The 230,686-nt window shown below is 61.6% G+C and carries 203 protein-coding genes, 1 other RNA gene and 4 pseudogenes (2 of these 208 only partly in view); 93 read left to right on the top strand and 115 right to left on the bottom strand.

Features of this window, described 5'->3' with window-relative positions:
• From PSAKL28_RS28055 to PSAKL28_RS05235, 7 genes and pseudogenes are all read right to left on the bottom strand, one after another.
• Positions 1–297, bottom strand: a pseudogene (locus PSAKL28_RS28055) (hypothetical protein); its annotated part reaches 168 nt to the left of the window's first position; the annotation flags it as partial.
• Positions 294–1,229 carry a hypothetical protein gene (locus tag PSAKL28_RS05260; RefSeq protein ID WP_038607507.1) on the bottom strand — a complete coding sequence of 312 codons (936 nt, stop codon included), beginning with the start codon at positions 1,227–1,229 and terminating at the stop codon, positions 294–296. The gene PSAKL28_RS05260 and the pseudogene PSAKL28_RS28055, both read right to left, overlap by 4 nt.
• Positions 1,226–1,699, bottom strand: coding sequence for a toxin VasX (locus PSAKL28_RS05255; RefSeq protein WP_038607504.1), 474 nt, complete (start codon positions 1,697–1,699; stop codon positions 1,226–1,228). Before PSAKL28_RS05255 ends, PSAKL28_RS05260 begins: the two co-directional genes overlap by 4 nt.
• Positions 1,696–2,547, bottom strand: a complete 852-nt coding sequence (locus PSAKL28_RS05250; RefSeq protein WP_038607500.1) for a DUF4123 domain-containing protein — start codon at positions 2,545–2,547, stop codon at positions 1,696–1,698. The genes PSAKL28_RS05255 and PSAKL28_RS05250 overlap by 4 nt, the downstream gene beginning before the upstream one ends.
• The gene (locus tag PSAKL28_RS05245) at positions 2,544–4,568 is read right to left on the bottom strand and encodes a type VI secretion system Vgr family protein (protein WP_038607496.1); all 2,025 of its coding nucleotides are present in this window, start codon (positions 4,566–4,568) and stop codon (positions 2,544–2,546) included. Before PSAKL28_RS05245 ends, PSAKL28_RS05250 begins: the two co-directional genes overlap by 4 nt.
• A gap of 193 nt (positions 4,569–4,761) precedes the next feature.
• A complete protein-coding gene (locus PSAKL28_RS05240; RefSeq protein ID WP_038607493.1) occupies positions 4,762–6,201 on the bottom strand; it encodes an aldehyde dehydrogenase family protein in 1,440 nt (479 codons plus the stop codon).
• Positions 6,198–7,835 carry a 5-guanidino-2-oxopentanoate decarboxylase gene (locus tag PSAKL28_RS05235; protein WP_038607491.1) on the bottom strand — a complete coding sequence of 546 codons (1,638 nt, stop codon included), beginning with the start codon at positions 7,833–7,835 and terminating at the stop codon, positions 6,198–6,200. Before PSAKL28_RS05235 ends, PSAKL28_RS05240 begins: the two co-directional genes overlap by 4 nt.
• 114 nt (positions 7,836–7,949) lie before the next feature.
• On the opposite strand from PSAKL28_RS05235, the gene PSAKL28_RS05230 reads away from it, so the two are divergent.
• Entirely contained in the window at positions 7,950–8,840 is an 891-nt protein-coding gene (locus PSAKL28_RS05230) for a LysR substrate-binding domain-containing protein (RefSeq protein WP_038607488.1), read from the top strand.
• A gap of 55 nt (positions 8,841–8,895) precedes the next feature.
• Here the strand turns inward: PSAKL28_RS05230 and PSAKL28_RS05225 are convergent, their stop codons facing one another.
• Together PSAKL28_RS05225 and PSAKL28_RS05220 are read right to left on the bottom strand one after the other, a co-directional pair.
• Positions 8,896–9,510: an NAD(P)-dependent oxidoreductase gene (locus PSAKL28_RS05225; protein WP_038607486.1), complete on the bottom strand. Its 615-nt coding sequence runs from the start codon at positions 9,508–9,510 to the stop codon at positions 8,896–8,898.
• 30 nt (positions 9,511–9,540) lie between these two features.
• Positions 9,541–10,425: an MBL fold metallo-hydrolase gene (locus PSAKL28_RS05220; RefSeq protein WP_038607484.1), complete on the bottom strand. Its 885-nt coding sequence runs from the start codon at positions 10,423–10,425 to the stop codon at positions 9,541–9,543.
• Positions 10,426–10,530: 105 nt separating this feature from the next.
• On the opposite strand from PSAKL28_RS05220, the gene PSAKL28_RS05215 reads away from it, so the two are divergent.
• Both PSAKL28_RS05215 and PSAKL28_RS27820 read left to right on the top strand, forming a co-directional pair.
• Entirely contained in the window at positions 10,531–11,439 is a 909-nt protein-coding gene (locus tag PSAKL28_RS05215) for a LysR family transcriptional regulator (RefSeq protein ID WP_038607482.1), read from the top strand.
• A 72-nt stretch (positions 11,440–11,511) separates the two neighbouring features.
• Positions 11,512–11,685, top strand: a complete 174-nt coding sequence (locus PSAKL28_RS27820) for a hypothetical protein (RefSeq protein WP_167335110.1) — start codon at positions 11,512–11,514, stop codon at positions 11,683–11,685.
• 1,067 nt (positions 11,686–12,752) lie between these two features.
• On the opposite strand, the gene PSAKL28_RS05210 is transcribed toward PSAKL28_RS27820, so the two are convergent.
• Positions 12,753–13,385, bottom strand: coding sequence for a TetR family transcriptional regulator (locus tag PSAKL28_RS05210; RefSeq protein WP_038607479.1), 633 nt, complete (start codon positions 13,383–13,385; stop codon positions 12,753–12,755).
• A gap of 261 nt (positions 13,386–13,646) precedes the next feature.
• Between PSAKL28_RS05210 and PSAKL28_RS05205 the strand changes: the two genes are divergently transcribed.
• The 4 genes from PSAKL28_RS05205 to PSAKL28_RS05190 all read left to right on the top strand — a co-directional run bounded on the left by PSAKL28_RS05205 (position 13,647) and on the right by PSAKL28_RS05190 (position 20,979).
• Positions 13,647–14,798, top strand: a complete 1,152-nt coding sequence (locus PSAKL28_RS05205; RefSeq protein WP_038607476.1) for an efflux RND transporter periplasmic adaptor subunit — start codon at positions 13,647–13,649, stop codon at positions 14,796–14,798.
• Between the two features lie 3 nt (positions 14,799–14,801).
• Positions 14,802–17,957, top strand: coding sequence for an efflux RND transporter permease subunit (locus tag PSAKL28_RS05200; RefSeq protein ID WP_038607474.1), 3,156 nt, complete (start codon positions 14,802–14,804; stop codon positions 17,955–17,957).
• Positions 17,954–19,408: an AdeC/AdeK/OprM family multidrug efflux complex outer membrane factor gene (locus PSAKL28_RS05195; protein ID WP_038607471.1), complete on the top strand. Its 1,455-nt coding sequence runs from the start codon at positions 17,954–17,956 to the stop codon at positions 19,406–19,408. The genes PSAKL28_RS05200 and PSAKL28_RS05195 overlap by 4 nt, the downstream gene beginning before the upstream one ends.
• Before the next feature lie 317 nt (positions 19,409–19,725).
• Positions 19,726–20,979, top strand: a complete 1,254-nt coding sequence (locus PSAKL28_RS05190; RefSeq protein WP_038607468.1) for an OprD family porin — start codon at positions 19,726–19,728, stop codon at positions 20,977–20,979.
• Between the two features lie 89 nt (positions 20,980–21,068).
• Here the strand turns inward: PSAKL28_RS05190 and PSAKL28_RS05185 are convergent, their stop codons facing one another.
• Positions 21,069–21,968, bottom strand: coding sequence for a TauD/TfdA dioxygenase family protein (locus PSAKL28_RS05185; RefSeq protein WP_038607466.1), 900 nt, complete (start codon positions 21,966–21,968; stop codon positions 21,069–21,071).
• A 182-nt stretch (positions 21,969–22,150) separates the two neighbouring features.
• Here PSAKL28_RS05185 and PSAKL28_RS05180 point away from each other — a divergent pair, with 182 nt between their 5' ends.
• Positions 22,151–23,077, top strand: coding sequence for a LysR family transcriptional regulator (locus PSAKL28_RS05180; RefSeq protein ID WP_038607463.1), 927 nt, complete (start codon positions 22,151–22,153; stop codon positions 23,075–23,077).
• Here the strand turns inward: PSAKL28_RS05180 and PSAKL28_RS05175 are convergent.
• The gene (locus PSAKL28_RS05175; protein ID WP_038607460.1) at positions 23,034–24,080 is read right to left on the bottom strand and encodes an ABC transporter substrate-binding protein; all 1,047 of its coding nucleotides are present in this window, start codon (positions 24,078–24,080) and stop codon (positions 23,034–23,036) included. The two genes, PSAKL28_RS05180 and PSAKL28_RS05175, sit on opposite strands and share 44 nt — an antisense overlap.
• A 279-nt stretch (positions 24,081–24,359) precedes the next feature.
• On the opposite strand from PSAKL28_RS05175, the gene PSAKL28_RS05170 reads away from it, so the two are divergent.
• From PSAKL28_RS05170 to PSAKL28_RS05160, 3 genes are read left to right on the top strand one after another with little or no spacing between them, the layout of a single operon-like run.
• The gene (locus PSAKL28_RS05170; RefSeq protein WP_038607458.1) at positions 24,360–25,955 is read left to right on the top strand and encodes an ABC transporter permease; all 1,596 of its coding nucleotides are present in this window, start codon (positions 24,360–24,362) and stop codon (positions 25,953–25,955) included.
• Positions 25,952–26,776 (top strand): ABC transporter ATP-binding protein, encoded by an 825-nt coding sequence (locus PSAKL28_RS05165; protein WP_038607455.1) that lies wholly within the window; start codon positions 25,952–25,954, stop codon positions 26,774–26,776. The genes PSAKL28_RS05170 and PSAKL28_RS05165 overlap by 4 nt, the downstream gene beginning before the upstream one ends.
• A 9-nt stretch (positions 26,777–26,785) precedes the next feature.
• Positions 26,786–28,387 carry an arylsulfatase gene (locus PSAKL28_RS05160; RefSeq protein WP_038607443.1) on the top strand — a complete coding sequence of 534 codons (1,602 nt, stop codon included), beginning with the start codon at positions 26,786–26,788 and terminating at the stop codon, positions 28,385–28,387.
• Here the strand turns inward: PSAKL28_RS05160 and PSAKL28_RS05155 are convergent.
• Positions 28,359–29,066: a Crp/Fnr family transcriptional regulator gene (locus tag PSAKL28_RS05155; protein WP_038607440.1), complete on the bottom strand. Its 708-nt coding sequence runs from the start codon at positions 29,064–29,066 to the stop codon at positions 28,359–28,361. The two genes, PSAKL28_RS05160 and PSAKL28_RS05155, sit on opposite strands and share 29 nt — an antisense overlap.
• A gap of 90 nt (positions 29,067–29,156) precedes the next feature.
• Between PSAKL28_RS05155 and PSAKL28_RS05150 the strand changes: the two genes are divergently transcribed.
• On the top strand, positions 29,157–29,663 hold the full coding sequence (locus PSAKL28_RS05150; protein WP_038607437.1) for an Mpo1 family 2-hydroxy fatty acid dioxygenase: 507 nt from the start codon (positions 29,157–29,159) through the stop codon (positions 29,661–29,663).
• 79 nt (positions 29,664–29,742) lie between these two features.
• Here PSAKL28_RS05150 and pcaC read toward each other — a convergent pair whose 3' ends face one another.
• From pcaC to pcaR, 9 genes are all read right to left on the bottom strand, one after another.
• A complete protein-coding gene (pcaC, locus tag PSAKL28_RS05145) occupies positions 29,743–30,135 on the bottom strand; it encodes a 4-carboxymuconolactone decarboxylase (protein ID WP_038607433.1) in 393 nt (130 codons plus the stop codon).
• A 10-nt stretch (positions 30,136–30,145) separates the two neighbouring features.
• Positions 30,146–30,937 (bottom strand): 3-oxoadipate enol-lactonase, encoded by a 792-nt coding sequence (gene pcaD, locus PSAKL28_RS05140; protein WP_038607432.1) that lies wholly within the window; start codon positions 30,935–30,937, stop codon positions 30,146–30,148.
• Positions 30,938–30,948: 11 nt separating this feature from the next.
• Positions 30,949–32,313: a 3-carboxy-cis,cis-muconate cycloisomerase gene (locus tag PSAKL28_RS05135; RefSeq protein WP_038607429.1), complete on the bottom strand. Its 1,365-nt coding sequence runs from the start codon at positions 32,311–32,313 to the stop codon at positions 30,949–30,951.
• Positions 32,314–32,332: 19 nt separating this feature from the next.
• Positions 32,333–33,622, bottom strand: a complete 1,290-nt coding sequence (locus tag PSAKL28_RS05130; protein WP_038607426.1) for an MFS family transporter — start codon at positions 33,620–33,622, stop codon at positions 32,333–32,335.
• A 119-nt stretch (positions 33,623–33,741) separates the two neighbouring features.
• The gene (gene pcaF, locus PSAKL28_RS05125) at positions 33,742–34,947 is read right to left on the bottom strand and encodes a 3-oxoadipyl-CoA thiolase (protein ID WP_174446958.1); all 1,206 of its coding nucleotides are present in this window, start codon (positions 34,945–34,947) and stop codon (positions 33,742–33,744) included.
• Entirely contained in the window at positions 34,944–35,723 is a 780-nt protein-coding gene (locus PSAKL28_RS05120) for a CoA-transferase subunit beta (RefSeq protein WP_038607420.1), read from the bottom strand. The genes pcaF and PSAKL28_RS05120 overlap by 4 nt, the downstream gene beginning before the upstream one ends.
• Positions 35,720–36,580 carry a CoA transferase subunit A gene (locus tag PSAKL28_RS05115; RefSeq protein WP_038607417.1) on the bottom strand — a complete coding sequence of 287 codons (861 nt, stop codon included), beginning with the start codon at positions 36,578–36,580 and terminating at the stop codon, positions 35,720–35,722. The genes PSAKL28_RS05120 and PSAKL28_RS05115 overlap by 4 nt, the downstream gene beginning before the upstream one ends.
• Before the next feature lie 222 nt (positions 36,581–36,802).
• Positions 36,803–38,149 carry a 4-hydroxybenzoate transporter PcaK gene (gene pcaK, locus PSAKL28_RS05110; protein WP_038607412.1) on the bottom strand — a complete coding sequence of 449 codons (1,347 nt, stop codon included), beginning with the start codon at positions 38,147–38,149 and terminating at the stop codon, positions 36,803–36,805.
• A 160-nt stretch (positions 38,150–38,309) separates the two neighbouring features.
• Positions 38,310–39,185, bottom strand: a complete 876-nt coding sequence (pcaR, locus tag PSAKL28_RS05105) for a pca regulon transcriptional regulator PcaR (protein ID WP_174446937.1) — start codon at positions 39,183–39,185, stop codon at positions 38,310–38,312.
• Between the two features lie 609 nt (positions 39,186–39,794).
• On the opposite strand from pcaR, the gene PSAKL28_RS05100 reads away from it, so the two are divergent.
• Entirely contained in the window at positions 39,795–39,995 is a 201-nt protein-coding gene (locus tag PSAKL28_RS05100) for a hypothetical protein (protein ID WP_038607407.1), read from the top strand.
• Between the two features lie 332 nt (positions 39,996–40,327).
• Positions 40,328–41,800 (top strand): inorganic phosphate transporter, encoded by a 1,473-nt coding sequence (locus tag PSAKL28_RS05095; RefSeq protein ID WP_038607403.1) that lies wholly within the window; start codon positions 40,328–40,330, stop codon positions 41,798–41,800.
• Between the two features lie 144 nt (positions 41,801–41,944).
• On the opposite strand, the gene PSAKL28_RS05090 is transcribed toward PSAKL28_RS05095, so the two are convergent.
• Positions 41,945–43,423, bottom strand: coding sequence for a helicase HerA-like domain-containing protein (locus tag PSAKL28_RS05090; protein ID WP_038607400.1), 1,479 nt, complete (start codon positions 43,421–43,423; stop codon positions 41,945–41,947).
• Between PSAKL28_RS05090 and PSAKL28_RS28485 the strand changes: the two are divergent.
• The 5 genes and pseudogenes from PSAKL28_RS28485 to gpgF all read left to right on the top strand — a co-directional run.
• Positions 43,359–44,615: pseudogene (locus tag PSAKL28_RS28485) on the top strand (HAMP domain-containing protein); the annotation flags it as partial. The gene PSAKL28_RS05090 and the pseudogene PSAKL28_RS28485 overlap by 65 nt on opposite strands.
• 93 nt (positions 44,616–44,708) lie before the next feature.
• Positions 44,709–45,473: a methyl-accepting chemotaxis protein gene (locus tag PSAKL28_RS28480; protein WP_371261989.1), complete on the top strand. Its 765-nt coding sequence runs from the start codon at positions 44,709–44,711 to the stop codon at positions 45,471–45,473.
• A gap of 144 nt (positions 45,474–45,617) precedes the next feature.
• Positions 45,618–46,739 carry an N-acetylglucosaminyl phosphatidylglycerol synthase gene (gene gpgS, locus PSAKL28_RS05080; RefSeq protein ID WP_038607394.1) on the top strand — a complete coding sequence of 374 codons (1,122 nt, stop codon included), beginning with the start codon at positions 45,618–45,620 and terminating at the stop codon, positions 46,737–46,739.
• Positions 46,732–47,505: an N-acetylglucosaminyl phosphatidylglycerol deacetylase gene (gene gpgD, locus PSAKL28_RS05075; RefSeq protein WP_038607391.1), complete on the top strand. Its 774-nt coding sequence runs from the start codon at positions 46,732–46,734 to the stop codon at positions 47,503–47,505. The genes gpgS and gpgD overlap by 8 nt, the downstream gene beginning before the upstream one ends.
• Positions 47,502–48,500: a glucosaminyl phosphatidylglycerol flippase gene (gene gpgF / locus PSAKL28_RS05070; RefSeq protein WP_038607388.1), complete on the top strand. Its 999-nt coding sequence runs from the start codon at positions 47,502–47,504 to the stop codon at positions 48,498–48,500. Before gpgD ends, gpgF begins: the two co-directional genes overlap by 4 nt.
• Here gpgF and PSAKL28_RS27815 read toward each other — a convergent pair.
• Entirely contained in the window at positions 48,475–48,648 is a 174-nt protein-coding gene (locus PSAKL28_RS27815) for a hypothetical protein (RefSeq protein WP_167335109.1), read from the bottom strand. The genes gpgF and PSAKL28_RS27815 overlap by 26 nt on opposite strands.
• 26 nt (positions 48,649–48,674) lie before the next feature.
• Complete coding sequence (gene purU, locus PSAKL28_RS05065; protein ID WP_038607385.1) at positions 48,675–49,526, bottom strand: formyltetrahydrofolate deformylase; 852 nt, start codon at positions 49,524–49,526, stop codon at positions 48,675–48,677.
• A gap of 313 nt (positions 49,527–49,839) precedes the next feature.
• On the opposite strand from purU, the gene mvaT reads away from it, so the two are divergent.
• Complete coding sequence (gene mvaT, locus PSAKL28_RS05060; RefSeq protein WP_038607383.1) at positions 49,840–50,217, top strand: histone-like nucleoid-structuring protein MvaT; 378 nt, start codon at positions 49,840–49,842, stop codon at positions 50,215–50,217.
• 83 nt (positions 50,218–50,300) lie between these two features.
• On the opposite strand, the gene sbcB is transcribed toward mvaT, so the two are convergent.
• The 3 genes from sbcB to PSAKL28_RS05045 all read right to left on the bottom strand — a co-directional run bounded on the left by sbcB (position 50,301) and on the right by PSAKL28_RS05045 (position 52,664).
• Complete coding sequence (gene sbcB, locus PSAKL28_RS05055; protein WP_038607380.1) at positions 50,301–51,731, bottom strand: exodeoxyribonuclease I; 1,431 nt, start codon at positions 51,729–51,731, stop codon at positions 50,301–50,303.
• A gap of 61 nt (positions 51,732–51,792) precedes the next feature.
• The gene (locus PSAKL28_RS05050) at positions 51,793–52,152 is read right to left on the bottom strand and encodes a PilZ domain-containing protein (protein WP_038607377.1); all 360 of its coding nucleotides are present in this window, start codon (positions 52,150–52,152) and stop codon (positions 51,793–51,795) included.
• Between the two features lie 125 nt (positions 52,153–52,277).
• Positions 52,278–52,664, bottom strand: a complete 387-nt coding sequence (locus PSAKL28_RS05045; protein ID WP_038607375.1) for a tetratricopeptide repeat protein — start codon at positions 52,662–52,664, stop codon at positions 52,278–52,280.
• A gap of 232 nt (positions 52,665–52,896) precedes the next feature.
• Between PSAKL28_RS05045 and pyk the strand changes: the two genes are divergently transcribed.
• Entirely contained in the window at positions 52,897–54,348 is a 1,452-nt protein-coding gene (gene pyk / locus PSAKL28_RS05040) for a pyruvate kinase (RefSeq protein ID WP_038607373.1), read from the top strand.
• Positions 54,349–54,443: 95 nt separating this feature from the next.
• On the opposite strand, the gene PSAKL28_RS05035 is transcribed toward pyk, so the two are convergent.
• Positions 54,444–55,382, bottom strand: coding sequence for an iron-sulfur-binding ferredoxin reductase (locus PSAKL28_RS05035; RefSeq protein WP_038607371.1), 939 nt, complete (start codon positions 55,380–55,382; stop codon positions 54,444–54,446).
• Positions 55,383–55,633: 251 nt separating this feature from the next.
• Between PSAKL28_RS05035 and PSAKL28_RS05030 the strand changes: the two genes are divergently transcribed.
• On the top strand, positions 55,634–57,157 hold the full coding sequence (locus PSAKL28_RS05030) for a fumarate hydratase (protein ID WP_038607369.1): 1,524 nt from the start codon (positions 55,634–55,636) through the stop codon (positions 57,155–57,157).
• A 110-nt stretch (positions 57,158–57,267) separates the two neighbouring features.
• On the opposite strand, the gene PSAKL28_RS05025 is transcribed toward PSAKL28_RS05030, so the two are convergent.
• From PSAKL28_RS05025 to PSAKL28_RS05005, 5 genes are read right to left on the bottom strand one after another with little or no spacing between them, the layout of a single operon-like run.
• Complete coding sequence (locus tag PSAKL28_RS05025) at positions 57,268–58,425, bottom strand: phospholipase D-like domain-containing protein (protein ID WP_038607367.1); 1,158 nt, start codon at positions 58,423–58,425, stop codon at positions 57,268–57,270.
• Between the two features lies 1 nt (position 58,426).
• The gene (locus PSAKL28_RS05020; protein ID WP_038607365.1) at positions 58,427–59,008 is read right to left on the bottom strand and encodes a YceI family protein; all 582 of its coding nucleotides are present in this window, start codon (positions 59,006–59,008) and stop codon (positions 58,427–58,429) included.
• A gap of 45 nt (positions 59,009–59,053) precedes the next feature.
• Complete coding sequence (locus tag PSAKL28_RS05015; RefSeq protein WP_038607362.1) at positions 59,054–59,350, bottom strand: hypothetical protein; 297 nt, start codon at positions 59,348–59,350, stop codon at positions 59,054–59,056.
• Positions 59,347–60,447, bottom strand: a complete 1,101-nt coding sequence (locus PSAKL28_RS05010) for a serine hydrolase domain-containing protein (protein ID WP_038607359.1) — start codon at positions 60,445–60,447, stop codon at positions 59,347–59,349. Before PSAKL28_RS05010 ends, PSAKL28_RS05015 begins: the two co-directional genes overlap by 4 nt.
• A 43-nt stretch (positions 60,448–60,490) precedes the next feature.
• Positions 60,491–61,378, bottom strand: a complete 888-nt coding sequence (locus tag PSAKL28_RS05005) for an acyl-CoA dehydrogenase middle domain-containing protein (protein ID WP_038607356.1) — start codon at positions 61,376–61,378, stop codon at positions 60,491–60,493.
• A gap of 133 nt (positions 61,379–61,511) precedes the next feature.
• On the opposite strand from PSAKL28_RS05005, the gene olsB reads away from it, so the two are divergent.
• Both olsB and PSAKL28_RS04995 read left to right on the top strand, forming a co-directional pair.
• Positions 61,512–62,267 carry an L-ornithine N(alpha)-acyltransferase gene (gene olsB / locus PSAKL28_RS05000; RefSeq protein WP_038607354.1) on the top strand — a complete coding sequence of 252 codons (756 nt, stop codon included), beginning with the start codon at positions 61,512–61,514 and terminating at the stop codon, positions 62,265–62,267.
• A complete protein-coding gene (locus PSAKL28_RS04995) occupies positions 62,267–63,055 on the top strand; it encodes a lysophospholipid acyltransferase family protein (RefSeq protein ID WP_038607351.1) in 789 nt (262 codons plus the stop codon). Before olsB ends, PSAKL28_RS04995 begins: the two co-directional genes overlap by 1 nt.
• On the opposite strand, the gene PSAKL28_RS04990 is transcribed toward PSAKL28_RS04995, so the two are convergent.
• On the bottom strand, positions 63,052–63,633 hold the full coding sequence (locus PSAKL28_RS04990; RefSeq protein ID WP_038607348.1) for an acyl carrier protein phosphodiesterase: 582 nt from the start codon (positions 63,631–63,633) through the stop codon (positions 63,052–63,054). The genes PSAKL28_RS04995 and PSAKL28_RS04990 overlap by 4 nt on opposite strands.
• Positions 63,634–63,786: 153 nt before the next feature.
• Here PSAKL28_RS04990 and PSAKL28_RS04985 point away from each other — a divergent pair, with 153 nt between their 5' ends.
• The 3 genes from PSAKL28_RS04985 to PSAKL28_RS04975 are packed head-to-tail and all read left to right on the top strand — an operon-like array spanning position 63,787 to position 66,339.
• The gene (locus PSAKL28_RS04985; protein ID WP_038607345.1) at positions 63,787–64,089 is read left to right on the top strand and encodes an ArsR/SmtB family transcription factor; all 303 of its coding nucleotides are present in this window, start codon (positions 63,787–63,789) and stop codon (positions 64,087–64,089) included.
• 13 nt (positions 64,090–64,102) lie between these two features.
• Positions 64,103–65,272 carry an MFS transporter gene (locus PSAKL28_RS04980; RefSeq protein ID WP_038607342.1) on the top strand — a complete coding sequence of 390 codons (1,170 nt, stop codon included), beginning with the start codon at positions 64,103–64,105 and terminating at the stop codon, positions 65,270–65,272.
• 17 nt (positions 65,273–65,289) lie between these two features.
• The gene (locus tag PSAKL28_RS04975; protein ID WP_038607339.1) at positions 65,290–66,339 is read left to right on the top strand and encodes an alkene reductase; all 1,050 of its coding nucleotides are present in this window, start codon (positions 65,290–65,292) and stop codon (positions 66,337–66,339) included.
• A gap of 73 nt (positions 66,340–66,412) precedes the next feature.
• On the opposite strand, the gene PSAKL28_RS04970 is transcribed toward PSAKL28_RS04975, so the two are convergent.
• The 3 genes from PSAKL28_RS04970 to PSAKL28_RS04960 all read right to left on the bottom strand — a co-directional run bounded on the left by PSAKL28_RS04970 (position 66,413) and on the right by PSAKL28_RS04960 (position 69,279).
• Entirely contained in the window at positions 66,413–67,255 is an 843-nt protein-coding gene (locus PSAKL28_RS04970) for a hypothetical protein (RefSeq protein ID WP_038607336.1), read from the bottom strand.
• A gap of 88 nt (positions 67,256–67,343) precedes the next feature.
• On the bottom strand, positions 67,344–68,339 hold the full coding sequence (locus PSAKL28_RS04965) for an NAD-dependent epimerase/dehydratase family protein (protein WP_038607334.1): 996 nt from the start codon (positions 68,337–68,339) through the stop codon (positions 67,344–67,346).
• Positions 68,340–68,388: 49 nt separating this feature from the next.
• The gene (locus PSAKL28_RS04960; protein WP_038607331.1) at positions 68,389–69,279 is read right to left on the bottom strand and encodes a LysR family transcriptional regulator ArgP; all 891 of its coding nucleotides are present in this window, start codon (positions 69,277–69,279) and stop codon (positions 68,389–68,391) included.
• A 124-nt stretch (positions 69,280–69,403) separates the two neighbouring features.
• On the opposite strand from PSAKL28_RS04960, the gene PSAKL28_RS04955 reads away from it, so the two are divergent.
• The 9 genes from PSAKL28_RS04955 (at position 69,404) to PSAKL28_RS04915 (ending at position 82,900) form a co-directional block, all read left to right on the top strand.
• Complete coding sequence (locus PSAKL28_RS04955; RefSeq protein WP_038607328.1) at positions 69,404–70,003, top strand: LysE/ArgO family amino acid transporter; 600 nt, start codon at positions 69,404–69,406, stop codon at positions 70,001–70,003.
• A gap of 188 nt (positions 70,004–70,191) precedes the next feature.
• Positions 70,192–70,788 (top strand): superoxide dismutase, encoded by a 597-nt coding sequence (locus PSAKL28_RS04950; RefSeq protein ID WP_038607326.1) that lies wholly within the window; start codon positions 70,192–70,194, stop codon positions 70,786–70,788.
• A 337-nt stretch (positions 70,789–71,125) separates the two neighbouring features.
• Entirely contained in the window at positions 71,126–73,177 is a 2,052-nt protein-coding gene (locus tag PSAKL28_RS04945) for a putative bifunctional diguanylate cyclase/phosphodiesterase (RefSeq protein ID WP_038607324.1), read from the top strand.
• Between the two features lie 149 nt (positions 73,178–73,326).
• Positions 73,327–74,688 carry an imelysin family protein gene (locus PSAKL28_RS04940; RefSeq protein ID WP_038607321.1) on the top strand — a complete coding sequence of 454 codons (1,362 nt, stop codon included), beginning with the start codon at positions 73,327–73,329 and terminating at the stop codon, positions 74,686–74,688.
• Between the two features lie 233 nt (positions 74,689–74,921).
• On the top strand, positions 74,922–76,349 hold the full coding sequence (locus tag PSAKL28_RS04935; RefSeq protein ID WP_038607320.1) for a di-heme oxidoreductase family protein: 1,428 nt from the start codon (positions 74,922–74,924) through the stop codon (positions 76,347–76,349).
• A 16-nt stretch (positions 76,350–76,365) separates the two neighbouring features.
• Positions 76,366–77,430 carry an imelysin family protein gene (locus PSAKL28_RS04930; protein WP_038607318.1) on the top strand — a complete coding sequence of 355 codons (1,065 nt, stop codon included), beginning with the start codon at positions 76,366–76,368 and terminating at the stop codon, positions 77,428–77,430.
• Positions 77,431–77,432: 2 nt separating this feature from the next.
• Positions 77,433–78,530 (top strand): DUF1513 domain-containing protein, encoded by a 1,098-nt coding sequence (locus tag PSAKL28_RS04925; RefSeq protein ID WP_038607316.1) that lies wholly within the window; start codon positions 77,433–77,435, stop codon positions 78,528–78,530.
• A 139-nt stretch (positions 78,531–78,669) separates the two neighbouring features.
• Positions 78,670–79,824, top strand: a complete 1,155-nt coding sequence (locus tag PSAKL28_RS04920; protein WP_038607313.1) for an efflux RND transporter periplasmic adaptor subunit — start codon at positions 78,670–78,672, stop codon at positions 79,822–79,824.
• A 13-nt stretch (positions 79,825–79,837) separates the two neighbouring features.
• Positions 79,838–82,900 carry a multidrug efflux RND transporter permease subunit gene (locus PSAKL28_RS04915; RefSeq protein WP_038607311.1) on the top strand — a complete coding sequence of 1,021 codons (3,063 nt, stop codon included), beginning with the start codon at positions 79,838–79,840 and terminating at the stop codon, positions 82,898–82,900.
• A gap of 62 nt (positions 82,901–82,962) precedes the next feature.
• Here the strand turns inward: PSAKL28_RS04915 and PSAKL28_RS04910 are convergent, their stop codons facing one another.
• The 5 genes from PSAKL28_RS04910 to colR all read right to left on the bottom strand — a co-directional run bounded on the left by PSAKL28_RS04910 (position 82,963) and on the right by colR (position 86,668).
• Positions 82,963–83,190 (bottom strand): hypothetical protein, encoded by a 228-nt coding sequence (locus tag PSAKL28_RS04910; RefSeq protein WP_038607308.1) that lies wholly within the window; start codon positions 83,188–83,190, stop codon positions 82,963–82,965.
• Positions 83,187–83,900: a lipopolysaccharide kinase InaA family protein gene (locus tag PSAKL28_RS04905; RefSeq protein WP_038607305.1), complete on the bottom strand. Its 714-nt coding sequence runs from the start codon at positions 83,898–83,900 to the stop codon at positions 83,187–83,189. Before PSAKL28_RS04905 ends, PSAKL28_RS04910 begins: the two co-directional genes overlap by 4 nt.
• 6 nt (positions 83,901–83,906) lie before the next feature.
• Positions 83,907–84,587, bottom strand: a complete 681-nt coding sequence (locus PSAKL28_RS04900) for a class I SAM-dependent methyltransferase (RefSeq protein ID WP_038607302.1) — start codon at positions 84,585–84,587, stop codon at positions 83,907–83,909.
• Positions 84,588–84,702: 115 nt separating this feature from the next.
• On the bottom strand, positions 84,703–85,995 hold the full coding sequence (locus PSAKL28_RS04895; protein WP_038607299.1) for a sensor histidine kinase: 1,293 nt from the start codon (positions 85,993–85,995) through the stop codon (positions 84,703–84,705).
• Positions 85,985–86,668, bottom strand: coding sequence for a two-component system response regulator ColR (gene colR, locus PSAKL28_RS04890; RefSeq protein ID WP_038607297.1), 684 nt, complete (start codon positions 86,666–86,668; stop codon positions 85,985–85,987). Before colR ends, PSAKL28_RS04895 begins: the two co-directional genes overlap by 11 nt.
• A 188-nt stretch (positions 86,669–86,856) precedes the next feature.
• Here colR and PSAKL28_RS04885 point away from each other — a divergent pair, with 188 nt between their 5' ends.
• Entirely contained in the window at positions 86,857–87,600 is a 744-nt protein-coding gene (locus PSAKL28_RS04885; protein ID WP_051939170.1) for a phosphatase PAP2 family protein, read from the top strand.
• Positions 87,601–87,703: 103 nt separating this feature from the next.
• On the opposite strand, the gene groL is transcribed toward PSAKL28_RS04885, so the two are convergent.
• From groL to PSAKL28_RS04860, 5 genes are all read right to left on the bottom strand, one after another.
• Positions 87,704–89,353 carry a chaperonin GroEL gene (gene groL, locus PSAKL28_RS04880; RefSeq protein ID WP_038607294.1) on the bottom strand — a complete coding sequence of 550 codons (1,650 nt, stop codon included), beginning with the start codon at positions 89,351–89,353 and terminating at the stop codon, positions 87,704–87,706.
• Positions 89,354–89,400: 47 nt separating this feature from the next.
• Positions 89,401–89,694, bottom strand: a complete 294-nt coding sequence (locus PSAKL28_RS04875; RefSeq protein WP_003260750.1) for a co-chaperone GroES — start codon at positions 89,692–89,694, stop codon at positions 89,401–89,403.
• 256 nt (positions 89,695–89,950) lie between these two features.
• Positions 89,951–90,448, bottom strand: coding sequence for an FxsA family protein (locus tag PSAKL28_RS04870; RefSeq protein ID WP_038607289.1), 498 nt, complete (start codon positions 90,446–90,448; stop codon positions 89,951–89,953).
• Between the two features lie 64 nt (positions 90,449–90,512).
• A complete protein-coding gene (locus tag PSAKL28_RS04865) occupies positions 90,513–91,244 on the bottom strand; it encodes a HugZ family pyridoxamine 5'-phosphate oxidase (RefSeq protein ID WP_038607288.1) in 732 nt (243 codons plus the stop codon).
• Between the two features lie 106 nt (positions 91,245–91,350).
• Positions 91,351–92,358 (bottom strand): DUF481 domain-containing protein, encoded by a 1,008-nt coding sequence (locus PSAKL28_RS04860; protein WP_038607285.1) that lies wholly within the window; start codon positions 92,356–92,358, stop codon positions 91,351–91,353.
• A gap of 151 nt (positions 92,359–92,509) precedes the next feature.
• Here PSAKL28_RS04860 and PSAKL28_RS04855 point away from each other — a divergent pair, with 151 nt between their 5' ends.
• Positions 92,510–92,863: an MGMT family protein gene (locus PSAKL28_RS04855; protein WP_038607282.1), complete on the top strand. Its 354-nt coding sequence runs from the start codon at positions 92,510–92,512 to the stop codon at positions 92,861–92,863.
• 43 nt (positions 92,864–92,906) lie between these two features.
• Positions 92,907–94,460, top strand: a complete 1,554-nt coding sequence (locus PSAKL28_RS04850) for an AmpG family muropeptide MFS transporter (protein ID WP_038607279.1) — start codon at positions 92,907–92,909, stop codon at positions 94,458–94,460.
• Between the two features lie 24 nt (positions 94,461–94,484).
• Here PSAKL28_RS04850 and PSAKL28_RS04845 read toward each other — a convergent pair whose 3' ends face one another.
• From PSAKL28_RS04845 to PSAKL28_RS04835, 3 genes are all read right to left on the bottom strand, one after another.
• On the bottom strand, positions 94,485–95,735 hold the full coding sequence (locus PSAKL28_RS04845; RefSeq protein WP_038607276.1) for an MFS transporter: 1,251 nt from the start codon (positions 95,733–95,735) through the stop codon (positions 94,485–94,487).
• A gap of 179 nt (positions 95,736–95,914) precedes the next feature.
• Entirely contained in the window at positions 95,915–96,757 is an 843-nt protein-coding gene (locus PSAKL28_RS04840; RefSeq protein ID WP_038607274.1) for a mechanosensitive ion channel family protein, read from the bottom strand.
• Between the two features lie 111 nt (positions 96,758–96,868).
• The gene (locus tag PSAKL28_RS04835) at positions 96,869–97,354 is read right to left on the bottom strand and encodes a YajQ family cyclic di-GMP-binding protein (RefSeq protein WP_038607272.1); all 486 of its coding nucleotides are present in this window, start codon (positions 97,352–97,354) and stop codon (positions 96,869–96,871) included.
• 113 nt (positions 97,355–97,467) lie between these two features.
• Between PSAKL28_RS04835 and PSAKL28_RS04830 the strand changes: the two genes are divergently transcribed.
• From PSAKL28_RS04830 to PSAKL28_RS04820, 3 genes are read left to right on the top strand one after another with little or no spacing between them, the layout of a single operon-like run.
• Positions 97,468–98,385, top strand: a complete 918-nt coding sequence (locus PSAKL28_RS04830) for a putative 2-dehydropantoate 2-reductase (protein ID WP_038607268.1) — start codon at positions 97,468–97,470, stop codon at positions 98,383–98,385.
• Positions 98,386–98,435: 50 nt separating this feature from the next.
• Positions 98,436–100,472 carry a sensor histidine kinase gene (locus tag PSAKL28_RS04825; RefSeq protein WP_038607266.1) on the top strand — a complete coding sequence of 679 codons (2,037 nt, stop codon included), beginning with the start codon at positions 98,436–98,438 and terminating at the stop codon, positions 100,470–100,472.
• A gap of 2 nt (positions 100,473–100,474) precedes the next feature.
• Complete coding sequence (locus PSAKL28_RS04820; RefSeq protein ID WP_038607264.1) at positions 100,475–101,035, top strand: cob(I)yrinic acid a,c-diamide adenosyltransferase; 561 nt, start codon at positions 100,475–100,477, stop codon at positions 101,033–101,035.
• A gap of 68 nt (positions 101,036–101,103) precedes the next feature.
• Here the strand turns inward: PSAKL28_RS04820 and PSAKL28_RS04815 are convergent, their stop codons facing one another.
• The 4 genes from PSAKL28_RS04815 to secA all read right to left on the bottom strand — a co-directional run bounded on the left by PSAKL28_RS04815 (position 101,104) and on the right by secA (position 106,867).
• Positions 101,104–102,048 (bottom strand): Nudix family hydrolase, encoded by a 945-nt coding sequence (locus PSAKL28_RS04815; RefSeq protein WP_038607262.1) that lies wholly within the window; start codon positions 102,046–102,048, stop codon positions 101,104–101,106.
• Positions 102,045–102,677: a glutathione S-transferase gene (locus PSAKL28_RS04810; RefSeq protein ID WP_038607259.1), complete on the bottom strand. Its 633-nt coding sequence runs from the start codon at positions 102,675–102,677 to the stop codon at positions 102,045–102,047. Before PSAKL28_RS04810 ends, PSAKL28_RS04815 begins: the two co-directional genes overlap by 4 nt.
• 109 nt (positions 102,678–102,786) lie before the next feature.
• A complete protein-coding gene (gene argJ, locus PSAKL28_RS04805) occupies positions 102,787–104,004 on the bottom strand; it encodes a bifunctional glutamate N-acetyltransferase/amino-acid acetyltransferase ArgJ (protein ID WP_038607256.1) in 1,218 nt (405 codons plus the stop codon).
• A gap of 127 nt (positions 104,005–104,131) precedes the next feature.
• Positions 104,132–106,867, bottom strand: a complete 2,736-nt coding sequence (secA, locus tag PSAKL28_RS04800; protein ID WP_038607252.1) for a preprotein translocase subunit SecA — start codon at positions 106,865–106,867, stop codon at positions 104,132–104,134.
• A gap of 284 nt (positions 106,868–107,151) precedes the next feature.
• Between secA and PSAKL28_RS04795 the strand changes: the two genes are divergently transcribed.
• Positions 107,152–107,619 (top strand): DUF721 domain-containing protein, encoded by a 468-nt coding sequence (locus PSAKL28_RS04795; RefSeq protein ID WP_038607249.1) that lies wholly within the window; start codon positions 107,152–107,154, stop codon positions 107,617–107,619.
• A gap of 136 nt (positions 107,620–107,755) precedes the next feature.
• Here the strand turns inward: PSAKL28_RS04795 and lpxC are convergent, their stop codons facing one another.
• The 18 genes from lpxC to rsmI all read right to left on the bottom strand — a co-directional run bounded on the left by lpxC (position 107,756) and on the right by rsmI (position 127,152).
• The gene (lpxC, locus tag PSAKL28_RS04790) at positions 107,756–108,667 is read right to left on the bottom strand and encodes a UDP-3-O-acyl-N-acetylglucosamine deacetylase (protein WP_010220795.1); all 912 of its coding nucleotides are present in this window, start codon (positions 108,665–108,667) and stop codon (positions 107,756–107,758) included.
• A gap of 112 nt (positions 108,668–108,779) precedes the next feature.
• Complete coding sequence (ftsZ, locus tag PSAKL28_RS04785) at positions 108,780–109,976, bottom strand: cell division protein FtsZ (protein WP_038607246.1); 1,197 nt, start codon at positions 109,974–109,976, stop codon at positions 108,780–108,782.
• A gap of 57 nt (positions 109,977–110,033) precedes the next feature.
• On the bottom strand, positions 110,034–111,287 hold the full coding sequence (ftsA, locus tag PSAKL28_RS04780; RefSeq protein WP_038607245.1) for a cell division protein FtsA: 1,254 nt from the start codon (positions 111,285–111,287) through the stop codon (positions 110,034–110,036).
• Positions 111,288–111,301: 14 nt separating this feature from the next.
• Positions 111,302–112,171: a cell division protein FtsQ/DivIB gene (locus tag PSAKL28_RS04775; RefSeq protein ID WP_038607243.1), complete on the bottom strand. Its 870-nt coding sequence runs from the start codon at positions 112,169–112,171 to the stop codon at positions 111,302–111,304.
• A 4-nt stretch (positions 112,172–112,175) separates the two neighbouring features.
• Entirely contained in the window at positions 112,176–113,135 is a 960-nt protein-coding gene (locus tag PSAKL28_RS04770; protein ID WP_038607240.1) for a D-alanine--D-alanine ligase, read from the bottom strand.
• A complete protein-coding gene (gene murC, locus PSAKL28_RS04765; protein ID WP_038607236.1) occupies positions 113,132–114,586 on the bottom strand; it encodes a UDP-N-acetylmuramate--L-alanine ligase in 1,455 nt (484 codons plus the stop codon). Before murC ends, PSAKL28_RS04770 begins: the two co-directional genes overlap by 4 nt.
• Positions 114,579–115,658 carry an undecaprenyldiphospho-muramoylpentapeptide beta-N-acetylglucosaminyltransferase gene (gene murG / locus PSAKL28_RS04760; RefSeq protein WP_038607234.1) on the bottom strand — a complete coding sequence of 360 codons (1,080 nt, stop codon included), beginning with the start codon at positions 115,656–115,658 and terminating at the stop codon, positions 114,579–114,581. The genes murC and murG overlap by 8 nt, the downstream gene beginning before the upstream one ends.
• Positions 115,648–116,862, bottom strand: coding sequence for a putative lipid II flippase FtsW (gene ftsW / locus PSAKL28_RS04755; protein ID WP_038607232.1), 1,215 nt, complete (start codon positions 116,860–116,862; stop codon positions 115,648–115,650). Before ftsW ends, murG begins: the two co-directional genes overlap by 11 nt.
• Positions 116,859–118,205, bottom strand: coding sequence for a UDP-N-acetylmuramoyl-L-alanine--D-glutamate ligase (gene murD, locus PSAKL28_RS04750; RefSeq protein WP_038607230.1), 1,347 nt, complete (start codon positions 118,203–118,205; stop codon positions 116,859–116,861). The genes ftsW and murD overlap by 4 nt, the downstream gene beginning before the upstream one ends.
• A gap of 6 nt (positions 118,206–118,211) precedes the next feature.
• Positions 118,212–119,294, bottom strand: a complete 1,083-nt coding sequence (gene mraY, locus PSAKL28_RS04745; protein WP_038607228.1) for a phospho-N-acetylmuramoyl-pentapeptide-transferase — start codon at positions 119,292–119,294, stop codon at positions 118,212–118,214.
• A complete protein-coding gene (locus PSAKL28_RS04740; protein WP_038607226.1) occupies positions 119,294–120,661 on the bottom strand; it encodes a UDP-N-acetylmuramoyl-tripeptide--D-alanyl-D-alanine ligase in 1,368 nt (455 codons plus the stop codon). The genes mraY and PSAKL28_RS04740 overlap by 1 nt, the downstream gene beginning before the upstream one ends.
• Positions 120,654–122,117, bottom strand: a complete 1,464-nt coding sequence (locus PSAKL28_RS04735) for a UDP-N-acetylmuramoyl-L-alanyl-D-glutamate--2,6-diaminopimelate ligase (protein WP_038607223.1) — start codon at positions 122,115–122,117, stop codon at positions 120,654–120,656. The genes PSAKL28_RS04740 and PSAKL28_RS04735 overlap by 8 nt, the downstream gene beginning before the upstream one ends.
• Positions 122,117–123,850 (bottom strand): peptidoglycan D,D-transpeptidase FtsI family protein, encoded by a 1,734-nt coding sequence (locus tag PSAKL28_RS04730; RefSeq protein WP_167335137.1) that lies wholly within the window; start codon positions 123,848–123,850, stop codon positions 122,117–122,119. The genes PSAKL28_RS04735 and PSAKL28_RS04730 overlap by 1 nt, the downstream gene beginning before the upstream one ends.
• Positions 123,850–124,143, bottom strand: coding sequence for a cell division protein FtsL (gene ftsL, locus PSAKL28_RS04725; RefSeq protein WP_028943284.1), 294 nt, complete (start codon positions 124,141–124,143; stop codon positions 123,850–123,852). The genes PSAKL28_RS04730 and ftsL overlap by 1 nt, the downstream gene beginning before the upstream one ends.
• Positions 124,140–125,087, bottom strand: a complete 948-nt coding sequence (gene rsmH / locus PSAKL28_RS04720; RefSeq protein ID WP_038607217.1) for a 16S rRNA (cytosine(1402)-N(4))-methyltransferase RsmH — start codon at positions 125,085–125,087, stop codon at positions 124,140–124,142. The genes ftsL and rsmH overlap by 4 nt, the downstream gene beginning before the upstream one ends.
• Complete coding sequence (gene mraZ / locus PSAKL28_RS04715; protein WP_010220775.1) at positions 125,084–125,539, bottom strand: division/cell wall cluster transcriptional repressor MraZ; 456 nt, start codon at positions 125,537–125,539, stop codon at positions 125,084–125,086. The genes rsmH and mraZ overlap by 4 nt, the downstream gene beginning before the upstream one ends.
• A gap of 310 nt (positions 125,540–125,849) precedes the next feature.
• Positions 125,850–126,209: RNase P RNA component class A (rnpB, locus tag PSAKL28_RS26585), an RNA gene on the bottom strand.
• A 67-nt stretch (positions 126,210–126,276) separates the two neighbouring features.
• Entirely contained in the window at positions 126,277–127,152 is an 876-nt protein-coding gene (gene rsmI, locus PSAKL28_RS04710) for a 16S rRNA (cytidine(1402)-2'-O)-methyltransferase (RefSeq protein WP_038607214.1), read from the bottom strand.
• Between the two features lie 186 nt (positions 127,153–127,338).
• Between rsmI and PSAKL28_RS04705 the strand changes: the two genes are divergently transcribed.
• The 5 genes from PSAKL28_RS04705 to PSAKL28_RS04685 all read left to right on the top strand — a co-directional run bounded on the left by PSAKL28_RS04705 (position 127,339) and on the right by PSAKL28_RS04685 (position 131,130).
• Positions 127,339–129,159, top strand: a complete 1,821-nt coding sequence (locus tag PSAKL28_RS04705) for a penicillin-binding protein activator (RefSeq protein ID WP_038607211.1) — start codon at positions 127,339–127,341, stop codon at positions 129,157–129,159.
• Positions 129,159–129,530 (top strand): YraN family protein, encoded by a 372-nt coding sequence (locus PSAKL28_RS04700; RefSeq protein ID WP_038607209.1) that lies wholly within the window; start codon positions 129,159–129,161, stop codon positions 129,528–129,530. Before PSAKL28_RS04705 ends, PSAKL28_RS04700 begins: the two co-directional genes overlap by 1 nt.
• Before the next feature lie 134 nt (positions 129,531–129,664).
• Positions 129,665–130,258: a phosphoheptose isomerase gene (locus PSAKL28_RS04695; RefSeq protein ID WP_038607206.1), complete on the top strand. Its 594-nt coding sequence runs from the start codon at positions 129,665–129,667 to the stop codon at positions 130,256–130,258.
• Complete coding sequence (locus PSAKL28_RS04690; RefSeq protein WP_038607203.1) at positions 130,255–130,833, top strand: BON domain-containing protein; 579 nt, start codon at positions 130,255–130,257, stop codon at positions 130,831–130,833. The genes PSAKL28_RS04695 and PSAKL28_RS04690 overlap by 4 nt, the downstream gene beginning before the upstream one ends.
• A gap of 78 nt (positions 130,834–130,911) precedes the next feature.
• Positions 130,912–131,130, top strand: coding sequence for a YgdI/YgdR family lipoprotein (locus PSAKL28_RS04685; protein WP_038607200.1), 219 nt, complete (start codon positions 130,912–130,914; stop codon positions 131,128–131,130).
• Between the two features lie 49 nt (positions 131,131–131,179).
• Here the strand turns inward: PSAKL28_RS04685 and PSAKL28_RS04680 are convergent, their stop codons facing one another.
• The 7 genes from PSAKL28_RS04680 to rplM form a co-directional block, all read right to left on the bottom strand.
• The gene (locus PSAKL28_RS04680; RefSeq protein WP_038607198.1) at positions 131,180–131,611 is read right to left on the bottom strand and encodes a ClpXP protease specificity-enhancing factor; all 432 of its coding nucleotides are present in this window, start codon (positions 131,609–131,611) and stop codon (positions 131,180–131,182) included.
• 17 nt (positions 131,612–131,628) lie between these two features.
• Entirely contained in the window at positions 131,629–132,246 is a 618-nt protein-coding gene (locus PSAKL28_RS04675) for a glutathione S-transferase N-terminal domain-containing protein (RefSeq protein WP_038607195.1), read from the bottom strand.
• 117 nt (positions 132,247–132,363) lie between these two features.
• Positions 132,364–133,143 (bottom strand): cytochrome c1, encoded by a 780-nt coding sequence (locus PSAKL28_RS04670; RefSeq protein ID WP_038607192.1) that lies wholly within the window; start codon positions 133,141–133,143, stop codon positions 132,364–132,366.
• Complete coding sequence (locus PSAKL28_RS04665) at positions 133,143–134,354, bottom strand: cytochrome b (protein ID WP_038607190.1); 1,212 nt, start codon at positions 134,352–134,354, stop codon at positions 133,143–133,145. Before PSAKL28_RS04665 ends, PSAKL28_RS04670 begins: the two co-directional genes overlap by 1 nt.
• Positions 134,354–134,947: a ubiquinol-cytochrome c reductase iron-sulfur subunit gene (gene petA / locus PSAKL28_RS04660; protein ID WP_028943272.1), complete on the bottom strand. Its 594-nt coding sequence runs from the start codon at positions 134,945–134,947 to the stop codon at positions 134,354–134,356. Before petA ends, PSAKL28_RS04665 begins: the two co-directional genes overlap by 1 nt.
• 285 nt (positions 134,948–135,232) lie before the next feature.
• Positions 135,233–135,625 (bottom strand): 30S ribosomal protein S9, encoded by a 393-nt coding sequence (rpsI, locus tag PSAKL28_RS04655; RefSeq protein ID WP_038607185.1) that lies wholly within the window; start codon positions 135,623–135,625, stop codon positions 135,233–135,235.
• A gap of 14 nt (positions 135,626–135,639) precedes the next feature.
• Complete coding sequence (rplM, locus tag PSAKL28_RS04650; RefSeq protein ID WP_038607182.1) at positions 135,640–136,068, bottom strand: 50S ribosomal protein L13; 429 nt, start codon at positions 136,066–136,068, stop codon at positions 135,640–135,642.
• Positions 136,069–136,318: 250 nt separating this feature from the next.
• Between rplM and PSAKL28_RS04645 the strand changes: the two genes are divergently transcribed.
• Together PSAKL28_RS04645 and PSAKL28_RS04640 are read left to right on the top strand one after the other, a co-directional pair.
• Complete coding sequence (locus tag PSAKL28_RS04645; protein ID WP_038607179.1) at positions 136,319–137,359, top strand: NADP(H)-dependent aldo-keto reductase; 1,041 nt, start codon at positions 136,319–136,321, stop codon at positions 137,357–137,359.
• Positions 137,360–137,638: 279 nt separating this feature from the next.
• Complete coding sequence (locus tag PSAKL28_RS04640) at positions 137,639–138,535, top strand: GlxA family transcriptional regulator (protein WP_167335136.1); 897 nt, start codon at positions 137,639–137,641, stop codon at positions 138,533–138,535.
• Between the two features lie 66 nt (positions 138,536–138,601).
• Here the strand turns inward: PSAKL28_RS04640 and zapE are convergent, their stop codons facing one another.
• The 3 genes from zapE to PSAKL28_RS04625 form a co-directional block, all read right to left on the bottom strand.
• On the bottom strand, positions 138,602–139,696 hold the full coding sequence (gene zapE, locus PSAKL28_RS04635; protein ID WP_038607176.1) for a cell division protein ZapE: 1,095 nt from the start codon (positions 139,694–139,696) through the stop codon (positions 138,602–138,604).
• 82 nt (positions 139,697–139,778) lie between these two features.
• Positions 139,779–141,128, bottom strand: coding sequence for a tryptophan--tRNA ligase (locus tag PSAKL28_RS04630; protein ID WP_038607173.1), 1,350 nt, complete (start codon positions 141,126–141,128; stop codon positions 139,779–139,781).
• A 24-nt stretch (positions 141,129–141,152) separates the two neighbouring features.
• Complete coding sequence (locus PSAKL28_RS04625; protein WP_038607170.1) at positions 141,153–141,788, bottom strand: alpha/beta hydrolase; 636 nt, start codon at positions 141,786–141,788, stop codon at positions 141,153–141,155.
• Between the two features lie 138 nt (positions 141,789–141,926).
• Here PSAKL28_RS04625 and PSAKL28_RS04620 point away from each other — a divergent pair, with 138 nt between their 5' ends.
• Positions 141,927–142,364: a Z-ring associated ZapG family protein gene (locus PSAKL28_RS04620; RefSeq protein WP_038607167.1), complete on the top strand. Its 438-nt coding sequence runs from the start codon at positions 141,927–141,929 to the stop codon at positions 142,362–142,364.
• A 130-nt stretch (positions 142,365–142,494) separates the two neighbouring features.
• On the opposite strand, the gene mdeB is transcribed toward PSAKL28_RS04620, so the two are convergent.
• Together mdeB and PSAKL28_RS04610 are read right to left on the bottom strand one after the other, a co-directional pair.
• Positions 142,495–145,194, bottom strand: coding sequence for an alpha-ketoglutarate dehydrogenase (gene mdeB, locus PSAKL28_RS04615; protein WP_051939594.1), 2,700 nt, complete (start codon positions 145,192–145,194; stop codon positions 142,495–142,497).
• Positions 145,195–145,231: 37 nt separating this feature from the next.
• On the bottom strand, positions 145,232–146,428 hold the full coding sequence (locus PSAKL28_RS04610) for a methionine gamma-lyase (RefSeq protein WP_038607165.1): 1,197 nt from the start codon (positions 146,426–146,428) through the stop codon (positions 145,232–145,234).
• A gap of 127 nt (positions 146,429–146,555) precedes the next feature.
• Here PSAKL28_RS04610 and PSAKL28_RS04605 point away from each other — a divergent pair, with 127 nt between their 5' ends.
• Complete coding sequence (locus tag PSAKL28_RS04605) at positions 146,556–147,035, top strand: Lrp/AsnC family transcriptional regulator (protein WP_038607162.1); 480 nt, start codon at positions 146,556–146,558, stop codon at positions 147,033–147,035.
• Between the two features lie 123 nt (positions 147,036–147,158).
• On the opposite strand, the gene cysN is transcribed toward PSAKL28_RS04605, so the two are convergent.
• From cysN to PSAKL28_RS04590, 3 genes are all read right to left on the bottom strand, one after another.
• Positions 147,159–149,060 (bottom strand): sulfate adenylyltransferase subunit CysN, encoded by a 1,902-nt coding sequence (cysN, locus tag PSAKL28_RS04600; protein ID WP_038607159.1) that lies wholly within the window; start codon positions 149,058–149,060, stop codon positions 147,159–147,161.
• A 14-nt stretch (positions 149,061–149,074) separates the two neighbouring features.
• Positions 149,075–149,992 (bottom strand): sulfate adenylyltransferase subunit CysD, encoded by a 918-nt coding sequence (cysD, locus tag PSAKL28_RS04595; RefSeq protein ID WP_038607156.1) that lies wholly within the window; start codon positions 149,990–149,992, stop codon positions 149,075–149,077.
• A 136-nt stretch (positions 149,993–150,128) separates the two neighbouring features.
• A complete protein-coding gene (locus PSAKL28_RS04590) occupies positions 150,129–150,887 on the bottom strand; it encodes a Nif3-like dinuclear metal center hexameric protein (RefSeq protein WP_038607153.1) in 759 nt (252 codons plus the stop codon).
• A 235-nt stretch (positions 150,888–151,122) separates the two neighbouring features.
• On the opposite strand from PSAKL28_RS04590, the gene algW reads away from it, so the two are divergent.
• Entirely contained in the window at positions 151,123–152,280 is a 1,158-nt protein-coding gene (gene algW / locus PSAKL28_RS04585) for a Do family serine endopeptidase AlgW (protein ID WP_038607151.1), read from the top strand.
• A gap of 82 nt (positions 152,281–152,362) precedes the next feature.
• On the opposite strand, the gene PSAKL28_RS04580 is transcribed toward algW, so the two are convergent.
• The 4 genes from PSAKL28_RS04580 to PSAKL28_RS04565 all read right to left on the bottom strand — a co-directional run bounded on the left by PSAKL28_RS04580 (position 152,363) and on the right by PSAKL28_RS04565 (position 156,519).
• Positions 152,363–153,127, bottom strand: a complete 765-nt coding sequence (locus PSAKL28_RS04580) for an amino acid ABC transporter ATP-binding protein (protein ID WP_038607148.1) — start codon at positions 153,125–153,127, stop codon at positions 152,363–152,365.
• 10 nt (positions 153,128–153,137) lie between these two features.
• Positions 153,138–154,235 carry an amino acid ABC transporter permease gene (locus PSAKL28_RS04575; RefSeq protein WP_038607145.1) on the bottom strand — a complete coding sequence of 366 codons (1,098 nt, stop codon included), beginning with the start codon at positions 154,233–154,235 and terminating at the stop codon, positions 153,138–153,140.
• A 10-nt stretch (positions 154,236–154,245) separates the two neighbouring features.
• Positions 154,246–155,424: an amino acid ABC transporter permease gene (locus PSAKL28_RS04570; protein ID WP_038607142.1), complete on the bottom strand. Its 1,179-nt coding sequence runs from the start codon at positions 155,422–155,424 to the stop codon at positions 154,246–154,248.
• 66 nt (positions 155,425–155,490) lie between these two features.
• Complete coding sequence (locus tag PSAKL28_RS04565) at positions 155,491–156,519, bottom strand: amino acid ABC transporter substrate-binding protein (RefSeq protein ID WP_038607138.1); 1,029 nt, start codon at positions 156,517–156,519, stop codon at positions 155,491–155,493.
• 336 nt (positions 156,520–156,855) lie between these two features.
• Between PSAKL28_RS04565 and PSAKL28_RS04560 the strand changes: the two genes are divergently transcribed.
• The 5 genes from PSAKL28_RS04560 (at position 156,856) to PSAKL28_RS04540 (ending at position 162,003) form a co-directional block, all read left to right on the top strand.
• Positions 156,856–157,512 carry an alpha/beta hydrolase gene (locus tag PSAKL28_RS04560; RefSeq protein ID WP_038607135.1) on the top strand — a complete coding sequence of 219 codons (657 nt, stop codon included), beginning with the start codon at positions 156,856–156,858 and terminating at the stop codon, positions 157,510–157,512.
• A 102-nt stretch (positions 157,513–157,614) separates the two neighbouring features.
• Positions 157,615–159,048: an ATP-dependent RNA helicase RhlB gene (rhlB, locus tag PSAKL28_RS04555; RefSeq protein ID WP_038616260.1), complete on the top strand. Its 1,434-nt coding sequence runs from the start codon at positions 157,615–157,617 to the stop codon at positions 159,046–159,048.
• Positions 159,049–159,210: 162 nt separating this feature from the next.
• Positions 159,211–160,161, top strand: coding sequence for an ornithine cyclodeaminase family protein (locus PSAKL28_RS04550; RefSeq protein ID WP_038607132.1), 951 nt, complete (start codon positions 159,211–159,213; stop codon positions 160,159–160,161).
• A 10-nt stretch (positions 160,162–160,171) separates the two neighbouring features.
• On the top strand, positions 160,172–161,302 hold the full coding sequence (locus PSAKL28_RS04545) for an NAD(P)/FAD-dependent oxidoreductase (protein WP_038607130.1): 1,131 nt from the start codon (positions 160,172–160,174) through the stop codon (positions 161,300–161,302).
• A 74-nt stretch (positions 161,303–161,376) separates the two neighbouring features.
• A complete protein-coding gene (locus PSAKL28_RS04540; protein WP_038607127.1) occupies positions 161,377–162,003 on the top strand; it encodes a helix-turn-helix transcriptional regulator in 627 nt (208 codons plus the stop codon).
• A gap of 25 nt (positions 162,004–162,028) precedes the next feature.
• Here the strand turns inward: PSAKL28_RS04540 and aotJ are convergent, their stop codons facing one another.
• The 6 genes from aotJ to PSAKL28_RS04510 form a co-directional block, all read right to left on the bottom strand.
• The gene (gene aotJ / locus PSAKL28_RS04535; protein ID WP_038607124.1) at positions 162,029–162,802 is read right to left on the bottom strand and encodes an L-arginine-binding protein AotJ; all 774 of its coding nucleotides are present in this window, start codon (positions 162,800–162,802) and stop codon (positions 162,029–162,031) included.
• A gap of 211 nt (positions 162,803–163,013) precedes the next feature.
• Entirely contained in the window at positions 163,014–163,460 is a 447-nt protein-coding gene (gene moaE / locus PSAKL28_RS04530; protein ID WP_038607121.1) for a molybdopterin synthase catalytic subunit MoaE, read from the bottom strand.
• Between the two features lies 1 nt (position 163,461).
• Positions 163,462–163,707, bottom strand: a complete 246-nt coding sequence (gene moaD / locus PSAKL28_RS04525; protein WP_038607119.1) for a molybdopterin converting factor subunit 1 — start codon at positions 163,705–163,707, stop codon at positions 163,462–163,464.
• Positions 163,704–164,180 carry a cyclic pyranopterin monophosphate synthase MoaC gene (gene moaC / locus PSAKL28_RS04520; protein ID WP_038607116.1) on the bottom strand — a complete coding sequence of 159 codons (477 nt, stop codon included), beginning with the start codon at positions 164,178–164,180 and terminating at the stop codon, positions 163,704–163,706. Before moaC ends, moaD begins: the two co-directional genes overlap by 4 nt.
• Before the next feature lie 96 nt (positions 164,181–164,276).
• Complete coding sequence (locus tag PSAKL28_RS04515; protein WP_038607114.1) at positions 164,277–165,671, bottom strand: PhoH family protein; 1,395 nt, start codon at positions 165,669–165,671, stop codon at positions 164,277–164,279.
• A gap of 343 nt (positions 165,672–166,014) precedes the next feature.
• Entirely contained in the window at positions 166,015–167,142 is a 1,128-nt protein-coding gene (locus PSAKL28_RS04510; RefSeq protein WP_038607112.1) for a polysaccharide deacetylase family protein, read from the bottom strand.
• A 134-nt stretch (positions 167,143–167,276) separates the two neighbouring features.
• On the opposite strand from PSAKL28_RS04510, the gene yaaA reads away from it, so the two are divergent.
• The 17 genes from yaaA to PSAKL28_RS04425 all read left to right on the top strand — a co-directional run bounded on the left by yaaA (position 167,277) and on the right by PSAKL28_RS04425 (position 189,816).
• Positions 167,277–168,056 carry a peroxide stress protein YaaA gene (gene yaaA / locus PSAKL28_RS04505; protein WP_038607110.1) on the top strand — a complete coding sequence of 260 codons (780 nt, stop codon included), beginning with the start codon at positions 167,277–167,279 and terminating at the stop codon, positions 168,054–168,056.
• A gap of 749 nt (positions 168,057–168,805) precedes the next feature.
• The gene (gene algD / locus PSAKL28_RS04500) at positions 168,806–170,122 is read left to right on the top strand and encodes a GDP-mannose 6-dehydrogenase (protein ID WP_038607108.1); all 1,317 of its coding nucleotides are present in this window, start codon (positions 168,806–168,808) and stop codon (positions 170,120–170,122) included.
• Between the two features lie 63 nt (positions 170,123–170,185).
• Positions 170,186–171,676 carry a mannuronan synthase gene (gene alg8, locus PSAKL28_RS04495; protein WP_174446936.1) on the top strand — a complete coding sequence of 497 codons (1,491 nt, stop codon included), beginning with the start codon at positions 170,186–170,188 and terminating at the stop codon, positions 171,674–171,676.
• A gap of 37 nt (positions 171,677–171,713) precedes the next feature.
• The gene (locus PSAKL28_RS04490) at positions 171,714–172,880 is read left to right on the top strand and encodes an alginate biosynthesis protein Alg44 (protein WP_038607106.1); all 1,167 of its coding nucleotides are present in this window, start codon (positions 171,714–171,716) and stop codon (positions 172,878–172,880) included.
• Between the two features lie 12 nt (positions 172,881–172,892).
• On the top strand, positions 172,893–174,365 hold the full coding sequence (gene algK / locus PSAKL28_RS04485) for an alginate biosynthesis TPR repeat lipoprotein AlgK (RefSeq protein WP_257011851.1): 1,473 nt from the start codon (positions 172,893–172,895) through the stop codon (positions 174,363–174,365).
• Positions 174,362–175,843: an alginate export family protein gene (locus PSAKL28_RS04480; protein ID WP_038607104.1), complete on the top strand. Its 1,482-nt coding sequence runs from the start codon at positions 174,362–174,364 to the stop codon at positions 175,841–175,843. The genes algK and PSAKL28_RS04480 overlap by 4 nt, the downstream gene beginning before the upstream one ends.
• Positions 175,844–175,861: 18 nt before the next feature.
• Positions 175,862–177,427, top strand: coding sequence for a mannuronan 5-epimerase AlgG (gene algG / locus PSAKL28_RS04475; protein WP_038607101.1), 1,566 nt, complete (start codon positions 175,862–175,864; stop codon positions 177,425–177,427).
• 12 nt (positions 177,428–177,439) lie between these two features.
• Positions 177,440–178,840 (top strand): alginate O-acetyltransferase, encoded by a 1,401-nt coding sequence (locus PSAKL28_RS04470; RefSeq protein WP_038607099.1) that lies wholly within the window; start codon positions 177,440–177,442, stop codon positions 178,838–178,840.
• Between the two features lie 7 nt (positions 178,841–178,847).
• Positions 178,848–180,017, top strand: a complete 1,170-nt coding sequence (locus PSAKL28_RS04465) for a mannuronate-specific alginate lyase (protein ID WP_084589070.1) — start codon at positions 178,848–178,850, stop codon at positions 180,015–180,017.
• A 161-nt stretch (positions 180,018–180,178) separates the two neighbouring features.
• A complete protein-coding gene (locus tag PSAKL28_RS04460; RefSeq protein WP_038607096.1) occupies positions 180,179–181,636 on the top strand; it encodes an MBOAT family O-acyltransferase in 1,458 nt (485 codons plus the stop codon).
• An 11-nt stretch (positions 181,637–181,647) separates the two neighbouring features.
• Positions 181,648–182,805, top strand: a complete 1,158-nt coding sequence (locus PSAKL28_RS04455; RefSeq protein ID WP_038607093.1) for an alginate O-acetyltransferase — start codon at positions 181,648–181,650, stop codon at positions 182,803–182,805.
• A 12-nt stretch (positions 182,806–182,817) separates the two neighbouring features.
• Complete coding sequence (locus tag PSAKL28_RS04450; protein ID WP_038607089.1) at positions 182,818–183,465, top strand: alginate O-acetyltransferase AlgF; 648 nt, start codon at positions 182,818–182,820, stop codon at positions 183,463–183,465.
• 33 nt (positions 183,466–183,498) lie between these two features.
• The gene (locus PSAKL28_RS04445) at positions 183,499–184,950 is read left to right on the top strand and encodes a mannose-1-phosphate guanylyltransferase/mannose-6-phosphate isomerase (protein ID WP_038607086.1); all 1,452 of its coding nucleotides are present in this window, start codon (positions 183,499–183,501) and stop codon (positions 184,948–184,950) included.
• 168 nt (positions 184,951–185,118) lie between these two features.
• A complete protein-coding gene (locus PSAKL28_RS04440; protein ID WP_038607083.1) occupies positions 185,119–185,583 on the top strand; it encodes a hypothetical protein in 465 nt (154 codons plus the stop codon).
• Positions 185,584–185,666: 83 nt separating this feature from the next.
• Entirely contained in the window at positions 185,667–186,041 is a 375-nt protein-coding gene (locus PSAKL28_RS04435; RefSeq protein ID WP_038607080.1) for a hypothetical protein, read from the top strand.
• 13 nt (positions 186,042–186,054) lie between these two features.
• A complete protein-coding gene (locus PSAKL28_RS04430) occupies positions 186,055–186,879 on the top strand; it encodes an SDR family oxidoreductase (RefSeq protein WP_038607078.1) in 825 nt (274 codons plus the stop codon).
• 108 nt (positions 186,880–186,987) lie between these two features.
• Positions 186,988–189,816, top strand: coding sequence for an RHS repeat-associated core domain-containing protein (locus tag PSAKL28_RS04425; protein ID WP_038607075.1), 2,829 nt, complete (start codon positions 186,988–186,990; stop codon positions 189,814–189,816).
• Here the strand turns inward: PSAKL28_RS04425 and PSAKL28_RS04420 are convergent.
• The 4 genes from PSAKL28_RS04420 to PSAKL28_RS04405 form a co-directional block, all read right to left on the bottom strand.
• Positions 189,787–191,250, bottom strand: a complete 1,464-nt coding sequence (locus PSAKL28_RS04420) for an efflux transporter outer membrane subunit (RefSeq protein WP_038607072.1) — start codon at positions 191,248–191,250, stop codon at positions 189,787–189,789. The genes PSAKL28_RS04425 and PSAKL28_RS04420 overlap by 30 nt on opposite strands.
• Positions 191,247–192,308, bottom strand: a complete 1,062-nt coding sequence (locus tag PSAKL28_RS04415; protein WP_038616251.1) for an HlyD family secretion protein — start codon at positions 192,306–192,308, stop codon at positions 191,247–191,249. The genes PSAKL28_RS04420 and PSAKL28_RS04415 overlap by 4 nt, the downstream gene beginning before the upstream one ends.
• 31 nt (positions 192,309–192,339) lie before the next feature.
• The gene (locus tag PSAKL28_RS04410; RefSeq protein WP_038607069.1) at positions 192,340–193,878 is read right to left on the bottom strand and encodes an MFS transporter; all 1,539 of its coding nucleotides are present in this window, start codon (positions 193,876–193,878) and stop codon (positions 192,340–192,342) included.
• 111 nt (positions 193,879–193,989) lie between these two features.
• On the bottom strand, positions 193,990–194,895 hold the full coding sequence (locus PSAKL28_RS04405; protein WP_038607066.1) for a LysR family transcriptional regulator: 906 nt from the start codon (positions 194,893–194,895) through the stop codon (positions 193,990–193,992).
• Between the two features lie 158 nt (positions 194,896–195,053).
• Between PSAKL28_RS04405 and PSAKL28_RS04400 the strand changes: the two genes are divergently transcribed.
• Positions 195,054–195,506 (top strand): universal stress protein, encoded by a 453-nt coding sequence (locus PSAKL28_RS04400; protein WP_038616248.1) that lies wholly within the window; start codon positions 195,054–195,056, stop codon positions 195,504–195,506.
• Here the strand turns inward: PSAKL28_RS04400 and PSAKL28_RS04395 are convergent.
• Genes PSAKL28_RS04395 through PSAKL28_RS04380 form a run of 4 tightly spaced genes read right to left on the bottom strand, consistent with a single transcriptional unit; the run spans position 195,503 to position 200,325 of the window.
• Positions 195,503–196,414, bottom strand: a complete 912-nt coding sequence (locus PSAKL28_RS04395; protein ID WP_051939168.1) for an efflux RND transporter periplasmic adaptor subunit — start codon at positions 196,412–196,414, stop codon at positions 195,503–195,505. The genes PSAKL28_RS04400 and PSAKL28_RS04395 overlap by 4 nt on opposite strands.
• Before the next feature lie 11 nt (positions 196,415–196,425).
• Complete coding sequence (locus PSAKL28_RS04390; protein WP_038607063.1) at positions 196,426–196,626, bottom strand: DUF1656 domain-containing protein; 201 nt, start codon at positions 196,624–196,626, stop codon at positions 196,426–196,428.
• Positions 196,616–198,802 carry an FUSC family protein gene (locus PSAKL28_RS04385; protein ID WP_038607061.1) on the bottom strand — a complete coding sequence of 729 codons (2,187 nt, stop codon included), beginning with the start codon at positions 198,800–198,802 and terminating at the stop codon, positions 196,616–196,618. Before PSAKL28_RS04385 ends, PSAKL28_RS04390 begins: the two co-directional genes overlap by 11 nt.
• Complete coding sequence (locus PSAKL28_RS04380; protein WP_038607058.1) at positions 198,799–200,325, bottom strand: efflux transporter outer membrane subunit; 1,527 nt, start codon at positions 200,323–200,325, stop codon at positions 198,799–198,801. Before PSAKL28_RS04380 ends, PSAKL28_RS04385 begins: the two co-directional genes overlap by 4 nt.
• A 186-nt stretch (positions 200,326–200,511) precedes the next feature.
• Between PSAKL28_RS04380 and PSAKL28_RS04375 the strand changes: the two genes are divergently transcribed.
• Positions 200,512–201,459, top strand: coding sequence for a LysR family transcriptional regulator (locus tag PSAKL28_RS04375; RefSeq protein WP_038607055.1), 948 nt, complete (start codon positions 200,512–200,514; stop codon positions 201,457–201,459).
• A gap of 92 nt (positions 201,460–201,551) precedes the next feature.
• Positions 201,552–202,523, top strand: coding sequence for a 2-hydroxyacid dehydrogenase (locus PSAKL28_RS04370; RefSeq protein ID WP_038607052.1), 972 nt, complete (start codon positions 201,552–201,554; stop codon positions 202,521–202,523).
• Positions 202,524–202,599: 76 nt separating this feature from the next.
• On the opposite strand, the gene PSAKL28_RS04365 is transcribed toward PSAKL28_RS04370, so the two are convergent.
• Positions 202,600–203,502, bottom strand: a complete 903-nt coding sequence (locus PSAKL28_RS04365) for a DMT family transporter (protein ID WP_038607049.1) — start codon at positions 203,500–203,502, stop codon at positions 202,600–202,602.
• Between the two features lie 137 nt (positions 203,503–203,639).
• On the opposite strand from PSAKL28_RS04365, the gene PSAKL28_RS04360 reads away from it, so the two are divergent.
• Entirely contained in the window at positions 203,640–204,515 is an 876-nt protein-coding gene (locus PSAKL28_RS04360; protein WP_038607046.1) for a helix-turn-helix domain-containing protein, read from the top strand.
• Between the two features lie 6 nt (positions 204,516–204,521).
• Here PSAKL28_RS04360 and PSAKL28_RS04355 read toward each other — a convergent pair whose 3' ends face one another.
• From PSAKL28_RS04355 to PSAKL28_RS04340, 4 genes are all read right to left on the bottom strand, one after another.
• Positions 204,522–204,848, bottom strand: coding sequence for a DUF3325 domain-containing protein (locus tag PSAKL28_RS04355; RefSeq protein WP_038607043.1), 327 nt, complete (start codon positions 204,846–204,848; stop codon positions 204,522–204,524).
• Positions 204,848–206,431, bottom strand: a complete 1,584-nt coding sequence (locus tag PSAKL28_RS04350; protein WP_038607040.1) for a PepSY-associated TM helix domain-containing protein — start codon at positions 206,429–206,431, stop codon at positions 204,848–204,850. The genes PSAKL28_RS04355 and PSAKL28_RS04350 overlap by 1 nt, the downstream gene beginning before the upstream one ends.
• A complete protein-coding gene (locus PSAKL28_RS04345) occupies positions 206,431–206,733 on the bottom strand; it encodes a DUF3649 domain-containing protein (protein ID WP_038607037.1) in 303 nt (100 codons plus the stop codon). The genes PSAKL28_RS04350 and PSAKL28_RS04345 overlap by 1 nt, the downstream gene beginning before the upstream one ends.
• Before the next feature lie 74 nt (positions 206,734–206,807).
• The gene (locus PSAKL28_RS04340) at positions 206,808–208,778 is read right to left on the bottom strand and encodes a ligand-gated channel protein (protein WP_038607034.1); all 1,971 of its coding nucleotides are present in this window, start codon (positions 208,776–208,778) and stop codon (positions 206,808–206,810) included.
• 216 nt (positions 208,779–208,994) lie between these two features.
• On the opposite strand from PSAKL28_RS04340, the gene PSAKL28_RS04335 reads away from it, so the two are divergent.
• The 4 genes from PSAKL28_RS04335 to PSAKL28_RS04320 all read left to right on the top strand — a co-directional run bounded on the left by PSAKL28_RS04335 (position 208,995) and on the right by PSAKL28_RS04320 (position 213,436).
• Positions 208,995–209,489 (top strand): sigma-70 family RNA polymerase sigma factor, encoded by a 495-nt coding sequence (locus tag PSAKL28_RS04335; protein ID WP_038607031.1) that lies wholly within the window; start codon positions 208,995–208,997, stop codon positions 209,487–209,489.
• Positions 209,486–210,421, top strand: a complete 936-nt coding sequence (locus tag PSAKL28_RS04330) for a DUF4880 domain-containing protein (protein WP_038607028.1) — start codon at positions 209,486–209,488, stop codon at positions 210,419–210,421. Before PSAKL28_RS04335 ends, PSAKL28_RS04330 begins: the two co-directional genes overlap by 4 nt.
• Before the next feature lie 89 nt (positions 210,422–210,510).
• Positions 210,511–212,850: a TonB-dependent Fe(3+) dicitrate receptor FecA gene (gene fecA / locus PSAKL28_RS04325; RefSeq protein ID WP_038607025.1), complete on the top strand. Its 2,340-nt coding sequence runs from the start codon at positions 210,511–210,513 to the stop codon at positions 212,848–212,850.
• A gap of 178 nt (positions 212,851–213,028) precedes the next feature.
• On the top strand, positions 213,029–213,436 hold the full coding sequence (locus tag PSAKL28_RS04320) for an HPF/RaiA family ribosome-associated protein (protein ID WP_038607024.1): 408 nt from the start codon (positions 213,029–213,031) through the stop codon (positions 213,434–213,436).
• 172 nt (positions 213,437–213,608) lie between these two features.
• Here the strand turns inward: PSAKL28_RS04320 and PSAKL28_RS04315 are convergent, their stop codons facing one another.
• Together PSAKL28_RS04315 and hmpA are read right to left on the bottom strand one after the other, a co-directional pair.
• Entirely contained in the window at positions 213,609–214,079 is a 471-nt protein-coding gene (locus PSAKL28_RS04315) for a phosphate-starvation-inducible protein PsiE (protein ID WP_038616243.1), read from the bottom strand.
• A gap of 171 nt (positions 214,080–214,250) precedes the next feature.
• On the bottom strand, positions 214,251–215,432 hold the full coding sequence (gene hmpA / locus PSAKL28_RS04310; RefSeq protein ID WP_038616241.1) for an NO-inducible flavohemoprotein: 1,182 nt from the start codon (positions 215,430–215,432) through the stop codon (positions 214,251–214,253).
• 153 nt (positions 215,433–215,585) lie between these two features.
• On the opposite strand from hmpA, the gene norR reads away from it, so the two are divergent.
• From norR to PSAKL28_RS04295, 3 genes are all read left to right on the top strand, one after another.
• A complete protein-coding gene (gene norR / locus PSAKL28_RS04305; RefSeq protein ID WP_038607022.1) occupies positions 215,586–217,139 on the top strand; it encodes a nitric oxide reductase transcriptional regulator NorR in 1,554 nt (517 codons plus the stop codon).
• Positions 217,140–217,219: 80 nt separating this feature from the next.
• Positions 217,220–218,119 carry a chemotaxis protein gene (locus PSAKL28_RS04300; protein ID WP_038607019.1) on the top strand — a complete coding sequence of 300 codons (900 nt, stop codon included), beginning with the start codon at positions 217,220–217,222 and terminating at the stop codon, positions 218,117–218,119.
• A gap of 84 nt (positions 218,120–218,203) precedes the next feature.
• A complete protein-coding gene (locus tag PSAKL28_RS04295; RefSeq protein ID WP_038607016.1) occupies positions 218,204–218,953 on the top strand; it encodes a YkgJ family cysteine cluster protein in 750 nt (249 codons plus the stop codon).
• Positions 218,954–218,959: 6 nt separating this feature from the next.
• Here PSAKL28_RS04295 and PSAKL28_RS28475 read toward each other — a convergent pair.
• Together PSAKL28_RS28475 and PSAKL28_RS28470 are read right to left on the bottom strand one after the other, a co-directional pair.
• Positions 218,960–219,964: pseudogene (locus PSAKL28_RS28475) on the bottom strand (methyl-accepting chemotaxis protein); the annotation flags it as partial.
• Between the two features lie 297 nt (positions 219,965–220,261).
• Positions 220,262–220,531: pseudogene (locus PSAKL28_RS28470) on the bottom strand (PAS domain-containing protein); the annotation flags it as partial.
• Between the two features lie 294 nt (positions 220,532–220,825).
• Here PSAKL28_RS28470 and PSAKL28_RS04285 point away from each other — a divergent pair.
• From PSAKL28_RS04285 to PSAKL28_RS04255, 7 genes are all read left to right on the top strand, one after another.
• Entirely contained in the window at positions 220,826–221,992 is a 1,167-nt protein-coding gene (locus PSAKL28_RS04285; protein WP_038607011.1) for an efflux RND transporter periplasmic adaptor subunit, read from the top strand.
• Positions 221,989–225,090 (top strand): multidrug efflux RND transporter permease subunit, encoded by a 3,102-nt coding sequence (locus PSAKL28_RS04280; protein WP_038607008.1) that lies wholly within the window; start codon positions 221,989–221,991, stop codon positions 225,088–225,090. The genes PSAKL28_RS04285 and PSAKL28_RS04280 overlap by 4 nt, the downstream gene beginning before the upstream one ends.
• A 9-nt stretch (positions 225,091–225,099) precedes the next feature.
• Positions 225,100–225,774 carry a heavy metal response regulator transcription factor gene (locus PSAKL28_RS04275; protein ID WP_038607006.1) on the top strand — a complete coding sequence of 225 codons (675 nt, stop codon included), beginning with the start codon at positions 225,100–225,102 and terminating at the stop codon, positions 225,772–225,774.
• Complete coding sequence (locus tag PSAKL28_RS04270) at positions 225,749–227,128, top strand: heavy metal sensor histidine kinase (RefSeq protein ID WP_038607003.1); 1,380 nt, start codon at positions 225,749–225,751, stop codon at positions 227,126–227,128. The genes PSAKL28_RS04275 and PSAKL28_RS04270 overlap by 26 nt, the downstream gene beginning before the upstream one ends.
• Positions 227,129–227,316: 188 nt before the next feature.
• The gene (locus PSAKL28_RS04265; RefSeq protein ID WP_038607000.1) at positions 227,317–227,541 is read left to right on the top strand and encodes a hypothetical protein; all 225 of its coding nucleotides are present in this window, start codon (positions 227,317–227,319) and stop codon (positions 227,539–227,541) included.
• A 206-nt stretch (positions 227,542–227,747) separates the two neighbouring features.
• Positions 227,748–229,082: an OprD family porin gene (locus PSAKL28_RS04260; RefSeq protein ID WP_038606997.1), complete on the top strand. Its 1,335-nt coding sequence runs from the start codon at positions 227,748–227,750 to the stop codon at positions 229,080–229,082.
• A gap of 155 nt (positions 229,083–229,237) precedes the next feature.
• Positions 229,238–230,686: the 5' portion of a sensor domain-containing diguanylate cyclase gene (locus PSAKL28_RS04255; RefSeq protein ID WP_038616238.1), read on the top strand. It continues 45 nt past the right edge of the window; 1,449 of the gene's 1,494 nt are visible here — the first part of the coding sequence; it begins with the start codon at positions 229,238–229,240; the stop codon falls past the right edge of the window.

Genomic DNA, 230,686 nt, shown 5'->3' with positions numbered 1-230,686 from the left:
AAATAAGATAGGGAGAGCCATAATAATTGCACCCGCTATCAAAATATTTTGACTGAAGTCAGAGTTGAAATTTCGGGTGAAGTAAGACATGGCCAAGAACGTCATCACTCCCACCCATATCACCATCACCGCCGAACCTATGCTGTAATTACCAATATCGAGAAACACCTCGTTCTTGCGCCAAATGATGTTGAGTACATCCGAGGGCTTTCGACCGGTAGGGATGGGCAGTGGCGCGAAATAGTCATTGCGCGAAAACAGCCGTTTTTTCGTGGTGCCTGCCGGCGGTGTACTCATGTCTTGTCCATGGGTTGCGTCTGCGCGGCCAATTCGGCCTCACGCTTGGCGATGGCGGCTTCCAGCTCCGGGGAGCGCCTGGCCCACTGCTCGGGGGGCAGTGGTTCGGACCATTCGATGATGGCGGGATAGGTTAGATCAGGCGGGTGCGACAGCTTTAAGTTCTGTAGTTTTTCCGCGAGATAGGTCCCCAGCATCGTAATGCAGAATATCCCCCATAAAACATCTATCAGATTCCCCTTACGCAAGTCGGTGATGATCGAACCGATTTGTGTTTCTTCGTAGGGTGCAATACCCACTCGGCTATCAGGCACGGCGTCTGGCCCAATTTCCATGTAGCTGCGCATACACTCCCACAACGCCATTGCGGTGGTGCCACCACCGCAGTTGAAACCCATTGAAAAATGTTTGTTATCGTCTTTGGCCTGTGGGTCGGGGTTTTCAAAGCCAACGACCAATAAGCCCATTGTGTTTTTACCCGCCTGGCTTACCGATGAATGTTGTGTTGCCGCTGCCGTTACGCTTTCCCAAGGGACAATCCAGTACTCACCATCTGCACGCGGTACGCACACTTCACGGCGTTGCCGATTGAAACGCACGGGTAAAGGCGTCTTGCGGAAAAGGCCCAAAATCAAAAAAAATATACCGGGAGCCATGATAATCGCGCCCATTATCAAAGTATCTTGACTGAAGTCAGAGTTGAAATTTCGGGTGAAGTAAGACATGGCCAAGATCGTCATCACCATCGGCCATATCACCATCACCGCCGAACCAACGCTGTAATTGCCGATATCGAGAAACACCTCGTTCTTGCGCCAAATGGTATTGAGCACGTCAGTGGGTTTTTCGCCGGTAGGGATGGGCAGTGGCGCCAGATAGTCATTGCGCGAAAACAGTCGTTTTTTCGTGGTGCCTGCCGGTGGCGTACTCATGTCTTGTCCTTGGGTTGAGAGGTGCTGCTGCTTAACGCCTCACAGTGTTCCGCGGAGAGGGGGTACTCGCAGTAGAGCATCCAGGCGTTGTGGATTTTTTTCAGCGCCAGCCCCGCCAGGGTGCCGTTCAGCACGAGGGTGTCATCGTCCTCCAGTGCTTGCTCGCTGAGCAGACCATTCGGCGTGACGGCATAGCGTTTGAGCGGGCCCTGGTCTTGCCACAGGTACAGAAAGCCGCCGCGCAGGCGGCGTGCTGCCATGGGGTGGCTGCGGGTGGCAACACCGGGTGTGCAACAGGGATGGGTGGCTTGTTCTTCTGCCAGCGCATAGCGCACCGGTACCACGAACAGTTCCGGCTGACTGGCGGGGCATGGCGTTACTGGGCTGTTGATATCTTCATGGGGCATCGCCCTGGCGGCGCGCTCGGCCTGAGCCAGGCGGTCGATCATGTCCAGCTTGTCTGCACTCATGCACTGAGGTCCTTGTCGATGAGCAACTGGCGATGCAGCTCGGTATTCAGGTTATCGAGACGCTGTGCAGGTGAAGCCCCTTTGTCGTCCAGGATCTGGCGGTAAACCGCGTGATCTGCAGCGTTGGGGAAATCATCGCCCAGCGCGGCGTGCAAGTTGGCCCAGCGCGTGATTTGATCGGCGGCACTGTAGCCGTGTCGCTCAGCACTGCGCTGACAGGCCAGGGTCCACTGCTGTTGTGCCGCGGGCTCCAATCCTTGCAGACGCTGGGGAAAGTGCTGCTGGCAATGTTCGATCAACTGCTGGGCAAGACCCTGCCGCTTGGCTGCGCTCAAGTGATCCACCTGTTCCGGGGTAAGCAATAACCAGGGCTTATCCGTGTACTGGGCGATGGGCTGTTCAGGGTTTTCCTGACGAATGAGACCGCCAGGGTGAACCGATTCCGGCAGTAAAATAAGACGGATCGGCCCCATCAACCGATCACGTTGCTGGGGTACCAGGTCTGCCAGCCACAAGTGCGTGATACGGGGGTCGTAGTAGCGAAAAAAAACCCTGACATCGCCCTCGACGCGGGCGTGAATCAGGCTGCGCAGGTGTTGCAACACAGCGGCCTCATCCACTTCGGACTCCAGCCAGATACCCGCCGTCGCACGCCACTCTTCGGTAAACGTGTGTGCCAGCGGGCTGTTCGGCACTACCGGCACCAACACCGGGCTAACCGTTACCAGGGTGCTGTAGGCAGTCTGTTGATACAGCGCGTGAAACGCCGTACTGCCTGCAAGCTCAAACAGGCGGCTCGGCAGATTATCGATCAGGGCACCGTCCAGCAGCAGATAAGCCTGACTCATGCCTTCACCTCCGATAGCTTCTGACACACGGCACAGAGGGGCGCGGCTTGCTCAGCGGCTTGCACCAATGCCGTTTTTTGGGCAACCAGTGACAGCGCCACCGGCGCCTCGGAGAGTATCGATACGGCCGAAAGGGCCTGCTGCGCGGGAACGCCCAAAACCGGCGTCCCCCCCAGAACGATGGGCACGCTGCTGAAAATACCGCCGGGCCCTATGACAAGGTGCTGACCGCCGCCTTTCAAGGTGATGCTGGCCCCGGCATCGAGGACAACCTGGACCCCTGCCTTGAGGTGGGTTTGCTGGCCGGCTTCAGCCACCAGCGTTTGCCCGACGCGGGTATGGCTGCTGCTGGCGACCTGCAAATAGTCGTTGGCTTTGAGTTCGATCTTGCGGTCGGCGGTGACGGTGCGCTGGTCTTCGGCTTCCAGCACCGCAATGCTGTTGCCCTTGATGGTTTCCCGGCGTTCATTGCCGACTTCCAGGCGGCTGTCGTTCTCGATCTTTTGCGCCAGGTCGCGCTGGGCGCGCAGGTAGATCAACTCCTGGCCACTGCGGTCTTCAATCGACAGTTCGTTGTAACCGCCGCTGGCGGGTGAGCTGCGGCTGCGCAACACGGTTTTGGTTTTGTTCGCGGGCAAGGGATAGGGCACCGCCGTGCGGGTATTGGGCACACAGCCAGTAATCAACGGCTGGTCGGGGTCACCTTCCAGAAAGGTCACCAGCACTTCCATGCCGATGCGCGGGATGGTCACCGCGCCGAAGCCCTCGCCGGCCCAACTGGATGAAACCCGTAACCAGCAACTGCTCTTGTCGCTGTTCAGCTCGGCACGGTCCCAATGGAACTCGACTTTTACCCGGCCATGCTCATCGCAAAAGATTTCTTCGCCTTCAGGCCCAGTGACACGGGCGGTCTGGCTGACCAGTACCGATTTTCGGGTGACCAGCGGTGGCCGATAGAACACGTCCCAGGGAATGGCGCTGAAAGTGTTGCGGTAGCCTTGGCTGAAGCCGTCTTCGGGCTGGTCGTCGTTGGTAACTGATTCCTCAAGCACCTGCGGCTGTTTGCCTTTGTGGCTTACGCTGAGCAATAGCCACAAGTCGTTGCTCGCTTTGCGCGGGTGTTCGCGCAGGTCGAAGAAATGACCGCTGCGCAGGCTCGGCTGATCGCTTTTGCCTTCGGCCAACTGGTAGTCGCTGCGATGCCGTTCCAGGGCCAGACGGGCAAGCTGCTTGCCACGCTCTTCGGTTTCGATCGCCGTGGGGTAGCGGTAATCTTCAAGCGCCGGCGTGAACTCGGCGGTGGAGTGGTTCTCCACTAACCGGCTTGGGCGTTTGAGGTCGTAGTCTCGCCGGGTGACGGTAGTGGTCCGGGTGCTGAAGCGCTGGGAGAACTGGCTGATGACCGGGTGATCGGCCACCAGACCGGCGCCTTGCTGATACGGGGTTGCCCCCAGTTTGGGAAAAAAGACCTGATCGTCGGTGAACACCAGCCGATGACCGTCCGGGCTGTGCTGGTGATGCCAGGCAATGCCTTCTTCACTGCACAGCCTCATGATGAAGCTGAGGTCATCCTCCCCATACTGCGTGCAGTATTCGCGCACCGGGCGGGGGCTGACATGGAAGCTAAAGGCATCGGCCTGAATGCCATGGCCCTGGAGCACCTGAGCGACGATCTGCGGCACCGTCAACTGCTGGAAAATCCGCTGGTTGTGGCTGAACTGCAAGTAATGCAGGGCCGGGACCAGAGTCAGCTGATACCGCGTCAGGCGCTTGCCCGGCTCGCCGACCCTGACATCTTCGATACGGCCGTGGATACCTTCGCCATTCAGGCCAAACTGAAGGAACGCCGGCTGACTGAGCAGGCTTTCCAGATCGAAGTCAGGGTACTCGCTGACCAGCTCGACCTGGATTGCGTACAAGGTACTGATAGTTTCAGTACCGTCAAAGGCCAGTACCTTGAAATCGTTGCGGACAGAAGGGATCAACAATGCGAAGTGCGCAGCATTGGCCGACGCGAACATACGCTTATCCTTAAGCTGAAAAGTGAAAGCAGAGCGCGATGCCCAGGCGAACGCCTGGGCAAGCTCAAATTTCAGCGCACGCTAACAAGGCGGCAAAGGAATTGATGTAAGACACTTCCTAAAGCTCGTGGGATTTTTCGCTTTCTCGCACGATCAGCGACCAGCAACGCGTGGGTATGCCCCGCGAAAAGGTCTATACCGCTCTCACCACATGCTTGACCTCTTGAAAGGCACTCAACCCCCAAGGCCCAAGCTCCCGTCCGATACTGCTCTGCTTGTAACCACCCCAGGCCGTCTGCGGGAAGATCACCTGCGGTGCATTGATCCACACCAGTCCGGCTTCAAGGGCGTTGGCCACACGCTCGGCGGCGCTCAGGTCGCTACTGACCACACTGGCCACCAGGCCGAACTCACTGTCATTGGCCAGCGCCACGGCTTGCGCTTCGCTGGCCACCGGCCGCACGCAAAGCACCGGGCCAAAGATCTCCTCACGCCACAGCGCACTGTCCAGCGGTACGTCGGTGAATACCGTGGGGGTGATGAAATACCCGCATGGCAACTGTATTGGCCGCTCACCACCGCACAGCAGTCGCGCGCCAGCTTCCAGGCCCGCCGCGATGTGCTTGCGTACACGCTGGTACTGCGCCTGGTTGACCAGTGCGCCCATTTCATTGTCGCCGGCAAACGGATCGCCGACGCGGATCGCCTCGGCCCGGGTTTTCAACCGCGCGATAAAGTCCGGATACAAGGCTTCGGCAACCAGCACCCGGCTGGTAGCCGAACACATCTGCCCGGCATTGAAGAAGCCGCCCATGCAGGCCAGTTCCACAGCCAGTTCCAGGTCTGCCGACTCCAGTACCAGCAAGGACGATTTGCCGCCCAGCTCCAGGCTCACGCCTTTGACGGTTTCCGCCGCCCGCTGCATGACCTGCACGCCCACCGCATTGCTGCCGGTGAAGGACACCTTGGCAATGCGTGGATCGGCCGCCAGGGCGGCGCCCACTGCAATCCCGGTCCCACAGACCAGGTTGAACACACCCTCCGGCAATCCGGCCTCGGCAATCATGCAGGCCAGCTCCAGCTCCGCCAGCGGCGTCACTTCCGAAGGCTTGAGCACCACACAGCAGCCGGCGGCCAATGCTGGCGCCAGTTTCCACGCGGTGGTGACCATGGGGAAATTCCACGGCACGATCAGCCCGACCACGCCACACGGCTCACGCCGCAACCGCGCGACGAAATCGTCACTGGGCAGTGCCACCGGGCAGTCCTGCCCGGCATCCAGCTGATCGGCAAGCTCGGCGTAATAGCGGAAGGTGGCGATGACATCGTCCACGTCCATTTGCGCTTCGGCAAGCGGCTTGCCGTTGTTGCTGGCCTGCAGGAAGACCAGGCGCTCGCGACGCGCCTCGACCCCCTCGGCAATCGTCCGCAGTACCGATGCACGCTCGGCACCGGTGCTGCTCGACCAGCCCGCGAATGCAGCCCGCGCCGCCTGGGTCGCGCGCTCTACCGCCGCACCGTCGCCACCGGCCACTTCCGCCAGTTGCTGCTCGTTGCTCGGGTTGATCACCGTCAGGGCTTGCGGACCGTGCTGCCAGACGCCGGCGATGTAGACACCAGGAAGCTTCATCATGCTGGCACCACCTGCATCCAGTGAGTCTGATCGATTTCGATCAGGCTCGGCCCCTTGCGGTCACACGCCTGGCGCAGCGCCTCACGCAATTGCTCGACATCGCCTACGGCCTGGGCGGCACAACCCAGGGCCTTGGCCACGCCGATGAAGTCCGGGGTGTGGATGTCCACGCCCACCGGCTCGATGGCACGGTTGACCATGTACTTCTTGATTTCCTCGTAGCCCTGGTTGTTCCACAACAGGACGATCAGCGGCACCTGCGCCTCGGTAGCGCTGGCCAGTTCCGGCAGGGTGAACTGCAGGCCACCGTCACCGATCAGGCAGATCACCGGTGCGCGGTTTTCAATTGCTTCGGCGCTGCCCAACCAGGCGCCCATGGCCGCAGGCAAGGCGTAACCGAGGGTGCCGTAACCGGTGGAGGCGTTGAACCAGCGCCGCGGCTGATCCATGTCCAGGGTAAGGTTGCCGGTGTATACCGGTTGCGTCGAGTCGCCGACCAATACCGCATTCGGCAAGGTCTCAAGCAGGGTCTTGAGCATGCGCGTCTGGCTGTGCATCGGCAGATCCCAGTCGGCCAGCAGCCGCTCACGCAAGCGTGCGGCGCGGCTGGCGCCCCATTCGGCAGCGCGTACCGGCGCAGGCTGTTCGGCGAGCGCCACCAGCAGGGCTTCGGTCGCCACCGTGGCGTCGGCCACCAGAGCGATCTCTGGCGGATAGTTGCGCACGGTCTGGTCCGGGTCGATATCGATGCGCAGCAAACGCCCCGGAATCTCGAAGCCACCTTTGAAGGTTACGTCATAGTCGGTTTCGGCAAGCTCGGTACCGATCGCCAGCACCACATCGGCTTCGGCGACCAGCTCACGGGTCGCCACCAGCGACTGGGTCGAACCGATCTGCAACGCATGGCTGGCCGGCAGCACGCCTTTGGCGTTGATGGTCAGCGCCACCGGGGCCTGCAGGTATTCGGCCAGGCGGGTCAGCACGGCACTGGCATCAATCGCCCCACCACCGGCGAGAATCAGCGGACGCCGGGCGCTGGCCAGCAACGCGGCCATTTGCGCCACGGGTGCCGGGGCAGCGCCAGCACGGGCAATACGTACAGGGGCACTGGCCAGCAGGTGATCGGCGTCTTCAACCAAGACATCCAGCGGAATCTCGATATGCACCGGACGTGGCCGCGCGCCATCGAATACGGCGAATGCGCGGGCCAGGACCATCGGCAAGTCATCGGCACTCATCAGCGTATGAGAGAACGCCGCCACCCCGGCCACCAGGCTGCCCTGGGCCGGCAGTTCATGCAGCTTGCCGCGCCCGCCACCAAGCTGATTGCGCGACTGTACACTGGAGATCACCAGCATCGGTATCGAGTCGGCATAGGCCTGGCCCATCGCTGTGGTGATGTTGGTCATCCCCGGGCCGGTGATGATGAAGCAGACGCCCGGCTTGCCACGGGTACGCGCATAGCCATCAGCCATGAAGCCTGCGCCCTGCTCGTGACGTGGGGTGATATGCCGGATAGAGGAACGCGCCAGCCCGCGGTAGAGCTCGACGGTATGCACGCCGGGAATCCCGAAGACATGATCGACGCCGTAGCCTTCAAGGAGTTTGACCAGTACTTCACCGCAAGTTGCCATGTTCGTCTGCCTGTTATTGTGCTGAAAACAGGCTTTATTGGACCGCCACCCCGCTACCGGCACAATGCAAAAAAGCTCATACTAGCCATGTCCACAGATCATGGCTGACGCCCGATGAAACGCCTGCCGCCGCTGCCCGCCCTGCATACTTTTCTGGTCACCGCCCAGTGCTGCAACTTCACCCGTGCGGCGCAGCTGCTGCACATTACCCAGGGGGCAGTCAGTCGGCAAATTGCCGGCCTCGAGGATCATCTCGGTTATCCGCTGTTCCTGCGCCACGCCCGTGGTTTGAGCCTGACCCGCGAAGGCCAGGACTGGCTGCCACGGGTGCAGCAGGTGTTCGCCCTGATCGAGGAAGGTGTCCAGCAAGTCGGTGCGCGCAGCGCCACGTTGCAACTCAAGGCGCCCACCTGCGTGATGCGCTGGCTGCTACCGCGGCTGATGGAGTGGCAGGCGTTGCGCCCGGATGTGCCAGTGGAGCTGACCACTACGGTGCAGCACGGGGTGGATTTTCGTCGCGAAGTGTTTGATGCGGCAGTGGTATATGGCGCCGCCCCCAATCATGGTCTGCAGAAACTCAAGCTGTTCGATGAACAGCTGACACCGGTGTGCGCGCCACAATTACTGGCGGGCCCGCTGCCCTTGCAGCAGTTGGCGGATCTGGAGCAACACATGCTGCTGCACCCGACCCGCGACCAGCACGACTGGAACACCTGGCTCAGTGCAGCGGGTGCCAGCCTTCCCCGGCAAGGCAAAGGCCAGCATTTCGAAACCCTGGACATGGCCATGTCGATGGCCTCCCAGGGTACCGGGGTAGCGATCGGCGACTGGTCGCTGATCGGTGATGACCTCAATTGCGGACGGCTGGTAACCCCCTTCCCGCTCAAGGTCAGCACCGGTCAGGCGTATTACCTGGTCTGGCCGCAGGGTTCAGCCTCATCAACCTTGCAGGAACTGCTCAACTGGCTGTGGGAGCGGGCTTGCCCCGCGATGCGTTGTGACTGAAAAAGCGCCATCGCGGGGCAAGCCCGCTCCCACCGAAGCCCGCTCCCACCACCGCTCAGTAACCGACGGTAAAACGCTGACGCGAGTGGGCAGGCTTTTCCACTTCATCGAGCATGGCAATGGCGTAGTCGGCAAAGCTGATCCAGCTCTTGCCATCGGCACCGATCAGCAGGTGATCCTTGCCGGTCTTGTAGCTACCGGTGCGAGCCCCTTCAACGAACTCGGCCGAGGGTGACAGGAAGGTCCAGTCCAGCTCCTTTTCCTGACGCAGGGTATCGAGGTAATGCCCGCCGGCAGTGGCTTCAGCCTTGTACGCTTCGGGAAAGTCCGGACTGTCGATTACCTTGTGCCCCGACGGCAGCAGCAGGCTGCCCGCCCCGCCCACCACCAGCAGACGCTTGACCCCGGCTTTCTTCACCGGCTCGATGATGGCCTGCGGCTTGATGCTGGAGAAATGCGCCGCGCTGAGCACCACGTCATGCCCCTTCAGCGCATGCTCCAGGGCAGCAGCATCGGTGACATCCAGTGCCACGCTTGTCACGCCTTCGCGCCCCTGCAGCCTGGCCGGGTTGCGGGCGATAGCGGTAACGCTGTGGCCACGACGCAGCGCCTCTTCCAGCAACTGGCTGCCGGCACGCCCGGTTGCCCCGATGATTGCGATCTTGCTCATGAAAAACCTCCAGTCAGGATTGAATGTCACTTACCACTTCATCTCGCCCTTGGCGACCTTGGCACCGAGTTCCAGCGAGCTCTCTTCGCCCAGGTCCGGGTAGCGTTTTTTCATCGCCGCGATCAATTCGGCGGCATTAGCGGCCTTGGCGGTCTCGTCGTCGAAGGCGCGGATGTAGTCGGCAGTAAAGCGCACCGCTGCCAGCGACTCGCCGGGCTGGCCCAGGTAATGACCCGGCACCACGACCTGCGGCTTGAGCAGTTCGATGCGCTTGAGGGTAGTAAGCCAGTCCTTGTGTGATTGCGCCGTCTGGGTATCGGCCATCCACACGTGCAGGTTGTCCGCAACCACCACACCGCCGACCACCGCCTTGATCGAGGGAATCCAGACAAAACTGCGATCCGCCTGCGGGCCATCAAGACCAAGGACTTCCAGGCGCTGGCCTTCGAGGGTCAGCTGATTGCCTTCGAGCACCTGCGGGACCACCAGTTTGCCCGGCTTGTCGGCGCCCATCTGCGGCCCCCAGTACGCCAGCTTGCCGTCCTTGGTCTGCTTGATATGAGCAACCGTCGCCGCGGAAGCGAGCACCTTGGCCTGTGGATAGGCGTCGGTCAGGGTCTGCAGGCCAAAGTAGTAATCCGGGTCACCATGACTGATATAGATAGTGGTCAGCTGCTTACCGCTGGCACGCAGCTTCGCCAGCACCTGCTCGGCCTGGGCTTTGCCGAACTGGGCATCGACCAGAATGGCGTCGTGCTTGCCGCTGACGATCACCGAACTGACCGGAAACAGGGCTTCGGTACCCGGGTTATAGACATCCAGCTGCAACGGCTGCTCGGCGGCCTGCACCTGCGCCAGGACACCGAGAGTGGCAACGGCCAGCAACAAACCGCGCAAGGAGAAAGAACGACGCATCAAGGCAATTCCTGTGAGGGTGGCAATGAGCAACAGCTTAGTTGCACGAACCAATGCAAAAAATGCGATGCTGGAACATAGTTTGTTTCTGAAAGCGGGCAAATCATGGATCGTCTGACAGCAATGCGGGTCTTCGTCAGTGTGGTCGACCTGGGCAGCCAGTCGGCCGCCGCCGATCACCTGGACCTCTCGCGCCCGGTGGTGTCCCGCTATCTGGCTGAACTGGAAGACTGGGTAGGTGCGCGTTTGATGCAGCGCACCACGCGGCGTCTGAGCCTGACCGCCGCCGGCCAGGAAACTCTGCCGCGCTGCCGGCAGATTCTGGAGCTGGCCGGTGACCTGCAGGCGGCTGTCAGTGCACCGGATGAGGCGCCACGGGGCGAGCTGCGGATCAGCGTCAGCACCTCGTTCGGCCAGGCCCAACTGATGGATGCCATGGCCGACTACGTCAAACGCTACCCGGGGGTGAAGATCGATCTGCAGATGCTCGATCGCACCGTCAACCTGGTGGATGAACGCATCGACCTGGCCATCCGCACCAGCAACGATCTGGACCCCAACCTCATCGCCCGCCGCCTGACCGTGTGCCGCTCGGTGATCTGCGCTTCCCCCGCTTACCTGCGGGAACACCCTACGCCGTTGCAGGTCCAGGACCTGGCGCGGCACAACTGCCTGACCCACTCCTATTTCGGCCGCAGCCTCTGGCACTTCGAGGTCGAGGGCGAAAGCGTTTCGGTGCCGGTGCAGGGCAATATCAGTGCCAATGAGGCGATGACCCTGCAACGTGCAGCGCTGGCCGGTGCCGGGATCGCCATGCTGCCCACCTACCAGGCGGCCCCCGCGCTGCACAGCGGCGAACTGCTGCGCCTGTTGCCGCAGGCCAAACCTCGCGAACTCAACCTCAATGCTGTCTATACCTCGCGCAAGCACATGCCGGCGACCTTGCGCAGCATGCTCGACTTCCTCGCCGAACGCTTTACTGCCGAACCGGAATGGGACCGCGACCTGCGCTAGCGCGGGCAACCCGGGCAGAGCTGACCTATGCTTTAAATAGCACTTGTGTGCAGCTAGAAAGAGGTGAGCACCATGGGCCTCAAATCCAGAAAATGCGCCGTTGTCTGTGCCATCGCCGCTGTCGTCGGGCTGTATGCCGCAGCCGCCTACCGGGTCGAACAGATCCGCAATCAACCGTATTCGGCAGCCAGTTGCAGCCTGGCCAGTTGCGTCCCGCACACCGCCACCCTGAGCGCCCTGAAATAACGTTCTTCACGGAATCCGGGGGGGGTATGATCTTGGGACTGGTCTAAACTGGACTTCGGATGTAGGGCTTATCCATTCCTTGCGGCGCCGCTGATGGCCCCTTCCGCCTTTACGGCGGCCTACTTTTTTCTTGGAAAAAGTAGGCAAAACCGCTGGCTCCTACATACGGCCCTACGCTGCGCTCCGGGTCCCTTCGCTACGGTGCCCTCCAGGGGCATCGCGGCCTACGACTTGCTTCGCCAAGTCTACGGCTCGCGAACTTCGGCTGAGGCCGAAGGGTGCTGCGCACCAGCCCCCTCCAGACACCTACACTCAGCCTCCTGAAGTCGCAAAGTTACGGGCGGCGCCTGCACTGACGCATCTTCGAAATCAGATTCTGGCGGAGCCAGGATGTCATCGCGGGGCAAGCCCGCTCCCACCGGGTTAATTGGTCTCCCGGTGGGAGCGGGCTTGCCCCGCGATATCGACCTGCCAGTTACATCGCATCGCGGGAAAATCCCGCTTCAACGTGTTGATCTTGATCTTCATGCACGCAAGTACAGGCGCCGCAGACTGCGACTTCAGGAGGCTGAGCGTAGGTGCCTGTAGGGGCAGTGCGCAGCACCTTCGGCGTAGCCGAAGAACGCGAGCCGTAGACTTGGCGAAGCAAGTCGTAGGCCGCGTGGCCCCGGAAGGTGCCGTAGCGAAGGAACCCGAAGCGCAGCGTAGGGCCGGATGCAGGAGCGAGCGGCTTTGCCTACTTTCCCCAAGAGGAAAGTAGGACGCCGTAAAGGCGGAAGGGACCGGCAGCATCGCCGCATTGAATGGATAAGCTCACAGTTTCAACATCCCAACCCAAGGATCATACTCCCCAGAATTTCGTGAAGGACCTGAAATAAGCATCTGCTAGCGCATGCAGCTTAGGTCGAGTAGCTGAAGACCTTCCGCCATCTGTTGCTTGGCAGTGCTATGGTGTCACTGTTCGGACTTACAGCCTCGCTGGCCTTACCGGATAGGCAACTGCGCGGCCGTATGTAGGACGTTTACGAAGGCTGCGGAAACAATTCATCACAAACCTTCACAAAGTCTCATTTGCGCAAGGCTGGGCTCAAGCGCAGCATATCCAGCCCGGTATCGATCCACAGCTCGGCTTCAGCCAACAGATCGAAGCTCTCCGGTAGCAGCAGCCAGCGGCGGATCAGGCCGTCTATATAGGCATAGATCGCCAGCGCCGCACGCTCGGGATCTACATCGGCGGGCAGTTGCCCGCGCCTGACTGCATTGCCCAACGACAACGCAATATGGGCATGACACTCAAACGTCGAGGTTTGCCGCTGTTGGCGGATCTCGCACATGTCATCGGTGAACTCACACTTGTGATGCAGAATTTCGTTGATTCGCCGGGTTTTCGGGTCAAGCACCATCTGGTGCATCAACTGGACCAGCAGCTTGCGCATGCAGCCGAGCGGATCAAGCTCATCTTCGCTTTCACTGGCGCGGGCCAGGGCATCCAGCGGCTCGTGCAAGCTTTCCAGCATGGCCTCGACCAGCTCGGCCTTGTCGTTGAAGTGCCAATAGATGGCGCCGCGGGTAACCCCCGCCAGCTTGGCGATATCCGCCAGGGTGGTACGCGCAACCCCGCGCTTGTAGAAGGCCTTTTCCGCAGCTTCGAGAATCTGTGCGCGGGTTTCCTGGGCTTCTTCTTTGGTTCGACGGACCATGGCAGTACGACCTCATCAAAACCCGGGTGCACGTTCAGGCACCTGGGGGCTGGGCCGGATCAACCTCTGACAGGTTGTTACCGGATGATTAAATTCAAGGCTTGCGGCGGCCCGGGGCTTCGTCTGCAAAGTATTTACAAACAACCATGAATGTAAGTATATTCCTTAGCAAGCTATTTATCCACTCGACAACATTTTTTCTATTCGCACCCTTTCCATTTATTCTTGAGCGTCTTCAGCTCTTGCGACCCGAGGATCTTCATGCAATTCAAGCCAGCTGTTACCGCTCTGGTATCCGCCGTCGCCCTGGCAACACTGCTCAGCGGCTGTAAAAAGGAAGAGGCTGCGCCTGTTGCGCACGTTCCTCAGGTCGGCGTCGTTACCCTGCAAACCCAGGCCTATACCCTGACCTCCGACCTGCCGGGGCGCACCACCGCCTACCGCATCGCCGAGGTCCGCCCACAGGTCAATGGCATCATTCTCAAGCGCCTGTTCAAAGAAGGCACCGAGGTCAAGGAAGGTCAGCAGCTGTACCAGATCGATCCTTCGGTGTACGAAGCGACCCTGGCCAGCGCCCAGGCCAACCTGCAGTCGACCCGTTCGCTGTCCGAGCGCTACAAGCAGCTGGTCGCCGAGCAAGCGGTCAGCCGCCAGGAATACGACGACGCGCAAGCCAAACGTTTGCAGGCTGAAGCGGCACTGCGCAGCGCCCAGATCGACCTGCGTTACACCAAGGTCCTGGCCCCGCTCAGCGGCCGTATCGGTCGTTCTTCGGTCACCGAAGGCGCGCTGGTCAACAATGGCCAGGCCGACGCCATGGCGGTGATCCAGCAGCTCGACCCGATCTACGTCGACGTCACCCAGTCCTCGGCCGAGCTGCTCAAGCTGCGCCGCGAACTGGAAAGCGGCCAGCTGCAGAAGGTCGGCGACAATGCCGCCAAGGTCACCCTGACCCTGGAAGACGGCAGCATCTATCGCCAGGAAGGCCGCCTGGAGTTCTCCGAAGTCTCGGTTGACCCGACTACCGGCTCGGTAACCCTGCGCGCGGTATTCCCGAACCCTGACCACAACCTGCTGCCGGGCATGTTCGTCCATGCGCGCCTGAAAGCCGGGGTCAACGCCCAGGCGATCCTCGCGCCGCAGCAAGGGGTTACCCGCGACCTCAAAGGCCAGCCAACGGCGCTGGTGGTCAACAAGGACAACAAGGTCGAACTGCGCCAGCTCAAGGCCAGCCGTACCGTCGGTAGTGAATGGCTGATCGAAGAAGGCCTGAACGCCGGCGACCGCGTGATCACCGAGGGCCTGCAGTTCGTCCAGCCGGGCATCGAGGTCAAGGTCAGCGAAGCCACCAACGTCAAGCCTGCTCAGCCAACCCAGGCCAATGCAACGACTGCAGGGGCCAAAGGGGAGTAAACCATGTCGAGATTCTTTATCGATCGCCCGATCTTTGCCTGGGTGATCGCCTTGGTGATCATGTTGGTCGGCGCTTTGTCGATCCTCAAATTGCCGATCAACCAGTACCCGAGCATCGCGCCACCGGCCGTTGCGATCTCTGTGACCTACCCGGGCGCCTCGGCGCAAACCGTGCAGGACACCGTGGTCCAGGTTATCGAGCAGCAGCTCAACGGTATCGACAACCTGCGTTATGTCTCGTCGGAAAGTAACTCCGACGGCACCATGACCATCACTGCGACCTTCGAGCAGGGGACCAACTCCGACACCGCCCAGGTCCAGGTGCAGAACAAGCTCAACCTGGCCACCCCGCTGCTGCCGCAAGAAGTGCAGCAACAGGGTATCCGTGTGACCAAGGCAGTGAAGAACTTCCTGTTGGTGATCGGCCTGGTATCGGAAGATGGCAGCATGTCCAAGGATGACTTGGCCAACTACATCGTCTCCAACATGCAGGACCCGATCTCGCGGACCGCCGGCGTCGGTGACTTCCAGGTGTTCGGTGCCCAGTATGCGATGCGTATCTGGCTCGATCCGGCCAAGCTGAACAAGTACCAGTTGACCCCGGTCGATGTACGCACCGCAGTCGCGGCGCAGAACGTCCAGGTTTCCTCCGGTCAGCTCGGCGGCCTGCCGGCCTTGCCCGGTACCCAGCTCAATGCCACGATCATCGGCAAGACCCGTCTGCAGACCGCCGAGCAATTCGAGAAGATCCTGCTCAAGGTCAACCGTGACGGCTCGCAAGTCCGTCTGAGCGATGTTGCCACCGTCGGCCTTGGCGGCGAGAACTATGCAGTCAGTGCCCAGTTCAACGGCAAACCGGCTTCCGGTCTGGCGGTCAAACTGGCGACCGGGGCCAACGCCCTGGATACCGCCAAGGCGCTGCGCAAGACCATCACCGAGCTTGAGCCATTCTTCCCGGAAGGCATGAAGGCGGTATTCCCGTATGACACCACGCCAGTAGTGACCGAATCGATCAGCGGGGTAATCCACACCCTGATCGAAGCGATCGTGCTGGTGTTCCTGGTGATGTACCTGTTCCTGCAGAACTTCCGCGCCACCATCATCACCACCATGACTGTTCCGGTGGTATTGCTCGGCACCTTCGGCATCCTCGCCGCAGCGGGCTTCAGCATCAACACCCTGACCATGTTCGGTATGGTACTGGCCATCGGTCTATTGGTGGACGATGCCATTGTTGTGGTGGAAAACGTCGAGCGGGTGATGTCCGAAGAGGGCCTGTCGCCCAAGGAAGCCACCAAGAAGTCCATGGGCCAGATCCAGGGCGCGCTGGTCGGTATCGCCATGGTGCTCTCGGCGGTACTGCTGCCAATGGCGTTCTTCGGTGGCTCCACCGGGGTGATCTACAAGCAGTTCTCGATCACCATCGTTTCGGCCATGGCGCTGTCGGTACTGGTTGCCCTGATCTTCACCCCGGCGCTGTGCGCGACCATGCTCAAGCCGGTTGCCAAGGGTGAACATCACGTTGCCAAGCGCGGCTTCTTCGGCTGGTTCAACCGCAACTTCGACCGCAGCGTGCAGAGCTACGAACGTGGCGTGGGCAACATCCTGCGCAACAAGGCGCCGTACCTGCTGGCCTACCTGTTGATCATGGTCGGCATGATCTGGCTGTTCATGCGCATCCCCACCGCCTTCCTCCCCGAGGAAGACCAGGGCGTACTCTTCGCCCAGGTGCAGACCCCGGCCGGCTCCAGTGCCGAACGGACCCAGGTGGTGATCGACGAAATGCGCAGCTACCTGCTGGACAAGGAAGCCGATACCGTTGCCTCGGTGTTCACCGTCAACGGCTTCAACTTCGCCGGTCGCGGCCAGAGCTCGGGTATGGCCTTCATCATGCTCAAGCCATGGGAAGAGCGCTCCGCCGAGAATAACGTGTTCAACCTGGCGGCCCGCGCCCAGCAGCACTTCTTCACCTTCCGTGACGCGATGGTGTTCGCCTTTGCCCCGCCTGCGGTACTGGAACTGGGTAACGCCACCGGTTTCGACGTGTTCCTGCAAGACCGTGCCGGTGTCGGTCACGAGAAGCTGATGGAAGCACGTAACCAGTTCCTCGGTATGGCCGCGCAGAGCAAGATTCTCTCGGCTGTGCGTCCGAACGGTCTGAACGATGAGCCGCAGTACCAGCTGACCGTCGACGACGAGCGCGCCAGTGCCTTGGGCGTGACCATCGCCGAAATCAACAACACCCTGTCGATTGCCCTGGGTGCCAGCTACGTCAACGACTTCATCGACCGCGGTCGGGTCAAGAAGGTGTATATCCAGGGCGAATCCGCTTCGCGCATGAGCCCGGAAGACCTGCAGAAGTGGTACGTGCGCAACAGCCTCGGCGAAATGGTGCCGTTCTCCTCCTTCGCCAAAGGCGAGTGGATCTACGGTGCGCCGAAATTGGCGCGTTACAACGGCGTAGAAGCCATGGAAATTCTCGGTGCGCCAGCCCCTGGCTACAGTACCGGTGAAGCCATGCTCGAAGTCGAGCGCATTGCCGCACAGTTGCCTAAAGGTATTGGCTACTCCTGGACCGGCCTGTCGTACGAGGAGCGCCTGTCGGGCTCCCAGGCGCCTGCGCTGTACGCCCTGTCGCTGCTGATGGTGTTCCTGTGTCTGGCGGCCCTGTATGAAAGCTGGTCGATCCCGATCGCGGTCATGCTCGTGGTGCCGTTGGGGATTATCGGCGCACTGCTGGCCACCAGCCTGCGCGGCCTGTCCAACGACGTGTACTTCCAGGTGGGTCTGTTGACCACCATTGGCCTGGCGGCGAAGAACGCGATCCTGATCGTCGAATTCGCCAAGGAACTGCACGAGCAGGGCCGCAGCCTGGTCGATGCCTCCATCGAGGCTTGCCGCATGCGTCTACGGCCAATCATCATGACCTCGCTGGCGTTCATTCTCGGCGTGGTACCGTTGGCTACTTCCACCGGGGCGGGCTCGGGCAGCCAGCATGCCATCGGTACCGGGGTAATCGGCGGGATGTTGACGGCCACCGTGCTGGCGATCTTCTGGGTACCGCTGTTCTTCGTTAGCGTGTCGTCGCTGTTCAGTAGCAAGAAAACTGAAGAAGAAGACGCCACTCCTGAAACTCCACGCTATGAGGGCGGGCAATGAGTAAGTCCCTGTTGTCCCTGGCGGTCACCGCTTTCATTCTTGGCGGCTGCTCGCTGATCCCTGACTACCAGACCCCGGACGCACCGGTGGCCGCGCAGTGGCCGCAAGGCCCTGCCTATTCGCCGACCGAGTCGGCGAATGTGGCCGCCGCCGAGCAAGGCTGGCGTCAGTTTTTCCAGGACCCGGCGCTGCAACAACTGATCCAGACTGCGCTGGTCAACAACCGCGACCTCAAGGTCGCGGCCTTGAACATCGATGCCTACCGGGCGCAGTACCGCATCCAGCGGGCCGATCTGTTCCCGGCGGTCAGCGCCAATGGCAATGGCAGCCGCCAACGGCTGCCAGGTAACCTGTCGCAGACCGGCGATTCCGAGATCACCAGCCAGTACTCGGCAACCCTCGGGGTGAGCGCCTATGAACTCGACCTGTTCGGTCGCGTGCGCAGCCTCACCGAGCAGCAACTGGAAATCTACCTGTCCAGCGAAGAAGCCCGGCGCTCGACCCAGATCGCCCTGGTGGCGAGTGTGGCCAACGCCTACTTCACCTGGCAGGCCGACCAGGACCTGCTCAAGCTGACCGAAGACACCCTCAAGACCTACGAGCAAAGCTACGCATTGACCTTGCGCAGCAACGAAGTGGGTGTGGCGTCGGCCTTGGACCTGAGCCAGGCACGGACGTCGGTAGAAGGCGCCCGGGTCAAGCTGGCCCAGTACCAGCGCCTGGTTGCCCAGGACCAGAACAGCCTGGCGGTACTGCTCGGCACCGGTGTGCCGGACAACCTGCCAGCAGCCAAGGACCTCAACAGCGACTTGCTGGCCGAAGTACCTGCAGGCCTGCCGTCCGACGTACTGCACCGGCGTCCGGACATCCAGGAAGCCGAACACCTGCTCAAGGCCGCCAATGCCAACATCGGCGCCGCCCGGGCAGCGTTCTTCCCGAGCATCAGCCTGACCGCCAACGCCGGTACCATCAGCCCGGACATGGGTGGACTGTTCAAGGGCGGCTCTGGCACCTGGCTGTTCCAGCCACAGATCAGCCTGCCGATCTTCAACGCCGGCGCCCTGCGTGCCAGCCTCGACTACTCGAAGATCCAGAAGGACATCAACGTCGCCAAGTACGAGAAAACCATCCAGACCGCCTTCCAGGAAGTCTCCGATGGCCTCGCCGCGCGCAAGACCTTCAACGAGCAGTTGCAAGCCCAGCGTGATCTGGTGTCTGCCAACCAGGACTACTACCGTCTGGCCGAGCGTCGCTACCGTATCGGTGTCGACAGCAACCTGACCTTCCTCGACGCCCAGCGTCAGTTGTTCAACAGCCAGCAGTCGTTGATCACTGACCGCCTGTCGCAGCTGGTCAGCGAGGTCAACCTGTACAAGGCCCTCGGTGGCGGCTGGTACGAGCAGACCGGTCAGGCGCAGCAGCAGGCGGCGGCCGAGTCGTCGAAAGGCTGAGTCAGGTTTGTGCTTCAGAAGCCCACCCTTGCGGTGGGCTTTTTTGTGTCGGTCCTTATCGCGGGGCAAGCCCGCTCCCACCGAAAATCACCTCTCACTGTGGGAGCGGGCTTGCCCCGCGATAATTATTTAACCAATCAGTTAACGTTCGATTACCGCCCAATACCGCCTGTAACGAATTGATTCACCCCCTCCCGTCGCCGCACCATCCCTTCGCAGCTTTTCCAAAGCACACCCCAAAGACTGTTGCCCGGCCTGCGACTCAAAAACCTCGCAGCGGATGGCTTCGGCTTGAATAAAAACAAGAGACACATCACATGAGCACACCCGCACCCGCACGACACCTGCTTCCCGGCCTGCTGGCCATGACTTGCGCACTCCCGGCCCTCGCGGCCGAAAGCGGCTTTGCCGAAGATGCCAAGGTCAACCTCAACCTGCGCAACTTCTACATCAACCGCAACTTCGTCGACCCGGCCAACCCGCAAGGCAAGGCCGAGGAATGGACCCAGAGTTTCATCCTCGACGCCCGCTCCGGGTTCACTCAAGGCATTGTCGGCTTCGGTGTCGATGTGCTCGGCCTGTATTCGGTCAAGCTCGATGGCGGCAAGGGCACGACCGGTACGCACCTGTTGCCGGTGCATGACGATGGACGCCCGGCCGACGACTTTGGCCGTTTGGGCGTGGCGCTCAAGGCCAAGGTGTCGAACACCGAACTGAAAGTCGGCGAGTGGATGCCGGTATTGCCGATCCTGCGTTCGGACGATGGCCGCTCGCTGCCGCAGACCTTTCGCGGCGGGCAGATCACCTCCCAGGAAATCGCCGGTCTGACCCTGTATGGCGGCCAGTTCCGCGCCAACAGCCCGCGCAACGACGCGAGCATGGACGACATGTCGATGAACGGCAAAGCGGCCTTCACTTCCGACCGTTTCAACTTTGCCGGGGGCGAATACAGCTTCAACGACAAGCGCACCCTGATCGGCCTGTGGAATGCCGAACTCAAGGACATCTACAACCAGCAGTACATCAACCTGGTCCACAGTCAGCCTTTGGGCGATTGGACCCTGGGCGCCAACCTTGGTTATTTCATCGGCAAGGAAGACGGCGCTGAGCGGGCCGGCGAGCTGGACAACCGCACCGCCTCGGCCCTGCTCTCGGCCCGGTACGGCAGCAGCACGTTCTATGTCGGTTTGCAGAAAGTCAGCGGCGACGATGGCTGGATGCGGGTCAACGGCACCAGTGGTGGCACCCTGGCCAACGACAGCTACAACTCCAGCTTCGACAACGCCAAAGAGCGCTCCTGGCAGCTGCGTCACGACTTCAACTTTGCCGGTGTCGGCATCCCTGGCCTGACCCTGATGAACCGCTACATCAGCGGTGACAACGTCCACACCGCAACCGTCAGCGACGGCAAGGAGTGGGCCCGGGAATCGGAACTGGCCTATGTGATCCAGTCGGGCAGTCTGAAGAACCTGTCGTTCAAATGGCGTAACTCGACCATGCGTCGCGACTACAGCACCAATGCCTTTGACGAGAACCGCCTGATCATCAGCTACCCGATCAGCATTCTTTGAAACATCGCGGGGCAAGTCGAATCGTCGCACCGCCGCTCCCACAGGTTCAGTGCAATGCCTGTGGGAGCGGGCTTGCCCCGCGATAGGATTCACACCCCGCGAACAGTCCGGCTGCGCTGCCCGGTAACACCAACCGGCACATCCCCTTGCAAGGTCACCCGACGCACTACGCGCTCCTGGGTGCCATAGTCGTCCACCGCATAATGCTGGGTCGCACGGTTATCCCAGATCGCCACATCGCCCGCCTGCCAGCGCCAGCGCACGGTGTTTTCCAGGCGCGTGACATGGCTCTGCAGCAAGTTAAACAGGTGCGTGGAATCAAACAGCGAATAGCCCTTCAAGCGTTTGACGAAGTGCCCGAGGAGCAAGGTCTTCTCACCGCTGACCGGGTGCACACGCACCAACGGATGCTCGGTTTCGTACACCGTCGAGGTGAAGATGCGGCGGTAGTTTTCCTGCTGCTCGGCCGTGACATTCGGCTTGGCCGCCGCATAATCGTACTCGTTGCTGTGTACCGCCCAGAGCTGGTCGGCCAGGGCCTGCAGTTCGGCCGAAAGGTCCTGGTAGGCCGTCGCCGTGTTGGCCCAGACCGTGTCGCCACCTGACACCGGAGCGACCACCGAGCGCAGGATCGAAGCCTTGGGGTAGGCATCGACGAAGGTCACATCGGTGTGCCAGGAATTGGCCCGGCGCTCGCCATCCAGCTCCAGCAGGAAGCGCGTGCCCTCACGTACTGGCACCGTGGGGTGGGCAATCGGTTCACCCAGCAAGTGCGCGAAGGCTTCCTGGCCCTGATCGTCAAGGTGATGCTGAGCACGGAAAAAGATCACCTTGTGCTCCACCAGGGCGGCCTGGATGGCCTCGATCACGGCGGGCTCAAGGTCGGCACTCAGTTGCACCCCGCGAATCTCGGCACCGATGCGTCCGGCCACCGGGTGGATGTCCAGCACGTGGCTGACGGGCGCTACGGCGTGTGCGGCATTGCTCATGGTATGACCCTCATCTGGCTGCTCTAGGAAAATTGCCGATGAATCACTTGCGCTATCTATATGCAAATAAGCTCTAACAGATATTCAAATGCTTCATTGACGGAATAAGAGCTTGCATTTAAAACCTGAGCCTTCGTGACGGCAAATACCTTCGCCGTATTTTTGGAATGCCGGGAAAGCATATGGATCTTCGCCAACTGCGTTACTTCATCGCCCTCACTGAACACCGCAGTTTCGTTCGCGCCGCGGATGCCATGGGCATCACCCAACCGGCCTTCAGCCGCAGTATCCAGGGCCTGGAGCAGGAATTCGGTTGTGTTCTGGTGGACCGTGGCAACAAGGACCTGCGCCCGACGCCCGAAGGCCAGGTGGTACTGCAGCACGCCTTGCGTCTGGTCCAGGGCGCGGCACAGTTGAGTTGCGAAGTGCTGCAGATGACCAAGCTCGATGCTGGCGAGCTGCACTTCGGCTGCGGGCCGGCAGCGGCTGTGCAATTGGTGCCGCGGGCGCTGGCGCGGTTTCTTCAGGCCCACCCGAAAGTGCACACCCGTCTTGAGGTGGATAACTGGGAGAAACTCAGCCGTGCCCTGAACCGCGAAGAGATCGAGTTTTTCATCGCCGATATCCGCCAGTTCGAGGCGGATCCGAACTATCAGACGCTGCCTTTGAGTCCGCGCCGCGGCCTGTTCTTCTGCCGTCCCGGGCATCCATTGCTGGCCAAGGACAGTCTGTCGACCAACGACATGTTCGACTATCCGCTGGCCACCACGCTAATTCCGCCGGGGGTGCGTAAGCTGCTGGCCAACCTCAGCGGCAAGACCGATTTCACCCCGCAGCTGCTCACCGAACATTTGCCGACCCTGGTCAGCCTGGTGCAGGGCAGCGATGCCATCGGGATCGGGACCGAAGAAGCCTTTGCCAACGATATCCAGCAGGGCCGACTGGTGCGCCTGCACTGGCGCAACCTGCCGGCCAATCTTGACAGCCTCAATGCCCGCTGCGGCATTGTCAGCCGCAGCGGTTATCGCCTGTCGCCTGCGACGCGGGCGATGATCGATACCCTGATCAGCCTCGATCAGCAGCCAGCGCTGCAGGTGCTGGCCGGGTAGCCTGGGGCGCCAGCCACTGGCTGACCTTGAACGGTTTGCGGATCAGCCGCTGTTTGGCGGCCAGGTCGACCGAGGCCTGCAACTGGTCGAGGAACGGCTGGTCGAGGCTGGAACGGAAGGTCTGGCCGAGGACCTCGTCCTGCAGGTCGCGCTCAAGAATCACCGGCGGGTAGCTGGCCAGCCCTGAAACCAGCTGGATGTAAGCCTGCTTGTTGTTCTCGTCACTGAGCCATTGCACCGCTTGCTGCTGGGCTTCCAACAGGCGCTGGACCAGTTCGGGATGGGCATCGACAAAAGCCCCGGAACCCACCAGCACGGCCTGGATACTGCCGGCGCCCCCCAGGTCTTTGGTATTCAACGGCAGCTCGGCAAGGCCGCGCTCCTGCAGCGCGGTCAAGCCCGACAGGCCCCAGGTGGCGTCTATCTGCCGGGCGGCCAAGGCGGCGACCGCGGCATTGAAATCGAGGTTGATGACCTTGAAGTCCTTCTCGCTCAGGCCCTGGCTGGCGAGTGCGGCATCAAACGACAACTGGCTGGCGGTGCCGCGAAAGATCGCCACACGCTTGCCCTTCAGGTCCTGCAAGGTCCTGATGCCACTGCCCGGCGCCACCCCCAGGTAATGCTTGATGCCGCGTCCGGTAGCGGCCAGCAGGCGTGTGTCGACGCCATTGGCCTTGCCGATGATGGCCGCCAGATCGCCCAGATAGGCGAAGTCGACCTGGCCGTTGGCAAAGGCTTCGTTGATCACCGGCCCCGCCCCTTTGAAGTAATTCCACTGGATCGTGATGCCGTCGGCGGCGAAGGCTTTTTCCAGCAATTGCTGATTGCGCAGCACATCCGTCACCCCGCCTCCGGAGTGCTGGGTGCCAGCGCTCAGATCGGGGACGGCAATACGAATCTCGCGGACCGCAGCGGCCTGGGCCAAAGGCGGTAACCAGCCCACCACAGCGGCCAGGGCGGGAGCGGCAAACAGACTGAAAACACGGTTGATCGACAGGTTCATGGCACGCGACTCCTTGTAGTGATGCGGCCACGCTAACCAGATCGTCGATCAACAAATAAATACTAATAAATTACATTTTAATAACTTATACACATAAACAAGCAGCCATGGGGGTTGCGACGGGCTATGCATCAGGCACAAGGAAAATATGCCTCGAATGCATTGGATACAGCTTTAAGGGCCTGCTTTAAATGCTGTCTCTTATCACCTATTCGAATTTATTTTTAGAAAAATATACCCGAATGGAATATGTAAATAGCCAATCCACGGAGCTCCGCCATGGCCCGAGCATCACTCCCCAGCCTGCCCCTGGCCGTACCTGCAAGACGCCTGCACACAGTCGGCACACCGTTGCAGGCACGCCTCCAGGCCTGGTACCTGCCACTGGCCCTGGCCCTGCTGTGGTGGCTGGCCAGCCGCAACCAGTGGATGAGCGAACAGATACTGCCAGCACCAAGCCTGGTCTGGCAGAGCGCGCAGGAGCTGGCCCACGGTGAGTTGTGGTCGCATCTGGCAATCAGCCTGCAACGCTTGCTGATCGGTTTGTCAGTGGGGGTCAGCAGCGGTGCCCTGCTGGGTGCCTGGCTGGGTTGCAGCCGTCGCGCCGAACGCCTGGTGCTGCCCACCTTCAACGCCCTGGCGCAAATCCCTACGCTGGCCTGGGTGCCGTTGTTCATGGTGCTGTTCGGCATTGGCGAGCTGCTCAAGCTGGTGGTGCTGGTCAAGGCGATTATCGTGCCGGTGACCCTGCACACCCTGGTCGGCGTGCGTGACGCACAGCCGCGTCTGCGCGAAGCAGCCGCCGTGCTCAAGTTGCCGCGCCGCTTGCTGATCACCCAGCTGATCCTGCCCGCAGCACTGCCGGCCTTTCTCGCCGGCGTGCGCCTGGCCCTGGCCACCGGCTGGTCATCATTACTGGCGGTCGAGCTGCTCGCCTCCAGTGAAGGTATCGGCTACCTGATGGTCTGGGCTCGGCAGTTGTTCATGCTCGACATCGTTTTCGTCTGCATCGCTGTAATCGGCCTGCTCGGTTTTGCCATGGACCGTGGCCTCGGCTGGCTGGATCGCCGGCTGGTGCACTGGCCGCATCCGCCCGGCGCTGAACTGCGGGTGCAGCATCTGCATGGCCGCGAACGCCTGCAGGCCTTGCTGTTGCCGCTGGCGTTTCTGCTGGTCTGGCAGCTGGCAAATCAGTTGCAGTGGGTCGATAGCAACATCCTCGTGGCGCCCGTCCAGGTGGTGAGTACTGCCTGGAGCGGGGTGCTCGACGGTTCGCTGACGGCAGCCCTGGCGGTCAGTGTCGGTCGCGCCCTGGCGGGTTTGCTGCTGGGTGGTGGCCTGGGCTTTGCGCTGGGGTTGTGGCTGGGTTTGTCCCGACCTGCCGAACGCCTGCTGGGGCCGAGCCTGGCCGGTCTGCGGCAGATCGCCATCTTCGCCTGGGTGCCATTGCTCACGGCCTGGTTCGGCCTCGGTGAGCTGGCCAAATGGGTATTTGTCGGCCTGGCAGCGTTCTTTCCGCTGTTCATCGCCACCCAGCGCAGCGTCGCCAACCGCTCACCACAGCTGGAAGAAGCCGCGCGGGTGCTGCACCTGAACCTGCGTCAGCGCCTGTTGCGCCTGGTGTTGCCCGGCGCAGCCCCGGGCATCTTTGCCGGTCTGCGCGTGGGCTTGATCTACGCCTGGCTGGGCACCATCGGTGCCGAGTACTTCATGCCCTCCGGCGGCGGTATCGGCAGCCTGATGATCGGCGCCCAGCAACTGCTGCGCATGGACCTGATCATGGCCGGGATGCTCCTGGTCGGCCTCACCGGCGCGCTGTTGGGCGCCCTCGGACAACACATCGAATCGCGCGCCACGCGCTGGAGACGAGCATGAACGCCATTGCCCATCCGTTGGTCAGCTTCAATCAGGTCGGCAAACACTTCGCCGTAGCTGGCGGTGAGCTGGAAGCCATCCGCGACTTCAACCTGCAGATCGCCGATGGCGAGTTCGTCGCCATTGTCGGCGCCAGTGGCTGTGGCAAGTCCACCCTGCTGCGCCTGTTGATCGGCCTCGATAACGATTACCAGGGCCAGATCCTGATCGACGGCCAGCCGCTGACCGGCATCGGTAGCGAGCGCGGCATCGTGTTCCAGGAACACCGCCTGTTCCCCTGGCTGAGCGTGCACGAAAACATCGCCCTGGGCCTGGTCAACAGCACCTTGACTGGCAGCGAACGCGAGCAGCGGATTGCCGAGTACATCGCCCTGGTCGGCCTGCAGGACTTCAGCCAGGCCTACCCGCATCAGCTCTCCGGTGGCATGGCCCAGCGCGTGGCGATTGCCCGCGGCCTGGTGGCCAGCCCGCGGATTCTGCTGCTCGACGAGCCCTTCGGTGCCCTTGATGCGCTGACCCGCCAGCAGATGCAGGAAGAACTGCTGGCGATCCGCGAACGCGCACGGATCACCACGCTGCTGGTGACCCACGATGTCGAGGAAGCGCTGTTCCTGGCTGACCGTGTGGTGGTGCTGGAGCCACGGCCGGGACGTATCAAGCGCATCAACAGTATCGACCTGGCGCACCCGCGCCAGCGCTCCAGCTACGACTTCCACCGTCTGCGCGAAGCGCTGTTGCACGAACTGACCGCCGACGACCGCTACCTGCCGGCCGCGCCGGCACAGATCCACAACCTGCCCCTGTCCTACCTTGCCTATTGAGAACCGACCATGAGCCAACGCCCCAACTTTCTGGTCATCGTTGCCGATGACCTGGGATTCTCCGACCTCGGTGCCTTCGGTGGAGAAATCGCCACGCCGAACCTGGATGCCCTGGCCACTGCCGGCCTGCGCCTGACCGACTTTCACACCGCGCCAACCTGCTCGCCAACCCGCTCGATGCTGCTGACCGGCACCGACCACCATATCGCCGGCATCTGCACCATGGCCGAAGCGCTGACTCCGGAGCTGATCGGCAAACCCGGCTACGAGGGTTACCTCAACGACCGGGTGGTAGCGCTGCCGGAGCTGCTGCGCGACGCCGGCTACCAGACGCTGATGAGCGGCAAGTGGCACCTGGGCCTGAAAGCCGAACTGGCGCCCCACGCCCGTGGCTTCGAACGCTCCTTCGCCCTGCTGCCCGGCGCGGCCAACCACTACGGTTTCGAACCGACCTATGACGAGCAGACCCCGCGCCTGCTCAAGTCGACCCCGGCGCTGTACATCGAAGACCAGACCTTCGTCGAGCAATTGCCTGAGGGCTTTTACTCCTCCGACGCCTTTGGCGACAAACTGCTGCAATACCTCAAGGAACGTGACCAGAGCCGGCCGTTCTTCGCCTACCTGCCCTTCTCCGCCCCGCACTGGCCGCTGCAGGCACCGGCCGACGTGGTCGCCCGCTACAAGGGCCGCTACGACGCCGGGCCTGAAGTGCTGCGCCAGGAACGTCTGGAAAAACTGCGCCAGCTCGGCCTGATCAAAGCCGAGACGCGTGCTCACCCGGTGGACAATCACTGGGACAGCCTCAGCGATGAACAGCGTCAGCGTTCGGCGCGGTCCATGGAGGTTTACGCAGCGATGGTCGAGCGCATGGACTGGAACATCGGCCGGGTCCTCGACTACCTGCGCAACCAGGGCCAGCTGGACAACACTCTGGTGCTATTCATGTCCGACAACGGTGCCGAGGGCGCACTGCTCGAAGCCTTCCCCAAGTTCGGCCCGCACCTGGCCAGCTACCTCGACCAGCATTACGACAACAGCCTGGAAAATATCGGCCGGGCCAACTCCTACGTCTGGTATGGCCCACAGTGGGCGCAGGCCGCCACCGCGCCATCGCGCTTGTACAAAGCCTTTACCAGCGAAGGCGGCATTCGCGTGCCGGCGCTGGTGCACTACCCGGCCCTGGCCCGTCAGGGGCAGATCAGCCACCAGTTCAGCACGGTGATGGACATCACCCCGACCCTGCTCGACCTCGCCGGGGTCCGGCATCCCGGCACACGCTGGCGTGGACGCGATGTCGCCGCCCTGCGCGGTAAGTCGTGGCTGGGTTACCTCTCCGGCGAGACTGAACAGGTGCATGACGACAACACCGTAACGGGTTGGGAACTGTTCGGCCGCCGGGCGATTCGCCAGGGGCAGTGGAAGGCTGTGTACATTCCTGGACCGGTGGGCCCGGCGACCTGGCAACTGTATGACCTGGCCAACGACCCGGGCGAAATCGATGACCTGGCCCAGGCGCAACCGGCCAGGCTCCAGGCGCTGCTGGGTGAATGGCAGAAGTATGTCGAGGAAACCGGGGTAATCCTCAGCGAGTCGCCATTCCAGCCGGACTAGCCAGGGCTTGCAGACGGGCGAGGTCGAGAATCTCGATCTCGCCATAGCCCAGGCGTAGCGCGCCTTCCTGTTGCAGCGACTTGAGGATCTGGTTGGTGGTCTGACGCGACAGCGACAGCATCAGCGCCAGTTGCTCCTGGGACAGTTGCAACACACGCCGGGTGCCGTCCATCTCGCCATAACCGGCGGCGATCTGCAGCAGCCGGTGGGCGACCCGCGGCGCGGCGGCCAGCAGACTCTGCTGTTCCAGGGCGACGAATACCCAGCGCAGTTTCTGGCTCATCAGCAAGGCGAAGTCGCGCCAATACTCAGGTTGCTGCGCCAACAATGACAGCAGCGCGGCCTGCGGTATCCACAACAGGCGCACCGCCCCTTCAGCCTGGGCATCATGGGTGCGCGGCTGGCCGTCGAACAGGCTGATTTCACCGAACCAGTGTGGCGCTTCGACCAGCGTCAGCAACGCCTCCTTGCCTTCGCTGCTGACCGCCCCGACGCGCATGCTGCCCGACAGCACCGCGTACAAACCGCAGGGCGCATCGCCGCGCTGGAACAGGTACTGCCCCGGCGCCAGCTCACGAAGGCGGGCCAGGCCCGGCAGGCTATCCTGAAGGGACAGGGGCAGATGCTTGAACCAGTGGCCCTGGAGCAGGGTATGGCGCCAGGCGGGATCGCTGGTCATAACGCCTCGAAGGTCAACTCTGTCGGCTAGCCGACAGACAGCCGGAATGTCTGCAGGGCAAGCTCACGTCACCCTTCAGGAGGAACAATAATGAAAAACCTCGTCGAACACCTCAGTCAATATGCGGCCTACCACCGTGACCCACGCAATATCGCCACGCACTTCGTCGGCATTCCGATGATCGTGGTTGCGGTGACGGTGTTGTTATCGCGTCCGGGGCTGGAGCTGGCCGGGATGTGGCTGTCGCCAGCCTTGTTGGTGGCGCTGGCGACGGGGTGGTTCTACCTGCGCCTGGACCAGCAGTTTGGCTTGATCATGGCCCTGTTGCTCGGTCTGTGTCTGTGGGCCGGCCAGGTGCTGGCCGCGCAAAGCACGCTGGTGTGGTTGAGTGCGGGGCTGGGGCTGTTCGTCGTCGGCTGGGTGATCCAGTTTGTCGGGCACCACTATGAAGGGCGCAAGCCGGCCTTTGTCGATGATCTGAGCGGGTTGATCATCGGGCCGTTGTTCGTGGTGGCGGAACTGGGGTTTCTGCTAGGCATGCGGCCGGAGCTGAAGCAGGCTATCGAGGGCAATGTGGGGCCGGTGGCGATTCGTTGATGGGCCTTTTCGCGGGGCAAGCCCGCTCCCACAGGCCGGGTGGAGACTCTGTGGGAGCGGGCTTGCCCCGCGATCTGACTCAACCTCTGGACTCAACCCCCAACTCATCCCACACCGACTCGGCCAGGTGGAAGGTCGCATTGGCTGCCGGAATGCCGCAGTAGATCGCGCTCTGCATCAGCACTTCCTTGATCTCCTCGCGGGTCACGCCATTGCTGGCGGCCGCGCGCAGGTGCAACTTCAGCTCTTCGTTGCGGTTCATGCCGATCAGCATGGCGATGGTGATCAGGCTGCGGGTATGCCGTGGCAAGCCCGGACGCGTCCAGATATCACCCCAGGCATGGCGGGTGATCATTTCCTGGAACTCGCTGTTGAACGCCGTCAGGTTGTTCAGGCTGCGGTCGACGTGGGCGTCGCCGAGCACTGCGCGACGAACCTTCATGCCTTCTTCGTAACGTTGTTTCTCGTCCACAAGTCGCTCCTCAGCGGGCCAGCAGAAAGTCGATCACCCGGCGACTGAACGGCTCGCCGACTTCTACGTTGGACAGGTGCGCGGCATGGAACTCGGCGTATTCGGCGCCCTCCACGTTTTCCTGGATGAACAGCCCGCCCGCAGGCGGCGTCACCGCGTCGTGACTGCCGGAGATAACCAGCAACGGCGCCTTGATCTCACCCAGTTGATCACGGAAGTCGGCATCGCGTACCGCACCACAGTTGGCCGCATAGCCTTGCGGCGAAGTGGTGGCAAGCATGTCGGTGATGCGCTTGGCCTGATCGGGATTGGTCGAGGAATAGGCCGGGGTGAACCAGCGCTCGATCGACGCATCGCGCAGGCCGACCATCGCGGCTTTACCATCGCGCAAGACCATTTCGATGCGCGGGTTCCAGGTGTCCGGCGAGCCGATCTTGGCGGCGGTGTTGCAGACGATCAGGCGGTTCAAGCGCTCTCCCGCATTGATCCCCAGCCACTGACCGATCAGGCCGCCCATGGACAGGCCACAGAAGTGCGCACGCTCGATTTTCAGGGCATCGAGCAACGCCAGCACGTCCTGGCCCAACTGCTCGATGCTGTAAGGCCCCTCGGTTACCAGCGAAGCGCCATGGCCACGGGTGTCGTAGCGCAGCACGCGAAAGTGCGCAGCGAAGGCCGGCACCTGGGTATCCCACATGTGCAGGTCGGTGCCCAGGGAGTTGGACAGCACCAACACCGGCGCGCCTTCTGGGCCGTCGAGTTGATAATTGAGTGCGCCATCGGCGAGTTGTACCTGTGCCACTGCAGCCTCCTTCAGGCATTGAAACGGTGATGTTCGGCCAGCGCCCGCCCGACCCAGACGCGGGCCTGACCGAGGTAATGGGCCGGATCGAGCAGACGATCGAGTTCGTCTGCCGAGAGTTCGCCGCTCACCTGCGGATCGTCGCCGAGCACGGCGCGCAGGTGGCGTTGTTCGGCTACTGCACGCTTGCAGCAGGTTTCCAGCAAATGATGCGCGGTGTCGCGGCCCAGGCGCTGGGCCAGGACAATACTGACCGCTTCGGCCAGCACCAGGCCCTGGGTCAGGTCGAGGTTATCGCGCATACGCGCGGTATCGACCTGCAGGCCGTCGGCGATGATCTGCGCCTGGCGCAACGCACCGGAGACCAGGCAGCAGATTTCCGGCAGGGTCTCCCACTCGGCATGCCACAGCCCCAGGCTACGTTCATGCTCCTGCGGCATGGCGGCAAACAGGGTCGACAGCAGCCCCGGCACCCGCGTCGCCGCACCGATCAGCACTGCGGCGCCCACCGGGTTGCGTTTGTGCGGCATCGTCGATGAACCACCTTTGCCCGGCGCTGCGGGTTCGAATACTTCCGCCGCTTCGGTCTGCATCAGCAGGCTGATATCACGCCCCATCTTGCCCAGGCTGCCGGCGACCAGAGCAAGCACCGAAGCGAACTCCACCAAGCGGTCGCGCTGGGTGTGCCAGGGCTGCTCCGGCAGGTGCAGGTCGAGCTGCGCCGCCAGGGCTTCGGCTACCGGCAGGGCCTGCTCACCGAGCGCCGCCAGGGTCCCGGAGGCACCGCCGAACTGCAGGGTGATCAAGCGTGGCTTGAGTTCCTGCAGGCGCTGACGGTGGCGGGTCAAAGCACCCAGCCAGCCGGCGATCTTCATGCCCAGAGTGACCGGCGTTGCATGCTGCAGCCAGGTGCGCCCGGCCAACGGCGTATCGGCATGCGCCTCGGCCTGACGCGCCAGTGAGTCGGCCAGATGTTGCAGGTCGCTCTCGATCAGGCTCAGGGCGGCACGCAGTTGCAGGACCAGGCCGGTGTCCATCGCATCCTGGCTGGTGGCGCCCAGATGCACATAACGCTCGGCTTCCGGCACGCCACTGGCGATCACCTTGCCCAGCGCCTTGACCAGTGGAATCGCCGAATTGCCGGCAATTCCGATGGCTTCGGCCAGCGCGGCAAAGTCGTAACGCTCGGCCTGACAGGCGGCGACAATAGGCGCCACCGCCACCTGCGGAATCACCCCCACGGCCGCTTCGGCGCGCGCCAGGGCCGCTTCGAAATCAAGCATGCCCTGCACCCGGCCACGGTCGGAAAACACCTCGCGCATGGCGGGTGCAGTGAAGTAGGCATCGAACAGCTGATTGCCCGGTCGCGGGTTCATTTCCAAGTCCTTCAACAGGTCAATGATCGTGGTGCAGGTACGCCGCCTGTTTAGGCAAGCGCAGGCTGAACAGGAAGGCGATCGCCATCATGGCGGTAACGTACCAGTAAAAGGTGTTCTCCATGCCCATCGACTTCAGCCCCAGGGCCACATATTCGGCCGAACCGCCAAATATCGCGTTGGCCACCGCATACGCCAGCCCCACACCCAGAGCGCGCACCTGCGGCGGGAACATCTCGGCTTTGACCAGGCCACTGATCGAGGTATAGAAACTGACGATACACAGCGCCAGGGTGATCAGCACGAAAGCCAGGAACGGGCTGGTGACGGTTTTCAACGCCATCAGGATCGGCACGGTGAACACGGTACCGAGGGCGCCGAACAGCAGCATCGAATTACGCCGGCCGATACGGTCGGAAAGCATGCCGAAGAACGGCTGCATGCACATGTACAGAAACAGCGCGCCAGTCATGATGAAACTGGCGGTCTTGGCACTCATGCCGGCGGTGTTCACCAGGTACTTCTGCATGTAGGTGGTGAAAGTATAGAAAATCAGCGAGCCACCCGCCGTGTAACCCAGCACGGTGATGAAGGCTGCAGTGTGGTGACGGAACAGCCCGGCGACACTACCGGCCTCTTTGTCGTTACGGGTTTCGGCGCTGCTGGTCTCTTCCAGCGAGCGGCGCAGGAACAACGAGATCACTGCCGCAACCGCACCCACCACGAACGGAATCCGCCAGCCCCAGGCGCGCAGTTCATCCTCGCTGAGCAGTTGCTGGAGAATCACCACCACCAGCACCGCCAGCAGTTGCCCGCCAATCAGCGTCACGTACTGGAACGAGGCAAAGAAACCGCGCTGACCGCGCAGGGCCACTTCACTCATGTAGGTCGCGGTGGTGCCGTATTCACCGCCCACCGACAGGCCCTGGAACAGCCGCGCCAGCAACAGCAGCGCCGGCGCCCAGGCGCCGATCGAGGCGTAAGTCGGCAGACAGGCGATGACCAGGGAGCCGGCACACATCATCAGCACCGAGATCATCATCGAATTCTTGCGGCCATGCCGATCGGCCACCCGGCCAAACAGCCAACCACCAATCGGGCGCATCAGAAAGCCTGCGGCAAACACCCCGGCGGTATTGAGCAACTGCACCGTCGGATCGTCAGAAGGGAAAAACGCCGGGGCAAAGTAAATGGCGCAGAAGGCATAGACATAGAAGTCGAACCATTCCACCAGGTTGCCCGAGGAGGCACCGACGATGGCGAAGATGCGCTTACTGCGTTCCTCACCGGTGTAATAGGCAGTTGTCATGGCAATTCACTCTAGGAGGGTTACTGGAGTCTAGACACAATCAGTAACACTCTCGTTCCACAAACAATCCCCCCGGCCCCGCGACCCTGCGTGGGAGCCGCGTGTCCGGGGGTATTGGCTTACACCCGCTCGATGGCCAGCGCCAGGCCCTGCCCTACCCCGACGCACATGGTCGCCAGGCCCTTGCGACCACCGGATTTCTCCAGCTGATGCAAGGCGGTGAGTATCAGCCGCGCACCGCTCATGCCCAGCGGATGGCCCAGCGCGATGGCGCCGCCATTGGGGTTGACCTGCGGCGCGTCATCGGCCAGGCCCAGTTCGCGCAGCACTGCCAGGCCTTGGCTGGCGAAGGCTTCGTTGAGCTCGATGACATCGAAATCACTCACCGCCACATCGAGGCGCTCGGTCAGCTTGCGTACCGCCGGCACCGGACCGATGCCCATGACTCGCGGCGCAACACCGGCGCTGGCCATGCCGAGGACCCGGGCACGTGGCGTCAGGCCGTGTTTTTTCACTGCTTCAGCCGAGGCCAGGATCAATGCCGCGGCACCGTCGTTGACCCCCGAGGCGTTGCCTGCGGTGACGGTCTTGTCCGGGCCGTTGACCGGCTTCAGTCGTGCCAGGGCTTCGAGGGTGGTATCGGCCCGAGGGTGCTCGTCGTGCTCGACAACGGTTTCGCCTTTTTTGTGGGCGATGCGCACCGGCACGATCTCTTCAGCGAAGAACCCTGCGGCCTGGGCGGCTGCGGTACGTTGCTGGCTACGCAGGGCGAAAGCGTCCTGATCGGCACGCGAGACCTGGTAATCGTCGGCAACGTTGTCGGCAGTCTGCGGCATGGCATCGACGCCGTACTGGGCTTTCATCAACGGGTTGATGAAGCGCCAGCCGATGGTGGTGTCTTCCAGTTTCATGTTGCGCGAATAGGCGTTGTCGGCCTTGCCCATGACGAACGGCGCACGCGACATCGACTCGACGCCGCCGGCAATCGCCAGCTCCATCTCGCCACTGGCGATGGCACGAAAGGCGGTGCCGACCGCGTCCATGCCCGAGGCACAGAGGCGGTTGAGGGTCACACCGGGCACGCTGTCCGGCAGGCCTGCCAACAGCAGCGCCATGCGCGCGACGTTGCGGTTGTCTTCGCCGGCCTGGTTGGCGCAGCCAAGGAACACTTCGTCCAGCAGATCCCATTGCACCTGCGGGTTGCGCTCGATCAGCGCCTTGATCGGTACGGCGGCCAGATCATCGGCACGTACACCGGCCAGGGCGCCGCCGAAGCGGCCGATGGGGGTACGAATGGCATCGCAGATAAATACGTCACGCATCAGGCTTCTCCTGGCGCTTGGCCGTGGGCGGCGGCGGTGCGTGCTTCCAGGTCACGCAGGGCGCTGAGCTCGACTTCGCTTGGCTCGGCGGTGGTCTGCACGCTGTCGGCAAAGCGAATCGCCCAACCCGTCGCGGCAATGATCTGCTCGCGGGTCACGCCCGGATGGATCGAGGTCACGACAAACTCGTAAGTGCCAGCTTCCGGCTCCATGATGCACAGGTCGGTGATGATCCCCACCGGCCCTTCGCCTGGCAGGCCCAGACGTTTGCGCGAATCACCGCCCTCGCCGTGGCCGACCGAAGTGATGAAGTCGAGTTTGTCGACGAAGGCGCGATTCGACTGTTTGAGGATGATCAGCACCTGCTTGGCGGAACCGGCAATCTCCGGCGCGCCACCGGCACCGGGCAGGCGTACTTTCGGGTTGTGGTAGTCACCCACCACGGTGGTGTTGATGTTGCCGAAACGGTCAACCTGAGCGGCACCGAGGAAGCCGACGTCGATACGTCCGCCTTGCAGCCAGTAGCGGAAAATCTCGCCGGTCGGCACCACGGTGTCGGCGGTTTCCGCCAGTTCACCGTCGCCGATCGACAGCGGCAGCACGCTCGGCTTGGCGCCAATCGGGCCGGATTCGTAGATCAGCACCACGTCGGGCGAGGACGTCAGACGCGCCAGGTTGGCGGCCTTGGAAGGCAGGCCGATGCCGACGAAGCACACTGCACCGTTACGCAGACGACGGGCTGCAGCGACGGTCATCATTTCATTGGTGGAGTAGCTCATTGTGCAGCCTCCGAAGCGCTGGCCAGTTTTGCCTTGAATTCATTGAAGTCGGCGGTGCCGCGAATGTATTCGTCGATCCAGGCAGTAAAGGCTTCGCGATTGCGGGCAATCGGGTCCCAGGCCTGGTAGAAACGGTTGTCACGCTCGTAGTAGCCATGGGCGTAGGACGGGTGCGCACCGCCCGGCACCAGGCACACCGCCGACAGTGCCCAGGTAGGCAGCACGCAGGCGTTCATCGGAGCATTGAGGTCATCGACGATTTCTTCGACGGTGACGATGCAACGCTTGGCCGCCAGGGCCGCTTCTTTCTGCACGCCGAGAATGCCCCAGAGCAGCACGTTGCCCTTGCGATCGGCCTTCTGTGCGTGAATCACGGTGACATCCGGGCGTACCGAAGGCACGGCGGCGAGTACTTCACCGGTGAACGGGCAAGTGACGCTCTTGATCAGCGGGTTGACCTTGGGCAGGTCGGAACCGGCGTAAGCGCGCAGCACCGCGAAAGGCAGGCCCGAGGCGCCGGCAACATAGGCGTTGGCAAGGTCGGCGTGGCTGTGCTCTTCGATCTCCATGGCCTGCGGCCATTGCTTTTCCACGGCATCACGCAGGCGGTGCAGCGAGCCTACACCGGGGTTACCGCCCCAGGAGAAAATCAGTTTGCGGGCGCAACCGGCACCGATCAGCTGATCGTAGATCAGGTCAGGAGTCATACGTACCAGGGTCAGCTCTTTCTTGCCCTGACGAATGATTTCATGCCCGGCGGCAGTCGGAATCAAGTGCGTGAAGCCTTCGAGGGCGACGCTGTCACCGTCGTGGACGAACTGCTTCACGGCATCGTGGAGCGAGAGGATTTCAGCCATTGCAGACTCCTGGATATGCTGAGTCGAGGTCGGTTGCATGGCGCCTTGAGTGGCGCCGGTAGGACTTCAGATTAAGGCGGGGCTGAGGGCGGTACAATCCGATAATCGACTATCTGTTCGATTATCGAACAAATTGTTGTTGTGCTAATGGTGTGAAACGATCGCGGGGCAAGCCCGCTCCCACAGGGTCAGTGGGAGCGGGCTTGCCCCGCGATAAATCACTCAGGTCGCATCAGCGTGACTGACCATACCTTTGATCACCACCGCCACCGTGGCCAGCCCGGCCGGGATCACCAGCGCCGTCAGCACCTGCTCGAAGTTCCAGCCCAGGCCCAACAGGGTCGCGCCCATCCAGGCACCGAGAATGGCGCCGAAGCGGCCAATGCCGAGCATCCACGACACGCCCGTGGCACGGCCCTGAGTCGGATAGAAACGCGCCGCCAGAGAAGGCATGGCCGACTGCGCACCGTTGACGCACATACCGGCAATCAGTACCAGGGTCGCCAGCACGGTGATGTTGCCCAGGCTCTGACCCACCGCGTAGGCAAACACCCCGGCCAGCAGATAGAAGGTGCCGATTACCTTGTGCGGGTTGTAGCGGTCCATGGCCCAGCCCACCGCCACGGCGCTGAGTACCCCGCCAAACTGGAACAAGGCACCGATAAAGGCGGCCTGCTCCATGCTCGCGCCACTGTCACGCATCAGGGTCGGCAGCCAGCTGGTCAGCAGGTAGACGATTACCAGGCCCATGAAATAGGTCAGCCACAGCAACAAGGTGCCGACGCTGTAGGTGCCGGAAAAGATCACCGCAAAGACATTGCGTGCCTTCACCGTTTTTTGCTCCGGCACGCTGAAACTCGAGGCCTGGCCGACAATGGCAGGATCGATCGGCGCCAGGGCCTGGCGCACTTTGTCTGTGCCGCGATTGCGCACCACCAGAAAACGCGCCGACTCCGGCAACCACAGCAGCAGCACCACAGCCAATACCAGCGGCAATACGCCACCGATCAACAGCAGGCTGTGCCAGCCGAACGCCGGGATCAGCTTGGCGGAAATGAAACCACCACCGGCCATACCCAGGTTGAAGCCACAGAACATGCTGGTGACCAGCAACGACTTGAGCCGCTCCGGGGTGTACTCAGAGAGCAGCGTGGTGGCGTTGGGCATACCGGCGCCTAGCCCCAGGCCGGTCAGAAAGCGCAGCACCAGCAACTGATCGACGTTGCTGCTGTAGGCCGAGGCCAGGCTGAAGGCGCCAAACACCACCACCGCCCCGACCAGCACCACCTTGCGCCCGAAACGGTCGGCCAAGGGTCCCGAGCCCAGGGCGCCGAAGACCATACCGATCAGCGCCGCGCTCATCACCGGGCCGAGGCTGGCGCGGTCGATCCCCCAGTCCTGGGACAGCGCCGGGGCGATAAAGCCCATGGCAGCAGTATCCAGGCCATCAAGAAAGACGATCAGAAAACACAGGATCACTACGCGCCATTGATAGCGCGACAGCGGTTGCGAATTGATAAAGGACTGCACATCAAGGCAGTTCCCGACAGCAGCTTGCGGACTGTTCATTATTTTTATCCAGTTGGAGCGCGCTTATGTGCGGGGCGCGCGTGAGCAACACAATCGATCCAGGCAGATCGATCGGTGCGAAGGACATTAATAACAGGTCGAAAACTGCGCAATTCGATAAACGCAACACTGTGCGTTTATCGAACAGGAACGTGCAGGTTCAGGCAAACAGCTGGGCACTGAGGTCGCGGCTGGCCGCCAGCATGATCGGCAAAAAGCGTTGTTCAAGCTCGGTGCGGCTGACCCGGCCGGCATGGGTACTGACGTTCAGTGCTGCCAGCACCTGGCCGGAGGCATCGTAGACCGGCACGGCAATCGAACGCAGGCCCTGCTCCAGCTCCTGATCGACCACGCACCAGCCTTGCTGGCGAACCTGTTGCAGGCATTCGAGCAACGCCACCGGATCATGAATGGTGCGACTGGTCTTGGCCTGCAGGTCGGCATGCTCCAGGTATTCGTGCAGGGTCGCGTCGTCCAGCGCCGCCAGGAGGATCCGCCCCATGGACGTGCAATAGGCGGGCAGCCGCCCGCCTACCGAGAGGTCCACCGAAATCAGGCGCTGCACCGTGGCCGAGCGGGCTATATAAAGAATGTCGTCGCCTTCGAGGGTGGCCATGTTGCAGGCCTCGTGCAACTGATCGCTCATGCGGTCCAGGTAGGGCTGGGCCGACACTGCCAATGGCGTGGATGACAGGTAGGCGTGCCCCAGCGTCAGCACCTTGGGCAACAGTGAATAGGTCCGCCCGTCGGTGGTGGCGTAACCCAGCTTGATCAGGGTATGCAGGCAACGGCGCACCGCAGCCCGGGGAATTTCCGTGCGGTGGCTGATCTGCGCGATGGTCAGGTGGCGCTTGCGCTCCTGGAACGCCTGGACCACCGCCAGGCCGCGGGCCAGCGAGGTCATGAAGTCGGGATCACCAGTGAAGGCCTGGATACGCCTGGCCGGTGACGCGACGATGGGCGGTGCCAGCGACGCAAACGAACTGCGCACCTGATCGTTCAATCCGGGCCCTTTGGGCGTTGTTTCTTCTGTCATGGCTCACCTCGACAACACAGTCACTGGGGCGATTATCGAACCAACGACCGATAATCGCAATTGACCGCTACCCTCAATTGCTTATACCTTTCTACCGCCACCATGTGGCTTCTTGGAGAGACTGGTCAGGTACCCACCGTAGAAGTCCCAGGCACGGCCTTGCCCACGAAGCGAGGCCGTTTTTTTCTCACTCCTTGCCTGATCAACTTCAGTTACCCATTTTGCTGAAGAACTTCGCGTCTCAAGCAGGCGCTTAAGCGAAACGCCAGGCGAACTTAACAAACCGGTAACAAAAGCCCATCTTTGTTGTCATTAGAGAAACAACAGAGTGGTACGCTGAGGAAACTTGCTTGCTATAATCAAGTTCCGTTGCCGCGACCCAGCAGGCTTTTGCCGGATCCAATCCGCACGTGCCAGAAGTCGTAGGGAACGAGCCTGAAGCAAGTGACACAAGATTGAACACCCTGTTGTTCGTATCGACTTGTCTAATCAGAATTTACTGTTGCTGCGACAGTAATCATGCTCTGGCAGCGTAGCCACGTGCACGTTGTGCGATTGCGCAACCCCACGCGTTAACGCCAGAGTTTATTCAAACCAACAGGTAGCACTGTGACGAAAGACGAACTGCGCGCGGAACTTGAGCGTCAGGAACAACGTTACAAGGAAGTTTACGGCGGGGAAGTCACCACCTACGCCGCCCAGCCCGACCCGGAGCGCAAGCCCTGGCGCAAACGGGCAAGCATTCTTGATCAGGCATTCGCCCAGGAACTGCAAAAAATCGAGAAAGAACTCAAGAGCGACGAGCCCTAGGCTACGAGCATGACGCCGGCTTGTGGCGGTCGGATGGCCGGTACTTGAGAAAAGTCCGGGGGGCTGATCGTTACAGCTCCTAACGCATGCCGTAACGGTTTCTCACAAATTTCATACAAGCGTTTGAATTTTTAATGTGAGCTGATGGTTGTCGTAAACCCTTATATTTTCTTGATTTTTACCGATTTTAGCCGACATTTGTTTAATCATTCCCGACACATGCCACCCCGGGAAAGCACCTCCTCGGCCAGAACCGGTCAGCGGCAGGTGCATCGATTAACAGGGATTTCTGGCATAATCGCGCCCCCTTATGACCGGGTCAGAAAACCTTCATGATCGATTTATTCAGCGGACTTGATGCCTGGGTACTGGTGAGCCTGTTGCTCGCTTTGACCTTCGTACTCGCCTTCGAGTTCATCAATGGCTTTCATGACACCGCTAACGCGGTTGCTACAGTCATTTATACCAAAGCCATGCCCCCGCACCTGGCGGTGTTCTTCTCCGGGGTGTTCAACTTCCTTGGCGTGCTGCTCGGCGGTGTCGGCGTGGCGTATGCCATCGTTCACCTGTTGCCGGTGGAGATGCTGATCAATGTGAACACCGGTCATGGATTGGCCATGGTTTTCTCCTTGCTCGCCGCCGCCATTGCCTGGAACCTGGGCACCTGGTACTTCGGCATTCCGGCGTCCAGCTCCCACACCCTGATCGGTTCGATCCTCGGGGTTGGCCTGGCCAATGCCCTGATCAGCGACATCCCGTTGGGTGAAGGGGTCAACTGGCAGAAGGCAATCGACATCGGCATGTCCCTGGTGCTCTCGCCCATGGCAGGCTTTGCTGTCGCTGCACTGGTGCTGCTGGGCCTGAAATGGTGGCGCCCGCTGTCGAAGATGCACAAGACGCCGGAACAGCGCCGCAAGCTCGACGACAAGAAGCACCCGCCGTTCTGGAACCGCCTGGTACTGGTGATGTCGGCCATGGGCGTGAGCTTCGTGCACGGCTCCAACGATGGCCAGAAAGGCATCGGCCTGATCATGCTGGTGTTGATCGGTATCGTCCCGGCACAGTTCGTACTCGACCTGAACAGCACCACCTACCAGATCGAGCGGACCCGCGACGCCACCCTGCACCTGAGCCAGTTCTACCAGCGCAACCAGGCTACCTTGGGCGAGTTCCTGGCCCTGGGCAAAGCCAAAAATGGCGACCTGCCAGAACAGTTCAGCTGCAACCCGCAGCAGACCGAGCCGACCATCAATGCCCTGCTCGACTCGCTCAAGGGCGTAACCGAGTACCGCTCGCTGACCCCGGAAAAACGCGTTGAAGTACGTCGTTACCTGCTCTGCCTGGACGACACCGCGAAGAAAGTCGGCAAGCTCCCAGGCCTGCAGCCTCGTGAGAAGTCTGACCTGGACAAACTGCGCAAAGACCTGACCGCCACCACCGAGTACGCACCGTTCTGGGTGATCCTCGCGGTTGCCCTGGCCTTGGGCCTGGGTACCATGGTTGGCTGGAAGCGTGTGGTCCTGACCATCGGTGAAAAAATCGGCAAGCAAGGCATGACTTATGCCCAGGGCATGTCGGCGCAGATCACCGCAGCCTGCGCCATCGGCATGGCCAACATCTTCAGCCTGCCGGTATCGACCACCCACGTATTGTCGTCGGGTGTCGCCGGTACCATGGTGGCGAACAAGAGCGGCCTGCAAGGCGGCACCGTCAAGACCATCCTGCTGGCCTGGGTCCTGACCCTGCCGGCAACTGTGGGCCTGTCGGCCGGGTTGTTCTGGCTGGCGACCCGGTTCATCGGTTGATCCATGCTGCATTGAAAAAGGCGCCTTCGGGCGCCTTTTTCGTATGCACATCGCCTGTGGGAGCGGGCTTGCCCCGCGATTGCGATGTGGCTGACAGCTCGCTATCGCGGGGCAAGCCCACTCCCACAGGTGTCTGTATACCGGCTAGCGGCGCTTGCTACTGCCGAGCAACGAGCCCATCAAGCCACGCACCAACTGACGCCCGAACTGGTTGGCCGCCTGACGCACCGCCGACTTGATCGCCTGCCCGGCAGCGCTCTGGAGGAATTCCCCAGCCTGGTCAGCAAAGCTTGGCTCAGTAGCTGCGGGCGCCTGTTCGGGCTGCGCTACCCCGCCTTTGCGGGCGTTAAGCATTTCATAGGCCGACTCGCGATCCACCGGCTTGTCGTAGCGCCCGGCCAACGGTGAGGCGGCAATCAGGGCGGCGCGCTCAGCGTCGCTCAACGGCCCGATGCGTGACTGCGGCGGGGCGATCAGCACCCGCTGGACCATGCCCGGCGTGCCCTTGTCCTGCAGGGTACCGACCAACGCCTCTCCGATGCCAAGCTCGGTCAGTACGCTCAGGGTGTCAATGTCGGGGTTGGGGCGGAAACCGTCGGCCACTGCCTTCAATGACTTCTGCTCTTTGGCCGTGAAGGCACGCAGGCCGTGCTGAATACGCAAGCCCAGTTGCGCCAGGACATCATCCGGCAGGTCGCCCGGCGACTGGGTGACGAAATACACCCCGACACCCTTGGAACGAATCAACCGGACAACCTGCTCCAGACGATCCTGCAATGCCTTCGGCGTGCCGTTGAACAATAGGTGAGCTTCATCGAAGAACAGTGCCAGCAAGGGTTTGTCGGCATCGCCGCGCTCGGGCAACTGCTCGAACAGCTCGGCCAGCAACCATAACAGGAAGGTCGCGTAGACCTTCGGCGCCTCGTGCACCAGACGGCTGGCATCCAGCAGATGGATTCGCCCGCGGCCATCGGCATCCGCACGCAGCAGATCTTCCAGCTGCAACGCCGGCTCGCCGAACAACGCCTCGGCACCCTGCTGTTCCAGGGTGGCCAGGCGCCGTAGCAGGGCCTGGCTGGAGCCGGTGGTCATCAGCGCACTGTCTTCACCGAGCAATTGCGGGTTGTCTTTGAGGTGCGCCAGCAGCGCCTTGAGGTCCTTGATATCGAGCAGCAACAGGCCTTCGCGATCGGCCACCTTGAACGCGGCGTACAGCGCGGCCTGCTGACTGTCGGTCAGCTCCAGCAGGTTGCCCAGCAACAACGGGCCCATTTCACTGAGGGTGGTGCGCAATGGATGACCGGATTGCCCATGGACATCCCACAGGCTGACCGGATAAGCCTGCGGCCGATGCTCAAGCCAGGGCATCCCGGCGATGCGTTCGGCGACTTTGCCCTGAGGCTTGCCCACCGCGCCGAGGCCACACAGGTCGCCTTTGACGTCGGCGGCGAATACTGCCACCCCGGCATCGCTGAACGCCTCCGCCATGTGCTGCAGGGTTACGGTCTTGCCGGTACCGGTAGCACCGGCGACCAGGCCGTGACGGTTGGCCAGGCGCATGGCCTGGACAACCGCTTGTCCGGCCGGATCGGCACCGAGAATGAACTGCGAAGAGTCAGGCATGTTTTTTCACCCTCTGTTTAAGCTTTGGCTCGAATCGGCCGATATCTCATTAGCGATAGACCACCAGAAAGACAGGAAAAGCCCGACAAGGAAAGGGGACCTGCACTGCTTTCAAACTGTTCTTTGTGCGAACGACCCGGATAACAAAACCTTAGCGGACCGACACGTTATGAACAAAAGCCTCCGATTCAGCCACAAGATCCTTCTGGCCGCTTCTCTGATCGTCATGATCGCCTTCACATTGTTCACTTTGTACAACGATTTCCTGCAGCGCAATGCGATTCGTGAAGATCTGGAACGTTATCTCGCCGAGATGGGTGATACCACCTCAACCAATATTAAAAACCTGTTTGATGGGCGCATCTTGTTGGTGCAAAACGTCGCACAGAACATTGCCGCGTTTCCCGCCGCTGAAAACATCGGTACCTTGCTCGGGCAACAAGCTCTGGTCTCAAGTTTCCTGACTATTTACCTGGGTGACGTCAACGGTGGTTTCACCATTCGCCCGCAAACCAAGATGCCTGACGGTTATGACCCACGCGTGCGGCCCTGGTACAAAGACGGGATGGCCGCCAACGGTCCGATCCTGACCGAACCCTATATTGACGTCAGCACCGGCAAAATGGTGATTTCGGTGGTGGCCACCGCCGCACGCAATATCGGCGTGGTCGGCGGCGATCTGGCGCTGGATGGCCTGGTGGAAATCATCAACTCGCTGAACTTCGGCGGTATGGGTTATGCCTTCCTGGTCAACGACCAAGGCAAGATTCTGGTGCACCCGGACAAAAACCTGGTGATGAAGTCGCTGTCGGACCTGTATCCACAAAATACCCCGCGCCTGAGCAAAGACCTGAGTGAAGTCCAGGTCGACGGCCAGACCCGCCTGCTGACCTTCGCCCCGGTCAAGGGCCTGCCTTCGGCCAACTGGTACATCGGCCTGTCCGTCGACAAGGACAAAGCCTTCTCGATGCTCAGCAAGTTCCGCACCTCGGCAGTGATCGCCACCCTGGTTGCCGTGGTCATCATCATCGCCCTGTTGGGCCTGCTGATCCGCGTTCTGCTGCAGCCGCTGCACACCATGACCCGGGCCATGGAAGACATTGCCGAAGGCGAAGGTGACCTGACCAAGCGTCTGACCCTGCACAGCCAGGACGAATTCGGCATCCTCGGCACCGCGTTCAACCGTTTCGTCGAACGTATTCATACCTCGATCCGCGAGGTGTCTTCGGCCACCGAGCAGGTCAACGAAGTGGCATTGCGGGTGGTGAGCGCTTCCAACTCGTCGATGGTCAACTCCGACGAACAGTCCAACCGCACCAACAGCGTCGCGGCGGCCATCAACCAGCTCGGCGCCGCCGCCCAGGAGATCGCCCATAACGCCGCCCAGGCTTCGCAACAGGCAAGCTCGGCGCGTCACCTGGCCGAAGAAGGCCAGCAAGTGGTCGATCGCAGCATTGCCGCGATGAACCGTCTGTCGGATCTGATCTGCACCTCCAGCTCGCACATCGAGACGCTCAACAGCAAGACCGTGAACATCGGCCAGATCCTCGAAGTGATCACCAGCATCTCGCAGCAGACCAACCTGCTGGCACTCAACGCCGCGATCGAGGCCGCCCGCGCCGGTGAGGCCGGGCGCGGTTTCGCGGTGGTCGCCGATGAAGTGCGTAACCTCGCGCACCGTACCCAGGAGTCGGCACAGCAGGTGCAGAACATGATCGAGGAGCTGCAGGTCGGCGCCCGCGAGTCGGTCGACACCATGGGCCAGAGCCAGCGCCACAGCCAGGACAGCGTCGAGATCGCCAACCAGGCCGGCGAGCGCCTGGGCAGCGTGACCCTGCGCATCGGCGAGATCGACGGCATGAACCAGTCGGTGGCCACGGCCACCGAGGAGCAGACCGCCGTGGTTGACTCGATCAACATGGACATCAACGAGATCAACATGCTCAACCAGGAAGGCGTCGAAAACCTGCAATCGACCCTGCGCGCCTGCGCCGACCTGGAACAACAGGCCAGCCGCCTGAAACAGCTGGTCGGCAGCTTCCGCATCTGACTGTCAGCGGGCAGCGGCGCACGCTGCTGCCCCTCCCCTCGTAACGCGATCGAACAAACTATCCTTCATAGAGGTCAACCTTAGGGCGCGTCATCCGCTGCTAACGCATACCGGATGACACACTCGCAAGACGATCTCGGAGGGATGCTGATCGTGCACATTGCCGACATCACCATGTTCTACGCCCCCGCCAGTGGCGGAGTGCGTACCTATCTTGATGCCAAACACCGCCGCCTGGGACACACCCCCGGTGTCCGCCACAGTCTGTTGATCCCCGGCGCCAGCCGCCAGCACGCCAACGGCATCTACCAGGTGCCGGCACCGGCCCTGCCGTTCGGCAATGGCTATCGCTTTCCGTTACGCCTGGCCCCCTGGCGCAATGTGCTGGAGGACCTGCAACCGGACCTGATCGAGGTCGGCGACCCTTACCTGACCGCCTGGGCAGCCCTGGAAGCACGCCGCCAGCTCGATGTGCCGGTCATCGGTTTCTATCACTCGGACCTGCCGTTGCTGGTCAGCAATCGCATGGGCAACTGGTTCACCCCGAATGTCGAGGCCTATGTCAGCAGGTTGTACGGCAATTTCGACCGGGTCCTGGCGCCAAGCTTGGTGATGGCCAACAAACTGCGCCGTCTGGGTATCGGCAATGTGCATGTTCAGCGTCTTGGCGTCGATCTGAGCACCTTTCATCCACAACACCGTGATCCGGCGTTGCGCCGGCAATTGCACATCGCCGACAACACTCACTTGCTGGTGTTTGCCGGCCGTGGCTCGCGGGAGAAAAACCTGCCGGTGCTGCTCGACTGCATGCAGCGCCTGGGCAGGCATTATCACTTGTTGCTGGTGGGCTCGCACATGCCCGGCAATGTACCGGCCAATGTCACGGTGATTGATCACTTCTGCCCGCCTCACGAAGTCGCCCGCCTGCTGGCCAGCGCCGACGCCCTGGTGCACGCGGGTGATCAGGAAACCTTTGGCCTGGTCGTCCTTGAAGCCATGGCCAGTGCAATCCCGGTCGTTGCCGTCGCCGCAGGTGCTTTCGAGGAAATCCTCGACCAGCGCTTTGGCCGTCTGTGTCCACCCAATGACGGCCCGGCAATGGCCAGGGCGGTGCGCGAAGTGTTCGAAGAAGGCGCAGCACAGCTTGGTTCGCAGGCGCGCCGGCATGTCGAGCAGCGCTACGCCTGGGACAGCGTGGTCAATGGTCTGCTGACCCACTACCGGGCAGTGCTTGGCCATGAGCTGCCGGTACGGGCTCATGGCTGAGCCCGGCGTCACCCCATGCAGCGGGCAAAGTCTGCTGCTGGTATTGCATGACGTAGCCCCCCACACCTGGCCGGACTACCAACCATTCGTCGAGGCCGTCGATGCCCTGGGCGAGATTCCCATGACCTGGCTGGTGGTACCGGATTTCCACAAGCAGCACCCGCTGGATTCGGCAACGGGCTTTCGGCACATGCTTGACCAGCGCCTGCGCCGTGGCGACGAATTGGTCCTGCACGGCTATTACCATGTCGATGACAGCCCGCCGCCACACTCGGCGCGGGATTACTTTCTCCGCCGCGTCTACACCTTCGAAGGCGAGTTCTGCAGCCTTGACCGAGCCTGCGCGCTGGAGCGCCTGGAGGCGGGTATGGCATTGTTCCGGCGCTTCGACTGGCCGCTGGCGGGCTTCGTCGCTCCGGCCTGGCTGATGAGCGAAGGCACCCGTCAGGCGTTGAGCACCCTGCCCTTGCAGTACACCAGCGATCCGCGACACTTCTATCGGCTGCCCGACTTTACCCCGGTCGCCGCCCCCTGCCTGGTCTGGAGCGCACGCAGTGCCTGGCGCCGGGGTCTGTCGAAGATCGTTTGCGAGCTGCTGGCTGCCCGTCTGCAACAGGCGCCAGTGATACGCCTGGGCTTGCACCCGGTGGACATGCGCCATGATTTTTCTCGCAACTACTGGATGCAGACCTTGCAACAGTTGCTGCGCCAAGGCCGCACACCCCTGACCAAATCCGCCTGGCTGACCGACAGGCAACGGCGGTGAATCGCCTGCCCTGGCTGCTCCTGGCCCTGGTCATGGCGCTGCTGGTGCCAGCCCTGCTCGGTGGCAGCGACCTGCTGGAGCGCCTGCGCGCCTTCGCTCCCGGCCTGATGCTGGGCCTGCTGGGGATGATCCTGCTGTGCTGGATCATCAATGCCCTGCGTCTGCGTCTGCTGCTGGGCAGTCAGGGCGAACACCTCGGGCGCATGCGCAGCCTCGGCGTGATCATTGCCACCGAATTCGCCATCTGCACCACTCCCGGCGGCAGCGGCGGCCCCTTGGCCTTGATGGCATTGCTGGCGCGCCACCGCATCGGACCGGCACGCAGCAGCGCGGTGTTCGCCGCCGACCAGCTCAATGACCTGCTGTTTTTCCTCTGTGCCATGCTCGGCATCGCTGGCTACGCCCTGCTGCACAGCCTCAACCGCAACCTGCAAGGCATGCTGCTGAGCAGCGCCGCGCTAATGTTCGGGATAGTCGCCGGGGTTGTCGCGCTGCTGGTTTATCGGCGCCTGTTGCTCAGGCTCAGTGGTCGACTGCTACGCAGGCTCAGGATCTCCACCTCGCGGCGCCGACGCTGGACACACAAGACACTGCACTTCCTGCGCGCCCTGGGCGAGACCTGGAAACTGCCCAAGCGCACGCTGGCCCTGGTGTTTGCCTTGACCTGCGTACATTGGGGATTGCGCTACAGCGTGCTGTACCTGGCCCTGCGCGGACTCGGCGTGGATGTGCAGTGGATGCTCAGCTTTCTGGTGCAGATACTTTCGCTCAGCGCCGGGCAGTTCAGCCTGCTACCCGGTGGTGCCGGTGCCGCCGAGCTGACTTCGGCCGCGCTGCTCACGCCGCTGGTGGGCAGCACCACGGCCGCCGCAGCCATTCTGATCTGGCGGCTGGTGACTTATTACTTCTACCTGATTGCCGGTGGCCCGGTGTTCCTGTGCTTGCTGGGACGACCGCTACTGGAGCGCCTCAATCAGGCGCGGGCACGTCGCTAGAATGCTGCAACTGTTCCCAGAGTTCGGCGGCACCGGGGAAATCGGTACCATCCTCACTGTCCAGTGCATCAGGATCGTAACGGCTCAAACACCCCTCACCGAGGGTTGGCGGGGCTTTGGAGGTTGCCTTGTCGAGAGGATCGGCCATGCTGCAACCTCCTGCCTTGAGCGTGGTTAGTTGAACACCACGGTCTTGTTGCCGTGTACCAGCACACGGTCTTCCAGGTGATAGCGCAAGCCACGCGCCAGCACCATCTTCTCGACGTCACGGCCGAAACGCACCATGTCTTCGATACTGTCACTGTGGCTGACCCGCACCACGTCCTGCTCGATGATCGGGCCGGCGTCCAGCTCTTCGGTTACATAGTGGCAGGTCGCGCCGATCAGCTTCACACCGCGCAACGAGGCCTGGTGATAAGGCTTGGCACCGACGAACGAAGGCAGGAAGCTGTGGTGAATGTTGATCACCTGCTGGGCATATTCCTGGCACAGCTGCGGTGGCAGGATCTGCATGTAACGCGCCAGTACCACGACATCGGCACCGTGCTCCTTGACCAGGCGCGAAACCTCGGCAAATGCCGGTTGCTTGTCCTGTGGATCGACCGGTACATGGAAAAACGGAATGCCATGCCACTCGACCATGCTGCGCAGATCGTTGTGGTTGGAAATCACGCAAGGAATATCGCAGTCGAGTTCCTTGGCGTGCCAGCGGTGCAGCAGGTCGGCCAGGCAGTGGGACTCACGGCTGGCCATCAGCACGACGCGTTTTTTCTGGTCGGTGTCGGTAATACGCCAGACCATGGAAAATTCTTCAGCAATCGGTGCGAACGCTTCGCGGAAAGCCTCAATGCCAAATGGCAGGGTGTCTGCGCGGATTTCGTGACGCATGAAGAACCAACCGCTCTGCTCATCGGAATGATGGCTCGCTTCGTTGATCCAGCCGTTATGGGACGCCAGGAAATTACTGACTTTGGCGACGATGCCAACGCGGTCGGGGCAAGCAATCACCAGCCGGTAGGTGCGCATGAAAGGGACTCCAGATACTTCGCAAAGGCGCTTATTCTAACGAGTGCCCGGAAAAACTGCAGTAGGCAATGCACACATCCTGTCACCTGGACCGGCAGTACCTGAGAACAGGACAACGCTACGCGACACACGGCGTGGCGCCCAATTAACCTGTTCTGCCAGTCTTAGTTTGTAAAATATTTTTAATAAAATTTAACGACTAGATTTAACCACACCGGCATTTATTGCCAAGTTTAATGTTTACTTGGCAGTAAGCTCTGACTATTATTGCCCCACTGTCTACCTGATTCCCCCCATTTCCAAGGATCACCCAATGTCCCTGATTAACGAATACCGCGCCACCGAAGAAGCCATCAAAGAACTGCAGGCTCGCCTGGCCAACCTGTCGAATGACGACAAGCTGAAGAAAGAGCTGGAGTTCGAAGGCAAACTGCGCACCCTGATGGGCGAATATCAGAAGTCGCTGCGCGATATCATTGCACTGCTCGACCCTGAAGCAAAATCGAGCAAAACCCCACGTGGTGCTGTTAAAACCACCGGCACCAAGCGCGCGCGCAAGGTCAAGCAATACAAGAACCCGCACAACGGTGAAGTCATCGAAACCAAAGGCGGCAACCACAAAACCCTGAAAGAGTGGAAAGCCAAGTGGGGTGGCGATGTGGTTGAAGGCTGGGCAACCCTGCTGGGTTAATTGCCAGTCACTGCAACGCGTTTGCACTGATAAAAAAAACGCCAGCTTGCTGGCGTTTTTTTTCGACCCGGGTTTAGCGCCGCTTATAGTCCAAACTGCAACTTCAACGCCTGGACATGCGCTTGCCACTGCCCGAGCAATTCCCGCTGGGTGGCGTCGGCCCGGGCCCAACAGTCCTGCAGCGCCTGCTCGAAATCGCCAACGGTATTCGGCGCCCCCATGTGTGGATCGCTAAGACGCTGCTGACAGAACAGCTGCCAGCGCTGCAGCTCCTGCTCATTCAAGGTTTCGATGAAATTACGGGCGCGATAGCGAAACAGCAATTCAGGTAAACGTTCATCGTCAAACATCCAGTGTCCCTGTCCCAATTGCCGGGGCTCGACACTGCGTACTTGCTCGCACAGGCGCCTGTCGCGATCACCGATAAAGCCGTCATACAATTGCTGCTCCGGATCGTCACAAGGGGCAAACTCTTCCTCGCTATAGAGGGTTTGCAATTTATCCTGCCAACTCGCCTGAGCGGCTATCAGGCTTGATGCCCGCGCTTGCAACAAGGACATATCCAGCCCCAGGCGTTGCTGATCCTGCACACGCAATACATTGAGCGGAGCAACCACCGGGCAACGATTGATATGCACCAACTTCAAGGGAACCGGTAATTGCCCTTCAGGCATGTCTTCGCGCCGCGTGTATAAACGCTGGCGTAACGACTCACCTTCCTCTTGCAGCAAAGGTTGGGGATCCATGCCCAAGTCACAGACAATCAAGGCATTACGGTTACGCGGGTGCCAGGCAAGTGGCAGGACCACGCCGAGATAATTGCGCGCCGCCGAGAAGCGTCCGGAAATATGTACCAAGGGCTGCAGCAAACGGATTTGATCCAGCACTTTGTGTTTATTACGTAATTGAAACAACCAGTCATACAGCTTCGGTTGTTTCTCTCGAATCAATCGTGCAAGCGCAATAGTGGCCCGCACATCACTGAGTGCTTCATGGGCCTGACCATGATCGATACCATTGGCCGCCGTCAGCAGTTCCAGACGCAAGCTGACACGCCCCTCCTGCTGCGGCCAGACAATGCCATCCGGACGCAGCGCATAAGCGGCGCGCACTACGTCGATCAGGTCCCAGCGGCTGTTGCCACCTTGCCACTCGCGGGCGTACGGATCGAAGAAGTTGCGATACAGGCTGTAGCGGGTGACTTCATCGTCAAAGCGCAGGCTGTTGTAGCCCGCACCACAGGTGCCCGGGCGGGCCAGTTCGGCGTGTACACGGGTCATGAACTCGGCTTCGAGCAGGCCCTTGCTGGCCAGCTGTGCCGGGGTGATGCCAGTGACCAGGCAAGCCGCCGGGTGCGGCAGGATGTCATCACTGGGTTGGCAGTAGAAATTGATCGGCTCCTCGATCTCGTTGAGCTCGAGATCGGTGCGCACGCCCGCTACCTGCAAGGGCCGGTCATTGCGCGGATTAATACCGGTGGTTTCGTAGTCGTGCCAGAAAATGCTGGTGCTCACGGGGTCGTCCTGAACATAAGATCGACCAGAGTCTAGGGCTACTCGTCCACTACGACCAGCCTCAGACCGAGGCCTCCAGCGGATGGAAGCTGAAATAGTTGCGCAGGGCACGCACCAGTTGCGCGTATTCCGGTGGCGCCTGCAACAACATGAACCCGGAGTCGTAGTGCCCCGGCGTCTGATCTTCATGGCACCACAGGCAACTGGCGGTCAGGTTGATCAGATGCATGCCGCCACTGCGACCGACGATTTTCAATTGCAACTCGAAATCCGGGCCGACCAGCATCGGCAGCTGGCTGATCAACATCAGGCCGTCTTCGGACACATTACCCAGGTAGCCGATCGGCTGATCGGTATGGCGGTTGAAGACTTTGAGGAAGTAAGGGAGCTGATGACGCTCGATGCGGCGCTCGTCAAACATGATCGGAATCGCTGTCGGAGACCCTTGAGCAGGGCCGCGCTAGTGCTGCTGAATTACGTATGCCTCAGCAACAAGATTAGCGCAGCCTGACCCTCGCGTCACAATCAGACCCGAATACTTTAGTATTAACGCCAAGGCGTGGTGGTGGCCGGGCGGGCAATGGCCGTCCCGCCGCTGCGCAAGTGACCCAGTTGTTCCAGGGTCTGCAGACGGGCACGGGCGCGGTAGGCGTATTCGTTCTGCGGGTAGCGCTCAATCAGGTACTGATAGGTCTGCGCGGCATCGACGTAGAGCTTCTGCCGCTCCAGACACTGACCGCGCAGCATCGACACCTCGGGATGGATGAATGGCCGCGCGCGGCTGGTCCGGTCGACCTGCGACAGCTCGAGCATGACCTTCTCACAATCGCCGCGGTCATAGGCACGGTAGGCATTGTTCAGATGATGGTCCATCGACCAACGGGTGCAGCCGACGACACTGGTCGCCAGGGCTAGAACGATCAAGGCTCGCATGGGGAATCTCCTGTATTGCGCAGCTTATCGGCATTGTCGGGGAAATCTGTAGGTAGGAGCGGGCTTGCCCCGCGATACGATGTGACTGACAAATCGCAATCGCGGGGCAAGCCCGCTCCTACCGCCCCGTTCAAACGCTGCCCCTATCCCGGGGCAGGTAGTGCAAAGGAACAATGACTACAGCGAAATTCCAGAGTAGCCTTTCGCTGCGCTTCACTATAGGAGTCTGTGCATGACCATCCGCCGTACCAAAATCGTCGCCACCCTTGGCCCCGCCAGCAACTCGCCGGAAGTTATCGAACAACTGATTCTTGCCGGCCTGGATGTCGCTCGCCTGAACTTCTCCCACGGCACGCCCGATGAGCATAAAGCCCGCGCGCGCCTGATCCGTGAGATCGCGGCAAAGCTGGGTCGCCATGTAGCGCTGCTCGGTGACCTGCAAGGTCCGAAGATTCGTATCGCCAAATTCGCCAACAAGCGCATCGAACTGAAAGTCGGTGACCGCTTCACCTTCTCCACCGCCCACCCGCTGACCGAAGGCACCCAGGACATCGTCGGTATCGACTACCCGGACCTGGTCAAGGATTGCGGCGTCGGTGACGAGCTGCTGCTCGATGACGGCCGCGTGGTAATGCGCGTCGAAACCGCCACCAGCGATTCGCTGCACTGCTCGGTACTGATCGGCGGCCCGCTGTCCGACCACAAGGGCATCAACCGCAAAGGCGGAGGCCTGACCGCCCCGGCCCTGACCGAAAAAGACAAGGCTGACATCAAGCTGGCTGCCGAGATGGACCTGGACTACCTGGCCGTGTCGTTCCCGCGTGATGCCAGCGACATGGAATACGCCCGTCGCCTGCGTGACGAAGCCGGCGGCAGCGCCTGGCTGGTGGCCAAGATCGAACGCGCCGAAGCCGTGGCCGACGACGAAACCCTCGACGGCCTGATCGCCGCCAGTGACGCGGTGATGGTTGCCCGTGGTGACCTGGGTGTGGAAATCGGCGATGCCGAGCTGATCGCGATCCAGAAAAAGATCATCCAGCACGCCCGTCGCAACAACAAGGCCGTGATCGTCGCTACCCAGATGATGGAGTCGATGATCCAGAACCCGATGCCGACCCGTGCCGAAGTGTCCGACGTGGCCAACGCCGTGCTCGACAACACCGACGCGGTGATGCTCTCGGCCGAAAGTGCCGCCGGCGCTTACCCGATCGAAGCGGTCCAGGCCATGGCGCGCATCTGCCTGGGTGCGGAAAAACATCCGACCAGCCAGAAGTCCAGCCACCGTCTGCACACCACCTTCGAGCGCTGTGACGAAAGCATCGCCCTGGCGGCCATGTACACCGCCAACCACTTCCCGGGCGTCAAGGCGATCATCGCCCTCACCGAGAGTGGCTACACCCCGCTGATCATGTCGCGCCTGCGTTCTTCGGTGCCGATCTACGCCTTTTCGCCGCACCGCGCCACCCTGGCCCGCGCCGCGATGTTCCGCGGCGTGTACCCGGTGGCTTTCGATCCGGCAGCCCTGCCGGCCGAGAAAGTCAGCGAGGCGGCAGTCGACGAGCTGCTCAAACGCGAAGTGGTCGAACCAGGCGACTGGGCAATTCTGACCAAAGGCGACAGCTACCACACTATCGGTGGCACCAACGGCATGAAGATCCTGCATGTCGGTGATTCGCTGGTCTGATCCCCAGGCGTTCATCCCGGTGGGAGCGGGCTTGCCCCGCGATGCGATCTGACAGCCACATCGCTTCGCGGGGCAAGCCCGCTCCCACCGTTTCTTTATGCGTGCCCGGTAAAGATATCGGCAAACAGCTGATTGCGCGGTAATCCGGCCAGAAACAGTCGGCGGGAAAACTGCTCGACGCTGGCCGGTGAACCGCAGGCCAGGGCAATCGTCTGGCGTGATTGCACACGCAGCGCAGCCAGTGCCTGGGGCAATGCCTGCGGGGTCAGCAGCTCGACCTGAAGGTGCGGATGACGCTCGGCAAGCGCGGCCAGTTCGCTGGCCAGATAGTGCTCCTGACTGTCATGGGCCAGGTGCAGCACACGAATCGGGCCCCGGTGCTCCTGACGCAAGGCTTCACGCAGAATGCCCCATAAGGGCGCCAGCCCAGTACCTGCCGCCAGCAACCACAACGGGCGCTCCTGCCAGTCGGCATCATAGTGCAGCGCCCCGCCACGCAATTCGCCCAAACGCAGGGCATCGCCCAATTGCAGCTGGCGTGCCGCATCGCAGAAGGCGCCCGCCTGGCGACAGTCGAGGTGAAATTCGAGAAACGGCTCCTCGTCGGGCAAGCTGGCCAACGAATAAGGACGTGCCACACCGCTGTTGCTCCACAACACCAGGTGCTGGCCTGCCCGGTAACGCAGCCTGCGCTCGGCGTGCAAGCGCAAGCGCAGCACCGTCGGGCTCAGCCAGTCGAGCCCGAGCACAGTAGCCCCGATACCGTCCTGCTGCGGGTCGAACAGGGCAACCTGCAAGTCCTCTTCGACCTGACACTGGCAGGACAATCGCCAGCCCGACTGGCGCTGTTCCTCGCTCAGGGCATCTGGCCGGGCATCCAGCGGTTGCCCGTGCAGACAGCGCACCAGACAGGCATGACAACTGCCGGCGCGGCAGCTGTACGGCACCGAAAAACCCGCGTCATTGAGCACATCAAGCAAATTGCTGCCCGGCGCCACCGTCCACTGCTGCTCACCTACCCGCAATTCAGGCATCAAGCGTCTCCCAGGCCTTCAGGCAGTCAGTTTTGCACAAACCACCGCTACGCAAAAACAATGCCTGGCGCTTACCGACCTTCGTCAGACCACTGATACGTGTACCCAAGGCCGATGCACGCTATACTGCCGCGCCTTTTTGCGCCGCCAGCCTGACCGTCGGCGCGCCGTGAAAGGTCGTTTCGACACCTCGGCCTGTCCGCGTCGGAATACCTTATTGAATGTTCCCGTCTTTAAGAGGAGCGCGCTGCATGACCGTGATCAAGCAAGACGACCTGATTCAGAGCGTTGCCGACGCCCTGCAGTTCATTTCGTACTACCACCCCGTTGACTTCATCCAGGCCATGCACGAGGCCTATCTGCGTGAAGAGTCGCCCGCCGCGCGCGACTCCATCGCCCAGATCCTGATCAACTCGCGCATGTGCGCCACTGGCCACCGCCCGATCTGCCAGGACACCGGTATCGTTACCGTGTTCGTGCGCGTCGGTATGGATGTGCGCTGGGATGGCGCGACCATGAGCCTGGACGACATGATCAACGAAGGCGTGCGCCGCGCCTACAACCTGCCGGAAAACGTCCTGCGTGCCTCGATCCTGGCCGACCCGGCAGGCGCTCGTAAAAACACCAAGGACAACACCCCGGCGGTCATCCACTACTCCATCGTCCCGGGTAACACCGTGGAAGTGGACGTGGCAGCCAAAGGCGGCGGCTCCGAGAACAAGTCGAAGATGGCCATGCTCAACCCGTCCGACTCGATCGTTGACTGGGTGCTGAAGACCGTTCCGACCATGGGCGCTGGCTGGTGCCCGCCTGGCATGCTCGGCATCGGCATCGGCGGTACTGCCGAAAAAGCCGCAGTAATGGCCAAGGAAGTGTTGATGGAATCCATCGACATTCACGAGCTCAAGGCCCGTGGCCCGCAGAACCGTATCGAAGAGATCCGTCTGGAGCTGTTCGAGAAGGTCAACCAGCTGGGCATCGGTGCTCAGGGTCTGGGCGGTCTGACCACCGTGCTCGACGTCAAGATCATGGACTACCCGACCCATGCCGCGTCCCTGCCGGTGTGCATGATCCCGAACTGCGCCGCCACCCGTCACGCGCACTTCGTGCTCGACGGTTCCGGCCCGGCCGACCTCGAAGCGCCATCGCTCGACGCCTACCCGGAAATCGTCTGGGAAGCCGGCCCATCGGCCCGCCGTGTCGACCTCGACACCCTGACCCCGGAAGACGTGCAGAGCTGGAAGCCGGGCGAGACCATCCTGCTCAACGGCAAGATGCTCACTGGCCGCGACGCCGCGCACAAGCGCATGGTCGAAATGCTCAACCGTGGCGATGAGCTGCCGGTCGATCTGAAAGGCCGCTTCATCTACTACGTCGGCCCGGTTGATCCGGTACGCGAAGAAGTGGTTGGCCCTGCCGGCCCGACCACCGCGACGCGGATGGACAAGTTCACCCGTCAGATCCTCGAGCAGACCGGTCTGCTGGGCATGATCGGCAAATCCGAGCGCGGCCCGACCGCAATCGACGCGATCAAGGACAACAAGGCCGTGTACCTGATGGCTGTCGGCGGTGCCGCCTACCTGGTGGCCCAGGCGATCAAGAAGTCCAAGGTCCTGGCCTTTGCCGAACTGGGCATGGAAGCGATCTACGAGTTCGAAGTCAAGGACATGCCAGTCACCGTTGCGGTCGACAGCAACGGCGAGTCGGTGCATATCACAGGTCCTGCACTGTGGCAGAGCAAGATCGCTGAAAGTCTGGCGGTGGAAGTGAAGTAAACCTCAGGGTTTGCTGACAAAAAAGCGGCAGGGGAGGTGATCCCCCTGCCGTTTTTTTCGCGGGCAAGCCCGCTCCCACCGAAAGCTGTGGGAGCGGGCTTGCCCCGCGATCAATCGCGCCGATCCAGCATATTGACCACCAGCCGATCCAGCCAGCCCCACAAACGTTGTTGCAGACGCTTCCACAACGGCCGCGCATGCCAATGGGCCAGGTCGATGCACAGGCTCTGGGCGAAATCGCGCTCGAAACTCGCAGCCACCGCCGCCGTCAGCGGCGGATCGAGCGCCTCAACGTTGGCTTCAAGGTTGAAACGCAGGTTCCAGTGGTCGAAATTGCACGAGCCGATGCTCACCCAGTCGTCGACCAGCACCATCTTCAGGTGCAGGAAGCACGGCTGATACTCGAAAATTTGCACTCCTGCACGCATCAGCCTCGGGTAATAGCGATGCCCGGCATAGCGCACCGAAGGATGATCGGTACGCGGGCCAGTCAGCAGCAGGCGTACATCAACACCGTTGGCAGCAGCCCGGCGCAGGGAGCGGCGGACTTTCCAGGTCGGTAAAAAGTACGGTGTGGCCAGCCAGATCCGCCGTTGCCCGCTGTTCAACGCGCGCACCAGCGATTGCAGGATATCCCGGTGCTGGCGGGCATCGGCATACGCCACCCGACCCATGCCCTCGCCGCTATCGGGTACATGAGGCAGGCGCGGCAGGCCAAAATGCGTCGGTGGCCGCCAGGCCGTGCGCCGCAGGTTGGCGCGCCACTGGCGATCGAAAAGCATCTGCCAGTCGGCTACCAGCGGCCCTTGCATCTGCACCATCACCTCGTGCCATTCGCTGATTGCTTCGTCAGGCACCCAGAACTGGTCAGTAACGCCGGTACCGCCGACCACCGCCCAGCTCTGGTCGACCACCAGCAATTTGCGGTGGTCACGGTACAGGTTGCGAAATCCCCGGCGCCAGCGCAGACGGTTGTACCAGCGCAGTTCGACGCCAGCGGCGATCAGGCGCTGGCGCAGGTTCAGGGTGAACGCCAGCGAACCGTAGTCATCGAACAGACAGCGTACCTGCACACCGCGCCCGGCAGCTTGCACCAGCGCCTGGACCATGGCTTCGGCGCAGGCGCCGGCCTCCACCAGATACAGCTCCAGGTCGACCTGCTGTTCGGCCCGCACAATGGCGGAGAGCATGCGCGGAAAAAATTCGGGGCCGTCGATCAATAACTCGAACCGATTGCCATCTCGCCAGGGAAAGACCGGTCCGGCCATATCAGCGCGCCGTGAAGATCAATACCGCAGACACCGGCACCGACGGGCTGATGGACTTGAGCCCGGCCAGCTTGCGCAAAGTCTCCAGGCCCGGCAGTAGATCAAAGTCTTCGGCCCGCAACATCAATGGCTCCAGGGTCACCACCTGGAAGCGTCGCTCGTCCAGACGCGTGGCCAACAGCAAGGCGCTGTAGCTATGTTCCTTGCCACGCAGCTCAACCGTCACTGGCAAGCGCAATTCCACCTGTGCACCGTTAGCCAGATCATTGATCGGCCGCAGATCGATCTGGGCACGAACCTTGGCCTCCGGATAGCCGGCAAAATCAAACAGCTCCTTGCGCATGCGCTCATCGCGCAGTGGCACGCTGCTGTTGTTCGAATCCATCTCGATCATCAGCTCGGCCGCGCCCTTGCGATCGACCTTGCCGTGCAACACCAGGAAACGATGGACTTCGGCGGTATCGCCGTTTTTGCTGGAGATGAACGACAGTCGTGACGACTCGCCATCAAGGTGCCAGTTGGCCTGGGCGGAAAAGCTCAGCAGCACGAGCAAGGCCAGGAGAAGACGGGGCAGAGAGAACATGAGAAATCCTGTAACACAGAAGCCGTCAACCTTACCCGGCTGCCTTCACGGCAGCAAGCCGCAGCCCTCACGAGCGCCCTGCCAGCGCGCTCGACGCTCAACGCCCAGCCCCACGGCAGTGACCTGACGGGAGTGGGCATTTTCCTCAAGCCGGCTCAGGGGCAGGTATTGGCGTACATAGGCCTGGCAGTAAGGCGCGTCGAAGCCCATGACAAAACGGCAGGAGCAATACTCCTTGGCCGAATAAGCGCTGAGAATCCCGGTAAAGTCCGCCAGGGCTTGGCGCTCGTACCAGCTCCAGGCGCCCGCCAGCATCAGCAGCCCCAGCAGCAAGCGCTTCATGGGCGCCCCCCGGCCTGCGCCGCCAGTACCCGCTTGAGCAGTTCGTTGTGCTGGAACCGGCCATCACGATCATCGGCGTAGCGCACCACTACCAGCTGTTCATCGGGCAGCACGTACAAGGCCTGGCCCCAATGTCCCAAGGCCGCAAAGGTGTCGGCCGGCGCATCGGGCCAGGGCCGCGCTGCTCCGGGCAACGGCTGGTTGAGCCACCAATGCCCGCCGGGATTGGCCTCACCGGGTTGCGCGGCAGCCTTGGCAAACAGGCTGCGGTTGAACGCCACCCAGTCCCTGGGCAGCAGTTGCCGAGCCTGCCAGCGGCCGTCGCGCAGCATCAGCAAGCCGATGCGTGCCAGGTCGCGGGCGCTCATGTAGAGATAGGATGAGCCGACCAGCGTACCGCGGGCATCCCGCTCCCAGACCGCCGAGGTGATACCCAACGGCGTGAACAGTGCATCCCAGGGATACTGCCGGTACCGCTCAGGCCCGACCATCGTTCGCAACGCTGCCGCCAGGACATTGCTGTCGCCACTGGAATAGAGAAAACGCTGGCCCGGCTCAGCCGCTGCCGGCCGGGCAGCGCTGTATGCGGCCATATCCGCGCGGCCCCGGGTGTAGAGCATGGCCACCACCGAGGAGTGCAGCGGCGCGTATTCGTAGTCTTCCTGCCAGTCCAGACCGCTGGCCCAGTGCAGCAGGTCTTGCAGACGAACCTGGGGATGGGCCTGCATGGGTGGGTAAAAGCGTGCGACCGGGTCATTGAGGGCAAAGCGCGCCTCACCATGAGCCACCCCCAATAGCGTGGCCAGCACGCTCTTGCTGATGGACCAGGTCAGGTGTGGCGTCTGCGCGGTCGTCGGGGCGGCGTAGTGCTCATACACAATACGTCCTGCCTTGATCACCAGCAGGGCGTCGGTGCGCACACCTTCACGGCTGCTGTCGTCACGCGGAGCAAAAGCGTAGGCCTGTACCTGGCGCCAGGCCGGGCTATTGGCATCAGCTGCCTGCGGCCAGCCTGGATCTGGCCAAGTCTCCTGACCAAGCGCCGGTACACTGGTGATAGCCAGGCTGAGCAACACCCCCAGCAGCACTTTGTTCATCCGGTGTCTCACAAGGTCAAGGTCTGCCCAGACTAGCTGCGTTTCATGACAATCCGGCGCTGGCCCAGGCCTTGGCCAGGCGCTTGGCCCTGGCGGCGCTGGCGATCTCCAGCAATCCCTGGTCACGCTGCCACAGCGTCGCCCACTCGCCGGAACTGTTGCTCAAAGCCTGGTTGATTTCGTCCTTGAGCGCGGTGAACTGGGCAAACAGGCCGCCGAGCAGCAAATGACACGCCGTGGAGTCGGCACATTGCCGACTGCCTTCGGCGCAGCCACCGAGCAAACCGATCAGGCGCAACTGCAGGCCCTGGGGCCAGGCGTTGTCCTGACCGACGCCATACAACCAGGCACACAAGGCGCTGAGCACGTAAAGGTCTTCAAGGGTGCGGAACGGTTTGACGTAGGCATCCCAGCCATCGCCGGCCAAACGCTCGCACAGCGCCTGGTCCAGGTGCAGGCGGGCATGAGCGACTTCCGGCATCAGCGGCAAGGCCGGCAATGGCTCCAGCCGCACGCCGGGTTCACCGGGATAGACCACCGCCAGACTCACTTGCGGCGCCTCACCCGCAGGCTCACTGCGCGCGGCCACCAACAGCCAGTCGGCATCCAGCCCGGCGGTGACGAAATCCTTGCTGCCGGTCAGGCGCAGGTCATCCAGGCGCACCTGCATGTCGGCCGGGCGCACGCTGCGCCGCTCACTGGCGCACAAGGCGCCAATACTGGCCGGGGCACTCGGCCAGAGCATGCGCAAGGCCGCCTGGTAGCCAAGCAGAAACGCCAGCCCCGGGGTCGGCATGGCGCGCCCGCCGAGTACCGCCAGCTCGAACGGGCTGACCGTGTCCAGACGCGCCAGCAGACTGCTGTAGGTCTCGCCCAGATCACCTGAGAGGGGATGCCGCTGTGGGTCGTTGAGTCGTTGCAGCCAGACCATCGCCGTGCTCCTTGAGGGCTGTCATACAAGCATCACCAAAGATTCATGGGGGTGACACCGCGTCTACCTAGGCTGAGCTTGCACAACAAAGTCGACCGGCCGCAACCCCATGGCTGGCTTATGGAGACTCGTAATGACTCGGATCGCTCGCTCTAGCGACAACAGCACTGAACGCCGTCTGCAAGCCGAACGCCTGGTCGGGCCAAGCGCCCTGCAGGAAGCACAGGCCCTTCGTTTCAGCGTCTTCAGCGGTGAGTTCAAGGCCAAGCTCAAAGGTGCCGAGCTGGGCCTGGACATGGATGACTACGACATTCACTGCCGTCACATCGGCGTGCGCGACCTCAATAGCGGTCGTCTGGTCGCCACCACACGCCTGCTCGACCACCAGGCCGCCAGCAGCCTGGGGCGTTTCTACAGTGAAGAAGAGTTCAGCCTGCATGGCCTTGGCCATCTGCAGGGGCCGATCCTCGAACTGGGGCGCACCTGTGTCGACCCGGCCTACCGCAATGGCGGCACCATCGCCGTGCTCTGGGCGGAACTGGCCGAAGTGCTCAATGAAGGGCGCTACAGCTACCTGATGGGCTGCGCCAGCATTCCCATGCAGGACGGCGGCGTCCAGGCCCACGCGATCATGCAACGCCTACGCGAACGCTACCTGTGCACCGAACACCTACGTGCCGAACCGAAAAAGCCGCTGCCGAGCCTGGCCCTGCCCGGCAATGTCATCGCCGAAATGCCGCCGCTGCTCAAAGCCTACATGCGCCTGGGCGCGAAAATCTGCGGCGAGCCGTGCTGGGATGAAGACTTCCAGGTCGCCGACGTGTTCATCCTGCTCAAGCGCGACGAACTCTGCCCGCGCTACGCCCGCCACTTCAAGGCGGCGGTCTGATGCGGGGCCTGCGCGTCTTCGCACGCGTCCTGCGGGTAGTACTGGTGGTGCTGCTCGGCTTGGGCATGGCGGCATTGTTCAGCCTGTATGAACGCCTGCATATTCCAGCCTCGGCCGAGCGCCGTCAGCGCTGGTCGCAACTGTTCATGCGCCAGCTGAGCAACGCCCTGCCCTTCAAGGTCCGGGTGCTTGGCCAGGTGCCGCAACAACCGATGCTGTGGGTCAGCAACCATGTGTCCTGGACCGACATTCCGCTGCTGGGCATGCTCACCCCCTTGTCGTTCCTGTCCAAGGCCGAAGTGCGCAGCTGGCCGGTGGCCGGCTGGCTGGCACTCAAGGCCGGCACGCTGTTCATCCGCCGTGGCGGCAACGACAGTCAGTTACTGCGCAAACAGATCAGCCAGCACCTGCAACAGGCCGGCGCGTTGTTGATCTTTCCGGAAGGCACCACCACCGATGGCCGCAGCCTGCGCACTTTCCACGGTCGCCTGCTGGCCAGCGCCATCGATACCCAGGTGCCGCTGCAACCGGTGGCCGTGCGTTACCTGCGCGATGGCCAGGCCGATGCAATCGCGCCGTTCATTGGTGACGACGACCTGCTCTCGCACTTGATGCGGCTGTTTGCCAATGACTGTGCTGAAGTGGAAATCAAGCTGTTGCGGCCGATCCCAAGTGCTGGCGAAGAACGCGCAGCCCTGGCGTTCAAGGCCCAGCAAGCCATTCAGGTGGCGCTGTTTGGCGCCGAGCAGCCGCTTGCTCAACCACAACGCCGGGCAAAAGCCGCCTAAACCCGAGCCAGGGCCTTGCCGGCGAAGGCCTGCAGCTCGGGATAAAAGCTGCGAAAGTCATCCATCAATGGCGCATACAGCGCATCGACCAGCTCGAGGGCGCCGTCCATCCCTTCGGGGCGTGACAAGCGCCTGGCGATGCCACGGAACACCTGCTCCAGCACCGCAAAATCACGGTACGAAGCCAACCAGTCATCTGCCGCCATAGACGGTGCGATCTGCGCCAGTCGGCCAGGCAGGTCCGCCTGCGCCGCCAGCACCTGATAGACCCGACCGGTGAACTGCTCCAGGGGCTGTTCGGCATAGTCCTGCCAATGGGCCGCCAAGCAATGGTCGAAAAACACATCGAGGATGATCCCAGCATAGCGCCGCCGCTCCCGGGGGAAACGCCCGAGAGACTGCAGCACCAGCGGATGACTGTCAGTGAATACATCGATCTGCCGGTGCAGGCGGATCGCCGCTTCCAGCGGCAAGGGATAACGCCCGGCCAACGGCCCTTTGACGAAATCCCCATAGAGGCTGCCAAGCAGTTGCTCGGGTTGTTGTCCGCCCAGATGAAGGTGTGCGAGGTAGTTCATTCGTGCAGTCTAGCACTGGCCCCGCCCATATCGTTATAACCCGATATAGCGATTTACGCTGATCCAAGAACATCTTCATATTTGTATATCGCGAAATACCGATTTATATTTCGCTCCATCGCGATATACCGCTACACAACCATGAGCCCAACCATGCCTCTCGATCTCGACGAAATAATAAAAGCCCTGGCCCACCCAGTACGGCGAGAAATCCTCAACTGGCTGAAAGACCCGGACGTGCAATTCCCTGACCAGCACCACAGCACCGAACACGGTGTCTGCGCCGGGCAGATCGACCAACGCTGCGGCCTGTCGCAGTCCACGGTCTCGGCCCACCTGGCCACCTTGCAGCGCGCGGGGCTGATCAGCAGCCAGAAGATCGGACAGTGGCATTTTTTCAAACGCAATGAGGAAACCATCCAGGCCTTCCTCAAGCAGATGAGCCAAGAGCTCTGACAAGGACCTTGCAATGCCCCTTTCGCTAATCATCCTGGCGCTCAGCGCCTTCGCCATCGGCACCACCGAGTTCGTCATCATGGGCCTGCTGCCCGATGTCGCGGCGGACCTCGGTGTGTCGATCCCCGGCGCTGGCTGGCTGGTCACCGGCTACGCCCTGGGCGTGGCCATCGGTGCGCCGTTCATGGCCCTGGCCACCTCAAAGCTGCCGCGCAAAGCAGCCCTGATCGCGCTGATGGGCGTGTTCATCGTCGGCAACCTGCTGTGTGCGGTGGCCAGCGACTACAACCTGCTGATGTTCGCCCGGGTGGTCACCGCCCTGTGTCACGGCGCCTTCTTCGGCATCGGTTCGGTGGTTGCCGCCAGCCTGGTACCGGCCAATCGCCGCGCTTCGGCGGTGGCCCTGATGTTCACCGGCCTGACCCTGGCCAACGTGCTCGGTGTACCGCTGGGCACCGCGCTGGGTCAGGAGTACGGCTGGCGCTCGACCTTCTGGGCAGTGACGGTGATCGGTGTCATCGCCTTGATCGGCCTGATCCGTTTCCTGCCGTTTCGCCATGACGAGGAAAAACTCGACATGCGCGCCGAACTGGCGGCGCTCAAGGGTGCTGGAATCTGGCTGTCGCTGTCGATGACCGTGCTGTTCTCGGCCTCGATGTTTGCCCTGTTCACCTACGTCGCACCGCTGCTTGGCGATGTCACCGGTGTTTCGCCGCGGGGCGTGACCTGGACCCTGCTGTTGATCGGCGTCGGCCTGACCCTGGGCAACATCGTTGGCGGCAAGCTGGCCGACAAGCGCCTGGGCGCCACCCTGGTGGGTGTGTTCGCCAGCATGGCGGTGGTCTCCACCGTACTGAGCTGGACCAGCGTTGCCCTGATCCCCGCCGAGATCACCCTGTTCCTCTGGGCCACGGCCGCCTTTGCCGCGGTACCGGCCCTGCAAGTCAACGTGGTGACCTTCGGCAAGGCTGCTCCGAACCTGGTGTCGACCCTGAACATCGGTGCTTTCAACCTGGGTAACGCCCTCGGCGCCTGGGTCGGCGGCACGGTCATCGCGCAAGGACTGGGCCTGACCCGCGTTCCACTGGCCGCCGCTGCACTGGCCGTGCTGGCCCTGATCGTCACCCTGATTACCTTCAGCCAGCGCGGCAACAACGCCGAACTGGCACCTGCCACTCACTGATCAGCCTTGAGGTTTATATGACGACTATTTTCGATCCGATCACCCTCGGCGACCTCGAATTGCCGAACCGCATCATCATGGCTCCGCTGACCCGCTGCCGTGCCGATGAAGGCCGGGTACCCAACGCGTTGATGGCCGAGTACTACGTGCAACGTGCCAGCGCCGGCCTGATCCTCAGCGAGGCCACTTCGGTGACGCCAATGGGCGTCGGTTATCCGGACACCCCGGGTATCTGGTCCGATGACCAGGTGCGTGGCTGGACCAACGTCACCAAGGCCATCCATGGCGCCGGCGGGCGGATCTTCCTGCAGCTGTGGCATGTCGGGCGCATCTCGCATCCGCTCTACCTCAACGGAGAAACCCCGGTGGCACCGAGCGCGATCCAGCCTAAAGGCCACGTCAGCCTGGTCCGCCCACTGGCTGACTACCCGACGCCACGGGCCCTGGAAACGGAAGAAATCGCCGATATCGTCGAGGCCTACCGCACCGGTGCCGAGAACGCCAAGGCCGCAGGTTTTGATGGTGTCGAAGTGCATGCCGCGAACGGCTACCTGCTCGATCAGTTCCTGCAGAGCAGCACCAACCAGCGCAGCGACCAGTACGGTGGTTCGCTGGAAAACCGTGCCCGGCTGCTGCTGGAAGTGACCGATGCGGTGATCGACGTGTGGGGCGCGCAACGCGTGGGCGTACACCTGGCGCCACGTGCCGACTCCCATGACATGGGAGACGCCAATCGCGCCGAAACCTTTACTTATGTGGCCCGTGAACTGGGCAAGCGCGGGATTGCCTTTATCTGCTCGCGGGAGAAGGAAGCTGACGACAGCATCGGGCCGTTGATCAAGGAAGCCTTCGCTGGCCCTTACATCGTCAACGAGCGCTTCACCAAGGCCAGTGCCAACGCTTCGCTGGCCAACGGCCGGGCGGATGCGGTGGCCTTCGGTGTGCCGTTCATCGCCAACCCGGACCTGCCGGCCCGCCTGGCAGCGGATGCGCCGTTGAACGACGCGCGTCCTGAGACCTTCTATAGCAAAGGGCCGGTCGGTTATATCGACTATCCGCGGATGTAAAAAGCATCGCGGGGCAAGCCCGCTCCCACAGGAGATTTAATTAACCTGTGGGAGCGGGCTTGCCCCGCGATGATCAAGGCCGCGCATTGATCTGCTGTTGCAGGTTCTGCACTTGGCTTTGCAAGGTATTGAGACTACGCGTCATCTGCCGGCGAAACGCATCGAACTCGGCAACCGAAGCACCACTGGCCGCAGGTGCCGCCGGACGATTCTCCTGCTCGCTCTTGAGCACCAGCAGATCCTGCTCCAGGCGCTCGATGGCCGCACTCGGATTGCCCTGTTTCTTCAACGCGGCAACCTCGCCAGTTAGGCTGTTGATCTGGGTGTCGAGCTTGCCGCCGTCCACCTGAGCCGCCTTCAAGGCCGCCAGTTCGCTGTTCACCGCTTTCAGTTGGGTCTGCAATTCAGCTTGCAGCTTGGCAGTCGCCGCCTGCTCTTCAGTGGCCTGCGCCAATACTTGCTCCAAACGCTTGCCCAGATCCCCCGCCTGCCCGGCAACACCCTGTTGCTGCTTGCTCTGCTCGACAAGGTTGGCCTGTAGCTGTTTGATCTGCAGTTTCAAGGCTTCGCTACCGCTGTTGACGCTAGACTCGCTGGCATCGACCTTGCCACTGATAGCCTGCAGGCGTCCCGCGGCTTCTTCGCTGATCCGGGCAAAACTCTCCTGGGTCGCTACCAGCTGCTGCTCCATCAACGACACCTGCTGAAAGCTCCACCAGCCAAGCCCGGCCAGGGCAATGAAAGACGCCCCCAACAGCGCCCACAATGGCCCGGTGCTGGCCGCCCGCGGGGCCTTGCGCGCGCCACCGGCAGTCAGGCCAGCGCCTGGCGGCAAGGGGTCAAAGTCATCGTCATCCCGGGTACCGGCACGCAGAGTCGGGACATTGTCGAAATCGTCTTGAGCATCGTTACGCATGAGAGCCTTCAACCGCAGTAATAGCAAATGGGCACTAGTATAAACCGCTTACACCGCGCACTGATCGACCGCAAACCCGCTTGCCGGTTCACTGTCGCAGGTCTTGAGCCTTCCACCAGCCACAGAACTCGTCCAGCGCGGTCCACAGGCTGACCGTTGGCCGGTAGTCCAATAGCTGCCGGGCACGGTTGATGTCCAGGGTGAAATCCTTGCTCATCACCTGCATACCCAGGCGCGACAAGGTCGGCTGTGGGCGCCCAGGCCAAAGCATGCAGGCGCCCTCGTTGAGCGCCGCCAGGCTGTAGGCCAGGCCAAACGAGCGGTAACGGGTGACTTGCGGCAACTGCATCTGGCGCATCACATAGTTGACCACATCCCACAACGGCAGCGGATGACCGTTACTGATGTTGTAGGCCTGGCCCAGCGCCTGCTCATCGGCGAACAACGCGCTCAGCAGCGCCTCGTTGAGATTCTGCACACTGGTGAAATCGACCTTGTTCAGACCGTTGCCGATAATGGCCAGGCGGCGCTTGCGTTGCATCTGCAACAAACGCGGGAAAATACTGACGTCACCGGCCCCGGTGACAAAGCGCGGGCGCAAGGCCAGAACTTCGAGGCCGAACTCCTGAGCACCGAAGACTTTCTGTTCGGCCAGGTACTTGGTGGCCCCGTAGTGATCATAAAAGCGCCGCGGTACCTGCTCTTCATGGATGTTCTGCTGTGAACGCCCGTTGAAGTAGATCGACGGCGACGACAGGTGCACCAGGCGCCGTACATGCTCTTTAAGGCACGCCTCGACCACATTTTCAGTGACCACCACATTGCCCTGGTAGAAGTCCTGGTAGCGCCCCCAGTTACCCACGGCCCCGGCGCAGTGCACCACGGCATCGACGCCCTGGCACAGGCGTCTGGCCAGTTCCGCGTCGCCAAGGTCGCCGGGGATGAACTGGGCCCCGCGCCGCACCAGGTGCTCGACCCCTTCGGCGCGCCGGCCGTTGACCCGAACCTCAAGGCCCTGCTCCAGGGCAAAGCGCGCAAAGCGCCCGCCAATGAAGCCGCTTGCGCCGGTGACCAGAATTCGCATGTACCACTCCGCCTTACCAATTTTCAGATGCTGCTGACGCTGCCAGACCTTACAACGGCACTAGCCACTGCCGGGCGGTCTGATGCAGGTGTTCGGTCAATTGCCCGAGCAGTTGTCCGCCATTACGCCAATGATGCCAGTACAAAGGCACGTCGATGGGTTTATCCGCTGAAATTTCTACCAGACACCCGCTGGCCAGTTGCTCACGCACCTGCAGCTCCGGCACCAGTCCCCAGCCCAGACCGGCCTCGGTCATACGCAAAAAGCCCTCGGAAGAGGGGCACAGGTGATGTAGGAAGCCGTCTTCGATACCCAGTGATGCCAGGTAGCGATGCTGGAGAAAATCATCCGGGCCGAACACCAGTGCCGGCGTGCGCGGCAAACGCCTGGCATCAAAGCCTTCGGCAAAGTAACGGGCCATGAACGCCGGGCTGGCCAGGGCACGGTAACGCATGGCCCCTAACAGTATGCTGCGCGCACCGGCGACCGGACGTTCGCTACCACACAGGCACGCCGCCACCTCACCCGCCCGCATACGCTTGAGACCGACCTCCTGATCCTCGACCACCAGGTCCAGCAAAACCTGTTGGTCGGCGCAAAACCTACCGACCGCCCCTGCCCACCAGGTGGCGAGGCTGTCGGCGTTGAGGGCGATGCGCAACCGTTCGGGCATGCCCTCCTCGTCCAGCGCCGGCACCTGGCTTTGCAGGTCGCGTTCCAGCAGCCGCACCTGCTGTACATGGTTGAGCAGACGCCGGCCGACATCCGTCGGGGTGGGCGGATTGGCGCGTATCAGTACCGGTTGCCCAACCCGCGCCTCGAGCAGCTTGATGCGTTGCGAAATCGCCGATTGCGACAACCCCAGCACCTGCGCCGCACGTTCGAAACCGGCCTGTTCGATGACCGCGGCGAGGGCGGCAAGCAGTTTGTAGTCGAACATTATTTTTCCTAATGCCAGATCAGGTTTATTTGTTTTTCTTATACAGATTCACCCCCCAGAATCGCCAGCATCTTTTTTTGGTTTTATCCGCCAGCGTCCTGCTGGTGTCTGTGGAGTGTCCCCTATGTGGCAAAGCTACCTGAACGGCCTGTTGGTCGCCTTCGGCCTGATCATGGCGATCGGCACCCAGAACGCATTCGTCCTGGCGCAAAGCCTGCGCCGTGAACATCATTTGCCGGTAGCCGCACTTTGTGTGTTTTGCGATGCCATCCTGGTGGCGGCCGGGGTATTCGGCCTGGCCTCGGTGCTGGCGCAAAACCCGACCTTGCTGGCGGTGGCACGCTGGGGCGGCGCGGTGTTCCTGATCTGGTACGGCAGCAAGGCGTTGCTGCGCGCCTGTTCGCAACAGAGCCTGCAACAGGGTGAAGGCCAGGGCCTGCGCTCGCGCCGGGCGGTGCTGCTCAGCGCCCTGGCGGTGACCCTGCTCAATCCCCATGTGTATCTGGACACGGTGTTGCTGATCGGCTCGCTGGGTGCCCAGCAGACCGAGCCCGGTGCCTACGTGGCCGGTGCGGCCAGCGCCTCGCTGCTGTGGTTCTTCACCCTCGCCCTCGGCGCCGCCTGGCTTGCGCCCTGGCTGGCACGCCCCGGCACCTGGCGTCTGCTCGACCTGATGGTGGCGGTAATGATGTTCGCCGTGGCGGCGCAGCTGATCTTCACCTGAGCACCGCTGGTCTGGCGCTGGCGAAGGCTCTGGAACCTCTTTCCCGTACACTTGTTGCGTGGTTAAGCACAGGGCCGGGTGCTATGATCCAGCCCTTGCGTCGCAAAGAGTACAAACTCCCCGACGCACACCGGCCGCCCGTGATCGGCCTTGCGCTCACCGCAACAGACCTGATTAGGAGAATCACCATGGCTTTTGAATTGCCGCCGCTGCCTTACCCACACGACGCCCTGCAGCCGCACATTTCCAAGGAAACCTTGGAGTACCACCACGACAAGCACCACAACACCTATGTCGTGAACCTGAACAACCTGGTGCCAGGCACCGAGTTTGAAGGCAAAACTCTGGAAGAGATCGTCAAGTCTTCTTCGGGCGGTATCTTCAACAACGCCGCTCAGGTCTGGAACCACACCTTCTACTGGAACTGCCTGGCGCCAAACGCCGGTGGCCAGCCTACCGGCGCCCTGGCTGATGCCATCAACGCTGCGTTCGGCTCCTTCGACAAGTTCAAGGAAGAGTTCACCAAGACTTCCGTCGGCACCTTCGGTTCCGGCTGGGGCTGGCTGGTGAAAAAGGCTGACGGCTCCCTGGCCCTGGCCAGCACCATCGGCGCCGGCTGCCCGCTGACCAGCGGCGACACCCCGCTGCTGACCTGCGACGTCTGGGAACACGCCTACTACATCGACTACCGCAACCTGCGTCCAAAATACGTCGAGGCGTTCTGGAACCTGGTCAACTGGAAGTTCGTTGCCGAGCAGTTCGAAGGCAAGACCTTCACCGCTTAAGCAATTGTGGGAGCGAGCTTGCCTCGCGATGCGATTTGTCTGACAAAACGCAATCGCGGGGCAAGCCCGCTCCCACCGCTAGCAAAAAGACCCGGCTTGTCCGGGTTTTTTTTCGCCTGTCTCACGCGGTCCGGCTCTTGCCCGAAACTGATACCGCGCTAACATCAAACCTTGGGAAGTTTGCTTCCAGGATTAAAGTCGCAAGGCCGGGCAACCGATACAGTGATAGCAGCAATACCATCTCCTCGCGGGTGGGGTATGTTCTGTCAACGGCCGATAGTGGATTGCCAAGAATGATGGCAAAATGATGCCATGCGCATGGATTAAGGAAACCCCATTGAAGCTGGAACTCAAGAACAGCTTATCGGTCAAGTTGCTCAGGGTCGTACTGCTCTCGGCACTGGTGGTTGGTGTCGTTCTCAGTTGTGCGCAGATCGTCTTTGATGCCTACAAGACTCGCCAGGCAGTGGCCAATGACGCCCAGCGAATCCTCGACATGTTCCGCGACCCTTCCACCCAGGCGGTCTATAGCCTGGACAAGGAAATGGGCATGCAGGTCATGGAAGGGTTGTTCCAGGACGAATCGGTGCGCATGGCCTCCATCGGCCATCCCAACGAAACCATGCTCGCCGAGAAATCCCGGCCATTGCAGGAGTCGAGCACGCGCTGGTTGACCGACCTGATCCTCGGCCAGGAGCGCACCTTCAACACTCAACTGGTCGGCCGTGGTCCCTACAGCGAGTATTACGGCGACTTGAGCATCACCCTCGACACGGCGTCCTATGGCGCAGGTTTTCTGGTCAATTCGGTGATCATCTTTATTTCCGGGGTTCTGCGCGCCCTGGCCATGGGCCTGGTGCTGTACCTGGTCTATCACTGGATGTTGACCAAGCCGCTGTCGAAGATCATTGAACACCTTACCCAGATCAATCCCGACCGCCCCAGCCAGCACCAGTTGCCGTTGATCAAGGGCCACGAGCGCAACGAACTGGGCGTGTGGGTCAATACCGCCAACCAGTTGCTGGCATCGATCGAGCGCAATACACACTTGCGTCACGAAGCCGAAAACAGCCTGCAGCGCATGGCCCAGTACGACTTCCTGACCGGCCTGCCCAATCGTCAGCAACTGCAACAGCAACTGGACAAGATCCTGGTCGATGCCGGTCGCCTGCAGCGCCGGGTCGCGGTGCTGTGCGTCGGCCTTGACGACTTCAAGGGTATCAACGAGCAATTCAGTTACCAGGCCGGCGATCAATTGCTGCTGGCCCTGGCCGATCGCCTGCGCGCTCACAGTGGACGGCTCGGCGCCCTGGCGCGCCTGGGCGGCGATCAGTTCGCCCTGGTCCAGGCCGATATCGAGCAACCGTACGAAGCGGCGGAACTGGCCCAGAGCATTCTCGACGACCTGGAAGCCCCCTTCGCCCTCGACCACCAGGAAATCCGCCTGCGCGCCACCATCGGCATCACCTTGTTCCCGGAAGACGGCGACAGCACCGAAAAGCTGCTGCAAAAAGCCGAGCAGACCATGACCCTGGCCAAGACCCGCTCGCGCAACCGCTACCAGTTCTACATCGCCAGCGTCGACAGCGAGATGCGCCGCCGCCGCGAGCTGGAAAAAGACCTGCGCGAAGCCCTGCCGCGCAATCAGCTGTACCTGGTCTACCAGCCACAGATCAGCTACCGCGACCACCGTGTGGTCGGTGTCGAAGCGTTGCTGCGCTGGCAGCATCCGGAACTGGGCATGGTCCCGCCGGACCAGTTCATCCCCCTGGCCGAACAGAATGGCAACATCATTGCCATCGGCGAATGGGTGCTCGACCAGGCCTGCCGGCAACTGCGCGAATGGCACGACCAGGGTTTCAGCGAACTACGCATGGCGGTCAACCTGTCGACCGTGCAGCTGCACCACAACGAACTGCCACGGGTGGTCAACAACCTGCTGCAGATCTACCGTCTGCCGCCGCGTAGCCTGGAACTGGAGGTGACCGAAACCGGCCTGATGGAAGACATCAGCACCGCCGCCCAGCACCTGCTGAGCCTGCGCCGGTCCGGCGCAATGATCGCCATTGACGACTTCGGTACCGGCTATTCCTCGCTCAGTTACCTGAAATCACTGCCGCTGGACAAGATCAAGATCGACAAGAGCTTTGTCCAGGACCTGCTCGATGACGACGACGATGCGACCATCGTTCGCGCCATCATCCAGCTGGGCAAGAGCCTGGGCATGCAGGTTATCGCCGAAGGCGTGGAAACCGCAGAGCAGGAGGCCTACATCATCGCCCAGGGCTGCCATGAAGGTCAGGGTTACCACTACAGCAAACCGCTACCGGCGCGTGAGCTGACGGTGTTCCTCAAGCAAGCGCAACGCAATCAGGTTTCGATTCTCTAAACCCCTGAAGACATTGAACGAAGCGGTGAAAGCACGCATTTGAATATTTACGTGCCTGCCTCTTTACACAAAATGCAAATCTTTCGCATTATGTTGCAGCTTTGCGTACCCCGGTACGCCTGCCCAACCTCTCGACGCAGGAATTCACCATGATTCGTATGCCTCTGGCCACCGCCAGTCTGTTGGCCATTGCCATCTCTCTCGCCGGTTGCGGCGACGACAAGGACAAGGCCGCCGCACCGCAAGCCCAGGCTCCGGCTACCAGCGCAGCAGCCCCGGCTGCGGCTACCAGCGCAGCAGCCCCGGCTGCGGCAGGCGCCGTCGACGAGGCCGCTGCCAAGGCGGTGGTCAAGCATTACGCCGACATGGTTCACGCCGTCTACAGCGACTCGCTGAGCACCGCCAAGACCCTGCAGACCGCTATCGACGCGTTCCTCGCCAAACCCAACGACGAAACCCTGAAGGCTGCCAAGGCTGCCTGGGTTGCCTCTCGCGTACCTTACCTGCAGAGCGAAGTGTTCCGCTTCGGCAATACCATCGTCGACGACTGGGAAGGTCAGGTGAACGCCTGGCCGCTGGACGAAGGCCTGATCGACTACGTCGACGCCAGCTACGAGCACGCCCTGGGCAACCCAGGTGCTGCGGCCAACATCATCGCCAACACCGAGATCCAGGTCGGCGAAGACAAGATCGACGTCAAGCAAATCACCCCGGAAAAACTCGCCAGCCTGAATGAGCTGGGCGGTTCCGAAGCCAACGTCGCCACCGGCTACCACGCCATCGAATTCCTGCTCTGGGGCCAGGACCTCAACGGCACCGGCCCAGGCGCTGGCGCCCGCCCAGCGTCTGACTACCTGGAAGGCAAAGGTGCCACTGGCGGCCACAACGAACGTCGCCGTGCCTACCTCAAGGCTGTGACCCAGTTGCTGGTCAAAGACCTCGAGGACATGGTCGGCAACTGGGCACCAAACGTCGCCACCAACTATCGCGCCACGCTTGAAGCCGAGCCTGTGACCGATGGCCTGCGCAAAATGCTGTTCGGCATGGGCAGCCTGTCGCTGGGTGAACTGGCGGGTGAGCGCATGAAGGTTTCCCTGGAAGCCAACTCGCCTGAAGACGAGCACGACTGCTTCAGCGACAACACCCACTACTCGCACTTCTACGACGCCAAGGGCATCCGCAACGTCTACCTCGGCGAGTACACCCGTCCTGACGGTACCAAGCTGACCGGCCCGAGCCTGTCGTCGCTGGTGGCCAAGATCGATCCGGCCACCGACGCAACCCTCAAGGCCGACCTTGAAGCCACTGAAGCGAAGATCCAGGTCATTGTCGACCACGCGCAAAAAGGCGAGCACTACGACCAGCTGATCGCTGCCGACAACACCGCCGGCAACCAGATCGTGCGTGACGCCATCGCTTCGCTGGTCAAGCAGACCGGTGCGATCGAACAGGCTGCCGGCAAGCTGGGCATTGCCAACCTGAACCCGGATACTGCTGATCACGAATTCTGATTCAGCGGCTGGGCCAGAAAAGGGCGACCTGCGGGTCGCCTTTTTTTATGCGTCAATTTATCGCGAGGCAAGCCCGCTCCCACCGATCTGGTGCCATCCCAGTGGGAGCGGGCTTGCCCCGCGATCAGCAGCCGCAAACAGATTTCATCTAGCAAACGCAAATCCCTCTTATTCCATGATCCTGAGCCTGCTAAGCTTGCACGCCGGTTTTTTGCTCAAGCTCAGGATTCTTGATGTCTTCGTTGCTGCTCCGTCTCAGCCCCTTGCTTCTGGCCATGACCCTGGTCGCCTGTGACGACGCCCCGCGTTTCACCCAGGCGGAACCTGGCGAAGCCTTCGCCGGTGGCAAGACGACGGTCAACAAGCGCGACCAGAACGCCTATTCCATGCCCTCGGCCAACCTCGCGCCGAGCCGCCGCCTGGACTTCAGTGTCGGCAACAGTTTCTTTCGCAATCCTTGGGTGATCGCCCCGGCGACCACCACCGCCCGCGATGGCCTGGGGCCGCTGTTCAACGCCAACGCCTGCCAGAACTGCCATATCAAGGATGGCCGTGGCCATCCGCCCGGCCCCAGCGCCAAACATGCCGTGTCGATGATCGTGCGCCTGTCGATTCCTGACCAACCGCACTACGCCAAAGTCATCGAGCAACTGGGCATCGTGCCCGAGCCGGTCTATGGCGGTCAGTTCCAGGACATGGCCGTACCCGGCGTCACCCCCGAAGGCAAAGTCCGTGTCGAGTACACGCCGGTGCCGGTGACCTTCAAGGACGGCACCCAGGTCGAGCTGCGCCAGCCAACGCTGCAGATCAGCCAGCTCGGTTACGGTCCGATGCACCCCGATACACGCTTTTCCGCCCGCGTTGCCCCGCCGATGATCGGCCTGGGCCTGCTTGAAGCCATCCCCGAAGCGGCGATTCTGGCCAATGCCGATCCCGACGACCGCAACGGCGACGGCATCCGTGGCCGGCCCAACCAGGTCTGGGACGATGCCCTGGGCAAAACCGTCCTTGGCCGTTTCGGCTGGAAGGCCGGACAGCCGAACATCAACCAGCAGAACGTGCATGCGTTTTCCGGCGACATGGGCCTGACCAGCAGCCTGCGGCCGATGGACGACTGCACCCCGGCACAGGTCGACTGTCTGAAAGCCCCTAATGGCAACGGTGCCAATGGCGAGCAAGAAGTCAGTGACAACATTGCCCGCCTGGTGCTGTTCTACGCCCGCAACCTGGCGGTACCGATCCGCCAGGACGTCGACTCGCCCCAGGTGCTGGCCGGCAAGAACCTGTTCCACCAGGCCGGCTGCCAGAGCTGCCACACCCCAAGTTTCACCACGGCCGCCGACGCTGCCGAGCCGGAGCTGGCCAACCAGCTGATCCGCCCGTACAGCGACTTGCTGTTGCACGACATGGGCCCGGGCCTTGCCGACAACCGCAGCGAGTTCGCCGCCAGCGGCCAGGACTGGCGCACCCCACCGCTGTGGGGCATCGGCCTGGCCCAGACCGTCAGCGCGCAAGCCGGATTTCTTCACGATGGCCGCGCCCGCAACCTGCTTGAAGCCGTGCTCTGGCACGGTGGCGAAGCCGAAGCGGCCAGGCAGCACGTCTTGACCTTCAATGCCGAGCAACGCACCGCGTTGCTGGCGTTCCTGAATTCACTTTAAGAGAGAGGAGCCGGGCATGTTCCGTCCTAAACTGTTGTTCACCAGCCTTGCCGCCCTCGCCCTCGGCGCCTGCTCGCCGCAGGACCCGCAGGCAGTGACCTCCGCCGCCATTGCCAAGCAGGTGATCCTGCCGACCTACAGCCGCTGGGTCGAAGCCGACCGCCAGCTGGCCGTCAGCGCCCTGGCCTACTGCGAAGGCAAGGCCGACCTGGCAACCGCCCGCGCCGATTTCCTGCATGCACAAAAAGCCTGGGCCGAACTGCAACCGCTGCTGATCGGCCCGCTGGCTGAAGGCAACCGCGCCTGGCAGGTACAGTTCTGGCCAGACAAGAAGAACCTGGTCGGCCGTCAGGTCGAGCAACTGGTCAGCGCCGACAAGCCGATCGATGCCGCGAGCCTGGCCAGGTCCAGCGTGGTGGTGCGCGGTCTGTCCGCCTACGAGTACATCCTCTTCGACAGCAAGCCAGACGTCGCCAGCGCCGAGCAGAAAGCCCGTTACTGCCCACTGCTGGTGGCCATCGGCGAGCACCAGAAAGCCCTGGCCGAAGACATCCTCAAAGGCTGGAACAACACCGACGGCATGCTTGCGCAGATGACCAAGTTCCCCAACCAGCGCTACGCCGACTCCCACGAGGCGATCGCCGATTTGCTGCGGGCCCAGGTCACTGCCCTCGATACCCTGAAGAAAAAACTTGGCGCACCCATGGGCCGCCTGAGCAAAGGTATCCCGCAGCCGCTGCAGGCCGAAGCCTGGCGTAGCCATTCCTCGCTGAAAAGCCTGGAAGCCAGCCTGACCGCAGCGCAAACCGTCTGGGTCGGTGTCGACAACCAGGGCCTGCGCGGCCTGCTGGGCAAAGACCAGAAAGCCCTGGCCGACAAGATCGACGCGGCCTACGCCAATGCCCTCAAGCTGCTGAGCGCCAATCAGAAGCCGCTGGGCGAACTGCTCGATGACGAAGCCGGACGCCAGCAGCTCAACGACATCTACGACAGCCTCAACGTCGTCCACCGCCTGCACGAAGGCGAGCTGGCCAAGGCGCTGGGCATTCAGCTGGGCTTCAATGCCAACGACGGTGACTGATCATGTTGCGACGCCAGGCTCTCAAACTCGGTAGCGTCCTGCTTAGCGCCCTGACCCTGGGCGGCTGGACCCTGTTCCGCGGCAAGGACAGCGGCCCCCTGCTGCTTTCGGCGCGCGACGACAGCGACGGTAAACATTACGCCGTCGGCTATCGCCTGGACGGCACCCAGGTGTTCGCCACCGAAGTGGCCCAGCGTTGCCACGACATCATCAACCACCCCGAGCAGCCGCTTGCCCTGTTCGTTGCCCGGCGCCCCGGTACCGAGAGTTACCTGATCGACCTGCGCGATGGTCGTTTGCTGCAGACCATCGCCTCGCAGCCGAACCGGCACTTCTATGGACACGCGGTGATCCACAAGAGCGGCGAATGGCTGTACGCCACCGAGAACGACACCACCGATCCCGGCCGTGGCGTACTCGGTGTGTACCGCTTCGATGGCGAGCGCCTGGTTCATAGCGGCGAGATTTCCACCCACGGCATCGGCCCGCATCAGGTGTCGTGGATGCCTGATGGCGAAACCCTGGTGGTTGCCAATGGCGGCATTCGCACCGAGGCCGAGAGTCGCGTCGAGATGAACCTCGACGCCATGCAGCCAAGCCTGGTGCTGATGCAGCGCGACGGTACGCTGCTGAGCAAGGAAGTCTTGCCGCAGCAGATGAACAGCGTGCGCCATCTGGCGATTGCCAGCGATGGCACCATCGTCGCCGGGCAACAGTTCATGGGCAGCGGCGATGAAACCGCCGAACTGCTGGCGATCAAACGGCCCGGCCAGGCCTTCCAGGCCTTTCCTGTACCCGAACAGCAATTGCAGTCGATGGCCAACTACACCGCCAGCGTGGCCATTCATAGCGAATTGCGCCTGGTCGCCCTGACCGCGCCACGGGCCAATCGCCTGTTCATCTGGGACCTGGATAGCGCGCAAGTGCGCCTGGATGCGCCGATGCCCGACTGCGCCGGCGTCGGTGCGGTGGCCGATGGTTTTGTCGTCACCTCCGGCCAGGGGCGTTGCCGTCTCTATGATTGCCGCAACAGCGAATTGATCGGCCAGCCCCTGCAACTGCCCTCCGGTCTGTGGGACAACCACCTGCACCTGGCCTGACGGCCTCACCTGATAAATAGCCGGGAACACAGGGTTCCCTGACCCGGTCAAACGAGTAATATTCGGCTACAGCGCACGTGGGCAGGATCGCCCGCAGTCGTGCCAAACGAACAATAAATCGTATCCAAGGAACTGGACTATGCTGCGCCGCCGCATGCTCATCATGTTAGGTGTTGTTTTGCTGCTCGTGCTGATTCTGGGGGGCTACAAGGCGTTCTCCATCTATCAGCAGGTCCAGATGTTCTCGGCCCCCAAACCACCGATCAGCGTGGCGGCGGCCGAGTCCAGCGAGCGCGCCTGGCAAAATCGCCTGCCCGCAGTCGGCAGTCTCACAGCCTTGCAGGGCGTCGACCTGCGGCTGGAAACCGACGGTACGGTGAAAACCCTGCAGTTCGAGTCCGGGCAGAAGGTCAGCAAGGGCCAACCCCTGCTGCAACTGGACAGCGATGTCGAGACCGCCTTGCTCGGTACCGCCCTGGCCGACCTCGGCCTTGCCCAGGTGGACTTCAATCGCGGCAGCCAGCTGGTCGGCAGCCAGGCGATTTCCCGTGGTGAGTTCGACCGTCTGAGCGCGCAATACAAGCGCAACAAGGCAGTGGTTGATCAGCTCAAGGCTGCCCTGGCCAAGAAAAGTATCAGCGCGCCCTTCAGTGGCACCATCGGCATCCGCCAGGTGGACGTCGGCGACTACCTGGCCAGCGGCACGGTGATCGCCACGCTGCAGGACCTGAGCAGCCTGTATGTCGACTTCTTTGTCGCCGAACAGGCAGTGCCCAAACTGAGCATCGGCCAGCAGGTGCTGGTCAGTGTCGCCGCCTATCCGCAACAGACCTTCCCCGGCACCATCAGCGCCATCAACCCCAAAGTCGAAGACAGCACCCGCAACGTACAGGTACGCGCCACCCTGGCCAATCCTGATGGCAAGCTGTTGCCCGGGATGTTCAGCAGCTTGCAGATCCTGCTGCCAAGCCCGCAACCCCAGGTGGTGGTGCCGGAGAGTGCGGTGACCTACACCCTTTACGGCAACTCGGTGTACGTCGCCGTGCCGAAAAAGACCGAAGACGGCCAGGTAATGAAAAACGCCGAGGGTCAGCCAGAGCTGATCGCCGAACGCCGTTTTGTCGACACCGGCGAGCGCCGCGATGGCCTGGTGGTAATCAGCAAGGGGCTCAAGGCCGGTGAGCAGGTGGTGACCGCAGGCCAACTGAAACTGACCCAGGGTGCGTCAATCAGCATCAGCCCGGACAAGACCCTGCAAGCCCCAGAGAACAACCACCAGTCGCGCGCCAACTGATCGAGGATGCGTCATGGCTTTTACCGATCCGTTCATCCGCCGTCCGGTGCTGGCCAGCGTGGTCAGCCTGTTGATCGTGCTGCTGGGCTTTCAGGCCTGGAGCAAACTGCCGATCCGTCAGTACCCGCAGATGGAAAACGCCCTGATCACGGTAACCACCGCCTACCCCGGGGCCAACGCCGAAACCATCCAGGGCTACATCACCCAACCCATGCAGCAGAGCCTGGCGAGTGCCGAAGGCATCGACTACATGACCTCGGTGAGCCGGCAGAATTTTTCCGTGATCTCGATCTATGCGCGGATCGGTGCCGACAGCGACCGGCTGTTCACCGAACTGCTGGCCAAGGCCAACGAGGTCAAGAACAAGCTGCCGCAAGACGCCGAAGACCCGGTGCTGAGCAAGGAAGCCGCCGACGCTTCGGCGCTGATGTACATCAGCTTCTACAGCAGCGAATTGAGCAATCCGCAGATCACCGACTACCTGTCGCGGGTGATCCAGCCCAAACTGGCCACCCTGCCCGGCATGGCCGAAGCGGAGATCCTCGGCAACCAGCTGTTTGCCATGCGCCTGTGGATCGACCCGGTGAAACTCGCCGGCTACGGCCTGAGCGCCAATGAGGTGACCGCCGCGGTACGCCGCTACAACTTCCTTTCGGCAGCCGGCGAGGTCAAGGGCGAGTACATCGTCACCAGCATCAACGCCACCACCGAACTGAAATCCGCCGAGGCCTTCGCCAACATCCCGCTCAAGACCAGCGGCGACAGCCGGGTGCTGCTCGGCGACGTGGCACGGGTCGAGATGGGCGCGGAAAACTACGACACCGTCAGTTCTTTCGATGGCACCCCTTCGGTCTACATCGGTATCAAGGCCACGCCCGGCGCCAACCCGCTGGATGTGATCAAGGAGGTGCGCAAACTGCTGCCCGACCTGCGAAGCCAGTTGCCGCCCAACCTCAAGGCCTCCATCGCTTACGACGCCACTTTGTTTATCCAGGCGTCTATCGATGAGGTGGTGAAGACTCTGGTCGAAGCGGTGTTGATCGTCATCGTCGTGGTCTTCCTGTTCCTCGGTGCCTTGCGCTCAGTACTGATCCCGGTGATCACCATTCCGTTGTCGATGATCGGCGTACTGTTCTTCATGCAACTGATGGGCTACTCGCTCAACCTGCTGACCTTGCTGGCGATGGTCCTGGCCATCGGCCTGGTGGTGGACGATGCCATTGTGGTGGTGGAAAACATCCACCGCCATATCGAAGAAGGCAAGACGCCGTTCGAAGCGGCGCTGGAAGGCGCCAGGGAGATCGCCATGCCGGTGGTGTCGATGACCATCACCCTGGCCGCGGTATATGCCCCCATCGGCTTTCTCGAGGGCCTGACCGGCGCGCTGTTCAAGGAGTTCGCCCTGACTCTGGCCGGGGCAGTGATCATTTCCGGCATCGTCGCCCTGACCCTGTCACCGATGATGTGTGCCCTGCTGCTGCGCCATGACCCGAACCCCAGCGGCCTGGCCCACCGCCTCGACATGCTGTTCGAAGGCCTCAAGGTGCGCTACCAGAAACTCTTGCACGGCACCCTCAACACCCGGCCGGTGGTGCTGGTGTTCGCGGTGATCGTGCTGTGCCTGATCCCGGTATTCCTGATGTTCACCAAGAGCGAACTGGCCCCGGATGAAGACCAGGGCGTGATTTTCATGATGGCCACGGCGCCGCAGCCGACCAACCTCGACTACCTGAGCGCCTACACCGACGAATTCGTCGACATCTTCAAGGCGTTTCCCGAGTACTACTCCTCGTTCCAGATCAACGGTTTCAACGGCGTGCAGTCGGGTATCGGCGGCTTCCTGCTCAAGCCCTGGGACGAGCGTGAGCGCACCCAGATGGAACTGCTGCCGCTGGTGCAAAGCAAACTCGAAGGCATCGCCGGCCTGCAGATCTTCGGCTTCAACCTGCCCTCATTGCCGGGCACCGGTGAGGGCCTGCCGTTCCAGTTCGTGATCAACACCGCCAACGACTACGCGTCCCTGCTGGAAGTGGCCGAACGGGTCAAGGAACGCGCCCAGGCCTCAGGCAAGTTTGCCTTCCTCGACATTGACCTGGCCTTCGACAAACCCGAGGTGGTGGTCGACATCGATCGAGCCAAGGCTGCGCAGATGGGGGTGTCCATGGATGCCCTCGGTGGCACCCTGGCGACCCTGCTCGGCGAAGCGGAAATCAATCGCTTCACTATCGAAGGCCGCAGTTACAAAGTCATTGCCCAGGTCGAACGACCGTATCGCGACAACCCCGACTGGCTGAGCAATTACTACGTGAAAAACCAGCAAGGGCAGATGCTGCCGCTGGCGACCCTGATCACCATCAGCGACCGCGCCAGACCGCGTCAGCTCAACCAGTTCCAGCAACTGAACGCCGCCATGATCCAGGGTGTGCCGATGGTCAGCATGGGAGAGGCGCTGGAGACCGTGCGCAACATCGCCCGCGAGGAAGCGCCACAAGGCTACGCCTTCGACTATGCCGGTGTCGCGCGGCAGTTCGTCCAGGAAGGCAGTGCACTATGGGTGACCTTCGGCCTGGCCCTGGCGATCATCTTTCTGGTGCTGGCAGCGCAGTTCGAGAGCTTTCGCGATCCACTGGTGATCCTGGTGACCGTGCCGCTGTCGATCTGTGGAGCGCTGATTCCGCTGTTCCTCGGTATTTCGAGCATGAACATCTACACCCAGGTCGGCCTGGTGACGCTGATTGGCCTGATCAGCAAGCACGGCATTCTTGTTGTCGAATTCGCCAATCAGTTGCGCCTGCAAAAGGGCTTGAGCGCCCGCGAGGCGGTGGAGGAAGCCGCAGCGATCCGCCTGCGGCCGGTGTTGATGACCACCGCGGCGATGGTGTTCGGCATGGTACCGCTGATTCTGGCCAGCGGCGCCGGGGCGGTGAGTCGCTTTGACATCGGTACGGTGATTGCCACCGGCATGTCCGTGGGCACTCTGTTCACCCTGTTCGTCCTGCCGTGTGTCTATACCCTGCTGGCACGAAAAGATGCGCCTGAGCCGGTGGGAGCGGGCTTGCCCCGCGATGCGATGTGACTGTCAACCTGCAATCGCGGGGCAAGTCGAGTCGTCGCACCGCCGCCCCCACCGGCTATGCATTAACCCGGCGCACGCCCACCCTGACTGAGACCGAACAGCAGTAACAGCAGGTCATGGTCCGGCTTGGCCTCCACCTGCGGTTTGATCAACCGTGGCAGCGGGCACTGCGCCGCGTTGGCGGCATGGCTCAACACCTCTGGCCCGGGTTCCTCCCAAGCCGCCACAGCAGCAGTAGCCGCCGCCAGGGCAGCCACAAGAAACAAACCTCGAGCGATTTCTAGTTTCATTGCTCTAAACCTTTGACAGCGCTGCCAAACGCCATCTGATAAAAATAGAGCAGCTTTTGCCACTCTGCGTCATTGAATGACGAATGGCGGCGCAATTGCTTCAGGTCATTGGCTGCAGCGCGTTGGCAACTGATGCGGCGGCGGCACTTTTCCAGGTCCAGCAGCGCTACTTCGGCTCGCGCTTCGTCGCCTTCACCGACCACCTTGATGAACACATGCTTGCCGTACAGGCAGCCATGCTGCCAATGGCCACGGTGCATACGCGCCAGGTTCTCGGCCAGGTCCTGCAGCATGCGCTCATGCAGGGTCTGGCTGTAACGCTCGCGCGCACCGTTGGCGTACCAGTTGTCGCAATCCTCAAAGCCGTCCAGGGCCTCGCTGACCAGCAGGGCGCGCCACTGATGGTCGGCATCACGCTCGACCCCGCAATAAACGATGTGCGGCACCCGCACACCCAATTGCTCAAAGCTGTTGAGCGCATCATATTCACGCAACACCGTCGGGCGGCCGAACGGGTGCATCAAACTGCGGTAGATATGGCCAATCTGACGTTTGGAATACAGCACCTGACCATTTTCACCACTCAGCCGCTGTACCCCACTTTCCCCACCCCGGCGCTGGTTGGGAGCCTCGACCCACTCGCCCTGCTGTTGCCAGAAGTGATCGAACCGGTTGTTCCCCGTCGTTGTCCCTGAGCGCTCTACCGCCATGCCCTGCTACCCCTTACGCAATACGTATACTCGCCACATGGCATAGAACGGTAAAAAGTCCAATCGTTCCTGAATGCGGAAACCGGCAGCCTGAAATTCTTCTTCAACCGTAGCAACCGGTAACACAAAGCGGTTTTGGTAACTGCCCTTTCCGGTCTCAGCGTAACGACGTTGTTCCAGCTTTTTCCGGCGCCAGGCTTTGAAGTTGCCGTCTACCCACAATGACAGAATCACACTGTCACGGGTAACACGTTGAAATTCAGAGAGAATTTCTTTGCGGTGGGCGGCCTCACCAATGTGGTGCATCAGTCGCATACAGAAAATGCTATCGACCGAGTTATCCGGCAAGTCGATAGCGAAGGCTGAGGTCTGCAAGGTGCGTACCCGCTCGACGATATGCGCAGGTTGCGACTTGGTGGCAGTCTCCAGCATGGCCTCGGAGTTGTCCGCACCAATGATCACTCGATTGGGCTTCTCCGCCAGCATCGGCCAGAAGCGGCCGGCACCACACGGCAAGTCGAGCACCAGACCAGGCTCACCGGCCAGCGCCAGGGCACGGCGGGCCAGTTGTTCATCACGTTGATGAGACAAGCGCCGAGCCAGGCCGTCTTGATGCTTGAGAAAGTACTCCTGGGCATGTTGCTGGTCGTACTTCTCGGAAAACTCGAGTTTGATGGGGCTACGCATGGTGCATCTCCTGACTCCAATCTGCCCACCTTAAGCAGGCAATCGTTGGCGTCAGGTCATGCGCATGTGAAAATTTCGTTAGTCGCCCTGTTAAAAGTTACAGAACATTTCACAATTACTCGATCGGACGGCCCGGAGCACGGGTCAAGTCGACACGAAAGCGGCAGCCGTGGGGCACCATCGCGGTCAAGCTGACGGTCCAGTTCTGGTCATCGCAAATCCGTTGTACCAGCGAAAGCCCCAGACCAAGACCTTCCCCGCGCCGCTCATCGCCGCGAACAAACGGCCGGAACATGGCTTCACGCTGCTCCTCGGGAATACCCACGCCACTGTCCTCGACCGTAAAACCTGCAGGCTCCAGGGTCAGGCGGATAAAGCCATAGTCCGTGTAATGCGCGGCATTGCGCAGCAGATTGCCCATTACCGCCTGCAGGAAGGTGGCGTTGTACAACGTCGGCAATCCCCCCTTGGCGTCATAAAGCAGCGTCAGACCTTTCTGCTCGATGGTGTCGCGCCAGACACCGACCAGATCATCGGCCACCTCCTTGAGGCTCGCCTGCGAGGCCACCGCGCCTTCATCGCGCTGGGCCCTGGCCAGCATCAGGAAGGTTTTCACCAGTTCCTGCATCTCTTCCGTGGCCCTGGCGATCCGCTCGACCTGCGAACGTGTACGCGGATCGATATTCGGGTTGACCAGCAACAACTCGCAGGAGCTCGCCAGTACCATCAAGGGCGTTCGCAGCTCGTGGCTGACATCGCTGGTGAACAGGCGCTCACGCGTCAAGGCATCGCGCAAACGCCCCAGGGTATCGTCAAAGGCCATGGCCAGCTGACCCACTTCGTCGGCGGCGTAATCCGGTGCCAGTGGCGGCGCCAGCCCCAGCAACTGGTCACGATGGCGCACCTGTTGCGCCAAGCGGATCACCGGCGCCATCACCCGTCGCGCCAGCACCCAGCCGAGGAACACGGCCAAAGCCAGACTGAGCACAAAGCCCACCACGACAATGGCAAACAGCACCCGCTCACGTTCTTCGAAATCACTCTGATCTTGCAACAGCACATAGCGCCGCCCGTCCACCACTTCGACCATGGCGTGATAGGACAGTTGCTCGCGGAATACTTCGTGAAAACCCGGATTAAGGTGACGCAGGTCCTTGGGCAGTTCGAATTCGTCACGTCCGCCGCTGTAGTAAAACAGCTGGTCCGGTCGCGGACGGTGGCTCCAGTCATTGACGCTGTCCATGCGCAGCAGGCGCTGCAGGTCTCCTCCCAGTACAGCCGAGATCAAGCGCTCTTCAACCAGATGCACGGTGGCCACGATGCCAAAGGCGAAGGCGCCGGCCACCAGCGCACTCATCAAGGCAAAGGCGATGATGATCCGCTGGGCAAGGCTTTGCTTAAACTCCATCACGGCCCTCGGCAAGGCGGTAGCCGACACCGTGGACGGTATGTAGCAGGGCCTTTTCGAACGGCTTGTCGATCACCTGGCGCAACTGATGGACGTGGCTGCGCAGGCTGTCACTGTCCGGGCAGTCATCCCCCCAGAGCGCCTCTTCCAGCACTTCACGACGCAGTACATGGGGGCTCTTCTGCATCAGCACCGCCAGCAGTTTCAACCCCACAGGGTTGAGTTTGAGCAGTTTGCCGTCGCGGGTGACTTCCAGGGTATCGAGGTCATACACCAGGTCGCTGACCTGCAAGGTGCGCCGTCCACCACCCTGAGCCCGGCGCAGTACCGCTTCGATACGCGCAGCCAGCTCCGACAGGGCAAATGGCTTGAGCAGGTAGTCATCGGCGCCCGAGCGAAAGCCTTGCAGGCGGTCATCGAGCTGATCGCGGGCGGTAAGCATGATCACCGGGGTGTCTCGCCGGGCGTCTTCACGCAGACGCTTGCACAGGGTGTAGCCATCGATCCCCGGCAGCATGATGTCGAGCACGATCAAGTCATAGTGTTCAGTGGCGGCCAGGTGCAAACCCGACAGTCCGTCCTGGGCACAATCGACCGTGTAGCCTTTAAGGCCCAGATAGTCGGCCAGATTGGCGAGGATATCGCGGTTGTCTTCAACCAGTAGAATACGCATGGGGTTCTCCCGTCCGGGGCATTTGCCTGCTTGGCAGGCGCAGCTTACGGCCATCGGTCACGCGCGGCTAGGTCGGCGCGACTTTATTGCAGGCTAACGTTTTTTTCACTCAGTCTTCACGGACAGGTTATAGCGGCCACCCGATAATTGCCGGTTGGGACTGTCCCTTCGACCTGCCTGGACCTGCCATGCCGCTACCTGCCCCTTCTCGCCCGCTCAACCTGTGGATTGCCCTCGGCATCCCCGCAGCCGCCGCACTGACACTCATCCTGCTGGAACTGACCTCACTGGACATGGACCTGGCCAAGCTGGCATTCGACCCGGTTGCCGGCCAGTTCATCGGTCGGCATAGCTACTTCCTCGAAGACATCCTGCATGACCGCGCCAAACAAGTGGTGATCGCCCTCAGCGTAGGAGCCATTGTGGCCTTCATCGGCAGTTTCTTCTGGCAGCGCCTCAAAGGCTGGCGTCGGGAGCTGGGCTATCTGGTCCTGGCCATGGGCCTGTCGACCAGTTTCGTCACCCCGGTCAAAGCGGTTACCGCCGTGCAGTGCCCCTGGAGCCTGAAGGAGTTCGGCGGCAAGGAAACCTACAGCGAACTGCTCAGCCCTCGCCCGGCCACCGACAAACCGGGTCGTTGCTGGCCTGGCGGCCATGCAGCCACCGGTTTCACCCTGTTTGCGCTGTTCTTCGCCCTGCGTGACCGCCGCCCACGCCTGGCCCGTGCCACCCTGCTGTTCGCGTTTGCTCTGGGCACTGTGTTTTCGATAGGACGCATGCTGCAAGGCGCACACTTTTTCTCACACAACGTGTGGACCGCGGTGTTCTGCTGGTTGATCAGTCTGGGCTGCTATTACTGGGTGCTGTATCGCAAACCTGTGGTGGTGGGAGCGGGCTTGCCCCGCGATGCGCTATTGACTGAAAGCCCGTAATCGCGGTGTAAACTGCACCGCCGCAGCACCGGGGATGCTCCGGACAACAGGCACAAAAAAGCCCCGCATTTAGCGGGGCTTTTTCTTAAGCGGTAAGGCTGGCTTACATCATGCCGCCCATGCCGCCCATACCACCCATGCCGCCCATATCAGGCATGCCACCGGCAGCACCTTCTTGCGGAGCATCAGCAACCATGGCTTCGGTAGTGATCATCAGACCACCGATCGAAGCAGCAGCTTGCAGTGCCGAACGGGTGACCTTGGCTGGGTCCAGGATGCCCATTTCGATCATGTCGCCGTACTCACCGGTAGCAGCGTTGTAACCGAAGTTGCCCGAACCTTGCTTGACCTTGTCGACCACTACGCTTGGCTCGTCGCCGGCGTTGGCAACGATCTGGCGCAGCGGAGCTTCAACAGCGCGACGCAGCAGCTGGATACCGACGTTCTGGTCTTCGTTGTCGCCTTTGAGCTCGGAGATGGCCTGCAGCGAGCGAACCAGCGCAACACCACCGCCAGGCACCACGCCTTCTTCAACGGCTGCACGGGTAGCGTGCAGGGCGTCTTCAACGCGGGCTTTCTTCTCTTTCATTTCGACTTCGGTGCCAGCACCGACCTTGATCACGGCAACACCGCCAGCCAGCTTGGCCAGACGCTCTTGCAGTTTTTCACGGTCGTAGTCCGAGGAAGTCTCGGCAACCTGAGTGCGGATCTGGGCGATACGCGCTTCGATGTCACCTTGTACACCAGCGCCGTCGACGATGATGGTGTTTTCCTTGGACAGGGTCACGCGCTTGGCGTTACCCAGGTGCTCCAGGGTAGCGGACTCCAGGCTCAGGCCGATTTCTTCGGAGATCACGGTACCGCCGGTCAGGACGGCGATGTCCTGCAGCATGGCCTTGCGGCGGTCGCCGAAGCCAGGTGCCTTGACCGCAGCAACCTTGACGATGCCGCGCATGTTGTTGACCACCAGGGTAGCCAGCGCTTCGCCTTCAACGTCTTCAGCGACGATCAGCAGCGGACGGCCGGCCTTGGCAACGGCTTCCAGAACTGGCAGCAGTTCGCGGATGTTGGAGATCTTCTTGTCAACCAGCAGCAGCAGCGGGCCATCCAGCTCGGCAACCATGGTGTCTGGCTTGTTGACGAAGTAAGGCGACAGGTAGCCACGGTCGAACTGCATGCCTTCTACGACCGACAGTTCGTTTTCCAGGCCCGAGCCTTCTTCAACGGTGATCACGCCTTCTTTACCAACTTTTTCCATGGCTTCGGCGATGATGTCACCGATGGAGTTGTCGGAGTTGGCGGAGATGGTGCCTACCTGAGCGATGGCCTTGGAGTCGGCGCATGGCTTGGACAGGGACTTCAGCTCTTTGACGATGGCGATGGTGGCTTTGTCGATACCACGCTTGAGGTCCATCGGGTTCATGCCGGCAGCAACGGCTTTCAGGCCTTCGCTGACGATGGCCTGAGCCAGAACGGTGGCGGTGGTGGTGCCGTCGCCAGCTTCGTCGTTGGCCTTGGAGGCAACGTCTTTGAGCAGCTGGGCGCCCATGTTTTCGAAGGCGTCTTTGAGTTCGATTTCTTTGGCAACCGACACACCGTCTTTGGTGATGGTCGGAGCGCCGAAGCTCTTGGCCAGAACAACGTTACGGCCTTTCGGGCCCAGGGTGGCTTTTACAGCGTCAGCCAGAACGTTGACACCAACGAGCATTTTCTTGCGGGCGGAGTCGCCGAATTTTACGTCTTTAGCAGCCATGATCGTTTAATCCTTGAATACTTTGGAGTAACGGGAAACCAGCGGAATCAGCCTTCGATAACAGCGAGAATCTCGTTCTCAGCCATTACCAGCAGGTCTTCGCCGTCAACTTTCACAGTGTTGCTGCCCGAGTAAGGGCCGAAAACCACCTTGTCACCCACTTTCACGGCCAGCGCACGCACTTCACCGTTGTCCAGGATGCGACCGGTACCTACAGCGACGACTTCGCCACGGTTAGGTTTTTCAGCGGCCGAACCTGGCAGAACGATACCGCCAGCGGTTTTCGATTCTTCTTCGCTGCGACGGATAACGACGCGGTCATGCAGAGGACGAAGCTTCATTGTCGATCTCTCCTAATTGTGGTTTTCATCGGCCGGTATCGACACCGGCGGGTTGATGCTTGCGGCGTAGCCGCTCGTAGCTCGCGGTGCGAACCACGCATGTAATGTCCGGGGCATTTCCCCGGAAACCTTGCGGTAACCCCTACATGAGGTCGCCAAGATCAATTACAAGGCTTGCTGATGAAATTTTTTAGCGATCCGCCCGCGCAATGCAGAACGGCCCCGTCGGGGGCCGTTCAGTCTAGCGCTTGCAGGGTTACAGATTGCGGGGGTCGCGTGGTTCGCGGGGATCGTGATGCTCGTACTCACCCTCGATCACGTTCGGCTGCCGAGGCTGGCCGCCAGGGCTGCCCGGGCGGGTCATGAACGGGTCATCGCCAAACGCCCGCTGGCGCATGGCCTGGGCTTCGGCACGCTCACGCATCTTGCGCCCGAGCAGGCGGCGGGTGAACGGCAGCAGGCAGATCAGGCCGATCACATCACTGATAAAGCCTGGCAACAGCAGCAGGCCGCCACCGAGGGCCAGCATCAGGCCCTGGAACATGTCCTCCGCGGGCAGTTCGCCACGCTGCAGGCTCTCGCGGGCACGCAGGGCGGTGGCCAGACCGGCCACCCGCACCACCAGCACACCCAGGGCGGAGCCGGCAATGATCAGCAGCAGCGCCGGGAAGAAGCCGATCGCGGTGCTGACCTTGAAGAACACATACAGCTCCAGCACCGGGAAAATCAGAAACAGCAATAGAAAAGCACGCATCAATGGTTCCTCTGCGCAAGATGTCCTTGCAGTACACCTTTAATGGATGCGCTCAACCGCTATTTCAACCCTGAACGCTTTCACGCGCTGGCCATTGATCGGCGCGAGCCAGAAAAACCAGGGCTTCGCGCACTTGTATCGGCGTATTGCAAGGTACGGCGAACGGCAGCCAGTACACTCCCTGGCCGATGCGCAGGTGCATGCCCTCGCTGTCGATGCCGACCATCTGCGCCGCAGTCCCCTGCGGCAGGCCGCTGAGCTGGACGTAATGCGCGATGGCATTGGCATGGTCGCTGTTCATGTGCTCGATCATGCTCAGCTCGGCCTTGCCGGCAAACGGATTGGCCAGGCTCAGGTGGTCGACCCAATGGATCGCGCCAAAGCCGCCAATATAGCGGTGACGTACCGGCTTGAGCACCCAGAAGTCGAAATCATGCGCCTTGTGATAATTGCTCGAATCGGGGAAATAGCGGTAATAGCGCTCGGCAGCGGCTTCGACCTGCGCCGGTTCCTCAAGCTTGTGGGCATGGGCCAGTACGGTCAGGCGACCAACGGCCTGCACATCTTCAGCGTCACGCTCACCGACCAGCAGCGAGCACTTGGGATCTTTCTGCAGGTTGTGGGTGTGCTGGGCGATGCGGCTGATCAGGATCAGCGGGTTGCCGTCGGCATCCAGGCAGTACGGCACCACCGAACCGAAGGGAAAGCCCGGCATCGACTTGGAATGGGTCGACAGGACTCCACGGTATTCCTTGAGCAGCAGCTCCCGGGCCTGTTGTGCGACTTTAGCGCTCACTGTGTGACTCCCGACGCGAGATCGTTTTGAAGGCTGGCCGCAGGTGAAGCGCGGCCATGAAGGTAACCGTCAAAATAATCATTATCGCCGGTGGTTGCCAGCAGACTTACCAGGTCACGCCAAAGCCTGCGGTGTAACGGGTCTTGTCCAGGTCGCTATCGCGGGTGCCACTGATGACATCCTTCTCGGCCTTGAGGTTGAGCGAAGCCCATTCGGTGACCTTGTAGCGCAGGCCGACTTCGGCATCCAGGGCATAGTTGGCCACGCCGTCCAGCGGTTTACCGACTTCACCGTTGGTGAAGAACTCGACCCGCTTGCCGATCAGGTAGCGGTTGTAGTCCCACTTCATGGCCAGGGAATAGAAGTTGTCCTTGCCACCATCGGCATATTCATAGTCGGTACGGTTGACCAGGGAGCCCAGGGAGAAGGCGCCCAGCTCATCATCCCAGAACTGGTAACCGGGGCCGGTACCCACGGTGCGCTGGCGGGCCAGGTCTTCGATATGGTCGCGCTTGTACTCAAGACGCCCTTGCCAGAACCATTTTTCGGTGAGGAAGCGGTCCAGCGCGTATTCGGCGCTCCAGTTGTTGGTGGTGGTGACGTCGTCCTTGCTCTCGCGGTTGTATTCGCCTTCGGCCTGGTGGCGCCAGCGGCCATGGCGGGCGGTGGTCTTGAAGTCGATGTCATAGTCATCGCTGTCGGACTCGGCGCGCTTGTAGTCCATGGCCAGGTCGACATTGCCCTTCCACGACAGGTCTTCGATCACCGGTTTGGGCTTCATGATCTGCTGGATACTGGCCAGCTCGACAGTCTTGGGCGCCTCGCCATTGGCCAGGGTGACCTTGCCATCTTCAGCGGCACTCAGCGATTTGGCTTTCTCGCCGGTGTAGGCGTCCTGCTTGACCAGCAACTCCTGGTCGCTTTCCAGCGTCTTGACCTGCTTCCAGTCCAGCGCGACCGAGCCAGCGTACTGAGTCTTGAGCAACAACTTGCCACCATCAAAAACGGTGATTTTGCCGCTGAGCCGGTCACCATTTTTCATCCACACCGTATCAGCAACGGCAGTAGAACAGGCAAAAACGGCGACAAGGCTCAACAAGACTCTAGAAAACATAAGCAAGGACGGACTCTGGTTTGCAAAAAAGTCGGGCATTATCCAGATACCCGCCCGTAGAGCAAGGACTGACCCACCCCATGCCAATGAGTTCAATTCCTGTTTGCCCGGTAAACGCCCCGGTTTCAGCGCTAACGCCTGCGAGGCTGCGATGAAGCCGACGCCTGGTGATCCGACAGAAAACGCGCAAGCCCGACGAATGGCACTCTATCTGGTGCTTGGCCAAGTGCCAGCGGGCAAGGTCGTCAGCTACGGCCAGCTTGCCGAACTGGCCGGGCTGGGACGCGCAGCGCGCTGGGTCGGACGTACCCTCAGTCAGTTGCCGGCCGACACCCAATTGCCCTGGCACCGGGTCCTGGGTGCCGGTGGACGTTTGAGCCTGGCACTGGGCACGCCCTCAGGCGACGAACAGCGTGCACGCCTGCGCGCAGAAGGTGTCACCCTGCACAATAATCGTGTGGATATGTTGCGCCATGGCTGGCGCCCGATGGAGCACAGCGGTTAGAGTGCGCGCTTTGTTTTCGTAAACTTGAGGCAGATGTTGGCCCATGCCCCGTAAAACCTGGCGCGCTGCGCTCGCTGCCTATGCCAGCCCGTCTACCTTGGTGCTGTTGCTGCTTGGCTTTGCCACCGGCTTGCCCTACATGCTGGTGTTTTCGACCCTGTCGGTGTGGTTGCGTGAGGCCGGGGTGGCCCGCGAGACCATCGGTTATGCCAGCCTGATCGGCCTGGCCTATGCCTTTAAATGGGTCTGGTCGCCACTGCTCGACCAATGGCGCCTGCCGTTGCTCGGCAAGCTCGGTCGACGCCGCTCCTGGCTGGTGCTGTCGCAGGTTCTGGTGGTAGTAGGACTTGTCGGCATGGGCTTTTGTGATCCGCAAAAACACCTGTCCTGGCTGATTGCCCTGGCCGTGCTGGTCGCCTTTGCCTCGGCCACCCAGGATATCGCCGTCGACGCCTACCGCCTGGAAATCGCAGACGATCAGCGCCAGGCCGCACTTGCCGCCAGTTACATGGCCGGTTATCGGGTCGCCGCGCTGCTGGCCACCGCTGGCGCGCTGTTCTTTGCCGAGGGTTTCGGCTCTACCGGCTTCAGTTATCTGCATAGCGCCTGGACCGGCACCTACGTACTGTTCGGCGTGCTGATGCTGCCTGCGGTGATCACCACCCTGATGATGCGCGAGCCGCCGGTCCCGCTGCGCACGCAGTTGTCGGCTGCCCGTTATGGCCTGGTCCATCAGCTGGTCTCGGTGTTCGTGCTGATCGTTCTGCTGGTGTCGGTACCGGCGACCTTCACCCAGTTGTACAACACCGATTTCGCCAGCGTGCTGTTCGACGGCACCAGCCTGCTCGATCTGCTGCTCGAAGACCGCGCCTTCCTGCGCGCGATCCTCTACATCACCCTGACCGCTCTATGCCTGTCGTCCATGGGCCGCCGCGGCCTGGCGCCGGTGCTGACGCCGGTCAACGACTTCATCCTGCGCTACCGTTGGCAGGCTCTATTGCTGCTCGGGCTGATCGCCACCTACCGGATGTCCGACACGGTCATGGGCGTGATGGCCAACGTGTTCTATATCGACCAGGGATTCACCAAGGATCAGATCGCCAGTGTCAGCAAAATCTTCGGCCTGATCATGACCCTGGTCGGCGCCGGCATGGGCGGCTTGCTGATCGTACGCTTCGGCATTTTGCCGATCCTGTTCATCGGCGGCGCAGCCTCGGCGGCCACCAATATCCTGTTCCTGATGCTGGCGGACATGGGCCCGAACCTGCAGATGCTGGTGGTGACCATTTCCCTCGACAACTTCAGCTCGGGCCTGGCCACCTCGGCATTCGTCGCCTACCTGTCGAGCCTGACCAACCTAAAGTTCTCCGCTACCCAATACGCGCTGCTGAGCTCGATCATGCTGCTCCTGCCGCGCCTGATCGGCGGCTACTCCGGGGTCATGGTGGAGAAGTTCGGCTATCACGACTTCTTCCTGATCACTGCCCTGCTCGGCGTGCCGACCTTGATCCTGATTGCCCTGCACTGGCACCAGGAAGCCGGCAAGGGCAAACAGATACCGGACGACAATCCGATCGCCGAGCAGCAGCGCCCCTGAGCCTTTCTGAGGCGAGTGCCGGTGTTATTCCGGCATCGCTTCGGCTTGCTCGGCGCAAGCCCCCAGAACGACCCTCAACGGCCATAGCGCCAGGATGCCCGCCATTCCCGCCGCCAAGGCGAAACTCAACAGGCTGGCACCGGCACCGAGCATCGCCAGCAAAGCGCCGCCCAGCCCCAGCAGGGCAATGGTAATCATCCCCAGCATGGCCGAAACCAGGCCCTTGCTCTGCTCGCTGGAGAACAGCGTCATGCGGTACAGCACGGCGTTGGCAATGCCCAGGCCCAGGGCGTAAACCGACAGCCCCGCCACCAGGCTGGGTACGCCGGGCACCAGCCAGGTGGCCAGCATCATGCCCAGCAGCCCCGCCAGGAAAGGCCAGAGCGCTCGCCGCACCAGGCTCTTGAGCGGGTAACGATCAGCAATGCGGTTGATGATCAGGTTGCCCAGGATCAGGCCACCAAACACCGGCAACTGCCACAGGGCATAGTCCAGGGTACTCAAGCCTTCATCGTGAATAAGCAGCACCGGCGACAGCCCGATCCAGCCGATCAATGGCAGGCCGACCAGGCCGAGGGCCGCGCTTCCCGCCACAAACTGGCGGTTGCCGAGCAATTGCACATAGCCGGCCAACAATGATTTCAGGTGGATCGGCTGGAACGCCAGGCGCGAGCCATCACGGCGCTCGACGCCCAGCGTCTCCGGCATGAAGCGGTACAGCGCCAGCCACGACAGCACTGCGCAAGCGCCGAAGATCACGAACAGCCAACGCCACGACACCCACTCCAGCAACAAAGTGCCAACCAGCGGCCCGAGCAGTGGCGAAAGCAGCGCGATATTGGCCAGTAGCGCCATCATCCGCACCGCGTCGGCTTCGCTGAAGGCCTCGTTCAACGCCGGGTAGCTGACTGTCACCACAAAGCCCAGGCCGATGCCCTGCAACAGCCGCAGCAGGTTGAACAGTTCGATGCCCTGAACCCAGAAAGCCGCCAGGCAGGTCACACAGAAAATCGCACAGCCCACCAGCAACAGTGGCCTGCGGCCATAGCGATCCGCCAGCGGACCGATCAGCCATTGCAGCAGCACACCACCAAGCAGGTACAAGTTGAGGGCGTGGGGAATGTACGCAGGACTGGCATCGAGATCGGCGACCACTACGGGCATGGCAGGCATCACCACATCGCTGGCGAGGTAGGTCAGCAGCTCGAAAAGCGCCAGGGTCATGGCGAAGCAGAAGGCTCGCAATGGCGTGATGTTGATCAGGGGGGTGAGCATGTTAGGACCGGGCAAACAGAGGTAAGCCAGCCTATATGCCAGAAACACCGGGGCGCAGGTAGCGCGAAGACGTGAACAAGTGTAATGGGGGGGGAGAAAGCATCGCGGGGCAAGCCCGCTCCCACAGGGTGCTCTGATGAACCTGTGGGAGCGGGCTTGCCCCGCGATCAGGCCGGTACTTACTGCACAGCAGCTTCCTGCACTACGCGGATCACCCGCTGCGGGAAGGGAATGTCGATACCCTCTTCCTTCAGACGATCACGCGCATGCTCGTTGAGCATGAACAGCACATCCCAGTAGTCAGCAGTGTTCACCCAGATCCGCAAGGACAGTGTGATCGAGCTGTCACCCAGCAGCGAAACCACGGCCTGTGGCGCCGGGTCCTGATGTACGCGTGGATCTTTGGCCAGCTCCAGCAACACCTGACGGGCCTTCTGCAGATCGGCCTCGTAATTGACGCCGACATCGAACACCACTTTGCGGGTCGGCTGACGGTTGGTGTTGGTAATGATGCCGTTGGACAGGCTGCCGTTGGGCAGGATCACCGTCTTGTTGTCACCGGTACGCAGCACGGTGTGGAAGATCTGGATGCTGTCCACAGTGCCGGAAACACCTTGAGCTTCGATCCAGTCACCCAGACGGAACGGACGAAACAGCAGAATCAGCACGCCACCGGCGAAGTTCGCCAGGCTGCCTTGCAGGGCCAGACCGATGGCCAGGCCGGCAGCACCGATGGCGGCGACAAACGAGGTGGTCTCGATACCGATCATCGAGGCAACACTGACCACCAGCAGAATCTTCAGAATGATGTTCGCCAGGCTGCTGATAAAGCCTTGCAGCGCCAGGTCGGCATTACGCAAGGCAAGCAATTTGCCCAGACGGTAGGTCACCTTGTTGATCACCCACCAGCCAATGGCCAGGGTCAGCAGCGCCAGCAACAGGCGGCTGCCGTATTCCATGATCAAGGGGATCCAGCTTTGCGACGTTTTAACCAGCTGATCGACTTCAGCACTCAAATCCATAATGTTCTCCTGATGCCGAAGCAAAAGCTGTAAAGATCACGCCGCAATCGTTTCAGCGGCCATAGAAACCTCGGACGCCAAAACGGCGCCAAGGTTCCCGAAATGCTTCGATCAGTCGCGGAAGTTGTTGAACTGCAGCGGCATACCGAATTCTTTGGCGCGCAATGCGGCAATGGCTTCCTGCAGGTCGTCACGCTTCTTGCCGGTGACGCGTACCTGCTCGCCCTGAATGGCGGCCTGGACCTTGAGCTTGGCATCTTTGATATGAGCGACGATCTTCTTCGCCAGCTCCTTGTCGATGCCTTCCTTGAGGGTGGCGTCCTGCTTCATCACTTTGCCCGAAGCGTAGGCATCCTTCACTTCCAGGCACTGCACGTCGATCTTGCGCTTGACCAGGGCCAGCTTGAGGATCTCGATCATCGCTTCGAGCTGGAATTCGGCTTCGGCAGTCAGGGTGACGGTCAGTTCCTTTTCCTTGAACTCGAAACTGCCCTTGCCCTTGAGGTCATAGCGACGGTCCAGATCCTTGACCGCGTTTTCCACGGCGTTGGTGACTTCGTGCTTGTCCAGTTCCGATACCACGTCGAACGACGGCATACCTTCTCTCCATAAAATAAACGCACGCTCGCGGCTCTGATGAAAGAGCGCGATGGAGCGCGCAGGGTTTGACGGTTAAAATACCGGCTCATTATAACGGTTGCGAAACGCTGATGAGCAGCATCTGGCATATTCTCGGCGCCGGCAGTCTGGGCAGCCTCTGGGCTTGCCGTCTGGCCCGTGCGGGCAAAGCGGTCCGGCTGATCCTGCGCGATGCAGAGCGCCTCAAGGCCTATGAAGCGGCGGGCGGCCTGACCCTGATCGAAAAAGACCAGGCCCAACTGCACGCGATTCCGGCGCAAACCGCACACGACACCACGCCCATTCATCGCCTGCTGGTCGCCTGCAAGGCCTATGATGCCGAGCACGCCGTCGCGCAACTGGCGCCACGCCTGGCCCACGGCGCCGAACTGATCCTGCTGCAGAACGGCCTGGGTAGTCAGGACGCGGTCGCCAATCAGGTCCCTCACGCCCGCTGCATCTTCGCCTCTAGCACCGAAGGTGCGTTTCGCCAGGCCGACTGGCAGGTCAATTTCGCCGGACACGGCTTCAACTGGCTGGGTGACCAGGCCAACCCGCTAGCCCCGGAGTGGCTCGATGACCTGAGCGATGCCGGTATCCCCCATGAGTGGACGCCTGACATCCTCACCCGACTGTGGCGCAAGCTGGCGCTCAACTGCGCAATCAACCCGCTGACCGTGCTGCACGACTGCCGCAACGGCGGCCTTGAGGAGCACCACTGTGAAGTGGCCACGCTCTGCGCCGAACTCAGCGAGCTACTGCAATGCTGCGGCCAGCCCGAAGCCGCCGACGGCTTGAGCGAAGAAGTTGAACGGGTGATCAAGGCCACCGCCGCCAACTACTCTTCCATGTACCAGGATGTTCGCCAGGGCCGGCGCACCGAAATCCACTACCTGCTTGGCCACGCCTGCCGCGTCGCCAGCCGCCACAGCCTTGAGCTGCCGCACCTGGAACGACTCTACCGGCGTCTGCTCGAACACCTGAGTGCACGCGGATTGCCCTGCGACTGAACGCAGCGTTACCCTGCCCTTTCACCCACAGACCGGGATCCCGCTATCACATGACGCTGCGCGAACGCCTGGAAAATCTGCCGGTCGGCCAGAAGCTGCTGGCCGCCCTGCTGGTACTGTTGATCACTATTTTGCTGGTGGCCAACCTGACTTTCATCAGCGCCGCTTACTGGATCTCCCAGGAGAGCATGGCGCCACAGGCGTTGCAGACCATCGGTCGACTGGTGGCCAATCCACAACTTGCCTCGCAGGCAGCCGACTCACCCGAGACCGCCAAGGCCCTGCTCAAAGAGCTCGACAGCTACACCCCCTTGCGGGCAGCCGCGGTGTACGGCGGCGATGGCAAACTGCTCGCACAGTTGCAGCATGGTGAGCAACTGCCCTTGCCTACCCGCTACCGCCATATCGAGAACTGGCGCCTGACCGAGTTTCGCAGCACCCAGCTGACCAAACTGACACGCCCCGGCAGCCCACCCGGCTACTTGCTGATGGTCGCCAGCAGTGAACTGCCGATGGCCTTCTACACCGGTATTCTCACCGCCAGTCTGGGCATCCTGGTGTTCAGTATCCTGTTGTGGATGATCATCGCCCGGCAGATCAAGCGCCTGATTACCCAGCCGATCAACCAGCTCGAACAACTGTCACGCCAGGTTACCCGCGAGGAAAACTACTCCCTGCGCGCCCAACGCGGCAACGACGATGAAATCGGCAGCCTGGCCGAAGCCTTCAATACCATGCTCACGCGCATTGAAGCGCGTGAACAGCAGCTCAAGCGCGCCCGTGACGAGTTTCAGGATGCCTATGACCAGGCTCAGGGCCTGGCCGAGGAAACCCGCCATACCAACCGCAAGCTCGAGCTGGAAGTCCAGGTTCGTAGCAAGATCGAGAAGAAGCTCACCGGCTTTCAGAACTACCTCAACAGCATCATCGACTCCATGCCCTCGGCATTGATCGCCCTCGACGAACAACTCTACGTGACCCAGTGGAATCAGGAAGCCAGCGCCCTGTCCGGCACGCCGCTGGACGAAGCACTGAACCAGCCGATCTTCCTCGCCTTCGAGCCGCTCAAGCCGTTCCTGCCGCAGCTCAAGGAAAGTGTCGAGAAACACCGGGTGGCGAAGATCGAACGGGTGACCTGGACCAAAGACGACGATGCCCGGCATTACGCCCTGACGTTCTATCCATTGATGGGCGGCGGCGGACGCGGCGTGGTTATCCGTATCGACGACATCACCCAGCGCCTGTCCCTGGAAGAGATGATGGTGCAGTCGGAGAAGATGCTCTCGGTTGGCGGCCTGGCCGCTGGCATGGCCCATGAAATCAACAACCCGCTGGGAGCGATCCTGCACAACGTGCAAAATATTCGCCGGCGCCTGTCACCGGACCTGGCGAAGAACCAGGAGCAGGCCAGCGAACTTGGCATCGACCTGCCCATCGTCAACCGCTACCTGGAAAGCCGCGAAGTGCCGCAACTGCTGGACGGCATCCAGCAGGCCGGGGCCCGCGCCGCCAAGATCGTCACCCATATGCTCAGTTTCAGCCGGCGCAGCAACCGCCAGCTGGCCCCCTGCGACTTGCCGGCGCTGATCGACCAGGCGGTGGAGATTGCTGGCAACGATTTCGACCTGACCATCGGCTTCGACTTCAAGGGCCAGGCCATCATCCGTCAGTTCGATCCCAACCTGGGACCGGTGCCATGCACCGCGAACGAACTCGAACAAGTACTGCTCAACCTGCTAAAGAACGCCGCCCAAGCCATCCACCTGCGTGAAGACGACAGCGAGCCGGGGCGCATCATCCTGCGCACCCGGCTCAATCCGCCCTGGGCGGAGATTCAAGTGGAAGACAACGGTGTCGGCATGCCGGAAGCGGTGCGTAAACGCACCTTCGAGCCGTTCTTCACCACCAAGGAAATCGGCCAGGGCACCGGCCTGGGCCTGTCGGTGTCGTATTTCATCATCACCAACAACCACAAGGGCCAGATGGAGGTGCAATCGGCACCGGGGCAAGGCACCTGCTTTACCTTGCGCCTGCCACTGGCCAACAGCTCGCCGACCGCGGTCGAGCCCCACAAAATGGAGTCATGAACATGGGCTTTCGCTTGTCGAAGATCTACACCCGTACCGGCGACAAAGGCGAAACCGGCCTGGGTGACGGCCGTCGGGTGCCCAAGGATCATCCACGGATCGAGGCCATTGGTGAGGTCGACAGCCTTAACAGCCAGTTGGGGCTGCTGCTGGCCGGATTGGCCGAGCACAAGCTGGAAGAAGTGATCGAGGTTCTGGCGCCCTGCCAACACCGCTTGTTCGATCTCGGTGGCGAGCTGGCTATGCCCAGTTATCAGGCACTGAACGCGGCGGAAGTGGAACGCCTGGAAGCGGCTATCGACCGCTGGAACGAGGAGCTGGGACCGCTTGAGAATTTCATCCTGCCCAGTGGCTCTGCGCTGATTGCTCAAGCCCATGTGTGCCGCAGCCTGGCACGCAGTGCCGAACGGCGCTGTCAGCAACTGAACAGTGTCGAGCCGCTGGCTGGGGTTGGGTTGGCATATATCAACCGGTTGTCGGATTTGCTGTTTGTGGCGGCGCGCTTGATCGGCCGGCGTCAGGGAGTAGCTGAAGTGCTTTGGCAGGCAGCGGCGAAACCGTAAGGGCCATCGCGGGGCAAGCCCGCTCCCACTGCTTGGAACTGTGGGAGCGGGCTTGCCCCGCGATGGATTCAGACCTCAGGCCAGAATGCGCGAATCCCCGCCACACCCTGAGCGCCATGCAGCCAGGCCTTCTCGCGCTCGGCAGCACCCACACCACCCAGCAGATACACCGGTTTGCTGAAGCCTTCGATCAACTGCTGTGCCTGCTCCCAGCCAAGCGGCTGCGCCTCAGGATGAGTCTGGGTCGCCTGCACCGGCGACAAGGTGACGAAATCCACCCCCATCTGTTCGGCCAGTGCCAGCTCTTCAGCGTTATGACACGACGCCGCCAACCAGCGCTCCGTCGGAAACGGCCGGCCTTTGCTGGCGTACTTGCGCAATTGCTCCGAGGTCAGGTGCCAGCCCGCAGAGGGGAAATCACCCAGCCATTCCAGCGGCCCCTTGAGCATCAACTGCGCCTTGCCGGCGCACAGGCCTACAGCGTCCACCGCCACGTCACGGTACTTGGGGTCGTACATGTTCGGGGCGCGCAGTTGCACCAGCTTGATCCCGCCAGCAATGGCCTTCTGAATTCCGCGCAACATCTGCGGGACTTCCAGGCCTTCCGGGGTAATCAGGTATTCACCCGGCAAGCGTGCCGCGGCGACGATCGGCCGATTGGCCTCGGGGAAGTCATACTGCGGCAGTTCACGCGCCGTCACCCAGGCCAGCGGCTGGCCTTCGGCGCCATGGGGCTCACCGGTAAAACCACTGACTTCCCAGACATCCAGCAACACCTGCTTGTCCGGGTAGTCGTGGTGGATCTTGATCAACGGCCGCGCGGCAGTCACGACGATGCCCAGCTCTTCGTTCAACTCCCGGGCCAGGGCGCTATCAACCGCCTCGCCATCCTCGACCTTGCCGCCCGGAAACTCCCACAGACCACCTTGATGCTGGGTATCGGCGCGACGGGCAATCAGGATTCGGCCATCCGCACCGCGAATGACCGCTGCGGCTACATGTATGCGTTTCACCCTTCACGCTCCGCCAGGCCAGCTTTTTGCCAGGCCTGAAAGGCTGGCCACTGGTAGATAGTCTCGATATAGGCTGCCGCTTGTGCAGGCACTTCCACCCGGTAGGTACGCAGGCGTACCGCGACAGGGGCGAAGAAAGCATCCGCCAGGCTCGGCGTGCCGAACAGGAACGGACCGGTTTCTTTGGCGGCCAGACGGCATTCGGACCATAGCGCGACGATGCGATCGATATCGACCTGCACGTCCAGCGGCATGTTCTCCAGCGCTTGATCGCGAGACAGGTCGAACGGCATGTTGCCGCGCAGGGCGAAGAAGCCGCTGTGCATCTGCGCGCAGGCAGAGCGTGCCTGGGCGCGGGCGGCAACGTCGGTCGGCCACAGGTTGGCTTGTGGATGACGCTCGGCCAGGTATTCGGCGATGGCCAGGGAGTCGGCGATGATGCCGTGCTCGCACTTGAGCAATGGCACTTTGGCCGTCGGGGAGTGCTCCAGCAGCCGCGCACGGGTGTCGGGCTGGTTGAGCTTGATCAGGGTTTCTTCATAGGTAGCGCCGGCCAGCTCAAGGGCCAGGGCGGCGCGCAGCGACCAGGAGGAGTACAGCTTGTCGCCGATGATCAGGTGGTAACTCATGGTTCGGCTCCATCAAGGGACTATCGCGGGGCAAGCCCGCTCCCACCGGAGAGGCTGCTGTCAAGACAGTTGCTCCCACCTGTGGGAGCGGGCTTGCCCCGCGATAAGGTCAGGTACGGTATTCGGCGTTGATCTTCACGTACTCGTGGGACAGGTCGGTGGTCCAGATGGTTTCGCTGCACTGGCCACGGCCCAGCTCGATACGGATGGTGATTTCCTCTTCGGCCATCACCGCCGCGCCCTGCGCCTCAGTGTAGGTGGCACTGCGGCCGCCTTTACTGGCGATGCAGACATCACCCAGGTAAACATCGATCAGGCTGACGTCCAGCTCAGGCACACCGGCACGGCCAACAGCCGCCAGGATGCGGCCCCAGTTCGGGTCGGAAGCGAACAGCGCGGTCTTGATCAGTGGCGAGTGAGCCACGGCGTAGCCGACGTCCAGGCATTCCTGGTGGTTGCCGCCGCCATTGACTTCGACGGTAACGAATTTGGTCGCGCCTTCACCGTCACGAACGATGGCCTGGGCCACTTCCATGCACACCTCGAACACCGCTTTTTTCAGTGCTTCGAACAGTGGACCGCTGGCCTCGGTGACTTGCGCGACATCCGCTTTGCCGGTGGCGATCAGCATGCAGCAATCGTTGGTCGAGGTATCGCCATCGATGGTGATGCGGTTGAACGACTTGTTGGCGCCATCGAGCATCAGGTCCTTGAGGACTGCGGGTGCAACCTTGGCGTCGGTGGCGATGTAACCGAGCATGGTCGCCATGTTCGGCCGGATCATCCCGGCGCCCTTGCTGATACCGGTGACGGTGATGGTCACGCCGTCATGCTGGAACTGACGGCTGGCGCCCTTTGGCAGGGTGTCGGTGGTCATGATGCCGGTAGCGGCGGCAGCCCAGTTGTTTTCCGACAGATCGTCCAGCGCGGCCTGCAGCGCACCTTCGATCTTCTCGACGGGCAGCGGCTCGCCGATGACACCGGTGGAGAATGGCAGTACGGCACTGGCATCGACGCCGGTCAGCTCGGCCAGCCTGGCGCAGGTGCGCTCAGCGGCAGCCAGGCCCGGAGCGCCGGTACCGGCGTTGGCATTGCCAGTGTTGGTCAGCAGGTAGCGCACGGTGCCCTGTACGCGCTGCTTGGCAAGGATAACCGGTGCTGCGCAAAAGGCATTGAGGGTGAACACACCGGCGACGCTGGAGCCTTCGGCGCAGCGCATGACGACCACGTCCTTGCGCCCCGGGCGCTTGATACCCGCTGAGGCGATGCCGAGTTCAAAACCTGGAACCGGGTGCAACGTTGGCAAAGGACCAAGACCAACAGCCATGTAAGCGCTCCTAGAAAAAATACACCGGGTCGAATAGGCCGGTGCTTGAGATGGAACAACGCCGCGACGGTACAGGACCGGTCGCGGCGTGGTGTTCGTGGATCAGCGGACTGCCGGGCAGACGAGGTTAGTTGATCTGACCGTGGCAGTGCTTGAACTTCTTGCCCGAACCGCACCAGCACAGTTCGTTCCGGCCCAGCTTCTGCTCGTTGCGCACCGGGGCAGCGGCGACGGCGACATCAGCGCCCTCCTCCTGCTCCTCGGTGTGCTCCAGGCCCGGGGCTGCAGCGTGCTGGAACTGCATGCGCGCAGCCAGCTCCTCGGCCTCGCGGCGCAGACGGGCTTCCTCTTCGGCAGGATCTTCGCGGCGCACCTGAACGTGCGAGAGCACGCGGATGGTATCGCGCTTGATCGAATCGAGCAGTTCCTGGAACAGGTTGAACGACTCGCGCTTATACTCCTGCTTCGGGTTCTTCTGGGCATAGCCACGCAGGTGGATACCGTGACGCAGGTGGTCCATGGTCGACAGGTGGTCTTTCCACAGATCGTCCAGTACGCGCAGCAGAATCTGCTTCTCGAAGGTGCGCAGGGCTTCGGCGCTGGCCTGCTCTTCCTTCTCGTTGTAGGCCGCCAGCAGCTCGGTCATGAGCTTCTCGCGCAGGGTTTCTTCGTACAGGTGATCGTCTTCGTCGAGCCACTGCTGAATCGGCAGTTTCACGCCGAAGTCGCTGGCCAGCGCAGCTTCCAGACCGGCCACGTCCCACTGCTCAGGCAGCGATTGCGGTGGAATGTGCTGAGCGACGGTGGCATCGAGCACTTCCTGACGGAAGTCGGCGATGGTGTCACCAATGTTGTCGGCTGCCAGCAGGCTGTTACGCATGTGGTAGATGACTTTACGTTGCTCGTTGGCCACGTCGTCGAATTCGAGCAATTGCTTACGAATGTCGAAGTTGCGACCTTCGACCTTGCGCTGGGCTTTCTCGATGGCGTTGGTGACCATGCGGTGCTCGATGGCCTCGCCGGACTGCATGCCCAGCGCCTTCATGAAGTTCTTCACCCGATCGGAGGCGAAGATACGCATCAGGCTGTCTTCCAGCGACAGGTAGAAACGGCTGGAACCTGGGTCACCCTGACGGCCGGCACGGCCGCGCAGCTGGTTGTCGATACGGCGCGATTCATGGCGCTCGGAGGCGATCACATGCAGGCCACCGGATTCAATCACCTGCTGGTGACGCTTCTGCCAGTCGGCCTTGATCTGTGCGATCTGCTCGGGCGTCGGGTTCTCCATGGCCGCGACTTCGACTTCCCAGTTACCGCCCAGGAGGATGTCGGTACCACGACCGGCCATGTTGGTAGCGATGGTCAACGCACCCGGGCGACCGGCCTGGGCGATGATCTCGGCTTCTTTTTCGTGGTACTTGGCGTTCAGTACCTTGTGGTCGATGCCTTCCTGCTTGAGCAGGTTGGACATGTGCTCAGAGGTCTCGATGGTGGCCGTACCGACCAGCACCGGACGGCCCTGGGCCATGCTTTCCTTGATGTCGGCAATGATTGCGGCGTACTTCTCTTCCGCAGTCAGGTAGACCAGATCGTTGAAATCTTTCCGGGCCAGCGGCTTGTTCGGCGGAATGACCATAACGTTGAGGTTATAGATCTGGGCGAACTCGAAGGCTTCGGTGTCAGCGGTACCGGTCATGCCGGACAGCTTGTTGTACAGGCGGAAGTAGTTCTGGAAGGTGGTCGACGCCAGGGTCTGGCTTTCGGCCTGGATATTCAGGTTTTCCTTCGCTTCGATGGCCTGGTGCAGGCCTTCGGACAGACGGCGGCCCGGCATGGTACGGCCGGTGTGCTCGTCGATCAGCAGGATCTGACCGTCCTGGACGATGTACTCGACGTTGCGATGGAACAGCTTGTGTGCGCGCAGGCCGGCATAGACGTGGGTCAGCAGACCCAGGTTATGCGCCGAATAGAGGCTCTCGCCCTCGGCCAGCAGGCCGACCTGGGCAAGCATCTCTTCGATGAACTGGTGACCGGCTTCGTTGAGCTCGACCTGGCGGCTCTTCTCGTCGATCTTGAAGTGACCTTCCTGGGTGACTTCGCCTTCGACTTCCTCGATGTGCTGCTTGAGGCGCGGGATCAGCTTGTTGATCTCGATGTACAGCTTGGAGCTGTCTTCGGCCTGGCCGGAGATGATCAGCGGGGTCCGCGCTTCGTCGATCAGGATGGAGTCGACTTCGTCGATCACGGCGAAATTCAGCTCGCGCTGGAATTTCTCGTCCATGCTGAACGCCATGTTGTCGCGCAGGTAGTCGAAACCGAATTCGTTGTTGGTGCCGTAGGTGATGTCGGCAGCATAGGCAGCGCGCTTTTCTTCCGGCGGCTGGAACGGCGTGACGACGCCGACGCTCAGACCGAGGAATTCGTACAGCGGACGCATCCAGTTGGCGTCACGGCGGGCCAGGTAGTCGTTGACCGTGACCACATGCACACCCTTGCCGGACAGTGCATTGAGGTACACGCCCAGGGTTGCGACCAAGGTCTTGCCTTCACCGGTGCGCATTTCTGCGATAGTGCCTTCGTGCAAGGCCATGCCGCCGATCAGCTGGACATCGAAGTGGCGCATGCCCATGACCCGCTTGCCGGCCTCACGCGCGACGGCGAAGGCCTCCGGCAGCAGCTGGTCGAGGGTCTCGCCTTTGGCCAGGCGCTCTTTGAACTCTGCGGTCTTGGCACGCAGCTGTTCGTCCGAGAGGGCCACCATCTTCTCTTCGAAGGCATTGACGGACTGCACCGCCTTGAGCAGGCGTTTTACCTCGCGCTCGTTCTTGCTTCCAAAAAGTTTTTTTAACAAAGGCGCAAACATATCGACAGGATCTTCCACACATAGGGATGGAGGGCGGCCCCGTGAGTCGCCCGTGCAGCCCTTATGGCCGCATGCGAACGAGCATTCTACCCGGAAACGACGGTGAGGAAAGTGGCGGATGTCCACGATGCTGGCACAGCGCTTAAACGGGGCTTTTTTACAATAAGGGCTTTTTTCACAACTTCAACCCATTGGCAACATGAAGTTTTTCCAAAGACACCCGGACAAGGCGTGCGTCAGGGGATCTGCTAAGATGCCGCTACTGTAACTTCAGGTGTCCTTTCATGGCTTTTCGCCCCTTGCCTGCCCGCGCGCCCGCTGTACTGTTGCGCGAAGCCCGGCCGCTCAAAGCCCTGTTCAGCCAGGCCCAGCGCCTGGCACAACTGCAAAAACTGCTCGACAGCCAGCTGCAGCCGGCTGCACGTGAACATTGCCATATTGCCTCCTGGCGCGAAGGTACCCTGCTGCTGATCGTCACCGACGGCCACTGGGCGACCCGCCTGCGCTACCAGCAAAAGCGCCTGCAGCGCCAGTTGCAGACCCTGGAAGCCTTCGCCAGCCTGACCCGGATCCTTTTCAAGGTGCAGCCGCCCACCACCCAGAGCCGGGCGGCCCCGCATACCGCCGATCTGTCCACGCGTGCCGCCGAGAGCATTCAGGCGACCGCCGACGGTATCAGCGATCCGAAACTGCGCGCGGCGCTGGAGCGCCTGGCCAGCCATGCGCGGGAAAAAGATGAGCAACCTCGGTAGGAGCGGGCTTGCCCCGCGAGGCGATGTGACTGAGAGATTGCTATCGCGGGGCAAGCCCGCTCCCACGGTTCTTGCCAAAGGCCCATAAAAAAGGCCACCCGAAGGTGGCCTTAATCACTAGAGAGAGTGTTCGAACTTACACTGCCGCAACCGGACGCATGTAAGAGATCGGTGCCGTACTGGCATCTTCGAAGGTCACCACTTCCCAGGCATCTTTTTCCTCGATCAGCTTGCGCAGCAGCTGGTTGTTCAGCGCGTGTCCGGACTTGTAGCCCTTGAACTCGCCGATCAGGCTGTTGCCCAGCAGGTAGAGGTCGCCGATGGCGTCGAGGATCTTGTGCTTGACGAATTCGTCTTCGTAACGAAGGCCGTCTTCATTGAGCACGCCGTCCTTGTCGACCACGATGGCGTTTTCCACGCTGCCGCCGAGCGCGAGGTTGTGCTTGCGCAGGTACTCGATATCGCTCATGAACCCGAAGGTCCGGGCGCGGCTGACTTCCTTCACGAACGAGGTGCTGGAAAAGTCCACGCTGGCACTTTGGGTCCGGTTACGGAACACCGGGTGATCGAAATCGATCTCGAAACTCACCTTGAATCCGTCGAACGGCAGGAAAGTGGCGCGCTTGTCGCCGTCTTCCACTGTCACTTCGCGCAGGATGCGGATGAATTTCTTGGCTGCGTCCTGTTCTTCCAGGCCGGCAGATTGAATCAGGAATACGAAGGGTCCTGCGCTACCGTCCATGATCGGCACTTCGGACGCGGAGAGCTCGACGTAGGCGTTATCGATGCCCAGGCCAGCCATGGCCGAGAGCAAGTGCTCAACCGTGTCTACCTTGGTATCGCCATTGACCAGTGTCGTCGACATGGTGGTCTCGCCGACATTTGCCGCGCGGGCGGGAATTTCCACCACGGGGTCGAGGTCGGCACGGCGAAATACGATGCCGGTATCCACAGGTGCAGGTTTGAGGGTCAGGTAAACCTTTTCCCCGGAGTGCAGGCCGACACCTGTGGCACGGATAATATTCTTCAGGGTGCGTTGTTTAATCATGGCATTGGCCGCTTCAGCGCAAATTGCGAACTGGTATCAACAAAGGCTGAGGATAATACCAGACCCGGCCTTTGCTGAACACCAATCACCCTTATACCCCTGATAAATTTCATCAATCGGCCTGACGACGCAGGAAAGCCGGGATGTCCAGGTAGTCCAGATCGTCTTGCGGATTGAGCTTGGCAGCAGCGGCTGCACCGGCATGCGCCTGATTGCGCATTACGGTCGGACGCTCCAGATCACGGTAGTTCACCGACGACTGTTCGTTGCGCACAGGGGCCGGAGCCGGCGTCTGCTGCTGCATCGAAGCGCTCTGCAGGGTGTTGTCGATGACCTTGACCGGCTTCTCGATCTTCGCGCCCAGGCCCGTGGCAACCACGGTCACGTGCAGCTCGTCACGCATGTCCGGATCGATAACGGTACCGACCTTGACCATGGCGTGATCGGAAGCGAAGGCTTCGATGATGCTACCAACGTCCGAGTACTCACCCAGCGACAGGTCAGGACCTGCGGTGATGTTGACCAGGATGCCGCGAGCGCCCTGCAGGTTGACGTCTTCGAGCAGCGGGTTGCGGATTGCTGCTTCAGTCGCTTCACGCGCACGGTTCGGACCGCTGGCGCAGCCAGTGCCCATCATCGCCATGCCCATTTCGCTCATCACGGTCCGTACGTCGGCAAAGTCGACGTTGATCATGCCTGGACGCTTGATGATGTCGGAAATACCGCGAACGGCACCGGCCAGAACGTCGTCAGCCTTGGCGAAGGCGGACAGCAGGCTGGCGTCTTTACCGAGGATGGTCAGCAGTTTTTCGTTCGGGATGGTGATCAGCGAGTCGACGCTGTCTGCCAGTGCACGGATGCCTTCATCGGCGATCTGCATGCGCTTGCGGCCTTCGAACGGGAACGGACGGGTCACCACCGCAACGGTGAGGATACCCAGCTCCTTGGCCACTTCGGCGATGATCGGCGCAGCACCGGTACCGGTACCGCCGCCCATGCCGGTGGTGATGAACACCATGTTGGTGCCCTGCAGTACTTCGGCGATGCGCTCACGGTCTTCCAGCGCGGCCTGACGGCCGACTTCCGGATTGGCACCGGCACCCAGTCCCTTGGTGACACCAGTACCCAGTTGCAGAATGGTACGCGCGCCGATGTTTTTCAGCGCTTGAGCATCAGTGTTGGCGCAGATGAACTCAACGCCCTCGATGTTGCTCTTAACCATGTGATTGACGGCGTTGCCACCGCCGCCACCGACGCCGATCACTTTGATGACCGGACTTTGCGGGACGTTGTCTACGAGCTCGAACATTTTCCCTCTCCTTACAGTTCTCTAGTTTTTGCGCCTACTACTACTGCTTTGAAACTTTTAAAAGTTGCCTTTGACCCAGCGTGTGAAACGCTCGAACGCCGGTGCTTTGGGTTCATCGCCATAGTTGTTGCTGCTGGTACCGGTGAGACTGACGCCGTCGGACTGTTTTTGCAGACCGTAGGTCAGCAAGCCCACACCGGTGGAATAAATCGGGTTGCGCACCACGTCGCTCAGGCCCCGAACGCTATGCGGCACGCCCAGGCGTACCGGCATGTGGAAAATCTCTTCGGCCAGCTCTACCGCACCTTCCATCTTCGCGGTGCCGCCGGTCAGGACGATGCCTGCTGGCACCAGGTCCTCGTAGCCGCTGCGGCGCAGCTCGGCCTGGATCAGGGTGAACAGCTCGTCGTAACGCGGCTCGACCACTTCGGCCAGGGCCTGGCGCGACAACTCGCGCGGCGGACGATCACCGACGCTCGGCACCTTGATGGTTTCGCCGGCACCGGCCAGCTTGGCCAGGGCGCAGGCGTAACGGATCTTGATCTCCTCGGCGTACTGGGTCGGGGTGCGCAGGGCCATGGCGATGTCGTTGGTCACCTGATCGCCGGCAATCGGGATCACTGCGGTGTGACGAATCGCGCCTTCGGTGAAGATGGCGATGTCAGTGGTACCGCCGCCAATGTCCACCAGGCACACGCCCAGCTCTTTCTCATCATCGGTCAGCACCGAGTAGGCCGAGGCCAGTTGCTCGAGAATGATGTCGTCGATTTCCAGGCCGCAGCGGCGCACGCACTTCTCGATGTTCTGTGCGGCATTGACGGCGCAAGTGACCACGTGGACCTTGGCTTCCAGACGCACACCGGACATGCCCAGCGGCTCGCGCACGCCTTCCTGGTTGTCGATCACGTAGTCCTGCGGCAGGGTGTGCAGGACCCGCTGGTCGGCCGGAATGGCAACTGCTTGAGCGGCGTCGAGAACGCGCTCGAGGTCAGCCGCACTGACTTCACGGTCGCGGATCGCAACGATGCCGTGGGAGTTCAAGCTGCGGATGTGATTGCCGGCGACACCAACGAACGCCGAGTGGATCCGGCAGCCGGCCATCAGCTGGGCTTCTTCCACCGCACGCTGGATCGACTGCACGGTCGATTCGATATTGACCACCACACCCTTCTTCAGCCCGCGCGAAGGATGGGTGCCGATACCGACGATTTCCAGGGTACCGTCGGCCGCGACTTCGCCTACCAGCGCCACTACCTTGGAGGTGCCGATATCGAGCCCGACGATCATTTTGCCGCTATGCGCATTTGCCATGGTCCTGCCTCTCTCTAATTCTTCGCAACGGCGGGTTGGGCCGTCGTCGGTGCAATCGGTTCCCGCCAGCCAACGGCCAGGCCATTGGCATAACGCAGATCGATGCGGGCGATGTTCGTGATCTGTTCTTTGAGTGTCTTGTCGTAAATGGCAATGAAACGGCGCATTTTTTCCACCAGATGGTCGCGCCCCAGCAGCAGTTCAACACCTGGCCCGGCGCTGCCGGCGCCAGTGGTCAGGAACCAGCTGCCGCGCTCGCGCACTTCCAGCCGGGCAATCGAAAAGCCCATTGGCCGCAACATCTGGCTCAGTACCTGATATTGCTGCATCACTTGTTGCTGCGCCCGCTGCGGCCCGAACAGCTGCGGCAGGTGCTCATAGTTGGCCAGTTCGCGCGGGGTGAAGGCCTGGCCCTGGTTATTGAGCAAGGCCTCTTCGCCCCAACGCGCCACCGGCAACTGTTCTTCCAGGCGGATCACCACTTCGTCCGGCCACACCCGGCGTACTTCGGCATGGGCGATCCAGGGCATCTGCTCAAGCTCGGCGCGCATGCTCGCCAGGTCAACGGTGAAGAAGCTGGCCGCCACATAAGGGGCGATCCGCTGCTGCACCGCTTGCTGGCTGATGTAGCTGAGGTCGCCCTGCACGGCGATCTTGGTGATCGGCCGGTCAGCGTACGGCATCAGCCGTTGCGCACCTTCATAGGCAGCGAAACCTGCGGCGACCAGCAGCACCGGCCAGAGCAGGCGCTTGAAAACGCTGAAATTGGCCTTGGGCAGGCGCGCCGACAGTGGCTCCTTGGCCACCATCCGGCTGGCACCACGCGGCACCGGCTTGTTGCGGCCGGTGGCGGGTTGCTGATGACGTAACATCGCGCCTTGCATGGGCTTAACCTCGCGCCTCGACGCTGGCCGCCAGGATTGCCAGCACCAATTGCTGGAAGTCCAGACCGGCCGCGCGTGCCGCCATAGGGACCAGGCTGTGATCCGTCATGCCTGGTGCGGTGTTGACTTCGAGCAGCCAGAAACGCCCCTGCTCGTCCTGCATAACGTCCAGCCGCCCCCAGCCAGCGATGCCGATGGCGTCGCAGGCACGGGCGGTCAGGTCGATCAGTTCGTTTTCCTTCTCCGCGCTCAAGCCACACGGGATCCGGTACTGGGTATCGGAAGCCAGGTACTTGGCGTCGTAGTCGTAGAAAGTGTGCGGCGTGCCCAGCGCGATCGGTGGCAATACCTGGCCACGCAGGGTCGCCACGGTGAACTCCGGACCGTGAATCCATTGTTCGACCAACACTTGCGAATCGTAGGTAGCGGCGTCCTTCCAGGCGGCGATCAATTCGTCGACACCGTTCACTTTCGCCATACCGATACTGGAGCCTTCATGGGCCGGTTTGACGATCAAAGGGAAGCCCAGTTCCGCACCTGCAGAAATACAGTCGGCTTCGCTGGTCAGCACGGCATGACGCGGGGTCGGAATACCCAGGCTGTGCCAGACCTGTTTGGTCCGCAGCTTGTCCATGGCCAGCGCCGAAGCGAGGATGCCACTGCCGGTGTAAGGGATGCCCAGACACTCCAGCAGGCCCTGCATGCTGCCGTCTTCACCGCCACGGCCGTGGAGGATGATGAAGGCACGGTCGATCTTCTCGCTTTGCAGGCGATCGAGCAGGTCATCGCCCACATCGATTGCGACCACGTCGACACCGGCGCTGGTCAGCGCTTCGATGACTGCTGCCCCGGACTTCAGCGAAACTTCGCGTTCGGCACTCTTGCCGCCGTAAAGCACGGCAACGCGGCCGAAGTCTTTCGCGGCAATGGTCGAGTGCAATGTGGCGTATGCGTTATCAGTCATTTCGACTTCCCCTGACTGGCAACAGCACCAGCGAACAACGGACTCTTGAGTAATTGCGGGGCCAGGCCACCGATATCACCGGCACCCTGGCACAGCAGGATGTCGCCGGCGCGCAGCAACGGCTTGACCAGCGGCGCCAGTTCGATGCCGCGCTCGATGTAGATCGGATCAAGCTGGCCGCGCTGACGGATGCTGTGGCACAGCTGACGGCTGTCGGCACCAGGAATCGGCTCTTCGCCGGCCGGGTAGACCTCCATCAGCAGCAGGACATTGGCGTCAGCCAGGACCTGGACGAAATCGTCGTACAGGTCACGGGTGCGGCTGTAACGGTGCGGCTGGTAGACCATCACCAGACGGCGCTCCGGCCAGCCACCGCGCACGGCTTTGATGACCGCAGCCACTTCGGTCGGGTGGTGACCATAGTCGTCGACCAGCATGACGCTACCACCGTCTACTGGCAGTTCGCCGTAGACCTGGAAGCGTCGCCCTACCCCCTGGAACCCCGACAGGCCCTGGACGATGGCTTCATCGCTGATGCCTTCGTCGGTAGCGATGGCGATGGTTGCCAGGGCGTTGAGCACATTGTGGTTGCCCGGCATATTGACCGACACGTCCAGCGGCTCGCGGTCGCGGCGCAGCACGGTGAAGTGGGTCTGCATGCCCGACTGGCGAACATTGATCGCGCGCACGTCGGCTTCTTCGCTGAAGCCGTAGGTGACCGCCGGGCGCTTGACCTGCGGCAGGATCTCGCGCACCACCGGGTCATCCAGGCACATCACGGCCAGGCCGTAGAACGGCAGGTTGTGCAGGAACTCGACGAAGGTTTTCTTCAGCTTGTTGAAGTCGCCTTCATAGGTCGCCATGTGGTCGGCGTCGATGTTGGTGACCACGGCCACCAGCGGCTGCAGGTGCAGGAAGCTGGCGTCACTTTCATCAGCTTCGGCGATCAGGTAGCGGCTGGTGCCAAGCTGGGCATTGGTACCCGCTGCATTCAGACGGCCACCGATGACGAAGGTCGGATCCAGGCCACCCGCAGCAAACACCGAGGCCAGCAGGCTGGTGGTGGTGGTCTTGCCATGGGTACCGGCGACGGCGATGCCGTGGCGGTAGCGCATCAGTTCGGCGAGCATTTCGGCGCGCGGCACTACCGGAATACGCCGCTCAAGGGCGGTGGCGACTTCCGGGTTGGCCGGGTTGATGGCGCTGGAAACCACCAGCACATCGGCGCTGGCAGCGTTCTCGGCGCGGTGACCGATGAAGATTTGCGCCCCGAAGGACTCCAGGCGCTGAGTAACCGCCGAAGTCTTGAGGTCCGAGCCCGATACCTGGTAACCCAGGTTCAGCAGCACTTCGGCGATTCCGCACATGCCCACGCCGCCGATACCGACGAAGTGGATGCGGCGGATACGGCGCATTTCTGGCTGTGGCATGGCTTTCTTGCTTTCAACCATGGGCCACCTCCAGGCAGATATCGACCACGGTGCGGGTGGCCGCAGGTTTAGCCAGGCGCCGGGCAGTGGCGGCCATGGCGGAGAGTTTTTCCGGTTGCATCAGCACCTCGTTCAGGCGTTCAGCGAGTTGCGCTGCGCCAGTTGTCGCTTGTGGCATCAGGAAGGCAGCGCCTTCGCGGGCCAGATAATGGGCGTTGTGGGTCTGGTGATCGTCGATGGCATGGGGCAACGGCACCAGCATCGATGGCAAGCCGGCCGCAGCCAGCTCACTGACGGTCAGCGCGCCTGCGCGGCAGACCACCAGATCGGCCCAGGCGTATGCCTTGGCCATGTCCTTGATAAAGGGCTCTACCTGAGCCTCGACTCCAGCCTCGCGATAGCGCTCGGCGGTAATCTGGTCGTGCTGTTTACCCGCCTGGTGGAACACCTCGGGACGAATGTCCGCGGGCACCTGGGCCAGGGCTTGGGGCAGCAATTTGTTCAACGGTTCGGCGCCCAGGCTTCCGCCCAGCACCAGCAAGCGTGGCCGACGCGCGCCCAGGGGCTCGCGCGGGGTGTCCAGGAACAGTTCGCTGCGCACCGGATTGCCGGTGGTGCGCAACTTCTCGGAAGCCGTGAAGGTCCCGGGGAAAGCTTCGCAGACTCGGCCGGCCAACGGCACCAGCAGCCGATTGGCGGTTCCGGCGCGGGCATTCTGCTCGTGGACCACTACAGGTACACCACAAAGCCGGGCGGCAACGCCTCCCGGGCCGGTCACGTAACCACCGAAACCGATCACGCAGACCGGCTTGAGCTGGCGAATGATGCGCCGCGCCTGCAGTACCGCCTTGACCAGGGTAAATGGCGCCTTGAGCAGCGACAGCTTGCCCTTGCCGCGCAGGCCGGTGACTTGAATCAGGTGCAGCTGCAGGCCCGCCTGAGGTACCAGTTCGTTCTCGATGCCACGCGGAGTGCCCAGCCAGTGCACGGTGTAACCACGCGCCTGGAACTCACGGGCACAGGCCAGTGCCGGGAACACGTGGCCCCCGGTACCGCCTGCCATGATCAGTACATTCTTGCCGTCAGCGGCCATGATTCGGCTCCTCGGCAAAATCGCTTTCATTGAATTCGTGCTCTTCGCTACCCAGATGGGTGCGACTCTCCCACTCGATCCGCAGCAACAGCCCGACACAGGCGCAGCAGATCACCAGCGAGCTACCGCCGTAGCTGAGGAACGGCAAGGTCAGACCCTTGGTTGGCAGCAGACCGACGTTCACGCCGATGTTGATCAGGAACTGGCCAATCCACAGGAACGCCAGGCCAAAGGCCACATAGGCGGCAAAGAACTGCTTGGCTTTCTCGGCCCACAAACCGATGTACAAGGCGCGTACGGTGACAAATACGAACAGCGCCACGGTAAGCAGCGAACCGACTACACCCAACTCTTCGGCCAGTACCGAAAACACGAAGTCGGTGTGCGCCTCGGGCAGGTAAAACTGCTTTTGCACGCTGTTGCCAAGGCCGACACCCAGCCACTCGCCGCGCCCGAAGGCGATCAGTGCCTGGGTCAGCTGGTAGCCGGAGCCGAACTGGTCGGACCAGGGGTCGGTAAAGGTAACAAGCCGCGCCATCCGGTAGGGCTGGGCCTGGACCAGGACGAACACCGCGCCCACCGCCAGCAGCACCATCAGGCTGAAGCGAAACAACCCCACCCCACCGAGGAAAAGCATCGCCGCCGCCGCGCCCATCATGACCACGGTGGCACCGAAGTCAGGCTCCATCAGCAATAGGCCGGCCATAGGCAACAGAACGATGAACGGCTTGAAGAAACCCATCCAGCTTTCGCGTACTTCCTTCTGGCGACGCACCAGGTAACCGGCCAGGTAGATCACCACGAAGACCTTGGCGATTTCCGAAGGCTGGACGTTGAAGAAGCTGAAACCGATCCAGCGCATCGAACCGTTCACTTCGCGGCCGATGCCTGGCACCAGTACCAGCACCAGCAAGCCAAAGGCGCCGACCAGCATGGTAAAGCCCATTTTCTGCCAGGTGGCGATCGGCACCATCATGGTGACGATGCAGGCAAACACGCCAATGGCCACGTACACCAGGTGACGGAACATGTGATACAGCGGGTTACCCGACTGCGCAGCGGCCACTTCCGAGGACGCCGAGGTGATCATCACCAGGCCAAGGCCGAGCAACGCCAGACAACCGGCGAGCATGGCGAAATCGAGGTCGATGCCGCGACCGCTGATCAGCGGCGACGGATAGGGCTTGATGATGCCGAAGATCATGCCAGCCCTCCTACGGCTTGGGCGAACAGCCGCCCACGCTCTTCAAAGTTCTTGAACATGTCGAGACTGGCGCAGGCCGGCGACAGCAGCACGGCATCGCCAGGCTGGGCCAGCTCGGCACATTGCTGCACAGCTTCTTCGAGGCTTTTCACCCGGACCAGCGGTACGCTGTCGCCCAGCGCTTGGGCCAGGCGTTCGGCATCGCGTCCCAGCAGCACGACAGCGCGGCAGTGCGCCGCTACCGGAGCACGCAGAGCGCTGAAATCCGCACCTTTGCCATCGCCGCCAGCAACCAGTACCAGCTTGCCGTCGATATCGGCGCCCAGGCCTTCAATGGCGGCCAGAGCGGCACCGACGTTGGTGGCCTTGGAGTCGTCGTACCAGTTCACGCCGTCGCGTTCACGAAGCCACTGGCAACGGTGCGCCAGACCGGCGAAGGTGCGCAGGCTGGACAGCATGGCGTCCATCGGCAAGCCGACCGCATGCCCCAGGGCCAATGCCGCCAGGGCGTTGGACTGGTTGTGCGAACCACGGATTTTCAGCTCGCGCACTGGCATCAGGTTCTGGAACTCGAACGCCAGGTACTTTTCGCCATTCTCTTCGCGCAGGCCAAAGGCCTTGAAGTCAGGCGTGTTCAGACCGAAGGTCCACACCGGCTGGTTCTCGGCCAGCAACGGGCGGCTCAGGGCGTCCTGACGGTTGACCACCACTTGCCGTGCGCCACGGAAGATCCGGTGCTTGGCCAGGTGATAGGCCGGCAGGCCGCTGTAGCGGTCCATATGGTCTTCGCTGACATTGAGCACGGTGGCGACTTCAGCGTTGAGCTGGTCGGTGGTTTCCAGCTGGAAACTCGACAGCTCCATCACATACAGCTCGACGTCGTCGCTGAGCAGGTCCAGCGCCGGGGTACCGAGGTTGCCGCCGACAGCCACACGCTTACCGGCCGCTGCCGCCATTTCGCCGACCAGCGTGGTCACCGTGCTTTTCGCGTTGGAACCGCTGATGGCGATGATCGGCGCCTTGGCGTTACGGGCAAACAGCTCGATATCACCGGACAGCTTCACGCCACGGGCAGCGGCTTGCTGCAGCGCCGGCGTGGCCAGGGCCAGGCCAGGGCTGACATACAGCTCGTCGGCACGGCAGAGAAACTCTACATCCAGCTCGCCACAGCGCACTTCCACCTGCGGGTAATCGCGGCGCAGGGTTTCCAGTTCCGGTGGTTGTTCACGGGTGTCGGCGACCGCAAAGGCAACGCCCCGGCTCGCCAGGAAGCGAACCAGGGACATGCCGCTCTTGCCGAGGCCGACAACGATGCGGAAGTGGTCAGAAGCGATCAGTGACACGCGTTTCTACCTCAGTTTCAGGGTGGCAAGGCCGATCAGCACCAGAATCACGGTGATAATCCAGAAACGGACAATCACCCGCGGCTCGGGCCAACCCTTGAGTTCAAAGTGGTGGTGGATCGGGGCCATGCGGAACACACGCTTGCCGGTCAGCTTGAACGAAGCCACCTGGATCACTACCGACAGGGTCTCCATGACGAACACGCCGCCCATGATGAACAGGACGATTTCCTGACGAACGATGACCGCGATGGTGCCCAGCGCCGCACCCAGTGCCAGGGCACCGACGTCGCCCATGAACACTTGGGCCGGATAGGTGTTGAACCAGAGGAAGCCCAGACCGGCACCGATCAGTGCGCCGCAGAATACGATCAGCTCACCGGCGCCCGGCACGTAAGGAATCAGCAGGTATTCGGCGAATTTCACGTTGCCCGACAGGTAGCAGAAGATACCCAGGGCGCCGCCGACCATGACCGTTGGCATGATCGCCAGGCCGTCGAGGCCGTCAGTCAGGTTCACCGCGTTGCTCGAACCGACGATGACGAAGTAGGTCAGCACCACGAAACCGATACCCAGCGGGATGGTGACATCCTTGAGCATCGGTACGATCAGCGAGGTTTCGACGCTGCTCGGAGCAGTCATGTACAGGAAGATCGCCGCGCCCAGGCCGAACACCGACTGCCAGAAATACTTCCAGCGGCTTGGCAGGCCACGCGAGTTCTTCTCGATCACCTTGCGGTAGTCATCGACCCAGCCGATGGCGCCGAACAGCAAGGTAACGATCAACACTACCCAGACATAACGGTTGCTCAGGTCGGCCCACAGCAAGGTGCTGATACCGATAGCCGAAAGTATCAGCGCACCGCCCATGGTCGGGGTGCCGGATTTGGACAGGTGCGATTGCGGGCCGTCGTTACGAACCGCTTGACCGATCTGGCGAATCTGCAGGGTACGAATCATCCAGGGGCCCAACCACAGGGCCAGCGACAACGCGGTCAGTACACCCAGAATCCCGCGCAGGGACAGGTACTGAAAGACCGCGAAGCCTTTGTAGAACTGTTGCAGATACTCAGCCAGCAGCAGCAGCATTAATGTTTCTCCCCGCTGGAACCGCACAAAGCCGCCACGACGTTTTCCATCGCAGCGCTGCGCGAACCCTTGATCAAAATAGTGGTGTTGGTGGCCTGCTCGCCGCGAACGGCGTCGATCAGGTCAGCTTGATTAGCGAAATGTCGGGCATTGGCGCCAAACGCTGCCACTGCGTGAGCCATGTTCGGCCCCACCGCATACAGCGCCGATACTTTATCTTTGGCGTAGTCGCCTACCTGCCGATGCCCTTCCTCAGCCCACTGGCCCAATTCGCCGATATCCCCGAGCACCAGGACGGTGCGTCCGGAAAAGCCGGCGAGTATATCAACGGCAGCGCACATGGAGGTGGGGTTTGCATTGTAAGTGTCGTCAATCACCCGCACGCCGTTCGGCGCCATCTGCACGACAGTGCGGCCCTTGACCGGTTGCACGGTATTCAAGCCCTGGACGATTCCGTCCAGCGTCAGACCAAAGGCATGTGCGGCGGCAGCAGCGGCCAGCGCGTTGCTGACGTTATGGGTACCGAGCAGATTGAGCTGGACCCGCGCCACACCCAATGGACTGTGCAGGTCGAAAGACGGGCAACCGCGCTCATCCTGAGCGAGATCAGCGGCATGGAAATCTGCGCTAGCGTTGTTCAACGCGAAAGTCAGCACTTGGCGATTACCGGCGCGCTGTTTCCAGATGCCGAAGGCCTTGTCATCAAGGTTCAATACTGCCACGCCATCCTGACCCAAACCTTCGAGGATCTCGCCCTTGGCTTCGACAATCTTCTCCGGGCCGCCGAACTCGCCGACATGCGCAGTGCCGGCATTGTTGATCAACGCCACTTGTGGCTTGGTCAGAGCAACGGTGTAGGCAATCTCGCCAATGCGCGAGGCACCCAGCTCGATGACCGCCGCGGTGTGTTCCGGGGCAATTTCGAGCAGCGTCAGCGGGGCGCCGAGGTCGTTGTTCAGGTTGCCACGCGTGGCCAGGACCGGACCGCGGGTGCGCAGGATGCTGGCGAGCATTTCCTTGACCGTGGTCTTGCCGCTGGAGCCGGTGATGGCGGCGACAGGCTTGTCGAACGCGGCACGGTTCAGCGCACCCAACTGGCCCAAGGCCTGGCGGCAATCGGCAACCAGCAACTGCGGCAGGCTGGAGCCTGGCACTTCTCGTTCGACCAGAGCAGCAACAGCGCCCTTGGCCTGTACTTCATTGAGGTAATCGTGACCGTCAAAACGCGGACCGGCCAAGGCGACAAACAGTTGCCCGGCAACGATTGCGCGACTGTCGATGCTGACGCCACTGAAGCTGGCATCAGCACCCAGCAGGCGGCCTTGCAGCGGCGCGGTCAACTGGCTGAGGGTCAAAGGCTTAAGCATGAGGGGCCTCCCAGACTGCGAGCGCTTTCTCAGCTTCGACCAGGTCGGAAAAGTCGTGACGCTGACCGTTGATTTCCTGATAGTCCTCGTGGCCTTTGCCAGCCAGGACGATGACATCATCAACACCGGCGCTGGCAATCAACTGGGCAATGGCAGTACCACGCCCGGCGACGAACTCGACCGCGTCGGCCTTGGCGAAACCTGGACGGATATCAGCAAAGATCTGCTGCGGGTCTTCGCTACGTGGGTTGTCGTCAGTGACCAGCACACGGTCGGCAAGGCGCTCGGCCACTTCGGCCATCAACGGACGCTTGCCACGATCACGATCGCCACCGCAGCCGAACAGGCACAGGAGCTGTCCTTTGGCGTGCGGGCGCAGGGCTTGAAGTACTTGCTCCAGGGCATCAGGAGTGTGGGCGTAATCGACCACCACCAGCGGTTTGCTGCCACCGCCCAGGCGCTGCATACGGCCGATCGGGCCTTCCAGCGCAGGGGTGACGGCGAGAATTTCATCCAGCGCATAGTCCAGCGCCATCAGGGTTCCGACCGCCGCCAGCATGTTGCTCAGGTTGAAGCGGCCAAGCAGGCGGCTGCGCAAGGAATGCTCGCCTTGGGCAGTGACGATCACTGCACGCACACCATCATCGTCAAAATGCGCTTCGCGGCAGTACAGCGAAGCGGCGCTGTCCTTGAGGCTGTAGCTAATCAGTCGCGACTCGCCCTTCTCGGCCGCCAGCCGACGACCGAAGTCATCATCTAGATTGACCACCCGGCAACGAAGGTTCGGCCAGGCGAACAGACGCGCCTTGGCGTCTTCGTAGGCCTGCATGCTGCCGTGGTAGTCCAGGTGATCACGCGACAGGTTGGTCATTACCGCGATGTCGAATTCCAGCGCCGCAACCCGGCCCTGATCCAGGGCGTGGGAAGAAACTTCCATGGCGACGGCTTTCGCCCCGCCCTTCTTCAGATCATTCAAGGTCGCCTGCACGGCAATCGGATCCGGCGTGGTCAGGCGACCGCTTTGCAGTTCGCCATAGAATCCCGTGCCCAGGGTGCCGATCAGGCCACAGCGCTGACCGAGTTTGTCCAGGGCCTGGGCCACCAGCTGAGTGACGCTGGTCTTGCCGTTGGTACCAGTGACACCGACCAGATCCAGCTGACGGCTCGGCTCGCCATAAAAGCGCCCGGCAATATCCGACAACTGGGCAATCAGGCCCTTGACCGGAATCAGCGGCACTTCGGTAATCGGCAACACGGTCGTGCCTTGCGCTTCATAGGCCACAGCTGCCGCGCCACGCTTGAGCGCATCGGCAATGTGCTCGCGACCATCGACCTGCGCTCCGGGGACCGCCAGGAACAGGTCACCCGGACGGACTTTACGGCTGTCCAGAGTCAGCTCGCGAATCAACGGATCGCGGCTGGCCTGGGCGAAAAGCTTACTCAATGGCATTGTCATTAACCGCGCCCTCCTTTGGCGGTCGCAGCATCAACCTGCTGCTGTGGAACCGGCGGCGGAAGGTTATCCGGCGGAATGTTCATCAGACGCAACGTGCCGGACATGACCTTGCTGAACACCGGCGCCGAGACCAGACCACCGAAGTAGCCGCCTTTGCTCGGCTCGTCGATGACCACCACCACGGCATAACGCGGGTCGCTCATCGGGCCGAATCCGGCAAACAGCGAGCGGTAGGAATTTTCGGTGTAACCCTTGGAGCCGATCGTGGCTTTACGCGCCGTACCACTCTTGCCACCGACGTGATAGAACGGCACCTGAGCACGGAACACGCCGCGCGGCGCTTCGATAACCTGCTGGACCATGCCCTGGATGGTCTTGGCCACTTCTACCGGCACCACCTGGGTGGATTCCGGGGTTTTGTCGACCTTGAGGATGCTCAACGGCACCATCTTGCCGTCGTTGGCCAGCGCAGCGTAGGCATGCACCAGCTGCAGCGCGGTCACCGACAGGCCGTAGCCGTAGGACAGGGTCGCGGTTTCCGCCTTGCGCCACTCACGATGGTTCGGCAGGTTACCGACCCGCTCACCCGGGAACCCCAGGCCGGTGTACTGGCCCAGACCGAGCTGGGACATCACCCGGTAAATGGATTCGCCGCCGATATCGAAGGCGATCTTGCTCATGCCGACGTTACTGGAGTTGATCAGAATGCCGGTCAGGTCGAGGATCGGGCCTTCGCTCTTGGACACGTCACGAATGGTGTAACGCCCCAGTTGCAAGGTGCCTGGATAAACCTCGACCTTGTCGGTCGGCTTCCAGCGCCCGCTCTGCAGCGCAGCACTCATCGACAGCGGCTTGACCGTGGAGCCGGGCTCGAACACGTCGATGATCGCGCGGTTACGCATCGCGGCCGGGAACATGCTGCGGCGGTTGTTGGGGTTGTAGGTGGGCTGGTTGACCATGGCCAGCACTTCACCGGTTTTCACATCGAGAATCACCAGGCTACCGGCCTTGGCTTCCTGCTCGGCAATCGCGTTGCGCAGCTCACGGGTCGCCAGGTATTGCAGGCGCAGGTCGATGGACAACGCCAAGGTCTTTCCGGCCTTGGCGTTTTTGGTTACCTGGATGTCTTTGATCAGCCGGCCACGCCGGTCCTTGATGACCTGGCGCTTGCCGGGCACGCCGGCCAGCCACTCATCATAGGCCAGCTCCACCCCTTCGCGACCGTGGTCATCGAGGTCGGTAAAGCCGACCATGTGCGCGGCAACATCGCCGGCCGGGTAGAAACGACGAAATTCCTCGATGCCGTAGACACCAGGAACCTTCAGATCAAGTACCACCTGCCCCTGTTCCGGGGTCAGGCCGCGGACCAGATAAATGAATTCTTTGTTGGCCTGTTGCTCCAGGCGCTGGGTCAGCTGCTGTGGGTTTTGCTTGAGCGCTGCGGCCAGGGCCGGCCAGCGTTCCTTGTAAGCCTGCATTTCCTTGGGGTTGGCCCACAGGGTGGTGACCGGGGTACTGACCGCCAGCGGTTCACCGTTGCGGTCGGTGATGAGCCCGCGGTGTGCAGGAATCGGGATATGGCGCAAGCTGCGGGCATCACCCTGACCCTTAAGGAAGTCACGGTCAACCACCTGCAGGTCGATGATGCGCCAGGCAATCGCACCGACCATGACGGCCAGCAAGGCGATGACCACGCGAAACCGCCACGGGTAGAGTGCGCCTTCGAGTTTCATCATGGCGCCACCATCCGTACTTCGTCGGCGGCCGGAATGCGCATCTTCAGTTGTTCGCTGGCCAGGTTCTCGATGCGGCTGTGCGCGGTCCAGGTGCTTTGCTCAAGGATCAACCGGCCCCACTCGGCCTGGGCCTTGTCGCGCTCGCTGAGTTCGCCGTAAAGGGTGTTGAGCAACTGACGGTTCCAGTGCGCGCTGTACGACACCGCCACCGAAGAAACGAGCACGGCAATGAACAGCAGAAGCATCAGGAAGCTTCCGCCTGGCAAAGGCTTGGCGAACAAGCGGCTCACCGCAGTTTCTCGGCAACGCGCATAACGGCACTGCGCGAACGTGGGTTGGCCTTGAGCTCGGCTTCGGAGGCGAATTGCGCCTTGCCGATCAGCTTGATCTTCGGCTCGAAATGCTTGTGCTGTACAGGCAGGTTGCGTGGCAGGTTGTCGGCTTCGCCCTTGACCAGCTTGCGCATGAACAATTTGACGATGCGGTCTTCCAGGGAATGGAAGCTGATCACCACCAGACGACCGCCGACTTCCAGGGCCTCGAGCGCGGCTTCCAGACCGGCTTCCAGGTCACCCAGTTCGTTATTGACGTGAATGCGCAGCCCCTGGAAGGCACGGGTTGCCGGGTTCTTGCCCTTTTCCCAGGCAGGGTTGGCAACCTTGAGCACTTCAGCCAGGTCGGCAGTGCGTTCAAAAGGCTGGATTTCGCGGCGCGCCACAACAGCATTGGCCATGCGCTTGGCAAAACGCTCTTCGCCATATTCCTTGAACACCCGGGCGATCTCTTCGGCCGGGGCGGTGGCGATAAACTCGGCAGCGCTGATGCCGCGCGACGGATCCATGCGCATATCCAGCGGGCCGTCGTTGAGAAAGCTGAAACCGCGCTCCGGATCATCGAGCTGTGGCGAAGAAACGCCCAGGTCCATCAAAATGCCGCTGACTTTACCGGCCAGGCCGCGCTGCGCAACTTCATCACCCAGCTCGGCAAAACTGCGCTGCACAATAACAAAGCGGCCGTCTTCGGCCGCCAGCGCTTGCCCGGTGGCAATCGCTTGAGGATCTTTGTCAAAACCCAGCAACCGTCCTTGCGGCCCGAGCTTGCTGAGTATCAAGCGGCTGTGCCCGCCGCGCCCGAAAGTGCCATCCAGATAGCAGCCATCGGCGCGTACGGCGAGAGCCTCGACGGCTTCGTCAAGCAGTACGGTGATGTGGTTAAAGCCGCTATCTATAGTCACAGGATCAAATCACGCAGTTCATCAGGCATGGCGCCCGGTTGTTGGATAGCTGCAAGGTCGGCTGCCGAAACTGCGTTCCAGGCGTCCTCGTCCCACAGCTGAAATTTGTTCAGTTGCCCCACCAGCATCGCCTTCTTGTCGAGCTTGGCGTATTCGCGCAAACGTGGAGGCACCAAGAAACGACCACTGCCATCAAGCTCCAGATCCACCGCATTGCCGATCAGCAAACGCTGCAGGCGACGGTTCTCTTCACGCAATGACGGCAAGGCGCGTAACTTGGCTTCAATCAGTTCCCACTCATCGAGCGGGTATACACACAAGCAGGGGTCTACTGCATCGATAGTCACGATCAACTGCCCGGAACTACGCGAATCGAGCTCGTCACGGTACCGGCTCGGCATTGCGAGACGGCCCTTTGCGTCGAGGTTGATAGCGTTGGCTCCGCGGAACACGGCTGCGATTCCCCACTTGTTAGCTTTTTTGTGATCAGAAAACCCACTTCATGCCACTTTCTGCCACTTGCGCACACTATAGGAATCCGCCTACCACACCGTCAAGGCACGCTTATAAGGAAATCCCTTACAGATCGGAGATTTAGCGCATGGAAGGAAGATGAAAGGACAAATCGGAGAGGTTTTTGACAAAAAAAATCAAACTCACTCAGGCAAATAGAGCCCGAAGTTAAAGTGATTTATTAAGAGTAAGATTTTTTTGGTATTACCAAGACACATCTGCTATCGATTCAAGCAGGAGGGGGAAGAGGTGGAGAGTCGATCTGTAAGCCGGGTTTTGTCGAGGACAGTCATTCCTCTACGACGGCCATCACTGGACGCCTCTAGCAACCTACCCGGTTCCAACGCGGGCCGCGCCATATGGAACCCTATTTGGTCTTGCTCCGAGTGGGGTTTACCTAGCCACGAACTGTTGCCAGTCGTGCGGTGCGCTCTTACCGCACCTTTTCACCCTTACCGGCACCGAAGTGCTTAGGCGGTTGTTTTCTGTGGCACTTTCCGTAGGCTCGCGCCTCCCAGGCGTTACCTGGCACTCTGCCCTATGGAGCCCGGACTTTCCTCCCCCCTCTTTTGCGGAACAAAAGAAGGCAGCGACTGTCCGATCGACTCTCCGCCGCAAAGGTTAACGGCAGAGACGCTCAAGAACAAGCGATAAAACAAATCGTAGCACCAAGCCACTATTTGTCTTTCTGTTTTTCCAGAGCCGCCTGATACAACACATTCTTGCGCACGCCGGTAATTTCCGCCGCCAGCGCTGCGGCCCGCTTGAGCGGCATCTCTGCCAGCAGCAGGTCGAGCACGCGCATGGCTTCGCTGCTCACGGCCTGCTCATCTTCCGGTGCAGTCCAGCCAGCTACCAGCACCACACATTCACCGCGCTGCTGATTACTGTCTGCTTCGACAAAAGCACGCAACTCGCCCAGCGGCAACCCCTTGAGGGTTTCAAAGGTCTTGGTCAGTTCGCGCGCCAGCAGGGCGGGACGCTCGGCACCAAACACTGCCTCCATATCCTGCAGGCATTCGAGAATCCGGTGCGGCGCCTCGTAGAAGATCAGGGTACGCGGCTCTTCCTTGACCTGACTCAGGCGCGCCTTGCGTCCGACCGCCTTGGCCGGCAGAAAGCCTTCAAAGATGAAGCGATCAGACGGCAGACCCGCAGCCGACAGGGCTGCAATCAAGGCACAGGCACCGGGCACCGGCACTACTGCGACCCCAGCGGCACGCGCTTGGCGCACCAGGTGATAACCAGGGTCCGAAATCAACGGCGTACCGGCATCGGAGATCAGCGCGACGTTATCGCCAGCCAGCAGACGCGTGAGAAAGCGACTGCCCTCTTCCCGCTCGTTGTGCTCGTGACAGGCCGCCAAGGGTGTATTGATACCGAAGTGTTGCAATAAACGAATGGAATGACGCGTGTCTTCCGCGGCGATCAGGGCCACATCGCTGAGTACCTTCAGCGCCCGCGCGCTCATGTCATCCAGGTTGCCGATGGGCGTGGCCACCACGTAAAGCGTGCCAGCAGTGGAATGGGAAGCCCCTGGAACATCAGTCACAGCACACACCTGTCGTGTTGAACAAAGCGCCATTGTAGCCCGACTGACGGCAACAATGCGTAACCTGCACAGCCTGCAAGGCACGTTCCAGCACCTATATTGAAGGATTAACGCCAGCAACATCGCGCCCCGGCCAGTGCTTGGGTACAATTGCCAGTTAATTTGATCGAGTAACAGGACCCTTACATGATCGCTTGCCTGCGGCTGTTCACAGCCCTTTGCCTCGCCGCCCTGCTGGCAGCCTGCGCCAGCTCGCCTTCGTCGAGCCTCGGCGAACTGCCGCGCACCCCGGACGCCAGCATCGAGCAACTGCTTGAACAGGCCACCACCAGCAAGACACCAGAAGAGGCCGCCCTGCTGCGCCTGAGCGCGGCCGACCTGGCTTACCAGCAAAAAGACAACGTGCGCGCCGCGCACATTCTCGAGCAGGTACCGGTCGAGCAACTCAAACCGGCCCAACAGATCTTCGCCAGCACGCTGAGCGCGGAACTGGCCATGAGCCGCAACCAGCCCAAAGCCGCGCTGACCGCCCTGAGCCATCCAAGCCTGGCACGCCTGGGTGAACTACCGGACGAACAGCAGCGCCGCACTCGCAGCGTTCAGGCCAAGGTGCTGGAAGCCAATGGCCAGAGCCTGGCCGCCGCGCAAGCCCGTGTCGACCTGGCGCCGCTGCTCAGCGGTAACGCCGCCAGCGACAACCAGAATGCCATCTGGAACCTGGTTGCAGCCCTGCCCAGCGATCAACTGCAAAGCGCCAGCACCGGCGATAGCACCCTCGCCGGCTGGGCCAGCCTGGCCCTGGCAGTAAAAAGCGCCGGCACCCTGGAACAGCAACAGGCCGCCATCGAGACCTGGCGCAGCCAGCACCCTGAGCACCCGGCCGCCCTGCAATTGCCACTGGCGCTGGTCAAGCTCAAGGAAATGGCCAGCCAGCCGCTGACCAAGATTGCCCTGCTGCTGCCACAAGAAGGTCAGCTGGCCGGTGTTGCCCGCGCCCTGCGCGACGGCTTCATGGCTGCGCACTTCCAGGCCCAGCAAGCCGGACAGAAGCCACCTGCGGTCGAAATATTCGACAGCTCGCGCATTACCTCACTGGATGACTTCTACCGCCAGGCCCAGGCCGCCGGTGTGCAACTGGTTGTTGGCCCGCTGGAAAAACCACTGGTCAAGCAACTGGCCGCACGCCCGCAACTGCCAATCACCACTCTGGCCCTGAACTACAGCGATGCCGGCCAAAGCGGCCCGGCGCAACTGTTCCAGTTCGGCCTGGCCGCCGAAGACGAAGCCCGCGAAGTCTCGCGCCGCGCCCACGCCGATGGCATGGTTCGCGCCGTGGCCCTGGTCCCTCGCGGCGAATGGGGCGATCGCGTCCTCAAGGCATTCCGCCAGGACTGGGAAGCCAAGGGCGGCACCCTGCTTGCCGCCGAGCACGTTGACCAGCCGGTAGCGCTGGCCCAGCAGATCGCCGATCTGTTCCAGCTGCGCCAGAGCGAAGGCCGCGCCAAGAGCCTGCAGAACACCGTCGGCGGCAACGTCTCGGCGCAGCCGTCACGTCGTCAGGACATCGACTTCATCTTCCTCGCCGCCACGCCGCAGCAAGGCCAGCAGATCAAGCCGACCCTGAACTTCCAGTACGCGGGTGACGTGCCGGTCTATGCCACTTCGCACTTGTACAGCGCCAGCGGTGACGTCAACCAGTACAACGACATGAACGGCATCCGCTTCTGCGAAACCCCGTGGCTGCTCGACACCAACAACGCCCTGCGCCAGCAGGTCGTCAGCCAGTGGCCACAAGCCAACGGCAGCCTCGGCCGCCTGTACGCCATGGGTATCGACGCCTACAGCCTGGCGCCACGCCTGGGCCAGCTCAAGGCGCTGCCGGACAACCGTATCGAAGGCTTCTCCGGCAGCCTGAGCATGAACCCGAACCAGCGCATCGAGCGTCAGTTGCCGTGGGCCGAGTTCTCTGGCGGACAGATCGTACGCCTGCCTGACACCCCACGCTGATGCCCGACAGTTCACGCCAACACGCAGGCCAGGCCGCCGAGCGGCACGCCCTTGAGTACCTTCAAGGGCAAGGCCTGCGCCTGTTGGCGCAGAACTGGCGATGCAAAGGTGGCGAGCTTGATCTGGTCATGCTCGACAGCGATACAGTAGTATTCGTCGAAGTTCGCTATCGGTTGCATGCGGACTTTGGCGGCGCGCTCGGCAGTATCGACGGGCGCAAGCAGGACAAACTGGTGCTCGCCGCCGAGTCTTTTCTGCACAAGGAAACACGCTGGGCCAACCATCCCTGCCGTTTCGATGTGATCGCCGTGCAAGGCAGAGGCCACTCGGGCCAAGCGCTGCAATGGCTGAAAAACGCCTTTGGATGCTGAGCCCGCCCCGACCCTGCACGTTTACCCTTACAACTTTTTTGCTCTTTGCTTCGCGGGCTGCACAGTCATGTGCCGGGACCTTTTCTGTACACTCCCGACACGCCCGGCCAGCCGCCCTACTTAAGGTCTCACTGATGGACATGCAATCCCGAATTCGCCAGCTTTTCCAGGCCAGCATCAACACCAAGCAACAGGCGATGGAAGTCCTTGCACCGCACATCGAGCAAGCCAGTCAGGTCATGGTCAACGCGCTGCTCAACGAGGGCAAGATGCTCGCCTGCGGCAACGGCGGCTCGGCCGGCGATGCCCAGCACTTCTCCTCCGAACTGCTCAACCGCTTCGAGCGTGAACGCCCGAGCCTGCCAGCCATCGCCCTGACCACTGACAGCTCGACCATCACCTCGATTGCCAACGACTACAGCTACAACGAAATTTTCTCCAAGCAGATCCGCGCCCTGGGTCAACCCGGTGACGTTCTGCTGGCAATTTCGACCAGCGGTAACTCGGCAAACATAATTCAGGCGATCCAGGCCGCACATGATCGCGAAATGATTATCGTAGCTCTGACCGGACGCGACGGCGGCGGCATGGCCTCGCTGCTGTTGCCTGAAGACGTCGAGATTCGCGTTCCGGCCAATGTCACCGCACGTATCCAGGAAGTCCACCTGCTGGCGATCCACTGCCTCTGCGATCTGATCGACAGCCAATTGTTCGGGAGTGAAGAATGACCCCTAAACGCATCGGCCTGATGGCCCTGACCCTGTGCCTGAGCCTTAGCGGCTGCAGCTCGGTTCTCACCGCCACCCGCGACAAGCCGATCGAAGATGACCGCGGCACCCGCACCTTCGGCAGCAAGATCGATGACTCGCTGATCGAGACCAAGGTAGCGGTCAACGTTGCCAAGGCAAGTCCTGATCTGGACAAGAACTCGCACATCGTTGTCAGCAGCTTCAACGGTATCGTCCTGCTCGCCGGGCAAACCCCGCGCGCCGACCTCAAGAGCATGGCCGAACAAGCCGCAGGCCAGGTCCAGCGGGTGAAAAAGGTACATAACGAACTGCAGGTACTGCCGCCCTCCTCGATCCTGGCGCGCAACAACGACGCCTGGCTGACCACCAAGATCAAGGCGCAGATGCTCACCGACAGCAGCATTCCCGGTTCGCGCATCAAGGTGATCACCGAGAACGGCATTGTTTACATGCTCGGCCTGCTGACCCAACAGGAAGCCACCCGCGCCACCAACCTGGTGCAGGGCGTGTCGGGCGTGCAGAAGATCGTCAAGCTGTTCGAGTACATCGACTGATTTAAAATCCATCGCGGGGCAAGCCCGCTCCTACAGTGGGAGCGGGCTTGCCCCGCGATAACTCCCAAGGAAATCCCCATGAAAAACGGCCTGCTGTCGACCCTTCTGATCGGCGCCTTTGCCACCCTGGCCGGCTGCTCCAGCCCTAGCCTGATCACCCTCAACGACGGCCGCGAGTTCCAGGCAGTCGATGCCCCTCGCTTTGAGCGCAGCTCCGGCTTCTACGAGTTCGAACAGCTGGATGGCAAAGTGACCCGCGTCAACAAGGACCAGGTTCGCACCATCACCGAGATGTAACGAGAATTACGCATACAAAAAAGGCGATCCACCAGGATCGCCTTTTTTGTTACTTCACTACCTTCAGGCTCGGACGCCCACTTGGCCGTGGCGGCTGGCCTCCAGTAGGCGGGCCATCGTCATCCGGCTCAACGATGTCGTCGTCTTCCTCTTCTTCGTCGTCAAACACCGGCGGCTCAAGCTCGAAGACCATGCCCTGGCCATTTTCCCGGGCATAAATACCGAGAATCGCACCCGCAGGCACGAACAGGGTATGAGCAACGCCACCAAAGCGCCCCTCGAAGCTCACAGCGTCGTTATCCATGTGCAGGTGACGTACGGCACTGGGTGAGATGTTCAGGACGATCTGACCATCACTGGCGAAGCCCTGGGGCACCTGCACCTTTGGGTACTCGGCGTTGACCAGCATGTGCGGGGTGCAGTCGTTATCCACGATCCACTCATAGAGTGCACGTACCAAATAGGGGCGACTGGAGTTCATCGACAGCTCCTTAAAACCTAGCGCATTTCACGTTCAGCAGCGGACAGGCTTGCCTGGAAAGCTTCGCGGGCAAACTGTCGCTCCATGTAATCGAGCAACGGCTTGGCCGGCCGCGGCAGTTCAATACCCAACACTGGCAAGCGCCAGAGTATGGGCAGTAGACAACAATCAACCAGACTTTGCTCCTCACTGAGGAAACACGGCTTGTCGGCAAACAATGGCGACACGCCGGTCAGGCTTTCACGCAATTCTTTACGGGCCTGGACGCGAGCGGCTTCCTTGCTGCGCGGATCGAGGATCAGGTCAACCAGCGCACACCAGTCGCGCTGGATACGATGAATCAACAGCCGGCTGTTGGCCCGGGCCACCGGATAAACCGGCAACAACGGCGGGTGCGGGTAACGTTCGTCGAGGTATTCCATCACCACCGTCGACTCGTACAGCGCCAGGTCACGATCGACCAGGGTCGGCACGCCGCCATAGGGGTTCACTTCGACCAGCTTGGGCGGCAAGCGTCCGGGATCGACATTGATGATCTCGACGCTGACACCCTTCTCGGCGAGAACGATGCGCACCCGATGAGAATAATGGTCAGCGGGGTCGGAGTAGCAGGCTAACCGGTTGGTCACGCCCATAGTGGTCCTCCTCGCAGATGAAATTATAGAAGCTGCAAATGCAAACGCGCCCTGCGGGAACCTCCGTTATCCAGAGGCCCCCCAGGGCGCGTTCAACTACCAGAAACTACTGCGTGATCAGTGCACGTCCTTCCAGTATTCGCGCTTGAGCAGATAAGCGAATATGAAGAAGAAGGCCAGGTACAGCAGCACGTAAGTACCGATGCGCTGACTTTCCAGTTTGACCGGGTTGGCCGAATAGGCCAGGAAGGTCACCAGGTTCTTGACCTTCTCGTCGAACTGCTCTGCGGTCAGGGTACCGGATTTCGGCTCCACGGTCAGCTGGTCACATGCTTCATGGGTCAATGGCGACCCTGTCAGCGGGTCGAATTGCTTCTTGCCGTCGACGACAGTCTGCACCTGTTTGCAGCCAATGACCTGGTTGCCTTGCAGGCCGACCAGCACGTTAGGCATGCCGACGTTCGGGAAAATCTTGTTGTTCACCCCGTACGGACGCGACTTGTCTTCGTAGAAGCTGCGCAGGTAGCTGTACAGCCAGTCGGTGCCACGCACCCGGGCAACCAGGGTCAGGTCAGGCGGCGCGGCGCCAAACCAGGTCTTGGCGTCTTCAGGCTTCATGCCGATCTTCATGTGGTCGCCAATCTTGGCACCGGTGAACACCAGCTTCTCGAGCATCAGCTCGTGAGGGATACCCAGGTCGTCAGCCACCCGCTCATAGCGCTGGAACTTGGCGCTGTGGCAACCCATGCAATAGTTGGCAAAGGTGCGCGCACCGTCCTGCATGGCGGCCTTGTCGGTCAGATCGATATCAACCTTGTCCAGTACCACGCCGGTTCCGGCCGCGAAGGTCAATGAGGGCATCACTGCCAGAATCAATACTGCAAATAGCTTTTTCATCAGCCAGTCACCCTTTCCGGAACCGGTTTGGTCTTCTCGAGCCGGGTGTAGAACGGCATCAGAAGGAAGTAGGCGAAATACAGGAAGGTGCATACCTGCGACAGCAGCGTGCGGCCCGGGGTTGGTGCCAGTACGCCGAGCACGCCGAGGATCACGAACGAGATGCAGAACACCACCAGCCACGCTTTGCTCATCCAGCCTTTGTAGCGCATGGACTTGACCGGACTGCGGTCGAGCCATGGCAGGACGAACAGCACGGCAATCGCGGCGCCCATGGCGATAACGCCGAGGAGCTTGTCCGGAACCGCCCGCAGGATCGCGTAGAACGGAGTGAAGTACCAGACCGGGGCAATGTGCTCAGGGGTCTTGAAGGCGTTAGCCTGCTCGAAGTTCGGTTTTTCCAGGAAATAACCGCCCATTTCCGGGAAGAAGAACACCACCGCACAGAACACGAAGAGGAACACGACGACGCCGACGATATCCTTGACGGTGTAGTAAGGGTGGAAGGCGATGCCATCGAGCGGCACACCGTTCTCGTCCTTGTGCTTCTTGATATCGACGCCATCCGGGTTGTTCGAACCCACTTCGTGCAGCGCCAGGATGTGCAGCACCACCAGGCCGAGAATCACGATCGGCAGGGCCACAACGTGCAGGGCGAAGAAGCGGTTCAGGGTGATACCGGAAATCAGGTAGTCACCACGGATCCACTGGGTCAGGTCATCGCCGATCACCGGAATCGCACCGAACAGCGAGATGATCACCTGGGCACCCCAGTACGACATCTGGCCCCATGGCAGCAGGTAGCCCATGAAGGCTTCGGCCATCAGCGCCAGGTAGATCAGCATGCCGAACACCCAGACCAGCTCACGCGGCTTCTGGTACGAGCCGTACAGCAGACCGCGGAACATGTGCAGGTAGACGACAATGAAGAACGCCGAAGCGCCGGTGGAGTGCAGATAACGCAGGATCCAGCCGTACTCGACGTCACGCATGATGTACTCGACCGAGGCGAATGCCTCTTCGGCCGACGGCGTGAAGCTCATGGTCAGCCAGACGCCAGTGACGATCTGGTTGACCAGCACCAGCAGTGCCAGGGAGCCGAAAAAGTAGAAGAAGTTGAAGTTCTTCGGTGCGTAATACTTGCTGAGATGGTCTTCCCACATCTTGGTCGCGGGGAAGCGGGCGTCAACCCAATCCATGAACTTACTCATCACGCGTTCTCCTGATCGACGCCGACGACAATGATGTCGTCCGACTCATAAGAGTGCGGCGGCACTGGCAGATTGAGCGGCGCCGGCTGGGACTTGTAGACGCGGCCAGCCAGGTCGTAGTGGGAACCGTGGCACGGGCAGAAGTAACCGCCGACCCACTTGGGACCCAGGTCGACCGGGGCGACTTCAGGACGGAAGGTCGGTGAGCAGCCCAGGTGGGTGCACAAGCCGACCAACACCAGGATCTCCGGCTTGATCGCACGGTTTTCCGGGTTGACGTAGGTCGGTTGAACCGATGCCTTGGACTCAGGGTCGGAGAGGTCGCCGGTGATCTTCTTGAGGTTGCCAAGGATCTCTTCGGTGCGGCGGACGATGAAGACCGGCTGACCACGCCATTCAGCAATCATCTGCTGGCCTGGCTCAACTTTGGCGATATTGACCTTCACCGGTGCACCTGCGGCTTTCGCCTTGGCACTGGGGAACCATGACCCCACAAACGGGACCGCAGCCCCCACCGCTCCTGCAGCACCCACAACAGATGTGGCTGCTACGAGGAAGCGACGCCGGCCTGCATTGACGCCGTCATTGCTCATTCAGTCCTCTCCCATCAGCTTTATGGCCTGTTACAACAGGCATCTACTAAGTAATTTCTGACCTGCTAAAAACATTTGCTGAACTGCTAAAAATTTGCCGCATGGTAATGAAAAGACCCTTCTCTGACAAGGTGATTAGCCCGCGACCAAGGCGCAATCCCTTGTAGCTCTTGACCTGCGTCTATGCGGCAAGTTGTCACAGTAAAGAACAGCATAGTTATTCAAGACATAAAAAAAGCCCGGTTCCACCAGGAACCGGGCTTTTTTTTGAACGCCGAAGCGAAATTAACGCTTGGAGTACTGAGGACGCTTACGTGCTTTACGCAGACCCACTTTCTTACGCTCAACTTCACGAGCGTCGCGGGTAACGAAGCCAGCTTTGCGCAGGGCGCTACGCAGGGTTTCGTCGTAGTCCATCAGTGCACGGGTGATACCGTGACGGATCGCACCGGCCTGGCCGCTGACACCACCACCGATAACGGTGACGTAGATGTCGAACTTCTCGGTGGTCTCGGTCAGTTCCAGCGGCTGGCGTACTACCATGCGCGCGGTTTCACGACCGAAGAACACGTCCAGAGAACGGTTGTTGATGGAGATGTTACCGGTACCAGGACGCAGGAAAACGCGAGCGGTTGCGGTCTTGCGACGGCCAGTGCCGTAATTTTGAGTCGCCGACATAATGAACTATTCCGTTAAATCTTCAGTTCTTGGGGCTGCTGAGCAGTATGAGGGTGAGTAGCGCCCGCATAGACTTTCAGCTTACGGTACATGTCGCGACCCAGTGGGTTTTTAGGCAGCATGCCTTTAACCGCGGTCTCGATCACGCGCTCAGGGGCCTTGGCGATCAACTTCTCGAAGTTGATTTCCTTGATACCGCCCGGGAAGCCGGAGTGGGAGTAGTACATTTTGTCCGAAGTCTTGGCACCAGTGACACGGATCTGCTCGGCGTTGATGACGACGATGTAGTCGCCGGTGTCAACGTGAGGAGTGTATTCTGGTTTGTGCTTGCCACGCAGACGGCTAGCGATTTCGGTAGCCAGACGACCCAGGGTCTGACCAGCGGCGTCAACTACGAACCAGTCGCGCTTTACTGTTTCCGGTTTAGCAGTAAAAGTTTTCATTCTTTATAGCCTCAGGGGCCGCCCAAGCGAAAATAAGACGGCGGATCTTACTGGATAGTGCGCACCTTGACAAGTCAAGGACACAGCCGCACACGGACGCTATCGGGGGCTCGGGTCAGCGCGTCCAATATTCGGCAGGGTTCTTCTGTGAGCGGGGCATCACTCCCACCACACCGAGAGGGGCTGAATTATCCAGATTGCGAAAAAAAATTCAACCTGCTTTTATGCTTCTTTTGCCAGGGAGAAGCCGATGGACCATCGCCAGCTGGGCCGCACCGACCTCAACGTCAGCACCTTATGCCTGGGCACCATGACCTGGGGCGAGCAGAATGACCAGGCCGAGGCGTTCACCCAGATCGAACGCGCCAAGGCTGCCGGGATCAATTTCATCGATACCGCCGAGATGTATCCGGTACCGCCGCGCCCGGAAACCTACGCCGCCACCGAGCGCATCATCGGCAACTGGTTCAAGGCCCGCGGTGATCGTGCCGAGTGGATCCTGGCCAGCAAGGTGGCCGGCCCGGGCAATGGCATCAGCCACATTCGCGACGGCCAGCTCAAGCACAACCGCCAGCACATCGTCGCCGCCCTGGACGCCAGCCTCAAGCGCCTGCAGACCGACTGGATCGACCTTTACCAGTTGCACTGGCCGGAACGCAGCACCAACTTCTTCGGCAAGCTGGGTTACCAGCACCTGCCCCAGGATCACTTCACGCCGCTGGAAGAAACCCTGGAAGTGCTCGACGAGCAGGTCAAGGCCGGCAAGATCCGCCATATCGGCCTGTCCAACGAAACACCCTGGGGCACCATGAAGTTCCTGCAGCTCGCCGAAAGCCGGGGCTGGAGCCGCGCCGTATCAATCCAGAACCCTTACAACCTGCTCAATCGCAGTTTCGAAGTGGGCCTGGCGGAGATTGCCATTCGCGAGCAGTGCGGCTTGCTGGCCTACTCGCCGCTGGCCTTCGGCATGCTCTCAGGCAAGTACGAGAACGGTGCGCGCCCCGCCAAGGGTCGCCTGACCCTGTTCAGCCGCTTCTCCCGCTACTCCAACCCGCAGACCGTCGCCGCCTGCAGCCGCTACGTGCAGCTTGCCCGCGAGCATGGCCTGGACCCGGCACAGATGGCCCTGGCGTTTGTCACCCGCCAGCCATTCGTGACCAGCAACATCATCGGTGCAACCACTCTGGAGCAACTTGACAGCAACCTCGCCAGCCTCGACCTCAAGCTCTCTGACGAACTGCTGGCAGCTATCGAAGCCATCCACCAGGACCAGCCCAACCCGGCCCCATAAGACTTGTGGGAGGCCTTGTGGGAGCGGGCTTGCCCCGCGATTGCGGCGTGTCAGTCAAATCGCATCGCGGGGCAAGCCCGCTCCCACTGTCCACAAGATCCAAGGGTAGACACAACGGCCAAAAAATAAGACGATCCAGCCGGTGATTGACCACTCTACCCTATAAGAATAACGAAAATGATGTTTACCCAACCCACCGCGTCCTTGCGGCGCGTCAGTATCCTGGCCATCGATAACGTCTTTGCTTCGACAGTGATGCAGGCCAAGGACTTCTTCCACCTGGCCAGCCTGCGCTATGGCAAGCAACTGGGCCTGGGCTTGCAACCGATGTTCGAAACCCGCCTGGTCAGCCCTGACGGGCAGCCTGTGCGCACGTTCAGCGACGTCCTGCTACCGGTGGACAGTGGCCTGGAGCAGGCCGATGTAATCATCCTGCCGGCCTTCTGGGACGATTTCGATGCCCTCTGCCAGCGCTATCCCCAGGTCCTGCCCTGGCTGCGCGAGCAGCACGCGCGCGGCGCCGTGCTCTGTGGCGAGGCCAGTGGCGTGTTCTGGCTGGCCGAGTCCGGCTTGCTCGATGGCAAGGAGGCGACCACTTACTGGCGCTTCTTCAACCAGTTCGCCGAACGCTTCCCCAAGGTCAGCCTGAATCAGGACAAGCACCTGACCGACGCCGACAACCTCTACTGCGCCGGCGGCACCACCTCGGCCTGCGACCTGTACATCTATCTGATCGAACGCTTCTGCGGCGCCAACGTCGCCCAGGCGGTCGCCCGCGACATCCTTTACGAGGTGCAGCGCAACTACACCCCCGGGCGCATGGGCTTTGGCGGACAGAAACTGCACCAGGACCTGATCATCCTGCAGATCCAGCAGTGGCTTGAAGAGCACTTTGCCGACAAGTTCCGCTTCGAAGACGTGGCACGCAACCATGGCATGAGCATTCGCAACTTCATGCGCCGCTTTCAGACGGCGACCGGCGACAAGCCGCTGCACTACCTGCAACGGCTACGGATCGAGACGGCCAAGGGCTTATTGTCAGGCACGCGCAAGAGCATCAAGACCATCAGTTATGAGGTCGGCTATGACGATGCGAGTTTCTTTGCGCGCCTGTTCAGGCAACACACGGAGTTGTCGCCGAACCAGTATCGGCAGCAGTTCATGCAGGAAGCTTGAGGGCCTTATCGCGGGGCAAGCCCGCTCCCACCTATCCCGGTGGGAGCGGGCTTGCCCCGCGATCGATCAAGGCTTGTGCGCGCGCGCCAGGAATTCGTGGGACTGCATTTCCAGCAAACGGCTAAGTGTGCGCTGGAATTCAAAGGTCAGGCGACCCCCGGTGTACAAATCCTTGAGCTCAACCTCGGCCGAGATGATCAGCTTGACGTTGCGGTCATAGAACTCGTCGACCATGTTGATGAAGCGCCGGGCGATATCGTCAGTGGCCACACTCATCTGCTCGACGTCGCTGAGCAGCACGGCATGGAAAATCTTGCCGAGTTCGATGTAGTCGTTCTGGCTACGCGGGCCGTCGCACAGTTCACGGAAGTCGAACCAGGCCACGTCGTCACAGGTGCGCAACGCGCGAATCTCGCGGTTTTCGATCATCAGTACGTCGTTTTCCACCGCCTGGGTGCACTCAGGCGTCAGCGCGCGGAAGCTCTTGCGCAGGCTTTCGTGAGCCGCTTCGTCCAGCGGGAAGTGGAACAGCTCGGCTTGCTCCAGATGACGCAAGCGATAGTCGACGCCGCTGTCGACGTTGACGATCTCGGTGTTCTGCTTGATCAGGGCGATGGCCGGCAGGAAGCGCGCACGCTGCAGACCGTCCTTGTACAGACCATCCGGGACGATGTTGGAAGTGGCCACCAGGGTCACACCGTTCTTGAACAGCTCCTCCATCAGGGTGCCGAGGATCATCGCGTCGGTAATATCCGAAACGAAGAACTCGTCGAAGCAGATCACCCGCGCCTCATCGGAGAAACGCTTGGCAATGACCGTCAGCGGGTTCTTCTCACCCTTGAGGGTTTTCATTTCTTCGTGCACGCGCTTCATGAAGCGGTGGAAGTGCGTACGCACCTTCTGCTTGAACGGCAGTGCCTCGAAGAATGTATCGACCAGATAGGTCTTGCCGCGCCCTACCCCACCCCAGAAGTACAAGCCCTTGACCGGTGCCTGCTCCTTCTTGCCGAACAGCTTGCCGAACACACCCGGCTTGTTGTTCTGCGCCGCGATCAGATCGTCGTACAGGCGCTGCAGATGACGCACTGCAGTTTCCTGCGCCGCATCATGGAAGAATTCGGGACGTTTCAGATCTGCTTGGTATCGTTCTAGGGGCGTCATAATTCGTTAGCAAGGTAACAAAAACGGGCCGTCACTGTAGCGACGGCCCTGGATAATGGCAATCAGACTTGCGTCAGACTGTTCAGTCCTGCTGCGGTTGCAAGGCAGCGCGCAGGCTCTCGATCGCGGCATCGCGTGCCGCTTCGTCGGCCAGCTGCGGCCCGTCGGCAACGCACTCGCCTTCCAGCCACAGGCTGAAGCCCAGGCCTTCAGTGCGTACGTCCAGCTCGCCGCCTTGCTGCAGTTGCTTGCTCACCGCACCTGCGGTCTTGCCGTCGGCGAAGTTGCGCGAGAGCAGCAGTTGCTCACCGTCGGCCGCCAGCAGACGGAAACGGAAACTGCCATCGTCTTCACGGAAGCTCACAAAGCGTGCGGCCTTGGCGGCCTTCTTCTTGACCTGGGCAGTACCCTGCTCAATGCTGCGGAACGAGCGCAGACCCACCGCTTCACGCAGTTGCTCGAGGAACGGAGTGGCCACCTTGCGGGCTTTCTGCGCACCGGCCAGCAAGATGTCTTCCAGGTCTGCCGGACGGCTGATCAGTTGGTGGTAGCGCTCGCGCGGCTCGCTCAACTGGCCATCGAGCAGCTGGAACAGACGCTGCTTGGCTTCGCCCCAACCCAGCCCCTGCAGCAGCTCGCTGCGGAACTCGTCGGCTTGTGCCGGGGTGGCGAAAGCCTGGAACAGGGTGAACAGGTGCGAATTGTCCGGGTCCTTGGCTTCGCCCGGAGCGCGGGAGTCGGTGACGATGCGCGAAATCGCATCCTTCATGTCCTTGGCACTGGTGAACAACGGAATGGTGTTGTCGTAGCTCTTGGACATCTTGCGACCGTCCAGGCCCGGCAGCGTCGCCACGCTTTCTTCGATCAGCGCTTCGGGCATGGCAAAGAATTCCTTGCCCTGGCCGAACAGGTGGTTGAAGCGCTGGCCGATATCACGGGCCATTTCCACGTGCTGGATCTGGTCGCGGCCGACCGGCACCTTGTTGGCGTTGAACATCAGAATGTCGGCGGCCATCAGGACCGGGTAGCTGTACAGGCCCATGCTGATGCCGGCATCCGGGTCTTCACCGTTTTCCAGGTTCTTGTCCACCGAGGCCTTGTAGGCATGCGCGCGGTTGAGCAGGCCCTTGGCCGCCACGCAGGTCAGCAGCCAGGTCAGCTCGGGGATTTCCGGGATATCGGACTGACGGTAGAAGGTCACGCGCTCAGGGTCCAGGCCACCGGCCAGCCAGGTCGCGGCGATTTCCAGACGCGAGCGCTGGATGCGCTGCGGGTCATCGCATTTGATCAGGGCGTGGTAGTCGGCGAGGAAGTAGAACGAGTCGACACCTGGCTCACGGCTGGCGAGGATCGCCGGGCGGATGGCACCGGCATAGTTGCCCAGGTGAGGCGTGCCCGTGGTGGTGATACCGGTAAGGATGCGCGTAGTCATGGGTAATCGCTTATCAGGCTTGTATCAATTCGAAAGGCGCGGCAGCACCAGTTCCTTGAGGTCGGTGAGCTTGCCATGGAAAAAGTGTCCGCATTCTGCCACTTTCAGCAGCTCATGGGGGCGTGTGAGTGCGTCGGACCAGTCGTAGACGAGCTGCGGATCGATCACTTCGTCGGTTTCCGGCTGGATCACGCTCAGCGCGCAGGCTTGTGGCAAGGTGTCGTGATCCTGCAAGCGCATGACCGCTGGTGCAACCATGAACAGGTGCTTGAGCTTGATGCCCTGTGCTTCCAGACGCCCGCCGAGGCTGGCCGCAACGAAGCCGCCGAATGAAAACCCCATCAGGGTCAGGGGCAGCTGTGGATGCTTTTCCAGCAACCAGGTCGCTGCCGCCTGGGCATCGTCCACTTCACCGCTGCCCATGTCATGGCTGCCAGCGCTGGCGCCGACGCCACGGTAGTTGAAACGCAGGGTAATGTAACCGGCATCGCGGGCGGTGCGCTGCAGCATCGACACCACCTTGTTGGTCATGGTCCCGCCCTGCACCGGGTTAGGGTGACACAGCAACACCACGCCACGGGCGTCGGCAACATCAAGGTACAAGGCTTCCAGTTGGCCGACCGGGCCATCGATGAATACGGGGGTTTCGCGGATAAGCAAGGATAAACTCCGTGACCTCGGAAAGGGTCGACTCGTCTAGCTGAATGATTCTGTCTGAGATATTTGCGATCGTTCGCGGTATACAGCGCAGGTCCGAGCCGTTAACGTAAAGCAAAGCCGTTTATAGAGGAAGGACTCGTGGAACTCTCGCTCTTAGTTTGGTTGTTGCCGACCCTGGCCCTCGTCGTGGGCGTTGTCGTTGGTTTCCTGGTCGCCCGCCTGCTGCCCAATGCCGCCCCGAGCAGCACTCAGCGCCAGCTGGATGATATCCAGGAACGTTTCGACAGCTACCAGAACGAGGTGGTTACTCACTTCAACAGTACGGCTGCGCTGGTCAAGAAACTGACCCAAAGTTATCAGGAAGTTCAGGACCACCTGGCCGATGGCGCCAACCGCCTGGCCCTGGACGAACTGACCCGCCAGCGCCTGCTGGCCTCTCTGCACTCGGAAGCCGTACAGGCCCCGCGTGATCGCCTGACACCACCAAAGGATACCGAAGTACCGCGTGACTACGCGCCGAAAGCGCCGAACGCACCGGGCATGCTCGATGAGCATTACGGGCTCAAGCGTAACTGACAAAAAGCCCCGCCGATTGGCGGGGCTTTTTATTGCGGCGTCTGTATGGCCTATCGCGGGGCAAGCCCGCTCCCACAGAGTGAACTGAGGTGATCCCTGTGGGAGCGGGCTTGCCCCGCGATAGCTATCTTCAGTTGTACCAGGGAGCCGCCCGCGAGCCGTGCCCATAGCGTTCCAGTGCCTGATCCAGCAGCTGCCGCTCGACACTGCCCTGGCGCACCAGACTGTGCAAACTGGCCAGCACGATACTGAAGCGATCAACTTCGAAAAACCGCCTTAGCTGCTGCCGTGTATCGCTGCGGCCAAAGCCATCAGTGCCCAAGGTCACGTAGGGCGCCTGCACATACTCGGCAATCAGCTGCGGCCAGGCACGCACATAATCGCTGGCAGCGATCACCGGCTCACTGCCTTGCAGGCAACGCTGCAGGTGACTGACACCCGCACCGTCCTGCCCCAGGCGACTGGCGCGATCCATATCCCGCGCCTCGCGCGCCAGCTCGCTGAAGCTGGTGACGCTGAACACCTCGCTCGCAATCTGCCAATCGCGGGCCAACAGTTCGCTGGCAGCAATGACCTCACGCAGGATCGCCCCGGAACCCAGCAGGCGCACGCGCCCCTGCGCCGCGGCTACGCGCTGTTCGACATAGCGGTACATGCCGCGCAAAACCTCTTCATGCACCTGCGCTGGCAGCGAAGGTTGTGGATAGTTTTCGTTCATCACCGCCACGTAATGGAACTCGTCGCGTTGTTCGCTGAGCATGCGCCGCGCCGCATATTCGAGAATCACCGCCAGCTCACCGGCAAAGCAGGGCTCCCAGGCCCGGCAGTTGGGCACCATCGAGGCCATCACCAGACTCGAACCGTCCTGGTGCTGCAAACCTTCTCCACCCAGGGTCGTGCGACCGGCAGTAGCCCCCAGCAACAGACCACGGGCACGCTGGTCGGCGGCAGCCCAGATCAGATCGCCGACGCGCTGGAAACCGAACATCGAGTAGTAGATGTACACCGGCAGCATCGGCTCGCCGTGCACCGCATAAGACGTTGCCGCCGCCACCCAGGAGGAAATCGCCCCGGCTTCGGTGATCCCCTCCTCCAGCAACTGACCGTCACGGGCTTCTTTGTAAGACAGCAACGATCCCGCATCCTCGGGCTCGTAGCACTGCCCCTGGGGTGAATAGATGCCGATCTGGCGGAACAGGCTGGCCATGCCGAAGGTACGCGCCTCATCGGCGACGATCGGCACCACGCGCGGCCCCAGTTCCGGGGCTTTGAGCCAGGCACTGAGCATGCGTACCGCCGCCATGGTGGTAGACATTTCCTTGCCGTCGGCCTGCAAGGCAAAACCACCCATGGCCTCCAGCGCAGGCACCGCTACCGGGCGCACGTCACTGCGCCGTGCGGGTAATGGTCCGCCGAGCGCGGCGCGGCGCTCGCGCAGGTAGCGCAGCTCGGCGCTGTCCTCCGCCGGGCGATAGAACTGCAACTGCTCGACCTGACTGTCGCTGAGCGGCAGGTGAAAGCGATCGCGGAAAGCCAGCAAGGCCTGGACATCGAGCTTCTTCGCTTGATGCGCAGTCATGCGTGACTCACCCGCGGCACTCATCCCGTAGCCTTTCTTGGTTTTCGCCAGGATCACGCTCGGCCGCCCCTTGCAGGCCCTGGCCGCGGCAAAGGCGGCGTACAACTTGCGAAAATCGTGGCCGCCACGCTTGAGCGCGTTGATCTCCTCGGAGCTCATGTGCTCGACCAGTTTCTGCAGGGCCGGTTGCTGGTTGAAGAAGTGCTCAAGGTTGTAGGTGCCGTCTTTGGCCCCCAGGTTCTGGAACTGACCATCCGGGGTAGCCGCCAGCTGACGCAGCAGAACGTGTTCGCTGTCCCGCGCAAACAGCGCGTCCCACTCCGAGCCCCAGAGCACCTTGATCACGTTCCAGCCGGCACCACGGAACAGCGCTTCCAGCTCCTGGATGATCTGGCCATTACCGCGTACCGGCCCGTCCAGGCGCTGCAGGTTGCAGTTAACTACAAAGGTGAGGTTATCCAGTTGCTCGCGCGCGGCCAGGGTCAGGCCGGCGATAGACTCCGGCTCGTCCATCTCGCCATCGCCGAACACACCCCAGACATGCCGGGCGCCGGTGTCGAGCAGCTGGCGATTGTGCAGGTAGCGCATGAAGCGCGCCTGGTAGATCGCATTGAGCGGACCGATGCCCATGGAACCGGTGGGAAACTGCCAGAAGTCGGGCATCAGCCAGGGGTGTGGATAGGAGCACAAACCATTGCCCGCGACCTCCTGACGGTAGCTGGCCAGTTGCTCTTCACTCAGCCGCCCTTCGAGAAATGCCCGGGCATAGATGCCAGGCGCTGAATGCGGCTGGAAAAACACCAGGTCGGCGCTGCGTTGCTCAGCGCCGGACTCGCCACGAAAGAAATGCTGGAAACCGACCTCGAAGATTTCCGCTGCCGAGGCATAACTGGCGATATGCCCGCCCAGGTCGCCATAGGCATGATTGGCCCGCACCACCATGGCCAGCGCGTTCCAGCGCAGGAGACTGGTAATCCGCTCTTCCAGCTCCAGATCCCCCGGATAGGCTCCCTGCTGCTCTACCGACAAGGTATTGCGGTAGGCCGAGAAGGCCTGGACGCCTTGCTCCAGGCCCAGCTCACGGGCATGTGCCTGCAGTTGCTCAAGGAGAAATCGCGCACGCTGCGGACCACAGTGCAGCAGGGTCGAATCCAGCGCGTCGAGCCACTCGGCGGTTTCACCCGGATCGCTGTCGGCTTGTGGATCATCACCCAGGCGGTGCGGCACACCTTCACCGGGCACAAGGCTCATCATTGCCACCATTGCATTGGCCTCATCCTTGATGGTTTCAGGCGCAGGCTTTCAGTGCCTGCTCGATATCGGCCAGCAGGTCGTCGATATCTTCAAGCCCGACCGACAACCGCACCAGCCCCTCCGAGATGCCGTACCGGGCACGCTCCTCAGGGGTATAGCTGGAATGGGTCATGCTTGCCGGGTGCTGGGCCAGGGATTCGGCATCGCCCAGACTGACGGCGCGACTGAACAGTTGCAGGGCATTCATGAAGCGACGTCCGGCACTGATCCCGCCCTTGAGTTCAAAGGCGATCATGCCGCCGGGCAAGCGCATCTGCCGCTGGGCCAGTTCGTACTGAGTAAAGCCAGGCAAGCCGGGATAGTTGATCAACTCCACGGCCGGATGCTGCTGCAGGTACTCGGCGATGGTCTGGGCATTGCTGCAATGGCGCTCCATGCGCAGGTTCAAGGTCTTCATACCGCGCATCAGCAAGGCGGCATCCTGGGGCGACATTACCGCGCCGGTCATGTCCTTGAGGCCTTCAAGCCTAACCCGGTTTACCAGTGCCTTGCGCCCGACCACCAGGCCGGCGGTGATATCGCCATGGCCGCTCAGGTACTTGGTCGCCGAATGCACCACCAGGTCCGCCCCCAGCTCCAGCGGTCGTTGCAGGTAGGGCGTGCAGTAGGTGTTATCGACCACCACGGTGATAGCGTGCTTGTGCGCAAGCGTTGCCACGGCAGCGATATCGGCCATCTGCATGTTCGGGTTGGCCGGTGTTTCGAAGTAGATCACCTTGGTTTGCCCGCTGATCGCCGCTTCAAGTGCCTGCAGGTCAGTCATGTCGACATGGCGCACCTTGACCCCGAACTCACCGATACCGTGGTGCAGAAAGGCAAAGGTGCAGCCGTACAAGGTTCGCCCTACCAGTACCTCATCACCGGGCCGCAGCAGGGTCCACAAGGTCGCAGTGATTGCACCCATTCCCGAGGCCAGGGCCAACCCGGCCTCACCGCCTTCAAGCGAGGCCATGCGCTCTTCCAGCAGGGCCAAGGTAGGGTTGGAAATGCGCGTATAGAAGTGTCCGCCCTCTTCCCCGGCAAAGCAGGCTGCGCCGTACTCAACCGTCGGAAATGCAAACGTGGCGGTCTGGTAGACCGGTGGAACCAGAGAACCCTGATGGGCCAATGGGTCGTAACCGTGGTGGATGGCACGGGTAGCGAAACCTGAATCCTTGGTAGAGCCGCTCATGACAACAGCCTCTTGTGGTTTGTTATAAGCTTATGCCACTGAGGTGCTGATTTTTTTCCAAATATGACCACTGCCTACTGTGGTTATTAACAAAAAAACAATGAATTCAGGCCACGGAGGGCAAATCATGCCTACCGCCATCGACCGTACCGACCGCGCCCTGCTGGCCTCCCTGCAGGACAACGCGCGACTGACCATTTCCGAGCTGGCCGACAACGTCGCTCTGACCACCTCGCCATGCTGGCGGCGGGTCAAACTGCTCGAAGAGAACGGCTACATCACCGGCTACCAGGCCATCCTTTCCCCCAAGGCCCTGGGCTTTGGCGTGACTGCTTTTGTCAGCATCATGATGGACTCGCACTCCAAGGAAATGGCCCGGGCTTTTGAGCAGCGGCTGATGGAGATTCCCGAGATCGTCGCCTGTCACAACATCTCCGGGCGTTATGACTTCCTGCTGGAGATACTGGCGCGGGATTTGGAGTCGTTTGGCGAGTTCGCGCGGGAGGTGCTGCAACGATTGCCGGGGGTGAAGGAGATTTACTCGAGTTTTTCGTTCAAGGCGGTGAAGGAGAAGCGGGTGATTCCGGTTTCGGAGAAGCATATTTGAGCGCATCGCGGGGCAAGCCCGCTCCCACCGGAGGTCCCGGTGGGAGCGGGCTTGCCCCGCGATGCTGTATTGCGGACAACAAAAAACCCCACCAAGGTGGGGTTTCTTGTTCATCCGCAATGCTTAGATCGCACCACGCTTACGCAGCAGCTCCAGCACCTGCTTGACGCCGTCTTCCAGGCTGACGTTCTGGGTATCGACCACCAGGTCGGCATCCAGCGGCACGTCGTACGGGAAGCTATCGCCCGGGATGTTGTCGCCAGCGGCAGCATATAGGCCTTGCGGGTCGCGCTCGCGGCAAGCCATTGGCGAGGCCTGGACGTAAACGGTGATCAGACGTTCCTTGCCGATCAACGCCTTGGCCTGTTCACGGCCTTCAGCGTCCGGAGCAACAAATGCAGCCAGGGTCAGCAGGCCGGCTTCGTTGAACTGACGCGCCACGTGCGCGGCACGACGCCAGTTCTCGGTACGTCCGGCGCGGTCTTGCGGCAGACCTTTGTTCAGGTCATGACGCAGGTTCTGGCCATCGAGCACATAAACCGCACGGCCCATGTCGAACAGCTTGCGCTCCACGGCATACGCCAGGGTGCTCTTGCCGGCACCCGAGAGGCCGCTGAACAGCACGGTGGCGGGTTGCTGGCCAAAACGCAGGGCGCGTTCTGCGGTGTCAACGTGAGCCAGCTTGCCGTGCTGACCGACAGTGCCGTGCGGCACCACCGGCGGCGCGATGATCATGCCCGCACCGACGGTACCGTTGGTCAGGCGGTCGATGACGATAAAGGCACCGGTAGTGCGGTTACTGTCATAGCCGTCGAGGGCAATCGGCGCGTCGAGGCTGACCTTGACCTTGCCGATTTCATTCAGCTGCAAAGCACTGGCAGCGCCCTGCTCGAGGGTGTTGACATCGACCTTGTGGGCAATGCTGGCAATCGAGCCCGGCACGTAGCTGGTGGCGCGCTTGATGTCGTATTTCTTGCCCGGCAGCATTGGCTCTTCGGCCATCCACACGAGCATGGCGTCGAACTGGTCGGTCACCGGTGGAACGTTGTCGGCATGTACCAGCAGGTCGCCACGGGAGATGTCGATCTCGTCTTCCATGGTCAGGGTCACGGCCTGGCCTGGGCCAGCGTTCTCCAGCTCACCTTCGAAAGTGACGATGGACTTGACCCGGCTGCTCTTGCCCGATGGCAGCACGACGATTTCATCGCCCTTGTGCACCACACCGCTGGCCAGGGTACCGGCAAAGCCACGGAAGTTCAGGTTCGGCCGGTTGACGTACTGCACCGGGAAGCGCAGGTCGGTGAAGTTGCGGTCGGCCGCCACTTCCACGGTTTCAAGGATTTCCATCAGCGCAGGGCCGGTGTACCACGGCGAACGTTCGCTGCGGTTGACCACGTTGTCGCCCTTGAGCGCCGACATCGGCACGAAGTGCAGGCTGCTCGGGCTCATGTTGATGGCTTCGGCAAACTGCAGGTAGTCGGCCTTGATGCTTTCGAACACGCCCTCATCGAAGCCTTTGAGGTCCATCTTGTTGACGGCGACGACGATGTGCTTGATGCCCAACAGGGACGCGATGTAGCTGTGGCGACGGGTTTGGGTCTGCACGCCGTAACGGGCATCGACGAGGATGATCGCCAGGTCGCAGGTGGACGCACCGGTGGCCATGTTGCGGGTGTACTGCTCGTGGCCCGGGGTGTCGGCGATGATGAACTTGCGCTTGGCGGTGGAGAAGTAGCGGTAGGCGACATCGATGGTGATGCCCTGCTCGCGCTCGGCCTGCAGACCGTCAACCAGCAACGCCAGGTCGATGTCGTCACCGGTGGTGCCGACTTTCTTCGAATCGCGGGTAATGGCTTCCAGATGGTCTTCGTAGATCATCTTCGAGTCGTGCAGCAGGCGCCCGATCAGGGTGCTCTTGCCGTCATCGACGTTACCGCAGGTCAAAAAGCGCAGCAGTTCTTTACGTTCGTGCTGGGCCAGGTAAGCGAGGATGTCCTCGCTGATCAATTCGGATTGGTGCGACATGGTCTGACCCTAACTTAGAAATAGCCTTGACGTTTCTTGTCTTCCATCGAGCCTGCACCATCGTGGTCGATGACGCGGCCCTGGCGCTCGGAAGTGCGCGTCAGGAGCATTTCCTGAATGATGTCGGTCAGGGTTTCGGCCTCAGACTCGACAGCGCCCGTCAGCGGGTAGCAGCCAAGGGTACGGAAACGTACTTTCTTTTTGACGATGCGGGCTTTCTCTTCATCCGAGAGGTGCTCGAGGATGCGCTCGTCATCGATCATGATCAGGGTGCCGTTCTTCTCGATCACATCGCGTTCGGCGGCGAAGTACAGCGGCACGATCGGGATGCCTTCAAGATAGATGTACTGCCAGATATCCAGCTCGGTCCAGTTCGACAGCGGGAACACGCGAATCGATTCGCCTTTGTTGACCTTGCCGTTATAGACGTTCCACAGCTCCGGACGCTGGTTCTTCGGGTCCCAGCGGTGCTTGCTGTCACGGAACGAGTAGACACGTTCCTTGGCCCGCGACTTCTCTTCGTCGCGGCGCGCGCCGCCGAAGGCGGCATCGAAGCCATGCTTGTCGAGTGCCTGTTTGAGGCCCTCGGTCTTCATGATGTCGGTGTGCTTGGCACTGCCGTGGGTGAACGGGTTGATGCCCTGGGCGATGCCGTCCGGGTTCACGTGAGTGATCAGCTCCAGGCCCATTTCCTCGACCATCTTGTCGCGGAAGCTGTACATCTCCTGGAATTTCCACTGGGTGTCGACATGCATCACCGGAAACGGCAATTTGCCCGGGAAGAAGGCTTTGCGCGCCAGATGCAGCATCACGGCCGAATCCTTGCCGATCGAGTACAGCATCACCGGGTTATCGAACTCGGCGGCCACCTCACGAATGATGTGGATGCTTTCCGCCTCCAACTGTTTCAAATGCGTCAGTTTGTCGACCATGGCTACTCACGGAAATACGATCTTATGGACGGCCAGCGGGCCGTGTTCGAGCGGGCCACTTTATCACAGCACTCGATTCTATTTAGGCGCCCGACTAGATCGAAACAGTATAAGAATATGCCCTGCCGTTTTAGTCTCAGATCGGGTTCGGACAGTCGATGAACAGGTGCTCCAGAGCAAAGCGCCGCGCCAGGTAATCACCCAGTGCCTGCACACCGTAACGCTCGGTGGCATGGTGGCCGGCGGCGATGAAACTGATGCCGTTCTCGCGGGCGCTGTGGAAGGTCTGCTCAGACGCCTCACCGCTGAGGAACAGGTCGACACCTGCGGCAATTGCCTGGTCGATGTAACCCTGGCCACCGCCGGTACACCAGCCGACCCGGCGAATGATCTGCTCACCCTCGATCACCAGGGGCTCGCGGCCCATGACCTCCTGCACCTTGCGGGCAAAGTCGCGCGCCGACATGGGCTCGGCCAGCGAACCGACCAGACCGACCACCCGCGGGTTGTCCGGGTCCAGCGGCCCCTCGACGGTAATGTCGAGCTGACGGGCCAGCTGCACGTTGTTGCCGACTTCAGGGTGCAGGTCCAGCGGCAGGTGATAGGCCAGCAAGCTCAGGTCATTCTTCAGCAAGGTTTTCAGCCGGCGCTGCTTCATCCCGGTGATGCACGGGTTCTCGCCTTTCCAGAAATAACCGTGGTGCACCAGCACCAGGTCGGCTTCGGCCTCGACCGCCGCGTCCAGCAACGCCTGGCTGGCGGTGACGCCGCTGACGATGCGGGTCACCTGCGGACGCCCTTCAACCTGCAGGCCGTTGGGGCAGTAATCCTGGATTTTTGCGCTGCCAAGGTAGCGTTCGGCTTCCTCGACCAGGGTACTCAGGGCAACAGCCATGAAAAGACTCCTCAATTCAGCAGTTCAGCGCGGCGCAAGGCCCCGTATAATGACCGCCATTATGGGCCGTCGCCGGGTTTGGGGAAACCGACGGCGGTTGCCTGGGGGCCTGCACGCTGTATCCACGGCTCGGCTGCGATTTAACAGTTCCTGCACCGCTTCGGTGGCAGTATGATCGCGCGCGCTCGCTCCCACGCAGTTAAGCGGCCCTCTGCCCACTCCCAGGATTCGTTCAATGTTCAAGGCTTTGCGTTACTTTGCCTGGCCGCTGCTGGTCGGCGTGCTGATCGCCCTGCTGATCATCCAGCGCTTTCCACAATGGGTCGGTCTGCCCAGCCAGGACGTCAACCTGCAGCAGGCCCCGCAAACCACGCGGATCATGCAGGGGCCGGTGTCCTACGCCGACGCCGTGAGCATTGCCGCACCGGCGGTGGCCAACCTGTACACCACAAAAGTGGTCAACAAGACCGCGCACCCGCTGTTCGAAGACCCGCAGTTCCGCCGTTTCTTCGGCGACAACCTGCCCAAGCAGCGGCGCTGGGAGTCGAGCCTGGGCTCGGCGGTGATCATGAGCCCGGAAGGCTACCTGCTGACCAACAACCACGTGACCTCCGGCGCCGACCAGATCGTGGTGGCACTCAAGGACGGCCGCGAAACCCTGGCGCGGGTCATCGGCAGCGACCCGGAAACCGATCTGGCGGTCCTCAAGATCGACCTGAAGAACCTGCCGTCGATCACCATCGGCCGCTCCGACAGCATTCACATCGGCGACGTCGCCCTGGCCATCGGCAACCCCTTCGGTGTCGGCCAGACCGTCACCATGGGTATCATCAGTGCCACCGGCCGTAACCAGCTGGGCCTGAACAACTACGAAGACTTCATCCAGACTGACGCGGCAATCAACCCGGGCAACTCCGGTGGCGCCCTGGTCGACGCCAACGGCAACCTGACCGGCATCAACACGGCGATCTTCTCCAAATCCGGTGGATCCCAGGGCATCGGCTTCGCTATCCCGACCAAGCTGGCGCTGGAGGTGATGAAGGCGATCATCGAGCACGGTCAGGTGATTCGTGGCTGGCTGGGTATCGAAGTGCAGCCGCTGAGCCAGGAGCTGGCGGAGTCGTTCGGCATGCAGGGCCGTCCGGGGATCGTGGTGGCAGGCATCTTCCGCGACGGTCCGGCGCAAAAGGCCGGCCTGCAACTGGGTGATGTGATTCTCAGCATCAATGGCGAGCCAGCGGGTGACGGTCGTCGCTCGATGAACCAGGTGGCGCGGATCAAGCCCAACGACAAGGTGGCGATCCAGGTGATGCGTAACGGCAAGGAATTGAAGCTGACTGCTGAAATCGGCTTGCGTCCACCGCCGGCACCGGCAGCCAAAGAAGAAAACTGATGGGCTAACAGCATCGCGGGGCAAGCCCGCTCCCACAGGTTTTGTGGTTTACCTGTGGGAGCGGGCTTGCCCCGCGATGGGGTCAGTGCAGGATCTGACTCAGGAACAGCTTGGTCCGCTCATTCTGCGGCCGGTCGAAGAAGTCGTCCGGTGCCGCCTGCTCGACAATCTCCCCCTTGTCCATGAAGATTACCCGGTTCGCCACCGTGCGGGCAAAGCCCATCTCGTGGGTCACGCAGAGCATGGTCATGCCGTCTTCCGCCAGGCTGACCATGGTGTCGAGCACTTCCTTGACCATCTCCGGATCGAGCGCCGAGGTCGGTTCATCGAACAGCATGATCTTTGGCTTCATGCACAGCGCACGGGCAATCGCCACCCGCTGCTGCTGACCACCGGACAATTGCCCCGGATACTTGTTGGCCTGCTCCGGAATCCGCACCCGCTCCAGGTAGTGCATGGCAATTTCCTCGGCCTTGCGCTTGGGCAGCTTGCGCACCCACATCGGTGCCAGGGTGCAGTTCTGCAGGATGGTCAGGTGCGGAAACAGGTTGAAATGCTGGAACACCATGCCGACTTCACGGCGGATCGCTTCGATCTGCTTGAGGTCGTTGGTCAGTTCCACGCCATCGACCACGATGCGGCCCTGCTGGTGCTCTTCCAGACGGTTGAGGCAGCGGATGGTGGTGGACTTGCCCGAGCCCGACGGCCCGCACAGGACGATACGCTCGCCCTGGCGCACATTCAGGTTGATGTCCTTGAGCACGTGGAACTGGCCGTACCACTTGTTCACGCCCTGCATCTGAATAATGCCTTCAGGGCTCACAGGCTGTTTGATCGCTTCACTCATGGGAACACTCCTAACGCTTGTGGCCTGTATCCAGCTTGCGCTCCAGATGCATGGAGTAGCGGGACATACCGAAACAGAAAATCCAGAAAACCAGGGCGGCAAACACGTAACCCTCGGTCGCCATGCCCAGCCAGGTCGGGTCGGCAGCGGCCTGCTTGACGCTGTTGAGCAGGTCGAACAGGCCGATGATGATCACCAGGCTGGTGTCCTTGAACAGGGCAATGAAGGTGTTGACGATGCCGGGAATCACCAGCTTCAGGGCTTGCGGCAGGATTACCAGACCCATTGCGCGCCAGTAACCCAGGCCCATCGCCGCAGCGGCTTCGTACTGGCCTTTGGGGATGGCCTGCAGGCCACCACGCACCACTTCGGCGATATACGCCGACTGGAACAGGATGACCCCGATCATCGCCCGCAGCAGCTTGTCGAAGCTCATGCCCTCAGGCAGGAACAGCGGCAGCATCACCGACGACATGAACAGCACGGTGATCAACGGCACGCCGCGCCAGAACTCGATGAAGGTCACGCAGACCACTTTCACCGCCGGCATGTTCGAACGCCGCCCCAGCGCCAGCAGGATGCCCAGCGGCAACGCGCCGACGATGCCGACAGTGGCGATTACCAAGGTCAGCATCAGCCCGCCCCATTGGTTGGTCGGTACTGTGCTAAGGCCCAGGTAGCCGCCGTGCAACAAGGTGAAGGCAATAAGCGGATACAGCACCAAAAAGCTCAGACCGTAGATCGCCTTGCGCGGGAAGCGCGCGATAAACAGCGGCGCCGCGCCGATCACCGCCAGCCACACGGTCAGGTCGACGCGCCAGCGCAGTTCGGTCGGGTAGTAGCCGTACATGAACTGGCCGAAACGCTGCTGGATGAACACCCAGCAGGCGCCGTCCTTGGTGCAGTCGGCGCGCGTGGTGCCAACCCAGTTGGCATCGAAGATCGACCACTGCAGCAGCGGCGGCACGATCAGCCACACCAGGTACAGGGCAAACAGCGTAAGCAAGGTGTTGAGCCAGCTGGAGAACAGGTTGGCGCGCATCCAGGCCAGCACGCCGACGGTTTTCACCGGCGGCGGCATATCAGGTTTGAAAACATGGGTAGTCATGCGCGTATCCTCACCGCTCGATCAGCGCAATGCGCTTGTTGTACCAGTTCATCAGCAGGGAAATGCTGATGCTGATGGCCAGATAGACGCTCATGGTGATGGCGATCACCTCGATGGCCTGGCCGGTCTGGTTGAGCACGGTGCCGGCGAACAACGAGACCATTTCCGGATAGCCGATACCGGCCGCCAGCGAAGAGTTCTTCGCCAGGTTCAGGTACTGGCTGGTCAGCGGTGGAATGATCACCCGCAACGCCTGGGGAATGATCACCTTGCGCAGGGTCGGGCCTTCGCGCAGCCCCAGGGAGCGGGCTGCTTCGGTCTGGCCGTAGCTGACCGAGCGAATACCCGAACGCACGATTTCGGCGATGAATGCAGCGGTGTAGATGGTCAGCGCCAGGGTCAGGGCCAGCAATTCGGGGATCAGCACCCAGCCGCCAACGAAGTTGAAACCCTTGAGCTGCGGCATTTCCCAGTGCAGCGGGCTACCCGCCAGCAACACGCTGAGCGCCGGAATACCGAAGAACAGGAACAGACCGACCCAGAACTTGTGAAACGGCTCGCCGGTGGCTTCGAAGCGCCGGTTGGCCAGGCGCACCATCACCACGATGGCAACAATGGCCAGCACCAAGCTGACGACGAATGGCCAGAATCCTTCGGCCACAGAAGCACCGGGCATGTTCAGGCCCCGGTTGCTGATAAAGAAGGCGTCGTTGATGTTGATACTGCCCCGCGGTCCCGGCAGGGTCAGAAACACCGCGAAGTACCAGAACAGGATCTGCAACAGCGGTGGGATGTTACGGAAAGTCTCGACATACACGGTGGCCAGCTTGTTGATCATCCAGTTCGGTGACAACCGCGCCACACCGATGATGAAGCCCAACAGGGTCGCCAGAATGATGCCGATAAAGGTCACCAGCAGCGTATTGAGCAAGCCGATGACGAAAACCCGGGCATAACTGTCCTGTTCGGTGTAGGGAATCAGGTGCTGGGCGATGCCGAAACCGGCACTGCGCTCGAGAAAGTCAAAGCCCGAAGTGATCCCGCGATGTTGCAGGTTGGTCTGGGTGTTGTGAAACAGGTACCAGCCCAGAGCCAGCACCGCGACCACGGTGATGATCTGGAACAGCCACGCACGCACACGTGGATCGTTAAGGGATAGCCCCTTAGGTGCGCCGATTTGATTTTGCATGTAATGCCCCGCAAGGAAGGGATGCGAACAGCCTGCGGCGGCATGGGCCGCCGCAGGCCGCAACCGTCAGCGCACTGGTGGCGCGTACTGGATGCCGCCGTTGTTCCACAGGGCGTTCAGGCCGCGGTCGATTTGCAGTGGGGTTTCCTTGCCCAGGTTCTTCTCGAACACTTCACCGTAGTTGCCGACCTGTTTGACGATCTGCACCACCCAGTCCTTCGGCAGTTTCAGGTCCTTGCCGTATTCGCCGTCGGCGCCGAGCATACGGGCCACGTCAGGGTTCTTGGTGGCTTTGGCTTCAGCTTCGACGTTCTTCGAGTTGATGCCCATTTCTTCGGCATTGAGCATGGCGAACAGGGTCCACTTGACGATGCTGAACCACTCTTCATCGCCTTTACGTACCACTGGGCCCAGCGGTTCCTTGGAAATGGTTTCCGGCAGGACTACGTAATCGGCCGGGGCGGCCAGCTTGGAGCGCTGTGCGTAGAGCTGCGACTTGTCCGAGGTCAGCACGTCGCAACGGCCGGATTCCAGCGATTTGGCGCTTTCGTCGGAGGTGTCGAAGGTGATCGGGGTGTACTTCAGGCCATTGGCGCGGAAGTAGTCGGAGACGTTGAGTTCGGTGGTGGTACCGGCCTGGATGCAGATGGTTGCACCGTCCAGTTCCTTGGCGCTGGAAACGCCGAGCTTCTTGTTGACCAGGAAACCGATGCCGTCGTAATAGGTAACACCGGCGAACACCAGGCCCATGCCGGCGTCACGCGAGCTGGTCCAGGTGGTGTTACGCGACAGCACGTCGACTTCGCCGGACTGCAGCGCGGTGAAGCGCTCCTTGGCGTTGAGCTGGCTGAACTTGACCTTCTTGGCATCGCCGAACACCGCTGCGGCCACTGCGCGGCAGACGTCTGCGTCGATACCAACGATGTTGCCCTTGGCATCCGGAACCGAAAAGCCCGGCAAGCCGTCACTGACACCACACTGAACGAAGCCCTTCTTCTGCACGGCGTCCAGGGTCGCACCTGCCTGTGCGATACCGCTGATACCGAGCACGGTAGCAGCGGTAACCACTGCCAGGGTGGATTTCAACATCTTCATTCAAACCTCCAGTTTTGCTCTTATTGTGTTGAGCCGGGATTGCACCGCACCCTTATGAGGCGCATCCGACCCGTGTTGGCTTGTTTTTGGGTCAATTGGCGCAATGCGCTGTTCTGTGACAGCCTTGGGGACCGCTAACGGGTGTTACCGTCCAAAACGTGTAACCTCGCATCAGGAGTTTCATAGCAAAGCGCGTACCACACTGAACGGCTAAAGCGTTTCAGTTAACGTCAATAGGAAAACTTGCAACGTTGCGACAGGTTTTTCCCGGATTTACCCGACGCGCCTTCATTTCATGCACGCAAACAAGAGCGCGCGCACACTTTCGGAGCAGTCATGAGCCACCCGTTGATTCTCGAACCACAAAAAACCGCAGACGCCTGTGTGATCTGGTTGCACGGCCTGGGGGCTGATCGTTACGACTTCATGCCGGTGGCCGAAGCCTTGCAGGAAGTTCTGCTGACCACCCGCTTCGTCATGCCCCAGGCGCCCACCCGTCCGGTGACCATCAACGGTGGTTATGAAATGCCCAGCTGGTACGACATCAAGGCTATGACGCCGGCGCGGGCGATCGATGAAGATCAACTGAAGGCTTCGGCCGAGCAGGTGATCGAGCTGATCAAGGCCGAACAGGCCAAAGGCATCGACCTGGCCCGTATCGTTCTCGCCGGTTTCTCCCAGGGCGGCGCGGTGGTGCTGCACACTGCTTATATAAAGTGGCAAGAAGCCTTGGGCGGTGTGATCGCCCTGTCGACCTATGCGCCGACCTTTGCCCAGGAGCGTGAACTGAGCGCTTGCCAGCAACGTACCCCGGCCCTGTGCCTGCACGGTGTCTACGACCCGGTGGTGTTACCGGCCATGGGCCGCAGCGCTTATGAGCACCTCAAGCATTGGGGCATCAACGTTGAGTGGAAGGAATACCCCATGGAGCACGAAGTGCTGAACGAGGAAATCCGCGATATCGCTGTCTGGCTTACCGAACGCCTGCGTTAAAAGAAGACTTCCCTGTAGTTGTCAGTGCAATCCACTACGCCGCGCCCGATTCTTGCATTACACTGGCCGGCGTACATTCCTTAACCAATTGATGAGATGACCGTGCTCAAAGCACTCAAGAAGATGTTCGGCAAGAGCGAGGTTGAGCAACTCGCCACCGAAAGCGCTGCCCCCGTGATGCAGCCGCCCGCAGCACCCATGGCCCCTGCCCCGGCCGCCCCGCTCAAGACCGAAGCCGAGGCTGCCCAACCGGCACGCGCCGAAAAGCCGGCCGAGCCCAAACCGCGCCGTGAGCGCAAGCCAAAACCTGCAGCCTCCACCTGGAAGCTGGAAGATTTCGTGGTCGAGCCGCAAGAAGGCAAGACCCGGTTCCATGACTTCAAGCTCTCGCCCGAGCTGATGCATGCGATCCATGACCTGGGCTTTCCTTACTGCACGCCGATCCAGGCACAAGTGCTGGGTCATACCCTGCGCGGCAAAGATGCCATTGGCCGCGCCCAGACCGGCACCGGCAAGACTGCCGCCTTCCTGATCTCGATCATTTCCCAGTTGCAGCAGACCCCGCCGCCAAAAGAGCGCTACATGGGCGAGCCACGGGCACTGATCATCGCCCCGACCCGTGAACTGGTGGTGCAGATCGCCAAGGACGCCGCGGCGCTGACCAAGTACACCGGCCTGAACGTGATGACCTTCGTTGGCGGCATGGACTTCGACAAGCAGCTCAAGGCCCTCGAAGCGCGCCACTGCGACATTCTCGTGGCTACCCCCGGCCGTCTGCTGGACTTCAACCAACGCGGTGAAGCCCACCTGGACATGGTCGAAGTGCTGGTACTGGACGAAGCCGACCGCATGCTCGACATGGGCTTCATCCCGCAGGTACGGCAGATCATCCGCCAGACCCCGCCGAAGAGCGAACGCCAGACCCTGCTGTTCTCCGCGACCTTCACCGAAGACGTGATGAACCTGGCCAAGCAGTGGACCACCGACCCGTCCATCGTCGAGATCGAGCCGGAGAACGTTGCCAGCGAAACCGTCGAACAGCACGTTTATGCCGTTGCCGGCAGCGACAAGTACAAGCTGCTGTACAACCTGGTGACCGAGAACAAATGGGAACGGGTGATGGTCTTCGCCAACCGCAAGGATGAAGTGCGGCGCATCGAAGAACGCCTGGTACGCGATGGCGTCAACGCCGCGCAGCTGTCGGGTGACGTGCCTCAGCACAAGCGCATCAAGACCCTGGAAAACTTCCGCGAAGGCCGCATTACCGTGCTGGTGGCGACCGACGTCGCCGGTCGTGGCATCCACATCGACGGCATCAGCCATGTGATCAACTTCACCTTGCCGGAAGATCCGGACGATTACGTCCACCGTATCGGTCGTACCGGTCGTGCTGGCACCAGCGGTGTGTCGATCAGCTTCGCCGGTGAGGATGACTCCTACCAGTTGCCGGCCATCGAAGAGCTGCTGGGTCGCAAGATCAGCTGCGAGATGCCGCCGACCGAACTGCTCAAGCCAGTGCCGCGCAAGCATCACTGATCAAGTTGTAATTCATCGCGGGGCAAGCCCGCTCCCACAGGGTGTGTTCAACCGGTGGGAGCGGGCTTGCCCCGCGATGCTTTTGAGCATTTTCAGACCAACGATATTGCCCAAATAAACAAAGAGTCCATAATAGACAAAATAGTTTATATGGAGACTCGTATGTCCACGCCTCTCGTCATCGATCAACAGCTCGCCCGCCAACTGCTGACCCAGGTGGATGTCCCGCAGATCCTGCGCAGCCTGTTCCGGGACCTGGCGGCCGGGCAAGCCGTGCAGCCGCCGCAACAGCTGGTGGAGTTCCCGGCTGGCCAGGGTGACTTCATCAACTACGGCGGGGTACTGGCGCAGGAACGAGTCTACGGTGTGAAAACCTCGCCTTACATCGTCCGCGAACAAGGCCCGCTGGTCACCGCCTGGACCTTGCTTATGTCCATGGACAGCGGCCAGCCGCTACTGCTGTGCGATGCTGGCGAACTGACCACCGCGCGTACCGCCGCCACCACCGCTGTCGCGGTCGATGCCCTGGCCGCCGCCAGTGCCCGGCGCCTGACAGTGATCGGCAGCGGCCCGATCGCCCGCACCCACCTGCACTATGTTCGCGGCCTGCGCGAGTGGCAGGACATTCGCCTGTTCTCGCCCAGCCTGGCCGGGCAAAGCGCCGAACAGCGCCAGGCGCTGCTTGACCTCGACCCACGCCTGACACTCAGCGACAGCCTCGACCAGGCGCTGGAGGATGCCGATGTGATCATGCTGTGCACCTCCTCGGCCAGCCCGGTTATCGACCCGGCCACCTTGAGCAAACCGGCGCTGATCACCTCGATCAGCACCAATGCCGTGCGCGCCCATGAAGTACCGCCCGCCAGCCTCGGCGCCATGGATGTGTATTGCGACTACCGGGTAACCACCCCGGGCAGCGCTGGCGAAATGCGTATCGCGGCGGAGCAACATGGTTGGCAACCGGAAGCCATCGTCGGTGATCTGGCGCAGTTGTTGAGCAACCAGGCCCCTGCCCCGACTTACCAGCGCCACGCTTTCTTCCGCTCCATCGGTCTGGGCCTGGAAGACATCGCCCTGGCCAACGCCCTGTACCGCCTGCAGCGCGCCGACTGAGGAGATACCCATGCAACAGGCTGATTACATCATCATTGGTGCCGGTATCGCGGGCGCTTCCACCGGCTACTGGCTGGCCGCTCACGGCCGGGTGTTGCTGCTCGAACGCGAGTCGCAACCGGGCTATCACTCCACCGGGCGTTCGGCCGCACTGTATACCGCTGCTTATGGAACGCCGCAGGTGCGTGCCCTGACCCTGGCCAGCCGAGAGTTTTTCGATCATCCGCCGGCAGGCTTTGCCGAGCATCCGCTGCTCAGCCCGCGCGGGGAAATGACCGTCGACCTCACTGGCGATCCTGAAGAGCTGCAGCGTCAGTATCAAAGCGCCAAGGCCTGTGTGCCGGAAGTCGAACTGCTCAGCGCCGACCAGGCCTGCGCCCGTCTGCCGGTGCTACGCCGCGACAAAGTCCATGGCGCCCTGTACGACCCGAGCGCCAGCGACATCGACACCGATGCCCTGCACCAGGGCTACCTGCGCGGTATCCGCCGTCAGCAGGGTGAAGTGCACAGCGATTGCGAGGTCCAGCAACTGAGCCGCGATGACAAGGGGCTCTGGCAGGTGCAGACCAGCCGTGGCACCTTCAGCGCACCGGTGCTGATCAACGCCGCTGGCGCCTGGGCCGACCACATCGCTGTACTGGCCGGTGCGCAAGCGCTTGGCCTGCAGCCCAAACGTCGCGCGGCCTTCATCTTCGCCGGCCCCGAGGGCATCAACAGCCATGCCTGGCCGATGCTGGTCAGTCTCGACGAATCGTTCTACATGAAGCCCGACGCCGGCATGCTGCTCGGCTCGCCCGCCAATGCCGACCCGGTCGAACCCCATGACGTGCAGGCCGAAGAGCTGGACATTGCCATGGGCATCTACCAGATCGAAGAAGCCACCACTCTGAGCATTCGCCGGCCCACCCGCACCTGGGCCGGCCTACGCAGCTTCGTTACCGACGGTGATCTGGTGGCCGGTTTCGACCCACAGGTGCCCGGCCTGTTCTGGGTAGCGGCACAAGGTGGTTATGGCATCCAGACCTCGCCCGCCATGGGCCAGGCCAGCGCCGCCCTGGTGCGTGGCGAAGACCTGCCCGAGGCCCTCAAGGGCTTTGGCCTGAACGCCGCGATGCTTTCCCCGCGCCGCCTGCAGGGATGACGCGCCGCCGCGATTGCGGCACACTCGCAGCGCCCTTGTGCCAAGGGCGCTGACACCGCCTGGAGCCTGCCTGAATGTCGACCCCTCGCCCCGACCCTGTCCTGGACAACTACCGGGCCATCGCCGATGCCATTGCCACGCTGTTCTTCCCCCACGCCGAGGTGGTGCTGCACGACCTGCGCAACCAGAAAATCGACTACATCGCCAACAACCTGTCGAAACGCGAGATCGGTGATGATGCCGCGCTGGAAGACCTGCTCGAGACCGGCACCGATGAAACCAATATCGGCCCCTACGAGAAGCTCAACTGGGACGGGCAGAAGATCCGCTCGCTGAGCACCGTATTGCGCAATGAGGCGGGCACACCGCTGGCAGTGCTGTGCATCAACCTGAACATTTCCCTGTTCGAAAACGCCAGGGCCGCGCTGGACCTGTTCCTGTCGCCGAGCAAGCTGATTCCCCAGCCCGACGCGCTGTTTCGCGACGACTGGCAGGAGCGTATCAATACCTTCCTCAACAGCTGGCTACGCCAGCGCCAGTTGAGCCTGAACGTACTGACCCGCGAGCATAAACGCGAGCTGGTCCTGGCCCTGCACGCCGAGGGCGCGTTCAAGGGCAAGAGTGCGGCCAACTACGTGGCCAATGTGCTGGGGATGGGACGGGCGACGGTGTACAAGCACCTGAAGGAACTCAAGGCCTGAAAGCTTCAGGCCCTGAGCGCGGCGATCAATCGCCGTAGATGTCGGTCTTGAAGTACTTCGACTGAATCTTCTGGTACTCGCCGTTGGCGCGGATGTCGTCGATGGCTTTGTTGAGTTTGCTCACCAGCGCCTCGTTACCCTTGCGCACCGCGATCCCGGCACCTTCACCGACGTATTTCGGGTCCTTCAGCTCTGGACCGACGAAGGCATAGTCAGCACCGCGCGGCATCGACAGGAAATCATCCAGAGGGATGGTGTCGGCGAAAATCGCATCGACACGCCCGGATGCCAGGTCCATGTAGATCTCTTCGTTGTTGCTGTAGCGCTTGATGATGATGCCCTTGGGCTCCAGCACTTCGGTGGCGTAGCGATCGGTGGTGGTGGCGCGCTGCACACCCACGGTCTTGCCCTTGAGGCTGGCGTACTGGTCATCGACCGTGGCGCCCTTCTTCATCACCAGCCGCGATGAGGTGAAGTAGTACTTGTGGGTAAAGTCGACCGACTTCTTGCGCTCGTCAGTGATGGTCATCGACGACAAGGCCGCATCGATTTTCTTCACTTTCAGCGACGGGATCAGGCCGTCGAACTCCACCTCGTTCCACACGCATTTGACCTGCATCTGCGCGCACAAGGCATTGCCGATGTCGTAGTCGAAGCCAACGATCTCGCCTTTGTCGTTCTTCGAGGCAAAGGGTGGGTAAGCGGCTTCGATGCCAATGCGCAAGGTTTCTTCGGCGGCGAACAGGCTGCCGGCCATCAGGCTCAGGGCCAGACCGCTGATCAGGGTGAAGTTCTTCATGCTGGGTCTCTCTCGCTCGTTATTGGAGGTGTGTTGCAAGACAGAGGGAAAGGGGCAGGCACGCGACGGCCTGGAATTATTTTGTACTTATAATTCCATACTGGACTTTATTGTATAAAAACTCAACAGGCAAAAGCATCGCGGGGCAAGCCCGCTCCCACAGGATATTCACCATCCCTGTGGGAGCGGGCTTGCCCCGCGAAAAGGTCAACTACCAACGCCCCGCCGCGTCTTCATCACTCTGCTTGCCCTCGACCCAACGCGGGCCGTCACCGGTCTGTTCTTTCTTCCAGAACGGTGCGCGGGTCTTGAGGTAATCCATGATGAAATTGCAGGCATCAAACGCAGCCTGACGATGAGCACTGGCCACGCCAACAAAGACGATGGGTTCGCCGGGCTCGAGCGCGCCAATACGATGCAGAACCTCGACCTTGAGCAGCGGCCAGCGCTGCTCGGCCTCAACGACAATCTTGGCCAGGGCCTTTTCAGTCATGCCCGGATAGTGCTCCAGGAACATCCCCGCCACTTCCTGGCCGTCATTGAAGTCGCGCACGTAGCCAACAAAGCCGACCACCGCGCCAACACCGACATTGGCGGCATGCATGGCGTTGACTTCAACGCCCGGATCAAAGGCTTCAGTCTGGACACGAATGCTCATTTCAGCCTCCGGTCACGGGGGGGAAGAACGCCACTTCGTCGCCGTCTGTCACTGGCTCGTCAAGCTTGCAGAGTTCTTCGTTACGCGCGCACATCAGGTTCTGTTCGCTCAGAACTTCATGCTTGCCACCCTTGGCGACCAACGCCTTGCGCACGTCGTCCAGGGTAGCGAACGCACCTTCGAGTTTCTCGCTATCGACGCCCAGCGCTTCGCGGTAACGCGCGAAATACATCACCTTGATGCTCATTTCACGTCATCCGCCTGGTAATGGCCGCTTTTGCCGCCGAGCTTTTCCAGTACTCGCACACCGTCGATGATCATGCCGCGGTCAACCGCTTTGCACATGTCGTAGATGGTCAGCGCAGCGACGCTGGCGGCGGTCAGGGCTTCCATTTCCACGCCGGTCTGCCCGGCCAGTTTGCAGCGCGCGACGATATAGACAGTGTCGTTGCCTTCGGCGCTGAGCTCGACCTTGACGCTGGTCAGCATCAGCGGGTGGCACAACGGGATCAGGTCGCTGGTCTTCTTCGCCGCCTGGATACCGGCAATGCGGGCCACGGCGAAGACATCACCCTTGGGGTGCTCGCCATCGACAATCATCTGCAGGGTTTGCGGGAGCATGCGTACCCGCGCTTCGGCCACAGCCTCACGCGAGGTCACGGCTTTATCGGTAACGTCGACCATAGTGGCCCGACCTTGGGAATCGAGATGAGTCAGCACAGCCTTCCTCCTGTTCAGGAGTAAAGAGTGTAAACCCAAGGGTGCGGATGTCGCAGCGAAAAAAACCGGGCGGCAAGGCCGCCCGGTGGTTGTCGGTTACAGGTGCGTTTCGGCGTATTCGGCCAGAATCGAGCGCGGTACGCCCTGCAGGGTGATGTGCACGCCGTTGGGGAAGTCTTTGAAACGCTCGGTCAGGTAGGTCAGGCCCGAGCTGGTAGCGGACAGGTAAGGGGTGTCGATCTGCGCCAGGTTACCCAGGCAGATCACCTTCGAACCGGTACCGGCACGGGTGATGATAGTTTTCATCTGGTGCGGGGTAAGGTTCTGGCATTCGTCAATCAGGATCAGGCTTTGCTGGAAGCTGCGGCCGCGAATGTAGTTCAGCGATTTGAACTGCAGCGGCACCCGTTCAAGGATGTAGTCGACACTGCCATGGGTGTTTTCATCATCCATGTGCAGCGCTTCGAGGTTGTCGGTGATCGCCCCGAGCCAGGGCTCCATTTTCTCGGCTTCGGTGCCCGGCAAAAAGCCGATCTCCTGGTCCAGCCCCTGCACGCTGCGGGTGGCGATGATGCGCCGGTAACGCTTGCTGACCATGGTCTGCTCAATGGCGGCGGCCAGGGCGAGGATGGTTTTACCGGAACCGGCGGCGCCGGTCAGGTTGACCAGGTGAATGTCCGGATCAAGCAGCGCGAACAAGGCCAGGCTCTGATGGATGTCACGCGGTTTCAGGCCCCAGGCTTCCTGGTGCAACAGAGGCTCCTGGTGCAGGTCGAGCAACAGCAACTCGTCGTCTTTGATGCCCTTGATCCAGCCAACGAAGCCCTGCTCGTCAATGATGAACTCGTTGATGTGCACCGCCGGCAGGTTGTCGATCATTTGCACCCGGTGCCAGGTGCGGCCACGCTCCTGGCGGGTCTCGACCTTGCTGACCCGGTCCCAGAACGACCCGGTGACACTGTGATAGCCCTTGGACAACAGGGAAACGTCGTCAACCAGCTGGTCGGTGCTGTAGTCCTCGGCCGCGATCCCACAGGCGCGGGCCTTGAGGCGCATGTTGATGTCTTTGGTCACCAGCACCACATCCATGTCCTTGCGCCGGCTACGCAGCTCAAGCAACTGGTTGATGATGATGTTGTCGTTGAGGGTTTCCGGCAGCAGGCGGTTGGGCTCGTTGCGCGGGCTCATCAGGATGGACAGAAAGCCCTTGGGCCCGCTCTTGCCACGCTGGATTGGCACGCCCTGTTCAACGTCAGCTGGCGTGGCATCGCCCAGGGTCTGGTCGATCAGGCGGATGGCCTGGCGACATTCAGCGGCGATGGTGTGCTTTCCGGTCTTGAGTTTGTCGAGCTCCTCCAGCACCGTCATCGGTATGGCGACGTGGTGCTCCTCGAAATTGAGCAATGCGTTTGGATCGTGGATCAGTACATTGGTATCGAGCACATAAAGGATTGGCTGGTTGGAGGAAGTGGTGCGTCCTTGATCATCCATACTCGGTCACCTTTGTGGAAGCCATACAACGCAATACCTGAACGGTGCTGCGCCGTGAAGTGGCCGCCGGTTCTTCCCTGGTCCGCGTCGTTACGGGTGGGAAGCTGCCCTCACAGAAAATGGTGCCCAATGACGCCACCTGTGATGCAGGGTTCGGCGGTCTGTCTTCTTGATACCGCAAAACCCATGACCGGAAAAAGCATTTTTACGTATTTTTGAAGTTTATTTTTCGTGATGACACTTAGCCCTTGGCGCGGGGTCAAAGCACCGCTACAGTCATAAATCAGGCCCAGTGAATTGCGCGTAACATTTTCTTGCTGGACGCACAGTTCTCATCCTGATTTCAGCTTTTTCCGGCAAAATGCCGGCAATCTTCCCAACCAATACCGCTTTGTGCCGTCTGCTTGAGCAGCCAGGCCACGGCCTCCTGCGCTTTGGGTTGGGCGTCGTGAAACTGGATCAGCCCGCGGCGCCAGAGCAGCATCAGGGTCAGCACTCGTTGCGCCGATTGTTCGCCACTCAAGGCGCTCTGGTCCTGGGCATCGATATTCCACAACACCACCTGTAACCCCTGGCGGGCGAAGAAGTCCTGGCTGTCGGCCCGGCGCTGGCCATAGGGTGGCCGGAACAGCGGTACATACTGATCGGGCAGGTCCGCCTGCACCCGGGCCTGACTGCGCAACACCGATTGCTGCCAGTCCTGCCATTGCCCGTGGGAGCGGTACTGCCAGCCTTGAATCCCCACACACTGGCCTTTGTAGAGGGCGCGCAGGTCGGTCAGCGAGGTTTTGTCGCGGCGCATTTGCAGGCTGTTGCCGAGCACAAAAAAGGTGGCGCCGAGTTTCTGCCGGCGCAGATACTCGGTCAGGCCATCGGTGCCACCGCCGACCGGGCCGGGGCCAGCGTCGAAGGTCAGCATGAACAAGCGGTCATTGAGTTCAGCGCCGTTGCGCTCCAGCGCCGAGTAACGCTCGATCTCGCTGGCGATCTGCGGAAACAGCGCGGCTTTGCGCAACAACTCGTCCAGGTAGCGCTGATGGAATTCGCGGCTCGGTTCAGCCCAGCCGGCGTAGAAGGAATCGCTGGCCACGGTGAACTTCGCTGCCTGCTGGCGCAGCTCGGCCTGTCCGTCGATGGCATAACAGAACGAGGCATCCTGTTCGCAGGTTTGCTGGGCCAGGTCATAGTTGCGCCACAATTGCTGCCACAGACGCGCGCGCACCTGGTTGATCGACAGCAGATTGATCTGCTTGAGGCCCAGGCGTGCTGCCAGCGCCGGTTCGTCGAGCACTTCGCTGGCCGCAAGGGCCTGGGAAAAGCCAAGAATCTCGGCCCGCGAGGCGACATCGAACAGCGCCGGGCTGTCGAGTTGCTCTGGCCAGTAGCTACGGTCGAAGGTTGTCGGCGGCACAGGCGCGGCTTGCACCGCGGCAGTCAACAGTCCGGTCAGTAGTAGAAAAGCAATGCGCACGATCGAGCTCCCCGATTTCCTCGCCGCGCACTATAGCGTCAAGCGTCGGGATGGTCTGTGGCTATCAACGTCATAGCTGGAGATCAGCGCCCCCGCCCCGTAGAATCGGCGCCACGATTTCAGGAGCCCGACCGATGCTGACGGTGATTTCCCCCGCCAAGACCCTCGACTACGACACCCCGCCCGTGACCCAGCGCTACACCCAGCCGCAGTACCTGGATGATTCCCAGGAGCTGATCGTGCAGCTGCGCGAGCTGTCGCCGGCGCAGATCAGCGAGCTGATGCACCTCTCCGACAAGCTCGCCGGCCTCAATGCCGCGCGCTTCGGCAGCTGGACCCCGGCCTTCACCCCGGAAAACGCCAAGCAGGCGCTGCTGGCTTTCAAGGGTGATGTGTACACCGGGCTGGACGCCGAAAGCCTGAGCGAAGACGACTTCAGCTACGCCCAGGATCACCTGCGCATGCTCTCGGGGCTGTACGGGCTGCTGCGGCCGCTGGACCTGATGCAACCTTACCGCCTGGAAATGGGCACCAAGCTGGCCAACGCCCGCGGCAAGGACCTGTATGCCTTCTGGGGCACGCGCATCAGCGAATGGCTGAACCAGGCCCTGGCCGAGCAAGGCGACGACCTGCTGCTCAACCTTGCCAGCAACGAGTACTTCAGCGCGGTCAAACGCAACGCGCTCAAGGCACGGATCATCAACACCGAGTTTCGCGACTTCAAGAACGGCCAGTACAAGATCATCAGCTTCTACGCCAAGAAAGCCCGCGGGATGATGAGTCGCTTCGTGATCCAGGAACGCATCAACGATCCCGAGCAGCTCAAGCAGTTCGATGTGCAGGGCTACTACTACAGTGCCGAGCAATCGAAGCCGGACAATCTGGTGTTCCTGCGCGATCATCCGGACGAGTGAGTCGAACCGATGTAGGAGCGGATTTATCCGCGATGGACTGCAGAGCAGTCCCGATTTTTTGGGCCGCGTTGCGGCCCTTCGCGGATAAATCCGCTCCTACAGTTCTTCACTCCACGATCGACATGAATTTTGCGCAAAAAAAACCAGCCTCCCAGTTTTATTTCAAACTGCCATCAAGCCCATTCGTATTTTTTTGACGAAATTCAAAAAATAATTCCCGATACTGGCAATAAAACATCCCTCCCCGAGTTCGCCCTTTATATACAGGGACGAAACTGCCCAGTGCTATCAAATTGAAAGTAATGGCACTTCAATAATTATTTAAAAATCTTTCACACTCACTGAACTACCCTCGGAACTTATCCCCTCGCCCATCGCTCATAGCACCGGTAACGATTCTCGAGCATCGTGTAAGAGATGACCTACAACGAACCCAGGAGATCGGCGCCCTACAAAACTCGTCCCAGTGGTTGATTTCAAGGGATTTTATCCGCTTGAAAGAGCAAGCACTGCAGTATCCGGACACGGAACTGCAATAAAGACGGCTGCATTTAAGGGCACGTCCATAACTATTGGCCATTGGCTGCCAACTTTGAGTGCAGATTATTTTGCACTCCACATTTATATGCCTGCGCACGGTGAAGTGACATCTTTTTGCCACAACTCCGTTCGCCCGGACATTGCTGGTTAATCAACCCGGTCTGGCTCCGAAAGTTGAGCCGGCATGATAAACACATGAGGTGATAGCGATGCGTATCAGTATCTTTGGTTTGGGTTATGTGGGTGCAGTCTGTGCTGGCTGCCTGTCCGCACGGGGTCATGAAGTGATTGGCGTGGATGTTTCCAGCACCAAGATCGACCTGATCAACCAGGGCAAATCGCCAATTGTCGAACCCGGGCTTGAAGCACTCTTGCAACAGGGCATCGACACCGGCCGCCTGCGTGGCACCACCGACTTTGCCGCGGCGATCCGCGACAGCGACCTGTCGATGATCTGCGTTGGTACGCCAAGCAAGAAGAACGGCGATCTGGGCCTGGAGTACATCGAGTCGGTGTGCCGTGAAATCGGTTTCGTGCTGCGCGAAAAAGCCAGCCGCCACACCATCGTAGTACGCAGCACCGTGCTGCCGGGCACGGTGAAAAACGTGGTGATCCCGATTCTCGAAGACTGCTCCGGGAAAAAAGCCGGCGTCGATTTCGGCGTGGCAGTCAACCCTGAGTTCCTGCGTGAAAGCACCGCGATCAAGGATTACGACCAGCCACCGATGACGGTCATCGGCGAACTGGACAAGGCCAGCGGCGACGTCCTGCAATCGCTGTATGAAGAACTCGACGCACCGATCATCCGCAAGGACATCGAAGTGGCCGAGATGATCAAGTACACCTGCAACGTCTGGCACGCGGCGAAAGTGACCTTCGCCAACGAGATCGGCAACATCGCCAAGGCGGTCGGTGTCGATGGCCGCGAAGTGATGGACGTGGTTTGCCAGGACAAAGCCCTGAACCTGTCGCAGTACTACATGCGCCCGGGCTTTGCCTTCGGCGGTTCGTGCCTGCCCAAGGACGTACGCGCCCTGACCTACCGCGCCAGCAGCCTGGACGTGAAGGCGCCACTGCTCAACTCGCTGATGACCAGCAACGAGTCCCAGGTGCAGAACGCCTTCGACATCATCGAAAGCCACGACAAGCGCAAGGTCGCCCTGCTCGGCCTGAGCTTCAAGGCCGGCACCGACGACCTGCGCGAAAGCCCGCTGGTGGAACTGGCCGAGCGCCTGATCGGCAAAGGCTACGAGCTGAACATCTACGACAGCAACGTCGAGTACGCCCGCGTCCACGGGGCGAACAAGGATTACATCGAGTCGAAGATCCCGCACGTCTCCTCCTTGCTCAACGCCAACTTCGACCAGGTCATCCACCACGCCGATGTGATCGTCCTGGGCAACCGCGACGAGAAGTTCCGCGCCCTCGCCCAGCAAGCGCCGGAAGGCAAACAGGTCATCGACCTGGTCGGGTTCATGAACAAGGCCAGCTCGCCGGCCACCCGCACCGAAGGTATCTGCTGGTAACCCGGCAGGTTGCGCGGGGCCTTCGGGCCTTGCGCACCACCCTACTCTCCTCACTGGATACGGATGCAGAACATGCAAAGGCTCAAGCACGGCCTGCTACAGGTCGCCGGTTGGCTGTTCTACGTGAGCCTGCTCATGTTGATCGCCCTGGCCTTGCCCAACTCCATTTTCGACCCCGACTCGAAGGACTTCATTTTCCTCGTCGGTGCCGTCGGTATCTGGCGCTATTCCATGGGTGCCACGCACTTTGTGCGCGGCATGCTGTTTCTCTATGTGGTCTATCCGCTGCTGCGGCGCAAGGTGCGCAAGCTCGGCAGCGCCGCTGCCCCGTCGCATGTCTACCTGATGGTCACCAGCTTTCGCATCGACGCGCTGACCACCGCCCAGGTCTACAGCTCAGTGATCCGCGAGGCGATCGACTGCGGCTACCCGACCACGGTGGTCTGCTCGCTGGTGGAAATGTCCGACGAGCTGCTGGTGAAGAGCCTCTGGGAAAAATTCAATCCGCCAGACCGTGTCACCCTGGACTTCGTGCGTATCGCCGGGACCGGCAAGCGTGACGGCCTGGCTTACGGCTTTCGTGCCATCTCCCGCCACCTGCCGGACCAGAATGCCGTGGTTGCGGTGATCGACGGCGATACCGTGCTCGGTGAAGGCGTAGTGCGCAAGACCGTGCCGTGGTTCAAGTTGTTCGGCAATGTCGGCGGCCTGACCACCAACGAATTCTGCGAAGTGCGCGGCGGCTACATCATGAGCGAGTGGCACAAGCTGCGCTTCGCCCAGCGCCACATCAACATGTGTTCGATGGCCCTGTCCAAGCGCGTGCTGACCATGACCGGGCGCATGTCGGTGTTCCGCGCCGCGGTAGTGACCAACCCCGAATTCATCGCCGACGTCGAAAACGACTCGCTGCAGCACTGGCGTCTTGGCCGTTTCAAGTTCCTCACCGGTGACGACAAGTCCAGCTGGTTCAGCCTCATGCGCCTGGGCTACGACACCTTCTACGTGCCGGACGCGGCGATCAACACGGTCGAGCACCCGCCGGAAAAAAGTTTCATCAAGGCCAGCCGCAAACTGATGTACCGCTGGTACGGCAACAACCTGCGCCAGAACTCGCGGGCCCTGGGCCTGGGTATCCGCCGTCTGGGGCTGTTCACCAGCGTGGTGCTGTTCGACCAGCGCGTGTCGATGTGGACCAGTTTGCTTGGCCTGACCGTTGCGCTGATTGCCAGCCTGAAATTCGGCCCGGCGTTCCTCCTGGTGTACCTGCTGTGGATCGGCATCACCCGCCTGATCCTGACGTTCATGCTGCTGTGCTCGGGCCACAACATCGGCCCGGCCTACCCACTGATCCTTTATTACAACCAGATCGTCGGCGCGATCATGAAGATCTACGTGTTCTTCCGCCTCGACAAGCAGTCCTGGACGCGCCAGCCGACTGCCCTCAAACGCGACCTCGCCAGCTTTCAACAATGGTTCAACACCTGGTCCTCCCGGACCATGACCTTCTCGGCGGCCAGCATCTTCATTGCTGTGCTGTTCATGGTCGTGTGAGCCGGAAACCGATTGGATTAAACAGGAACAAATCGCCATGAATACCGCCGTGAACGTCAATGTCGTGCATGAGTCCGAAGCCCAGCGCCAGCACGCCCGGGTGCGTATCCCGGCCAAGTTGCGTTACCTGGGCAGCAGCCGCGAAACCCTGGAAGTGAAGATCGACGACCTGTCCGCCGGGGGCTTGAGCTTCCATGCCAAGCAGCCGTTGAAAGTCGGCGAGGTGTCACGCGGGCGCTTGCAGTTCACCGTCGACAAGCTCGGCCTGGCCATGGACATCGAGTTCCAGGTGCGCTCCTTCGACCCGTCCAGCGGCCGTACTGGCGTGCAGTTCCAGAACCTTGAGCCGCGCGACATCGCCACCCTGCGCCACATCATCACTTCGCACTTGTCGGGCGAGCTGATCACCGCTGGCGATGTGCTCAGTACCCTGCAACGCGACAATTTCACCAAGGCGCGCAAACACAAAGATGCCAACGGCGGCATGAGCGCCTTCAGCCGCCTGCGCGCAGTGACCTTCAGCCTCGGCGTGTTTGTGGTTGGCGTGGCGGCGTTCGGCTTCATCGCCAAGTCGGTGTACGGCCTGTACTTCGTCAGCCATGCCCAGGCCGGTGTGGTCAGCGTGCCAACCACCAACGTCACCATGCCTCGCGACGGCACCGTGCAAGGCCTGGTCGAGAGTGGTGGGCAGATCGTCAAAGGTGCGCCGCTGGCTTCGTTCAGCACCAGCATGCTGGACATGCTCAAGGGCCACCTGGACGACCAGCAGCTTGAACCGAGCAAGGTCGAAGAGCTGTTCGGCAAACAGATGAGCGGCACCCTGACCAGCCCTTGCGATTGCGTAGTCGCCCGCCAACTGGTGGATGACGGCCAGTACGCGAGCAAAGGCCAGGTGATCTTCCAGCTGATTCCGCGCACGGTTAATCCGAACGTCGAGGCGCGCTTCAGTTATCGCCAGTTCGACGACGTCCAGCCGGGTACCCGGGTCAACTTCCAGATCGCTGGCGAAGACCAATGGCGCACAGGCCAGATCGTCAGCAGCACCAGCCTGAACAGCGAAGACCTGTCTTCGGACATTCGCGTGCAGATCAAACCCGAAGGCGCACTGCCCAGCGAACTGGCTGGCCGCCCGGTGGCGGTGGACAGCAACCGTGGCCCGTCGCTGGACTGGCTGATCGACAAAGCCATGGCCCGTGGGCTTTAAGAGGATCTGCCCATGAATCTTGCCAATTACCCTGTGGGAGCGGGCTTGCCCCGCGATAACCGTAGACGCTTTACTGACTTCATCGCGGGGCAAGCCCGCTCCCACCTGTGCCTGACCCTGGTCATCAGCCTGGCTGGTTGCGCCGGTCTGCCCGACCAGCGCCTGGCCAACGAAGCGCTCAAGCGCGGCGACACCGCCCTGGCCGAACAGAACTACCGGCAACTGGCCGACCTCGGTTACAGCGAAGCCCAGGTCGGTCTGGCCGATATCCAGATGGAAACCCGCGACCCGGCCAAGCTCAAGCAAGCCGAAGCGACCTACCGCGCCGCCGCCGATATCTCGCCACGTGCCCAGGCTCGCCTTGGCCGTCTGCTGGCCGCCAAACCGGATGCTTCTGACGCTGAGCGCCAGGAAGCCGAAACCCTGCTCAAGAAAGCCTTCGCCAATGGCGAAGGCAACACCCTGATCCCGCTGGCGATGCTCTACCTGCAATACCCGCAGAGTTTCCCCAGCACCCATGCGCAACAGCAGATCGATCAATGGCGCGCCGCTGGTTACCCGGAAGCGGGCCTGGCCCAGATTCTGCTGTACCGCACTCAGAACACCTATGACCAGCACCTGGCCGAGGTCGAGCGAATCTGCAAAGCCGCACTGACGACCACCGACATCTGCTACGTCGAGCTGGCCACCGTATACCAGAAACGCGGCCAGGCTGATCAACAAGCCGCGCTGCTCGAACAGCTGAAAAGCGCTTACCAGCGCGGTGCGATTCCGGCCACGCGGGTCGACAGCACGGCCCGCGTACTGGCTGACCGCAGCCTGGGCCAGACCGACGAAAAAACCGCGCAAGCCTTGCTGGAGCAGGTCGCGCCGGTCAATCCGGGTTCCTGGGTCAGCCTCGCGCAACTGCTCTATGACTTCCCCGAGCTGGGTGACACCGACAAGCTGATGGCGTACATCGACAAGGGCCGCGCCGCTGAACAGCCTCGCGCAGAACTGTTGCTCGGTCGCCTGTACTACGAAGGCAAGACCGTTCCCGCTGATGCACAGCAGGCTGAAACCCATCTGCTCAGCGCCGCCAATGCCGGTGAAGTGAGTGCCCATTACTACCTCGGCCAGCTCTATCGCCGTGGTTACCTGGGCAACGTCGATCCGCAGAAAGCCGTCGACCACCTGCTCAGCGCCGCCCGCGGCGGCCAGCTCAGCGCCGACTATGCCCTGGCCCAGTTGTTCAGCGAAGGCCATGGCATCCGCCAGGACCTGGTCAACGCCTGGGTCTTCAGCCAACTGGCACAAGCCAACCCCAGCGACCAATCGCGTGAGCTGGCCGCCCAGCTCGACCAGCAACTCACTCCAGCGCAGAAGGCCCAGGCCGAGCGCCTGTTGCAGCAAGAGCGCCAGGCCCGTGGCGCCATTGGCCAGGGCGCAGGTGCCCTGGCTTTGCAGGCTGTGCAACAACCCGTAGAAGGCGAGGACTCCCTATGACACTCAACCCGTGGATGAAAGCCGGCCTCGGCCTTGGCTTCGCCCTGCTCTGGTCGTGCCCGACCCTGGCGGCGATGACCGCTGAAAAGAACTTCGGTCTGGACGTAAAAATCACCGCCCAGTCCGAAGACGACCGCGACCTCGGCACCCGCTCCGGCGGTGACGTCAACGGCATGGGTCTGGACCTGCGCCCCTGGGTCTATGGCGAGCGCGGCAACTGGAGCGCCTTCGCCATGGGCCAGGCGGTAGCCGCTACCGACATCATCGAGACCGACACCCTGCGCCAGTCCGGTGATGAAGCCGAATCTGACAACAGCAGCGCCGATGGCCGCGAAGCCGACAAGAGCTACCTGGCGATGCGTGAATTCTGGGTCGGCTACAGCGGCCTGACCGCCTACCCCGGCGAACAGCTGCGTTTCGGTCGCCAGCGCCTGCGCAACGACGACGGCATGTGGCGCGACACCAACATCGAAGCGCTGAACTGGACCTTCGACACCACCCTGCTACGCGCCAACCTCGGCGTCGCCGAACGCTTCAGTGAGTACCGCACCGACCTCACCGAGCTGGCCCCGGAAGACAAGGACCGCCTGCACGTCTACGGCGATGTCGCCACCCAGTGGACGCCTGGGCACTGGGTCGGCCTGCGCGCCCACCACACCCACGACGACGGCAACCTGAAAAGCCCCGGCGAAACCGTCGATGCGCTGGACAAGACCCGCACCGGCGACCTCACCTGGCTGGGCCTTGAGGCCAACAGCGACGCCTACAACTGGCGCAACCAGAACCGCGTCAACTACTGGGGCAGCGTGACCTGGCTGACCGGCGATCGCGACAGCCTCAACACCACCACGGTCAACGGTGAACAGGTTGCCAGCGGCAAGCAGAGCGGCGACGTCAACGCCTGGGCCACCGACCTCGGTATCCGCTTGCGCCTTGACCCCAACTGGCAGGTCGGTGCCGCCTATGCCCGCGGCAGCGGCGGTGGTGGTAGCGACGGTTCGGGCAATTACGAGCAGACCGGCCTGGAGAGCAACCGCTCCAACTTCACCGGCACCCGTTCGCGCGTACACCGCTTCGGCGAAGCGTTCCGTGGCGAGTTGGGCAACCTCCAGGCCGCGACCCTGTTCACCTCCTGGCAGCTGCGCGACGACTACGACGCCAGCCTGATCTACCACAAATTCTGGCGCGTCGATGGCGACCAGAACATCGGCAGCAGCGGCATCAACGCGGTGGTCGAGGACAACGGCATCAACCGTCCGCTGATCCAGGGCGAGAAAGACCTTGGCCAGGAAATGGACGTGGTGGTCACCAAGTACTTCAAGCAGGGCCTGTTGCCCGCCTCCTTGAGCCAGTCGGTCGACGAGCCGTCGGCGCTGGTGCGCTTGCGTGCCGGGGTGTTCAAGCCGGGAGATGCCTATGGCAAGGACACCGACTCGTACATGCACCGCGCCTTCGTCGACGTGATCTGGCGCTTCTGATGCCTGGAGTGCACTGATATGAGCCTTCAATCGAACACTCTGCAGCGCTTGCTGGCCGGCAGCCTGCTGCTGGCCAGCAGCATCGCCCTGGCCAACGGTCAGGCGCCGGTTCCGCTGGCCAAAGGGCTGCAACAGGCCAAGACCTATACGGTCAGTAGCGCGCCGATCGAACCGCTGCAGATTCCGCCGCCGACCCTGCCCGACCTGTCCGGCTATACCGCAGAAGCCGTGCAGAAGAAAATCGAGCGCACGCACAAAGGCAAGGTCTCAGTGCGGCGCATGCTGCAGGAAAATGCGCTCAAGGAGTTCATCGGCGGCGACAACAAGATGGCCGAATGGGTGGCGCGTCAGCACGGCATCCCGCAGGCGATCTTCATCGATGACGGCCATGTCGATTTCACCGAGCTGAGCAAGCGCGTGCCCAAGCAGTACCTGAGCGAAACCTCGCCAGGCGTGTACCTGGCGCGCCTGCCGATCGTGGTCGGTGCCAAGGGCGTGCTGGAGATCGACGCCAAGGTCAAGGAACTGCGCCTGTCCCAGGAAGGCGGCTCGTTCATCGTCAACGACGGCAAACTGTTCGTCACCGATACCAAGGTGACCGGCTGGCGCGAGAAGGACAACGGCCCGGCGACGTTCCGTTCGCCCAACGAGTTCCGCCCGTTCCTGCTGTCCTGGGGCGGCACCGAGACTTATATCGTCAACAGCCAGATGGCCAGCTTCGGCTACGCCAAGAGTAAGTCCTACGGGGTGAGCATTTCCCAGTACACGCCGAACATGGCCAAGCAGATGGGCCGCGCGGAACCTACTGGCTGGATCATCGGGTCAGAATTCAGCGACATGTGGTACGGCTTCTACTGCTACGAAACCAGCGACTTCGTGGTCAAGGACAGCACCTACCGCGACAACATCGTCTACGGCATCGACCCGCACGACCGTTCGCATCGGCTGATCATCGCCGGCAACACCGTGTACGGGACGAAAAAGAAGCACGGCATCATCGTCTCCCGCGAGGTCAACGACAGCTGGATCATCAACAACAAGAGCTATGACAACAAGCTCTCGGGCGTGGTGATCGACCGTAACAGCGTCAACAACCTGATCGCCTACAACGAGATTTACCGCAACCACACCGACGGCATCACCTTGTACGAGAGCGGCGACAACCTGATCTGGGGCAACAAGCTGATCAACAACCGCCGCCACGGCATTCGCGTGCGCAACAGCGTCAACATCCGTCTGTACGAAAACGTCGCCATGGCCAACGGCCTGGTCGGCGTGTACGGGCACATCAAGGACCTCTCCGACACCGACCGCGACATCGCCCTCGACCCGTTCGACACCAAGGTCTCGCTGATCGTCGTCGGTGGTGAGCTGGCGGCCAACGGCAGCGGCCCGTTGTCGATCGACTCACCGTTGAGCGTGGAACTGTACCGGGTCTCGATGCTGGCCCCGAGCAAAGCTAGCGGCATCAGCTTTTCCGGGGTGCTGGGTGAGCGTCAGGACGAGATCCTCGACCTGATGGTGCGCCAGCAGAAAGCCGTATTGATCGACCCGGTCGAGCGCCAGACCGAAATGGCGGATTAAGGAAGCCACGACATGACTCCACATCTGATGAAACTGCTGGGCCTGAGCGCTGCCTTACTGGCGATCAGCAACAGCGCGCACGCCGACACCGTACAAGCGCCGACCTTCAGCGCCGAACCCTGCTGCCAGTTGTGCCCCGAAGCGCACGACGCCAGCCGCTACACCACGCGCTATCAGCAGAACTTCACCACCCTGGTGCAGGCCCAGGGTGACTGGCTGTTCCGTACCCGCGAGGATCTGCGCACCGAGTTCCAGACCACCCCCGCCGGCTACAAGCGCCTGCAGCAGCTGCATGACGCCTTCAAGGCACGCGGCATCGAATTGGTGGTGGTCTACCAGCCGACCCGTGGCCTGGTGAACCGCAACATGCTCAAGCCAGCGGAGAAAGCCGCGTTCAACTACGAGAAAGCCCTGGGCAACTACCAGGCGATGCTCGCCCGCTTCAGCAAGATGGGCTACAACGTGCCCGACCTGTCGCCGCTGACCAACGAACAACTGGCCGCCGCCGACCAGGGCAAGGACTTCTACTTCCGTGGTGACCAGCACTGGACGCCCTATGGCGCCGAGCGTGCGGCGAAGATCGTCGCCGACACCGTGCACAAGATGCCGGCCTTCGCCGACATCCCACGGCGCGAGTTCGAAAGCCACAAGTCCGGGCGCATGGGCAAGACCGGCACCCTGCACAACGTCGCCGGGCAACTGTGCGGTACCAGTTACGCGGTGCAGTACATGGACCAGTTCGTCACCGAGCCCAAGGGCGAAAGTGGCAGCGACGACCTGTTCGGCGATTCCGCCAATCCAAAAATCACCCTGGTCGGCACCAGCCACAGCGGCAAGAACTACAACTTCTCCGGTTTCCTCGAACAGTACATCGGTGCCGACGTGCTCAACGTCGCCTTCCCTGGCGGCGGTCTGGAAGGCTCGATGATCCAGTACCTGGGCAGCGACGACTTCAAGAACAACCCGCCGAAGATCCTCATCTGGGAATTCTCGCCGCTGTATCGCCTGGACCAGGAAACCATCTGGCGGCAGATGCTCGCCCTGCTCGACAACGGCTGTGAAGGCAAGCCGGCACAGCTGCATGCCAGTGCCACGCTCAAGCCGGGCAAGAACGAACTGATGGTCAACGGCAAGGGCGGCGTGATCAAGGACCTGACCAATGGCCGTCACCAGTTGGACTTCAAGTTCGAAGACACCTCGGTCAAGGTACTGCAGGCCACGCTCTGGTACCTGAACGGCCGTCATGAAGACGTGAAAATCGAAAAGCCGGAAACCTCCGACACCGATGGCCGCTTCGCTTTCCAGCTGCGCGAAGACGAGGACTGGGCCAGCCAGACCTTGCTCGCAGTGGAAGTCCAGGGCCCGGAGAGCGGCACCCAGAAAGTCGAAGCGACGCTGTGCAAACGTACTTGAGGTACCCATGAATAGATCAAACACATTGCCGGTGGGAGCGGGCTTGCCCCGCGATTGCAGTACCGGCCTCATCGCGGGGCAAGCCCGCTCCTACCGGGCGTTGGCGCTTGCTCTGGTGCTGTTCGGCCCGGCCGCGCAGGCCGCCGGGCTGGTTCCACCGCAGGGTTACTACGCCGGGATCGAAAAGCTCAAGAGCGGCCCCAGCAACTACAAGTGCGAGGCCATCCCCAAGCCTTACACCGGCAAGCTGCAGTTTCGCAGCAAGTACGAAGGTTCAGACAGCGCCCGCGCAACCTTGAACAAGGCTTCGGAAAAAGCCTTCCGCGACTCCACCGCAAGTATCACCACGCTTGAGCGCGGGGTCAGCAAACAGGTCATGCAGTACATGCGCGACGGCCGCCCGCAGCAGCTCGATTGCACCCTGGAATGGTTGAGCAGCTGGGCCCGCGCTGATGCGTTGATGTCGACCGACTACAACCACACCGGCAAGTCCATGCGCAAATGGGCGCTGGGCAGCCTGAGTTCGTCGTGGCTGCACTTGAAATTTTCCAACTCCCAGCCCTTGGCCGCGCATCAGCAGGAAGCCGAACTGATCGAAAAATGGTTCGCGCGTCTGGCCGATCAGGTGGTCAAGGACTGGAGCGGTCTGCCGCTGGAAAAGATCAACAATCACTCCTACTGGGCTGCCTGGTCCGTGATGGCCACTGCCGTGGCGACCGACCGCCGCGACCTGTTCAACTGGTCGGTGAAGGAGTACCGGGTGGCCGCCAACCAGGTCGACGCCCAGGGCTTCCTACCCAACGAGCTCAAGCGCAAGCAACGCGCCCTGGCCTACCACAACTACGCCCTGCCGCCGCTGGCGATGATCGCCAGCTTTGCCCAGGCCAATGGTGTCGATGTGCGTCCGGAAAACAACAACGCACTCAAGCGCCTCGGTGAGCGGGTGCTGTCCGGGGCGAAAGACCCGAGTCCGTTCAAGACCAAGAGCGGCGAGAAACAAGCCATGGGCGACCTCAAGGTCGACAGCAAATACGCCTGGCTCGAACCCTGGTGCAGCCTTTACCGCTGCGGTGCCGATGCGCTGAAGAAGAAGCACGACATGCAGCCATTCAGGAATTTCCGCCTCGGCGGTGACCTGACCCGGGTCTACGACCCGCAGGCCGCACAGAAGAAATGAGGTAGTTCCCATCGCGGGGCAAGCCCGCTCCCACAGGAGCGCGGCGTACCCGGTGGGAGCGGGCTTGCCCCGCGATGCTGTTAAAGGTTTCCCCACAAATTTACGTGGGGGGTTTGGGGGGCTGCTGCCCCGATTGTGGATAACGACAAGGAGAGATCGGGATGGTGTTCTCGTCCAATGTGTTCCTGTTCCTGTTCCTGCCGATCTTTCTCGGCTTGTACTACTTGAGCGGGCAACGCTATCGCAACGCGCTGTTGCTGCTGGCCAGCTACCTGTTCTACGCCTGGTGGCGGGTGGACTTCCTCGCCCTGTTCGCCGGGGTCACCCTGTGGAACTACTGGATCGGCCTGAAAGTCGGCGCCGCTGGCGTGCGCACCAAACCAGCCCAGCGCTGGCTGCTGCTCGGGGTGGTGGTCGACCTGTGCATCCTCGGCTATTTCAAATACGCCAACTTCGGCGTCGACAGCCTCAACGCGATCATGACCTCGTTCGGTCTTGAGCCGTTCATCCTCACCCATGTGCTGTTGCCGATCGGTATCTCGTTCTACATTTTCGAGTCGATCAGCTACATCATCGACGTCTACCGCGGCGACACCCCGGCCACCCGCAACCTGATCGACTTCGCCGCCTTCGTCGCGATCTTCCCGCACCTGATCGCCGGCCCGGTGCTGCGCTTCAAGGACCTGGCCGACCAGTTCAACCACCGCACCCACACCCTCGACAAGTTCTCCGAAGGCTGCACGCGGTTCATGCAGGGCTTCATCAAGAAGGTGTTCATCGCCGACACCCTGGCGGTGGTCGCCGACCATTGCTTCGCCCTACAGAACCCGACCACCGGCGACGCCTGGCTCGGTGCCCTGGCCTACACCGCGCAGCTGTACTTCGACTTCTCCGGCTACAGCGACATGGCCATCGGCCTGGGCCTGATGATGGGCTTCCGCTTCATGGAAAACTTCAAGCAGCCCTACATCAGCCAGTCGATCACCGAGTTCTGGCGGCGCTGGCACATCAGCCTGTCGACCTGGCTGCGCGACTACCTGTACATCACCCTCGGCGGCAACCGCGGCGGCACCTTCGCCACCTACCGCAACCTGTTCCTGACCATGCTGCTGGGCGGCCTGTGGCATGGCGCCAACTTCACTTACATCATCTGGGGGGCCTGGCACGGCATGTGGCTGGCCATCGAGCGAGCCCTGGGCCTGGACACCAACCCACAGCGTTTCAACCCGGTGAAATGGGCCTTCACCTTCCTGCTGGTGGTGGTCGGCTGGGTGATCTTCCGCGCCGAAAACCTCGACGTCGCCGCACGCATGTACGGCGCCATGTTCAGCTTCGCTGACTGGCAGCTGTCCGAGCTCAACCGCGCCAACCTCACCGGCCTGCAAGTGGCAACCCTGCTGGTGGCCTACGCGACCCTGGCGTTCTTCGGCCTGCGCGGCTTCTATCGCAATGCCAGGCCTGCACCCAAGGCCAGCCCGGTGGCCGTGCAGGCCGACGGCAGCCTGAGCCTGGACTGGGGCCTGTATGCCACCCGCGCGCTGGTGCTGCTGCTGTTTGTCGCCTCGATCCTGAAACTCTCGGCGCAAAGCTACTCGCCGTTTCTCTACTTCCAGTTCTGAGTGAGCCGACCATGACCCGATCATTACGCAAACTCTATTCCGTGCTGTTCCTCGCCCTGCTCCTGGGCCTGGGTATCTGGTCGCTGGGCGGTTTGGGCAGCTTCCAGCGCAGCGCGCAGATGAGCGTGCTCGACGGCAAGCTGGCCAAAGCCGCCGAGACCCATTACGACGAGCAGTTCCCGCTCAAGCGCATCGGCACCAACCTGTGGGCGGCGCTGGATTTCAAACTGTTCAACGAAGGCCGCCCCGGCGTAGTGCTGGGCCGCGAGCAGTGGCTGTTCAGCGACGAGGAATTCAAGCCGGTCGCCAACAGCGATCAGTTCGAACAGGAAAACCTCGCGCTGATCCGCGGCGTACGCGACACCCTGCAACAGCGCGGCGTGCAGTTGGTGCTGGCGATCGTGCCGGCCAAGGCGCGGCTGTACAGCGAGTACCTCGGCGATCAGACCCCGGCCAGCCTGCATGCTGATCTGTACAACGAGTTCCATGCCCAGGCCCGTCAGGCCGGGGTCTTCGCTCCCGATCTGCTGACCCCGCTGCAGCGCGCCAAGGCCCGCGGCCAGGTGTTCCTGCGCACCGACACGCACTGGACGCCACTGGGCGCCGAAGTGGCCGCTCAGCACCTGGCCGAAGCCGTCAGCCGTCAGAACCTGCTCAACGGCGAACCTCAGCAGTTCATCACCGAACAGCGCCAGAGCGCGCCCTACAAAGGCGACCTGACTAACTTCCTGCCGCTCGACCCGCTGTTCAGCAACCTGCTGCCAGCGCCGGACACCCTGCAAAAGCGCAGCACCCGCCCGGCTGCAGCCGAGGGCGAAAGTGGCGACGCCTTGTTCGCCGACAACGAAATCCCGGTGGCGCTGATCGGCACCAGCTACAGCGCCAACCCCAACTGGAACTTCCTCGGCGCGCTGCAGCAGGCACTGCGCAGTGACGTGGTCAATTACGCCGAAGACGGCCATGGCCCGCTGCTGCCGATGCTCAAGTACCTGCAGAGCGACGCCTTCAAGGACAGCGCCCCGCAAGTGCTGATCTGGGAGTTCCCGGAACGCTATCTGCCAATGAAAAACGACCTCAGCGACTTCGATCCGCAGTGGATCGCCCAGCTGAAGAAAACCCGTAACGCCAATCATGACCTGGCCCTGTCGTCCAATCGGACGCAACACTGAGAGGTAACGCACATGACCACCAAGCACCGTATTGCCAAAGCCTTTGCCCTGACCGCCGGCATGAGCCTGCTTTCGCTGCAGGCCTGGGCCGGCGCCGATGCCGCCCTGTACGGCCCGAGTGCGCCGAAAGGCTCGACCTTCGTGCGCATCTACAACGCCAGCAACCAGGCGGTCAGCGCCAGCGTCGGCAACACCCAGATCAACGACGTGGCGGCCCAGGCCAGCAGCGATTTCAGCTTCATGCCGCAGGGCGACTACAGCGCCAGGCTCGGTAGCCAGAGCCTGCCGGTCAAGCTCGCCTCCGACCACTACTACACCCTGGTCAACAACGCCTCGGGCGCACCGCAACTGGTCGAGGAACCGCCGTTCAAGAACAAGCAGAAATCCCTGGTGCGAGTACAGAACCTCAGCGACCAGGCCCTGACCCTGAAAACCGCCGACGGCAAGACCGAAGTGGTCAAGCCGGTGGCTGCCAAGGCCCGTGGCGAGCGCGAGATCAACCCGGTCAAGGTCAGCCTGGCCCTGTATGAAGGCGACAAGAAAGTCAGCGATCTGAAGCCGGTGGCTCTGGAGCGCGGCGAAGCAGCGGTGCTCTACGTCACCGGATCCGGCAGCAACCTGTCGCCGGTCTGGGTCAAGCGCCCGGTATCGACCCGTTAATCAACTGCCCCTTTCAAATTTCGGAGAACACTCATGATTCCAGTCATCCTGTCCGGCGGTAGCGGTTCGCGTCTGTGGCCGCTGTCGCGCAAACAATTCCCCAAGCAGTTCCTGGCCCTGACCGGTGAACACACCTTGTTTCAGCAAACCCTGTCGCGCCTGGTGTTCGAAGGCATGGATACGCCGATGGTGGTGTGCAACAAGGACCACAAGTTCATCGTCAACGAACAACTGAGCAACCTGAAGCTGCAAACCCAGGCGATCCTCCTCGAACCGTTCGGCCGCAACACCGCACCGGCAGTAGCGCTGGCGGCGATGAAGCTGGTCAATGAAGGGCGTGACGAGCTGATGCTGGTGCTGCCGGCCGACCACGTGATCGACGACCAGAAAGCCCTGCAACGCGCCCTGGCCCTGGCCACGGTGGCTGCCGAGCGTGGCGAGATGGTGTTGTTCGGTGTGCCGGCGACCAAGCCGGAAACCGGTTACGGCTACATCAGGTCGAGCCAGGACGCACTGCTGCCCGAAGGCATCAGCCGCGTTGCCCAGTTCGTCGAAAAACCGGATGAAAAACGCGCCAAGGAGTTCGTCCAGGCGGGTGGTTACTTCTGGAACAGCGGCATGTTCCTGTTCCGTGCCAGCCGCTTCCTTGAAGAACTGAAAAAGCATGACCCGGACATCTACGACACCTGCCTGCTGACCCTGGAGCGCAGTGAGGAAGATGGCGACGAGCTGAGCATCGATGACGCCACCTTCGCCTGCTGCCCGGACAACTCCATCGACTATGCGGTGATGGAAAAAACCCAGCGCGCCTGCGTGGTGCCGCTCAGTGCAGGCTGGAGCGATGTCGGCTGCTGGTCGTCGCTGTGGGACGTGCACGAGAAAGACAGCAACGGCAACGTCACCAAGGGCGACGTGGTGGTCCAGGACAGCCGTAACTGCATGATCCACGGCAACGGCAAGCTGGTGTCGGTGATCGGTCTTGAAAACATCGTCGTGGTCGAGACCAAGGACGCGATGATGATTGCCCACAAGGACAAGGTCCAGGGCGTCAAACAGCTGGTCAACACCCTGAATGAACAGGGCCGCAGCGAAACCCAGAACCACTGTGAGGTGTACCGACCATGGGGCTCGTACGACTCGGTGGACATGGGCGGGCGTTTCCAGGTCAAGCACATCACCGTCAAGCCGGGTGCCTGCCTGTCGTTGCAGATGCACCACCACCGTGCCGAACACTGGATCGTGGTGTCGGGTACCGCCGAGGTGACCTGCGACGAGAACGTCTTCCTGCTCACTGAAAACCAGTCCACCTACATCCCGATCGCCTCGGTGCACCGCCTGCGCAACCCGGGCAAGATCCCGCTGGAGATTATCGAGGTGCAGTCGGGCAGCTACCTGGGTGAAGACGATATCGAGCGTTTTGAAGACATCTACGGGCGCTCTACGCCGATCGAGCGCGGGATTTCGATCAAGACCATCGCGCAGTAAAGCTGCCCCCCCACCTGTAGGAGCGGATTCATCCGCGATGGGTCGCAACGCGGCCCCGAAAATGGGACTGCTACCGCAGTCCATCGCGGATGAATCCGCTCCTACAGTCATCCCACCAGATGTTTTTACGGTTAGGATAAAAGCACCTCCGCATCCAAGGCCTCGTCCATGATCATCGGCGCCCTGCTCATCCTCACCTGGCTGGTCCTGCTGCTGCGCTACCCGGCCAAGGCCCTGCCGATTTCCCTGGCGGCGCTGTTCGGCCTGGGGCTGGTGGCGCTGTGGGTGGTCTGGCAGGACAACCGCGAAGCCAGCCAGCTGGCGCGCCTGCAGTTGCGCCTGAGCTACGCCCCGAACGACTGCCCGGCCGACCGCCCCTTGCGCGTGCAGATGAACAATGGCAACGACGTGCCCCTGCTGGAGCTGCGCTGGCGGGTTGCAGCCTACGCCCCTGGCGATACCGTCAATCTTGCCGAAAACACCTATTCCGCACCGCGCTACCGCGGCCCGGGTGAACTGCAACCCGGCGCCAACTGGCAGGAGTGCCTGCCGATGCCGCCCCTGCGTTCAGGCTACCGGCCACAGAGCCTGGAGTTTCGCGCAGAACACCTGCAGGGCACCTTCTCGCGCTGAGCACCTGGTATTTTTGTCAGGTTACCCAGAACTGAAAGCTGTGTTGAATAAGCACTGACTTGACGACGTTGGGGAGCAACGACATGGCGGATACTTCAGCACCTGTCCAGGCCGAGTTTCTGGCCCTGGTCAAGCGTATAAAAAATAAAGCAGCACTGGATCGCCCGGCAGTGATTCTGGTCTATTCCGAAGTCTGTCCGGCCTGCACTATTGCCAAGACGGCACTCGCAGCGCTGGCCGACGATGGGTTTCGGGCACACGTCGATTTCTACCAGGTTCCCGGCGCAACCTTTAAGGCATCACAACTGGACAGCGAGGTCGATCGCGTCCCCTCTTATCTCTTGTATGACTGCCAGAGCAATCGCAGCCTGTTTATCGGGGACGACACCAAGCCGTTGAAAAATTCCCTGGCGGCTTTGCTGCCTGACGTAGTATTTGTGCCGTCTCCCCCTGCTTAAGGACAGCACTTACATGCCCAGCGTTCTGATCACCGGTTGCTCCAGTGGCATCGGCCTGGCCCTGGCCCAGGCTTTCAACACCGCGGGTTATGAGGTCTGGGCCACGGCACGCAAGACCGAGGATGTGCAGCGCCTGGCCGAAGCGGGTTTCAATGCCCGGCAACTGGATGTCAACGATCAAGCTGCCCTGGCACAACTGGCCAACGAGCTGGCCCAGCGTGGCCATGGCCTTGACGTGCTGATCAACAATGCCGGCTACGGCGCCATGGGCCCGCTGCTCGATGGCGGCGTCGAGGCCATGCAGCGCCAGTTTGAAACCAATGTGTTTGCGCTGGTCGGTGTCACCCGCGCACTGTTTCCGGCGTTGCGGCGCAGCAAGGGGCTGGTGGTGAACATCGGTAGCGTCTCCGGTGTGCTGGTCACGCCCTTTGCCGGTGCCTACTGCGCCTCCAAGGCTGCCGTGCACGCCCTGAGCGATGCCTTGCGCATGGAGCTTGCGCCCTTCGGCGTGCGGGTGATGGAGGTCCAGCCGGGAGCGATTGCCTCGCAGTTCGCCAGCAACGCCGGACGCGAGGCCGAGCAGCTGATTGCCGAGCACTCCCCGTGGTGGCCGCTGCGCGAAGGTATTCGTGCTCGCGCCCGCGCCTCCCAAGACAAGCCGACGCCCGCCAGCGATTTCGCCCAGGGCCTGCTCAAGGCCGCCCAACAACCTCAGCCGCCGGCCTTGTTGCGTTTGGGCAATGGCAGCCGCGCCCTGCCGTTGCTGCAAGCCTGGTTGCCGCAGGGCTTGCTGCAACGGGTGCTGAAAAAACGCTTTGGCCTGGACCGCGCACTCTGAGTCGTGCCGGGCTGCGCCGACCTGATATTTTTGTCAATTTCACCCACCGCGTCAGCGTACTAAATTCAGCATCATTATCTGAATGCTGCGCTGACCCGGCGGTGGTCCATGACCTTCTCAAGCCAATTGCATACCGCCACGCCCACCCTGGGTGTTATCGATCCGCGTGGCTTGCCCATTCGCACCGTTGCCTATTGCCGAAGCGTGATCGCGCAGCCGGCCGAGGCCCGGGTCACCCGCCAGACATTCAGCCTCGCCGGCCATCTGCTGGCCTGCTGGGACCCACGCCTGTGGGCCCAGGCCAGCCGTGCAAACCTGGTCAACGTGCATAGCCTCTCGGGCGTATCGCTGCTGTCCGACAGCGTCGACGCCGGCTGGCAACTGCGCCTGTTGGCACAGGCCGGCAATGCAGTGTGCAGCTGGGATGGACGAGGAACATCACGGCGTATTGCTTATGACGCACTGCAACGACCTGTCGCGATTGGCGAAACATCCGCCGGGGCTGCCGAGCAGATTGTCGAACGCTTCGATTACGCGCAATCCGAGATGCAATATGCCGCTAACAACCAGTGTGGTCAGCTGGTGCGTCACGACGACCCGGCCGGGACCCTGCACCTAACCGCCTACGCCCTCACAGGTGGAGTCACCAGGCAAACGCGGCACTTCCTGTCATCGCTCGACTCGCCGAACTGGCCAGCCGCAATCCTGGCGCGCGACGAGCTGCTGGAAAGCGGTGACGGCTTCAGTACACACACCGGTTACAACGCCACGGGACAAGTGCTAAGCCATACTGATGCGCTGGCGAACGTGCAGCAATCTGCGCACACCCTGGACGGCCAGTTTAAAAGTGTCCGGTTGCGGTGTGCCGGCGCATCGCAAGTGAAGACCCTGGTCGCCGCCATCCACTACAACGCCTGGGGGCAAATCGAAAGCGAGCTTGCCGGCAACGGGGTGGTCAGCGGGGTCCGCTATGATCCGGAGAATGGACAACTGCTGGCGCTTGAATCTGGTATTCCAGGCCATCCCGCACTGCAAGCCTTTGCCTACCGCTACGATCCGGCAGGCAACCTGTTGAGTATCGAAGACCGCACACTGTCCTCGCAGTACTTCAGAAACCAGCGTATCGACCCGGTAAACCACTATCGCTATGACAGCCTCTACCAACTGATCGAAGCCAGCGGCTGGGAAGCCAGCGCTGCCGCTTATGCTTCGGCAGAGCCGCCAAACCGGGCGCAACGAAGCAATTACCGCCAGCACTATCGCTATGATGCCGGCGGCAATCTGCTCGAGCTGCGCCACCTGGGCGCACAAAACTACACCCGGACATTCCAGGTCGCGCCGCACAGCAATCGAACCCTGCCGGTGGAAAACTCATCCATCGCAGGTAACTTCGACAGCGCCTTCGATTCCAACGGCAACCTCGCTCAGCTGCAACCGGGTCAGTTACTGTCATGGAACCTTCGCAACCAGCTCAGCCTGGTCAATCCGGTGTCACGGGAAGAAGCGCCGGACGACAGTGAGCGCTATATCTACGACGCTAACGGCAGTCGCCTGCGCAAGGTCCGTCACAATCAGGCCAGCGGTCGCAGCTTGCTGGCTGAGGTCCGTTACCTGCCAGGACTGGAGCTGCGCAGCAACAGCGCTACCGGTGAACGGCTGCAGGTAATTCTCTGCGCAGCCGGACGTGGCAGCGTGCACATGCTGCACTGGGAGCAGGGTTTGCCGGCCGGTATCGACAACAACCAATTGCGCTACAACCTGGCCGATCATCTGGGCTCCGCAACCCTGGAACTGGATGAACAGGGGAATCTGCTAAGCAAGGAAGTCTATTACCCCTTCGGGGCTACCGCCTGGTGGCAAGACTCCAGTGCGAGCCAGGGCCGCTACAAGGTGCGACGCTACTCGGGTAAAGAGCGCGATGTCTCCGGCCTTTACTACTACGGCCAACGCTATTACGCGCCGTTTTTACAACGCTGGATCAATCCGGATCCCGCGGGTTATGGCGATGGTTTGAATCTTTACTGCATGGTGGCAAACAGCCCGCTTAACTTTGTCGACAAGCAAGGAACACAGAAAATTCCGGTCGATATATTTCTGCAGGACATAGTTGACCCACACGCTCTAGAGCTCGGTTATGGCGAGTTTGAAGAGCTGACGTGGGACCCGAGCATTAATAATTTCAAGCACAGTGATGTGGTTTACAAAAAAGGTATGAAAGTGTTAGAAGACAAGTCACCGGAATGGCCCTCTGATACATATTCAGCCATCGCCCTATTCCGCGATGAAAACAATAAATTACGTCTATTCACTAACAAACGTCAGCATATGGAAATCCAGCCCAACATGGGTATGCCTCTGTTTGCCGGCAGGATCCAATTAGATCCTGCCAATAAAGATCAAATCATTTTTGATAACCACTCAGGCCATTACAAACCACAAGCTAGCATCGAAGATGTAAATGGATGGCTAATCGAGCTTGCGCCACAGGCAAAAAAAATAATTTACAAACCTGTCTTTGACACCGAAGCGTTTGCTGGATCAGCTAGACTGCAAAATATTTACTCACCGGAAGAGTATGTCGAAAAAGTCAATGCTTATAAAAATGATCACCCGTCTCTTATTCAATACCTCAAAGACCAAGGACTGTGGGGAATAATTAAAAATATATCAGATAGTGCAAAGGCGCTTTACCGGATGGCTACTACAGGCGAAACGCCCGAGCCACTCAAGGTTTCTCCGTACACTGCTAACCCACTTTTGAAGGAACTCTATCGTTCTTCAAATGAAAGACGTGCACGGGTTATGTCAGATCCTTTGACTAGAAGGCTAATGCACCAAATAGCGAATACTCCGCAGCTGAACGCTAGTACGCCAACTGCAGTCAGTCGCCCTGGTTTCGTGAGTAGACTATTCGGCAGTTGCGTGGGACGTCGTTGACGCGACCTGCTCAAACGACTGCCAACCACCCCCGAGCGCCTTGTACAAACCAACCAGCGCCTGAGACACCGCCGCCGAGCTCTCGACCCACTGCTCCTGGCTGGCCAGCAAGGCGCCCTGCACGCTGAGCACATTGAGAAAGTCCACCGCGCCTTCCACGTATTGTTGCTGCGCAGTCTGCAAGGCAATGCGGTTCTGGCGCACCGCTTCGGCCAGCAGGTCGCGACGCAATTGACTGGCGTTATACAGACGCAGCACATCATCAATTTCATGCCAGGCGCGCAGCACTACCTGCTGATAGTGCAAGGCGGCTTCCTGCTGCTGGGCCTCACGCAGTTCGAGCACGCCACGCAAGCGGCCACCCTCAAAGATCGGCAAGCTCAGCTGGGGCCCGATGCCGAAGCGCCGCGAATCCCAACCGCCGAAATCAGACAACTGCATCGATTGAAAACCGACATTGCCCGACAAGCGAATGCTCGGGTAAAAATCGGCTTTGGCTACACCAATGCTGGCCGTGGCGGCATGCAGTTGGGCCGAGGCCTGAAGGATGTCCGGACGGCGCTCAGCCAGCTCCGAGGGCACGCCGATGGCAAAGCGCTGTTGCGGTGTCGGCATCGCGCCGGGCGCCAGCAGTTCAGCCTGCAAGCTGCGCGGAGGTTCGGCCAGTAACAGGCTCAGGGCGTTGATCAGTTGCGCCTGGCGCTCCTCCAGGGTCGGCAGGCGCGCCTCGATCGAGGCTACCTGAGCACTGGCCTGGGCCACGTCCAGGGCGGTGGCGACACCATCGCGCAACCGCATTTGCGACAAGCGCAGACTATGGCGCGAGACCTCAAGGTTTTCCCGGGTCACGGCCAGGGTGCTCTGCACCGAGCGCAGTTGAATGTAATTGCCGGCCGTCTCGGCCAGCAATGACAACAGCACGCCACGGCGGTCGTTCTCGGCGACCTCGACCACGGCATCGGCGGCTTCGACCTGACGCCGTACCCGGCCCCACAGATCCAGCTCCCAACTGGCGGTCAAATCGCCCTGCCAGAGATTGAAGGCCGACTTGCCGCCCTTGCCGGATGGGTCACTGAGACCTTCAGCGCTGTTGCGGGCGCGGCTGTAGCCAGCGCCGAGATCGACCGCCGGGGTTTGTTCGGAAGCGATGCTGGTACGCAACGCGCGGCTTTGCAGCAACCGTGCACTGGCGATCTGCAAGTCGAGGTTTCGCTGGCTGGCGCGCTCGATCAGGGCACTGAGCCTGGCGTCATCAAAGCTCTGCCACCAGCGTTGCTCGATCGGCTCGGACAGGGCCTGGCTCGGCGCTGGCGCTTCCTGCAACGGCGCCCAGCTTGCCGGTGCCTGGCTGGAAGGCTGGTGAAAGTCCGGGCCCAGGGTGCAGCCGGCCAGCAGGCCGAGCAGCAAGGGGCATAAGGCGAATGCAGGTTTCATCGGGCGCTGACCTCTTTGCCGGAGGTGAGCCTGGCCTCGGTATCGATCTTCGCCACCACCGACATACCTACCCGCAGACGCTGCAGCAAGGGCTGGTCGGCATCGAAGACAATCTTCACCGGGATGCGCTGCACCACCTTGGTGAAGTTGCCGGTGGCGTTATCCGGCTTAACCGCTGCGAAGGTCACCCCAGTCGCTGGCGCAATGCTTTCGACCCGGCCATGCAGGTACTCATCGGCGAAGGTATCGACGCGGATCTGCACCGGTTGCCCCGGCTGCACATGGGTCAGCTGGGTTTCCTGAAAGTTGCCGATCACATAGGCGTGCTCCAGCGGCACCACCGACAGCAGCCGCGCCCCCGGATTGACGTAGGCGCCGACGCGTACTGCACGCTCGCCGACCATGCCGTCGATGGGTGCGACGATACGGGTATAGGACAGATCCAGCTGAGCCCGCTCAAGGCTCGCCTGGGCATGTTTGAGCCCCCCTTCGGCGCTGTCGACTTGCGCGCTGAGGATATCCACCTGCTTGCGCGCGGCGGCCAGCGCTGCCTGTGAGTTGGCCAGGCGGGCACTGGCCTGATCGACCCGGCTGCGCGCCTGCTGGGCATTTTGCACGGTACCGGCGCCCTGCTCGGCCAGACGGCTGTGGCGGGTCAGCTCATGGTTGGCGAACGCCAGCTCGGCCTGATCGGCACTCACCGCAGCCTGGGCCTGGGCAATCAGCGATGCCTGGCGCTCGAGGGTCGCCCGGGCGTTGTGCTGCTGCGCGGTTGACACCAGCAGTTGCGCCTGCGCCGCCGCCAGGGCCGCCTGATAGTCACGGTCGTCGATCAGCGCCAGCACCTGTCCGGCCTTGACCTGCTGGTTGTCTTCGACCAGCACTTGCTTGATAAAGCCCGCCACCTTGGGCGCAATCACTGTGTAATCCGCTGACACATAGGCATCGTTGGTGCTCTGTTCGGTGTCGCGGCCCAGCAGCATCGGGCCAAAGACACCGGCCAGGCCCGCAAGCACCAAGGCGGCAACGATCAAGGCGGTTTTTCGGTGGGTCGTTATTGTCGTCATGTCGTTCTCTCAGAACAGCAACCTAAGCCACCGCGCGCGGTGGATAGATTCGTGTAGGTACAAAAGGAATCAGCAGGATCAGCGCCGCAGCCAGCACCGCCATGCACAGGTAGAGGTCAGCCGAGGCCAGCACCAGCGCCTGCTCGTGAATACGCTTGGCCAGGCCCGGCACCTGGCCGTCGGCCAGCGGCGAGTTGCCCAGGTTGTCGACCAGCGTGTTGGAATGAAAATGCCGGCGCAGGGTGGTCAGCGCCTCCAACACCCCGGTAGCAACCACCGAGGCCAGGCCCTTGACGGTGTTGAACCAGGCCGAGGCGAACGGGCCGTCCTGCGGGGTCATGCCGCCGGTGGCGAGCATCAGCAACGGCAACACGGCCATCGGTTGAGCGAAGATATGCAGCATCTGCAGCAGGTAGAAGTTGTCGCGAATCCACACGCTGGTGAGCTGGCTACCGAGCACGCAGGACAACGCCAGCATGCCCAGGCCGATAGCCAGGACCCAGCGGCAGTCCACTGCGCGGATATTGCACAGCGCCGCGGTCAACGGCAGCGCGAGTAGCTGCGGCAAGGCCACCAGCAGCAACAATGGCGCGGTCTGCGCGGGGCGATAACCCTGGATCTGGGCGAGATAACTGGAGGGGATGAGGATCGCCGCCGTCAGCACGATCAGCACACCAAACAAGGTGACCAGCGCGTGCGTCAGGTTGCGGGTCTTGAGCATCTGCAGCTTGAAGAACGGCAACGGCTCGGACCATTCGTTGAGCAGGAACAGCACCAGCAACACCAGGCCGCCACCCAGCAGCCAGCAGATCAACGGCGAGCTGAACCAGCCCATGCGATCGCCCAGGGTCAGGCCGATCACCAGCGCACAGATCGCCGGCAACCCCAGCAACAGGCCACGCCAGTCGAACTGTTTGAAACGTTCCAGGCGCAGCGGGTCCTGAGGCAGGCCCCAGGCCACGCAGGCCATGGCCAGCAATGAAGGCAGGATGATCTGCCAGAACGCCCACTGCCAACCGACATACTCGGTCCACAGGCCTGCCAGCGGTGTGCCCATGTTCGGCCCGAAGGTCGCGGTCAGGGCATAACCGGCAAGGCCATAGACCTTGATCCCCGGTGGCAGAAAGCGCAATGCGACACTCATCAGCATCGGCGGCAAGGCGCCCGACGCCAACCCTTGCAGGGTACGCAGCAGCATCAGGCTGGCGAGGTTCGGGGCATAGGGTTGCAACAGCCCGAGCACGGCGAAGACGCTGATGGCGCAGAGGGTAAAGCGACGCAGGGAAAAGGTCGCGGCCAGCCACGGCGAAAAGGCCATGGCTGAAACCGACGCCGCCGCGTACACGGCAATCAGCCAGGCACCTTCATCGGCACCGATAAACATGCCGCCACGGATGTCGGCCAGCGACGCCTTGGTGACCATCTCGTTGAGGCCGGCGCAGAGTACCGCCAGTAACACGCCGAGCAGCCCGACCACGATGCGCGGGGCAAGCCCGCTCCCACCGGGGCTGGCCACAGGCTTGGGCGCGACAGCTGTGGGCAGCGCAGTCAACGAACTCATTAAAAGACATCTCCGGGGGTGAACAACTACCGGCAGAAGTCTATGAAGCGGCAATGATGACGAAAACTGACATATTGGCAGTTTACTAGTGCAGCAAACGCATTCCGCTAATCAAGCGCTCTCGCTGCAACACGCCTTGAGGGTCTGGCGCAGCCAGCGGTGGGCCGGATCGTTGTCGAAACGCGGGTGCCAGGCTTGCATCACCGTCACCCGCTCCATCGGCAACGGAATGCGGAACGAGCGCAGTGGCAAGCCGAGCTTGGTCACGCTGGAGAGGATATTGGCCGGCATCGGCAGCAGCAGGTCGGAGTCCGGCAGGGAGAACATCGCCGAGTGAAAACTCGGGGTGATCAGGGCGACGCGGCGCTGCACCTTGTAGTTGCCCAGTTCGATGTCTATCGGCCCATTGGCGCGGCCACGACGCGACACGCTGATCTGCGGGTAAGCGGCAAAGCGCTCGGGGGTGATCGGCGCGTCGAAGATCGGGTGATCCTGGCGGGCCAGACCGACATAGATGGTGTTGAACAGACTCTGCACCTTGATCTCGGGGCCCAGGTCAATGGTCGAACTGACGAGCAGATCGGTGCGCCCGTCGCGCAGCACCGCATCGTCATCGCCACCGCTTTCCGGAACGAAGCGCAACACGGTACGCGGCGCCTGTTCGTGCATCATGCGCAGCAACTGCGCGCCATACAGGGCGATGAACAGGTCATTGGTGCGAATGTTGAACGCCCGGTCGAGCGTGGCCAGGTCGACTTCTTCACGGCTGCGGAACACCAGCCCGGCCTGCTCGACCAGCGCCCGCACCTGGTCATGCAAGGCCAGCGCCCGGGGGGTCGGCACCAGGCCGCGACCAGCGCGGACCAGAATCGGATCGCCAATCGCCTCGCGGATCCGCCCCAGGGTCCGGCTCATGGCCGCAGGGCTCAGGTTCATGCGCCGTGCAGCGCCGACCACACTGCCCTCATCGAGCAACGCATCGAGGGCGACCAACAGGTTCATATCCGGAATCTGCATTGCCAGGTATCCATGGGGTAAAAGACATTGATGTTAACAGCTCGGCAAAGCGCACCGGGTTGCGTTGCACACAACTACACAGTGCATGCCGGGCCATGTATCTGCGCCTGGCCTTGGCCAACAATAGTCGGCTCGAAACTGCCCCAGTGGAGCCGTGCATGCTCAGTCCCGTCTTGATCGCCATCGATGGCTCCAGTGCCTCTCACGGTTTGCTGGAGCTTGCGCACCAGTACTGCCAGACTGGCCGCCATCGCTTGCATGTGCTGCTGGCGGTCGACAGTGCGTTTTCCCTGAGTGATGGCCCCGGAGCGATCAGCCTGTACGAGCAACAGGAGTTTCCGGCCGCCACTGACGAGCAGCGCCATGCCGTTGCTGCCGTACAACAGGCGTTGCGACGGTTGCGGGCGTTGGGATTCGAGAGCGAAGGCAAGCTGGCTCAGAACGATCCGGTGACGGCGATTGTCAGCGAAGCCCAGCGGCTTGATTGCGCGTTGATCATCATCGGGCACCGGCACCTGAACCGCCTGGGGCGCTTGCTGGATCCGTCCATCAGCAACAAGGTCATCGATCAGGTGAAATGCCCGGTGTTGGTGGATTCGCGGAGTGCCTAAAGCGCTTCGCGGGGCAAGCCCGCTCCTACCGGCTCGGTGGGAGCGGGCTTGCCCCGCGATGGCTTCACCACCACCGTACAGGTCGTCCCCGCCGCCAGCAAAAAGCCCTCCGGTACTTCATCGATATGAATCCGCACCGGCACCCGCTGGGCCAGGCGCACCCAGTTGAAGGTCGGGTTGACGTCGGCGATCAGCTCACGGCTTTGCGGGTTGTCGCGGTCGTAGATGCCGCGGGAAATACTCTCCACATGGCCCTTGAGCACTTCACCGCTCATCATCTGCAGGTCAGCCTGGTCGCCGACTTTCACATGCGGCAGCTTGGTCTCCTCGAAGAAGCCATAGACCCAGAACGAATCTTTATCGACCACTGCCATCTTCGGCTCGCCAGTACGCGCATAGTCGCCGCGGTGCACGTTGAGGTTGGTCACGTAGCCATCGACGGTGGCGAGGATTTTGGTCCGTTTAAGATCCAGCTCAGCCGCCGCCAGCTGCGCCTGTGCATGCTGATAGTCGGCCAGCGCCGAGTTGGCGATGTTGCTGGCGTCGTCGCGGTTCTCGCGGGAGATCACCAGGTTGTCCATGTCCGCACGCCGGTGGGCGTTGACCTTGCGCATTTCCCAGGTGGCCTTGCGTGAGGCGACCAGAGCCTGGGCCTGCTTGACTGCGACTTCATAATGCTCAGGGTCGATCTGCAGCAACAGATCGCCCTTCTTCACCAACTGGTTGTCGCGCACCGGCACATCGACGACATAGCCCGGCACATCGGCGGCGACGTTGATGATATCGGCGCGCACCCGCCCGTCCCGGGTCCAGGGCGTGTTCATGTAATGCACCCAGAGCTGGCGGCCGATCACCACGGCAGCAGCCAGCACGAGCAAGGTGGCGATCAGGCTGAAAAACTTTTTCATCAACAGGGGTCTCAACGGTAGAGAGTCAGGGCCATGGAACCGAACAAACAGATAAACAGGCACAGGCGCAGCAGCGCCGGGTGCCAGAAAAACCGGTAGCCGTCATAACTTGCGATAAACCGGTCCAGGCCCCAGGCAAGCCCGGCGGCGAACAGGAACATCAGGGTCATGGTCGGCATGTAGACGCCATGGAAGGCGATTTCACGAGGCATGGGGCAGTCCTTGGGCCGGGGCCAGTGCGGCCAGCGGCGACTGGGGGTCGAGCAGCGAAGTACGGATGAAATGCAGGTAGCTCTGCACCCGGCGCAGGGCCGAGGTATCAAAGTGCCGGGCAAAGGGTTCGTCGGTGGCCTGCACGCGGCTGATGGCATGGTCCACGGCGACCAGGGCGCGCTCGTGGTTGCTCGCGCTCGGCTGCAGGAACAAGCGCGCCAGGGCCCGGCCCATGACCCGGATCGCCTGGCGCCAGGGTTGCGATTCGGCATAACACGGGTGCACCGGCAGGATCGCCTGCTCTTTGCGCAGCTCGATGATCGCGTGCCCGACCTCCAGCACCAGGAACATCCAGCGCAGCAGATTGCTCTGTACCTGAGGTTTACCGGCGGCCAGACCATAGGCCTGGTGCAGCAGGTCGCGGGTGCGGCTTTCAAAGCCCGATCCCAGGCCACGCAAGCGGCCGCTGATGGCGAACAGCACCTGGCTGCGCAAGTCCTGCTCCAGGCGGCTCCACAACCAGCGGCTGTTCGGCGGCAGGATGATCGCCCCGGCCGCGGCACATACCAGCATGCCGATGACCATGGCGATGTAGTCGTTGATGAAGTTGTAAGGGTTGTAGACCGTCAGGTTGTCCGGCACGGAACCGGTGGCAAAGAAGATCAGCAGGCCCAGACCGACACCGGCATACGCTGGCCGCGACGCCAGGAATGCGCCCAGCACGAACACCGGCGCCAGCACCAGGCAGAGCAAAGGGAAGCCGTCGATCCAGGGGAACACGAAGAAGGTTTCGAAGAAGCCGATGAACGCCCCGATCAAGGTCCCGCAGGCCATCTGGAACGACATCCGCTTGGGGTTCGGCGAGGCCGCCGACAAGCCCACGGTGGCGGCGGCGATCAAGGTCATCATCGCCCCGCTCGGCCAGGCCGTGAGGATCCAGAAGCTGCCGAGCACCAGCAGGATGAACGAAGCACGCAGCCCTGCCGCCAGCGATACCATCCAGTTGGTCTGCGCCACATACGGCTCGTCCCACTGCTCACGGGCATGGTTGTGCTCGGCCAGCGAGGCGTGCGTCAGGGCGTAGTTGTGCAGGTCATCGACAAAGCGGTACAGCAATTCGTAAGCGGTATGAAAATCGAGCAGATCGGCATCGCTCGGCCCGGTCTCGACATAGGCGGCGCGCAGGCTGCGCACCCGTTCCGGCAGGCCTTCCTTGTAGGCCGTCAGTTGCTCGGCCAGACGCGCGGCATCGGCACTGGTCAGCGCCCGCCCGGCATAGGCATCGAGCAGCTCGGTCAAGGCCTTGAGGCCGGGCTCGATCGCCGTGACGATCTGCAACGGGCCGCGCAGGCGCAGGCGCTCAAGCAACTGGTGCAAGGCGTTGAAGCGCGTGGTGATGGCCATGAACTCACTGTTCATGCGCCCCAGCCGACCATTGCGTCGGCGCATGTGCGGGTCTTCGAAAGCAGTGACATTGCGCAGGCTTTCCAGGCCAACCGCTTCAGCGACAAAACGTACGTTGCTGCTTTCGAAGCGATCGCGCTGGCTGTCGCCACGCAGGCCTTCGACGACAAAACCGGCGAACACCCCGAAGCGCTGGTACAGGGCATTGCGCATCGCCGCACTGGCCGACTGCGGCAGGATCGCGGCGCTGACCAGGGTCGACACCAGAATCCCCAGGGAGATTTCCAGTACCCGCCAGACTGCCGCCATGAACGCGCCGTCCGGGTGCTCCAGGGCGGGAAGTCCGACCATCGCGGCGGTGTAACCGGCCAGCACGAAACCGTAGGCCTGAAAGGTCCGATAGCGCATGGCACCGGCCGAGCACAGGCCCACCCAGATCGCCAGGCTCGGCAGGAACAGTTCGGTGTTCTGCGGAAACAGGGCGATCAAGGTGACCATCATCGACGAGCCGGCCAGGGTCCCGAGCAAGCGCCAGAAGCTCTTGGCAAACACGTGCCCGCTCTGCGGCTGCATGACGATGAACACCGTGATCATCGCGGTGCGCGGCTGCGGCAACTCCAGGCGCATGGCCAGCCACAGGGTCAGGAACGCGGCGCTGAGGACCTTGAAGATGTAGACCCAGGTCACCCCGTCGGTGCGTGCCCACTCAAAGAAACCACGACGCCATTCAAGACTTGCCAACCAGCGAAACGGCAGGGTCAGTGCGCTCATTCGGCACGGTCCGGCTTGTCGAAGATGGCCAGGGTCGCCGGGGTTTTCGGCGCCTGTTGTTTATCTTCATCCGGTACATCGTTGCCAGCACCGAGGCCGCCACCCAGGGCAGTGACCAGCTCGGCATGCGCGGTCAGGCGCGCGGCCTGGACCTGCTGCTGGATCTGTTGCTGGCGGAACAGCAAGGTCTGGGCGTTGAGGACATTGAGGTAATCGGTCAGGCCGCGCTGGAAGGCGATCATGGCAATGTCGTAGGTCTTCTGCGCCGACGCCACCGACTCGGCCGCAAAATGCTGCTGCTCGTTCATCGACTCGCGGCGAATCAGCTGATCGGAGATGCCCTTGAGGGCCTCGACCACGGTCTGGTTGTAGCGCGCCACGGCGATGTCATAACCGGCTGAGGCGACACCCAGTTGCGAGCGCAGGCGGCCGCCGTCGAACACCGGCAGGCTGATGGCGGGACCGACGTTGTAGTTGAACTTGCGCCCGGTCAGAAACTCCAGCGGACCACCGCCGGTGGCCATGAAGCCGAGCCCGCCAACCAGGTCGACGTTGGGGAAAAAGCCGGCGTGGGCGACGTCGATACCACGTGCCTGGGCCGCGACCTGCCAGCGGCTGGCAACCACGTCCGGACGCTGGCCGACCAGCTCGGCAGGCAACGCCGACGGCAGTTTCAACGCAGCACCAAGGGCCAGTTGCGGACGTTGCAGCTGCGCGCCCTCGCCCGGGCCTTTACCGGCCAACGCCGCCAGCTGGTTGCGCGCCAGGGCGATTTCTTCATTCAGCGCATCGAGCTGACGATGGGTTTCCGGCAGCGGTGTCTGCGCCTGGCTGACTTCGAAATGGGTGCCGATACCGCCGGCCAGGCGCCGTTCGGCCAGGGCCAGGATCTGCTCCTGTTGTTCGAGTTCGGCCTTGACGATATCGCGCTGGGCGAAATGCAGGGACAGCTGGATGTACACCTTGACGATGTTGTTCTGCAGTTCCAGCTGCGCCTGGCGCAACTGCGCCGCGCTCATGTGGGCCATGTCCACGGCCTGTTCGCTGGCATTGCGCTCGCGGCCCCAGAGGTCCAGGGCGTAACTGAAGCCGAGGGCGGCGTTGTTGTCCCAGGTGTTGGCCCCGGACAAGGCCCCCGGGCCATAGAACTGGTCTTCCGGCCAGTTGTGGCGCTTGAGTGTCGACTCGCCGTTGACCTGCAGTTTCTCGGCAGACTCGACCACCCCGGCCATGGCTTTGGCCTCACGCACTCGCGCAGCGGCCATGGCCATGCTCGGGCTGTCGTTGACTGCCAGGGCGATCCAGCGGTCCAGTTGTGGATCGCCATAGGCGCGCCACCACTGCTGGTCAGGCCAGTGGGCATCACGGGCGGCCTCGCGGATCGCCTCGTCGGTGGTCAGGGTATTGGCTTGCAGCGTCTTGCTTTGCGGGGCAATGCCCCAGGTTCCGATACAGCCGCTCAAGGTCAAGCTAAGGGCACAGACACTGAGCGCATTCAGCGCTCTGATGATGCGACGCGGCACAGCTGCGAATTCCCGACGTAGAAGGTGGATGACGCTTGGAGACGCAATTCTAGGGGGCCGCCGCACTGGCGATAAGCGTGTATTACTGCGAATCTTTGTTACGAAAACAGCGATAATCCGGCTTTAGTCTGAAGACCGCCTCGGTTACTTCATGTCACAATTTGTCGTCTACTTTGAGAGCGACCCATGGACACCCTGCAAAACATGCGTGCTTTTAGTTGCGTAGCCCAGGTCGGCAGCTTTACTGCCGCGGCTGTGCACCTGGATACGACCACCGCCAACGTCTCGCGGGCGGTCTCCAATCTTGAAGCCCATCTGCAAACCCGCCTGCTCAACCGCACCACCCGGCGCATTGCCCTGACCGAGGCCGGCAAACGTTACTTGATGCGTTGCGAACAGATCCTCACCTATGTCGAGGAAGCCGAGGCCGAGGCCAGCGACGCGCATGCCCGTCCGGCCGGGCAGTTGAAGGTGCATTCGATGACCGGCGTCGGCCAGCATTTCGTCATCGATGCCATCGCCCGCTACCGCGAAACCCACCCGGACGTGACCTTCGACCTGACCATGGCCAACCGCGTGCCGGACCTGCTCGACGAGGGCTACGACGTGTCCATCGTGCTGGCCAGCGAGCTGCCGGATTCGGGCTTCGTGTCCCAGCGCCTGGGCATCACCTACAGCATCGTCTGCGCCTCGCCCGACTACGTGAAACGCCACGGCATCGCGCACAAGCCCAGCGACCTGCTCAACCATTCCTGCCTGCGCATGGTCAGCCCGGTGATCCCGCTGGAAAAATGGCTGTTCGACGGTCCGGAAGGCCAGGAAGTGGTGAACATCACCCAGGCGCCGTTCCAGGTGAACTCGGCGGATGCGATGAAGACTGCGATCCGCAGTGGCATGGGCGTCGGTGTATTGCCGATCTACTCGGCCATCGACGGGCTGCGTGACGGCTCGCTGGTACGGGTGATGCCCGATTACCGTTTGCAGGAGCTGAACCTGTACGCGATCTATCCGTCGCGCCAGTACCTGGATGCCAAGATCAAGACCTGGGTCGAGTACCTGCGCAACTCGTTGCCGGAAATCCTCGCCGCCCATGAGGCAGACCTGAAGACTCATGAGCTGCTGATCGCCAACTGAATCATCGCGGCGCAAGGCCGCTCCTACAGTGGGAGCGGCCTTGCGCCGCGAAAGGGCCACACAACCATCACCGCCTTGCAGAGAAGTAGCCGATGAAAAAGACTGTCCTTGCCTTCAGCCGCATCACCCCGGCGATGGTCGAACGCCTGCAGCAAGACTTCAACGTGATCGTGCCGAACCCCAAGCTCGGCGATATCAGTGCCCAGTTCAACGAAGCCCTGCCCGATGCCCACGGCCTGATCGGTGTGGGTCGCAAGCTTGGTGAAGCGCAGCTGGCCAACGCCGGTAAACTGGAAGTGGTGTCGAGTGTGTCGGTGGGCTACGACAACTACGACCTGAACTACTTCAATGCACGTGGCATTGCCCTGACCAACACCCCCGACGTACTGACCGAAAGCACTGCCGACCTGGGCTTCGCCCTGCTCATGGGCAGCGCCCGCCGCGTTGCCGAGCTCGATGCCTGGACCAAGGCCGGGCAATGGCAAGCCACCGTCGGCCCGGCGCAGTTCGGTAGCGATGTGCACGGCAAAACCCTGGGGATCGTTGGCCTGGGCAACATCGGCGCGGCCATTGCCCGCCGTGGGCGCTTCGGCTTCAACATGTCGGTCATCTATAGCGGCAACTCGCGCAAGACCGCGCTGGAGCAGGAACTCGGCGCCCAGTTCCGCAGCCTGGATGAATTGCTGGCTGAAGCCGATTTCGTCTGCCTGGTGGTGCCGCTTGGGGCCCAGACCAAACACTTGATCAGCAGCCGTGAACTGCAACTGATGAAGCCCAGCGCCTTCCTGATCAACGTATCGCGTGGGCCGGTGGTGGATGAGGCGGCGCTGGTGGAGGCCCTGCGCAATGGCACCATTCGCGGTGCCGGGCTGGACGTGTATGAGAAGGAGCCGCTGGCCGAATCGCCGCTGTTCCAGTTGCCCAACGCCCTGACCTTGCCGCATGTCGGTTCGGCCACCGCCGAAACCCGTGAAGCCATGGCCAACCGGGCCATCGATAACCTGCGCAGCGCCCTGCTGGGTGAGCGGCCGCGGGATTTGGTCAACCCGCAGGTTTGGAAGTAAAACCTATCGCGGGGCAAGCCCGCTCCCACCGGCACTGTGATATGCCGGTGGGAGCGGGCTTGCCCCGCGAAAAGGCCTACCTCAAAGCAACAACAGCAGCGCCAACCTTGAACTTGGGCTTCCTGAACACCAACACATTCCCCAGCATCACCAGCACCAGCCCAGACAGCGCAGGCGCCGTCCACTGATACCCCTCGTAGAACGCCGATACATTCAACGCCACCAGCGGGAACAACACCGTGCAATACGCCGCACGCTCCGGTCCCATGCGCCCGACCAGGGTCAGGTAGGCAGTAAAGCCGATCACCGAGCCCGGAATCACCAGATACAGCAGCGAGCCGATGTAGCGCGTATTCCATTCCATATCGAAAGGAATGCCGCTGAACAGGCAGTACGCCGCAAGCATCCCGGCACCATAAAGCATGCCCCAGGCATTGGTGGTCATAGGCCGCAGGCCGGCCTTTTGCTGCAAGCTGGAGAGCATATTGCCCGCCGAAAAGCACAAGGTGCCGAGCAAGGCCAGGGCCAGCCCGATCAGGGTTTCACGACTGGCGGCATGTCCCGACAGCTCGGGCCAGAACAACAGACCCAAACCGCACAGGCCGAGTGCGCCGCCACCGAGAACATTGGCGGCGATCTTCTGGCCGAAGAACACCCGGGCATTGAGCGCGTTCCACAAGGTCGCGGTGGAAAACACCACGGCGATCAGCCCGCTGGGGATCCATTGGCTGGCCGTCAGAAAGCACATGAAGTTGACGCAGAACAGGCAAAAGCCCTGGGCCAGGCAGATGCCATGACCACGACGGTTCATCGGCTGCAGGCGGCGGCTGAGCAGCAGAATGGCGAACAGGATCAGCCCGGCCAGCGCGAAGCGATAGACAATCGACACGGGAATGGCGACCACGCCCAGTTGCAGTTTCAGGGCAATCCAGGTGGTGCCCCAGATCAATACGGTCAGCAGGTACAACGACAGGTTCATGGCAGCACTCCTCGCATCCAGGCCGTCAGTCTCCGGCCGAGCGGGCTGAGTGCGCTTGCAGATTCTTGCGCTTTTGCTGCGCCCGCTGCTGTCAGCCGTTGTGCAGCGGAGTAGGATGACCGCCAGAGGTAGCGCACATGAACGCGTTGGACCAGCTGCAAGTTTTCAAAGCCATGCACGACTCACCCCATGCCCGTCTGGAGCACAGCGCGCACCTGGGTGACGGCCTGGCAGCAGCCTTGTGGAACAACCGTCACGACGCCCGCGACTACGAAGCGCCGACCCACCACACCCTGTCCTGCTACATCGCCGACGGCACCGGCACCTTCCGCCGTGACCAGCCCAGCCACAAAGGCGCGCCCGACAAACTGTGCATCATGCCTGCCGGTTCGGCGTCGCATTGGGTGGTCAATGGCTCGATCCGCCTGGCGCACCTGTATATCAGCCAGGAGCAGTTCGCCCTCGGTTGCATCAGCCTGCTCGACCGCGAACCGCGTGAACTGCAATTGCAGGAAGCAACGTTCCTCGACGACCCCGAGCAAGCGCGCCGCTTTCGCCAACTGATCGCCCAGAACTGGGATGAACCGGGCGAGCGCCTGCTGACCAGCACCCTGGCCCACGACATTCTCGACCATGCGGTACTCAACCAGGTCGGCCTGCGTCAGGGTCTGCGTCTCAAAGGCGGGCTGGCCGCGCACCAGCGCCGGCAACTGAGCGAGTACATCGAAGGGCATCTGGACCAGGCGTTGAGCCTGGGTGAGCTGGCGGCGCTGTGCAACCTGTCCGAGTACCACTTTGCGCGGATGTTCCGCGAAAGCTTCGGCCTGCCACCGCACCAATACCTGCTGGCCCGGCGCCTGGCCACGGCACGTAAACTACTGCGCTTTGGCGAACTGCCTTTGGGCGAAGTCGCGTTGCAGTGCGGCTTTGCCAGCGCCAGCCACTTCAGCAACCGCTTTCGCCAGGCGTTGGGGGCGACGCCCGGTGCTTACCGGGCGGCCTTCAGGTGCTAGATCAGCCTAACCGGGCAACATCACCAACACTGGCCCCAGTACCAGGCTAAGCCCAAGCAGCCCAAGCAACAGCCGTGGTTGATAAGGCAGCAGGAACACCCAGAGCGTAACGCCCGCCATCAACACCGCAAACAGCTCGACCAGGCCCATGGCCCAGCCGCTGTTATGCACGGCCAGGGACAGCGCCAGCAACTGCAACAACCAGCCAGCGATTCGCAGGATGCGCAAACGCGCCGCGCTGGGCGCGCTGCCGAGCAGGTCCTTGTAGTGTTTCTCCATGGCCAGACACAGGCAGGCGAAACCGGCAAAACCAAACAGGGTAACGGCCAGCATCAGCTCACCTCGCTTTCGATCAGGTTGGCGCTGGCCGCTTTCGCCGCCTTCGGCGCACGCTTGGCGACCACCACCGGCGGGCGCCACATTTTGCGCGCGCCCCAGGCGAAGAACAGGCCGCAGCCCAGCGCCGTCAGGTCGAATCCGGCCATGGCCCAGTCACCGACCGTAATCGAATGAATCAACCCCTGCCCTGTGGTCAATTGATTGAGCAGCGGCAAGCCGGCCCACAACAGCGCAGCCAGTCCCAATTGCTCGGCCCAGGCGCGACGCCCCGGTCGCAGCATGGCGTGCACCACCGACAGCGCCCAGAGCAGGAAGAAACTGTTCACTTCCCACCCGGCACGGCCTTCCAGACCCACCGGCAGCAAGCGATTGGCCCAGAAGAAGGCCGCGACACCGAGCAACAGGCCGCTCATGCTGGCGATGTTCAACACCTCCACCAGACGCAACTCGAAGGGCTGTGTGCCGCTCTTGGCGTGTTTGAGCTGACGCTTGCCCAGCCACAGCACCAGACCGGTACCGATCACCGCCGTGCCGGCCACACCGAACAAGAAGTACAGCCAGCGCAACCAGGGGCCGGCGAACATGCCCATGTGCAGGCCGTACATACCGCCGGCAATCACCACCGGGACAGCTTCGGTTTTGCTGTCGTTTTGCAGCGTGCCATTGACGCCATCGAACACCCAGCCACCACCACGCTGATAGGCAATGCCATCACCGCCATGCCGGGAGAAACGCACGCGGGCATTCTGATCACCCGGGTTTTGCACTTCGATCCAGCCGTGGCGGCTGCCCGGCGCCTGTTCCTGGAACGCCTGGTAAAGCGCCGGCAGCGGCAGCAACGGCGCGGCAACACCGGCCACCTTGACCTCTTCGGACGCACCGAACAGATCATTGAAGTAAGCCCGGGTGTTATCGCCATAGCTGGCAATGATGCTGGCCGGCATCACCAGCGACATGAAGATCACCAGGCTGCTGTAGCTGATCATCAAGTGAAACGGCAGCACCAGCACACCGATGGCATTGTGGCCATCCAGCCAGGAGCGCTGGCCTTTGCCTGGGCGGAAGGTGAAGAACTCCTTGAAGATCTTCTTGTGGGTAATGATGCCGGTCACCAGCCCCAGGAGCATGATGAACGCGGCGAAAGTCGACAGCCAGCGGCCCCAGGGATGAGGCATCTCCAGCTGAAAGTGGAAGCGATAGAAAAAATCGCCGCCGCGGGTCTCGCGGGCCTGGACCTCTGCGCCAGTGGCAGGGTCGAGGTTTTTTTCAATGAAACCACGGCGCCCGGCCCCCTCTGCCCGCCAGCCGACACTCAGGCCCGGCTCGCGTGCTTCCGGCAGGCGAATGAACCAGCTGCCGGCATTGGGCGCGTGCTCCTGCAGGTAGCTCTGCGCCAGCGTCAGGCTGGCCAGCGGATCATGCGGTCGAACCGGTACCTCGGGCTGGGCCCAGTGATTGATCTCCTCCTTGAAGTAGGACATGGTCCCGGTGAGGAAAATCGCAAACAACAGCCAGCCGAAGATCAGCCCGGTCCAGGTGTGCAGCCAGGCCATAGCCTGGCGAAAGCCCTCTTTCATCAGTTTTTCATCCAGTAGGCCAGTCCATTGATTGCGCCCAGCACCAGGCTCGGCAGCAACACCCCCAGCCAGGCCTGCCAGGCGCTGCGACTGGCAAAGCACCAGAGAAAGGCCACCAGGTAGAACAGAAACGACAGCATCATGCCGCTGACCACCGCTTCAGCCTTGGGCATCGGCGCCAGCAGGGTGATACAAACGCTGGCCAGCGCCGCCAGCAGATAGCCACCGAATACGGCGGCCAGGCAACGTGAGGTCACGGCCAGGCGATAGCTGAGGGGCAGCCCGGCGGCTTTGCTTTTCATGGCATCCATTCCTGGTGAAGATCCACCAATAGTAATGATTTATATTCTCATAGGCAAAGCCGCTGGCCTTATCCTCAGAACGACAGGTCGACGCCCACGGTGTAGCGGCGGCCATCCAGTACGGTCTGGTAGTTCTGGTAGTCGACTTCCTTGTTGAACACGTTGTAGACACCGGCCAGCAGTTTCACGTTCTTGGTCACCCGGTAGGTGCCGCCGAGGTCAACGAAGGTGTAGGACGGCGTGCCATCGGACATGGTGGTGCGGCCCAGGTAGTCAGAGGTCTTGCCGCGATAGTTCAGGCGCGCCCAGGTGCCCAGCTGGTCGGTGGTCTGCCAGTCCAGAGTGGCGTTGACCATGTGCCGTGGCATCTGGTTCAGGGCCTTGCCCTTTTGCGGGCCGCTCTTCTGCTCGGAGTCGGTGAAGGTGTAGTTGGTGGCAAGCTTCAGGGCCTGGGTGATTTCCCAGTCCAGGGTCGCTTCAATACCACGCATCTGCGCCTCGTCGACGTTCACCCGGTCACTGATGAACTTGTACGAAGTACCGCCAATCTGACACTGGCCCGAGGCATTGCCAGTGCTGTCGGTGCAGCGGCGGGTTTCGGTGATCTTGTCTTTGAAGTCGGTGTTGAACACGGTCAGACCGGTGGAGAAGCCTTCCAGGTTGTCCCAGATGAAACCGATCTCTTGACTCAGGCTCTTCTCCGGCTTGAGGCTGGAGTTACCGACGATGATTGCCGGGTCGCCACCGCCACCGGTGATCTGGCCCCAGTCATCCACGGCGGCGCGGATGTCCGGCGAACGATAGCCGCTGGATACACCACCCTTGACGGTCCAGTGCTCGGTCGGGTGATACACCCCGTACAGGCGTGGCGACCAATGTGTACCGTAGTTTTCGTCACGGTCCATGCGAATGCCGCCGGTCAGGGCAAAGTCTTCGGTCAAGCGCCATTCATCTTCGGCAAACAGTGCCCACGACCAGCGCGTCAGCTGGTTAACGTCGGACGCCGCAGCCAACTGGTTACCTTCATCGCTCAGGTCTTCGTATTTATACGAGCCGCCAATGGTGGTGATGTGCGAATCGCTGAAGAACGACACCTGCGAGTTGAGCACGGTGTTTTCCAGCTCCATGCGCCGGCCCGGGTTTTCGATCTTCTCGCGCTGCAGGTAGCTGTCGGTGGTGATGCTGTCCCAACGGCCGGAGTGGCTGATGGCGAAGTTGGTGCGCTCGTAGTCGCTGAAGCTATCGGACGAGCGTGCCGACTTGCCTTTGTGGGCATAGCGATCCTGCTCGGATTTGCCCGCTTCGAAGGTGATGTCGTTGTGTGCATCGGGGGTGAACGAAAGCTTGGCCGTGCCGCTGTCGGTGCTCTGCTCGTTGAAGCCGTTGGTGATGTGGTCTTCGTCGCGACGCGAACGCTGGCCATAGAGCTGCAAGCCGACCAGATTCTCGATCAGCGGCCCGGAGACGAACGCGCTGGTACTGTTGTAGTCGCCGGAGTCGGAGCGGTCCTGGAAGGTCGCTTCGCTGCGCACGCCGCCATACCAGTTGGGGGTCACTTTGCGGGTGATGATGTTGATCACCCCGCCCATGGCGTCGGAGCCGTACAGCGACGACATTGGCCCACGGACCACCTCGATGCGCTCGATCGCCTCAAGCGGCGGCATCCAGCCTTGCTCGATCCCGGCACCGTCACTGTTCGGGCGGGTCGCCCGCGAGTCCTGGCGCTTGCCGTCGACCAGCATCAGCGTGTACTTGGAGGCCATGCCACGGATGCTGATGTCGCTGGAACTGGCGCCACCGGTTACCACTACACCCGGCACATCCTTCAGGGCATCGGTCACATCACGGTAGGACTTGTTCTCGATCTGCTCGCGGGTAATCACCGAAATCGACGCCGGGGCATCCTTGATTTGCTGGGAGAAACCCGAGGCGGTAACCACCACGTTGTCCAGCTCCATGGGCTTCTGGCCTTCGGCACTGGCCTGGGCGGAGTACAACGAGCAGAGGGTAATGGCGAGGCAGGATCGAGTAAAAAGCGGGGACACGTAGAGCTCTCCCTGAGAAATGTAAAGGTTTGGTAAACCACTTAGGGAGCGAATGCTATTTATTCTCAAATGAGAGTACAGCTTATTTACGTTATTTACATTTTCCGCCCTGCGCTTTTGCCGTCAGTCAGCGGCTGATTGCCGAACAGCCCGCGAAAACACTACAATGAGAACAATTCTTATTCTGTTGCGCATTCTGGCGCCGGAGTTTTTACGGTGCCCAGTGCCTCTTCTTCCTCGCTCGAAGGCCTCTACCACGCCCATCACAACTGGTTGACCGGTTGGTTGCGGCGGCGCCTGGGCTGCCCGGACAACGCCGCCGACCTGGCCCAGGACACCTTCATGCGCTTGCTGCAGGCCCGCGAAACACCGGTGCTCAACGAGCCGCGGGCGTTCCTCACCACCGTGGCCAAGCGCGTGCTGTGCAACCACTACCGGCGTCAGGACCTGGAGCGCGCCTACTACCAGGCTTTGGCGCAATTGCCGGAAGAACTGGCGCCCTCGGAGGAACACCGAGCAATCATCTTCGAGACCCTGCTGGAGCTTGACCGCCTGCTCGATGGCCTGGCGCCGTTGGTCAAACGCGCGTTCCTGCTGGCCCAGGTCGACGGACTGAGCTACGGCGAAATCGCCGCGCAGCTGAACATCTCTCTGGCCACGGTCAAGCGCTACCTGAACAAGGCGGCCATGCGCTGTTACTTCGCCCTGTGAACAACGCCCATCAGGAATTCTCGCCGCAGGTGGCCAAACAGGCCGTGCACTGGCTGATCGAACTGCAGGGCGGCGCACTCGATCCGCGCCAGCAGCAGGCCATGCAGCAATGGCTGCAAGCCCATGAAGAACATCGCCGGGCCTGGGAGCATATCCAGCGGGTCAACCAGCGTTTGCGCGGGTTGTCTTCGCCACTGGCTCATGCGGCGTTGCAGGCACCGCGTTCGGCCAGCCGCCGGCGGGCACTGAAGACCTTGCTGATTCTCGGCGTCGGCGGCGCTGCCGGCTTGAGCCTGCAACCGCACAACCCGCTGCCCAGCCTGCTTGCCGACTACCGCAGCCCGGTGGGCGAGCGCCGCCGTCAGCAACTGGACGATGGCAGCCAGCTGCACCTGAACACCCGCAGCGCCGCCGATGTGCGCTTCGATGCCGAGCAACGTCTGGTGCGCCTGCTCGAAGGGGAAATCCAGCTCACCGTCGCCGAGGATGCCCGGCCTCTGCATTTGCTCAGCGATTTCGGCCTGCTGCAACTGAGCAGTGGTCGTTACAACCTGCGTCAGTTCGAGCGCTACAGCTTGCTCAGCGTCCACCAAGGCAGCGCCAGCCTGGCCGGCAACAGCCTGGCCGCTGGCCTGCAAGCACGCTTCAATGGCCCGCAGTGGCAGGCCAGCCAGTTGCTCGACAGCAATGCCGGGGCCTGGGTCGAGGGCATGCTGGTGGCCGCGCACATGCGCCTTGGCGACTTTCTCGATGAGCTGGGCCGCTATCGCCGAGGTCAGCTCAATTGCGCCCCCGAAGTCGCCGAGCTGCTGATTTCCGGCAGTTATCCACTGGCTGACAGCGAACGCATCCTCGACCTGCTCGAGGTTGCCTTACCGGTACGGGTTCGGCGCTTTACGCGCTACTGGGTAAGTGTCGAAGCACGGGCCTGAAAAAATTTCAAAACACCTGAGCCGTTTTTTCATCTCGCGTGACAGAGAAGGCAGAACCCTTTGCTTTGACCTTCTCAAGGACCCCTTGCATGCCCCTTCGCCCGAGCCCACTTGCCCAAGCCCTTCGTGCATTCCTGTTCGGCGCTGGCCTGAGCGTTGCCGCCGTCCCAGCCCTGGCTGACGAGCCTGCAGCACGCAGCTACCGCATCGCGCCGATGTCGCTGGAAAGCGCCCTGAACCAGTTCGGTCGGGAAAGCGGCGTGCTGATCTCGTTCGGCTCCCAGGTCACCCGCGGTGTGCAGAGCCCGGGCCTGGACGGCCAGTACAACCCGCAACAGGCGCTCGATATCCTGCTCCAGGGCAGCGGCCTGCAGGCCCGTGCCGAAGGTGAAAACGCCTTCAGCCTGCAACCGGCAGCCACTGCCAACGCGCCTGTAGAGCTGGGTACGTCGACCGTGGTCGGCGACTGGCTGGGGGCAGCTGAACAGGACAATGTCTTCGAGCATCCCGGTGCCCGCGATGTTATCCGTCGCGAAGAATTCGAACGTCAAGGCGCCACCACCGCCCGTGAAGTGCTTAACCGCATTCCCGGGGTCAACGCCCCGGAAAACAACGGCACCGGCAGCCATGACATGGCGCTGAACTTCGGCATCCGCGGCCTCAATCCACGCCTGGCATCGCGCTCCACGGTATTGATGGACGGCATTCCGGTGCCCTTCGCACCCTATGGTCAGCCACAGCTGTCGTTCGCCCCGATCAGCATGGGCAACATGGACGCGGTAGACGTCGTGCGCGGCGGCGGTGCGGTGCGCTACGGCCCGCAGAACGTCGGCGGCATCGTCAACTTCGTGACCCGCGCGATTCCTGATGAGCCGACCGTCAAAGCCGGCTTCCAGACCCAGACCAGCCCGTCGTCCAGCCACGACGGCTTCAAGACCAGCGCCAACCTGCTCGCCGGTGGCACCAATGACAACGGCCTGGGCGGCGCGCTGCTCTACTCCGGCACCCGCGGTGGCGACTGGCGCGAGCACAGCGACACACAGATCGACGACCTGATCCTCAAGGGCAAACTGCAGCTCGACGAAGCCAACAGCCTGCACGCCATGGCCCAGTACTACGAGGGTGAAGCGCAGATGCCCGGCGGCCTGAACGTCGCCGATTACGATGCCGATCCGTATCAGTCGACCCGCTTGCAGGACAAGTTCTGGGGTCGCCGGACGATGTTCAACTTCGGTTACGACTACAAGGAAGACGCCCGCCAGTTCAGCGTCAACAGCTTCTTCACCAAAACCCTGCGCAGCGGCTATCTGGACCAGGGCAGTTTCGTCTCGCTGTCGCCGCGTGAATACTGGGTACGCGGGATCGAAACGCGCTTCTCCCAGGGCTTCGCGCTCGGTGAGAGTTGGCATGAAGTCGGCGTCGGCTACCGCTACATCAACGAAGCCGGCCACGAGCTGCGCTACCGCGAACCGATCAGCGCCAACCAGCTGCCAACCACCGCCAGCCGCAACGACCGCGACACCCGCGGCAGCACCGAAGCCCATGCGTTGTTCCTCGATGACCGCATCGACATCGGCCAGTGGACCATCACCCCGGGCATCCGTTACGAGATGATCGATTCCGAGCAGAGCAACAAGCTCAGCGGCCAGCGCTACCAGGGCGACTACAACACCGCCCTGCCGGCGTTGAACGTGATGTATCACCTGACCGACAGCTGGAACCTGTATGCCAACACCGAAGGTTCCTTCGGCAGTGTGCAGTACAGCCAGATGCCCAACCGCGTCAGCAGCGGCGAAGTCAAACCGGAAAAAGCCCGGACCTGGGAGCTGGGTACGCGCTATGACGATGGCCTGCTGCAGGCCGAGATCGGTGCATTCCTGATCAACTTCGACAACCAGTACGAAAGCAACCAGACCAACGACTCGGTGATTGCCCGCGGTGAAACCCGCCATCAAGGCATCGAGACCAGCGTCAAGTACGCCCTCGAGGGCCTGAACCCTGCCCTGGCCGGTTTCGACGTGTATGCAACCTACGCCTTTGTTGATGCGAAAATCCGTGAAGACGGGCCGAACAAGGGTAATCGTGTACCCTTCTCGTCACGTCACAAAGGCACCCTCGGCGTTGCCTACACCGAAGGCCCGTGGCAGCTGAACCTGGACAGCACCTATCAGAGCGACCAGTACGCCGACAACGCCAATACCTCCAGCGAAAGTGCCGATGGCAGCACCGGACGCATCCCTGGCTACATGCTCTTCAGCAGCCGCGCGGCCTATGATTTCGGCCCGCAACTGTCGAACCTGAACGTCGCCGTTGGGGTGAAGAACATCTTCAATCACCAGTACTTCACGCGCTCCTACGATGACAACAACAAGGGCAAGTATGTCGGTGAACCTCGTACGGTATACCTGCAGACCTCCGTCGCGTTTTGATCCAGCGCATGCAAAAGCCCGGCCGAAGCCGGGCTTTTTGCAACAAGAAATTTATCTTTCAAAAGGACTTGAAATGTTGCGCCAAGTGCCTGACCTTGTAGTCAAGAGGCGATGGTTTCCACAGGCCGCAAAGGCCCCATCGATTCTCTTGCGAGCTAGCTGAATAAGGGATTGAACTATGCAAATCCAAGTCAATAGCGACAACCATATTCAAGGCAACATTCGACTGGAAGAGTGGGTCCGCAGCACCGTAGAAAGCACGCTCGAACGATTTGATGAAGACCTCACCCGCGTCGAGGTCCACCTGCGCGACGAGAATGGCGACAAGCCAGGTCCGCACGACAAACGCTGCCAGATGGAGGCACGCCCAAAAGGCCATCAACCGATTTCCGTAAGCCACAAATCTGCATCGCTCGACCAGGCTGTCGAGGGTGCCGCGATCAAGCTCAACCACGCCCTGGAGCACTTCTACGGCAAGCTGCGCAGCAAACGCGCGGTTACCCAGCAAAGCGTTGACGGTGCCCAGAACGACGGTTTGCTACAGGAAGAATTTCTGGAGAACGAGCAAGCTCGCAGTATTAGCTGAATGACATAACGCAGACGGTAAAAAGGCGAGCCCGGTGGGCTCGCCTTTTTTATTGCAACAACTGCCTTGAAACCAGACCCGGTGGGAGCGGGCTTGCCCCGCGATTGCAGTGTTGCAGTCACATCGCATCGCGGGGCAAGCCCGCTCCCACAGACCGCCATCCCAACGGATGTTATTTACTTTCTTCGATCTCTTTGCCGCTCGCATCGATAGCCTTGGTCGACGGGTACTGGTAAGACGCATAACGCACCACCAGAATCGCAAACGCCAACAGCAGGATGCCGCCACACACGTACAACAAGCCGACATCCGGCGCTTTATGGTGCGAGACATCGCCGATCAGCAGACGCGTCAGTGCGGTGATCGCCACATAGAGCAGGAAGCGGATCGGCATGTGGTTGGTCTTGAAGTAGATCCCCACCATCGCCCCCAGCTCGAGGTAGATGAACAGCAGCAGGATGCCATCGACGCTGACACCGCCCTTGCCGAGCATATCGATGAAGGTCGCCACCGCCGCATAGGCAGTGATCGCACCGATGCCGAACAGGGCCAGGTAGTGAAATGCTTCGACGCAGAGGTTGCCCAGCGAGTCCGCCGAGCCATGCAGGCCTTTGCGCAGTTTGTCTGCCCATTTGATGTTCACGATTTCGCTTTCCTTGATACGGCTGGGAGGATGATGCGCCACGCGCATGACGCTTTTTCTGCATGCAGTAAAAAGGCCAGGGGCTGTGTTTGAGAAGGCGACCAAACGCCGCAAGGCACAGCCATCGCTGGCTGTGCCTTGTGCTTTCAACCGTAGGTTGGAAAAACCGTGTTATTCCAGTGCCGAAGCCGGGCCGAAGAACTCGTAGCGGCTCTGCTTCTCAGGAACGCCGAGGCCCTTGAGGTGCCCCTTGACCGTGGCCATGAAGCCTTTCGGGCCGAGGAAGTAGGCATCCAGGTCGCGCTCCTGAGGCAGCCATTCGTTCAACTGGTCGGCCGTCAGCAGGCCAACGGCATCGGCAGGTTCACTGACACCATCGTCTTCGGCATAGCAGTAGAAGCGTTTGACCTGCGGGTAACGCGCCGCCAGACCATCGACCCAGTCACGGAACGCGTGCACCGCACCGTTGCGTGCGCAGTGGATAAAGTGCACCAGACGACCGCTTTCCAGCGCCGCTTCCAGCATCGGCAGGGTCGGGGTGATGCCGACGCCGCCGCTGATCAGCACCAGCGGCTTGTCGCTGGCACTCAAGGTGAACTCGCCCGATGGCGGGAACAGCTTGATGGTGTCGCCCACGGCCAGTTGCTCGTGCAGGTAGTTGGAAACCTTGCCACCGGCCTCGCGCTTGACGCTGATGCGGTACTGACCGGCATTGCTCAGGGCCGACAACGAATAGTTGCGGCGCTGTTCCACGCCGTCGATGAACAACTGCAGGCCGATGTACTGACCGGGTTCGGCGCTGAGAATCGCACCACCATCGAGCGGAGCGAAGTAGAAGGAAACGATCTCGCTGCTTTCGTCGACGCGCTGCACCAGTTTGAAGTCGCGCGCACCACGCCAGCCACCCGGAGCGGCGGCTTTCTGGGCATAGATGTCGCCTTCGGCACCGATGAGGATATCGGCCAGTTGCTGGTAAGCGGCGCCCCACGCAGCAATCACCTCAGGGGTGGCGATTTCCTTGCCGAGCACTTCTTCAATGGCGCGCAACAGGCAGCTACCGACGATCGGGTAATGTTCCGGAAGGATCTGCAAGGCCACATGCTTGTTGATGATCTGGCCGACCAGACCACCGAGCTGTTCGAGCTGGTCGATGTGCCGGGCATACATCAGTACACCGTTGGCCAGGGCCCGAGGCTGGTCGCCGCTGGCCTGGTGCGCCTGGTTGAACAGCGGACGCACTTCCGGGTATTCGCTGAGCATCAGTTTGTAGAAGTGAGTGGTCAGCGCCTCACCGCCGCTTTCCAGCAGGGGAACAGTGGCTTTGACGATTGCACGATCCTGGGCATTGAGCATGGATGACTCCTGAGCCTGTGGCTTCTTGATGAATGCCTTGGCTAATTCAGTTTCCATGCCAACTTTAAAATCCTTATAAATCAATGAGTTATATTTTACAGAGTCATAAAGACCAGGAATGCAATATAGTCAATAAGACCAACAGGAGTCTTTATGACCGCAAAATCCCTGCTCACCGCCCTACTGCCGCTGGTCAGCGACCTGGCCCGCGACCTGCCCGAGCGCGAACGCTACCGACGCCTGCTCGAAGCCATGCGCAGCCTGTTGCCCTGCGACGCTGCCGCACTGCTGCGCCTGGACGGTGACTGGCTGGTGCCGCTGGCGGTCGATGGCTTGAGCACCGACACCCTTGGGCGGCGCTTCAAGGTCAACGAACATCCGCGCTTCGAGGCGATTCTCGGTAACAGCGCACCCACCCGCTTTGCCAGCGACAGCGAGCTGCCCGACCCTTACGACGGCCTGGTCGAAGGCCTGCACCAGCACCTGGAAGTCCACGACTGCATGGGCTGCCCGCTGTACGTCGATGAGCAGCCCTGGGGCCTGATCACTCTCGATGCGCTGGACCCGGAGCAGTTCCAGCAGGTCGAACTCGATGCCCTGCAGGCCTTCGCCAGCCTGGCAGAAGCCACGGTCAACGTCGCCGAGCGCATCGAGCGCCTGGCGTTGCGCGCCGAGGATGAGCATGAACGCGCCGAAGTGTATCGCCAGGCCAGCGGCCAGCAGCACAAGGAAATGATTGGTCAGAGTAAAACGCACAAACGCCTGCTGGAGGAAATCCAGCTGGTCGGCAGCAGCGACCTGACCGTGCTGATCACCGGTGAAACCGGGGTCGGCAAAGAACTGGTGGCCCAAGCCATTCACCAATCCTCAAGCCGTGCCGACAAGCCGATGATCAGCCTCAACTGCGCAGCCTTGCCCGACACCCTGGTAGAAAGCGAGCTGTTCGGCCATGTGCGCGGCGCCTTTACCGGCGCCGTCGGTGAACGCCGCGGCAAGTTCGAACTGGCCAACGGCGGTACGCTGTTTCTCGACGAAGTCGGCGAGCTGTCGCTGACGGTACAGGCCAAGCTGTTGCGCGTGCTGCAGAGCGGGCAATTGCAGCGACTGGGCTCAGACCAGGAACACCGCGTCGACGTACGTCTGATCGCCGCCACCAACCGCGACCTGGCCGATGAAGTACGCAGCGGACGTTATCGCGCCGACTTCTATCACCGTCTGAGTGTCTACCCGCTGCTGGTGCCGCCGCTGCGCGAACGTGGGCGCGATGTGCTGCTACTCAGCGGCTACTTTCTCGAACAGAATCGCTCGCGCATGGGCCTGGGCAGCCTGCGCCTGAGCGCTGAAGCTCAGGCCGCGCTGCTGGCCTACGACTGGCCGGGCAACGTGCGTGAACTGGAGCACCTGATCGGCCGCTCGGCGCTCAAGGCCCTCGGCCAGCATCGCCAGCGCCCGAAGATTCTGACCCTGGATGCTGCCGACCTGGACCTGAGACCTGTCGAGCCTGTAGCCAATCACAGCCAGGCACCGCTACCTGCCGAAGTGCCCCTGCCTGGCGGCGACCTGCGCCAGGCCCTCGATGATTACCAGCGCCAGCTGATCCAGGCCTGCCTTGAGCGTCATCAGCACAACTGGGCCAGCAGCGCCCGCGAACTGGGCCTGGACCGCGCCAATCTCGGTCGCCTGGCCAAGCGCCTGGGTCTACGCTGATTTGTGCAAGCGATTAAAGCCACGGACTGGCGGGTCGATAACCCGGCATCTCCCCATTTCAATCTGTCCTGAAGGTGCCTATGGCCTCGCAAAATGCCCGCGCGGACTCGCTGTCGTTGCTGCTGTTCACTCTGCGCAGTGGCAAGCTGATGGCGATCAACCTGCTCAAGGTCAGTGAAATCATTCCCTGCCCGCCGCTGACCAAACTGCCGGAGTCGCACCCCCACGTCAAAGGCGTGGCCACCCTGCGTGGCAACTCGCTGTCGGTGATCGACCTGTCCCGGGCCATTGGCGAACGGCCGCTGGAAGATCCCCAGGGCGGCTGCCTGATCGTCACCGACATCAGCCGCTCCAAGCAGGGCCTGCATGTGCAGGCGGTGAGCAAGATCGTGCATTGCCTGAGCACCGACATCAAACCGCCGCCCTATGGCTCGGGCAGCAAGTCGTTCATCACCGGCGTCACCCGGGTCGACAACACCCTGGTGCAGGTGCTCGACATCGAAAAAGTCATCCATGGCATCGCCCCGCCTGCTCACGAAGTGCTCACCAGCGAGTTGAGCGCGGATGATGCGTCGCTGCTAGCCGCCACCAATATCCTGGTGGTCGATGACAGCCAGGTCGCCCTGCAACAATCAGTGCACACCCTGCGCAGCCTCGGGATCGAGTGCCACACCGCGCGCAGTGCCAAGGATGCGATCAACACCCTGTTGGAGCTGCAAGGCACCGAGCAGGAGATCAACGTGGTGGTCTCGGATATCGAAATGTCCGAAATGGACGGCTACGCCTTCACCCGCACCCTGCGCGACACCCCGGACTTCAAGCACCTCTATGTACTGCTGCATACCTCTCTGGACAGTGCCATGAACAGCGAAAAAGCCAGGCTCGCCGGGGCCAATGCGGTGCTGACCAAATTCTCCTCGCCGGACCTGACCGATTGCCTGATCGTCGCCGCCCGCGCCGTGGCCTTCGCAGAAGGCTGACACACAAGCGCTGAGGGTTGTGCTTGAAAGTGCCTGAACCTCAGGCACAATCGAGCCCATTGTCTATCGAGTCCCCGCTAAACCGTGAACACTGCCCAAACTGGCGATATCCGCTTCGACTGCACCGGCTGCGGCAAGTGCTGCACCGGCCACCACGTCCCCCTGACCCTGAGCGAAGCCCGCCAATGGACGAGCTCCGGCGGCCAGCTCATCGTCCTGGTCGAAGCCTTCCTGGCCAACGGCCTGGGCTTGCCCGCCGATCAGCGCGAACATGCCTTGCGCCGTTCCTGGCCGGTGCCGTGCGGTAGCACCGAGGCGCATGTGGCGATCACCTTCGCCGCCTTCAACCCCGAACGCTGCCGCAACCTGGATGCCGATGACCGCTGCACCATCTACGAAACCCGGCCACTGGTGTGCCGTATCTATCCGATGGAAATCAACCCGCACATCCCCTTGCGCCCCGAAGCCAAGGACTGCCCCAGCGAAGCCTGGCAAAGCGGCCCGCCATTGATTCACGGCCAGCACCTGGTCGACCGGCGCCTGGCCGAGCTGATCGAACGCTCGCGCCAGGCCGACCGCGACGATATCCGTGGCAAAGTTGCTATCTGCCAGGCACTGGGTATCGATACCAGCGCCTTGAAAGGTAACGGCTTCACCGCCTATTTGCCTGACACCCAGGCCCTGGCCCAGGCACTGCAAGAAGTCCGCCCCGAGGGACCGGTCGCCCCCTGGACCCTGCATGTGCTCGACCCGCAGCTGTGCGAACAACTCGAGGCCTGCGGTGCCCGGATCCGCAGCGAAGCGGCCGGGCACTACGGTTTCATCGGTTTTTGATCAACCTCAATGGCAGCGCCGCCAGAACTCGGCGGCCAGGCGCCGCAAATCCTCGGCAAGTGCGGCCACGTCGCTGGCGCTGAGGTGGCTCTGCTGACCGACCTGCACCGTTGACTCGCTGGCCTGGCGAATACTGATGATGTTGCAGTTGATGCTCTCGCTGACCTGGCTCTGCTGTTCCACCGCCGCCGCGATCTGCACACTCATCTCGCTGATCTGTCTGACCCGCAGGCTGATGCCGTCCAGCGCGCTGGCCGCACGCCGGGCCTGATCGACGCTGTGCCCGGCATGCTCGCTGCTCTGCTGCATCACCTGTACCGCATCGCGAGCACCGACCTGCAAGACACTGATCATGCGCTGAATCTCGTGGGTTGATTGCGCCGTACGCTGTGCCAGGCTACGCACCTCATCGGCGACCACGGCAAAACCACGGCCCTGATCCCCCGCCCGAGCCGCCTCGATAGCGGCGTTGAGTGCCAGCAGGTTGGTCTGCTCGGCAATCCCGCGAATCACCTCCACCACCCCGGTGATCTCGCTGCTGTGGTTCTGCAGGGTGTGGATAACCTCGGTGGCGGCATCCAGCGAGCTGGCCAGTTCCTGGATCGCGCTACGGTTGAGGTCGACCAGCTGGTGCCCGGCACGGGTTTCACCTTCGGCCTGATCGGCGGCCTGGGAGGCTTGCTGGGCATTGCTGGCGACCTGGGCGACGCTGGCGGTCATCTGGTTGATCGCGGTAGCGATCTGGTCGGCTTCGCCCTGCTGCTCGAGGCTGTTGCTGTGACTGCTTTGCAGTGATTGCGCCAGCGAACCGCTGTGTCCAGCCAGGCGCCGGGAAGTATCGCCGATGCGCCCGACCACCGCACCGAGCTGGCCCTTGAGCATACGCAGGGCGAAATCGATCTGGCCAATGCCATCGCGTCGGCCGGTATACAGCTGCTGGCTCAACGGGTTATCGGCGATGGTCAGGGCTTCGGCACACAGACGCTGAAACGGCTTGAGCACGGCAAGAATGACCAACGCACTCAAGCCACTGGCCAACAGCACCTCCAGCACGCCTTGCCAGGCCAATACCGGCAGCAACCAGCGCGTGAGCGCCGAGGCCAGCACCGCTCCAAGTGTCACCCCCGCCCACAGTTGCCAGCCAAGCCCCAGCACCGGCAGGCGCTGCCACCAGGCCTGGCGCCCACTGCGCAGCTGCGCATAACAGCGCTCGGCGGCCTCGATCTGCTCGGCGCTGGGTTTGGTCCGTACCGATTGATACTCCACCGTATGGCCCTGACTGGCGATGGGCGAAACGAAAGCGCTGACCCAGTAGTGATCGCCACTCTTGCAACGGTTCTTCACCAGCCCCATCCACGACTGGCCGCGTTTTAGCGTCTGCCACATCTGCTCGAATGCCTGTGACGGCATATCCGGATGGCGCACGATATGGTGAGCGCTGCCTATCAGTTCTTCACGGCTGAAACCGCTGATCTTGACGAAGTCGTCATTGGCGTAGGTGATTACACTGGAGAGATCGGTGGTGGAAAGGATATTGGCGTCACCGGGATAATCCACATTGCGACCGGTCACAGGCATATTGCTCTTCATCGGAGGCACTCGTTGTTATTGGGAGAATCGGCAGGGCGTACGACTCTAGTGACAAATTGGCCCGATTTATTGATCCAGCTCAGGATAATTGGCAATTGGCCATTACCCTCCCCTGTGGGAGCGGGCTTGCCCCGCGATTCGATGTGACCGACTGAATGCAATCGCGGGGCAAGCCCGCTCCCACCGAGCCTGCATCGCTAGCTGTCAGCGCTGTCAGTTAGCCGTCACGCTGCTGACCTGATCGAGCCGCTATAAACTGGGTATCGCCCTGAGACTTCACCTATGCGTATCCAGACCCGCCCCCTTGTGATCTGCGCCGTTCTGTTTGTCCTGGCCGGTGCCGCCTTCTGGTTTTTCGGCCGTTCCGGTGAGGAAAAGCCCACTGGAGTCGCAGCCATTCCGGTTCGGGTGGTCAGCGTCAAGCAGCAGAATGTACCGCGCTATGTCAGCGGTATCGGATCGGTGCTGTCGCTGCACAGCGTGGTCATCCGTCCACAGGTCGAAGGGGTGCTGACCCGCCTGCTGGTCAAGGAGGGTCAGTGGGTCAAGCAAGGCGATCTGCTGGCGACCATCGACGACCGCGCCATCCGCGCCAGCCTGGAGCAGGCCAAGGCGCAACTGGGTCAGAGTCAGGCGCAACTGCAGGTCGCCGGTGTCGACCTCAAGCGTTACAAGCTGCTCAGTACCGACAATGGCGTATCGCGCCAGACCCTGGACCAGCAGCAAGCGTTGTTCAATCAGTTGCAAGCCACCGTGCTGGGCAATCAGGCCGCGATTGCCGCCGCTCAGGTGCAGTTGTCCTACACCCAGATTCTTTCACCGGTGACCGGCAGGGTCGGTATCCGCAATGTCGATGAGGGCAACTTCCTGCGCGTGGCCGATACCCAGGGACTGTTCAGCGTCACCCAGATCGACCCGATCGGGGTCGAGTTCTCCTTGCCGCAACACATGTTGCCGACCTTGCAGGGGCTGCTCAAAGCGCAGCCCCCGGCGGTGGTCCAGGCCTACCTGGAAGGCGATGGCGACAGCAGCGGCACGTTGCTGGCCGAGGGGCATCTGACCCTGATCGACAATCAGGTGGCCGCCAACACCGGGACCATCCGGGTCAAGGCCGAGTTCGCCAACCCCGACGCCCGCCTCTGGCCTGGTCAACTGGTGACCCTGAAGCTGCAGACCGCACTGGAGCAGAACGCCCTGGTGGTACCTCCCCAGGTGGTGCAGCGCGGCATTGACGGTCACTACGTGTACCGGCTGGCCGGCAACAAAGTCGAAAGCGTGCCGGTCAAGGTGCTGTATCAGGACAGCGCCCTGAACATCATCGCCGGGGTCAGCCGAGACGATAAACTGGTCTCCGACGGCCAGTCCCGGCTCAAGCCCGGGGCCACTGTCGAAGTGGCCGCTGAAACGGCCGCACCTGAAGACGTGGCCGCCGGCCAGGTGCAACCATGAACGCCCGCGGTTCGCTATCGCGCTGGTGTATCGACCGCCCGATCGCCACGCTGCTGCTGACATTCGCGCTGGTGCTGCTCGGGGTCATCGCTTTTCCCCGCCTGCCGGTCGCGCCCTTGCCCGAGGCCGATTTTCCGACGATCCAGGTCACCGCCCAGTTGCCCGGCGCCAGCCCCGAGACCATGGCCTCGTCGGTGGCTACGCCACTGGAGGTGCAGTTCAGTGCCATCCCCGGCATGCCCCAGATGACCTCCAGCAGCGCCCTCGGTTCGACCAACCTGATCCTGCAGTTCAGCCTGGAAAAAAGCATCGACACCGCCGCCCAGGAAGTCCAGGCAGCGATCAACACTGCCACCGCGCGCCTGCCCCAGGACATGCCCAGCCCGCCGACCTGGCGCAAGGTCAACCCGGCGGACAGCCCGGTGCTGATCCTCACCGTCAGCTCGGCGCAGATGCCGGCCAACGAACTGAGCGACTACGCCGAAACCCTGCTGGCCAGGCAACTGAGCCAGATCGAAGGCGTCGGCCTGATCAACATCACCGGCCAGTTGCGCCCGGCCATCCGTGTTCAGGCCCAGCCGGAAAAACTTGCAGCCCTGGGACTGACCCTCGCCGACCTGCGCCAGGCCATTCAGCAAACCAGCCTGAATCTGGCCAAAGGTGCGCTGTATGGCGAAAGCAGCGTCTCGACCCTGGCCACCAACGACCAGCTGTTCCACCCCGAGGAATACGCCCAGCTGATCGTCTCCTACCGCGACGGCGCACCGGTGCACCTGAAGGATGTCGCCAAGGTCATCAACGGCGCCGAAAATGCCTACGTCAAAGCCTGGTCCGGCGAGCAGCAGGGCCTGAACCTGGTGGTGTTCCGCCAACCGGGCGCGAACATCGTCGAGACTGTCGACGGGGTCATGGAGGCCTTGCCCCGGCTCGAACAGATGCTGCCGGCGTCGGTCGAGGTCTCGGTGCTCAACGACCGCACGCAGACCATCCGCGCCTCCCTGCACGAAGTGGAAATCACCCTGATGATCGCGGTGATTCTGGTGATCGGGGTGATGGCGCTGTTCCTGCGGCAATGGTCGGCGACCTTGATCGTATCCAGCGTGCTCGGCGTGTCGCTGATCGCCAGCTTTGCCCTGATGTACCTGTTCGGCTTCAGCCTGAACAACCTGACCCTGGTGGCCATCGTCATCGCCGTGGGCTTTGTGGTCGATGATGCCATCGTAGTGGTGGAGAACATCCACCGTCACCTGGAAGACGGCGACAACAAGCGCGAGGCGGCGATCAAGGGCGCCGGAGAGATCGGTTTTACCGTGGTCTCGATCAGTTTTTCGCTGGTGGCGGCGTTTATTCCGTTGCTGTTCATGGGCGGTGTGGTTGGGCGCTTATTCAAGGAATTCGCCCTCACCGCAACCTCGACCATCCTCATATCGGTGGTGGTGTCGCTGACCCTGGCACCGACTTTATGCGCCCTGTTCATGGAGCGTCCCGAACACAAAGACCAACACAAGGTCACCTTCGGCGAGCGCTTGCTGGCCTGGTACGAGCGCGTGCTGGTCAAGGCCCTGGCGCATCAGCGGCTGATGATGGGAATCTTCGGCGTCACCCTGGCGCTGGCGGTGGTCGGCTATGTTGCCATTCCCAAAGGCTTCTTCCCGGTGCAGGACACCGGCTTCATCCTCGGCACCTCGGAAGGCGCTGCGGATATCTCCTACCCGGACATGATCAAGAAGCACCAAGCGCTGGCCAAGGTCATCGAAGCCGACCCGGCGGTGCGGGCGTTCTCCCATGCGGTCGGGGTCACCGGCAGCAACCAGACCATCGCCAACGGTCGCTTCTGGATTGCCCTCAAGGACCGCGGTGATCGCGACGTGTCGGCCAGCGAGTTCATCGATCGCCTGCGCCCGAAACTGGCCAAGGTACCCGGCGTGGTCCTCTACCTGCGCGCCGGCCAGGACATCAACCTCAGCTCCGGCCCTACCCGCAGCCAGTACCAATACGTGCTCAAAAGCAACGACGGCGCGGCGCTGAACCTGTGGACCCAGCGCCTGACCGAACGCCTGAAGGGCAATCCGGCCTTTCGCGACTTGTCCAACGACCTGCAACTGGGCGCCAGCGTCACCCGCATCGATATCGACCGCCGCGCCGCGGCACGCTTCGGCCTGACCACCACCGACATCGACCAGGCGCTCTATGACGCCTTCGGCCAGCGCCAGATCAGCGAGTTCCAGACCGAAACCAACCAGTACAAGGTGATCCTCGAACTCGACGCCCGCCAGCGCGGCAAGGCCGAAAGCCTGAACTACTTCTACCTGCGCTCACCGCTGACCGGCGAGATGGTGCCGCTGTCGGTGCTGGCCAAGGTCGCGCCGCCGAGCACCGGGCCGTTGTCGATCAGCCATGACGGCTTGTTCCCGGCAGCCAACCTGTCGTTCAACCTGGCCTCCGGTGTAGCGTTGGGTGATGCGGTACAGATCCTCGAGCGCACCCAACGCGAGCTGGGTATGCCCGACTCGATCATCGGCAATTTCCAGGGTGCGGCGCAGGCTTTCCAGAGTTCGCTGTCGAGCCAGCCGTGGCTGATCCTCGCCGCGCTGGTGGCGGTGTACATCATCCTCGGCGTGCTTTACGAGAGCTTCGTCCATCCGCTGACCATCATCTCCACCCTGCCCTCCGCCGGGCTTGGCGCGTTGGCGCTGCTGTGGCTGTCGGGCCAGGACTTCAGCATCATGGGCCTGATCGGCATCGTGCTGCTGATCGGTATCGTCAAGAAGAACGGCATCCTGCTCATCGACTTTGCCCTGGATGCCCAGCGCAACCTGGGCCTGAGCCCCGAGCAAGCGATCCACCAGGCCTGCCTGACGCGCTTTCGGCCGATCATGATGACCACCCTCGCCGCCCTGCTCGGTGCCGTGCCGTTGATGTTCGGCATGGGCGCTGGCGCCGAATTGCGCCAGCCGCTGGGGATTGCCGTGGTCGGCGGGTTGCTGGTCAGCCAGGCGCTGACACTGTTCACCACGCCAATCATATACTTGGCCCTGGAACGCTTGTTCCATCGGCGTCAGGCGTCGCAAAGCGCGACGCAGCCCAATGCCAGTTGAGAACCGAACATGCGTGTGCTGATTATCGAAGATGAAGAAAAGACCGCCGACTACCTGCACCGCGGCCTGACCGAGCAAGGTTTCACCGTGGACCTGGCCCGCGACGGCATCGACGGCCTGCACCTGGCCCTGGAAGGCGACTACGCGGTGATCGTCCTCGACGTCATGCTCCCCGGCCTGGACGGTTACGGCGTGCTGCGCGCCCTGCGCGCGCGCAAGCAGACACCGGTGATCATGCTCACCGCCCGCGAGCGGGTCGAAGACCGCATTCATGGCCTGCGCGAGGGCGCCGACGATTATCTCGGCAAGCCGTTCTCCTTCCTCGAACTGGTCGCTCGCCTGCAGGCCCTGACCCGCCGTAGCGGCAGCCACGAACCGGTGCAGATCCAGGTCGCCGACCTCTGGGTCGACCTGATCAGCCGCAAGGCCAGCCGCGCCGGGCAACGCCTGGACCTGACCGCCAAGGAGTTCTCGCTGCTCAGCGTGCTGGCCCGGCGCCAGGGCGAAATCCTCTCCAAGACCGCCATCGCCGAGCTGGTCTGGGACATCAACTTCGACAGCGATGCCAACGTCGTCGAAGTGGCGATCAAGCGCCTGCGCGCCAAGCTCGACGGCCCCTTTGAAACCAAGCTGCTGCATACCATTCGAGGCATGGGCTATGTTCTGGAAAACCGTGCCGGCTAACTCCATCGCCCTGCGCCTGAGCGCACTGTTCACCCTGGTCGCACTGGGTGTGTTCCTGTTGATCGGCAGCGCCTTGTACAGGCAGGTGGACCGCAGCCTGGACCTGCTGCCCGTGGCAGAACTGGAAGCGCGCTTCAGTGTGCTGGAGTCGTCGCTGACCCGCTACGACACCACCGAGCACTGGGCGAAGATCAGCAACAAGCTCAACCTGCTCGGCGAAGAAGATCGCCGTATCCGCTTCTGGGTGGTCAGTGGCAACAGCACGTTCGAGTACGGCCATCCCGATGCCGGCATCCGCGCTTTCGCCCAAGGGGCACTGGGTATGCGCGACCTGCGCCTGGCCGATAGCCCCTACCCGTACAAAGTACTGGTCAGTGAATTGCCGGCCATGGGCGCGCGCCCGCCGCTGCGTTTTCTGATCGCCATCAACACCGAAACCTTCTGGCAGACGCAACACACCTTGCTGGTGGCGATTATCAGCCTGTCGGTGTTCGGCGTTTTCCTCGCCTCATTGCTCGGTTACTGGGTGGCGCGGGTCGGGCTCAAGCCGCTGGGCACGCTCTCGGCGGAAGCACAAAAACTTGCGCCGCCTCGCTTGAGCGGTCGTCTGCAGCTATCCGACCTGCCACCGGAAGTGGCGCAATTCGCCAGCGCCTTCAACTCCACCCTGGAGCGGGTCGACCAGGCCTATACCCGCCTTGAAGCCTTCAATGCCGATGTTGCCCATGAACTGCGCTCACCGCTGACCAACCTGATCGGCCAGACCCAGGTGGCCCTGACACGGGGGCGCAGTGCCGAGCATTACTTCGAGGTGCTGCAATCGAACCTGGAAGAACTCGAACGCCTGCGCACCATCATCAACGACATGCTGTTCCTCGCCAGCGCCGACCAGGGCAGCAAGGCCACGGCCCTGACCTGCAGCTCGCTGGCCGAAGAAGTGGCGGCGACCCTCGATTACCTGGACTACATCCTCGAGGACGCTCAGGTGCGCGTCGAGGTCAGTGGCGACGCCCAGGCGCACATTGAAAAGGCCCAGTTGCGCCGGGCCCTGATCAACCTGCTGAATAACGCCGTGCAACACACCGCCGCCCAGCAGGTCATCCAGGTGCGTATCGAACAGATCAATGGGCAGATCAGCATCGCGGTGAGCAACCCGGGGCCGGCGATTGCCGAGGAACATCTGCCGATGCTGTTCGAGCGCTTCTACCGGGTCGATGCCGCGCGCACCAGCGGCGCTGGCAACCATGGATTGGGGCTGGCGATCGTCAGGGCGATTGCCCTGATGCATGGTGGCAGCGTGTTCGTGCGCAGCCAGGCGGGGGCCAATACCTTCGGGATTTTGTTACCGGCCTGAAGCCCATCGCGGGGCAAGCCCGCTCCCACAGTGGTGGGCCGGTGGGAGCGGGCTTGCCCCGCGACGAACCTCGACTATTACCCTTGACGCAATAGTACTTCTCGAAAAAGTAACTGTTTCTTGCTGGTGTTTCCGACTAATTTAGTCGGACCTACTTAACACTTGCACCGCAAGAAGGCTGTTTCAAAATGTCCAACAGTATGGGTGTTGCCAGCGTATTCGTCCTGTCTTCCCTGTTATTGTCTCCTCTGACCATGGCCGAGGAATCCCAGGCGTTCATCGCTCGCAATGCCGAGCTGGCTGTCGTCCACGAACAAGCTCGCGAGGCCTTCGCCGCCCAGTCCGAGCAAGGCTCAAAGCCCGCAGAGCAGACCGCTTCCAAGGTTTCTTCGAGTGACGCAGCCGAGAGCTGATCAGCACGCCGTATCTCCCTTCGACTCCTTGGGTAATCGCACAGGTGACTTGAGCGCCTGTGCGGTTGTCTTTCAAAGCCGCTGATGATCAGCGGCTTTTTTTTCGTGTGTCGAAAAGTGCCAGTCAGCTGGCTCGTTTGCTCATAAAAAGATCAATTTTCGCACCACAGCAATTGCCTTACTTTCACCTCAAGGAGTCCACCCCGGTGAACACTGCTTTACGCTTCAGCCCCCTGTTCGTTGCACTGGCTGCAACGATCCCCTTCAACGCCCAGGCCAACGAGGAACAGGCCGAAGGCTTTATCGAAGGGTCCAGCCTCAACGTGCATGCGCGCAACTACTACCTCAACCGCAATCAGCTGAATCGCGGCGAGCATGACAATCGGGAGTGGGGACAGGGTTTTCTCGGTAAGTTCGAATCGGGCTACACCCCGGGCACCGTCGGTTTCGGCCTGGATGTACATGGCATGCTCGGCCTGAAACTCGATGGCGGCGCCGGCACCTCCGGTACCAGCATCCTGCCAATCAATACCCAGGGCGACGGCGAACCGGGCAAGGCCCACGACTCGTTCTCGACCGCCGGTGCGGCAGTCAAACTCAAGGCCTTCGACACCGAACTCAAGGCCGGTGACCTGTTTCTGACCAACCCGGTGATTGCCGGTGGTGAGTCGCGCATGCTGCCGCAGACCTTCCGCGGCGTCAGCCTGACCAACAACAGCTTCGCAGGCCTGATGCTCGAAGCCGGCCAGGCCAGCTTCACCAAGCCCTACAACCAGAGCGGCCACCGTCGTATCGACACCTACTACGGCGCCTTGCCGGATGATCGCCAGAGCCGTCACCTGAACTGGGCCGGCATGGCCTGGAGCGGCGTACCGAACCTGACCTCGAGCCTGTATGCCTCCGAGCTCAAGGACATCTGGAACCAGTACTACTTCGACCTCGACTACACCTACAAGGTCAACGACCTGGTCAGCCTCAACCCGGGCCTGCACTACTACCACACTCAGGACACCGGCCAAGCGCTGCTCGGCAACATCGACAACAACACCTACAGCCTGCACTTCAGCGTGAATGTCGGCTACAACAGCCTCACCGCGGTGTACCAGCGGGTCAATGGCAACACCCCGTTCGACTACATCAACCAGGGCGACAGCATCTACCTGGACAACTCGCAGATCTATTCGGACTTCAATGGCCCCAACGAGCGCTCGTGGAAGCTCAAATATGCCTACGACTTCACCGGCCAGGGCATTCCCGGCCTGACCTCGATCGTCTCCTACTCGCGCGGTGAACTGGACCTGACCAAGGTCGATCCCAACAGCGTCGGTTATGGCGAATACTGGTACAACCCCGAAGGCGAAAACGCCCGTCACTGGGAGCGCGACATCGACCTGCAGTACGTGTTCCAGCAAGGCAGCCTCAAGGACCTCTCGGTCCTGCTGCGCTGGGCCAGCCACCGTGGCAGCCAGGGCTACCCGCAGACCGGCAGCGATGCCGACGAGTACCGGGTAATCGTCGACTACCCGCTGAACATCTTCTGACCCTGCGCGAACAAGAGCTGGCGCTCTAGCCAGCTCTTTCCGTCGGCTCGCTAGCAAAGTTCTTGTTCGACAATCCTGTGGCCCCTAGAATACCGCGCCGTCGCGTAACCTCGCCGCGACTCTTCTGACGGTCTTCGGCTACAGCGACCATGACTTTGCCCTCCCGATCCCAGCGATCCGCCCTGTACAAGTCTCATCCGGAGCTGATCCTGAACCTGGGCAGTTGCCTTGCGGTGCTCGCTATCGTGGCCATCGTCAGCTACCTGGTGCTGCGCGAACGCATTAACGTCGAGCAGAGCGCCAGCCGTGCGGCGAGCAATATCGTCCAGCTGATCGAAAGCGATATCCAGCGCAATGTAGAACTCTACGACCTGTCCCTGCGCGGCTTGATCTGGGCCGTACAACAGCCTGATCTGAAATCCCTGTCACCGACCCTGCGGCAAAAGATCCTGTTCAACCAGGCCTTCGCCATGCCGGTACGCGGCGACATGCTCTGGCTTGATGCCCAGGGCAATGTACTGGCCGACTCCACCAGTGTTCCCCCGCGCCAGGCCAACTTCGCCGACAGCAAAGTGTTCCAGGCCCATCGCCAGAATGCCGACCTGGGCATGGTCATCAGCCCACCGTTCAAAGCGCGCCTGGGCGACCTGGACTGGTGCATCAGTTTCAGCCGGCGCATTTCCGCTGCCAACGGCGAGTTTGCCGGGGTCGCCGCCGGCGCCCTGCGCCTTTCGTACTTCACCGATCTGTTCAAGCGCCTGGATATCGGCAGTGACAGCAGCATCAACCTGATGAACACCGACGGCGTTTTGCTCGCCCGGCAATCGAACATCGCCGAAGATGCGCTGATCGGCGCCAACTTCGCCGACCGCCCCAACTTCAAACGCCTGATGGCCGATGGCAACGGTAGTTTCGCCGGCTACTCCGGGCGTACCGGCAAAGCCAGGCTGTACACCTTCGCGCGGGTCGCCGACCTGCCGCTGATCGTCGTCGTGGCGCGCTCAAGCGATGAAGTGTTCGAATCCTGGCGGCGCACGGCCTTGCTGGTCAGCTGCGCCACTGGCGTACTGTGCATCGGTATCCTCTGGCTGACGCTGCTGCTGGGCCGTGAACTACGCCGTCGGCAGTGTGCCGAACAGGATCTGGCCGAGCTTGCCGCCACCGACAGCCTCACCGGCCTTGCCAACCGCCGCCAGCTCGATCAGGTGCTGCGCCGCGAATGGTCACGGGCCCAGCGCAACCACCGCCCGTTGGCGGTATTGATGGTCGATGTCGATCACTTCAAGGCGTTCAACGAACGTCATGGTCACCAGGGCGGCGACGAAGCCTTGCGCAAGGTCGCCGCCGCCATTGCCCGCAGCATTCGCCGCCCGGCCGACTTGGCAGCACGCTACGGTGGCGAGGAGTTTCTGGTGGTCTTGCCCGAGACCGAACGCCATGGCGCGCAGGTGCTGGCTGAACGCATTCGCCGCAGCGTCGAGGCACTACCGCCGTTCGGCGACGACACCCAGCCGGTCACGGTCAGTATCGGCATCGGCTGTTACACGCCAGACGCCGAGCACGATCTGCCAGCTTTGCTGGGCAGTGCCGACGACGCGCTCTAC

It is taken from the genome of Pseudomonas alkylphenolica, assembly GCF_000746525.1.
Taxonomy (GTDB): domain Bacteria; phylum Pseudomonadota; class Gammaproteobacteria; order Pseudomonadales; family Pseudomonadaceae; genus Aquipseudomonas; species Aquipseudomonas alkylphenolica.
The sequence above is the reverse complement of the archived record's forward strand: the minus strand, read 5'-3'. Positions and strand labels throughout refer to the sequence as shown.

Bases quoted from the DNA above. Each gene is read 5' to 3' on its own strand.
- PSAKL28_RS05185 (WP_038607466.1), bottom strand. From the start codon at position 21,968: ATGAGCAATGCCGCACACGCCGTAGCGCCCGTCAGCCACGTGCTGGAC.
- colR (WP_038607297.1), bottom strand. From the start codon at position 86,668: ATGCGTATTCTACTGGTTGAAGACAACCGCGATATCCTCGCCAATCTG.
- PSAKL28_RS04360 (WP_038607046.1), top strand. From the start codon at position 203,640: ATGAACGCGTTGGACCAGCTGCAAGTTTTCAAAGCCATGCACGACTCA.
- PSAKL28_RS04930 (WP_038607318.1), top strand. From the start codon at position 76,366: ATGTTCCGTCCTAAACTGTTGTTCACCAGCCTTGCCGCCCTCGCCCTC.
- PSAKL28_RS04355 (WP_038607043.1), bottom strand. From the start codon at position 204,848: ATGCTGGCCGTTACCCTGTTTGGTTTTGCCGGTTTCGCCTGCCTGTGT.
- PSAKL28_RS04990 (WP_038607348.1), bottom strand. From the start codon at position 63,633: ATGAACTACCTCGCACACCTTCATCTGGGCGGACAACAACCCGAGCAA.
- PSAKL28_RS05115 (WP_038607417.1), bottom strand. From the start codon at position 36,580: ATGGCTGAAATCCTCTCGCTCCACGATGCCGTGAAGCAGTTCGTCCAC.
- PSAKL28_RS04955 (WP_038607328.1), top strand. From the start codon at position 69,404: ATGTGGCAAAGCTACCTGAACGGCCTGTTGGTCGCCTTCGGCCTGATC.
- PSAKL28_RS04285 (WP_038607011.1), top strand. From the start codon at position 220,826: ATGCGTATCCAGACCCGCCCCCTTGTGATCTGCGCCGTTCTGTTTGTC.
- PSAKL28_RS04970 (WP_038607336.1), bottom strand. From the start codon at position 67,255: ATGCGTAACGATGCTCAAGACGATTTCGACAATGTCCCGACTCTGCGT.
- PSAKL28_RS04690 (WP_038607203.1), top strand. From the start codon at position 130,255: ATGACCCCTAAACGCATCGGCCTGATGGCCCTGACCCTGTGCCTGAGC.
- PSAKL28_RS04645 (WP_038607179.1), top strand. From the start codon at position 136,319: ATGGACCATCGCCAGCTGGGCCGCACCGACCTCAACGTCAGCACCTTA.
- PSAKL28_RS05190 (WP_038607468.1), top strand. From the start codon at position 19,726: ATGAGCACACCCGCACCCGCACGACACCTGCTTCCCGGCCTGCTGGCC.
- PSAKL28_RS05005 (WP_038607356.1), bottom strand. From the start codon at position 61,378: ATGGTCTGGCTGCAACGACTCAACGACCCACAGCGGCATCCCCTCTCA.
- PSAKL28_RS04545 (WP_038607130.1), top strand. From the start codon at position 160,172: ATGCAACAGGCTGATTACATCATCATTGGTGCCGGTATCGCGGGCGCT.
- ftsZ (WP_038607246.1), bottom strand. From the start codon at position 109,976: ATGTTCGAGCTCGTAGACAACGTCCCGCAAAGTCCGGTCATCAAAGTG.
- PSAKL28_RS05245 (WP_038607496.1), bottom strand. From the start codon at position 4,568: ATGTTCGCGTCGGCCAATGCTGCGCACTTCGCATTGTTGATCCCTTCT.
- PSAKL28_RS04665 (WP_038607190.1), bottom strand. From the start codon at position 134,354: ATGAGTAAGTTCATGGATTGGGTTGACGCCCGCTTCCCCGCGACCAAG.
- PSAKL28_RS04465 (WP_084589070.1), top strand. From the start codon at position 178,848: ATGAATAGATCAAACACATTGCCGGTGGGAGCGGGCTTGCCCCGCGAT.
- PSAKL28_RS04470 (WP_038607099.1), top strand. From the start codon at position 177,440: ATGACTCCACATCTGATGAAACTGCTGGGCCTGAGCGCTGCCTTACTG.
- argJ (WP_038607256.1), bottom strand. From the start codon at position 104,004: ATGGCTGTTGGTCTTGGTCCTTTGCCAACGTTGCACCCGGTTCCAGGT.
- mvaT (WP_038607383.1), top strand. From the start codon at position 49,840: ATGTCCCTGATTAACGAATACCGCGCCACCGAAGAAGCCATCAAAGAA.
- PSAKL28_RS04460 (WP_038607096.1), top strand. From the start codon at position 180,179: ATGGTGTTCTCGTCCAATGTGTTCCTGTTCCTGTTCCTGCCGATCTTT.
- PSAKL28_RS05130 (WP_038607426.1), bottom strand. From the start codon at position 33,622: ATGACAACTGCCTATTACACCGGTGAGGAACGCAGTAAGCGCATCTTC.
- algW (WP_038607151.1), top strand. From the start codon at position 151,123: ATGTTCAAGGCTTTGCGTTACTTTGCCTGGCCGCTGCTGGTCGGCGTG.
- PSAKL28_RS05135 (WP_038607429.1), bottom strand. From the start codon at position 32,313: ATGAACCCGCGACCGGGCAATCAGCTGTTCGATGCCTACTTCACTGCA.
- lpxC (WP_010220795.1), bottom strand. From the start codon at position 108,667: ATGATTAAACAACGCACCCTGAAGAATATTATCCGTGCCACAGGTGTC.
- PSAKL28_RS05090 (WP_038607400.1), bottom strand. From the start codon at position 43,423: ATGCCTGACTCTTCGCAGTTCATTCTCGGTGCCGATCCGGCCGGACAA.
- moaD (WP_038607119.1), bottom strand. From the start codon at position 163,707: ATGAGCATCAAGGTGATGTATTTCGCGCGTTACCGCGAAGCGCTGGGC.
- PSAKL28_RS04300 (WP_038607019.1), top strand. From the start codon at position 217,220: ATGGCCTCGCAAAATGCCCGCGCGGACTCGCTGTCGTTGCTGCTGTTC.
- hmpA (WP_038616241.1), bottom strand. From the start codon at position 215,432: ATGCTCAATGCCCAGGATCGTGCAATCGTCAAAGCCACTGTTCCCCTG.
- PSAKL28_RS05020 (WP_038607365.1), bottom strand. From the start codon at position 59,008: ATGTTCTCTCTGCCCCGTCTTCTCCTGGCCTTGCTCGTGCTGCTGAGC.
- moaE (WP_038607121.1), bottom strand. From the start codon at position 163,460: ATGAGCATTCGTGTCCAGACTGAAGCCTTTGATCCGGGCGTTGAAGTC.
- PSAKL28_RS04905 (WP_038607305.1), bottom strand. From the start codon at position 83,900: ATGGCGGTAGAGCGCTCAGGGACAACGACGGGGAACAACCGGTTCGAT.
- PSAKL28_RS04540 (WP_038607127.1), top strand. From the start codon at position 161,377: ATGTCGACCCCTCGCCCCGACCCTGTCCTGGACAACTACCGGGCCATC.
- cysN (WP_038607159.1), bottom strand. From the start codon at position 149,060: ATGTCGCACCAATCCGAATTGATCAGCGAGGACATCCTCGCTTACCTG.
- PSAKL28_RS05035 (WP_038607371.1), bottom strand. From the start codon at position 55,382: ATGCCTGAATTGCGGGTAGGTGAGCAGCAGTGGACGGTGGCGCCGGGC.
- PSAKL28_RS04935 (WP_038607320.1), top strand. From the start codon at position 74,922: ATGTCTTCGTTGCTGCTCCGTCTCAGCCCCTTGCTTCTGGCCATGACC.
- PSAKL28_RS04455 (WP_038607093.1), top strand. From the start codon at position 181,648: ATGACCCGATCATTACGCAAACTCTATTCCGTGCTGTTCCTCGCCCTG.
- algK (WP_257011851.1), top strand. From the start codon at position 172,893: ATGAATCTTGCCAATTACCCTGTGGGAGCGGGCTTGCCCCGCGATAAC.
- PSAKL28_RS04390 (WP_038607063.1), bottom strand. From the start codon at position 196,626: ATGCCTCGTGAAATCGCCTTCCATGGCGTCTACATGCCGACCATGACC.
- murG (WP_038607234.1), bottom strand. From the start codon at position 115,658: ATGGCCGCTGACGGCAAGAATGTACTGATCATGGCAGGCGGTACCGGG.
- algD (WP_038607108.1), top strand. From the start codon at position 168,806: ATGCGTATCAGTATCTTTGGTTTGGGTTATGTGGGTGCAGTCTGTGCT.
- PSAKL28_RS04605 (WP_038607162.1), top strand. From the start codon at position 146,556: ATGCCTACCGCCATCGACCGTACCGACCGCGCCCTGCTGGCCTCCCTG.
- PSAKL28_RS05240 (WP_038607493.1), bottom strand. From the start codon at position 6,201: ATGATGAAGCTTCCTGGTGTCTACATCGCCGGCGTCTGGCAGCACGGT.
- PSAKL28_RS28480 (WP_371261989.1), top strand. From the start codon at position 44,709: ATGGTCAACTCCGACGAACAGTCCAACCGCACCAACAGCGTCGCGGCG.
- PSAKL28_RS04730 (WP_167335137.1), bottom strand. From the start codon at position 123,850: ATGAAACTCGAAGGCGCACTCTACCCGTGGCGGTTTCGCGTGGTCATC.
- PSAKL28_RS04680 (WP_038607198.1), bottom strand. From the start codon at position 131,611: ATGAACTCCAGTCGCCCCTATTTGGTACGTGCACTCTATGAGTGGATC.
- pcaR (WP_174446937.1), bottom strand. From the start codon at position 39,185: ATGACAGAAGAAACAACGCCCAAAGGGCCCGGATTGAACGATCAGGTG.
- PSAKL28_RS05210 (WP_038607479.1), bottom strand. From the start codon at position 13,385: ATGGTCCGTCGAACCAAAGAAGAAGCCCAGGAAACCCGCGCACAGATT.
- PSAKL28_RS04845 (WP_038607276.1), bottom strand. From the start codon at position 95,735: ATGCTCACCCCCCTGATCAACATCACGCCATTGCGAGCCTTCTGCTTC.
- PSAKL28_RS04870 (WP_038607289.1), bottom strand. From the start codon at position 90,448: ATGCGTGCTTTTCTATTGCTGTTTCTGATTTTCCCGGTGCTGGAGCTG.
- PSAKL28_RS05015 (WP_038607362.1), bottom strand. From the start codon at position 59,350: ATGAAGCGCTTGCTGCTGGGGCTGCTGATGCTGGCGGGCGCCTGGAGC.
- PSAKL28_RS04490 (WP_038607106.1), top strand. From the start codon at position 171,714: ATGAATACCGCCGTGAACGTCAATGTCGTGCATGAGTCCGAAGCCCAG.
- PSAKL28_RS04965 (WP_038607334.1), bottom strand. From the start codon at position 68,339: ATGCGAATTCTGGTCACCGGCGCAAGCGGCTTCATTGGCGGGCGCTTT.
- PSAKL28_RS05260 (WP_038607507.1), bottom strand. From the start codon at position 1,229: ATGAGTACGCCACCGGCAGGCACCACGAAAAAACGACTGTTTTCGCGC.
- PSAKL28_RS04675 (WP_038607195.1), bottom strand. From the start codon at position 132,246: ATGGGCGTGACCAACCGGTTAGCCTGCTACTCCGACCCCGCTGACCAT.
- PSAKL28_RS05250 (WP_038607500.1), bottom strand. From the start codon at position 2,547: ATGAGTCAGGCTTATCTGCTGCTGGACGGTGCCCTGATCGATAATCTG.
- PSAKL28_RS05160 (WP_038607443.1), top strand. From the start codon at position 26,786: ATGAGCCAACGCCCCAACTTTCTGGTCATCGTTGCCGATGACCTGGGA.
- PSAKL28_RS04960 (WP_038607331.1), bottom strand. From the start codon at position 69,279: ATGTTCGACTACAAACTGCTTGCCGCCCTCGCCGCGGTCATCGAACAG.
- PSAKL28_RS04430 (WP_038607078.1), top strand. From the start codon at position 186,055: ATGCCCAGCGTTCTGATCACCGGTTGCTCCAGTGGCATCGGCCTGGCC.
- PSAKL28_RS04370 (WP_038607052.1), top strand. From the start codon at position 201,552: ATGAAAAAGACTGTCCTTGCCTTCAGCCGCATCACCCCGGCGATGGTC.
- PSAKL28_RS05255 (WP_038607504.1), bottom strand. From the start codon at position 1,699: ATGAGTGCAGACAAGCTGGACATGATCGACCGCCTGGCTCAGGCCGAG.
- PSAKL28_RS04350 (WP_038607040.1), bottom strand. From the start codon at position 206,431: ATGAAAGAGGGCTTTCGCCAGGCTATGGCCTGGCTGCACACCTGGACC.
- PSAKL28_RS04995 (WP_038607351.1), top strand. From the start codon at position 62,267: ATGCGGGGCCTGCGCGTCTTCGCACGCGTCCTGCGGGTAGTACTGGTG.
- PSAKL28_RS04775 (WP_038607243.1), bottom strand. From the start codon at position 112,171: ATGCAAGGCGCGATGTTACGTCATCAGCAACCCGCCACCGGCCGCAAC.
- PSAKL28_RS04910 (WP_038607308.1), bottom strand. From the start codon at position 83,190: ATGAAACTAGAAATCGCTCGAGGTTTGTTTCTTGTGGCTGCCCTGGCG.
- PSAKL28_RS04630 (WP_038607173.1), bottom strand. From the start codon at position 141,128: ATGACTACGCGCATCCTTACCGGTATCACCACCACGGGCACGCCTCAC.
- PSAKL28_RS04575 (WP_038607145.1), bottom strand. From the start codon at position 154,235: ATGACTACCCATGTTTTCAAACCTGATATGCCGCCGCCGGTGAAAACC.
- PSAKL28_RS04610 (WP_038607165.1), bottom strand. From the start codon at position 146,428: ATGAGCGGCTCTACCAAGGATTCAGGTTTCGCTACCCGTGCCATCCAC.
- PSAKL28_RS04825 (WP_038607266.1), top strand. From the start codon at position 98,436: ATGACGCTGCGCGAACGCCTGGAAAATCTGCCGGTCGGCCAGAAGCTG.
- PSAKL28_RS05120 (WP_038607420.1), bottom strand. From the start codon at position 35,723: ATGAGCTACTCCACCAATGAAATGATGACCGTCGCTGCAGCCCGTCGT.
- PSAKL28_RS04320 (WP_038607024.1), top strand. From the start codon at position 213,029: ATGCAAATCCAAGTCAATAGCGACAACCATATTCAAGGCAACATTCGA.
- PSAKL28_RS27815 (WP_167335109.1), bottom strand. From the start codon at position 48,648: ATGGCCGATCCTCTCGACAAGGCAACCTCCAAAGCCCCGCCAACCCTC.
- PSAKL28_RS04560 (WP_038607135.1), top strand. From the start codon at position 156,856: ATGAGCCACCCGTTGATTCTCGAACCACAAAAAACCGCAGACGCCTGT.
- PSAKL28_RS05050 (WP_038607377.1), bottom strand. From the start codon at position 52,152: ATGTTTGACGAGCGCCGCATCGAGCGTCATCAGCTCCCTTACTTCCTC.
- mdeB (WP_051939594.1), bottom strand. From the start codon at position 145,194: ATGAGCCTTGTGCCCGGTGAAGGTGTGCCGCACCGCCTGGGTGATGAT.
- rplM (WP_038607182.1), bottom strand. From the start codon at position 136,068: ATGAAAACTTTTACTGCTAAACCGGAAACAGTAAAGCGCGACTGGTTC.
- PSAKL28_RS05215 (WP_038607482.1), top strand. From the start codon at position 10,531: ATGGATCGTCTGACAGCAATGCGGGTCTTCGTCAGTGTGGTCGACCTG.
- PSAKL28_RS05175 (WP_038607460.1), bottom strand. From the start codon at position 24,080: ATGAACCTGTCGATCAACCGTGTTTTCAGTCTGTTTGCCGCTCCCGCC.
- secA (WP_038607252.1), bottom strand. From the start codon at position 106,867: ATGTTTGCGCCTTTGTTAAAAAAACTTTTTGGAAGCAAGAACGAGCGC.
- PSAKL28_RS05180 (WP_038607463.1), top strand. From the start codon at position 22,151: ATGGATCTTCGCCAACTGCGTTACTTCATCGCCCTCACTGAACACCGC.
- PSAKL28_RS05010 (WP_038607359.1), bottom strand. From the start codon at position 60,447: ATGAACAAAGTGCTGCTGGGGGTGTTGCTCAGCCTGGCTATCACCAGT.
- ftsA (WP_038607245.1), bottom strand. From the start codon at position 111,287: ATGGCAAATGCGCATAGCGGCAAAATGATCGTCGGGCTCGATATCGGC.
- murC (WP_038607236.1), bottom strand. From the start codon at position 114,586: ATGGTTGAAAGCAAGAAAGCCATGCCACAGCCAGAAATGCGCCGTATC.
- PSAKL28_RS04980 (WP_038607342.1), top strand. From the start codon at position 64,103: ATGCCCCTTTCGCTAATCATCCTGGCGCTCAGCGCCTTCGCCATCGGC.
- PSAKL28_RS04280 (WP_038607008.1), top strand. From the start codon at position 221,989: ATGAACGCCCGCGGTTCGCTATCGCGCTGGTGTATCGACCGCCCGATC.
- PSAKL28_RS04365 (WP_038607049.1), bottom strand. From the start codon at position 203,502: ATGAACCTGTCGTTGTACCTGCTGACCGTATTGATCTGGGGCACCACC.
- PSAKL28_RS04820 (WP_038607264.1), top strand. From the start codon at position 100,475: ATGGGCTTTCGCTTGTCGAAGATCTACACCCGTACCGGCGACAAAGGC.
- PSAKL28_RS04400 (WP_038616248.1), top strand. From the start codon at position 195,054: ATGCTCAGTCCCGTCTTGATCGCCATCGATGGCTCCAGTGCCTCTCAC.
- cysD (WP_038607156.1), bottom strand. From the start codon at position 149,992: ATGGTCGACAAACTGACGCATTTGAAACAGTTGGAGGCGGAAAGCATC.
- PSAKL28_RS04895 (WP_038607299.1), bottom strand. From the start codon at position 85,995: ATGGAGTTTAAGCAAAGCCTTGCCCAGCGGATCATCATCGCCTTTGCC.
- norR (WP_038607022.1), top strand. From the start codon at position 215,586: ATGACCGCAAAATCCCTGCTCACCGCCCTACTGCCGCTGGTCAGCGAC.
- PSAKL28_RS04565 (WP_038607138.1), bottom strand. From the start codon at position 156,519: ATGAAGATGTTGAAATCCACCCTGGCAGTGGTTACCGCTGCTACCGTG.
- PSAKL28_RS05150 (WP_038607437.1), top strand. From the start codon at position 29,157: ATGAAAAACCTCGTCGAACACCTCAGTCAATATGCGGCCTACCACCGT.
- PSAKL28_RS04985 (WP_038607345.1), top strand. From the start codon at position 63,787: ATGCCTCTCGATCTCGACGAAATAATAAAAGCCCTGGCCCACCCAGTA.
- groL (WP_038607294.1), bottom strand. From the start codon at position 89,353: ATGGCTGCTAAAGACGTAAAATTCGGCGACTCCGCCCGCAAGAAAATG.
- PSAKL28_RS04580 (WP_038607148.1), bottom strand. From the start codon at position 153,127: ATGAGTGAAGCGATCAAACAGCCTGTGAGCCCTGAAGGCATTATTCAG.
- aotJ (WP_038607124.1), bottom strand. From the start codon at position 162,802: ATGAAGAACTTCACCCTGATCAGCGGTCTGGCCCTGAGCCTGATGGCC.
- zapE (WP_038607176.1), bottom strand. From the start codon at position 139,696: ATGACGCCCCTAGAACGATACCAAGCAGATCTGAAACGTCCCGAATTC.
- PSAKL28_RS04550 (WP_038607132.1), top strand. From the start codon at position 159,211: ATGTCCACGCCTCTCGTCATCGATCAACAGCTCGCCCGCCAACTGCTG.
- PSAKL28_RS04265 (WP_038607000.1), top strand. From the start codon at position 227,317: ATGTCCAACAGTATGGGTGTTGCCAGCGTATTCGTCCTGTCTTCCCTG.
- PSAKL28_RS04695 (WP_038607206.1), top strand. From the start codon at position 129,665: ATGGACATGCAATCCCGAATTCGCCAGCTTTTCCAGGCCAGCATCAAC.
- PSAKL28_RS05155 (WP_038607440.1), bottom strand. From the start codon at position 29,066: ATGACCAGCGATCCCGCCTGGCGCCATACCCTGCTCCAGGGCCACTGG.
- algG (WP_038607101.1), top strand. From the start codon at position 175,862: ATGAGCCTTCAATCGAACACTCTGCAGCGCTTGCTGGCCGGCAGCCTG.
- PSAKL28_RS04705 (WP_038607211.1), top strand. From the start codon at position 127,339: ATGATCGCTTGCCTGCGGCTGTTCACAGCCCTTTGCCTCGCCGCCCTG.
- gpgD (WP_038607391.1), top strand. From the start codon at position 46,732: ATGGCTGAGCCCGGCGTCACCCCATGCAGCGGGCAAAGTCTGCTGCTG.
- PSAKL28_RS04975 (WP_038607339.1), top strand. From the start codon at position 65,290: ATGACGACTATTTTCGATCCGATCACCCTCGGCGACCTCGAATTGCCG.
- rpsI (WP_038607185.1), bottom strand. From the start codon at position 135,625: ATGTCGGCGACTCAAAATTACGGCACTGGCCGTCGCAAGACCGCAACC.
- PSAKL28_RS04915 (WP_038607311.1), top strand. From the start codon at position 79,838: ATGGCTTTTACCGATCCGTTCATCCGCCGTCCGGTGCTGGCCAGCGTG.
- PSAKL28_RS04770 (WP_038607240.1), bottom strand. From the start codon at position 113,135: ATGACTGATAACGCATACGCCACATTGCACTCGACCATTGCCGCGAAA.
- ftsW (WP_038607232.1), bottom strand. From the start codon at position 116,862: ATGATCTTCGGCATCATCAAGCCCTATCCGTCGCCGCTGATCAGCGGT.
- PSAKL28_RS04740 (WP_038607226.1), bottom strand. From the start codon at position 120,661: ATGCTTAAGCCTTTGACCCTCAGCCAGTTGACCGCGCCGCTGCAAGGC.
- olsB (WP_038607354.1), top strand. From the start codon at position 61,512: ATGACTCGGATCGCTCGCTCTAGCGACAACAGCACTGAACGCCGTCTG.
- PSAKL28_RS05165 (WP_038607455.1), top strand. From the start codon at position 25,952: ATGAACGCCATTGCCCATCCGTTGGTCAGCTTCAATCAGGTCGGCAAA.
- PSAKL28_RS04435 (WP_038607080.1), top strand. From the start codon at position 185,667: ATGGCGGATACTTCAGCACCTGTCCAGGCCGAGTTTCTGGCCCTGGTC.
- petA (WP_028943272.1), bottom strand. From the start codon at position 134,947: ATGAGCAATGACGGCGTCAATGCAGGCCGGCGTCGCTTCCTCGTAGCA.
- PSAKL28_RS04900 (WP_038607302.1), bottom strand. From the start codon at position 84,587: ATGCGTAGCCCCATCAAACTCGAGTTTTCCGAGAAGTACGACCAGCAA.
- PSAKL28_RS04795 (WP_038607249.1), top strand. From the start codon at position 107,152: ATGGCTTTTCGCCCCTTGCCTGCCCGCGCGCCCGCTGTACTGTTGCGC.
- PSAKL28_RS04885 (WP_051939170.1), top strand. From the start codon at position 86,857: ATGCCGCTACCTGCCCCTTCTCGCCCGCTCAACCTGTGGATTGCCCTC.
- mraY (WP_038607228.1), bottom strand. From the start codon at position 119,294: ATGCTGCTGCTGCTGGCTGAGTATCTGCAACAGTTCTACAAAGGCTTC.
- fecA (WP_038607025.1), top strand. From the start codon at position 210,511: ATGCCCCTTCGCCCGAGCCCACTTGCCCAAGCCCTTCGTGCATTCCTG.
- PSAKL28_RS04405 (WP_038607066.1), bottom strand. From the start codon at position 194,895: ATGCAGATTCCGGATATGAACCTGTTGGTCGCCCTCGATGCGTTGCTC.
- PSAKL28_RS04275 (WP_038607006.1), top strand. From the start codon at position 225,100: ATGCGTGTGCTGATTATCGAAGATGAAGAAAAGACCGCCGACTACCTG.
- PSAKL28_RS04860 (WP_038607285.1), bottom strand. From the start codon at position 92,358: ATGTTTTCTAGAGTCTTGTTGAGCCTTGTCGCCGTTTTTGCCTGTTCT.
- PSAKL28_RS05230 (WP_038607488.1), top strand. From the start codon at position 7,950: ATGAAACGCCTGCCGCCGCTGCCCGCCCTGCATACTTTTCTGGTCACC.
- PSAKL28_RS04875 (WP_003260750.1), bottom strand. From the start codon at position 89,694: ATGAAGCTTCGTCCTCTGCATGACCGCGTCGTTATCCGTCGCAGCGAA.
- PSAKL28_RS04480 (WP_038607104.1), top strand. From the start codon at position 174,362: ATGACACTCAACCCGTGGATGAAAGCCGGCCTCGGCCTTGGCTTCGCC.
- PSAKL28_RS27820 (WP_167335110.1), top strand. From the start codon at position 11,512: ATGGGCCTCAAATCCAGAAAATGCGCCGTTGTCTGTGCCATCGCCGCT.
- PSAKL28_RS05025 (WP_038607367.1), bottom strand. From the start codon at position 58,425: ATGGCCGGACCGGTCTTTCCCTGGCGAGATGGCAATCGGTTCGAGTTA.
- PSAKL28_RS05205 (WP_038607476.1), top strand. From the start codon at position 13,647: ATGCAATTCAAGCCAGCTGTTACCGCTCTGGTATCCGCCGTCGCCCTG.
- PSAKL28_RS04850 (WP_038607279.1), top strand. From the start codon at position 92,907: ATGCCCCGTAAAACCTGGCGCGCTGCGCTCGCTGCCTATGCCAGCCCG.
- PSAKL28_RS05170 (WP_038607458.1), top strand. From the start codon at position 24,360: ATGGCCCGAGCATCACTCCCCAGCCTGCCCCTGGCCGTACCTGCAAGA.
- PSAKL28_RS04515 (WP_038607114.1), bottom strand. From the start codon at position 165,671: ATGGATGATCAAGGACGCACCACTTCCTCCAACCAGCCAATCCTTTAT.
- PSAKL28_RS04375 (WP_038607055.1), top strand. From the start codon at position 200,512: ATGGACACCCTGCAAAACATGCGTGCTTTTAGTTGCGTAGCCCAGGTC.
- yaaA (WP_038607110.1), top strand. From the start codon at position 167,277: ATGCTGACGGTGATTTCCCCCGCCAAGACCCTCGACTACGACACCCCG.
- PSAKL28_RS05045 (WP_038607375.1), bottom strand. From the start codon at position 52,664: ATGCGAGCCTTGATCGTTCTAGCCCTGGCGACCAGTGTCGTCGGCTGC.
- PSAKL28_RS04735 (WP_038607223.1), bottom strand. From the start codon at position 122,117: ATGACAATGCCATTGAGTAAGCTTTTCGCCCAGGCCAGCCGCGATCCG.
- pcaK (WP_038607412.1), bottom strand. From the start codon at position 38,149: ATGAACAGTCCGCAAGCTGCTGTCGGGAACTGCCTTGATGTGCAGTCC.
- PSAKL28_RS04950 (WP_038607326.1), top strand. From the start codon at position 70,192: ATGGCTTTTGAATTGCCGCCGCTGCCTTACCCACACGACGCCCTGCAG.
- PSAKL28_RS04855 (WP_038607282.1), top strand. From the start codon at position 92,510: ATGAAGCCGACGCCTGGTGATCCGACAGAAAACGCGCAAGCCCGACGA.
- PSAKL28_RS04940 (WP_038607321.1), top strand. From the start codon at position 73,327: ATGATTCGTATGCCTCTGGCCACCGCCAGTCTGTTGGCCATTGCCATC.
- PSAKL28_RS04425 (WP_038607075.1), top strand. From the start codon at position 186,988: ATGACCTTCTCAAGCCAATTGCATACCGCCACGCCCACCCTGGGTGTT.
- PSAKL28_RS05195 (WP_038607471.1), top strand. From the start codon at position 17,954: ATGAGTAAGTCCCTGTTGTCCCTGGCGGTCACCGCTTTCATTCTTGGC.
- PSAKL28_RS04925 (WP_038607316.1), top strand. From the start codon at position 77,433: ATGTTGCGACGCCAGGCTCTCAAACTCGGTAGCGTCCTGCTTAGCGCC.
- PSAKL28_RS04440 (WP_038607083.1), top strand. From the start codon at position 185,119: ATGATCATCGGCGCCCTGCTCATCCTCACCTGGCTGGTCCTGCTGCTG.
- PSAKL28_RS04590 (WP_038607153.1), bottom strand. From the start codon at position 150,887: ATGGCTGTTGCCCTGAGTACCCTGGTCGAGGAAGCCGAACGCTACCTT.
- PSAKL28_RS04830 (WP_038607268.1), top strand. From the start codon at position 97,468: ATGAGCAGCATCTGGCATATTCTCGGCGCCGGCAGTCTGGGCAGCCTC.
- PSAKL28_RS04670 (WP_038607192.1), bottom strand. From the start codon at position 133,143: ATGAAAAAGCTATTTGCAGTATTGATTCTGGCAGTGATGCCCTCATTG.
- PSAKL28_RS05200 (WP_038607474.1), top strand. From the start codon at position 14,802: ATGTCGAGATTCTTTATCGATCGCCCGATCTTTGCCTGGGTGATCGCC.
- PSAKL28_RS04420 (WP_038607072.1), bottom strand. From the start codon at position 191,250: ATGAAACCTGCATTCGCCTTATGCCCCTTGCTGCTCGGCCTGCTGGCC.
- PSAKL28_RS04700 (WP_038607209.1), top strand. From the start codon at position 129,159: ATGCCCGACAGTTCACGCCAACACGCAGGCCAGGCCGCCGAGCGGCAC.
- PSAKL28_RS04395 (WP_051939168.1), bottom strand. From the start codon at position 196,414: ATGAAAAAGTTTTTCAGCCTGATCGCCACCTTGCTCGTGCTGGCTGCT.
- PSAKL28_RS05095 (WP_038607403.1), top strand. From the start codon at position 40,328: ATGATCGATTTATTCAGCGGACTTGATGCCTGGGTACTGGTGAGCCTG.
- PSAKL28_RS04385 (WP_038607061.1), bottom strand. From the start codon at position 198,802: ATGAGCGCACTGACCCTGCCGTTTCGCTGGTTGGCAAGTCTTGAATGG.
- PSAKL28_RS04685 (WP_038607200.1), top strand. From the start codon at position 130,912: ATGAAAAACGGCCTGCTGTCGACCCTTCTGATCGGCGCCTTTGCCACC.
- PSAKL28_RS05220 (WP_038607484.1), bottom strand. From the start codon at position 10,425: ATGCGTCGTTCTTTCTCCTTGCGCGGTTTGTTGCTGGCCGTTGCCACT.
- PSAKL28_RS04810 (WP_038607259.1), bottom strand. From the start codon at position 102,677: ATGAGTTACCACCTGATCATCGGCGACAAGCTGTACTCCTCCTGGTCG.
- PSAKL28_RS04835 (WP_038607272.1), bottom strand. From the start codon at position 97,354: ATGCCGTCGTTCGACGTGGTATCGGAACTGGACAAGCACGAAGTCACC.
- purU (WP_038607385.1), bottom strand. From the start codon at position 49,526: ATGCGCACCTACCGGCTGGTGATTGCTTGCCCCGACCGCGTTGGCATC.
- PSAKL28_RS04410 (WP_038607069.1), bottom strand. From the start codon at position 193,878: ATGAGTTCGTTGACTGCGCTGCCCACAGCTGTCGCGCCCAAGCCTGTG.
- PSAKL28_RS05030 (WP_038607369.1), top strand. From the start codon at position 55,634: ATGACCGTGATCAAGCAAGACGACCTGATTCAGAGCGTTGCCGACGCC.
- PSAKL28_RS04345 (WP_038607037.1), bottom strand. From the start codon at position 206,733: ATGAAAAGCAAAGCCGCCGGGCTGCCCCTCAGCTATCGCCTGGCCGTG.
- PSAKL28_RS04840 (WP_038607274.1), bottom strand. From the start codon at position 96,757: ATGGATTTGAGTGCTGAAGTCGATCAGCTGGTTAAAACGTCGCAAAGC.
- PSAKL28_RS05225 (WP_038607486.1), bottom strand. From the start codon at position 9,510: ATGAGCAAGATCGCAATCATCGGGGCAACCGGGCGTGCCGGCAGCCAG.
- PSAKL28_RS05235 (WP_038607491.1), bottom strand. From the start codon at position 7,835: ATGGCAACTTGCGGTGAAGTACTGGTCAAACTCCTTGAAGGCTACGGC.
- PSAKL28_RS04920 (WP_038607313.1), top strand. From the start codon at position 78,670: ATGCTGCGCCGCCGCATGCTCATCATGTTAGGTGTTGTTTTGCTGCTC.
- PSAKL28_RS04570 (WP_038607142.1), bottom strand. From the start codon at position 155,424: ATGCAAAATCAAATCGGCGCACCTAAGGGGCTATCCCTTAACGATCCA.
- PSAKL28_RS04450 (WP_038607089.1), top strand. From the start codon at position 182,818: ATGACCACCAAGCACCGTATTGCCAAAGCCTTTGCCCTGACCGCCGGC.
- pyk (WP_038607373.1), top strand. From the start codon at position 52,897: ATGACCATCCGCCGTACCAAAATCGTCGCCACCCTTGGCCCCGCCAGC.
- gpgS (WP_038607394.1), top strand. From the start codon at position 45,618: ATGCTGATCGTGCACATTGCCGACATCACCATGTTCTACGCCCCCGCC.
- PSAKL28_RS04270 (WP_038607003.1), top strand. From the start codon at position 225,749: ATGTTCTGGAAAACCGTGCCGGCTAACTCCATCGCCCTGCGCCTGAGC.
- alg8 (WP_174446936.1), top strand. From the start codon at position 170,186: ATGCAGAACATGCAAAGGCTCAAGCACGGCCTGCTACAGGTCGCCGGT.
- PSAKL28_RS04445 (WP_038607086.1), top strand. From the start codon at position 183,499: ATGATTCCAGTCATCCTGTCCGGCGGTAGCGGTTCGCGTCTGTGGCCG.